This window comes from Streptomyces sp. V3I8 (genome assembly GCF_030817535.1).
Lineage (GTDB): Bacteria > Actinomycetota > Actinomycetes > Streptomycetales > Streptomycetaceae > Streptomyces.
The window spans coordinates 8,103,059-8,330,386 of record NZ_JAUSZL010000002.1 but is presented as its reverse complement, the minus strand read 5'-3'; the positions used below and the strand labels follow the sequence as shown (position 1 = coordinate 8,330,386).

At 71.9% G+C, this 227,328-nt stretch carries 190 protein-coding genes and 9 pseudogenes (2 of these 199 only partly in view); 97 read left to right on the top strand and 102 right to left on the bottom strand.

What is annotated here, in order from left to right; genetic code table 11:
- The 3 genes from QFZ75_RS36825 to QFZ75_RS36815 all read right to left on the bottom strand — a co-directional run.
- On the bottom strand, positions 1-218 hold the beginning of the coding sequence (locus QFZ75_RS36825; protein WP_307545047.1) for a DUF6629 family protein. The gene continues 427 nt to the left of window position 1, outside the view; the window shows 218 of its 645 coding nt (coding positions 1-218); the start codon lies at positions 216-218; its stop codon lies off the left edge, out of view.
- Between the two features lie 218 nt (positions 219-436).
- Positions 437-1,336, bottom strand: a complete 900-nt coding sequence (locus QFZ75_RS36820) for an endonuclease/exonuclease/phosphatase family protein (RefSeq protein WP_307543767.1) — start codon at positions 1,334-1,336, stop codon at positions 437-439.
- Between the two features lie 84 nt (positions 1,337-1,420).
- Positions 1,421-3,163: an ArnT family glycosyltransferase gene (locus QFZ75_RS36815; RefSeq protein WP_373465998.1), complete on the bottom strand. Its 1,743-nt coding sequence runs from the start codon at positions 3,161-3,163 to the stop codon at positions 1,421-1,423.
- A 172-nt stretch (positions 3,164-3,335) separates the two neighbouring features.
- Between QFZ75_RS36815 and QFZ75_RS36810 the strand changes: the two genes are divergently transcribed.
- Complete coding sequence (locus QFZ75_RS36810) at positions 3,336-4,145, top strand: NPP1 family protein (RefSeq protein ID WP_373465997.1); 810 nt, start codon at positions 3,336-3,338, stop codon at positions 4,143-4,145.
- A 32-nt stretch (positions 4,146-4,177) separates the two neighbouring features.
- On the opposite strand, the gene QFZ75_RS36805 is transcribed toward QFZ75_RS36810, so the two are convergent.
- Positions 4,178-5,035 carry an alpha/beta fold hydrolase gene (locus QFZ75_RS36805; RefSeq protein WP_307543766.1) on the bottom strand — a complete coding sequence of 286 codons (858 nt, stop codon included), beginning with the start codon at positions 5,033-5,035 and terminating at the stop codon, positions 4,178-4,180.
- A gap of 608 nt (positions 5,036-5,643) precedes the next feature.
- Between QFZ75_RS36805 and QFZ75_RS36800 the strand changes: the two genes are divergently transcribed.
- Entirely contained in the window at positions 5,644-7,548 is a 1,905-nt protein-coding gene (locus QFZ75_RS36800) for a long-chain fatty acid--CoA ligase (protein WP_307543765.1), read from the top strand.
- 180 nt (positions 7,549-7,728) lie between these two features.
- Here QFZ75_RS36800 and QFZ75_RS36795 read toward each other — a convergent pair whose 3' ends face one another.
- On the bottom strand, positions 7,729-8,595 hold the full coding sequence (locus QFZ75_RS36795; protein ID WP_307543764.1) for a LysR family transcriptional regulator: 867 nt from the start codon (positions 8,593-8,595) through the stop codon (positions 7,729-7,731).
- A 94-nt stretch (positions 8,596-8,689) separates the two neighbouring features.
- Between QFZ75_RS36795 and QFZ75_RS36790 the strand changes: the two genes are divergently transcribed.
- Both QFZ75_RS36790 and QFZ75_RS36785 read left to right on the top strand, forming a co-directional pair.
- A complete protein-coding gene (locus QFZ75_RS36790; RefSeq protein WP_307543763.1) occupies positions 8,690-9,007 on the top strand; it encodes a hypothetical protein in 318 nt (105 codons plus the stop codon).
- Positions 9,008-9,245: 238 nt separating this feature from the next.
- Positions 9,246-12,266 carry a glycosyl hydrolase gene (locus QFZ75_RS36785; RefSeq protein WP_307543762.1) on the top strand — a complete coding sequence of 1,007 codons (3,021 nt, stop codon included), beginning with the start codon at positions 9,246-9,248 and terminating at the stop codon, positions 12,264-12,266.
- Positions 12,267-12,378: 112 nt separating this feature from the next.
- Here the strand turns inward: QFZ75_RS36785 and QFZ75_RS36780 are convergent, their stop codons facing one another.
- Positions 12,379-12,891: a pep a2 gene (locus QFZ75_RS36780; protein WP_307543761.1), complete on the bottom strand. Its 513-nt coding sequence runs from the start codon at positions 12,889-12,891 to the stop codon at positions 12,379-12,381.
- A gap of 304 nt (positions 12,892-13,195) precedes the next feature.
- On the opposite strand from QFZ75_RS36780, the gene QFZ75_RS36775 reads away from it, so the two are divergent.
- From QFZ75_RS36775 to glgB, 5 genes and pseudogenes are all read left to right on the top strand, one after another.
- A complete protein-coding gene (locus tag QFZ75_RS36775; protein ID WP_307545041.1) occupies positions 13,196-13,513 on the top strand; it encodes a DUF5133 domain-containing protein in 318 nt (105 codons plus the stop codon).
- 135 nt (positions 13,514-13,648) lie between these two features.
- A pseudogene (locus QFZ75_RS36770) lies at positions 13,649-15,698 on the top strand (alpha-1,4-glucan--maltose-1-phosphate maltosyltransferase).
- On the top strand, positions 15,695-17,428 hold the full coding sequence (gene treS, locus QFZ75_RS36765; RefSeq protein ID WP_307543760.1) for a maltose alpha-D-glucosyltransferase: 1,734 nt from the start codon (positions 15,695-15,697) through the stop codon (positions 17,426-17,428). The pseudogene QFZ75_RS36770 and the gene treS overlap by 4 nt, the downstream one beginning before the upstream one ends.
- Positions 17,429-17,442: 14 nt before the next feature.
- Entirely contained in the window at positions 17,443-18,852 is a 1,410-nt protein-coding gene (locus QFZ75_RS36760; protein WP_307543759.1) for a phosphotransferase, read from the top strand.
- 19 nt (positions 18,853-18,871) lie between these two features.
- Positions 18,872-21,142, top strand: coding sequence for a 1,4-alpha-glucan branching enzyme (gene glgB, locus QFZ75_RS36755; protein ID WP_373466079.1), 2,271 nt, complete (start codon positions 18,872-18,874; stop codon positions 21,140-21,142).
- Positions 21,143-21,329: 187 nt separating this feature from the next.
- Here glgB and QFZ75_RS36750 read toward each other — a convergent pair whose 3' ends face one another.
- Together QFZ75_RS36750 and QFZ75_RS36745 are read right to left on the bottom strand one after the other, a co-directional pair.
- Positions 21,330-22,010 (bottom strand): response regulator transcription factor, encoded by a 681-nt coding sequence (locus tag QFZ75_RS36750; protein ID WP_307543758.1) that lies wholly within the window; start codon positions 22,008-22,010, stop codon positions 21,330-21,332.
- On the bottom strand, positions 22,007-23,272 hold the full coding sequence (locus QFZ75_RS36745) for a sensor histidine kinase (protein WP_307543757.1): 1,266 nt from the start codon (positions 23,270-23,272) through the stop codon (positions 22,007-22,009). Before QFZ75_RS36745 ends, QFZ75_RS36750 begins: the two co-directional genes overlap by 4 nt.
- 648 nt (positions 23,273-23,920) lie before the next feature.
- On the opposite strand from QFZ75_RS36745, the gene QFZ75_RS36740 reads away from it, so the two are divergent.
- Positions 23,921-24,826 carry a Gfo/Idh/MocA family protein gene (locus QFZ75_RS36740; protein ID WP_307543756.1) on the top strand — a complete coding sequence of 302 codons (906 nt, stop codon included), beginning with the start codon at positions 23,921-23,923 and terminating at the stop codon, positions 24,824-24,826.
- Between the two features lie 11 nt (positions 24,827-24,837).
- On the opposite strand, the gene QFZ75_RS36735 is transcribed toward QFZ75_RS36740, so the two are convergent.
- From QFZ75_RS36735 to QFZ75_RS36725, 3 genes are all read right to left on the bottom strand, one after another.
- Positions 24,838-25,200 (bottom strand): DUF4180 domain-containing protein, encoded by a 363-nt coding sequence (locus QFZ75_RS36735; RefSeq protein WP_307543755.1) that lies wholly within the window; start codon positions 25,198-25,200, stop codon positions 24,838-24,840.
- A gap of 153 nt (positions 25,201-25,353) precedes the next feature.
- On the bottom strand, positions 25,354-26,814 hold the full coding sequence (locus QFZ75_RS36730) for an MFS transporter (protein WP_307543754.1): 1,461 nt from the start codon (positions 26,812-26,814) through the stop codon (positions 25,354-25,356).
- Positions 26,815-26,899: 85 nt separating this feature from the next.
- Entirely contained in the window at positions 26,900-27,505 is a 606-nt protein-coding gene (locus QFZ75_RS36725; RefSeq protein WP_307543753.1) for a TetR/AcrR family transcriptional regulator, read from the bottom strand.
- 97 nt (positions 27,506-27,602) lie between these two features.
- On the opposite strand from QFZ75_RS36725, the gene QFZ75_RS36720 reads away from it, so the two are divergent.
- A complete protein-coding gene (locus QFZ75_RS36720; protein ID WP_307543752.1) occupies positions 27,603-28,622 on the top strand; it encodes a DMT family transporter in 1,020 nt (339 codons plus the stop codon).
- On the opposite strand, the gene QFZ75_RS36715 is transcribed toward QFZ75_RS36720, so the two are convergent.
- Positions 28,600-29,256, bottom strand: a complete 657-nt coding sequence (locus QFZ75_RS36715) for a LysE/ArgO family amino acid transporter (RefSeq protein ID WP_307543751.1) — start codon at positions 29,254-29,256, stop codon at positions 28,600-28,602. The genes QFZ75_RS36720 and QFZ75_RS36715 overlap by 23 nt on opposite strands.
- A 67-nt stretch (positions 29,257-29,323) precedes the next feature.
- Here QFZ75_RS36715 and QFZ75_RS36710 point away from each other — a divergent pair, with 67 nt between their 5' ends.
- Positions 29,324-30,280: a LysR family transcriptional regulator ArgP gene (locus QFZ75_RS36710; protein WP_307543750.1), complete on the top strand. Its 957-nt coding sequence runs from the start codon at positions 29,324-29,326 to the stop codon at positions 30,278-30,280.
- 66 nt (positions 30,281-30,346) lie between these two features.
- Here the strand turns inward: QFZ75_RS36710 and QFZ75_RS36705 are convergent, their stop codons facing one another.
- A complete protein-coding gene (locus QFZ75_RS36705; protein WP_307543749.1) occupies positions 30,347-30,880 on the bottom strand; it encodes a hypothetical protein in 534 nt (177 codons plus the stop codon).
- Between the two features lie 521 nt (positions 30,881-31,401).
- On the opposite strand from QFZ75_RS36705, the gene QFZ75_RS36700 reads away from it, so the two are divergent.
- Entirely contained in the window at positions 31,402-32,694 is a 1,293-nt protein-coding gene (locus QFZ75_RS36700) for a DUF4032 domain-containing protein (RefSeq protein WP_307543748.1), read from the top strand.
- Here the strand turns inward: QFZ75_RS36700 and QFZ75_RS36695 are convergent.
- From QFZ75_RS36695 to QFZ75_RS36660, 8 genes are all read right to left on the bottom strand, one after another.
- On the bottom strand, positions 32,655-33,503 hold the full coding sequence (locus QFZ75_RS36695; protein ID WP_307543747.1) for a universal stress protein: 849 nt from the start codon (positions 33,501-33,503) through the stop codon (positions 32,655-32,657). The two genes, QFZ75_RS36700 and QFZ75_RS36695, sit on opposite strands and share 40 nt — an antisense overlap.
- Positions 33,504-33,575: 72 nt before the next feature.
- Positions 33,576-34,793, bottom strand: a complete 1,218-nt coding sequence (locus QFZ75_RS36690; protein WP_307543746.1) for an SGNH/GDSL hydrolase family protein — start codon at positions 34,791-34,793, stop codon at positions 33,576-33,578.
- On the bottom strand, positions 34,790-37,225 hold the full coding sequence (locus QFZ75_RS36685) for a glycoside hydrolase N-terminal domain-containing protein (RefSeq protein ID WP_307543745.1): 2,436 nt from the start codon (positions 37,223-37,225) through the stop codon (positions 34,790-34,792). The genes QFZ75_RS36690 and QFZ75_RS36685 overlap by 4 nt, the downstream gene beginning before the upstream one ends.
- 28 nt (positions 37,226-37,253) lie before the next feature.
- A complete protein-coding gene (locus QFZ75_RS36680) occupies positions 37,254-39,077 on the bottom strand; it encodes a carbohydrate-binding protein (RefSeq protein ID WP_307543744.1) in 1,824 nt (607 codons plus the stop codon).
- Between the two features lie 166 nt (positions 39,078-39,243).
- Complete coding sequence (locus tag QFZ75_RS36675; RefSeq protein ID WP_307543743.1) at positions 39,244-40,428, bottom strand: ROK family transcriptional regulator; 1,185 nt, start codon at positions 40,426-40,428, stop codon at positions 39,244-39,246.
- A 174-nt stretch (positions 40,429-40,602) separates the two neighbouring features.
- On the bottom strand, positions 40,603-40,833 hold the full coding sequence (locus QFZ75_RS36670) for a hypothetical protein (protein ID WP_307543742.1): 231 nt from the start codon (positions 40,831-40,833) through the stop codon (positions 40,603-40,605).
- 33 nt (positions 40,834-40,866) lie between these two features.
- A complete protein-coding gene (locus QFZ75_RS36665; RefSeq protein WP_307543741.1) occupies positions 40,867-41,553 on the bottom strand; it encodes a HemK2/MTQ2 family protein methyltransferase in 687 nt (228 codons plus the stop codon).
- A gap of 253 nt (positions 41,554-41,806) precedes the next feature.
- Positions 41,807-41,980 carry a CsbD family protein gene (locus QFZ75_RS36660; RefSeq protein ID WP_307543740.1) on the bottom strand — a complete coding sequence of 58 codons (174 nt, stop codon included), beginning with the start codon at positions 41,978-41,980 and terminating at the stop codon, positions 41,807-41,809.
- Positions 41,981-42,202: 222 nt separating this feature from the next.
- Here QFZ75_RS36660 and QFZ75_RS36655 point away from each other — a divergent pair, with 222 nt between their 5' ends.
- Complete coding sequence (locus QFZ75_RS36655) at positions 42,203-42,580, top strand: ANTAR domain-containing protein (protein WP_307543739.1); 378 nt, start codon at positions 42,203-42,205, stop codon at positions 42,578-42,580.
- A 170-nt stretch (positions 42,581-42,750) separates the two neighbouring features.
- Here QFZ75_RS36655 and QFZ75_RS36650 read toward each other — a convergent pair whose 3' ends face one another.
- Positions 42,751-43,611 (bottom strand): RNA polymerase sigma factor SigF, encoded by an 861-nt coding sequence (locus QFZ75_RS36650; RefSeq protein WP_307543738.1) that lies wholly within the window; start codon positions 43,609-43,611, stop codon positions 42,751-42,753.
- Between the two features lie 314 nt (positions 43,612-43,925).
- Between QFZ75_RS36650 and QFZ75_RS36645 the strand changes: the two genes are divergently transcribed.
- From QFZ75_RS36645 to QFZ75_RS36630, 4 genes are all read left to right on the top strand, one after another.
- Entirely contained in the window at positions 43,926-44,276 is a 351-nt protein-coding gene (locus tag QFZ75_RS36645) for a DUF6479 family protein (RefSeq protein ID WP_307543737.1), read from the top strand.
- Positions 44,277-44,416: 140 nt separating this feature from the next.
- The gene (locus QFZ75_RS36640; RefSeq protein ID WP_307543736.1) at positions 44,417-45,418 is read left to right on the top strand and encodes an iron-containing redox enzyme family protein; all 1,002 of its coding nucleotides are present in this window, start codon (positions 44,417-44,419) and stop codon (positions 45,416-45,418) included.
- A gap of 50 nt (positions 45,419-45,468) precedes the next feature.
- Complete coding sequence (locus QFZ75_RS36635; RefSeq protein WP_307543735.1) at positions 45,469-45,693, top strand: CDGSH iron-sulfur domain-containing protein; 225 nt, start codon at positions 45,469-45,471, stop codon at positions 45,691-45,693.
- Between the two features lie 54 nt (positions 45,694-45,747).
- Positions 45,748-46,623, top strand: coding sequence for an EamA family transporter (locus tag QFZ75_RS36630; RefSeq protein WP_307543734.1), 876 nt, complete (start codon positions 45,748-45,750; stop codon positions 46,621-46,623).
- Positions 46,624-46,754: 131 nt separating this feature from the next.
- Here the strand turns inward: QFZ75_RS36630 and QFZ75_RS36625 are convergent, their stop codons facing one another.
- On the bottom strand, positions 46,755-47,162 hold the full coding sequence (locus QFZ75_RS36625) for a DUF6114 domain-containing protein (RefSeq protein WP_307543733.1): 408 nt from the start codon (positions 47,160-47,162) through the stop codon (positions 46,755-46,757).
- Entirely contained in the window at positions 47,162-47,854 is a 693-nt protein-coding gene (locus tag QFZ75_RS36620) for a DUF6230 family protein (RefSeq protein WP_307543732.1), read from the bottom strand. Before QFZ75_RS36620 ends, QFZ75_RS36625 begins: the two co-directional genes overlap by 1 nt.
- Positions 47,855-48,624: 770 nt before the next feature.
- On the opposite strand from QFZ75_RS36620, the gene QFZ75_RS36615 reads away from it, so the two are divergent.
- Entirely contained in the window at positions 48,625-49,290 is a 666-nt protein-coding gene (locus QFZ75_RS36615) for a Tat pathway signal sequence domain protein (RefSeq protein WP_307543731.1), read from the top strand.
- Positions 49,291-49,364: 74 nt separating this feature from the next.
- On the opposite strand, the gene chvE is transcribed toward QFZ75_RS36615, so the two are convergent.
- The 3 genes and pseudogenes from chvE to QFZ75_RS36600 form a co-directional block, all read right to left on the bottom strand.
- Positions 49,365-50,462: a multiple monosaccharide ABC transporter substrate-binding protein gene (gene chvE, locus QFZ75_RS36610; RefSeq protein WP_307543730.1), complete on the bottom strand. Its 1,098-nt coding sequence runs from the start codon at positions 50,460-50,462 to the stop codon at positions 49,365-49,367.
- Between the two features lie 607 nt (positions 50,463-51,069).
- Positions 51,070-54,274 (bottom strand): annotated as a pseudogene (locus QFZ75_RS36605) (amidohydrolase family protein).
- A gap of 79 nt (positions 54,275-54,353) precedes the next feature.
- Positions 54,354-55,571 (bottom strand): FAD-dependent monooxygenase, encoded by a 1,218-nt coding sequence (locus QFZ75_RS36600; protein ID WP_307543729.1) that lies wholly within the window; start codon positions 55,569-55,571, stop codon positions 54,354-54,356.
- A 206-nt stretch (positions 55,572-55,777) separates the two neighbouring features.
- On the opposite strand from QFZ75_RS36600, the gene QFZ75_RS36595 reads away from it, so the two are divergent.
- Both QFZ75_RS36595 and QFZ75_RS36590 read left to right on the top strand, forming a co-directional pair.
- Positions 55,778-56,101: a YkvA family protein gene (locus tag QFZ75_RS36595; RefSeq protein ID WP_307543728.1), complete on the top strand. Its 324-nt coding sequence runs from the start codon at positions 55,778-55,780 to the stop codon at positions 56,099-56,101.
- A 13-nt stretch (positions 56,102-56,114) separates the two neighbouring features.
- Entirely contained in the window at positions 56,115-56,861 is a 747-nt protein-coding gene (locus QFZ75_RS36590; RefSeq protein WP_307543727.1) for an MBL fold metallo-hydrolase, read from the top strand.
- 115 nt (positions 56,862-56,976) lie between these two features.
- Here the strand turns inward: QFZ75_RS36590 and QFZ75_RS36585 are convergent, their stop codons facing one another.
- The gene (locus QFZ75_RS36585) at positions 56,977-57,960 is read right to left on the bottom strand and encodes an aldo/keto reductase (protein WP_307543726.1); all 984 of its coding nucleotides are present in this window, start codon (positions 57,958-57,960) and stop codon (positions 56,977-56,979) included.
- A gap of 251 nt (positions 57,961-58,211) precedes the next feature.
- Between QFZ75_RS36585 and QFZ75_RS36580 the strand changes: the two genes are divergently transcribed.
- The 4 genes from QFZ75_RS36580 to QFZ75_RS36565 all read left to right on the top strand — a co-directional run bounded on the left by QFZ75_RS36580 (position 58,212) and on the right by QFZ75_RS36565 (position 62,536).
- Positions 58,212-59,483 carry a serine hydrolase domain-containing protein gene (locus tag QFZ75_RS36580; RefSeq protein WP_373465996.1) on the top strand — a complete coding sequence of 424 codons (1,272 nt, stop codon included), beginning with the start codon at positions 58,212-58,214 and terminating at the stop codon, positions 59,481-59,483.
- A gap of 100 nt (positions 59,484-59,583) precedes the next feature.
- Positions 59,584-60,882 carry a CAP domain-containing protein gene (locus QFZ75_RS36575; protein WP_307543724.1) on the top strand — a complete coding sequence of 433 codons (1,299 nt, stop codon included), beginning with the start codon at positions 59,584-59,586 and terminating at the stop codon, positions 60,880-60,882.
- A gap of 154 nt (positions 60,883-61,036) precedes the next feature.
- Positions 61,037-62,044, top strand: coding sequence for a cation diffusion facilitator family transporter (locus QFZ75_RS36570; protein WP_307543723.1), 1,008 nt, complete (start codon positions 61,037-61,039; stop codon positions 62,042-62,044).
- Positions 62,045-62,110: 66 nt separating this feature from the next.
- Complete coding sequence (locus QFZ75_RS36565) at positions 62,111-62,536, top strand: RodZ family helix-turn-helix domain-containing protein (protein ID WP_307543722.1); 426 nt, start codon at positions 62,111-62,113, stop codon at positions 62,534-62,536.
- A gap of 37 nt (positions 62,537-62,573) precedes the next feature.
- On the opposite strand, the gene QFZ75_RS36560 is transcribed toward QFZ75_RS36565, so the two are convergent.
- The 4 genes from QFZ75_RS36560 to QFZ75_RS36545 form a co-directional block, all read right to left on the bottom strand.
- A complete protein-coding gene (locus QFZ75_RS36560; protein WP_307543721.1) occupies positions 62,574-63,179 on the bottom strand; it encodes a ClpP family protease in 606 nt (201 codons plus the stop codon).
- A 1-nt stretch (position 63,180) separates the two neighbouring features.
- Positions 63,181-63,858, bottom strand: a complete 678-nt coding sequence (locus QFZ75_RS36555; protein ID WP_307543720.1) for an ATP-dependent Clp protease proteolytic subunit — start codon at positions 63,856-63,858, stop codon at positions 63,181-63,183.
- A 140-nt stretch (positions 63,859-63,998) separates the two neighbouring features.
- Positions 63,999-64,736 (bottom strand): GntR family transcriptional regulator, encoded by a 738-nt coding sequence (locus tag QFZ75_RS36550; protein ID WP_307543719.1) that lies wholly within the window; start codon positions 64,734-64,736, stop codon positions 63,999-64,001.
- Between the two features lie 27 nt (positions 64,737-64,763).
- Positions 64,764-66,971, bottom strand: coding sequence for an alpha-N-acetylglucosaminidase (locus tag QFZ75_RS36545; protein WP_307543718.1), 2,208 nt, complete (start codon positions 66,969-66,971; stop codon positions 64,764-64,766).
- 191 nt (positions 66,972-67,162) lie between these two features.
- Between QFZ75_RS36545 and QFZ75_RS36540 the strand changes: the two genes are divergently transcribed.
- Genes QFZ75_RS36540 through QFZ75_RS36525 form a run of 4 tightly spaced genes read left to right on the top strand, consistent with a single transcriptional unit; the run spans position 67,163 to position 71,016 of the window.
- The gene (locus tag QFZ75_RS36540; RefSeq protein ID WP_307543717.1) at positions 67,163-67,897 is read left to right on the top strand and encodes a sugar isomerase domain-containing protein; all 735 of its coding nucleotides are present in this window, start codon (positions 67,163-67,165) and stop codon (positions 67,895-67,897) included.
- 38 nt (positions 67,898-67,935) lie between these two features.
- Positions 67,936-69,282, top strand: a complete 1,347-nt coding sequence (locus tag QFZ75_RS36535; RefSeq protein WP_307543716.1) for an ABC transporter substrate-binding protein — start codon at positions 67,936-67,938, stop codon at positions 69,280-69,282.
- A gap of 10 nt (positions 69,283-69,292) precedes the next feature.
- The gene (locus QFZ75_RS36530; protein ID WP_307543715.1) at positions 69,293-70,192 is read left to right on the top strand and encodes a carbohydrate ABC transporter permease; all 900 of its coding nucleotides are present in this window, start codon (positions 69,293-69,295) and stop codon (positions 70,190-70,192) included.
- Positions 70,189-71,016, top strand: coding sequence for a carbohydrate ABC transporter permease (locus QFZ75_RS36525; protein ID WP_307543714.1), 828 nt, complete (start codon positions 70,189-70,191; stop codon positions 71,014-71,016). Before QFZ75_RS36530 ends, QFZ75_RS36525 begins: the two co-directional genes overlap by 4 nt.
- Before the next feature lie 67 nt (positions 71,017-71,083).
- Here the strand turns inward: QFZ75_RS36525 and QFZ75_RS36520 are convergent, their stop codons facing one another.
- On the bottom strand, positions 71,084-72,385 hold the full coding sequence (locus tag QFZ75_RS36520) for a PP2C family protein-serine/threonine phosphatase (RefSeq protein WP_373465995.1): 1,302 nt from the start codon (positions 72,383-72,385) through the stop codon (positions 71,084-71,086).
- 696 nt (positions 72,386-73,081) lie between these two features.
- On the opposite strand from QFZ75_RS36520, the gene QFZ75_RS36515 reads away from it, so the two are divergent.
- The 5 genes from QFZ75_RS36515 to QFZ75_RS36495 all read left to right on the top strand — a co-directional run bounded on the left by QFZ75_RS36515 (position 73,082) and on the right by QFZ75_RS36495 (position 77,292).
- Positions 73,082-73,999: an endo-beta-N-acetylglucosaminidase H gene (locus QFZ75_RS36515; protein WP_307543713.1), complete on the top strand. Its 918-nt coding sequence runs from the start codon at positions 73,082-73,084 to the stop codon at positions 73,997-73,999.
- A gap of 147 nt (positions 74,000-74,146) precedes the next feature.
- On the top strand, positions 74,147-74,434 hold the full coding sequence (locus tag QFZ75_RS36510) for a hypothetical protein (RefSeq protein ID WP_307543712.1): 288 nt from the start codon (positions 74,147-74,149) through the stop codon (positions 74,432-74,434).
- A 291-nt stretch (positions 74,435-74,725) separates the two neighbouring features.
- Positions 74,726-75,466, top strand: a complete 741-nt coding sequence (locus tag QFZ75_RS36505) for a VWA domain-containing protein (RefSeq protein ID WP_307543711.1) — start codon at positions 74,726-74,728, stop codon at positions 75,464-75,466.
- Between the two features lie 192 nt (positions 75,467-75,658).
- Positions 75,659-75,979 carry a hypothetical protein gene (locus QFZ75_RS36500; protein ID WP_307543710.1) on the top strand — a complete coding sequence of 107 codons (321 nt, stop codon included), beginning with the start codon at positions 75,659-75,661 and terminating at the stop codon, positions 75,977-75,979.
- Between the two features lie 668 nt (positions 75,980-76,647).
- The gene (locus QFZ75_RS36495) at positions 76,648-77,292 is read left to right on the top strand and encodes a lytic polysaccharide monooxygenase (protein WP_307543709.1); all 645 of its coding nucleotides are present in this window, start codon (positions 76,648-76,650) and stop codon (positions 77,290-77,292) included.
- Between the two features lie 362 nt (positions 77,293-77,654).
- Here QFZ75_RS36495 and QFZ75_RS36490 read toward each other — a convergent pair whose 3' ends face one another.
- Positions 77,655-78,281, bottom strand: coding sequence for a TetR/AcrR family transcriptional regulator (locus QFZ75_RS36490; RefSeq protein ID WP_307543708.1), 627 nt, complete (start codon positions 78,279-78,281; stop codon positions 77,655-77,657).
- Between the two features lie 99 nt (positions 78,282-78,380).
- On the opposite strand from QFZ75_RS36490, the gene QFZ75_RS36485 reads away from it, so the two are divergent.
- Together QFZ75_RS36485 and QFZ75_RS36475 are read left to right on the top strand one after the other, a co-directional pair.
- Complete coding sequence (locus QFZ75_RS36485) at positions 78,381-79,034, top strand: CatB-related O-acetyltransferase (protein WP_307543707.1); 654 nt, start codon at positions 78,381-78,383, stop codon at positions 79,032-79,034.
- Positions 79,035-79,394: 360 nt separating this feature from the next.
- A pseudogene (locus QFZ75_RS36475) lies at positions 79,395-79,526 on the top strand (IS701 family transposase); the annotation flags it as partial.
- Positions 79,527-79,585: 59 nt separating this feature from the next.
- Here the strand turns inward: QFZ75_RS36475 and QFZ75_RS36470 are convergent.
- From QFZ75_RS36470 to QFZ75_RS36455, 4 genes are all read right to left on the bottom strand, one after another.
- Positions 79,586-79,909 carry a transposase family protein gene (locus tag QFZ75_RS36470; protein WP_307545036.1) on the bottom strand — a complete coding sequence of 108 codons (324 nt, stop codon included), beginning with the start codon at positions 79,907-79,909 and terminating at the stop codon, positions 79,586-79,588.
- A 512-nt stretch (positions 79,910-80,421) separates the two neighbouring features.
- Positions 80,422-82,164 (bottom strand): beta-galactosidase family protein, encoded by a 1,743-nt coding sequence (locus QFZ75_RS36465; RefSeq protein ID WP_307543706.1) that lies wholly within the window; start codon positions 82,162-82,164, stop codon positions 80,422-80,424.
- A 38-nt stretch (positions 82,165-82,202) separates the two neighbouring features.
- On the bottom strand, positions 82,203-82,925 hold the full coding sequence (locus QFZ75_RS36460; RefSeq protein ID WP_307543705.1) for a heparin lyase I family protein: 723 nt from the start codon (positions 82,923-82,925) through the stop codon (positions 82,203-82,205).
- Positions 82,922-85,381, bottom strand: coding sequence for a polysaccharide lyase 8 family protein (locus QFZ75_RS36455; RefSeq protein WP_307543704.1), 2,460 nt, complete (start codon positions 85,379-85,381; stop codon positions 82,922-82,924). The genes QFZ75_RS36460 and QFZ75_RS36455 overlap by 4 nt, the downstream gene beginning before the upstream one ends.
- Before the next feature lie 185 nt (positions 85,382-85,566).
- On the opposite strand from QFZ75_RS36455, the gene QFZ75_RS36450 reads away from it, so the two are divergent.
- The 5 genes and pseudogenes from QFZ75_RS36450 (at position 85,567) to QFZ75_RS36430 (ending at position 91,361) form a co-directional block, all read left to right on the top strand.
- Positions 85,567-86,664: a substrate-binding domain-containing protein gene (locus QFZ75_RS36450; RefSeq protein ID WP_307543703.1), complete on the top strand. Its 1,098-nt coding sequence runs from the start codon at positions 85,567-85,569 to the stop codon at positions 86,662-86,664.
- Positions 86,665-86,797: 133 nt separating this feature from the next.
- Positions 86,798-88,111: a sugar ABC transporter substrate-binding protein gene (locus tag QFZ75_RS36445; protein ID WP_307543702.1), complete on the top strand. Its 1,314-nt coding sequence runs from the start codon at positions 86,798-86,800 to the stop codon at positions 88,109-88,111.
- Positions 88,112-88,410: 299 nt separating this feature from the next.
- Positions 88,411-89,331 carry a carbohydrate ABC transporter permease gene (locus tag QFZ75_RS36440; protein WP_307543701.1) on the top strand — a complete coding sequence of 307 codons (921 nt, stop codon included), beginning with the start codon at positions 88,411-88,413 and terminating at the stop codon, positions 89,329-89,331.
- Positions 89,328-90,285: pseudogene (locus tag QFZ75_RS36435) on the top strand (carbohydrate ABC transporter permease). Before QFZ75_RS36440 ends, QFZ75_RS36435 begins: the two are co-directional and overlap by 4 nt.
- Before the next feature lie 2 nt (positions 90,286-90,287).
- Positions 90,288-91,361, top strand: coding sequence for a hydroxyacid dehydrogenase (locus tag QFZ75_RS36430; RefSeq protein WP_307543700.1), 1,074 nt, complete (start codon positions 90,288-90,290; stop codon positions 91,359-91,361).
- Positions 91,362-91,612: 251 nt separating this feature from the next.
- On the opposite strand, the gene QFZ75_RS36425 is transcribed toward QFZ75_RS36430, so the two are convergent.
- Entirely contained in the window at positions 91,613-92,386 is a 774-nt protein-coding gene (locus QFZ75_RS36425; protein WP_307543699.1) for a maleylpyruvate isomerase family mycothiol-dependent enzyme, read from the bottom strand.
- A 370-nt stretch (positions 92,387-92,756) separates the two neighbouring features.
- Here QFZ75_RS36425 and QFZ75_RS36420 point away from each other — a divergent pair, with 370 nt between their 5' ends.
- Positions 92,757-93,077: an IS30 family transposase gene (locus QFZ75_RS36420; RefSeq protein WP_307545033.1), complete on the top strand. Its 321-nt coding sequence runs from the start codon at positions 92,757-92,759 to the stop codon at positions 93,075-93,077.
- A 142-nt stretch (positions 93,078-93,219) separates the two neighbouring features.
- Here QFZ75_RS36420 and QFZ75_RS36415 read toward each other — a convergent pair whose 3' ends face one another.
- On the bottom strand, positions 93,220-93,570 hold the full coding sequence (locus tag QFZ75_RS36415) for a putative quinol monooxygenase (RefSeq protein ID WP_055612311.1): 351 nt from the start codon (positions 93,568-93,570) through the stop codon (positions 93,220-93,222).
- A 159-nt stretch (positions 93,571-93,729) separates the two neighbouring features.
- Here QFZ75_RS36415 and QFZ75_RS36410 point away from each other — a divergent pair, with 159 nt between their 5' ends.
- The gene (locus QFZ75_RS36410) at positions 93,730-94,104 is read left to right on the top strand and encodes a MerR family transcriptional regulator (RefSeq protein ID WP_307543698.1); all 375 of its coding nucleotides are present in this window, start codon (positions 93,730-93,732) and stop codon (positions 94,102-94,104) included.
- Positions 94,105-94,855: 751 nt separating this feature from the next.
- Positions 94,856-95,127 (top strand): annotated as a pseudogene (locus QFZ75_RS36405) (hypothetical protein); the annotation flags it as partial.
- On the opposite strand, the gene QFZ75_RS36400 reads toward QFZ75_RS36405, so the two are convergent.
- Positions 95,102-96,046 carry an alpha/beta fold hydrolase gene (locus QFZ75_RS36400; protein ID WP_307543697.1) on the bottom strand — a complete coding sequence of 315 codons (945 nt, stop codon included), beginning with the start codon at positions 96,044-96,046 and terminating at the stop codon, positions 95,102-95,104. The pseudogene QFZ75_RS36405 and the gene QFZ75_RS36400 sit on opposite strands and share 26 nt — an antisense overlap.
- Before the next feature lie 96 nt (positions 96,047-96,142).
- Between QFZ75_RS36400 and QFZ75_RS36395 the strand changes: the two genes are divergently transcribed.
- A complete protein-coding gene (locus QFZ75_RS36395) occupies positions 96,143-96,736 on the top strand; it encodes a TetR/AcrR family transcriptional regulator (protein WP_307543696.1) in 594 nt (197 codons plus the stop codon).
- Between the two features lie 6 nt (positions 96,737-96,742).
- Here QFZ75_RS36395 and QFZ75_RS36390 read toward each other — a convergent pair.
- Positions 96,743-97,566 (bottom strand): annotated as a pseudogene (locus tag QFZ75_RS36390) (IS5 family transposase).
- A gap of 34 nt (positions 97,567-97,600) precedes the next feature.
- Between QFZ75_RS36390 and QFZ75_RS36385 the strand changes: the two are divergent.
- Entirely contained in the window at positions 97,601-98,416 is an 816-nt protein-coding gene (locus tag QFZ75_RS36385) for a cellulose binding domain-containing protein (RefSeq protein WP_307543695.1), read from the top strand.
- 61 nt (positions 98,417-98,477) lie between these two features.
- Here QFZ75_RS36385 and QFZ75_RS36380 read toward each other — a convergent pair whose 3' ends face one another.
- Together QFZ75_RS36380 and QFZ75_RS36375 are read right to left on the bottom strand one after the other, a co-directional pair.
- On the bottom strand, positions 98,478-98,690 hold the full coding sequence (locus tag QFZ75_RS36380; protein ID WP_307543694.1) for a hypothetical protein: 213 nt from the start codon (positions 98,688-98,690) through the stop codon (positions 98,478-98,480).
- A 184-nt stretch (positions 98,691-98,874) separates the two neighbouring features.
- Entirely contained in the window at positions 98,875-100,041 is a 1,167-nt protein-coding gene (locus tag QFZ75_RS36375) for an ROK family transcriptional regulator (RefSeq protein WP_307543693.1), read from the bottom strand.
- Positions 100,042-100,205: 164 nt separating this feature from the next.
- Here QFZ75_RS36375 and QFZ75_RS36370 point away from each other — a divergent pair, with 164 nt between their 5' ends.
- The 4 genes from QFZ75_RS36370 to QFZ75_RS36355 are packed head-to-tail and all read left to right on the top strand — an operon-like array spanning position 100,206 to position 104,725.
- Positions 100,206-101,177 (top strand): carbohydrate ABC transporter permease, encoded by a 972-nt coding sequence (locus QFZ75_RS36370; RefSeq protein WP_307543692.1) that lies wholly within the window; start codon positions 100,206-100,208, stop codon positions 101,175-101,177.
- Positions 101,178-101,194: 17 nt separating this feature from the next.
- Positions 101,195-102,118, top strand: a complete 924-nt coding sequence (locus QFZ75_RS36365) for a carbohydrate ABC transporter permease (protein WP_307543691.1) — start codon at positions 101,195-101,197, stop codon at positions 102,116-102,118.
- Positions 102,119-102,134: 16 nt separating this feature from the next.
- Positions 102,135-103,472: a sugar ABC transporter substrate-binding protein gene (locus tag QFZ75_RS36360; protein WP_307545031.1), complete on the top strand. Its 1,338-nt coding sequence runs from the start codon at positions 102,135-102,137 to the stop codon at positions 103,470-103,472.
- 50 nt (positions 103,473-103,522) lie between these two features.
- On the top strand, positions 103,523-104,725 hold the full coding sequence (locus tag QFZ75_RS36355; RefSeq protein ID WP_307543690.1) for a Gfo/Idh/MocA family protein: 1,203 nt from the start codon (positions 103,523-103,525) through the stop codon (positions 104,723-104,725).
- 53 nt (positions 104,726-104,778) lie between these two features.
- On the opposite strand, the gene QFZ75_RS36350 is transcribed toward QFZ75_RS36355, so the two are convergent.
- Positions 104,779-105,474, bottom strand: a complete 696-nt coding sequence (locus QFZ75_RS36350; RefSeq protein ID WP_307543689.1) for a L,D-transpeptidase — start codon at positions 105,472-105,474, stop codon at positions 104,779-104,781.
- A gap of 252 nt (positions 105,475-105,726) precedes the next feature.
- On the opposite strand from QFZ75_RS36350, the gene QFZ75_RS36345 reads away from it, so the two are divergent.
- Both QFZ75_RS36345 and QFZ75_RS36340 read left to right on the top strand, forming a co-directional pair.
- Positions 105,727-107,139, top strand: coding sequence for a pyridoxal-dependent decarboxylase (locus tag QFZ75_RS36345; protein ID WP_307543688.1), 1,413 nt, complete (start codon positions 105,727-105,729; stop codon positions 107,137-107,139).
- A 101-nt stretch (positions 107,140-107,240) separates the two neighbouring features.
- A complete protein-coding gene (locus tag QFZ75_RS36340) occupies positions 107,241-108,335 on the top strand; it encodes an SGNH/GDSL hydrolase family protein (RefSeq protein ID WP_307543687.1) in 1,095 nt (364 codons plus the stop codon).
- Here the strand turns inward: QFZ75_RS36340 and QFZ75_RS36335 are convergent.
- From QFZ75_RS36335 to QFZ75_RS36310, 6 genes and pseudogenes are all read right to left on the bottom strand, one after another.
- Positions 108,277-108,897: pseudogene (locus QFZ75_RS36335) on the bottom strand (TetR/AcrR family transcriptional regulator); the annotation flags it as partial. The gene QFZ75_RS36340 and the pseudogene QFZ75_RS36335 overlap by 59 nt on opposite strands.
- The gene (locus QFZ75_RS36330; protein WP_307543686.1) at positions 108,864-110,876 is read right to left on the bottom strand and encodes a CocE/NonD family hydrolase; all 2,013 of its coding nucleotides are present in this window, start codon (positions 110,874-110,876) and stop codon (positions 108,864-108,866) included. The gene QFZ75_RS36330 and the pseudogene QFZ75_RS36335, both read right to left, overlap by 34 nt.
- Positions 110,877-111,131: 255 nt before the next feature.
- Positions 111,132-112,916 (bottom strand): ABC transporter ATP-binding protein, encoded by a 1,785-nt coding sequence (locus QFZ75_RS36325; protein ID WP_307543685.1) that lies wholly within the window; start codon positions 112,914-112,916, stop codon positions 111,132-111,134.
- The gene (locus QFZ75_RS36320) at positions 112,916-113,815 is read right to left on the bottom strand and encodes an ABC transporter permease (protein ID WP_307543684.1); all 900 of its coding nucleotides are present in this window, start codon (positions 113,813-113,815) and stop codon (positions 112,916-112,918) included. Before QFZ75_RS36320 ends, QFZ75_RS36325 begins: the two co-directional genes overlap by 1 nt.
- A complete protein-coding gene (locus QFZ75_RS36315) occupies positions 113,812-114,768 on the bottom strand; it encodes an ABC transporter permease (RefSeq protein ID WP_307543683.1) in 957 nt (318 codons plus the stop codon). Before QFZ75_RS36315 ends, QFZ75_RS36320 begins: the two co-directional genes overlap by 4 nt.
- Before the next feature lie 2 nt (positions 114,769-114,770).
- Positions 114,771-116,354: an ABC transporter substrate-binding protein gene (locus tag QFZ75_RS36310; protein WP_307543682.1), complete on the bottom strand. Its 1,584-nt coding sequence runs from the start codon at positions 116,352-116,354 to the stop codon at positions 114,771-114,773.
- A gap of 158 nt (positions 116,355-116,512) precedes the next feature.
- Between QFZ75_RS36310 and QFZ75_RS36305 the strand changes: the two are divergent.
- Positions 116,513-117,456 (top strand): annotated as a pseudogene (locus QFZ75_RS36305) (ABC transporter transmembrane domain-containing protein); the annotation flags it as partial.
- 288 nt (positions 117,457-117,744) lie between these two features.
- Here QFZ75_RS36305 and QFZ75_RS36300 read toward each other — a convergent pair.
- Complete coding sequence (locus QFZ75_RS36300) at positions 117,745-118,227, bottom strand: VOC family protein (protein WP_307543681.1); 483 nt, start codon at positions 118,225-118,227, stop codon at positions 117,745-117,747.
- Between the two features lie 139 nt (positions 118,228-118,366).
- Between QFZ75_RS36300 and QFZ75_RS36295 the strand changes: the two genes are divergently transcribed.
- The gene (locus QFZ75_RS36295; protein ID WP_307543680.1) at positions 118,367-119,572 is read left to right on the top strand and encodes an epoxide hydrolase family protein; all 1,206 of its coding nucleotides are present in this window, start codon (positions 118,367-118,369) and stop codon (positions 119,570-119,572) included.
- 87 nt (positions 119,573-119,659) lie between these two features.
- Here QFZ75_RS36295 and QFZ75_RS36290 read toward each other — a convergent pair whose 3' ends face one another.
- Entirely contained in the window at positions 119,660-120,892 is a 1,233-nt protein-coding gene (locus tag QFZ75_RS36290; protein ID WP_307543679.1) for a DUF6777 domain-containing protein, read from the bottom strand.
- 163 nt (positions 120,893-121,055) lie between these two features.
- Here QFZ75_RS36290 and QFZ75_RS36285 point away from each other — a divergent pair, with 163 nt between their 5' ends.
- Positions 121,056-122,333, top strand: a complete 1,278-nt coding sequence (locus tag QFZ75_RS36285) for a streptophobe family protein (RefSeq protein ID WP_307543678.1) — start codon at positions 121,056-121,058, stop codon at positions 122,331-122,333.
- A 30-nt stretch (positions 122,334-122,363) separates the two neighbouring features.
- On the top strand, positions 122,364-123,017 hold the full coding sequence (locus tag QFZ75_RS36280) for a class I SAM-dependent methyltransferase (protein WP_307543677.1): 654 nt from the start codon (positions 122,364-122,366) through the stop codon (positions 123,015-123,017).
- 75 nt (positions 123,018-123,092) lie between these two features.
- Here QFZ75_RS36280 and QFZ75_RS36275 read toward each other — a convergent pair whose 3' ends face one another.
- The 4 genes from QFZ75_RS36275 to QFZ75_RS36260 form a co-directional block, all read right to left on the bottom strand.
- Positions 123,093-124,046 (bottom strand): serine/threonine-protein kinase, encoded by a 954-nt coding sequence (locus QFZ75_RS36275; RefSeq protein ID WP_307543676.1) that lies wholly within the window; start codon positions 124,044-124,046, stop codon positions 123,093-123,095.
- The gene (locus QFZ75_RS36270; protein WP_307543675.1) at positions 124,043-124,783 is read right to left on the bottom strand and encodes a hypothetical protein; all 741 of its coding nucleotides are present in this window, start codon (positions 124,781-124,783) and stop codon (positions 124,043-124,045) included. The genes QFZ75_RS36275 and QFZ75_RS36270 overlap by 4 nt, the downstream gene beginning before the upstream one ends.
- A 12-nt stretch (positions 124,784-124,795) precedes the next feature.
- Positions 124,796-127,138: an FHA domain-containing protein gene (locus QFZ75_RS36265; RefSeq protein WP_307543673.1), complete on the bottom strand. Its 2,343-nt coding sequence runs from the start codon at positions 127,136-127,138 to the stop codon at positions 124,796-124,798.
- A gap of 86 nt (positions 127,139-127,224) precedes the next feature.
- Positions 127,225-127,635 (bottom strand): hypothetical protein, encoded by a 411-nt coding sequence (locus tag QFZ75_RS36260; RefSeq protein ID WP_307543672.1) that lies wholly within the window; start codon positions 127,633-127,635, stop codon positions 127,225-127,227.
- Positions 127,636-127,981: 346 nt separating this feature from the next.
- On the opposite strand from QFZ75_RS36260, the gene QFZ75_RS36255 reads away from it, so the two are divergent.
- A complete protein-coding gene (locus QFZ75_RS36255; RefSeq protein ID WP_307543671.1) occupies positions 127,982-128,437 on the top strand; it encodes a hypothetical protein in 456 nt (151 codons plus the stop codon).
- 115 nt (positions 128,438-128,552) lie between these two features.
- Here QFZ75_RS36255 and mgrA read toward each other — a convergent pair whose 3' ends face one another.
- Complete coding sequence (gene mgrA, locus QFZ75_RS36250; protein WP_307543670.1) at positions 128,553-129,554, bottom strand: L-glyceraldehyde 3-phosphate reductase; 1,002 nt, start codon at positions 129,552-129,554, stop codon at positions 128,553-128,555.
- Between the two features lie 113 nt (positions 129,555-129,667).
- On the opposite strand from mgrA, the gene QFZ75_RS36245 reads away from it, so the two are divergent.
- The gene (locus QFZ75_RS36245; protein WP_307543669.1) at positions 129,668-130,594 is read left to right on the top strand and encodes a LysR family transcriptional regulator; all 927 of its coding nucleotides are present in this window, start codon (positions 129,668-129,670) and stop codon (positions 130,592-130,594) included.
- Here QFZ75_RS36245 and QFZ75_RS36240 read toward each other — a convergent pair.
- Positions 130,582-131,646 (bottom strand): adenosine deaminase, encoded by a 1,065-nt coding sequence (locus tag QFZ75_RS36240; protein ID WP_307543668.1) that lies wholly within the window; start codon positions 131,644-131,646, stop codon positions 130,582-130,584. The two genes, QFZ75_RS36245 and QFZ75_RS36240, sit on opposite strands and share 13 nt — an antisense overlap.
- 57 nt (positions 131,647-131,703) lie before the next feature.
- On the bottom strand, positions 131,704-132,120 hold the full coding sequence (locus tag QFZ75_RS36235) for a VOC family protein (RefSeq protein WP_307543667.1): 417 nt from the start codon (positions 132,118-132,120) through the stop codon (positions 131,704-131,706).
- 165 nt (positions 132,121-132,285) lie between these two features.
- Between QFZ75_RS36235 and QFZ75_RS36230 the strand changes: the two genes are divergently transcribed.
- Positions 132,286-132,996 carry a dienelactone hydrolase family protein gene (locus QFZ75_RS36230; protein ID WP_307543666.1) on the top strand — a complete coding sequence of 237 codons (711 nt, stop codon included), beginning with the start codon at positions 132,286-132,288 and terminating at the stop codon, positions 132,994-132,996.
- 64 nt (positions 132,997-133,060) lie between these two features.
- On the opposite strand, the gene QFZ75_RS36225 is transcribed toward QFZ75_RS36230, so the two are convergent.
- Positions 133,061-134,425, bottom strand: coding sequence for a PI-PLC domain-containing protein (locus QFZ75_RS36225; protein ID WP_307543665.1), 1,365 nt, complete (start codon positions 134,423-134,425; stop codon positions 133,061-133,063).
- A 282-nt stretch (positions 134,426-134,707) separates the two neighbouring features.
- Between QFZ75_RS36225 and QFZ75_RS36220 the strand changes: the two genes are divergently transcribed.
- Entirely contained in the window at positions 134,708-135,187 is a 480-nt protein-coding gene (locus QFZ75_RS36220) for a DUF5709 domain-containing protein (RefSeq protein ID WP_307543664.1), read from the top strand.
- 76 nt (positions 135,188-135,263) lie between these two features.
- On the opposite strand, the gene QFZ75_RS36215 is transcribed toward QFZ75_RS36220, so the two are convergent.
- The 3 genes from QFZ75_RS36215 to QFZ75_RS36205 form a co-directional block, all read right to left on the bottom strand.
- Positions 135,264-135,656: a DUF3662 domain-containing protein gene (locus QFZ75_RS36215; protein ID WP_307543663.1), complete on the bottom strand. Its 393-nt coding sequence runs from the start codon at positions 135,654-135,656 to the stop codon at positions 135,264-135,266.
- A gap of 219 nt (positions 135,657-135,875) precedes the next feature.
- A complete protein-coding gene (locus tag QFZ75_RS36210) occupies positions 135,876-137,939 on the bottom strand; it encodes a CocE/NonD family hydrolase (protein WP_307543662.1) in 2,064 nt (687 codons plus the stop codon).
- Positions 137,940-138,006: 67 nt separating this feature from the next.
- On the bottom strand, positions 138,007-139,308 hold the full coding sequence (locus tag QFZ75_RS36205; RefSeq protein ID WP_307543661.1) for an acetyl-CoA carboxylase biotin carboxylase subunit family protein: 1,302 nt from the start codon (positions 139,306-139,308) through the stop codon (positions 138,007-138,009).
- 247 nt (positions 139,309-139,555) lie between these two features.
- Here QFZ75_RS36205 and QFZ75_RS36200 point away from each other — a divergent pair, with 247 nt between their 5' ends.
- From QFZ75_RS36200 to QFZ75_RS36190, 3 genes are all read left to right on the top strand, one after another.
- Complete coding sequence (locus QFZ75_RS36200) at positions 139,556-139,720, top strand: hypothetical protein (protein ID WP_307543660.1); 165 nt, start codon at positions 139,556-139,558, stop codon at positions 139,718-139,720.
- A gap of 4 nt (positions 139,721-139,724) precedes the next feature.
- Complete coding sequence (locus QFZ75_RS36195; RefSeq protein ID WP_307543659.1) at positions 139,725-140,012, top strand: DUF4190 domain-containing protein; 288 nt, start codon at positions 139,725-139,727, stop codon at positions 140,010-140,012.
- Between the two features lie 96 nt (positions 140,013-140,108).
- Positions 140,109-141,767: a catalase gene (locus QFZ75_RS36190; protein ID WP_307543658.1), complete on the top strand. Its 1,659-nt coding sequence runs from the start codon at positions 140,109-140,111 to the stop codon at positions 141,765-141,767.
- 75 nt (positions 141,768-141,842) lie between these two features.
- Here the strand turns inward: QFZ75_RS36190 and QFZ75_RS36185 are convergent, their stop codons facing one another.
- From QFZ75_RS36185 to QFZ75_RS36160, 7 genes are all read right to left on the bottom strand, one after another.
- Positions 141,843-142,730 (bottom strand): glycoside hydrolase family 19 protein, encoded by an 888-nt coding sequence (locus QFZ75_RS36185; protein ID WP_307543657.1) that lies wholly within the window; start codon positions 142,728-142,730, stop codon positions 141,843-141,845.
- Positions 142,731-142,935: 205 nt separating this feature from the next.
- Positions 142,936-144,360, bottom strand: coding sequence for an aldehyde dehydrogenase family protein (locus QFZ75_RS36180; RefSeq protein ID WP_307543656.1), 1,425 nt, complete (start codon positions 144,358-144,360; stop codon positions 142,936-142,938).
- A gap of 43 nt (positions 144,361-144,403) precedes the next feature.
- A complete protein-coding gene (locus tag QFZ75_RS36175; protein ID WP_307543655.1) occupies positions 144,404-145,138 on the bottom strand; it encodes a DNA polymerase beta superfamily protein in 735 nt (244 codons plus the stop codon).
- A 162-nt stretch (positions 145,139-145,300) separates the two neighbouring features.
- A complete protein-coding gene (locus tag QFZ75_RS36170) occupies positions 145,301-146,446 on the bottom strand; it encodes an LLM class flavin-dependent oxidoreductase (RefSeq protein ID WP_307543654.1) in 1,146 nt (381 codons plus the stop codon).
- Between the two features lie 55 nt (positions 146,447-146,501).
- Entirely contained in the window at positions 146,502-147,056 is a 555-nt protein-coding gene (ssuE, locus tag QFZ75_RS36165) for an NADPH-dependent FMN reductase (RefSeq protein ID WP_307543653.1), read from the bottom strand.
- Positions 147,057-147,376: 320 nt separating this feature from the next.
- Complete coding sequence (locus tag QFZ75_RS41280) at positions 147,377-147,454, bottom strand: putative leader peptide (RefSeq protein WP_373466078.1); 78 nt, start codon at positions 147,452-147,454, stop codon at positions 147,377-147,379.
- A gap of 246 nt (positions 147,455-147,700) precedes the next feature.
- Positions 147,701-147,868 (bottom strand): hypothetical protein, encoded by a 168-nt coding sequence (locus QFZ75_RS36160; RefSeq protein WP_307543652.1) that lies wholly within the window; start codon positions 147,866-147,868, stop codon positions 147,701-147,703.
- A 210-nt stretch (positions 147,869-148,078) separates the two neighbouring features.
- Here QFZ75_RS36160 and QFZ75_RS36155 point away from each other — a divergent pair, with 210 nt between their 5' ends.
- On the top strand, positions 148,079-149,608 hold the full coding sequence (locus tag QFZ75_RS36155) for an SDR family oxidoreductase (RefSeq protein ID WP_307543651.1): 1,530 nt from the start codon (positions 148,079-148,081) through the stop codon (positions 149,606-149,608).
- 181 nt (positions 149,609-149,789) lie between these two features.
- Positions 149,790-151,163 carry a deoxyribodipyrimidine photo-lyase gene (locus QFZ75_RS36150; RefSeq protein ID WP_307543650.1) on the top strand — a complete coding sequence of 458 codons (1,374 nt, stop codon included), beginning with the start codon at positions 149,790-149,792 and terminating at the stop codon, positions 151,161-151,163.
- 49 nt (positions 151,164-151,212) lie between these two features.
- On the opposite strand, the gene QFZ75_RS36145 is transcribed toward QFZ75_RS36150, so the two are convergent.
- Positions 151,213-152,325 carry a MerR family transcriptional regulator gene (locus tag QFZ75_RS36145; protein WP_307545029.1) on the bottom strand — a complete coding sequence of 371 codons (1,113 nt, stop codon included), beginning with the start codon at positions 152,323-152,325 and terminating at the stop codon, positions 151,213-151,215.
- Positions 152,326-152,599: 274 nt separating this feature from the next.
- Here QFZ75_RS36145 and QFZ75_RS36140 point away from each other — a divergent pair, with 274 nt between their 5' ends.
- The 7 genes from QFZ75_RS36140 (at position 152,600) to QFZ75_RS36110 (ending at position 158,928) form a co-directional block, all read left to right on the top strand.
- On the top strand, positions 152,600-153,301 hold the full coding sequence (locus QFZ75_RS36140) for a sigma-70 family RNA polymerase sigma factor (RefSeq protein ID WP_307543649.1): 702 nt from the start codon (positions 152,600-152,602) through the stop codon (positions 153,299-153,301).
- A 485-nt stretch (positions 153,302-153,786) separates the two neighbouring features.
- On the top strand, positions 153,787-154,371 hold the full coding sequence (locus QFZ75_RS36135) for a sigma-70 family RNA polymerase sigma factor (protein WP_307543648.1): 585 nt from the start codon (positions 153,787-153,789) through the stop codon (positions 154,369-154,371).
- On the top strand, positions 154,368-155,132 hold the full coding sequence (locus QFZ75_RS36130) for an anti-sigma factor (protein WP_307543647.1): 765 nt from the start codon (positions 154,368-154,370) through the stop codon (positions 155,130-155,132). The genes QFZ75_RS36135 and QFZ75_RS36130 overlap by 4 nt, the downstream gene beginning before the upstream one ends.
- A 260-nt stretch (positions 155,133-155,392) precedes the next feature.
- On the top strand, positions 155,393-155,833 hold the full coding sequence (locus QFZ75_RS36125) for an SPW repeat protein (RefSeq protein ID WP_307543646.1): 441 nt from the start codon (positions 155,393-155,395) through the stop codon (positions 155,831-155,833).
- A 166-nt stretch (positions 155,834-155,999) separates the two neighbouring features.
- On the top strand, positions 156,000-157,235 hold the full coding sequence (locus tag QFZ75_RS36120; protein ID WP_307543645.1) for an aminoglycoside phosphotransferase family protein: 1,236 nt from the start codon (positions 156,000-156,002) through the stop codon (positions 157,233-157,235).
- 52 nt (positions 157,236-157,287) lie between these two features.
- On the top strand, positions 157,288-157,854 hold the full coding sequence (locus tag QFZ75_RS36115) for a GNAT family N-acetyltransferase (protein WP_307543644.1): 567 nt from the start codon (positions 157,288-157,290) through the stop codon (positions 157,852-157,854).
- A 192-nt stretch (positions 157,855-158,046) separates the two neighbouring features.
- A complete protein-coding gene (locus QFZ75_RS36110; RefSeq protein ID WP_307543643.1) occupies positions 158,047-158,928 on the top strand; it encodes a GNAT family N-acetyltransferase in 882 nt (293 codons plus the stop codon).
- A gap of 352 nt (positions 158,929-159,280) precedes the next feature.
- Here the strand turns inward: QFZ75_RS36110 and QFZ75_RS36105 are convergent, their stop codons facing one another.
- Positions 159,281-160,060: a GNAT family N-acetyltransferase gene (locus tag QFZ75_RS36105; protein ID WP_307543642.1), complete on the bottom strand. Its 780-nt coding sequence runs from the start codon at positions 160,058-160,060 to the stop codon at positions 159,281-159,283.
- A 217-nt stretch (positions 160,061-160,277) separates the two neighbouring features.
- On the opposite strand from QFZ75_RS36105, the gene QFZ75_RS36100 reads away from it, so the two are divergent.
- Complete coding sequence (locus QFZ75_RS36100; protein WP_307543641.1) at positions 160,278-161,459, top strand: acyltransferase family protein; 1,182 nt, start codon at positions 160,278-160,280, stop codon at positions 161,457-161,459.
- Between the two features lie 167 nt (positions 161,460-161,626).
- Here the strand turns inward: QFZ75_RS36100 and QFZ75_RS36095 are convergent, their stop codons facing one another.
- Positions 161,627-162,340 (bottom strand): chaplin, encoded by a 714-nt coding sequence (locus QFZ75_RS36095; protein WP_307543640.1) that lies wholly within the window; start codon positions 162,338-162,340, stop codon positions 161,627-161,629.
- 326 nt (positions 162,341-162,666) lie between these two features.
- Between QFZ75_RS36095 and QFZ75_RS36090 the strand changes: the two genes are divergently transcribed.
- Positions 162,667-164,313 carry an alpha/beta hydrolase gene (locus QFZ75_RS36090; protein WP_307543639.1) on the top strand — a complete coding sequence of 549 codons (1,647 nt, stop codon included), beginning with the start codon at positions 162,667-162,669 and terminating at the stop codon, positions 164,311-164,313.
- Positions 164,314-164,648: 335 nt separating this feature from the next.
- Positions 164,649-166,082: a PP2C family protein-serine/threonine phosphatase gene (locus tag QFZ75_RS36085; RefSeq protein ID WP_307543638.1), complete on the top strand. Its 1,434-nt coding sequence runs from the start codon at positions 164,649-164,651 to the stop codon at positions 166,080-166,082.
- Between the two features lie 74 nt (positions 166,083-166,156).
- Here QFZ75_RS36085 and QFZ75_RS36080 read toward each other — a convergent pair whose 3' ends face one another.
- Positions 166,157-167,656: a hypothetical protein gene (locus QFZ75_RS36080; protein ID WP_307543637.1), complete on the bottom strand. Its 1,500-nt coding sequence runs from the start codon at positions 167,654-167,656 to the stop codon at positions 166,157-166,159.
- A gap of 232 nt (positions 167,657-167,888) precedes the next feature.
- Here QFZ75_RS36080 and QFZ75_RS36075 point away from each other — a divergent pair, with 232 nt between their 5' ends.
- Both QFZ75_RS36075 and QFZ75_RS36070 read left to right on the top strand, forming a co-directional pair.
- Positions 167,889-169,031, top strand: coding sequence for an aminoglycoside phosphotransferase family protein (locus QFZ75_RS36075; protein WP_307543636.1), 1,143 nt, complete (start codon positions 167,889-167,891; stop codon positions 169,029-169,031).
- Between the two features lie 302 nt (positions 169,032-169,333).
- Positions 169,334-171,322 carry an N-acetylmuramoyl-L-alanine amidase gene (locus QFZ75_RS36070; RefSeq protein ID WP_307543635.1) on the top strand — a complete coding sequence of 663 codons (1,989 nt, stop codon included), beginning with the start codon at positions 169,334-169,336 and terminating at the stop codon, positions 171,320-171,322.
- Positions 171,323-171,375: 53 nt separating this feature from the next.
- Here the strand turns inward: QFZ75_RS36070 and QFZ75_RS36065 are convergent, their stop codons facing one another.
- Positions 171,376-172,230 carry a (2Fe-2S)-binding protein gene (locus QFZ75_RS36065; RefSeq protein ID WP_307543634.1) on the bottom strand — a complete coding sequence of 285 codons (855 nt, stop codon included), beginning with the start codon at positions 172,228-172,230 and terminating at the stop codon, positions 171,376-171,378.
- A 128-nt stretch (positions 172,231-172,358) separates the two neighbouring features.
- Here QFZ75_RS36065 and QFZ75_RS36060 point away from each other — a divergent pair, with 128 nt between their 5' ends.
- The 4 genes from QFZ75_RS36060 to QFZ75_RS36045 all read left to right on the top strand — a co-directional run bounded on the left by QFZ75_RS36060 (position 172,359) and on the right by QFZ75_RS36045 (position 178,499).
- The gene (locus QFZ75_RS36060; RefSeq protein ID WP_307543633.1) at positions 172,359-173,561 is read left to right on the top strand and encodes an acetyl-CoA carboxylase biotin carboxylase subunit family protein; all 1,203 of its coding nucleotides are present in this window, start codon (positions 172,359-172,361) and stop codon (positions 173,559-173,561) included.
- A complete protein-coding gene (locus tag QFZ75_RS36055; RefSeq protein ID WP_373465994.1) occupies positions 173,558-175,375 on the top strand; it encodes an IucA/IucC family protein in 1,818 nt (605 codons plus the stop codon). Before QFZ75_RS36060 ends, QFZ75_RS36055 begins: the two co-directional genes overlap by 4 nt.
- Positions 175,376-175,533: 158 nt before the next feature.
- Positions 175,534-177,297, top strand: coding sequence for an IucA/IucC family siderophore biosynthesis protein (locus QFZ75_RS36050; RefSeq protein WP_307545025.1), 1,764 nt, complete (start codon positions 175,534-175,536; stop codon positions 177,295-177,297).
- Entirely contained in the window at positions 177,294-178,499 is a 1,206-nt protein-coding gene (locus tag QFZ75_RS36045; RefSeq protein ID WP_307543632.1) for a type III PLP-dependent enzyme, read from the top strand. Before QFZ75_RS36050 ends, QFZ75_RS36045 begins: the two co-directional genes overlap by 4 nt.
- A gap of 12 nt (positions 178,500-178,511) precedes the next feature.
- Here QFZ75_RS36045 and QFZ75_RS36040 read toward each other — a convergent pair whose 3' ends face one another.
- The 7 genes from QFZ75_RS36040 to QFZ75_RS36010 form a co-directional block, all read right to left on the bottom strand.
- On the bottom strand, positions 178,512-179,009 hold the full coding sequence (locus QFZ75_RS36040; protein WP_307543631.1) for a hypothetical protein: 498 nt from the start codon (positions 179,007-179,009) through the stop codon (positions 178,512-178,514).
- Positions 179,010-179,104: 95 nt separating this feature from the next.
- Complete coding sequence (locus tag QFZ75_RS36035) at positions 179,105-179,473, bottom strand: hypothetical protein (RefSeq protein WP_307543630.1); 369 nt, start codon at positions 179,471-179,473, stop codon at positions 179,105-179,107.
- 413 nt (positions 179,474-179,886) lie between these two features.
- Positions 179,887-180,129 carry a DUF397 domain-containing protein gene (locus tag QFZ75_RS36030; protein WP_307543629.1) on the bottom strand — a complete coding sequence of 81 codons (243 nt, stop codon included), beginning with the start codon at positions 180,127-180,129 and terminating at the stop codon, positions 179,887-179,889.
- Between the two features lie 82 nt (positions 180,130-180,211).
- Positions 180,212-181,378: a thiolase domain-containing protein gene (locus QFZ75_RS36025; RefSeq protein ID WP_307543628.1), complete on the bottom strand. Its 1,167-nt coding sequence runs from the start codon at positions 181,376-181,378 to the stop codon at positions 180,212-180,214.
- On the bottom strand, positions 181,375-182,439 hold the full coding sequence (locus QFZ75_RS36020) for a thiolase domain-containing protein (RefSeq protein WP_307543627.1): 1,065 nt from the start codon (positions 182,437-182,439) through the stop codon (positions 181,375-181,377). Before QFZ75_RS36020 ends, QFZ75_RS36025 begins: the two co-directional genes overlap by 4 nt.
- The gene (locus QFZ75_RS36015) at positions 182,440-183,396 is read right to left on the bottom strand and encodes a Zn-ribbon domain-containing OB-fold protein (RefSeq protein ID WP_307543626.1); all 957 of its coding nucleotides are present in this window, start codon (positions 183,394-183,396) and stop codon (positions 182,440-182,442) included.
- Positions 183,397-183,546: 150 nt separating this feature from the next.
- Entirely contained in the window at positions 183,547-184,347 is an 801-nt protein-coding gene (locus tag QFZ75_RS36010; protein WP_307543625.1) for a crotonase/enoyl-CoA hydratase family protein, read from the bottom strand.
- 187 nt (positions 184,348-184,534) lie between these two features.
- On the opposite strand from QFZ75_RS36010, the gene QFZ75_RS36005 reads away from it, so the two are divergent.
- Positions 184,535-186,154 carry an acyl-CoA synthetase gene (locus tag QFZ75_RS36005; RefSeq protein WP_307543624.1) on the top strand — a complete coding sequence of 540 codons (1,620 nt, stop codon included), beginning with the start codon at positions 184,535-184,537 and terminating at the stop codon, positions 186,152-186,154.
- A gap of 9 nt (positions 186,155-186,163) precedes the next feature.
- Here the strand turns inward: QFZ75_RS36005 and QFZ75_RS36000 are convergent, their stop codons facing one another.
- Entirely contained in the window at positions 186,164-186,655 is a 492-nt protein-coding gene (locus tag QFZ75_RS36000) for a hypothetical protein (protein WP_307543623.1), read from the bottom strand.
- Between the two features lie 177 nt (positions 186,656-186,832).
- Here QFZ75_RS36000 and paaK point away from each other — a divergent pair, with 177 nt between their 5' ends.
- Positions 186,833-188,128 (top strand): phenylacetate--CoA ligase PaaK, encoded by a 1,296-nt coding sequence (paaK, locus tag QFZ75_RS35995; RefSeq protein ID WP_307543622.1) that lies wholly within the window; start codon positions 186,833-186,835, stop codon positions 188,126-188,128.
- Positions 188,129-188,152: 24 nt separating this feature from the next.
- Here paaK and QFZ75_RS35990 read toward each other — a convergent pair whose 3' ends face one another.
- The 4 genes from QFZ75_RS35990 to QFZ75_RS35975 all read right to left on the bottom strand — a co-directional run bounded on the left by QFZ75_RS35990 (position 188,153) and on the right by QFZ75_RS35975 (position 194,702).
- Entirely contained in the window at positions 188,153-190,087 is a 1,935-nt protein-coding gene (locus QFZ75_RS35990; protein WP_373466077.1) for a sulfatase, read from the bottom strand.
- 304 nt (positions 190,088-190,391) lie between these two features.
- Positions 190,392-191,924: an acyl-CoA synthetase gene (locus QFZ75_RS35985; protein ID WP_307543620.1), complete on the bottom strand. Its 1,533-nt coding sequence runs from the start codon at positions 191,922-191,924 to the stop codon at positions 190,392-190,394.
- A gap of 121 nt (positions 191,925-192,045) precedes the next feature.
- Positions 192,046-193,596 carry an acyl-CoA synthetase gene (locus QFZ75_RS35980; RefSeq protein WP_307543619.1) on the bottom strand — a complete coding sequence of 517 codons (1,551 nt, stop codon included), beginning with the start codon at positions 193,594-193,596 and terminating at the stop codon, positions 192,046-192,048.
- Positions 193,593-194,702 (bottom strand): nitronate monooxygenase family protein, encoded by a 1,110-nt coding sequence (locus tag QFZ75_RS35975; RefSeq protein WP_307543618.1) that lies wholly within the window; start codon positions 194,700-194,702, stop codon positions 193,593-193,595. Before QFZ75_RS35975 ends, QFZ75_RS35980 begins: the two co-directional genes overlap by 4 nt.
- 215 nt (positions 194,703-194,917) lie before the next feature.
- On the opposite strand from QFZ75_RS35975, the gene QFZ75_RS35970 reads away from it, so the two are divergent.
- The gene (locus tag QFZ75_RS35970; protein ID WP_307543617.1) at positions 194,918-196,714 is read left to right on the top strand and encodes a serine hydrolase; all 1,797 of its coding nucleotides are present in this window, start codon (positions 194,918-194,920) and stop codon (positions 196,712-196,714) included.
- Between the two features lie 112 nt (positions 196,715-196,826).
- On the opposite strand, the gene QFZ75_RS35965 is transcribed toward QFZ75_RS35970, so the two are convergent.
- Positions 196,827-198,389, bottom strand: coding sequence for an NAD(P)/FAD-dependent oxidoreductase (locus tag QFZ75_RS35965; protein ID WP_307543616.1), 1,563 nt, complete (start codon positions 198,387-198,389; stop codon positions 196,827-196,829).
- Between the two features lie 232 nt (positions 198,390-198,621).
- On the opposite strand from QFZ75_RS35965, the gene QFZ75_RS35960 reads away from it, so the two are divergent.
- The 3 genes from QFZ75_RS35960 to QFZ75_RS35950 all read left to right on the top strand — a co-directional run bounded on the left by QFZ75_RS35960 (position 198,622) and on the right by QFZ75_RS35950 (position 201,593).
- Positions 198,622-199,383 carry an isocitrate lyase/phosphoenolpyruvate mutase family protein gene (locus QFZ75_RS35960; RefSeq protein WP_307543615.1) on the top strand — a complete coding sequence of 254 codons (762 nt, stop codon included), beginning with the start codon at positions 198,622-198,624 and terminating at the stop codon, positions 199,381-199,383.
- Positions 199,384-199,636: 253 nt separating this feature from the next.
- Complete coding sequence (locus QFZ75_RS35955; RefSeq protein ID WP_307543614.1) at positions 199,637-200,248, top strand: hypothetical protein; 612 nt, start codon at positions 199,637-199,639, stop codon at positions 200,246-200,248.
- Positions 200,249-200,408: 160 nt separating this feature from the next.
- On the top strand, positions 200,409-201,593 hold the full coding sequence (locus tag QFZ75_RS35950; protein ID WP_307543613.1) for a PP2C family protein-serine/threonine phosphatase: 1,185 nt from the start codon (positions 200,409-200,411) through the stop codon (positions 201,591-201,593).
- 231 nt (positions 201,594-201,824) lie between these two features.
- On the opposite strand, the pseudogene QFZ75_RS35945 reads toward QFZ75_RS35950, so the two are convergent.
- The 3 genes and pseudogenes from QFZ75_RS35945 to QFZ75_RS35935 all read right to left on the bottom strand — a co-directional run.
- Positions 201,825-202,007, bottom strand: a pseudogene (locus QFZ75_RS35945) (dihydroxyacetone kinase); the annotation flags it as partial.
- A gap of 137 nt (positions 202,008-202,144) precedes the next feature.
- Positions 202,145-204,391, bottom strand: coding sequence for a serine/threonine-protein kinase (locus QFZ75_RS35940; protein ID WP_307543612.1), 2,247 nt, complete (start codon positions 204,389-204,391; stop codon positions 202,145-202,147).
- Between the two features lie 60 nt (positions 204,392-204,451).
- A complete protein-coding gene (locus tag QFZ75_RS35935) occupies positions 204,452-205,234 on the bottom strand; it encodes an oxygenase MpaB family protein (protein ID WP_307545024.1) in 783 nt (260 codons plus the stop codon).
- Between the two features lie 328 nt (positions 205,235-205,562).
- On the opposite strand from QFZ75_RS35935, the gene QFZ75_RS35930 reads away from it, so the two are divergent.
- Complete coding sequence (locus tag QFZ75_RS35930) at positions 205,563-206,129, top strand: hypothetical protein (RefSeq protein ID WP_307543611.1); 567 nt, start codon at positions 205,563-205,565, stop codon at positions 206,127-206,129.
- A 111-nt stretch (positions 206,130-206,240) separates the two neighbouring features.
- Here the strand turns inward: QFZ75_RS35930 and QFZ75_RS35925 are convergent, their stop codons facing one another.
- On the bottom strand, positions 206,241-207,431 hold the full coding sequence (locus QFZ75_RS35925) for an acyl-CoA dehydrogenase family protein (RefSeq protein ID WP_307543610.1): 1,191 nt from the start codon (positions 207,429-207,431) through the stop codon (positions 206,241-206,243).
- A 108-nt stretch (positions 207,432-207,539) separates the two neighbouring features.
- Positions 207,540-207,911, bottom strand: coding sequence for a four-helix bundle copper-binding protein (locus QFZ75_RS35920; protein WP_307543609.1), 372 nt, complete (start codon positions 207,909-207,911; stop codon positions 207,540-207,542).
- Between the two features lie 191 nt (positions 207,912-208,102).
- Here QFZ75_RS35920 and QFZ75_RS35915 point away from each other — a divergent pair, with 191 nt between their 5' ends.
- From QFZ75_RS35915 to QFZ75_RS35885, 7 genes are all read left to right on the top strand, one after another.
- Positions 208,103-209,491 carry an AbfB domain-containing protein gene (locus QFZ75_RS35915; protein ID WP_307543608.1) on the top strand — a complete coding sequence of 463 codons (1,389 nt, stop codon included), beginning with the start codon at positions 208,103-208,105 and terminating at the stop codon, positions 209,489-209,491.
- Between the two features lie 378 nt (positions 209,492-209,869).
- Positions 209,870-210,715, top strand: coding sequence for a hypothetical protein (locus QFZ75_RS35910; protein WP_307543607.1), 846 nt, complete (start codon positions 209,870-209,872; stop codon positions 210,713-210,715).
- A gap of 590 nt (positions 210,716-211,305) precedes the next feature.
- The gene (locus QFZ75_RS35905) at positions 211,306-212,640 is read left to right on the top strand and encodes an ABC transporter substrate-binding protein (RefSeq protein ID WP_307543606.1); all 1,335 of its coding nucleotides are present in this window, start codon (positions 211,306-211,308) and stop codon (positions 212,638-212,640) included.
- A gap of 11 nt (positions 212,641-212,651) precedes the next feature.
- On the top strand, positions 212,652-213,716 hold the full coding sequence (locus QFZ75_RS35900) for a carbohydrate ABC transporter permease (protein ID WP_307543605.1): 1,065 nt from the start codon (positions 212,652-212,654) through the stop codon (positions 213,714-213,716).
- Entirely contained in the window at positions 213,713-214,636 is a 924-nt protein-coding gene (locus QFZ75_RS35895; protein WP_307543604.1) for a carbohydrate ABC transporter permease, read from the top strand. Before QFZ75_RS35900 ends, QFZ75_RS35895 begins: the two co-directional genes overlap by 4 nt.
- Before the next feature lie 100 nt (positions 214,637-214,736).
- The gene (locus tag QFZ75_RS35890; protein WP_307543603.1) at positions 214,737-214,967 is read left to right on the top strand and encodes a hypothetical protein; all 231 of its coding nucleotides are present in this window, start codon (positions 214,737-214,739) and stop codon (positions 214,965-214,967) included.
- Positions 214,967-216,343: an alpha-glucosidase/alpha-galactosidase gene (locus tag QFZ75_RS35885; protein WP_307543602.1), complete on the top strand. Its 1,377-nt coding sequence runs from the start codon at positions 214,967-214,969 to the stop codon at positions 216,341-216,343. The genes QFZ75_RS35890 and QFZ75_RS35885 overlap by 1 nt, the downstream gene beginning before the upstream one ends.
- 94 nt (positions 216,344-216,437) lie before the next feature.
- Here QFZ75_RS35885 and QFZ75_RS35880 read toward each other — a convergent pair whose 3' ends face one another.
- The 8 genes from QFZ75_RS35880 to QFZ75_RS35845 form a co-directional block, all read right to left on the bottom strand.
- Positions 216,438-217,007 (bottom strand): hypothetical protein, encoded by a 570-nt coding sequence (locus QFZ75_RS35880; RefSeq protein WP_307543601.1) that lies wholly within the window; start codon positions 217,005-217,007, stop codon positions 216,438-216,440.
- A gap of 110 nt (positions 217,008-217,117) precedes the next feature.
- The gene (locus QFZ75_RS35875) at positions 217,118-217,993 is read right to left on the bottom strand and encodes a shikimate dehydrogenase (protein ID WP_307543600.1); all 876 of its coding nucleotides are present in this window, start codon (positions 217,991-217,993) and stop codon (positions 217,118-217,120) included.
- 179 nt (positions 217,994-218,172) lie between these two features.
- Positions 218,173-218,907 carry an ABC transporter ATP-binding protein gene (locus QFZ75_RS35870; protein WP_307543599.1) on the bottom strand — a complete coding sequence of 245 codons (735 nt, stop codon included), beginning with the start codon at positions 218,905-218,907 and terminating at the stop codon, positions 218,173-218,175.
- Positions 218,904-220,739, bottom strand: coding sequence for an ATP-binding cassette domain-containing protein (locus tag QFZ75_RS35865; protein WP_307543598.1), 1,836 nt, complete (start codon positions 220,737-220,739; stop codon positions 218,904-218,906). The genes QFZ75_RS35870 and QFZ75_RS35865 overlap by 4 nt, the downstream gene beginning before the upstream one ends.
- Positions 220,736-221,605 (bottom strand): branched-chain amino acid ABC transporter permease, encoded by an 870-nt coding sequence (locus tag QFZ75_RS35860; RefSeq protein WP_307543597.1) that lies wholly within the window; start codon positions 221,603-221,605, stop codon positions 220,736-220,738. The genes QFZ75_RS35865 and QFZ75_RS35860 overlap by 4 nt, the downstream gene beginning before the upstream one ends.
- 7 nt (positions 221,606-221,612) lie before the next feature.
- Positions 221,613-222,773 carry an ABC transporter substrate-binding protein gene (locus QFZ75_RS35855; RefSeq protein ID WP_307543596.1) on the bottom strand — a complete coding sequence of 387 codons (1,161 nt, stop codon included), beginning with the start codon at positions 222,771-222,773 and terminating at the stop codon, positions 221,613-221,615.
- 111 nt (positions 222,774-222,884) lie between these two features.
- Positions 222,885-224,636: a thiamine pyrophosphate-binding protein gene (locus tag QFZ75_RS35850; RefSeq protein ID WP_307543595.1), complete on the bottom strand. Its 1,752-nt coding sequence runs from the start codon at positions 224,634-224,636 to the stop codon at positions 222,885-222,887.
- Positions 224,633-226,135: an aldehyde dehydrogenase family protein gene (locus QFZ75_RS35845; protein ID WP_307543594.1), complete on the bottom strand. Its 1,503-nt coding sequence runs from the start codon at positions 226,133-226,135 to the stop codon at positions 224,633-224,635. The genes QFZ75_RS35850 and QFZ75_RS35845 overlap by 4 nt, the downstream gene beginning before the upstream one ends.
- 213 nt (positions 226,136-226,348) lie before the next feature.
- Here QFZ75_RS35845 and QFZ75_RS35840 point away from each other — a divergent pair, with 213 nt between their 5' ends.
- Positions 226,349-227,119 carry an IclR family transcriptional regulator gene (locus tag QFZ75_RS35840; RefSeq protein WP_307543593.1) on the top strand — a complete coding sequence of 257 codons (771 nt, stop codon included), beginning with the start codon at positions 226,349-226,351 and terminating at the stop codon, positions 227,117-227,119.
- Between the two features lie 53 nt (positions 227,120-227,172).
- Positions 227,173-227,328, top strand: the beginning of a protein-coding gene (locus QFZ75_RS35835; RefSeq protein WP_307543592.1) for a CaiB/BaiF CoA-transferase family protein. 1,062 nt of this gene lie beyond the right edge of the window; the window shows 156 of its 1,218 coding nt (coding positions 1-156); the start codon lies at positions 227,173-227,175; its stop codon lies off the right edge, out of view.

The following is a 227,328-nucleotide window of genomic DNA, read 5'->3' as shown; positions in this document are numbered from 1 at the left end:
AGCAGCGGCAGGGCGATCGCCGCCCAGGCCACGGTGGCGGGTCCGGTGCCGCCGCCGGAGCGCCAGACCGAGGACTCGACGATCTGGTGGGCGCCCAGGAGCACGGGCAGCGCGGCCAGCGGCAGATCGGCCGGCCGGCGCGTGCGTGCCACGCAGGCCACGCCGACGGCGGCGACACCGCAGCCCGCCACGAGGTCGGCCGTCGCACTCCAGCACATCGCGCCACCAGGGGTCGTCCGTGTCACGGGGTCCGTGCCTGCCGTGATCACGCTATGGGCCCCGCCCCCGGACACCGCGGTCGATACGGCCGTTCGGACCCCTGCGGCGTCACGAGGGGGGGAGGCCGCCGACGCCCGGGGTACCGCCCCCGCGGCGTCCACCGTCCCGAGGCAGTCCGCTCACCCGCGTCGGGACCTGCTGCTCGTCCGGCCGTCGCTCATCCGGCGCCGGTCGACAGCTCGGCGTAGTAGAAACTGTGGTCGGAGTGGACGGTCCGGCGCACACCGGCGCCGTGCCACAGCCAGGTGCCCCGCGCACCCCAGGTGAACAGGTAGTCGAGCTTGCGGCCGTCGTCGTAGGTGGGGCGGGTGTACGGCGGTCCGGTCTCACGCGGGCCGCCCGCCTCGCTGCCGTCGCCGTACAGCACGTCCAGTTCCGGCGCGTCGGGCGGTGCGTTCAGGTCGCCCGCCAGGACGACCGGGCCCTCGGCGCCGAGCAGGTGGACGCCGTCCGGCCGCCATCCGTCATGGATGAACCCGGTCTGCGCCCGCCGTTCCCCGCCCTTCGTACCGCCGGCGATCAGGTGTGTGCTGCACGCCGTGACGGGCGGGCCCGGCCGGTCCGGCTCGCCCGGAGCACGGACGACGGCACAGACGATGCCCCGCTCGCCGCCCCTGCCGTCCGGGTTGGGCAGCAGGGCCGGCGGCAGGATCTCGGCGGCCGGGTGGAACAGGACCGTGTTCCCGTACGGTTGGCCGTCGGCGCACTTCGTACCGGTGTCGACGAACGCGCTGCGCATGCCCAGCTCCCGCGCGAAACGCTCCCCCTGGGCCCTGCAGACCTCCTGGAGGCCGATGAACAGCCACCGGTCGAGGTCGCCCGCCGTGAGGTCCCCGATGGCGTCGGCCTCGTCCCTGATCCAGTCGCCGGCGTCGCCCCGGTGGCCGATGTTCCCGTAGATGTTGAACGTGCCGACGTAGTGGCTCCGGGACATGTCCGGTACGGCCGCCGCGCCGGGCGCGGCGCCGCTGCGCGCGGGGAGTGCCACCAGGAGGCACATGAGGACCGTCACGATCGTCCTGGCCGCACCGCGCCCCCTCGTCCGACGCGTCGTCATGACGGGACGGTACCCTCGCGACGGCCGAACCGGTCGGGCGCGAGCGCCGGTTGTGACGGAACCGGCCTCCGGTGGCGGTCCGCGTCAGCGGCGCCGGTAGACCGTGATCGAGTGGCCGACCTCGTCGACCGGTGTGCTGGTGGCGAGCAGCGCGGCCAGCCGTCCGTCCGCCTTCGCCGCCGCCGAGTCGGACACCACCAGCAGTCCGTGCACCTCGCCGAGCGGGGCCTTGAGCGGGTCGGACGCGTCGATGCCGTAGTAGGCGGGCACGCCCGCGCCCTTGTAGACGAGCCAGACCCGTTCGCCGGGGCGGTGCCGGTGGAGGTGGTCCGCGAGGCGGCCCAGGTCCTGGCCCCAGTCGACGTTCGAGTCGTGCAGCCGCAGATGGGTGCTGGACGGTCCGCCGAACGCCTCGTTGGAGTACGGCAGGTAGTACGGGTAGGTGCGCAGCGAACTGACCGCCACGAAGCAGACCAGCGCCACCGTCGCCCGGTGGACGGCACGGCGGCGCAGGAGTGTCACCCCGGCGGCGGCGACGGCCAGGAACATCGGCATGAACACCGCGTACCGCACCCCGAGGTCCCGGGCGCCGTTCATGGAGACGGCCAGCAGCACGGCCGGGGGGACGAGCACGTACGGGAGGGCGGGGCGCAGCCGGCGTACGGTCAGGACGGCGACGGCGCCCGCGCCCCACAGCGCGAGCGTGCCGAGCGGGGTCTTCACCAGGAGCGCGGCCGGCAGGTAGTACCAGAGCGAGCCCTCGTAGAGCCGCCCGAAGAGGAACCCCTGCCAGACGTCGTACTCGAAGCCGAACTGGATGCGCATGCCGTCCCGGTACGCCTCCGGGAACGGCAGCCACGCCGCCGCCCGGCCGCGCATCCCGCGGATGTCCGGCACGTTCTCCGCGCCCGCCCAGCGCAGCCGGGGGTCGACCACGAGATAGGCGGCCCACACGACGGCGACCGCGACCAGCGCCATGCCGAGGGCGGCGGCGGCCCCGTGCAGCAGGAGCCTCGTCCGGGCCCGGACGTCGAGGCCGGGGGTGCGGCGGGCCTGCCAGAGGGACAGGACGCCCAGCAGCATCAGTACCGGGACCAGCGGCAGCACGCTCATCTTCGTCGCCGCGGCCGCCCCCAACGCCACGCCCGCGAGGAGCAGATGCGGGTGCGGGCGCCGCCGGGCCCGCCACAGCAGCCATACGCAGGTGAGCAGGAACCCGGCCGCCGGTACGTCGAGCGTGGCCAGCGAGCCGTTCGCGACGACGTCCGGGGAGAACGCGTACAGGGCGAGTGCCACGAGTCCGCCGGCCGGGCCGGTCAGGTCGCGGGCGAACGCGAGGACGACGAGCCCGAACAGCAGCGTCAGGACGATCACGGGCAGGCGGGCCAGCAGCATCAGGCGGCCGGGGTCGTTGCCCGACTCGTACAGCACGTGCCGGCCCAGCGCCTGCTGGCTGCCGGTGAAACCGCGGTCGAGGTGCACGTCGGTGAAGACCAGGCCGGAGGCGATGACCAGCTTGCCCAGCGGCGGATGTTCGGGGTTGTGGCGGAAGCTGCGTTCCTTGAGGTACACCTCGGCCGTCGCCACGTACACGGGTTCGTCGATGGTGGGGGTCTGCTCGACGGCGGTGGTGACCATCGCGACCGTCATCCCGGCGAGGAGCGCGAGGACGGTCAGCGCGTAGAGCCACCGCCGGCGCCGCGCATGCCGGACATACCGCAGCAACCCGCCGTACCCACGCGGTCGTTCGGCCGTGGACGGTGGTTCGGCCGGGTGGGGTGCGGTGTGTCCGTCACCCTCGACCGGGGTGACCCGCGGCGCGCTCATGCGGCACACCTTTCCACCAACCCCCCACGTCTGTGACGTTCTTGGGTCGGACGAGCCACAAGTGTTGGGCACTCCGTAACCGTTGCGCCTCCTGCGGCCTCTTGGCACGCGAGTGAAAACCCGACACTCTGAACTGCACATGTCATACAGGGCGTTGGCCTGCACGGGGCCGATGAGGAGGACACTTGTGAACGGCAGACCGGCATCGAAGTTCTTCGGACCCCGGCGCTTGGGCCGGAAGTCGCTCGGCGTCCTGGCGGGCGCGGCGGCCCTGGTCCTCGTTTTCCCGGCCACCGCCCTGGCGGCGCCGCCCGCCGCACTGCCCGCCAACGCGGAGGCGCTGGACTCGACGTTTCAGCCCACGTACGACTACGACACGGACGGCTGCTACGCCACGTCGGCCATCGGCCCCGACGGGACCGTCAACGGCGGGCTCAACCCGAGCGGCGCCCTGAACGGCCAGTGCCGTGACGCGTCCGACCTGGACAGCGTCAACACCTACTCGCGCTCCAAGTGCAACAACGGCTGGTGCGCGATCGTCTACGGCTCGTACTTCGAGAAGGACCAGGCCGTGGCCGGCAGCGGGCTCGGCGGGCACCGGCATGACTGGGAGCACATCGTGGTCTGGGTGCAGAACAACGAGGCCCAGTACGTCTCGACGTCCAACCACGGCTCGTTCACGGTGCACAACCGCTCGGCGATCCGCTGGGACGGGACGCACGCCAAGGTCGTCTACCACAAGGACGGGATCAGCACGCACTGCTTCCGTGCCGCGACCGCGGGGGACGAGCCGCCGGAGAACCACAAGGGGACCTGGCAGCGCCCGCCGCTGGTCGGCTGGAACGGTTACCCCGGCAGCTTGCGTGACACATTGACCTCGTACAACTTCGGAAGTGCGACGCTCGGCATCAAGGACAGCACGTTCGCCTCGCACCTCGCGTCGGCCAAGCCGTCGGGGATCGCCTTCGACCCCAACGCCTGACCGCACGGCGCACCCGCGGACCGTCCGGACCGTCAGGGGGCGGCGTCCCGGCCCGCGCCGGGAGCGTCGCCGTCCTGCCGGACCGGCAGGACGGCCGCGGCGAAGGCGGCGACGTCCTGGACGAACCGTTCGGGTGCCTCCTGGTGCAGGACGTGACCGGCGCCCCCGTACACGAGGAGCCGCGCCCCGGGGACCGCGTCGAGGATCCGCTGCTGGTCGGCGCGCGGCAGGAGGGCGTCGGCGTCGCCCCACAGCACGAGCGTGGGCACGAGGATGCCCCGCAGCGTGGCCGCGAGGTCCGTCTCCAGCAGGCCGCGCACGGTCTCCCGCCACACCCGTGCGGGTACCTTCAGGTTCTCGTCGGCGAGTGTCGCGAGGAGTCCGCGCCCCAGCGGCCGGGCCGTGAGACCGCTCAGCAGTTCCTCGACGAAGGCACGCGGTACGGGGTCGCCGAGGCGCCGCACCCTCTTCGCCAGGGCCCTCGCACCGGGCTTGTCGGCGAGGGTGGCGGGGACGCCCGCCAGGACGAGGCCCGCCACCCGGTCGGGATGGCTGCCCGCGACCAGCCGTGCGGCCACACCGCCGCTGGACACGCCGGCCAGGACCGTCCGCCGGATGCCCGCGGCGTCGAGGAACTCCACGAGGTCGCCGGCGAAGTCCTCGGGACCGTAGCCGTGCGGGGGCCGTTCGGCGTCGCCGTGGCCCCGCTGGGTGGGGGCGTACCCGTGCAGCGCGGCCGGAAGGCGCCTGAGCAGCGGCTCGAACGTCCACCAGGAGTCCGCGAGGCCGTGCACGAACACGACGGGGACGCCCTGCGGGCCGCCCGCCTGGGCGTACGGGAGGACGAGTCCGCTCCGCAACCGGGCGGCCTTCACCGCGATCGTGCTCACGGCGGCCCTCCTGCCTCGGTCGGCCCCCTCGCACGCGGGCCGCTGGGCGGCCCGACGATCTCCTTCATCGTAATGACGTGCACGGGAGGCCGCCCGTCCGCACACCGCCACCGGCGTCGGCGCACTCTCCGCGACCGGGGCGCGGCGGTGGACCCGGACCACCGGCGGTTCCTCGGCAGCGGCGATTTCAAGTCGAACACCCGGGGTCCGACGACGGCCGCACCGCGGGTGGAGGACCGCACGCACGCCCGGGCCGGGGACCTGCCAGCCGCCCTCACGTCGCCGGTCGACGCGTCGTACAGCCGGTCGAACGACCAGCGGCGCAATCCGGACACCGAGGTCCTGGCTTCCCCGGATGCCCTGCGCACACCGGTCGCGGCGCGAGGCAGCACGCGGCCGGCACCCCGCCGCCGTCCCCGTCCGCCGGTGCCGCCGGAACCGTTTCCCGCTCGACGGACCGCAGTGGCCCGGTGGCACTCCGCAAGCGAATCAGGTCAGGCCGATGGGCCGTTCGTGACCCAACTCCCGCCGTCGTGGGCTAGATTTCGAACGCCCTCGATTCCGGACTGCATCGGAAGGGGCGCTCTGAGGAGAGTCTGGAGCGGCACATGCACCCCTTGGAAGTAGCCAGACAGGCTTCGCCCTCGATGCAGGGAGGGCTCGCCGACAGTCTCTTCGAGACAGCCGAACGCGACCCTCTGCTGCCGCAGTTGGCGCGCCGCTCCGACACCTCCCCCGCGGTCTGGTCGCAGGTGACCGCCGTCGAGCTGCGGGACGAGGTGCTGGACGTCGCCAAGGGGTTCATCGCGGCCGGGATCTTCCCGGGCCACCGCGTGGCCGTCATGGCGCACACCTGCTACGAGTGGACCGTGCTCAGCTACGCCCTGTGGACGGTGGGCGCCGAGATCGTGCCGGTCCACCCGACCTCCTCGCACGAACAGGTCGCGTGGATCCTCCAGGACGCGAGCTGCGTGGCCATGGTGGTGGAGGACGAGCAGGGCATCATGACGGTCGGCTCGGTGATCGCCTCGCTGCCGGCCCTGCGGCACGTCTGGCAGCTGGACTCCGGAGCCCTCGCGGACCTCACGGAGGCGGGCCGGGACGTCCCGGTCACCACCGTCGAGTCCATGCGCCGGATCGTGCTCCCCGACTCGACCGCCGTCATCGCCTACACCTCCGGCACGACGGGCGGACCCAAGGGCTGCGCGCTGAGCCACAACAGCCTGGCGAGCCCCTGCGACACCCTGCTGGCCGGATGGGGACACACCGCGGCGCCTGCCGGGCAGCAGCCCGCCGTCCTGGCCTTCCTGCCCTTCTCGCACGTGTACGGCCTCATGGTGCAGGGGCTGTGCATGCGCGGCGGATTCCTGATGGGCCACGAACCCGACCTGCGCGCGGAGAAGCTGGCCGACGCCCTGCTGTCGTTCCGGCCCACCTATCTCCACGCCGTCCCGCTCGTCTTCGAGAAGCTCTACAAGAACTTCCTGCGCGAGGCGGAGCAGTCCGGCCGCGGCGCCCTGTTCGAGCGCGCCGCCCGCACCGCGCAGGACTTCGCCGCCGCCACCGAGCGGCAGCGCCTGGGCACCGGCCCCAGCCCCGGCCTCGAGCTGCGGCTGCAGCACGCCGTCTACGACAAGACGGTGTACCGCAGGCTCCGCGCGGCCCTCGGCGGACGCGTGTGCGGCGCGGTGTCGGGCGGCTCCCCCCTCAACCGTGAACTGGCCCTGTTCTACGCGGGGATCGGGATCCCCCTCCACGACGGGTACGGACTCACCGAGACGAGCGGCGGCATCACGGCCCAGCCCGTCGGCCGGGAGAAGATCGGCACCGTGGGGCAGCCCCTGCCCGACACCGAGATCCAGGTGGCGGAGGACGGGGAGCTCCTCGTCCGGGGGCCCTCGGTCTTCCAGGGCTACGTCAACGACGAGGAGGGCGACCGGGCCGCGTTCCGCAACGGCTGGCTGGCCACTGGTGACCTCGGGCGGTTCGACGAGGAGGGCTATCTGAGCATCACCGGCCGCAAGGAGGACATCGTCGTCACGAGCGGCGGCAAGAGCGTCGCTCCGGCGGCCCTGGAGGAACGTCTGCGGGTCCATCCGCTCGTCCACCAGGCGGTCGTCGTCGGTGACGGCCGGCCCTGCGTGGGAGCCCTGATCACCCTCGACCCCGAGTATTTGGCGCACTGGCGCTCGCTGCACGCCACACCGGGCGACGCGCAGGACCGCCGGCTGCGCGAGGAGAACGCCCTGCGGGAGGAGATCAACCGCGCTGTCGGCGCGGTCAACTCCACCGTGTCGCGCTCGGAGTCGATCCGCGTGTACCGGGTGCTGCCCGAGGCGTTCGACCTGGCCAACGGGCTGCTCACCCCGTCGATGAAACTGCGCAGGGACGCCGTCGCGGACCGGTACGCCGCCGAGATCGAAGCCATGTACCAGTCCTCGTCGCGCGCGCTCCGCGGCCCCGCCCCCGTCGACCCCTACAGCTGGGACGACACGGACAGCGTCTTCGGCTGACCGGCCGGGCGCCCCCTCGGCCGGTCCGTGTCCGCCTGCCCGGACCACGCCCCGGCAGTGGGCTTCTTCCGGCCTCGGCCCGGGCGTGCGACACGAGGGCGGGAGCGAGAAGGGTCCACCGGACGGCCGGCGGCCTTCTGCCGGACCGGGAGGGGATGCCCCGGTGGCGGCGGTACGGGCTCAGCCCTGCACCGACTCCACCGCCGAGGCGACGAAGTCCGCGACCGGTCGCCGCCGGTCCTCCTGCCCCCAGGCCAGGACCAGCGCGCTGCGCGGCGCGTCGGCCACCGGAACATGGACGAGCTCCGGGTGCAACGGCCTGGCCAGCGAACACGGCAGGACCGCGATCGCCCGTCCCAGCAGGACCAGGTGCGTCAGCTCGGCACCGTCGGCGACCTCGGGGCCGGACCCGGCGGCAGGCCCGGCACCGGGCGCCCCCGAGCCACGGGCACCCTTCCAGCGCGGCAGCGTCTCGTGGGCCAGGTCGGCGAGGGTCACCTCGTCGCGGCCGGCGAGCCGGTGGTCCGGCGGCAGGACCGCCACCCGGCCCTCGACCATCAGGATCTCGTGGTCCAGGCCGGTCAGGTCGTCGAACGGCACGTACAGCAGAGCCACGTCCGCCCGGCCGTCGCGCACGTGATCGGCGCGGTCGGTGGGCCCGCCGAACAGGATGTCCACCTGGCGGGCGTCGGGCCGGCGGGAGTAGGCGGCCAGCATGCCGGACAACAGGCCCGCGTCCCCGCCGGGCTTGATCACCAGACGCAGCCGGGTCTCCCGCTCACCCGCCCGACGGGTCCTCTCGGCCGCCGCCCCGACGGCGAGCAGCGCGTACCGGCCGTGGTACCGCAGCACCTCCCCGGCAGAGGTGAGGGCGACGTGCCGGCTGGAGCGCTCCACCAGTGCCACCCCGAGCCGGTCCTCCAGCCGGCGCACCGCCTTGGACAAGGCGGGCTGCGCGATCCCCAGCCGCTGCGCCGCCCGCCCGAAGTGCAGTTCCTCGGCGAGCGCGGCGAAGTACTCCAGCTCGCGGGTCTCCAGCTCGGCCATGCCGCCAGAGTACCGACCCGTTCATTCCCGGAAGGAATGGATGCAGAACCCGTCGGCCTTGGACTTCACGAAGAACCGCCAGTTCAATCGGGTCATGATCCATCACACGATGATCGTCGCCTTCGACGAACCGATTCCCACCGACGAACTCGACACGTACCTGGAAGAGCTCGAAGAACTGACCATGGACACCGGCGCCTTCGAGTCCTTCGCGGCCCGCCACCACCTGCGCGTCCCCGGCGACGACCACGCCCCGGTGGCCGTCGCCTCCGCCGTCGTCCGGTTCGGTCTGACCGACCTCGGCGCCCTCGACAGCGCCTTCGCCCTCCCCGGTGTCGGCGAGTTCATCGGCCGCTGGCAGGCCCGCCGCCCGTACAAGGCGATCTGGGTCAACCACGAGCCCCTCGCCTGACCCGGCGCCCCCACGGGGGCACCCGCCCGGCGCCGTCGCAGCGGCGGCGCCGGGATCCAGCCCCAGCCCCAGCGGCCTGCCCCAGGGTCCTCCCAGGCACCGCAACCAGAAAATTGTGTCGTGCATGCTTCTTGACGCCTCTTGATGCGGCGACTTAGTTTCGCAGCGATTAAAACGATTCAACTCCCTGGGCCCCACAGGGGTCCTCTTTGTGCTGCCCCAAGAGCGGACTGGAACCATGAACGACCACACCGCAGTTCCGAGGACGGGCCTCCCGCGCCGCACCCTTCTCGCCGCGGCCGCCACCGCGACCGCCGCCGGCGCCGTCGACTGGGCGGCCGCGGGCCGCGCCTCGGCCGCCCCCGCCACCGCCGCCGCCTCGGGCGCCGCCGGTTCCTCCCTGCCGTTCGCCCGGCCGGACCGGGCGGTGCGGCCGAAGTTCCGCTGGTGGTGGCCGGACGGTCTCGTGCAGCCCGACGAGATCAGACGGGAGATCGACCAGATCGCCGACGCGGGCTTCGGCGGCGCCGAGATAGCCGCCGTCCACCACAGCGTCACCGACACCGCGCAGCTGGACACGGCCCGCCACGGCTGGGGAAGCGCCGCCTGGGTGGCGGGAGTCGAGGCCGCGCTGAGCCAGGCCGCGCGACGCGGGCTCACCATCGATCTCACCATCGGCCCCAGCTGGCCCGCCGCCGTCCCCGGGATCACCCCCGACAGCGACGCCGCCGTCAAGGAACTCGCGCACGGAGCGGTCACCGTGGCCCCCGGCGCCACCTACACCGGCCCGGTCCCGGAGCCCGTCCACCAGGCGGCCTCCGGCGTGACCGCGCGCAAGCTGCTCGTGGTGCAGGCGGCCAGGGTGAACACCGCGAACTCCACCCGCAAGGAGACCGGCCTCGACCTGGACTCGGTCCGCGACCTCACCTCCGGCGTCACCGACGGTGCCCTGAGCTGGACCGCGCCCGACGACGGCACCTGGGTCGTGATCGCGTACTGGGTGCGCGGTTCGGGCCAGACCCCGGAGGCCGGACCGCACACCGACCCGCCGGCCTACGTCGTCGACCACTTCAGCGCGGCCGGCACCCGCGCGGTGACGGACTTCTGGGAGAAGCACATCCTCACGAAGTCGGTCCGCCGGCTGCTGAAGGTGTCCGGCGGGGCCCTGTTCGAGGACTCCATCGAGCTGGAGACCGACGGACTGCAGTGGACGCCGGGCCTGCCCGACGCGTTCCGCGAGCACACCGGCCGCTCCCTGCTGCCGCTGCTGCCCGCCCTGGTCCTCGACAACAGCAACCAGGTCTACGCCTTCGAGGCGGCCGTCACCCGCCAGATCCGGCACGACTTCTGGGAGACGGTCTCCACCCTCGTCAACAAGCACCACTTCACGGCGCTGCGCACCTGGGCCCACTCACTGGGCCTGCAGCTGCGCTCCCAGCCCTACGGTCTGCAGACCGACGCCATCGCCACGGCCTCGATCCTCGACATCGCCGAGGGCGAGTCGCTCGGCTTCAAGAACCTCGACGACTACCGGTGCCTGGCCGGCGGCCGCGACATGGCCGGGAACACGGTGCTCTCGTGCGAGGCCGGCGCGTACACGGGCAGCGCGTACAGCACCACGTGGCAGCGGTTCCTGCGCACCATGGGCGGCGCCTACGCCGCCGGGGTCAACCAGACGGTCGTCCACGGCTTCTCCTACGCCGAGTTCCCGGGCGTCAACTGGCCCGGTTACGCGGCCTTCACCCCGTACAAGGGCGTGGCCGGCTACGGCGAGTCCTGGGGTCCCAGGCATCCCACCTGGAAGCACGTCCCGGACATCTCCGACTACCTCGGCCGGGTCCACCAGGTGCTGCAGACCGGCCGCGCCAAGGCCGACGTCGCGGTGTTCCGGCAGACCGGCTACACGGCCACCGGCATCGGCGCCTCCTGGTTCACCGCCACGGGCATCACGCTCGGCTGGACCCACCAGTTCCTCAGCGGACCCCTCCTCGACCTGCCCTCCGCCACCGTGCGCAAGGGCCGGCTCGCACCCGAAGGACCCGCCTACAAGGCCCTGTTCGTCGAGGGCGACTTCTTCTACGGCTCCACGGTGACCCTCGCGCTGAAGGACGCCCGCGCCCTGCTCCGGCTCACCCGCGCCGGACTGCCGATCGTCCTGCTCGGCGCCTGGGACACGGTGGTGCCGTCCGGGATCCCGGACACCGGCGAGGCTGCGCAGGTGCTGTCCGTGGTGAAGGAGCTGCTGGCCCAGCCGCTGGTCCGGCAGGTCACGGACAAGGCCGCGGTCGGCGACGCGCTCACCGCGCTCGGGGTGAAGCCCGACGTCGTGCACGCGAGCGCCTCGACCCTGCTCAACGCCCACCGGGTGGCCGACGGGGTCGACTACTACTACCTGGTCAACGGCAAGCACGCCGAGACCGTCAAGCCGCCGGTCGCCGCCGTCGACCACGAGGTCACCCTGCACCGCACCACGGCGAAGGGCGTGCCGTACCTGCTGGACCCGTGGACCGGGAAGGCCGAACGCCTCGCGCGCTACACCGAGGACGGCGACTCGGTGACCGTGCGGGTCACCCTGCAGCCCGCGGAGACCCTCGTCGTGGCGATCGGCCGGCCGGGCCTCTTCGGCGACCGCAACGGCGCCCGCCCGTACGCCACCGGCAGCGAGGCCGACGAGGTGCGGTTCACGGACGCCGGTCTCACCGTCCGCTCGGCGGCCGCGGGCACGTACCGGACCGTGCTCTCCAAGGGGCGTGCCGTGAGCACCTCGCTCAAGGACATCCCGGAGCCGACGGAGCTGACCTCCTGGAAGCTGCACGTCCAGGACTGGCGGCCCGGTGCCTCGGCGACCCGGACCACCGTCGTCGAGCACGACCTGACGCTCGACGCGCTGGTGCCCTGGTCGCAGATCCCCGAACTCGCCGACGTCTCGGGCATCGGCCGCTACCGCACGACGGTCACGCTCGAACGCGGCTGGAGCGGCGGGTACGGCGCGCGTCTGGAGCTGGGCGCGGTCACCGACACCTGCCGGGTGACGGTCAACGGCCACCGGCTCGACCCGGTCGACCAGATCCGTCCGGTGGTCGACCTGGGCGGCCTGCTCGGGCGCGGGGCGAACGTCATCGAGGTCGAGGTGGCCACCCCGCTCGCCAACCGCCTGCGCGTCAGCGACCCCGGCGTGTACGGCGGCGTGGCCCGGGCGGCGTACGGACTGCTGGGGCCCGTCCGGCTCGTCCCCTACGGGGAGGCGCGCATCGGCTGACCCCTTCCTCGCCCGGGCACGTACGGAAGGGCACGTACGCAGCCGGCCCGCGACCGCCGATGCGGTCGCGGGCCGGCTGCGTGCTGTCGTCCGACGGTTCGCACCGTCCGGGTCACCCGGCCGCCGTGTTGACGAGCGGGCCCTCGGGAACCGGACCCGCCAGGGCCGGTACGGGCAGCTCGCGGGGCATCCCCCGGGCCTCCCGCAGGCTGGGCGCGGGGACGGCCGGGACCAGCGGGGCGCGCTCCATGGCGCGGACCCGGCGGGAGAACCAGACGATCCGTCCGCCGCTGCCCGTGGTGCAGTACCCCCACCCGTCGCTCAGGGCCGCGATGTGGCTCAGGCAGTCCCACGTCGCCGATTCCGGGTGGGACTCCCCGTCGATGTCCGCGACGGCCGTGATGAGGTGCTGGCCGTTCCACCACATCTCGAGGGTGGTGTTCTTGTCCGCCGCGTGCGCCTCGATCGTGCGCAGCAGCCTCTCCGCGCAGCGGCAGACGGGCTCGACGAGGTTCTCCAGGTTCCAGTACCGGAGGTGGGCGGCCAGAATGCGCCTGACCTGGTCGACCCGCTCCGGACTGACCTCCACGTCGAGGTGGTAGTAGCAGGGCACTACGGTCTTCATCGTCGTTGGCTCCTCACCGGCGAAACTCCCGCGCTTCCTCGCCCCTGTGGGCCTTGCTCCGAACGCAGAGCGTGAACAGTCGTTGCGTCTGAGTAACTCTCAGAGTGGGAGCGGTACTCCATTCGTGCAACCCGAGAACCGACCCAATGTGGTTGAAATGACAACAGGACGACGCGTGGTGTCCCGTGCACCATGAGTGAAGGTGTCAGCCGTCGCAGTGGGCCGATGCCTCTTCGTGCACGGCCATCACGCACATCCGAAGGCGAACCGTGCGCATCCGAGGGAGTGGAAGGTGACCAGTGAGATGCTGCTGCCTGCCAAGGACGAAATCGCCAGGCACCTGGAGCTGTACCGGGCCTGGGAACGCATGATGCTCGCGGCTCCGTCCGACCGCGCCGCCCGGGGCAACTTCGAGGACACGGGCTACACGCTCTGCGTCCTGATGGGCAAGCGCTGTGCCAGGGAGGCCGTGTACGCCGCGGAGCGCTATCTGGCGGCCGGTTCGGCCGCCCTCCGCCACGAACGGGCCAACAGGGGCTCACCGATGGGCGGATTCCCGGAACACGCCGGAGGGCTCGCGGCGAACCCCGCGGGCCGAAGGCCTGCCGACATGACGGCATGACGGCATGACGGCATGACGGCATGACGGCATGACGGCATGACGGCATGACGGTGAACGACACAGCAGGACAGTGACGTACCGCGTCGACGACGCACCAGGACAGCCACAACGAGAACGAAGACGGAGGTGAATCCCATGACCGAGAACCTGGCCGACGGCCGCGTCCGCCCTGTCGGCCGCAAGCCCGTCGTTCCGACCGGCCGAGTCCCCGTCGTCGACGTCCGTCCGGCCGTCGAGCACGGAAACCGGCCGGCGAAGGCGGTTCCGGGCGAGACGTTCCAGGTCACCGCCACCCTCTTCGGAGAGGGTCACGACGCGGTCGCCGCGAACGTCGTCCTGTGCGACCCCGAGGGGCGTACCGGACCGTGGACCCCCATGCGGGAGCTCACCCCCGGCAGCGACCCGCTGGGGCGGCGACGTCACCCCGACGGCGGTGGGCGACTGGAGCTACTGGGTGGAGGCGTGGTCGGACCCCGTGTCCGCCTGGCGCCGGTCCGCGCGCATCAAGATCCCGGCCGGCATCGACGTGGGCCTGGTCCTGGAGGAGGGCGCCGACCTGTACGAGCGTGCTGCCGCCGCGGTGCCGCACGAGGCGGGCCGGGCGGCGGTGCTGACCGCCGCGGAGGCCCTGCGTGACGACACCCGTCCGCCGGCCTCCCGTCTCGCCGCGGCCCTCACGCCGGACGTGGACGCGGTGTTCGCCGAGCACCCCCTGCGGGAACGCCTCACCCGGTCCGAGCCGCTCCCCCTCCTCGTGGAGCGGGAGCGGGCGCTGTTCGGTTCCTGGTACGAGTTCTTCCCGCGCTCGGAGGGCGCGGTGGTGGAGCCCGGGAAGCCGCCGGTCAGCGGCACGTTCCGGACCGCGGCGGCACGGCTGCCCGCGATCGCCGCCATGGGCTTCGACGTGGTGTACCTGCCGCCGGTCCACCCCATCGGCACGACCTTCCGCAAGGGCCCCGACAACAACCTCTCGGCCGGTCGCGAGGACGTCGGGGTCCCGTGGGCGATCGGCTCACCGGAGGGCGGGCACGACACCGTCCATCCCGACCTCGGCACGATCGACGACTTCGACGCGTTCGTGGGCACCGCGGCCTCCCTGGGGCTCGAGGTGGCCCTGGACTTCGCGCTCCAGTGCTCGCCCGACCACCCGTGGGTGGAGAAGCACCCGGAGTGGTTCCAGCACCGGGCGGACGGCACGATCGCGTACGCGGAGAACCCGCCGAAGAAATACCAGGACATCTATCCGATCGCCTTCGACGCGGACATGCCCGGCCTGGTGCAGGAGACGCTCGGCATTCTCCGGTTCTGGATGGGGCACGGCGTACGCATCTTCCGCGTGGACAATCCGCACACGAAACCGGTCATGTTCTGGGAGCGGGTGATCGCGGACATCAACCGAACCGACCCGGACGTGATCTTCCTGGCGGAGGCGTTCACCCGTCCGGAGGTCATGCACGCCCTGGCACGCGTCGGATTCCAGCAGTCGTACACGTATTTCACCTGGCGCAACACCAAAGAGGAACTGACCGAGTACCTCACCGAGCTCTCAGGTGACGCGGCCGCCTACATGCGGCCCAATTTCTTCGTCAACACCCCGGACATCCTGCCCGGATTCCTCCAGCACGGCGGGCGGCCCGCTTTCGAACTGCGCGCGGTACTGGCGGCGACGCTCTCACCGTCCTGGGGAATGTACGCGGGATACGAACTGTGCGAGAACACCGCGGCCAGGGCAGGCACCGAGGACTACCTCGACTCGGAGAAGTACCAGTTGCGGCCGCGCGACTGGGAGGCCGCCGAGCGGGCGGGAACGTCCATCGCGCCGCTCATCGGTTCGCTCAACAGGATCCGCCGGGAACACGTGGCCTTCCGCCATCTGCGGAACGTCCATTTCCACGGGACCGACAACGACGCCGTCATCGCGTACAGCAAGCGGACCGGCTCCGACACGGTCGTGGTAGTCGTGAACCTCGACCCCCACCACACCCAGGAGGCCACGGTCTCGTTGGACATGCCACGACTCGGCCTGGACTGGCACGCGTCGGTGCCGGTGCGCGACGAGCTCTCCGGCGAGACATACCACTGGGGCAGGACCAACTACGTGCGCCTCACGCCGGGAGAGCGGCCCGCGCACGTCATGAGCGTCCTGCGACCGTCCTCACCGCCCACCGGAGGGTCACCCACATGATCGTCAACGAGCCCGTCGAAGACAAGTTCGAAGACACCCCCGCCAAGGACCGCGACCCCGAATGGTTCAAACGCGCCGTCTTCTACGAAGTCCTCGTACGCTCCTTCCAGGACAGCAACGGCGACGGCATCGGCGACCTCAAAGGCCTCACCGCCAAACTCGACTACCTGCAATGGCTGGGCGTCGACTGCCTGTGGCTGCCCCCCTTCTTCCAGTCGCCCCTGCGCGACGGCGGCTACGACGTCTCCGACTACACCGCCGTCCTGCCCGAATTCGGCGACCTCGCCGACTTCGTCGAATTCGTCGACGCCGCCCACCAGCGCGGCATGCGCGTCATCATCGACTTCGTCATGAACCACACCAGCGACCAGCACCCGTGGTTCCAGGCCTCCCGCAACGACCCCACCGGCCCCTACGGCGACTACTACATGTGGGCCGACGACGACCAACAGTACGCGGATGCCCGCATCATCTTCGTCGACACCGAAGTCTCCAACTGGACCTTCGACCCCATCCGCAAGCAGTACTACTTCCACCGCTTCTTCTCCCACCAGCCCGACCTCAACTTCGAAAACCCCGCCGTCGTCGAAGAAATCATCTCCGCCCTCAAATTCTGGCTCGACCTGGGCATCGACGGCTTCCGCCTGGACGCCGTGCCCTACCTCTTCGCCGAAGAGGGCACCGACTGCGAAAACCTCCCCGCCACCCACCACGTCCTCAAACGCGTCCGCGCCGAGATCGACGCCCACTACCCCGACACCGTCCTGCTCGCCGAAGCCAACCAATGGCCCGAAGACGTCGTCGACTACTTCGGCGACTACACCGCCGGCGGCGACGAATGCCACATGGCCTTCCACTTCCCCGTCATGCCCCGCATCTTCATGGCCGTACGCCGCGAATCGCGCTACCCCGTCTCCGAAATCCTCGCCAAGACCCCCGCCATCCCCTCCGGCTGCCAATGGGGCATCTTCCTGCGCAACCACGACGAACTCACCCTGGAGATGGTCACCGACGAAGAACGCGACTACATGTATGCGGAATACGCCAAGGACCCCCGCATGCGCGCCAACATCGGCATCCGCCGACGCCTGGCCACCCTCCTGGACAACGACCGCAACCAGATCGAACTGTTCACCGCACTCCTGCTGTCCCTGCCCGGCTCCCCGATCCTCTACTACGGCGACGAGATCGGCATGGGCGACAACATCTGGCTCGGCGACCGCGACGCGGTACGCACCCCCATGCAGTGGACCCCCGACCGCAACGCCGGATTCTCCTCCTGCGACCCCGGACGCCTCTTCCTGCCCACCATCATGGACCCCGTCCACGGCTACCAGGTCACCAACGTCGAAGCCTCCATGAGCAACCCCTCCAGCCTGCTCCACTGGACCCGACGCATGATCGAGATCCGCAAACAGAACCCCGCCTTCGGCCTCGGCTCCTACACCGAACTCCCCTCCTCCAACCCCGCCGTCATCGCCTTCCTGCGCGAGTACAAGGACGACCTCGTCCTGTGCGTCCACAACTTCTCCCGCTTCGCCCAGCCCACCGAACTCGACCTCCAGGCCTTCGCCGGACGCCACCCCGTCGAACTCATCGGCGGCGTCCGCTTCCCCGCCATCGGCGAGCTCCCCTACCTCCTCACCCTCGCCGGCCACGGCTTCTACTGGTTCCGGCTCCGCAAGGACACGGCACCGCTCACCAAACGCCGATTGACGGTGTGCTCCTGAAAGGAGGGGTCGTCATGCGCAAGGTCGTCTCACCCCGCCCCAGCGGCCACGCTCCGGCTCATCTGCTGACATCGCTCGCCGACATGCTCCGGGCGTGGCTGCCCGAACAGCGCTGGTTCGCGGGCAAGGGCCGCCGGGTCACGGAACTGACACTGCTTTCGGTGACAGAGCTGCACCCGGCGTGTCTGCACCTGCTGGTCTGCACCGGGCAGGGCTCCTCCCCGTCACGCCCCGGCGACTGCTACCAACTGCTCCTCGGCGTCGGGGACGTGCTGCCCCCTCGGCTGGCCCATGCCCGCATCGGACGGGCGAGCCGGGGGCCGCTGGCCGGCCTGACGGTGTACGACGCCCTCCAGGAACCGCGGTCGGCCGACCTGCTCCTGGAACGGCTGCGCACCGCGGGGACGGCGGGCCCCCTGCGGTTCGAGCGGGACCCGAAGGTGTCCGTCCCCACCGGTCTGGCACCGCGCCTCCTCGACGCCGAGCAGTCCAACTCCTCGCTGGTGTACGGCGACGCGTACATCCTCAAGGTCTTCCGGCGGGTCCAGCCCGGCATCAACCCGGACCTGGAGGTGCCCTGGGCCCTGGCCCGCCAGGGGTGCACCCGTGTCCCGGCCCCCGTGGCCTGGTTCCGGACCTCGGAGCCGCAGGCGGCGACGCTCGGTGTGCTCCAGCCGTTCCTGCCGGACGCCGTCGACGGGTGGACCCTGGCGCTCGAAGCGCTCACCGCGGGCCGGGACTTCACGGACGAGGCGTACGAGCTGGGGCGGGCGACCGCCGAGGTGCACGTCGCGCTGGCCGCGGCGTTCGCCCTCGGCGCGCCGGCCGGGCACGGGAGCAGGCGACTCGCGGCGGCGATGATCGAACGGCTGGACTCGACCGGTCGTGCGGTGCCGGAACTGCTCCCCTACGTCGAGGGGCTGCGGGGCGCCTTCGACGAGCTCGCCGCCCTCGACTCGGGCCGCCCGGTGCAGCGCATCCACGGCGACCTGCACCTCGGTCAGGTGCTGTGGGCCGGGGAGCGGTGGTCCGTCATCGACTTCGAGGGCGAGCCGGCGCGTCCCATCGCCGAACGCCGGCAGCCGCAGTCCCCCGTACGCGATGTCGCGGGGATGCTGCGCTCCTTCGACTACGCCGCCCGCAGCCGCCACCCGTGGCGCCCGGAGTGGGCGCGTCGCTGCCGGGACGCCTACTGCGCCGGGTACGCCGGCCAGGCGCGGTGGGATCCGCGCGCGCAGCCCGAGCTGCTGCGCGCGTACGAGACGGACCGGGCCGTGTACGAGGCCCTGTACGAGGCGCGGCACCGGCCCGACTGGCTGCCCGTGCCGATGGCGGCGATCGCCCGTCTGGCCCAGCAGCACCCTGCGTCATCCGGCGGTCCGCACACGCCGGTCCCTTCCTTCCACAGCGCTCAAGGAGGCTGAAAACGTGGCATCCCGGAATATCTCCGTACCCCTGACCCCGCCGCCGTCCAAGGACGTCGGACCTGCCGGGACGGGTCCGGTCGAGGCGGTGCCGGGCGGGCCCGGCGGGCACGAGCCGGTGTTCTCGCTGGAGGGGGCGGACCGGGAGCGGCTGCTGTCGGGGACCCATCACGACCCGCACGCGCTGCTGGGGGCGCATCCGGTGCCGGACGGCGTCGTCGTCCGTGCGCTGCGGCCGTTCGCCGAATCCGTGGCGGTGTCGCTGCCCGACGGGCTGCGGATGGTGCTGGACAGCGAGGGCGACGGCCTCTTCTCGGGGGTACTGCCCCTGGACTCCGTGCCCGAGTACACCCTGCTGGTCAGGTACGCGGGCGGTGTCGAGCTGGAGGTGGAGGACCCGTACCGCTTCCTGCCGGCGCTCGGCGAGCTCGATCTGCACCTGGTCCGGGAGGGCCGGCACGAGCAGCTGTGGCGGGCGCTCGGCGCCGAGCCGATGGAGCACCAGGGTGTGGCGGGCACCCGTTTCACGGTGTGGGCGCCGAACGCGCGGGGGGTGCGGGTCGCCGGGGACTTCACCTTCTGGGACGGCACGCAGTTCCCGATGCGCTCGCTGGGCGCGGCCGGGGTGTGGGAGCTGTTCCTGCCCGGTGTCGGCGAGGGCGCGCGGTACAAGTTCGAGATCACCTCCCGCCACGGGACCCGGTTCCTCAAGGCGGACCCGATGGCGCGCCGCACCGAGGTGCCGCCGGACACGGCGTCCGTCGTCACGGCCTCGCACTACGAGTGGAACGACGCGCACTGGCTGGCGCACCGTGGCGACCGGCCGGTGCACGAGGCGCCGTTCTCGGTCTACGAGGTGCATCTCGCTTCCTGGCGGCCGGGCCTGACCTACCGTCAGCTGGCGGAGGAGCTGCCCGCGTACGTCAGCGACCTCGGCTTCACGCACGTCGAGCTGATGCCGGTCGCCGAGCACCCCTTCGGCGGCTCCTGGGGCTACCAGGTCACCGGCTTCTACGCACCCACCTCACGCCTCGGCACCCCCGACGACTTCAAGTACCTCGTCGACGCCCTGCACCGGGCCGGCATCGGCGTGATCATGGACTGGGTGCCCGCGCACTTCCCCAAGGACGACTGGGCGCTGGCCCGCTTCGACGGGGAGCCGCTGTACGAGCCCGGGGACGACCGGCGTGCCGAGCATCCTGACTGGGGCACCTACGAGTTCGACTTCGACCGGGTGGAGGTGCGCAACTTCCTCGTCGCCAACGCCGTGTACTGGTGCGAGGAGTTCCACATCGACGGGCTGCGGGTCGACGCCGTCGCCTCCATGCTCTACCTCGACTACTCGCGCGAGGACGGGCAGTGGTCCCCCAACGCCTCCGGCGGCCGGGAGGACCTCGGCGCGATGGCGTTCCTGCAGGAGATGAACGCGACGCTGTACCGGCGGGTGCCGGGGATCGTGACCATCGCGGAGGAGTCGACCGCCTGGGAGGGGGTGACCCGCTCCACCGACTCCGGCGGTCTCGGCTTCGGGCTGAAGTGGAACATGGGCTGGATGCACGACTCGCTGGAGTACATCCGCCACGAGCCGGTGCACCGCAAGTACCACCACCACGAGATGACGTTCTCGATGGTGTACGCGTACAGCGAGAACTACGTGCTGCCCATCTCGCACGACGAGGTCGTGCACGGCAAGCAGGCGCTGGTGTCGAAGATGCCCGGCGACTGGTGGCAGCGGCGCGCCACCCACCGTGCCTACCTGGGCTTCATGTGGGCCCACCCCGGCAAGCAGCTCCTCTTCATGGGGCAGGAGTTCGCACAGGGCGCCGAGTGGTCGGAGGCGCACGGCCCCGACTGGGGACTGCTGGATCCGGCGTACGGGGCCGAGGCCGACCACCGGGGCGTCCGCAACCTCGTGCGCGAGCTCAACACGCAGTACCGGGCCACGCGCGCGCTCTGGGAGCGGGACACCTCTCCCGCCGGGTTCGCCTGGGTCGCCGGGGACGCGGCGGAGGACAACGTGTTCGCCTTCCTGCGGTACGCCGCCGACGGGTCGCCGCTGCTGGCCGTGTCCAACTTCTCGCCCGTGGTGCGGCACGACTACCGGCTGGGTGTTCCCGACCACGTGCCCGCCTGGCGGGAGGTCCTGAACACCGACGCGTCGTGCTTCGGCGGCAGCGGGGTCACCCGCACCGCGCCGGTCAAGGCGGACACGGAGGGGTGGCAGGGATGGGCGGCCTGCGTGCGGCTCACCCTGCCGCCGCTGGCGACGGTGTGGCTGCGGCCGGTCTAGGCCCTGCCGTCGCCCTCCCGCCCCCGGCCTCCGGCCCGCGGGACCCCCGAAGCACGCACCCCGCTCCGGGCTTCGCCCGGGCGGGGGTTCCACGGCGCCGCCCGGTCCGCACCGCCGGTACGGGACGGCATCGCACGGACGTCCGCCCCTCGTCGACGTCGTCCCGAGGCCGATTGCCGGTGCACGGTCAGGGCGTTGACCGAGTCACCTGCACCAGGCCGGTCCGGTAGGCGATGACGACCAGTTGAGCGCGGTCGCGGGCGCCCAGTTTCGCCATCGCGCGGTAGACGTGGGTGCGTACGGTCAGCGGGCTGATCGTGAGTGTCTCGGCGATCTCGGTGTTGGACTTCCCCTCGGCGGCCATGGCCATCGTCTCGCGTTCGCGGGCGGTGAGCCCCGACAGGTGCTGTGCTGATACGGGCAAAACCCCGGGGGCCGGTGTCATGAGGAAGTTGACGATCAGGGTACGGGTGGCGGTGGGGGACAGAAGGGCCTCGCCGGACGCCACCGTGCGCAGGCCGGCCAGCAGGGTGTCGGTGGTGACGTCCTTGCCCAGGAACCCGCTGGCACCGGCGTGCAGCGCCTGGGCGACGTACTCCTCGGTCTCGAACGTGGTCAGGATGAGGACGCGGGTCGCGGCCAGGTCCGGGTCCGCGCAGATGGCCGACGTGGCGGCCAGACCGTCCGTGCCCGGCATGCGGATGTCCATGAGGACGATGTCGGGGTGGTGGGCGCGGGCCAGGTCCACCGCCTCCGCGCCGTCGGAGGCTTCCCCGACCACGGTCATGTCCTCACAGGAGTCGATCAGCATCCGGAAGGTCGCCCGCAGCAAGGTCTGGTCGTCGGCGAGCAGCACCCTGATGGTCATGCCTGTTCTCCTGTTGGATCATCTGCGGCCTTCGGGGACGCTTCGGGTGCGGCGGACGGGAGCGGCAGGCCGGCCGCGACTTCGAAGCCGCCTCCCGGGCGGGGTCCCGCGCGGAATTCACCGCCGACGGTGTGGGCTCGTTCGCGCATGCCCATGATGCCGAAGCCCTGGCTCGGCTCGGCTGCGGCCGCATCGGGGGCGCCGTACGGTGCGTCGTTGGTGACCGTGATCAGCAAGCGGCGGTCCTTGTAGGCGAGATGTACGTGTGCCGAGTCCGCGGCGGCGTGCTTGGTGGCGTTGGTGAGCGCCTCCTGCACGATCCGGAACGCGGTCAGGTCCACCCCGGAGGTGAGCGGACGAGGCTCGCCCGTCGTGGTGACCGTGACGGTGAACCCCGCGGACGCACACGTCGACACCAGCTCGGGCAGGCGGGCGAGGCCAGGAGAGGGTTCCAGCGGTCCGGGGACCGGGGCGCCGTCGTGGCGCAGCAGTCCCAGCGTGGCCTTCAGTTCGCGCAGCGCGGAGGACGTGGTGCCGGTCAGGCCGGTGAGGATCTCCTTCGTCCGTTGCGGGTCGGTGAGCGCGAAGTGGGCGGCCGTGCCTGCCTGGGCGTTGGCGAGGGCCAGATGATGCGCCACGACGTCGTGCAGTTCGCGGGCGATGCGCATGCGTTCTTCGGTGGCACGCAGCCGTGCCTCCTCGTCCCGGGTCCGCTCGGCGTGTTCAGCGCGGGCCCGCATCGACGCCACGTAGGCGCGCCGCAGTCTCGTCATGCTGCCGGCGGCGAGCGGCAGCGACAGCCAGAAACAGTAGCCGATGGACCGTGGCACGGGGGAAGAGGCGTATGTCGGGTCGAAGACCGCTGACGTGGCCATCAGAGCCACTGCCGTGGTGACACCGTAAAAGCGTGCGGTCCTGAGCCCGGTGTGCGTGGTCAGCCAGTACAGCGCCCCCATGACGGGAGCCAGCAGCAGGGGGGTCAGCACGTACTCCAGCGCGGTGACGGCCACGATGCATACCGCGTTGACGACGGTGACGGTCCGCGGATGGCTCCGGTGTCTGAACAGAGCGAGACACGAGGCCCCCATCACGACCAGGACGGTGGTGTCACGCCGGGGCGGGGCGGCGCCGGGCCTGGTGAGACCACTGCCCACGACCGCGCAGGCCATCAGTACCAGGACCACGACCGCGTCGACGACACGAGGATGGCGGTCGGCGTACCGCTCGAAACGGTCGGTGTAACGCTCAGGACCGGTACTCATACCATTCTCCGGTCGGTGCTCCGGAACACGTCGCTGTCCCCGCGGACCGCTGCCGGGGCCGGTGTCAGGGCGATCGGTACGGCGGCGGTGACCGCGCCGGCTGCGGTGTTCGCAGGGGCGGTGATCCGCTCTCCGCTCGGCGCGACGAAAACGGTCCGGGCGGGCGCACCGTCGGCAGCGGTTGCGGGGAAACGTTGTGCCAGCAGGCCGAACGCCTTCCGGGACTCGATGCCCGGCGTGGCGAACCCCTTGCCGGACGCCTCCGGAGCCTTGAGAGCGCCGAGTCCGGTCAGGGCCAGGACCGCCGCCCGGATCGGAGCAACGTACCGACGTCGCCGAAAGGCCGGACGGCTTGCTCGGTGAAGAAATACGGCCACGGCAGGCGGTCTCCTCATGGAAGCTGGTCGGACCGCCCAGTTTCTCCGGATGCGGGCCTCCCTGTCGTCGTACGCCTGCTGGCAGTTACAGCTACTGAGAACGTAGTAGGGACCCGCCGTGCGCCGGTTCGGGATCCGGCCCCTGTGGGTACCCGCGAGGCCGGGCGCGCGCAGGGGCTGTTCCGTGTCACCACGGGCACGTCCGGTCGCGGTCGTTCGTTGCACGGTCGCCGCTCCCCGACCGTGATCCCGTAGCGCAGATTGGACTTCCGTGGCCGACATCATCCCTTCCTCCTGGCCCCACTCCCCCGTCAAGGTCGGCCTGGTCGGCGCCGGTCCCTGGGCGCGCGGGGTGCACGCGCCCGTGCTCGCCGCCGGGCCCGAGACCGAGCTGACGGCGGTGTGGGCACGGCGTCCGGAGGCGGCGCGGGAGACCGCCGAGCCGTACGGGGCGCTCGCCGTGGCGCGTTTCGAGGAGTTGCTCGACCGGTGCGAGGCGGTGGCCTTCGCGGTGCCGCCGGACGTCCAGGCGGACCTCGCGGGCCGCGCGGCGAAGGCCGGCAAGGCCCTGCTGCTGGAGAAGCCGATCGGGCTGGACGTGCCGTCCGCGCGACGGCTGGTCGACGCGATCGACGAGGCCGGGGTCGTCTCGCAGGTCGTCCTCACCAACCGGTACCACCCCGTGGCGCGGGAGTTCCTGCGGGCCGCGCGGGGCATCGAGGTGGCGGGCGCCCGGTCGGCCTGTCTGGGCGGGGCCTTCCTCGGCGGCGACTTCGCGACCCCCTGGCGCCTGGAGCACGGCGCGCTGCTGGATCTCGGACCCCACGTCCTGGACCTGCTGGACGCCGCCGTGGGGCCCGTCGTACGGGTCCGCGCCAGTGGCGACCCGCGCCGGTGGGTGGAGTTGATCTGCGAGCACGAGAGCGGTGCGGTCAGTCAGGCCTCGCTGTCCGGGTCGGTCGTCGTGGAGCCCGGGATCATGCGGATCGAGCTGTTCGGGCCGCGGTCCGGGCTCGTGTACGACGCCGCCGGCCTCGACCACGACGAGTGCTGGCCGGTGCTGCGCCGGGACTTCGCCACCGCCGTGCGGACGGGAGTCCCCGGCGAGCTGGACTCCCGGCGCGGCCTCTACCTGCAGGAGCTGATCGCGCGGGCCGCGGCGGACATCGACGGCTGAGCCCTTCGTCCTCAGCCGCCCAGCCGCCGCGCCAGCTCGTCGGTGTCGGCGACGAACCAGGTCTGCTGTCCGCGGTTGCACTCGCGGACGAAGTCGCGCAGCGCGGAACTGCCGGCCGTGTGGTGGGAGATGTCCCCGAGGACCACGAGCCCGAGGCGGTAGTTCGCGAACTTCTGGACGATGTCGCCGGCGACGCGCGTGCTCAGCCGGAAGAACGTCCCGTCCAGCCGCGCGGCGGGCACGACGGCCCACCGCGCGCCCTGGTAGGAGGCCTCGCCGATGACGTCCAGGGCGTCGCGTTCGCCGCCGATGGGCTCGCCCTCGGCGGCGCACAGGAAGACGGGCACGTCATGGATCGTCCGCAAGATGTTCATGAAGGACGAGGCTAGTTCCGTACGCGGCCGAGAGCGACGGGATTCCCGGGAGACGTGGGCTCTCCGGGCACTCCCGGCCGGTCGGAGTCTTCCGGTCGGCCGGACGCTTCCGACCGGCCGGACGCTTCCGACCGGTCAGGCGCTTCCCGTCGGTCAGGCGCTCGCGCCGTAGCGGCGCAGCGCCGGCATCGTCGCGGCCAGCACCAGCATGGACACGACGACGAGCAGACCGCCGCCCGCGACCGCCGTACGGGCGCCCAGTGCCGATCCGGCCGTGCCGTGCAGTACGTCGGCCAGCCGCGGACCGCCCGCCACGACGACCGTGAAGACGCCCTGCATGCGGCCCCGCAGCTCGTCGGTGACGGCGGAGAGGAGGATGGCTCCGCGGAAGACCATGGAGACCATGTCGGCGACTCCCGCGGCGGCGAGGAACGCCACGGCCACCCAGAGGTTGGCGCTCAGCCCGAACCCGGTGATGGCCACGCCCCAGGCGATCACGGCGACGATGACCATGAGGCCGTGCCGGCGGGCCCCGGAGAAGGTGCCCGACACCAGTCCGCCGAGCACCGCGCCGATGGGCACCGCCGCGAACAGCAGGCCGAGCGCCACGCCTTCGTCGTACGACGTGTACGTCTGCGCGGCGAGCTGGGGGAAGAGGGCGCGGGGCATGCCGAACACCATGGCGATGATGTCGGCGAGGAAGGACAGCAGCAGTACCTGGTTGAGCGAGATGTAGCGGAACCCCTCCGCGATCCCCCGCAGCCCGGCCCGGCCGGCCCGCGCCGCGGCGGTGGCCAGGGGCGGCAGCGCGGGCAGGCGGTAGACGGCCCACACGGTGACGCACAGGGCCACGGCGTCGATCAGATAGAGCTCGGCCAGGCCCACCACGGGGATGAGCGCTCCGGCGAGCAGCGGGCCGGCGACCAGGCCGGTCTGCATGACCGTCGAGCCGAGCGCGTTCGCCGCGGCCAGTTCCTCCTTGGGTACGAGCCGGGCGATGGAGGCCTGGCGGGCCGGGGAGTTGAGGCCGAAGAAGGCCTGCTGGAGGGCGAGCAGCAGCATCAGGACGGCGACCGAGGCGAGTCCGGTGACGGCCTGGACCCAGAAGAGCAGGGAGGTGACGGCGATACCGGTGTTGGTGACGAGGAGGAGCTTGCGCCGGTCCACGGTGTCCGCGATCGCACCGCCCCAGAGCGCGAAGACGACGAGGGGCAGCAGTCCCGCGAAGCTCGCGTAACCGACCCAGGCCGAGGACCCGGTGATGTCGTAGATCTGCTTCGGCACGGCGACGGCGGTGAGCTGGCTGCCCACGGCGGTCACGATGGTCGAGGACCAGAGGCGGCGGTACGCGGGCCTGCGCAGCGGCCGGGCGTCCATGGCCCAGCGGCGCCATCCGCTCCTCCCCCGGTCCGCCGGGACCCCGGGGTCCGCGGCTTCCCCGGGGTCCGCGGCTTCCCCGGGATCCGCGGCTTCCCGGGGATCCGCGGGGTCGGCCGTGGCCGCCGGCACCGGTCCCGCCGGTCCGGCGTCCTCGGTGTGCCGCTCCGCGATGTCGTCCGCACTGCCCTTGCTGGTGTCCACGCCCGTCCCGACCACTTTGATTGCTCGATACATCTTTCGATCAGGGGTTCACTATCGCCGATGCGGAGCGGTCTTCGTGCGGTGGGTCGGTACGTGGACCGGAGGGGCGCCCGGCCGGTCAGTTCGCGGGCGCCCGGCCGACGGCGCCGTCGAGCAGGACCGCCGCCTGCTCGCGGGCCTGCTCCAGCGCTCCGGGGAAGATGCGCAGGCCGAAGGCGACGAGCGCGCCCTCGTGGAGCAGCATCAGGGCGCGGCCCAGCGTGTCGGCCGAGGCGGGTGCGAGCGGGCGCACGAGGTCGGTGAACAGGGTGAGCATCCACCGCTTCTGGCCGGTGATGATCGCGTACGCCGGGTGGGAGGGATCGTCGATCTCCGCGTGGGCGTTGACCATGCCGCAGCCCCTGGGGCTGTTCTCGTCCATCCACTCGTGCGACACGTCGAAGACGGTCAGGACACGGCCGCGCGGCGACGGGCAGGCGTCGAGGCGTTCGGCGAGGCGGGCACGCCAGCGTTCGTCGCGGTCGGCGAGGTACTCGACGACGATCTGGTCCTTGGAGCCGAAGCGGTCGTAGAGCGTCTTCTTGGTGACGCCCGCCTCCGCCGCGATCAGATCGACGCCGACCGCGTGGATCCCGCGCTCGTAGAACAGCCGCCCCGCCGCGGCCAGGGCACGGCGTGCGGCAGGGGTCATCGGTACTCGGCGGGGTGCGTCCGTGGCGCTCATCCGCCCATTGTAGACCGATCTGTATACTCGGTTCCTATGGGTATACAGATCGGTATACTTCTGAGTCCGCCAGCCACCTCGGGAGGTGTGCGGAGCCGTGAACATTCTTCTGTCGGTCGCATTCGTGGGGGCCTGGAGCTCCGGTTTCATCGGAGCCAAACTCGGGTCGGGCAGTGCCTCGGCGGTCACGCTCCTCATGTGGCGCTTCCTCCCGCTGGCCCTCGCCCTCGGCGTCGTCGCCCTGACCGCCGCCCGTTCCTCCTGGCGCGGGCTCGGACCCCGTGAGCTGCTGCGGCAGGCCGTCGTCGGACTGCTGTCGCAGAGCGGCTACCTCCTGACCGTGTACTACGCGATCGAGCTGGGCGTCTCCAGCGGGACGACGGCCCTCATCGACGGCACGCAGCCGCTGGTGGCCGGCGCGCTGGCCGGGCCGCTGCTGGGTGTGGCGGTGTCGCGCACCCAGTGGCTCGGGCTGGGCCTGGGCGTGGCGGGGGTGGTCGTCGTCACCGCGGCCGACGCGGGTGCCGCGACGGGCGTCGCGTGGTGGGCGTACCTCGTACCGTTCCTCGGCATGCTGAGCCTGGTCGCGGCGACGTTCCTGGACCGCCGGTCCCGCACGGACGTCCGCCCGATGGTGTCGATGACGGTCCACGCCGTGACCAGCGCCGTCGTGTTCACCGTGCTGGCGGCCGTCACCGGAGGCCTGACGCCACCGGCGGACGGTTCCTTCTGGACCGCGGTGGTGTGGCTCGTGGTGCTTTCCACGTTCGGCGGGTACGGGCTGTACTGGCTGATCCTGCGGCGCTCCGGGGTGACCGAGGTCAACACGCTGATGTTCCTGATGGCCCCGGTCACGGCCGTGTGGGGCGCGCTGATGTTCGGCGAGCACTTCGGTACGCAGACAGTGGCGGGGCTCGCGCTCGGACTGCTGGCCGTCGCCGTCGTGCACCACGGGGGCCGCCGGGACCGGGACCAGGACCGGGATCCGGACAGGAATCAGGACCAGGACCAGGACCAGGATCGGGATCGGGATCGGGATCGGGATCGGGATCGGGGTGACGGTCGGCACCGGCACCCCGCGCCGGCGGAGGCGCTCACGCCCCGGCGATCAGCGTGACCCCGAGCACGATCATCGTCGCGGCGATCAGGGCGTCCAGCACCCGCCACGCCGACGGCCGGGCCAGCAGCGGGCCGAGCAGCCGGGCGCCGAAGCCGAGCGCGGCGAACCAGACCAGGCTGGCGGTCACCGCGCCGAGGCCGAAGGTCCAGCGCCAGGGCCCGCGGTCGGCGGCGATGGAGCCGAGCAGGAACACGGTGTCCAGATAGACGTGCGGGTTCAGCCAGGTCATCGCCAGGCAGGTGAGTACGGCCCGCCGCCGCGAGCCGGGCGCCCCGGCCGTCCCCGCCGGTCCGGCGGCCCCCGCGGCCCCGGCGCCTTCGGCCTCCATGCCCAGCTCCGCGGGCCGCAGGACCCGCCGCGCGGCGAGGCACCCGTACCCGATCAGGAAGACGCCGCCGATCAGCGCGACCGCGGTCAGCACCGACGGCCAGGCCACCACGACCGCGCCGACCCCGCCGACGCCCAGCGCGATGAGCACCGCGTCGGACAGGGCGCAGATGCCCACCACCGCGAGCACCGCGTCACGGCGGACGCCCTGGCGCAGGACGAAGGCGTTCTGGGCGCCGATGGCGACGATCAGGGAGAGGCCGGTGCCGAACCCGGCGGCCGTGGCGGTCAGAGCGCTGTTCACGGCGTCCACGTTAGGAAGCGGGCCAGGGAGAAGTACAGCTAAAGATTCTTACGTATCCTTAGCGTTCGTGATGACCGACCTGCCGCTCGACCAGGTGCGGACCCTGCTGGCCGTCGTGGACGAGGGCACCTTCGACGCCGCGGCCGCCGTGCTGCACGTGACGCCGTCCGCGGTGAGCCAGCGGGTCAAGGCCCTCGAACAGCGCACCGGGCGCGTGCTGTTGCTGCGTACGAAGCCGGTCCGGCCGACCGAGTCCGGTGAGGCGGTCGTGCGTTTCGCGCGCCGGCTCGCCGGTCTCGAGCGCGACACACGGGCCGAGCTGGGCATGTCCGGCGCCGGGGAACCGACCCGGCTGTCGATCGCGGTGAACGCCGACTCGCTGGCGACCTGGTTCCTGCCCGCGCTCACGCGCGTGCCCGGGGATCTGCCGCTCTGCTACGAGCTGCGCCGCGAGGACCAGGACCACACGGCCGCGCTGCTGCGGGAGGGGCTGGTGATGGCGGCCGTCACCTCGTCGCCGGAGGCGGTGGCGGGCTGCTCCGTCCACGGCCTCGGGCGCATGCGGTACGTGCCGGTGGCGAGCCCGTCCTTCGTGGGGCGGTGGCTCGGCGGACGGCCCGGCACACCGTTGCGGGAGGTCCTGGGCGACGTGCCGGTGGTCGCCTTCGACCGGCGGGACGATCTGCAGGACGCGTTCGTCCGCACGCTGCTCCACGGCGGCGAAGCGGCCCGGGGCACGCCGCACGGCCGTCGCGGCGCGAGTGCGGTGCGGCACCTGGTGCCGACGTCGGAGGGGTTCGTCGGGGCCGTCGCCGCCGGAATGGGCTGGGGCATGGTCCCCGAGGTGCAGGCGGACCCGCTGCTGCGGGCGGGACGGTTCGTGCGGCTCGCGCCGGACCGGCACATCGACGTTCCGCTGTTCTGGCAGCAGTGGAAGCTCGACTTCCCGGCCCTGGCGGCCGTCGCGCGGGCCGTGACGGCGGAAGCGGCGGAGGCACTGGACCACGACGCCCGGACCGGCTGAGCACGGGCCTCCCAGCGACCTCCCGGGGTCCCGGACGTCCCGGCAGGCCGGACCGCGTGGAGCGCGTCACGAGGCCGGGCCCGGCCCCGCCTCCCGCTCCAGGAAACTGATCACCTGGTCGGCGAGACTGTCCACGGCCGAGTCGGTACGGGCGCCGACGCCGACGGACGAGTCGTGCACACCGATGCCGCCCGACCAGAGGTAGCGCTCGGTCCACTCGTCGTCGACCTTCAACTGGACCTGGACGTCCACCAGGGAGAGGCAGCCCTCCGGCGCGGCGGCGTACAGGACGGAGGTGACCCGGCGCAGCGGGTAGACGTCGAAGCCCTCGATGAACTGGGAGTTGCGCCAGTCCAGGAAGGCGCTTTCGCCGTCGCTTCCGGTACGGATGTCGAGTTGGCCGTCTTCGAGGTGAATACCGAAGTGTTCCGTCGCACGGTTCTCGACGGTCACCCGGAACCGGAAGTAGACCAGCCCTTCGGCGGCGTCGTCCCGCCCGCGTGACGGCTCGGCCTTTTCCAGGCCGTGGACGCGGACGCGCAGGCCGGCATGCCCGTCGTCGTACTCCTGCCAGTCCCCGACCACATTCGGTTCGTACACGGTCCACCTCTCGACCTCAGAGGGCTGCTTCCTATCTCTGCGGGCGACGAGGTGTCAAATGCGCGGAATGGGCACTGGCCAGGGATTTCGCCCCAGTTGATCGACGATCAAGCCGTGCGCAGCCAGAACCTGCACCCCAGGCGCCACGGCCGCCGCCCCGGGGTGCTGCACATCACGTCCTACGACCGGCGCCGGCGAGGCCGTCCCGGGCGGTCCGGACGGCGCGCGCCGGGCGGTGTGTTCGAATCGGTACGCCAAGGTCGCGGGCCGGGAAACCCTCCCTCTTCCTCCCCCCTCCCGCCTTTTCCTCCCTCCCGCACTTCCGCTCCGAATTTCGGCGTCGACCAATTCGGAATCCTTTTTTCAGGTGTGCGAAGCCGATTCCGGATCTCCCGGCGCGACCGCCCTCCGCGGACAGGCCGGACCGTCGTGTTGACGAAAGGGCCGTCCAGGTGCGGAGATGCTCCTGCGAGACGCACGACGCGACATGACGGACGACCGTGAGGCAGGGCACGCGAGCGATGGCATTGCAGATCAGCGCCACCAACCCGGAGCACCCCGCGCTCCTGCTCGACCTGCCCTGGGACGTACCCCTGGAGGAGTGGCCCGAGCACCTTCTGGTCCCGCTGCCGCGGGGCATCTCACGGCACGTGGTGCGGTACGCGCGCGCCGGCGCGGAGGTCGTGGCGGTCAAGGAGCTCGCGGAGCGGCCCGCGCTGCGCGAGTACGAACTGCTGCGCGGTCTCGACCGGCTGAACATCCCGGCGGTCGACCCGCTCGCCGTGGTCACCGGCCGCACCGACGGGGCGGGCGAGCCGCTGGAGTCCGTCCTCATCACCCGGCACCTGGGCGGCTCGATGCCCTACCGGTCGATGTTCGAGACGACCATGCGGCCCGCCACCATGCACCGGCTCATGGACGCGCTGGCCGTGCTGCTGGTCCGGCTGCACCTGGCGGGGTTCGCCTGGGGCGACTGCTCGCTGTCGAACACGCTGTTCCGCCGGGACGCCGGGGCGTACGCCGCGTACCTCGTCGACGCCGAGACCGGCGAGGTGCACCCGCAACTGAGCCCCGGGCAGCGGGAGTACGACCTCGATCTGGCACGGGTCAACATCAGCGGGGAGCTGCTGGACCTGGAGGCCTCCGGCGCGCTGCACCCGTCGGTGGACCCGATCGAGTTCGGCAGGGAGATCTGCCGGCGCTACGAAGGGCTGTGGCAGGAGCTCACCCGGACGTCGGTGTACCCGGCGGGCAAGCACCACTACATCGACCGCCGGATCCGGCGCCTCAACGAGCTCGGCTTCGACGTCGCCGAGATGCAGATCGGGCACTCCCCGGACGGCGACACCGTCACGTTCGTGCCGAAGGTCGTCGACGCCGGGCACCACCAGCGTCAACTGCTGCGCCTGACGGGGCTCGACACCGAGGAGAACCAGGCGCGGCGCCTGCTGAACGACCTGGAGAGCTGGATGGCCACCCAGGACGACCACGCCCCGGGCGACCCCCTGGCCGCCCGGCCGGAGGTGCTGGCCCACCGGTGGGTCCGGGACGTCTTCCGGCCCACCGTGCGGGCGATACCCCCGGACCTGCGCGGGTCCATGGATCCGGCCGAGCTCTACCACGAACTCCTCGAACACCGCTGGTACCTGTCCGAGCGGTCGCAGCACGACCTCGACCTGGACGCCGTCGTCGAGGACTACGTCACCACCATCCTGCCGAAGGTGCGGGACACGCTGTCGCCCCCGGCGGACGCCGAGGAGGACGCGGGGACCGCTCAGGCCGGCGGGACGACCGCGACCGGGGAGGGCGCGTGATGGACGACCGCGTGGGCGACCGAGCCGATCCGTGAGCCCACGGCCGAGCGGTGCGCGCGCCGGCCGACCACCATCAGCTGGGCCCGCGCCGCCACCGACAGCAGCACCTCGCCCGCGCTGCCCATCTCGACGTGCTCCGTCACCTTGACCTCGGGGAACCGCTCCAGCCACGGCCGCAGCGCTTCGGCGAGCGCCTTCCTCTCGTACTGTTCCAGGCCACCGGCCTCGTCGGCGAGCGCCAGCGAGCCGGGGCTGTAGGTGAAGACGGTGGGCAGGGCCCAGGCCCGTACGACACGCAGGGCGGCGCCGCGTGCCAGCGCCGCCCCGAAGGCGAATTCCAGCGCGGCCGCGCTGTCGCCGGGGCCGCCCTGCTGTCCGACGACGATCTCGCGGCCCGCCGCCTCCGACTCGGCCCGGTCACCGGCGCGTACGAGCACGACGGGCCGCGTCGAGCCGGCGATGACCTGCTGGCCGACGGAGCCGAGCAGGAAGCCGACGATCGCGCCGTGGCCGCGCGAGCCGAGCACCAGCGTCCCGGCGTCCGCGGCGGCGGCGATCAGCGCCTCGACCGGGTCGCCGTCGAGGAGGTCGGTGGTCACCGTCAGGCCGCGATGGTGTCCGGCGACGTCGCCCGCGGTCCGCACCAGCGCCTCCCGGACGTCCGCCGTCCGGTCCTCGGCGTCGGACTTCTCCCGGGCGTGCACGATGCGCAGCGGGAGCGAGCGGCGTACCGCTTCCCTGGCCGCCCAGTGCACGGCGGCCAGGGATTCGGCGGAGCCGTCTGCTCCCACGGTGATCGGGCGGGTCATGTGGTGGCCTCCGTAGCGTGGTCGAGGTGCCCACGCTACCGAGCGGTCCCGCACGCACGCACGGCGGTGCCGTCAGCCGGCCGTGGCGCCGCGGTCGCAGCGCAGGCCGTCGAGGTCGACGGAGTCGGCCATCGCCTGCATTCCCTTGTCGTTGGGGTGCAGGTGGTCGCCCCCGTCGAAGACGGGGAGGATCCGTTCGTGGTCGTAGGGACTGCGCAGGACGCGGTCGAAGTCGGTGACGGCGTCGAACTCACCGCTGTCCCTGATGAACTCGTTGACCTCCTGTCGTACGGACTCGGCGGCGGTGTCCCATTCGGACCAGCCCTTGAAGGGTGCGACGGTGGCGCCGACGACGCACATGCCCGCCTCGTGCGCGCGGGCGACGACCTCGCGGTAGCCCGCGACCAGGTCCGCGGCCGTGACGCCCGTGTGCGCCTTGATGTCGTTGACGCCCTCGAAGAGGACGACCGTACGGACGCCCGGGTGGGACAGCACGTCACGGTCCAGCCGGTTGAGGGCGCTCTGCCCGGCGCCGTCCGCAAGGACCTTGTTCCCGGAGATCCCCTCGTTGGCGACTCCCGCGACCGGGCCGCCGGCCGCCCGGAGCCGGCGGGCGAGGTAGTCGGGCCAGCGGCGGTTCAGGTCGCCGGTGGACTGCCAGCCGTCGGTGACGGAGTCCCCGAGCGCGACGACCGCTCCGACGTCGGCCGGTGTCCGTACGGTGACCGCGTCGAGGTAGAACCAGGAGCCGGTGCGCTCGGTCCAGTTCGCCGCCCCCTCCTCCCCGGTGTGGTCGCCGGTGGCGGCGTACGACGTCTGCATGGCCATGCCGTGGCCGGTCGCCGGACCGCCCGCCGCCCGTGTGTGCACGCTGACGACCAGGTCGGCCGCGGCGGGCAGCCGACCCGGCAGCGGGTCGCTGTACGCGGTGGCGCCGGCCGGGACCGTGACGGACCGGGCACCGCCGAAGGTCAGCCGCCGGTTGCTTCCGGGGACCAGCTCCGCGCCCGACCGCCGCAGGCCCGCGTAGACGCTGTCGAAGGTCACCGGCCGGTCCCCGAAGGCGTTGGAGAGTCTGACGCGCAGGTCGTCCCCCGCCACGCTGGTGCGCACGACCAGTCGGTAGCTGCGGTCGGGCACGGCGTCCCCCGTCCGGTCCGCGCTCGCGCCCCAGGTGACCACGTCGTGGCGGGCGGCGGGCCCCTGGGCGGTCGCCGCGGGGGCCCGGACGGCGGCGGCGCACACCAGCAGCGTCACGAGAGCGCCCGCACGGGCGAGCCGGGCCGTCATCGGGCGAAGTCCCGCAGGGTGACGGACGCGCCGGGCTTCAGGGTCACCGTGCGGGAGGTGTCCCCGTACGTGACCGTGGTCGTCCGGCCGCCGACGCTGCGGATCCGTGCCTGTTCCGGTCTGCCGTCGCGCCAGCGCAGGTCGACGACGAAGCCTCCCCGGGCGCCGACCCCCGTGACGGACCCGGACGCGGCCCACGCCTCGGGCAGGGCGGGCAGCAGTTCGAGGTGGCCGGGGCGGGAGTACAGGAGCATCTCGATCATCGCCGCCGGGGTGCCGAAGTTGGCGTCGATCTGGAAGATGCCGCGGCCCTTCTCGACCTCGTAGATGTCGAAGAGGTTCGGCGCCGTGCCGTTGCCGCCGCCGGTCGAGGGGCGGAGGTTGTTGACGACCAGCTGATAGGCCTTCTCCGCGTTCTTGAGGCGGGCCCAGCACAGGCTGCGCCAGGCGTTCGCCCAGCCGAAGCTCTCCATGCCGCGTGCGGTGAGCAGGGCCGTCGCGCCCTCGACGATCTCGGGTGGGGTGGAGTCGTCAGGCCGGATGCGGTCACCGGGGAAGAGTCCGACGAGTGGGGACAGGTGCCGGTGGGTGGTCTCGCCGAGGTTGTCGGGCGACATCCACTCCTCCAGCCAGCCCGTCTTCGGGCTCACCCCGGGCAGGTACAGCCGCTCCTGGAGGCCGGCGACCGTCTTCGCGTAGGCGGTGTCCTTCTTCAGCTCGGCCGCGGCGGTGCGGTAGTTGGCGAACAGGGCCCACACCAGTTCCTGCGCGTAGGTGATGCCCTTGGCGTCGAGCGGGCCGTGCTCGGGCGACCAGTCGCTGTCGGCGACGAGCACCTCTTTCGAGGTGCCGGGGAGGGTCGTGGTGACGAGGCGTGCCTCCCAGAACTCGCAGGCGCCCTTCAGGAGCGGGTAGATCCTCGCCAGGTGCGCGCGCGAACCGGTGAACTCGTAGTGTTCCCACAGGGTGGTGCACAGCCAGGCGTTGCCCGCCGGGTGCCACCACCAGCCGTTGCCGCCGTGGATGTTGGTGGAGACGGCGACCGTCCAGCCGGCGGTCCTCCCGGTGGAGTTGCGGTAGCGGTTGCGCGGGTCGTCGAAGAGATCATGGGTGAGCTTCGTCCAGGACGGGAGCTGGGCGAGGCAGTAGTCGGTGAGCGCGTCGAAGCACGGGGACAGGCCCGCCCGGTCGGCCATCCAGTAGTTCATCTGGAGGTTGATGTCCGTGTGGTAGTCGCCCATCCAGTCCGGGTCGTTGCCGTCCAGCCACAGGCCCTGGAGGTTCAGCGGGAGACTGCCACGGGATCCGGAGATCATCAGGTAGCGGCCGAACTGCAGGTAGGCCGCCTCCAGTTCGGGATCGGGCACGTCGTCGCGGGCACGTGCCCGGATCCGCTCCCAGGTGTCCAGGGAGCGCTGTTCGTCGGACGACGTACCGAGGGATATCTCCAGCTGCTCGAACAGGGCCCGGTGGTCGGCGGCATGGGTGCGCAGGAGCGTGTCCGCCGAGTGGGCCGACGCGGCGGCGACCTTCGTACGGGCCAGCCGCTCGGGGTCGAGGGACGGGTCGCGGTAGTGGGCCGAGGCGTCGGGCGCGTAGTTCGTACCGCCGCTCACCACCACGGTGAGGTCCCGGCAGCCCGAGAAGTCGATCCGCGCACCGTTCACCCGGACGCTGCCGCCGCTGCCGTAGGCCTTCACGGCCGCCCCGTAGCGCAGGCCGTTCGGGAAGGCGGCGCCGAAGGACTGCGTGCCCTTCGTCGTCTCGCCGTGGGTGCCTTCGAGTGTGACGCTGCCGGTGTGGTGACCGCCGCCGCTCTGTGTGAAGTGCAGGACGACCGCGTCGTCGGGACGGCTCGCGAAGACCTGTCGCCCGTACGTGATCCCGGAGCGCACGTACGACGTGGTGACCACGCCCTGGGCGAGGTCCAGCGTGCGGCGGTAGCCGGAGACGGCCGACAGGTCGTGGTCCGGGAGGTCGACGGTGAGGCGGGCGAGCAGGGTGAACGAGCCGAACCGCTCACGGTCGTAGGGGAACTGGCCGTCGGCGTCGAGGGTGTCGTTGAGGCCGCCGGTCCACATCGTGGCGTCGGTGATCAGGAGGAGTTCGCGGCCGGGGTCGTTGCTCGCGAGGGCGCCGAGCCGGCCGTTGCCGACGGGCAGGCCCTGTTCGATCATCGAGTGCTCGTCGGCGGGCGCCCGCCACCACAGCCGGTCGCGCGAACTCCCCTTCAGGGGCGGCGTTCCGGTGGGCCGTCGTGGTGCCGCCGTCGCGGTGAAGGCGGGCAGGCCGCCGAGGGCCGTGGCGGCACCGGCCGCCGCGGCGAGGGAGAGGAGTCTTCGTCTGCTGGGTCCGGTCGTACCGGGTCCGGTCGTGTCAGGTCCGGTCGTGTCAGGTCCGGTCGCGCCGGGTCCGGTCGGGGTGCTGTCCATGGTGCGCTCCTGGGGAAGAGAACGGCGGTCAGGACGACTTGGGTACGTCGATGCGGTCGATGTCCGGGGCGTAGCCGGATCCGCTGTCGAAGGTGATCGTGTTGGCGCCGGCCCTGAGCGTCACGGGCACACTGACGGTCTCGGCGGTCCCCCAGTCCCCGGTGGAGGGGAACCTGTGACTCGTCGGGCCCTTTCCGTTCGCGGAGACCTCGACCGAGCGCGGGTCACCGCTGACGTAGGCGACCTTCACCTGGTAGGTGCCGGCCTTGTCGACGTGGACGTCGTCGAAGCGGAGCGAGCCGCCGGCGTAGAGGTTGCCGACCTTGTGGCCGCCCGAGCAGGCGGAGCAGTCGGCGACGGAGGCGTTGCCGCCGAGCGTGTTGCCGGCGGCCTCGGCCTCATGACCGGTGGTGGTGAGCGCGGCGCCGCGCGGGGTCACGGTGAAGAGCCGCGAGCCGTGGGCGGGCAGTGCCTGGGTGACCTTGTCCTTGTGGGCGCCGAGGTTCTCGCGGTTCCACAGGTCGCGTACGGCGGCCTTGCCGGTGAAGCCGAGGGCGGCCCAGTCGGCGGTGACGGCGGCGGGTGCGTCGGCGAGGTTGAACAGGGCGACGGTGTAGCTGCCGTCGGCGTTCTTCGCGGCCCACACCTGCTGGGGGTCGGAGGGGGTGACCGGGCGGGCCGGGGGTGTACTGCCCTGGTTGAGGGCGATGACCTCGCGGTTGGTCAGCAGCGACAGGCCGTAGGGGTCGAGCTTCGTCAGGTCGTCACCGGTGTAGAGCGGGGACTTGGCGATGGCCCAGAGGGTCGCGTAGCTCTGGCGTTCCGCCTTGGTGAGACCGTCCATGTCGCCGTTGCCGACGTCCAGGGAGTCCAGGTCGTTCCAGCCGCCGGGGCCCGCGTGACGGGTCCAGCCGGGGGCGTCGTCCCAGCGGTCGTCGACCGAGTTCTCCCAGCTGACGAGGGTGTTGCAGTAGCACTCGACGTCGGTGTCGATGCGCCAGCCGTGGGAGTACTTCTTCCAGTCGGCGGCCCGGCCGATGTCCAGCGACCAGGAGACCTCCAGGTGGATGGGCCGGCCGGTGGCGGCGATGGCCTTCTGCCAGGCGGCGACGTCGGCGACGTTGTCGTACTGGTCGCCGTTCTTGCCGGATCCCGGTCCGACGCCGTCGAGCTTGAGGAAGTCGTAGCCCCAGTCGGCGAAGAGCCGGGCCTGCGAGTCGACGTACTTCTGCGTGCAGGGGTCGGAGAAGTCGAGTTTGTAGGCGCTGTCCCAGCCGTTGGTGGTGCGCAGGTCGTCGTGGACGATGTCGGCGGTCGTGCAGTCGCCGGCGTTCCAGATCGGCACCCCGCCCTCACCGTACGCCTCCTTCTCCAGGCCGACGGGCAGGTAGATGCCCGCCTTGAGGCCCTTGCCGTGGACGTGGTCGGCGACGGCCTTCATACCGCGCGGGAACCGCTGCGGGTCGGCCTTCTGACGGGCGTACGCGTCGAAGCCCGGCTTCCAGTCCTGGTCGCGCCACCATCCGGCGTCGAGGTTGACGTACTCGTAGCCGAACGGCTTGAGCCTGGCCGCCAGCGCGTCCGCCTGCTTGAGGACGTTCTTCTCGGTGAGGTAGCTGTAGTCGCCGTCGGGGTTGAGCCCGGGGTACTTCGAGGACTGCATGCTCCAGCTCGACCAGCCCATGTACGGCTCGGCCGCGAGGGCCGACGTACGCGCGACCGGGGTGGGAGAGGGGGTGGCGGCCCGCGCGGACGGGAGCGCCGCGGCCGTCGCGGCGGTCAGCGCCAGGACGAGGACGGCTCTCAGGGAACGGCGTGCGGGGGACATGGACGCGTACGAGGATGACCGCATGGGTCGGACCTCCTGTGATGGGTTCGGCTGTGCGGGGGGGGTGCCGTGAGGGGGTGGGACGCCGTGCGGGGGCAGGGTGTGCGGGTGCCGAAACCAGCACCCGTTACGGTTCGTCGACTTCCTTATGCAACAGAGCAGTTGACGTACCGTCACAACTTCCTGCGGCTCATCCCGTGCCGCGTACCGGGCCGCCGATGAAGGACTGGATCGCGGTCGCCGCGGCGCCGCGGGCCCACTCGTCGAAGGGCAGCGGCCGCGTCAGCAGATCGCAGCGGGCGGCGGTGCCGAAGGCGGAGGCGGCGAAGGCGTCGCGGATCTGCTCGGCGAACAGGTCGTACGCCGCCAGACCCTCGCCGGAGATGATCACGCGTTCGGGGCCCATGAGGTTGGCCACGGTCGCGATGGCCCGGCCGATCGCGTCGCCGGCCCGCGCGTAGACCGCCCGCGCGCCGGGGTCGCCGTGGCGGGCCAGGTCCACGGCCTGTGCCGCGTCGGCCACCGGGAGGCCCGTCGCCTCACGCACGGCGGTGACGATCGCGGGGTCGGCGGCGATGGCCTCGGCGCAGCCGCGGTTCCCGCAGTGGCAGGGCGGGCCCGCGGGGTCGATGACCACGTGCCCGATCTCGCCGGCCACGCCGTGCGCTCCCGAGACGACCTTGCCGTGCACGACCAGGCCGCAGCCGATGCCCGCGCCGACCGTGACGACGGCGAAGTCGGAGAGGCCGACACCCGCGCCGAACCACTGCTCGGCGACGGTCAGGGCCCGGACGTCGTTGTCCACGGTGACCGGCAGCCCGGTCGTCATCCCCACGAGCTCCGCGAGAGGCAGGTCGCGCCACTCCAGGAAGGGCGAGAGGCGGACCTCCCCCGCCGCCCGGTCCACGTCACCGGAGACGGCGACGCCGATCCCCTGGACCTGGACACCGAACCCGTCGGCCTCCGCGAGCAGTTCCTGCACGAGGTCGGCCAGGGCGGTCAGCACGGGCTGCGGCGCTCGGGCCCGCAGGGGCACATGCCGGGCGACCCGGATCCGGCAGCACAGGTCCGTCAGCACGGCGATGATCTCGTCGCCGGTCACCTTGACGCCGATGAACAGGGCTCGTCCGCCGTCGACCCGCACCGGGTTGGCGGGCCGCCCCAGCGAGGGACGGGCCTCGTCCCCGGCCTCCTCCACCAGGTAGCCGGCCTCGATCAGCGGCCGGACCGCCTTGGTGACGGCGGCCGCCGACAGCCCGGCCCGGCCGGCCATGTCGGACCGGGTGAGCGGGCCGTGGGAGAGCACGGTCGTGAAGATCTGGGCAGCGGCCGGCGTGTGGGCCGGGAACGCCTCGGTGCGAGGAGTCGAGCGCATGTCCGGAACCTAGGGCGATTCTTTTCCGTCGTCAATGAAAGAAGCAAAGATCGTTCGAAGAGTGCCTGAGGGGCGCCTTCACCTTGCGATCATGCGCGTCGACGGCGTGGTCCCGGACCGAACGAAGGGAGCGTCGGCGGGCGCGTCGGGGCGGTGCCCGACGCGCCGAACGGTCTACCTCGAGCCGTCGCCCCGCACCGCGTCCTTGTTGGCGCCGGGGCTGGGGCTGATGGGGTCGCCCGAGCCCCCGCCCCGGCCCCGGCGGGTGCCCGAGTCCTCCTCGTGGCCCTGGTCCTCGATCTCCTTCAGGGCCTCTTCGGTGGCGGTCCGGGGGGCATTTTCGTGGTCGTGGTCGGTCTCGCGGTCGTCTGCGCGCCGCACGGTGCGTTCCGGTTCGTTTCCCATGCGCCCCCGAGTACCCGCCGCCCCGGGGTGCAGTCAGTCGCGCTGCGCCCGGACGATCACCAGTTCCTCGTTCTCCTCACGCGGCGCGATCCGGCCGGACTCCCTGAGCCACGGCAGCCGGGAGCGCAGTACGGGCCCGAACGGGATGTACGCCCGGTCGCTCACCGTGGCCCGCAGACCCGAGTCGGCCAGGCGCTCCAGCGTCTCCTCGGTGCCGCTGAGCCCCGACTGGGCGATGAGCAGGACGCCGCCGGGCCGCAGGACCTGCGGCGCCTCGGCGCAGATGCGGTCCAGGACCACGCGCCCGTCGTGCCCGGCGTTCCAGGCCCGCTCGCGGCCGCGGCCGGTCGCCGGCTCCGAGGGCGGTGTGGGCACGTACGGCGGATTGCTGATGACCAGGTCGAAGGAGCGCCCCCGGACCGGCTGGAGGAGGTCACCGCGGTGCACCGTGAGGCGCTGACGGGCCCGCAGGGCGTTCAGCCGGGCGGTGAGCACGGCCCGCCAGGCGATGTCGACCGCCGTGACGCGGGCACCCCTGCGGGCCGCGCAGATCGCCAGTGTCCCGGTGCCGGTGCCGAGGTCGAGGACGTCCGTGCCGGGGGCGGGTTCCTCACGGTGCAGGGCCCGCGCCAGAAGGTAGGTGTCGGCCTGCGGCGCGTAGACACCCGGCGGCGCCAGCACGGGTCCGGGCCGGCGTGTCGGGTCGACGAGAAAAGCCATGGAGGTAGTCCTCTGTCCGGGCGCCCTCAGGGGTACGGGAAGTCAAGCGACTCGGCCACGGAACGCCAGGTCGGGCGCGTTTTGACAGACATCGAGTGCCCCTCGATCACTGCTCCACACCTCATACGTCACGGCCGCCACGCCCCCTCCCGGACGCCGGGCACGGGAACGCCCCCGAACGGCCGTGGGAGGGGCCCGGTGACCGTTCGGGGGCGTCCGTGCGGGGGGCCGGAGTGCGCCGGACCCCGTCGGCCTAGCGGCCGGACTTCTTCATGTGCTGGGAGCCCTTGGCCGCGAGCTCCTCGGCCTTGCCCCTCATCTGCTCGCCACGGCCTTCGCCCGCCATGGACGTGTCGTCCGTGGCCCGGCCGACGCTCTCCTTCATCTTGCCCTTCATCTGCCGGGCCTTGCTCTTCGCCTTGCTCATGGTGTTCCGTTCTTCGAAGGGGGTTGGACTGCGTCTCCACCCTGCGCCCACCCCGGGCCGTTCGCAATCCGTAGCGGTTCGTCACCCCGGGTGACACACGTGCCCGGCGGGTCGTCCGCGCACTGGCACGCGCGCGCCGGAGTGGGGACGATGGACTGCGACCGTGGAGCCCGCCCGGGGGACGGCGCCACGAACCGTGTGCCGCGACCCCGGAGGGGACGAATGACGCCAGACGTGGGTTCGGGTACCGACGAGCCCGGCGGCGGCCCGCACGGCCGCACCTCCTCCGAGGAGGACGCGCCCCGGATCGTCGAGCTGCAGGAGGAGATCGGCCGGCTCAGGGAGGCCGTGACCTCCCACGCGGTCGTGGACCAGGCGATCGGCATGATGGTGGCCCTCGGCCGGGTGACACCGCGTCAGGGATGGTGCGTGCTGCGGGAGGTGTCCCAGCACACGAACATCAAACTGCGGAGCGTCGCGGAGCTGATCATCGCGTGGGGCCACGACGGCGATCTGCCGCCCGACGTCCGGGCCGCCCTGGAGGACGCGCTCGGCCGGTACGGGCCCACCTGCCGTCCGGAGCCCGGACCACCGCCGTGACGAGGACGTTCGGGTGTTTCACCCGGGCATCGCCGGATACCTCGGACAGTGGCAGGCCGCTGGCAAACCGCTCCCGGGAGGGTTCGGCAGTGAGCTCGCCGCGCAGCCGCCCGACCCGGGAACATCCGGGGCGGGCGGTTGGGTTCGTCCGGCGGGGCCCGAGGACCGGTTCAGCGGGAACCCGGAGCGGAACCGGGGCCGGGACCGGGGTCGGACTCGGGAGCCGCGCCGGACTCCGGCTCGAGGTCGGCGAGCGCCTCGTCGCGCACCTTGGCACAGCATCCGCTCAGCAGCCGTGAGACGTGCATCTGCGAGATCCCCAGGTGCTCGGCGATGCGCCCCTGCGTCATCCCCCTGAAGAAGCGCAGATAGAGGATGGTCCGCTCGCGCTCGGGCAGCGCGGCGATGCAGGGCTTCACGGCCTCGCGGTCGACGACCAGGTCGAAGCCGGTGTCGGACTCGCCGAGGGCGTCCCCGAGCGCGTAACCGTCGTCACTGCCGGGCAGTTCGGCGTCGAGGGAGAGGGCGGTGAAGCTGTCCAGGGCCTCGAAGCCGGCCCGGACGTCGTCCTCGGTCATCCCCGCGTGCGCGGCGATCTCGGCGACCGTGGGCCGGCGGCCGGGGATGGTCTGCGACAGTTCCTTCGCGGCGGCGCGGACCCGGTTGCGCAGGTCCTGGACGCGGCGTGGCACGTGGAGGACCCACATGTGGTCGCGGAAGTGACGCTTGATCTCGCCGGTGATGGTCGGGATCGCGTAGCTCTCGAAGGCGTTGCCCCGCTCGGGGTCGTAGCGGTCGACCGCTTTGACGAGGCCGAGGGCCGCCACCTGGGTGAGGTCCTCGACGGATTCCCCCCTGCCGCGGTACCGCAGGGCGATGCGGTTCGCCATGGGCAGCCAGTCCCGCACCAGTTCGTCGCGCAGAGCCTGCCGCTCGTCCCCGTCGGGCAGGGCGGCGAGCCGCTCGAAGGCCGCCGCCGTGTCGGGGGCGTCGTCATGGGGATGCTGCTTCGTCCTCACGGTGATTGGCATGGCGCGTCGCATCTCCCTCGGAGGGTGCTTCCGGAACAGTCACCGTGGGAGGGCGCGCGGACGGCCCGGCCGGAAGACGACCGGGGCGGGGCCGGTGAGCCAGCTCCCACGGACGTGCCTCCGGTCCGAAGCACTATGTGTAAATTCCCCCGAAGGGGAGATTGGTAATCCATTCACTTCATACCATGACATAACGGAACCGATTGGTCATGCGGGGTGACAGCTCCCCAGCCCGGTGGACCGCGCCGGCGCGCACCGCGAGGAAGGGCTCCGGCCAGTTTGTTTCGGCTGGTGGCGCGGGGTACCCGGAAGCAATGGACTACAACGCGACACCACTGGCTGCCTCGGGTTCCGCAGTGGGCGGAATCGTGCCGTTCCTCATCGGCGTCATCGTTGTCGGTGGCCTGATCTTCGCCGTCTACTGGGGACGTCGACAGCGCGCCCAGGAACCCGCGCCCCCGCGCCCCGAGGAGCAGCCGACCCTTCCGGAGTCGGGTCCCGTGCGTGAGGTGCGGGAGCGGCGGGAGCCCACCGAGGTGCCCGAGAACGACGGGCTCACGCCGCACGACCTGAGCGGCTCGTCACACCGCGCGGCCGACCAGGAACCCCAGACCTGGGACGACAACGGCAGCAGCTTCGGCAGCGGCGGTCCCGGCAGGACCTGACGCATGTCCGCCGCACCGGCGTCCCAGGCCGCCCTCGGCCTCCCCGGGACGCCGGTGCGAAGGCGTGCCCCGGTCCCTTCCCCGCCTCGGCGGCGCGGCAGCCCAGGTGAGGGGAGATCGATCACGGGTACTCGGTGCGCATGGAATCCGTAGCTACGCACCCGGTCCCGGAACCGGAGCTTCCGCCGAGTCGGGGAGAGATCTCCGCGGCGGTCATCGAGTATCTGCGCGGCGCAGGCCCCCTGCCCGACGACGCGGCCCTCGCCGGCGCCGAGCCGCTCGGCGACGACCTGCAGCTCGCGCTCTACCTCTGTTACGAGCTGCACTACCGGGGCTTCGCGGGTGTCGCCGACGCCCGTGAGTGGGACCCGGAACTGCTGCGGGTGCGCGCCGCGTTGGAGGAGCCGTTCCTGGCGGCCCTGCGCGCCGGGGCCACCCGGCACGAGCATGCCGACGACGCGCTGGACGAACTGCTCGTGGAACCCGTCGACGGCGAGGGCGTCTCCCATTTCCTGCGGGACAAGGGCGAGTTGTGGCAGCTGCGCGAGTACGCCGCGCAGCGCTCCGTCTACCACCTGAAGGAAGCCGACCCGCACGCCTGGGTCCTGCCGCGCCTGTGGGGACGCGCGAAGGCCGGCATGGCGGCGGTGGAGTTCGACGAATGGGGAGGAGGGCGTGCCGAGCGCGTGCACGCCCGGCTGTTCGCGGACCTCATGACCGACCTCGAACTGGATCCGACGTACGGGCGCTATCTCGACGCGAGCGGCGCCGAGGCCCTGGCCGTCGTCAACCTGATGTCCCTCTTCGGTCTGCACCGCGCGCTGCGCGGCGCCCTGGTGGGGCATTTCGCCGCGGTCGAGACCACCTCCTCCCCCGGTTCCAGGCGGCTCGCGAAGGCGATGCGGCGCGTCGGGGCGGGTCCGGCGGCCGAGCACTTCTACGCCGAGCACGTCGAGGCCGACGCGGTGCACGAGCAGGTGGTGCGCCGGGAGGTCGTCGCCGGCCTGCTGGAGGTGGAGCCCCACCTCGACGGTGACATCGCGTTCGGTGTCGATGCCACCGGCTGGCTCGAGGACCGGCTCGCGGACCGGTTGCTGGAGGCATGGCGATCGGGGCGCACATCGCTGCGCACCGCCGTATGACCCCGCCGGGCACCACCTTCCGCCAGTCGAGAGAAAGGCGGTGACCGGCCGTGCCGGACACCTCTGCCGAACGTCCGCGCCGGATCGTCGCCCGGCGTGAGGGGCCGATGCTCGTCGAGGGGCCGGTCGAGATCACGCTGGAGGACGGCACGACCGTGACCTCCGACCGTTTCTGCGTGGCCCTGTGCACGTGCAGGCGCAGCCGCATCTATCCCTGGTGCGACACCAGCCACCGCAAGCACACCCCCACCGCGCGCCCCGGTTCCGACCACTGACGCCCGGCCGCCCCAGGAGGCGTCGACGCGCCCTCGCGTGGGAACCCGGGCCGGATGGGCGCTCTCCTCGCACTGGCCTCGGCGGTCTGCTACGGCGTCGTCGACTTCGCCGGCGGACTGCTCTCCCGCCGGACGCACTACGCCGTCGTCTCCTTCCTGGGGCAGGTGGGCGGTCTGCTGCTGGCACTCGTCGTCGCGGCGGTGGTGCCCGCGGACGCGGTGCGGTCCGCCGATGTGCTGTGGGGCGCGCTGTCCGGAGTGGGCAGCGGTGCCGCCATGCTCTTCCTCAACCGGGGTCTGAGCCGCGGGGCCATGAGCGTGGTGGTCCCGGTGAGCGCCGTCACCGGGGTGGTCCTGTCCGTGCTGTGCGGCGTCTGGTTCCTGGGCGACCGGCCCAGCGTCCCGGCCTGGCTGGGCATCTGCGTCACCGTGCCCGCGCTGTGGTGCGTGTCCCGGGGCGGCGGGCGCGGGACGGACACGGGCCGGGCCGCCGCGGACGGGCTGCCGGCGAGTCTGGGCGTGGCCGTGCAGTACATCGGCCTGGCGCAGGCCGGCGCCGGGAGCGGGATGTGGCCCGTAGCCGCGGGACGGGTGGCCGCCGTCGTCCTGCTGCTGCCGAGCGCCTGGCGGTGGCTGTCCGGGGTCCGGCAGCCGGCGGGTCCGCTCGCTCGGCCGAGGGGCCTGTGCGTTCGGCCGAAGGGCCTGTGCGTTCGGGCGATGGCCGTCGGTGCGGGCGCCGCCCTCGCGCTCGCGCTCTACCTGGCGGCGGCCCACCGGCAGATGCTCGCCCTCGCCGTCGTCCTGGCCTCGCTGTACCCGGCGATCCCGACGGTGCTGGGACTCACCCTGCTGAACGAGAAGGTGAACCGGCGGCAGACGGCGGGACTGCTGGCCGCCGCGGGCGCGGTGGTCCTGCTGACACTCGGATGACCTGACGACCTGACGACCTGACGACCTGACGACCTGGCGACGTGACGACGTGACGACGTGGCGATCGGATCACCGGGCCGGGCCGCGTGCGGTGACCGCGGGGGCGCCACCTCGGTGACGCCCCCGGCGTGTCACGGTCGGGCCACCGGCTCCCGGTGCTCGCGCCGGCTGCGGCGGCGCCATGAACGGGCGGCCCGCGGCTCCTGGTCCGGCAGCCAGCCGAAGGTGAGGCAGCTGCCGACGACACCGAGGAGGAGACCGATGAGGAAACCGCCCAGGTTCGAGGTGAGCCAGGTGCCCAGGGAGACCAGGACCCCGAGGATCGAGTAGAAGAGGCGCTGTGCGGGGTTGAAGAGGACCAGCAGCCCGCAGATCACCATCATGAGCGGCAGGAGGTAGCCCGCCACGCCCTGCACGCCGATGTGCATGACGACCTTCAGCGACGCCTTCTCCGTCAGCAGGATCTCCGCCCCGCCCAGGGTGAGCAGCAGCCCGCCCCAGAACGGACGGGCCGCACGCCAGCGCCGGAAGGCGTCCATCAGCAGCCCTGGTCGCTGAAGCTCAGCTTCAGGCCGGGGAGCTTGAACACCGCCGCCGTGGTGGCGTAGTTGGTCTGCCGCAGGTTGCCGATGTGGACGGTGTCGGCCTGCTGACTGAAGACGCCCTTCGGGCCCCGCGCGTGGGACTTGTCGAGCGTGCTGGCGTCGTTGCCGATCTCGATGTTGTTGAAGGCCGCGTTGCCCGACAGTTCGGTGGAGTCGGTGGTGAGGTTGGTCGCGGAGACCTTCTCCTTCCCCTCCCCGGCCCTGATGAGCAGGTTCGTGCCACCGAGGTCGACACTCTGGCAGAGCTTCTCCAGGGTCGCCTTCTTGATCGCGGAGACCACCACCAGGACCTGCCCCCCGGTGTCGCCCTCGTTGGGGCTGCCCTCGGCCATCTGGTCGAGGCCGCCGAACTGCGCGAAGCCCTCACCGTCGAGGTTGGTCGCGGTGACCGTGAACGGCATACCGGATATCGCGAACTGCACACCCAGGGCCCCCTGGGCGGTGAGGATCATGAGGCCCGCGGCGATCACGGTGGCAGGAACCGCCATCACCGCGGCACGGCGCAGGCGGACCCGCCCCCGTCCTGCGGGGCTCGCGGAAGGCGCCGCGGCGGAACCGCTCTCCGGTACTCCGGAAGGCTCGGGGGTGGAGCCGGCGGACGGGCCGATTCCTGAGGAAGAGACCATTTTCTGCTCCCAAGGGCATGTCTACGCGAGGTGCGGCTTCAGGTGGCACGTTGTCCTGGCGCGGACAGCGAAAGCGGCGTACGCCTCCTCGCGTCTCCCGGCGGGCGCAAGGGCTTTCTCGTTACGCAGCAGTAACCGCGACGGAAGTTACCCGCGGTAAGGGGCGAGGGTCAAGCATCTTGTGCAAAAAGGGGGTCGGGGATGTGACGAAGACATGGAGGGCGCTCACGAGGGATGGGCGAAGCCTCGTGAGCGCAGTCCACGCAGTCCTCGGCGGGTGTGGCGGAAGACCGCCGGTCAATGGCCGAAAATTCTGATCGGGCGTCAACTTCCGCGCACGGTCTTGACGTTGAACAGTACGCAGGTCTACAACTCTCCCTGGCTACGCACGGATCCGTGGCGCCGGATCCCGCCGACGACGCACGTCGATTCCCGGGTTCCCTCCCGTCACACGGCCGGCCCGGCCCTCAACCGGCCGGCAGGCCGGTCACACGGTCGACAGGCCGGCACGCCGTCCGTCGACAGGCCGTCACTCGCAGACCGACCGCACGTGCGATCCGCAGTCGCCCCTCCACGGCACCGGCACGGTCGTTTCCCCCTCCCGGACCACGCCCGGTCGCCCGTCCACCGGTTCCGCGCCGGGGGCCGTCCTTCGACGCCCCCGGCCGGTCGTCCGGCAGTCACCGCCGGCCCGTCGCGCACGGAGAAGGCGCGCCGGGCCGGCGGTGGCCCACCTCACCCACCCTCACACCCGAAAATGAGGCACCCGCATGCGTACTCGGACTTCCCTCGCCCTGGCCGCGGCCGTCACGGCCCTCGCCCTCTCGGCGGCCGCCCCCGCCTCCGCGGCCGCCGGCACGGTCCTGACCACCGGCGGTGCCGGCGGAACGGCGGTCGCCGTCGGCGACGTCCTCAGCGCCTCCCTGGCCACCGGCACGAACGCCACGCTCTACTCCAGCGCCACCGGCACGAGCGGCGTCTCCTGCTCGGCCTCGGCCTTCGTCGCCCAGGTCGTCAACAACCCGGCCGCGCCCGGCACGGCCACCGAGTCGGTCACCGGCCACACCTTCAACGCCGCGAGCTGCACCAGCAATGTCACCGGCGTGCTGGGGGTCACCCGCATCACGGTCGACAACCTCCCCTACGCCACGGCCGTGACCTCCGGGGGCAGCCTCACCATCACCCCGGCCGCCGGATCGACCGTCCAGACGACCGTCGTCCTGCGGACGCTGCTCGGCAGCATCACCTGTGTCTACCGGGCACCCAGCCTGACCGGCACGGCGAACAACGCCGACAACAGCATCTCGTTCGCCAACCAGCATTTCACGAAGTTCTCCGGCTCGTCGCTGTGCTTCAACAACGGCTACTTCACCGCCAAGTACGCCCCGGTCACCGACACCACCCAGGCGGGCGGCCCGGCGGTCTTCGTCAACTGACACCGCCCGCGACCCCCGCATGAACGAGGGCGGGGCGGGGAGAGCGACCTCCCCGCCCCGCCCCTTCGCACGCCCTACTTCAGGTCGCTCTTCTTGATGTAGCCCGAATCGACCAGCACCTGCTCGTAGTTGGCCTTGTCGACGCTCACGGGCTCCAGGAGGTAGGCGGGAACGACCTTCTTCCCGTTGTTGTACGTCCTGAGGTCGTTCAGCGCCGGCTTCTTGCCGTGCACCACGGAGTTGACCATGTACGCGGTGACCAGGGCCAGTTCGCGGGTGTCCTTGTAGACGGTCTGCGACTGCTGGTTGTCCATGATCGACTTTACCGAGGGCACCTCGGCGTCCTGCCCGGTCACGATGGGCAGCGGCTTGCCCGCGGTGCCGTAGCCGTGCTCCTTCAACGCCTTGATGATGCTGATCGACATACCGTCGTACGGGGACAGGACCGCGTCGATGTCCTGGTCTGCGTACTCGGAGTCGAGCAGCTTGTTCATGCGCTTCTCCGCCGTGGGGCCGTCCCAGCGCGGGGTGGTGACCTCGTTCATCTCGGTCTCGCCGGATCTGACGATCAGGTCACCGCTCTGGATGTACGGCTCCAGGACCTCCATGGCGGCGTTGTAGAAGTAGCGCGTGTTGTTGTCGTCGGGGGAGCCCGCGAAGAGTTCGACGGTGAACGGGCCCTTCCCGCTGCCGTTGACGAGCCCGAGGCCCTCCGTGATGAAGTCGGCCTGCAGGGTGCCGACCTTCACGTTGTCGAAGCTCGCGTAGTAGGCGACGTTCGGGGTGCCGAGGATCAGCCGGTCGTAGGAGATCACCGGTATGTCGGCCGATTCCGCCTTCGCCAGGACGTCGGTGAACGCCTTGCCGTCCACCGAGGCGATCACCAGGGCGTCGACGCCACTGTCGATCATGGCTTCCACCTGTGCGACCTGGTTCTTCGGGTCGTTGTCGGCGTACTTGAGGGTGGTGGTGTAGCCGAACCCCTTGAGCTCGTCGACCATGTTCTGGCCGTCGTTGAGCCACCGCTGGGACGTTTTGGTGGGCATGGCGATACCCACGGACGCGGCCTTTCCGTCGCTGCCTGTGCCGGAGTCTCCACCGCACGCGGTGAGGGAGAGGGACAGGACCGTCGAAATGGCCGCAGCTACGGTGGTGCGGGCGCGCATGCTCATGGTTCCTCACTGGATGAAAGGCAGTTCGGTGGAACTCGGCGGCCGGGCGGGCACCCGCGGGACGTCCGGCCCCGGCCGGACCGGCGGGCCGGGATGGAGCCGTCCGCGGCGCACGGGTCCTGGCGGGGCCCGTGGTGCGTCGTGTTCGGTGCCGAGTTCGAGCCGAGGCTGCCCTGACGGGGGTTCGGGGCGACGCGTCCCGCAGACCGCACTGCGCGTACGGGCCGGAGGCGGACGCCTGGATTGATCGGTACCCGGTCGCGTGGAGCCTTCCGGGGATGGACTGGGGTTCACCGGGTCACGGCGAGGGGGTGGAGCGTCAGACCGGACGGTATGTCTCTCGCGTCGGGGCGTTGTCGGACCCGCACACGAGCAGGCCGGGATGACCGGCCCCCCACGTGCACGGACTCGAACGCGGGGTGCGCGGGGCAGCGTATCCCGGGGCGGTGCCCCTGTGGCCTTGTTTCGTCACATTAGTTGCGCCGGCGCACGATCGGTGTTGTCGAGCCGGGCGACGCTCCTGGCGTTTTGCGGACGATCCGGTTCCAACCCGCTTGCCTTACCGACCGGTTGGTCCGTCGAGCGGGCGCCCCGAGCGTACGGTGCCTCAGCCGTCCGCGTCCCAGGCGCCCGTGTCGCAGCACCCCTCCTGCCGCATCAGCCGTCCCACCGCGAGCCAGTCGCTCTCGTCCGCCGCCCGGCGCGTGCGGCCCGGGGACACGGGCTGGTACGCCGCCACGAGATCGTCGGTCGTGTACGGGACCCCGCCCCGCAGCACGGCGGCCGTACGCACGAGTGTGTCGAAGTCCGTGAAGGGGTCGCCGTCCACCACGGTCAGGTCGGCGAGCCTGCCCGGCCGGACCGTGCCCAGGTCGTCGTCCAGGTCGAAGAGCCGGGCCGGCAGCACGGTCACCGTACGCAGGGCCTCGGCCGGGGACAGCCCGCCCCGGTGCAGCGCGCGCAGACCGAGGTGCAGGGAGAGGCCGACGGGGACGAGCGGCTGGTCGGTACCGAGGGCGACACAGCCTCCTTCGGCCAGGATCCGCCGGTAGACACCGGTCTCCGTGTCCAGGGCCGCCAGTTGGGCCGGGCTCGGCGGCACGCCCGCCCCCTGGCGGACGAGGGCGGCGTCCCAGGGCGGCATCACGGTGGTCACCCGGGGATCGTCGGCGAGTGAGGGATCGGCGCCCAGGAGGGGCGCCGAGGTGAACGGGGTGGCGATGAGGCCGAAGCCGACGCCCCGCGCGGTGTAGATCTCCAGCACGTCCTGGTGGGCGCGCCCCGAAGCGGTGGTCGCGTGCCCGAACTCGCCCCGCTGGGTGGCCTGCAGATGGGTCGTCAGGTCCTGTCCCAGTTGTACGCCGGGGGACAGCAGGTGGCTGCCCGAGCGCACGCCGAGCCGCTCGTGCGCGAAGCGCGCGGCCTCCTCCATCACCCAGCCCGGCGCCCTCACATAGGTCTTCACGAAGTCCCAGTCCAGTGCGGCGCCCCGCTCCAGCGAACGCCGCAGCCCGGCCCTGGTCCGGTGGGCACGGCCCATGCTGTACGCGACCCGGGAGCCGTCGAGGAGTTCGCCGGTGGTCAGCAGCCGCGGTCCGGCGAGCCGCCCGGCGGCGACCGCCTCGCGGATACGGGCCTGTTCGTAGGCGAATCCCCCCAGGGACACGGCGGTCGTGATGCCGTAGGTGAGCTGGCCGACCGTCTGACGGCCGCCGTAGGTCACCTGCCACGGGTGGGTGTGGGCGTCCCACAGCCCGGGCACGACGGTCTGCCCGGAGGCGTCGATCCGGGTCAGTGCCGCGCGGCGCCGGTGCGGCTCGACGGCGGTCACCCGCCCCCCGCGCACGACGATGTCGACGTCGTCCCGCACGGACTCGCCGGTGCCGTCCCAGAGGCGGCCGGCGTGCACCACGGTGTCGGCGGGCACGGGACTGCGCCGGTCGAGCGGCACGCGCACGGTACGCGCCCTGCCGCCGTCCACGCCGATCAGCCGCAGGCAGGCTCCGGAGAGGTACAGCAGGGTCCGGGAGTCGCCGGACCAGGAGGGGTGGTCGGCCGGTTCGGTGGTGAGGGTGCGCAGGGCACCCCGCGGGGTGCCGTCGGGCGCGACGGGCAGCAGGCAGAGCGCGGACTCGACGATCACCGCCAGCCAGCGGCCGTCGGGCGACCAGACGGGTCCCGAGTCGTAGCGGTCGGCGATCGGGACGTGCGGCGCCACCGCGTGCAGCCGGTCCCGCCCGGTCGTGGTGTCGACGACCCGGACGAGGTTGTAGCCCTCCCGGAAGCGGAGGTTGAGCCGGTTGCGGTCGCACAGCGCGAGGTGGCGGCCGTCGGGCGACCAGCTGGGCCGCCCGGGCAGCCCGCCCCCGCCCATCGGGGTCGCGAGCACCTCCTCCGCGCCGCTCGCGAGGTCGCGGACGACGAGCCGCCCGGTCAGGTCCAGACAGGCGAGGCGCGGTCCCGTCGGGTGAGAGCGCGGGATGGACCCGTCCGCCGGTGGCGAGTGCGCTCTCCTCGCCGGTGACCGGATCCAGCCGGTACACCCCGAGCAGGCCGTCCCGGTCGTCCGCGTACAGCAGGGTGCGTCCGTCGCGCGACCACGACGGCCCCATGAGGTACTGCGTGGGCGCGGCCCGGCGCAGCGGCCGCGGTGCCGTGCCACCCGAAGTACCGGCCAGCCAGAGCGAGTTGAGGGCGGCGAAGGCGATGTGCCGGCCGTCGGGCGACAGCGCGGGCAGGTGGATGCCGCGGACCGGGCGGGCGCGCCCCTGACCCAGGTCGTACTCCTTGACCGTGTAGTGCGGCCGGTCCACGGGCAGCACGCCCTCGAAGGGGACGACCTCGCTCCGCGCCGGCTCCTGCGGCCGTACGAGGGTGAAGTGGCCGTCGACGGTCAGCAGGAGCTCCCCGGCCGCCGTCCAGCGGGGCGGCACCGGCGCGACGTCCCCGGCGACGGCGACGGGCTCACCGTCGACGACGAGCGTGCAGGTGCCGTGCGGCGGCGCGGTGGTCCGCAGATACGCCAGGCGGCCGTCCGGCGCGGGGGCGGGCGTCATGATCTGTGCGGACGTGGTGTCGGTGTGCTCCACGACGACGGGGCCGGTTCCCCCGGCGGGGACGGCGGCGACGGTACGGGCCTCGACACCGGTCCCGGTGGCGGTGGTGACGCCCTTCGCGCGTACGAAGAGGATCCGCTTCCCGTCGGGCGACCAGGCGGGGTCGAAGTCCTCCCAGGGACCGTCCTGCAGGGGGCCCGCCTGACCGGGCAGTCCGGTCAGCCGGGCGATGCCGCCGGTGCGCAGGTCCAGTACGTGGATGCGGTACGGGCTGCCGGCCACCGGGTCGCCGCCGCGCTCGGAGGCGAAGGCGATACGGGTGCCGTCGGGCGACCAGGCCGGGCCGCGGTCGTCGAAGGGCCCGTCGGTGCGCCGGCGTACGTCCGATCCGTCGGGCCGCGCCGTCCAGAGGTGGAAGCCGCCGCCCCGGTAGGCGCAGAAGGCGATGAGGCCGCCGTCCGGCGCGTACACCGGCCGGTTGGGTTCGAGACCGGCCGGGGTGAGGGGGACGGCCCGGCCCCCGGTGCGCGGGATCGACCACAGGACGTTCTGGATCTCGGCGACCAGCCGGTCCCCGCCCGGCGCGAGGGTCGCCGAACCGTTGGTGGCCGCGGTGAAGGACAGGGTGAGGCCGGCGGACGGCCGGGCGGACGCGGGTGCGACGCCGAGGGCGGTGACGGCGCCCGCGGCGCCCGCGGCCGCGAGGAGCCGGCGGCGGGAGGGGGAAGGGGCGGCGTCGCCCCGGTCTCGGTCCATGACGCAGCACGCTCGCGCATCTCCCGGCCCGTCGGCAACACCGCCTTTCCCGCCGTTCGCACCGTTTGTTGACGAATCATCAGTTCTTCGTTCCGTGCAGGGTCCGTGCCACCCTGGGGCCCAGCCAGCGCTTGAGCCTGCGCAGGGACTCGAGCCGTCCCGCCGCGCGGTCGATCCGGTAGTAGAGCTGCGGCGGCACATACGGCAGCAGCGGTGAGTGCCGCTGGCCCAGGAGCGCGAACATCTGCGCCGGGGGCAGGGTGATGTAGCGCGGCAGGTTCTCGTACCACTGGGCGCTGTGGCGGGCCGCGCTCTGCACGGACAGCAGCGCCGACCTGCGTTCGCTCTCGTACGCGGCGAGCGCCGGGGCGAGTCCGGCCGGCCCGTCCCCCGATCGCGTACGCAGGGCGCCGGCCAGGGCGATGGCGTCCTCCAGCGCGAGGGTGGTGCCCGCCCCGATGGAGTAGTGGGTGGTGTGGGCGGCGTCGCCGAGCAGGACGACGTTGCCGTGGGACCAGCTCCGGTTGGTCAGGGTGCGGAAGTGCAGCCACTGCGCGCTGCCGCCCGCGGTCGCCCGGCCGATCAGCCGGTGGCCATCCAGCAGCTTGACGAAGAGCTGTTCGAGGAGGACCAGTCCTTCGGCCTCGTCGGCCCGGTCGAGGCCGAGGCCCCTCCATGTCTCGGGCGAGCACTCGACGACGCAGGTGCTGCGGTCCTCGCTGAACCCGTAGGCGTAGCACCAGATCCAGCCGTGCGGTGTCTCCACGAAGGCGAAGGTGAAGGCGTCGAAGACCTTCGTGGTGCCCAGCCAGATGTAGGTGTTCCGGCCGAGTGCGACGTCGGTGCCGAAGTGCTCCGCGTAGCGTTCGCGGACCCCGCTGCGGACACCGTCGCAGGCGACGACGAGGTCGGCGTCGGGCAGTGCGGCCCCGGCGGCGATCTCGTCCTCGAACTCGACGCGCACGCCGAGGGAGCGGGCCCGGCCGGCGAGAATGTCCAGCAGCCGGCCGCGGCCGATGCCGAAGCCCTCGTCGCCGTGGTGCGTGGTCGTACGGTCGCCGACGTGCGCGACACCGTCGCTCCAGCGGACCGAGTTCTCCCGTACGGCACACGCCGACTCGGGATCCCCGGCCTCCAGTTCCTCCAGCAGGCTCCCCCAGTACGTCACCCCCCAGCCGTACGTCGAACCGGCCGGGTTGCGTTCGTGGACCGTGATCTCGTGGTCCGGGTCCTGACACTTCATCAGGATCGAGAGGTACAGGCCGGCGGGGCCGCCGCCGACACAGGCGATCTTCACGCGCACATCCCACGGTTCGCTCGGGCGCCCACCCGGTCGTTCACACCGGGTGGCCGGTCAGAAGCACAGGGTAAGGGGGCGGTGGACGGTGTTCCGGCGTACCGTGCCGCGTGTCGGGGCGGCCCGGCTGTGACGACGGGGCGAACCTGGGCATGCGTACAGGAGTACGTGAGTACGGAAGTACCGGTCGCGCCAGGGAAGGGCTCATGGACACCAACACGTGGATTGTGGTTCTCGTCGTCGCGGCGGTGCTGGCGGCGGCGCTCGCCACCGCGGTCGTCCTCACCGTCCGGCTGGTCCGCACCCGCAGGAACCTGCGCAGGGCCGGGTTGCCGACCGGCCCCAAGTGGGTCTTCTGGGGCGCGATCGCCTATGTCGTGCTGCCGACCGATCTGATGCCCGACCCGGCCTACTTCGACGACATCGCCGTGCTGCTCCTGGCGTTGCGGTCGATGCGGGCGTCGTCGGACCCCCTGCGCCGGGGCGGCCACGAGTCTGCTTGGCTGGACCGGTCGGACAAGGACCTCTAGGTTCGGAACACTCATGCAGACAGACATCCGTCGGGTCACCGACGGCATCCATCTCGTGCACGGCAGCAACACCAACTGGGTGATACTCACCGAGGGGGACGCCCTCACCCTCGTGGACACCGGCTACCCCGGCGACCGCGAGCAGGTCCTCGCGTCGCTCGCCGCCGTGGGCGGTTCACCCGAAGCGGTCACGGCCGTCCTGGTGACGCACGCCCACAACGACCATCTCGGATCGGCCGAGTACTTCAGCAGCACCTACGGCACGCCGGTCTACACGCACGAGGCCGAAGTCCCGCACGCGCGGAGGGACTTCCTCCACCAGGTGTCCGTGGGAACGGTCCTGAAGAACGCCTGGCGGCCCGGTGTGGTGCCGTGGTCCGTGCACGCGCTGCGGTCCGGCGGCACGGCCCACGTCCCGGTGTCCGGGCCGCGCGCGTTCCCCGGCGAGGGGCCGCTCGACCTGCCCGGCCGTCCCGTCCCCGTGCACACCCCCGGGCACACGGACGGACACTGCGCCTTCCACCTGCCCGAGGCGGGGGTGGTCATCTCGGGCGACGGGCTGGTCAGCGGGCACCCGACCTCGCGCGTGACGGGGCCGCAGCTGCTGCCCGGCATGTTCCACCGCGACCGGAGCCGGACACTGGCCTCGCTGGACGCGTTCGAGGCGCTGGCGGGCGACGTCCTGCTGCCCGGACACGGGCCCGTGCACCGGGGTTCGGTGCGGGAGGCCGCGCGGCGGGCGCGGGACCGGGCGGTCTGACCGGTCCCGGTCCCGGCTCCGGCCGTCGGCGCCGGGTGCCGGGGTCGGTTACCCGGCTGCGGTCCGCCCGGGGCCGGCCGCGCGGTTCCCCGCGCCCCTGCCGGGGCGGGGGCGGCTACCAGCGGGATTCGACCTGGGTCCTGATGCGGCGGTCGTACAGGTCCGTGATCGCCGCCAGGGTGTCCGGCGACAGGGGAGGGAGCTTGCCGGCCGCCGCGTTGGCGCGGGCCTGCTCCGGGGAGCGGGCGCCCGGGATGACCGTGGTCACGCCCGGCTGCTGGACGATCCACGCCAGCGCGAGCTGCGCCGGGCTCACCCCTTCCGGAGCGAGCGCGGAGAACTCGGCCGCCGCCTCCACCCCGGTGGCGTAGTCGACGCCGGAGAAGGTCTCCCCCTGGTCGAACGCCTCACCGTGCCGGTTGAACGTCCGGTGGTCGTTCTGCGCGAACACCGTGTCCTTCGTGTACTTGCCCGACAGCAGCCCGGAAGCCAGCGGAACGCGGGCGATGATGCCGACCCCGGCCTCCCGCGCCGCGGGCAGCACCCGCTGCAGCGGCTTCATCCGGAACGGGTTGAGGATGATCTGCACACTCGCCACCCCGGGCCGGGCGATCGCGGTCAGCGCCTCGTCGGCCGTCTCCACGCTCACCCCGTACGCGGCGATCCGCTCCTCCTCGACCAGCGTGTCGAGCGCGTCGAACACCTCGTCCGACGAGTACACCGGGGTCGGCGGGCAGTGCAGCTGCACCAGGTCGAGCCGGTCGACACCGAGGTTGCGGCGCGAACGGTCGTTCCAGGCACGGAAGTTGTCCAGGACGTAGTTCTCCGGGACCTGGTCCGCCCGGCGGCCCATCTTCGTCGCGACCAGCACGTGCAGGTCGGGCCGGCTGCGCAGGAACGTCGCGATGGTCTCCTCGCTGCGCCCGTCCCCGTACACGTCGGCGGTGTCGAAGAAGGTCACCCCCGACTCCGCGGCGGCCTCCAGGACCGCCAGGGCGTCCTTGTCGTCCACGTCGCCCCAGTCGGCACCCAGTTGCCAGGTGCCGAGTCCGACGACCGATGCGTGCTGTCCTGACCTGCTGAATTCTCGCTCGTCCATGGGGTCAGTCTGGCACCCGCCCGGGGCCGCGCGGGACGCCGCCCCCGGGCGAGTCGTCCGAGGTCCCGCCGTTCGGCCCGCCGGCACGGCCGTCACCACGACACCCGGGAATTCACCTCCGCCGATGCAACCGACAGGCGGATCGGACGCGTACAAGAGGGTGCCGACGTCGCGACCCGCGGCGCGGCACGCATCCGGATCCGCCCGGCGGACGACGATCCGACGGTTCGACGACTTGGAGAACGACACAGATGGTCTCAGGAATGACGGTCAGGGGTACGGCGGCACTGGGAGCGGTCCTGCTCTGCGTCCTGGCCGTTCCCGCCCAGGCGGCGACCGCGGCGCCGGCCGACGTGGACGGCCGGTCGGCACAGGGGAGTTCGGGACGGACGGCCGGGGAGCTCGCGGCGCCCGACATGGCGGGGCTGCGCGAGGTGCTGCGCACCGCGCTGACGCAGGGGGCGCCCGGCGCCATCGCGCGCGTCGACGACGACGGCACGGTCCGCGAGGTGGCCGAGGGGGTCGCGGACAGGGTCACCGGACGGGCCATCGCCAACGCCGACCGCTTCCGGGTCGGCAGTGTCACGAAGAGCTTCTCCGCGGTGGTCCTGCTGCAGCTGGTCGACGAGGGCGCGCTCGACCTGGACACCCCGGTCAACACGTACCTGCCGGGGCTGCTGCCCGACGACCGCATCACGGTGCGCCATGTGCTGAGCCACCGCAGCGGGCTGTACGACTACACCAACGACATGTTCGCCGACACGGTCCCGGGCTTCGAGGCCGTGCGCAACAAGGTGTTCAGCTACCAGGAACTGGTGGACCTGTCCCTGAAGCAGCCCCTCGGCAACGCGCCGGGCGCCGCCTACGCGTACTCCAACACCAACTTCGTCGTCGCGGGCATGCTCATCGAGAAGCTGACGGGCACGTCCGTGCAGTCCGCGTACAAGAGCCGCATCATCAAGCCGCTCGGCCTGCGCGACACCTCCTACGTGCACCCGAGGACGACGATCGCCGGGCGGCACGCCAACGGCTACCTCCCGCCCGACGTGGCCGACGGGACGCTCGTCGACTCGACCGAGCAGACCGTCTCGTGGGCGCAGAGCGCGGGCGCGGTCATCTCCAGCACCCGCGACCTGGACACCTTCTTCTCGGCCCTGCTGCGCGGGAAGCTGACGTCGGCCGCGCAGCTCGCGCAGATGCAGCAGTGGACACCCGTCAACAGCACGCAGGGGTACGGGCTCGGCCTGCGCCGGCGTGACCTGTCGTGCGGGGTGTCGGTGTACGGCCACACGGGCACCGTGCAGGGCTACTACACGTACGCGTTCACGTCGAAGGACGGCAGGCGCAGTGTCACGGCGCTCGCCAACACGTCGAACAACGGGACCGTGCTGAACACCATGGCCCGCACGCTGGAGTCGGCGTTCTGCGGCAAGCCGGCGACGGCCCCGGCGGCCGCCTCCGCCCGCGCCGGGGCACCCGTGGAGCGGTACGAGGACATCGCGCCCCAGGTCGCCCGCGACTGACCGGCGCCGGGCGCCCGGAACCCGCGCACACCCCTGGGGCGTTGTCCGGTCGGCATCCCCGGGGGGCGCAGGGTGATCCGGCACGGCGACGGGCGGCACGATGAGCGAGTTGGTTCCCGGTGGCAACCTGGCGCTGCCCGGTGGTGTCCTGACCCTCCGGGTGCCCGGCCCGTTCGACGTGTCGGCGCTCGTGACGGACGACGGCGGCCGGGTGCGCGACGACGGCGACTTCGTGTTCTACAACCAGCCGGCCGCGCCCGGTGCGCGCCTGGGCGGGGAGGCCCTCACGGTCGATCCGGCCGCGCTGCGGGCCGGGGCGAGCCGCGTCACCGTCGTCGTCAGCCCGGCCGAGCCCGGCATTCCGCTGGGCCGGCTCCCCGCGCCGGCCCTGCTGGTCACCGGCCCGGACGGCCGCCCCCTGGCCCGCTTCACGCCGCCGCGCCCGCAGCACGAGACCGTGCTGCTGCTCGCGGAGATCTACCGCCGCGGCCCCGTCTGGAAGCTGCGCGCGCTGGGCCAGGGCTACGCCGACGGGCTGGCGGGGATCGCCCGGGACTTCGGCGTCGAGGTGGCCGAGGACACCGCCGGTTCCGCAGCCGCGGGAGCGGACGGCGCCGATCCCGTCGCCGGCGGGTTTCTGCGGCTCGTGAACTCCGCCCGCGCCGGCGCCGGGTCCCCGCCCGTCGTCCTCGACGCGCGGCTGACCGCCGCCGCGCGGGCGCACTGCGGGGGGATGGCGGAGCGCGGACGCCTCGGCTCCGAAGGCGCGGACGGGATCTCCCTGTACCAGCGCGTCACCGCCGGGGGCTACGCCTATCTCCCGATCGGCGAGCACCTCGTCTCGGGGCCGCGCGACGCGGCGGAGTTCGTGGAGTACTGCCTCTCGGGCGACCGGTCCCGGCGTACGGTCCGGGACCCGGCGTTCACCGAGGCCGGTGTGGCGTGTGTGACCGACGGCCGGTCCGGGACGCCGTACTGGACGGCCGTGTGGGCCGGGCCCCTGACCCCCGCCGGGCTGGCGCGGACCGCCGCCGAGGTCCTCGCGCTCACCAACGCCGAGCGGGCCGCGGCCGGACTGCCGCCCCTGGCCGGCGACCCCCTGCTGGCCGGGGCGGCGCAGGCGCACAGCACGGACATGGTGGCCCGTGCCTTCTACTCCCACACCTCCCCCGACGGCAGCGAGCCCTGGCACCGGGCCGCCGCCGCGGGCAGCACCCGCCGCACCGTCGGCGAGAACATCGCCTGCGGCCAGCGCTCCCCCGCCGAGGTCGTGCGCGGCTGGATGGACAGCCCCGGCCACCGCGCCAACATCCTCAAACCCGCCTTCACCCACCTGGGCGTCGGCTTCGCGGGCGGCGGTTCGGCGGGCACGTACTGGACACAGCTCTTCGGAGCCTGACCCCGAACCTCTCCCCCGTCCGCCGTCGCCGCAGGTCAGGCGCGGATTAACGATGATGACAACGGTCACCGGTGCAGCCTTTGCCGATCTCCGCCAGGTGCGCTTCACTGCGGATGTCGGGCACCCGTCGGACACCGGAGCGAGGGGGACACTCATGACCAGCGCACACCACGGCCACGAGCACGGGGCGGGCGGGCACACGGGGCACTCGCACGGTGTCACCGCGGACGCGGACCGCCGCTGGCTCGCGATCGCGCTGACACTGATCGCCTCGTTCATGGCGGTCGAGGTCGTCATCGGCGTCGTCGCCCGGTCGCTCGCCCTGATCTCCGACGCCGCCCACATGCTCACCGACGCGGTGTCCATCGTGCTGGCGCTGATCGCGATGCGGCTGGCCGAGCGGCCGGCCCGCGGCGGTTTCACGTACGGCCTGAAGCGGGCCGAGATCCTCTCCGCCCAGGCGAACGGCCTGACCCTGCTGCTGCTCGGCGCCTGGCTGGCGTACGAGGCGGTGCGGCGGCTGTTCGAGCCGCCCGAGGTGGCGGGCGGGCTGATGTTCTGCACGGCCCTGGCGGGCATCGCGGTGAACGTGGCGGCGGCCTGGTGCATCTCGAAGGCCAACCGCACCTCCCTCAACGTCGAAGGGGCCTACCAGCACATCCTCAACGACCTGTTCGCGTTCGTGGGCACCGCGGTCGCGGGTCTCGTGGTGCTGCTGACCGGCTTCGCACGGGCCGACGCGATCGCCACGCTGGTCGTGGTGGCCCTCATGGTCAAGGCCGGCTACGGGCTCGTACGGGAGTCGGGGCGGATCTTCCTCGAGGCGGCGCCCGCGCATCTGGACCCGGACACGATCGGGGACCGGCTGGCCGCGCACACCTCCGTCTCCGAGGTGCACGACCTGCACGTGTGGACGATCACGTCGGGACAGCCCGCGCTGTCCGCGCACGTCCTGGTCGAGCCCGTGGCGGACTGCCACACGGTCCGCCGGGACCTGGAGAAGATCCTGCAGTGCGACTACGAGATCGGCCACACCACCCTCCAGGTCGACCACGCCCCGGCGGCCGTCCTGGAGGTCCGCACCGGCGCCGGCCGCGGCGACGACGCCCACTGCGAGGCGGCACACGGTCCGGTGCACCGGGACGAACCGCACCTGCACTAGGGGGATTCGCCGAGGGCTGAACGCGGTGGGCTCCCTGAAACCGGTCGCGCTTCCTAGGGTGGAGGGGTGAGCAGCCACGCGTCCGACCGAGCCCGCGTCATTCCCCTGCGACCCGTTCCGGCGCGACCGGCCGAGCCGCCGAAAGCGGTCGAGGAGCCGCCGGCGGCGCCTCGGGAACCGCTGTGGCGGGACGTCGTGGGGGACGTCCTGCGGCGTGAGCGGCTGGCTCAGGAACGGACGCTGAAGGACGTGGCCGACGCGGCGCGCATCTCGATGCCGTACCTTTCCGAGCTGGAGCGCGGCCGCAAGGAGGCCTCGTCCGAGGTCCTCGCGGCCGCCGCCCACGCGCTCGGTCTCGGCCTCGCCGACCTGCTGGCCCTGACGCACCGCCGCCTCGTGCGCCCGGCGCAGCCGCGCCCGCTGCGGTCCCGTACCGCGCCGCACCGCACGGAGGCGAGCCTCCGGTCGGGCTCCGTCCTGCTCGCCGCCTGACCCGCGCCGGCGACCGCGCCGCCTGAGAGAGATGCCCTCAGGCGGCGGCCGCCAGGCGCCGGCCCAGCACCTCGTCGGCGAGTCCGTACGCCACCGCCTCCTGTGCGGTGAAGACCTTGTCGCGGTCCATGTCGGCGCGCAGGGTCTCGACGGGGTGGTGGGTGTGCAGGGACAGCACCTCCTCGACCTGCGAGCGGATCCGCAGCATCTCCTTGGCCTGCAGGCTCAGGTCGGAGACGGTGCCCTGCGCCCCGCCGCTCGCGGGCTGGCCGAGCAGCACCCGCGCGTGTTCCAGGATGAAGCGCCGTCCCGGGTCTCCCCCCGCCAGGAGCACCGCCGCGGTGGAGGAGGCCTGTCCGACGCAGAACGTCGAGATGGGCGCGCCGACGTAGCTCATCGTGTCGTAGATCGCCATGAGCGAGGTGAACGAGCCGCCGGGCGAGTTGAGGTAGATCGCGATCTCCTGCTCGGGGGCCGCCGACTCGAGATGGAGCAGCTGGGCGATGACGACGTTGGCCACCCCGTCGTCGATCTCGGTGCCGAGAAAGATGATCCGCTCGGACAGCAGCCGGCTGTAGACGTCGTAGGTGCGCTCGCCCTGCGGGGTGCGCTCGACGACGTTCGGGATCGTGTACTGGCCCATGTCAGAGTCCCATCCGTCGCTTCGAGGCCGCCGGGCGTACGTCGTCGAGGGCTTCGACGACCCGGTCGACCATGCCGTACTCCCGTGCCTGTTCGGCCGTGAACCAGCGGTCGCGGTCGCCGTCGCGGGAGATCGTCTCCGCGCTCCGGCCGGTGTGCTCGGCGGTGATGCGCTCGATGGTCTCCTTGGTGAACTGCAGGTTCTCGGCCTGGATGGCGATGTCGGCGGTCGTCCCGCCGATGCCGGCCGACGGCTGGTGCATCATGATGCGCGCGTTCGGCAGCGAGTAACGCTTGCCCGGGGTGCCGACGGTGAGCAGGAACTGCCCCATGCTGGCGGCGAACCCCATGGCCAGGGTCGCCACGTCGTTGGGGATGAGCCGCATGGTGTCGTAGATGGCGAGGCCCGCGTGGACGGATCCGCCGGGGCTGTTGATGTAGAGGCCGATGTCGGTGCGCGGGTCCTCCGCCGAGAGCAGGAGCAGCTGCGCGCAGATCCGGTTCGCGGAGACCTCGTCGACCTGGGTGCCGAGGAAGACGATGCGCTGGTTGAGGAGCTGGGCGGCGAGGTGGTCGTCGAAGCGGGAGGGCGGGGTGTCCCCCTCCTCGGCCCGTGGCGCGTGGGCCGGGGCCCGGCCGGAGCCGGGTCCGGAGTCGAGCCGGGTGCTGATGAGTGCCATCGGTCCTCCTGGTGGTGACGCGGCCGGGTGCGCCGCGGTGTCCCCACCCTCGGCCCGCCGGCGGCGGCGCGGAAGGAATCTCGGCCCGCAGCAGATTCGCCGACAGCAGAGCGGGCCCGGGCTGATCCGGAAGAAACGCCCTAGACCGTCACCACCAGCGAGAACTCGTACAGGTCGCCCCGGCACAGCGACTCCCCGTACTCCACGACGTGGCCCGTCCCGTCGTACGCGGTGCGGCGGACCAGCAGGGCGGCGGAGCCCTCCTTGACGCCGAGCAGGTGCGCCTGGCGGCCGGTCACGTTCACCGCGCGGATCTGCTGGGTGGCGCGCACCACCCGGACGCCCTGGGTGAGCTGCAGGGCTTCGGAGAGCGAGCCCTTCAGGAGGGATTCGTCCAGGTCCGGGAACCGCTCGGCGGAGAGGTAGACCGTCTCGACGCAGATGGGGAAGCCGTCGCCGAGGCGCAGCCGTTCGATGCGGTGCAGGGTGGTGCCGGGGTCGACGCCCAGCGCCGTGGAGTGGTGCAGGTCCGCCTCGACGAGTTCCGTGGACAGGAGTTCGGCGCTGGGCCGGTAGCCGCGCGAGCGCAGGTCCTCGGAGAACGAGGTGAGGGTCGACGTCTTGGTGATCCTGGGGTGCGAGACGAACGTACCGACGCCCCGCACGCTGCGGACGAGACCGTCCTCGCGGAGCGCCTGGAGCGCGCGCCGGGCGGTCGCCCTGCTGACGTCGTACCGCTCGGCGAGCTGCCGCTCGGTGGGCAGCGCCTCGTCGGGGCGCATCCCGGCGATGTCGGCCTGGAGCCGTCGCCGCAGCGCCTCGTGCTTGTAGGAGTCCGTCGTCGGGCCGTCGTCCGAGCGCCTGTCCTCGACCGTCACATTCACTCCGCGGTTCGCGCCTGTCCGCTACCGCCGTAGAACGCGGTAGCGGGGCATCAGAGTACGCACCACGTCAAGGGTCGACGCGGCGGTGTCCGGTCCCGGTGCCGTCGTCGCGCTCCGGGCGGCGACCCACCGTTCCTCCTGGGCGAGCAGCGACGCCTCGAACTCCTCGGGCCGGTAAGGGGATCCGGTCTCCAGCGCCCGGGCGATGTGCTCGTACCAGCTCCGCCAGCGCGGCAGGTGGAACGTGCGGACCAGACCGGCCCAGTGGCGGCCGGAGTAGTCGTGCAGTCTGCCGCGGGTGTGGCCCCAGAGGGTGAGCAGGCGCCGTGCGTTGCCCTCGTACAGGTCGGCCTCGGCCTCGGTGGTGGCCCAGGCGCGGGCGTCGGCCAGCCAGGTGTCCAGCCGGTACTCGGGGCGGGTGGCGAGGAGGTCGTCCAGGTCAGCGACGGTGTCGAGCAGTTCGGCCGCGGCCCGGTGGAAGCGGCCGGCGTCCCGGGCCAGGGCCGCGTCCGCCGCCCGCCACTGCCGTGCGCACGCCGCGTGGGTGAGCACCTGGGCGGTGACGTCGCACAGGTCGCGGCCGAGCGGGCCGGCGCTGTCCTCCTTCGCCGCCTCGCCGGCGAGGAGCACCCACGCCTCGGCCAGACCGGGCGGCGGGTCGGGGGACGGCGGGTCGGCCAGGTGCACCGGCAGCTCGTGCCGCAGGTCGCCCTCCAGCGTGGGGCGGCCGATGACGACCGAGCCGGGCGGTCCGGGTCCGTCCGAGGCGTACACGCTGTCGTGCAGCAGTTCCCAGGCGCGCAGCAGCCCGGGGGTCGTACGGCCGTACCGGGCGCGGGTCCAGGTCTCCAGCCAGGCGTGCACGTCGTCGACGGCCCCCTGCCAGGCGACGTCCGCGAGCAGTTCGTACAGCACGGGGTCGCCGCCGAAGGCCTCCATGCCGGTGCCGGTCCCGGCCAGCGATCCGCCGTGTGCGTCGGCGCCCGCGCGGGCGGCGCCGGTCGCGATCTCGTCCAGTTTTCCGTAGAGACCGGGCCGTCCGCCGAGGCTGTGCAGCATGCACCACACCCAGGGCTTGCCCCGGTAGCCCTCGGTGCGCCGCCAGACCGGCCGGTGCTCGGCCCACAGGTCCAGGACCAGCATGCCGTCGTCCGGGACGGCGTCGAGGAAGGCTTGGGTGCGCGGCGGGGTCCAGTAGCGGGAGCGATAGGAGAAGGGCCAGGCCTGGAGCACCCAGGTGGCCCGGTCGTCCACCGCGGTCATGGTCCCGTGCACGGCCCGCGCGACCCGGGCGAGTTCGGCGGGGTCGGTCACCGGGGGCGTCGTCTCGATGAACGGGTCGGCGGCGTAGAGGTGGTCGGTGCCGAACAGCCGGGTCTGCTCGGTCAGCAGGATGGTGCCGAACTCCTCGAAGAGCGGGTCGCGCGGGTCCAGCATCCCGACCTCGAAGTCCCACCAGGGCAGGGTCGTCGACCGGGCGCCCCGGGCCTCGATCAGCTCGCGCGGCACGTGTCCGGAGAAGCCCTGGAGGACGGGTCGCATGCCCAGTTCCCGTTCCCGTTCCAGGATGCGGCGGCCGAGGCCGGTGTGCGCGTCGATCCAGCTCTGGGGCAGGGGGCCGGCCCAGCCGTCGAGCGAGGCGAGCCAGTTCCACGGCAGGTAGGCCGGCCCGCCGAGGAAGCGCCGGGCGGTCCCGTCGTCGAGGCCGACGGCCAGGAGGGCCCGTTGCCAGGCCGCCTCCAGACCGGTCATGGCCAGCGGTGTGGTCACCCCGTGCAGGGCCATCCAGTCGATGTGGCGCTGCCAGCGCGCCCAGTCCCAGAAGGCCGTGGTGTAGCCGAAGGTGCAGACGTTGAAGTGGTAGCGGTGCCGGTACGGGGAGGTCGTCCGGGCAGCCGTGCCGGTGCGCGGCAGCCGGTCCGGGAGCCGGGGGACGGGGGCGTCCCAGGTGATCTGCGTCCCGCAGGCGGTCCGCAGGTACCGGCGCAGCGCCGAGGCGACCGCGACACCGCTGGATCCGCGTAGGGTCACACCGCCCGGTCCGGCGTCGATCTCGTACCAGTCGGGCTCGTACCTGCCGGGCTCGTACCTGCCAGGCTCGTATCCGTCGGGTCCGCCGCCCGCGGGGACCACGTCGACGGTGAACTCCGCGGCCCGGTCCCCCAGGAGGCGCCCGAGCAGCTGCCGCGCGGCCACACCCTGCGCGTCCGGTTCCCCGAAAGGTGACATCGTCCGGACCACCCCTGTCGACTGTGGTACGTACCACGGGACCCAAGAAGCTAGACCCGCCACGCGGAGCGGTCAAGCAAGTCGACGGAACCAAGGCTTTGTTGTCCGCGGGGCTGGGCATCCCCGTACCCCACTGGTACGGTCCACAGCCATCCAGCGGCTCCGTTCGACACCCGGGTGGCCTCGACACGATGAACGCGGATCTCGCCTATTTCGCCGCACTCCAGGAGACCCTCACCACGCTGGCCGGCGCCGAGCGGCCCGCGATCGAGCGGGCCGCTCGGGCGGTCGCGGACAGTGTCACCGCCGGGGGCGTCGTCCACTACTTCGGCAGCGGCCACTCCCAGCTCGTCGCCGTCGAACCGCTGCAGCGCGCCGGAGGGCTCGCACCGGTGAACGTCATCGCCGACCCGGCGCTCTCCCCCGTCGCGCCGCGCCGCGCCGGCGCGGCCGAGCGCGTCAGCGGCTACGCCGCGGCGATCCTGCGCACGGCGGACATCAGGGCGGGTGAGGTGGTGGTGGTGATCTCCAACTCCGGGATCAACGCCGTACCCGTCGAATTCGCCCTGGGGGCACGGGAGTCGGGTGCGACCGTCGTCGCCGTCACCAGCCGGGCCCACTCGCTGGCCGCCGTGTCCCGGCACACCGGCGGGCAGCGCCTGCTCGACGTCGCCGACATCGTCATCGACACCCACGGCAGCCCCGGCGACACGGTGGTGCCGCTGGGCGGCCTGGCCGTCGGAGCCCTCTCCACGGTGCTGGGGGCGGCCCTGGTCAACGCGCTGACCTGCCGGGCGGCCCAGCTGCTGGCCGAGCACCACGGACAGGCGCCGCCGCTGATCGTCAGCCAGAACACCGACGCGGACGCCGAAGACCGCAACAGGACGTTGCTGGAACGGTTCCAGGATCGTTGTCCGAGGGGCTGACGCAGCGATCCGACCGACGAGACCACGCAAGGAGGCCGATGATGGACAGCACGTGCCGGGTACGCCGTCGCATCGCCGCGACGGTCTGCGCCGTCGCCCTCGTGCTCCCGCTCACCGCGTGCGAGGCGCTCACCCCGGGCAGCGCGACGGCGGTGCCGGGCCCCACCAGTGTGCCGTCCTCGACGGCCGTGCCGGACGGGGACGTGACCCTGCGGCTGCAGTTCGCGGACGCCCCCTTGATGGTCGACGCGCTGATCGCCGCGTTCGAGGAGGACCATCCCGACATCGCCGTCGAGCCGCAGTACAAGTCGTTCTCGGACTACGTCCAGAACCTCAGACTGACCATGACCTCCGACACCGCCCCCGACATCGCGCAGTACGCGGTCGGCATGACCGACCTCGCGGCGGACGGGCACATCCTCGACCTGGCGCCCTACCGGGAGGCGTACGGCTGGGACGAGGCCGTCCCCCCGGTCAGTCTCGACCAGCTCACCGCGGGCCGGACCAGCGAGGCCACCGGTGGACGGGCCCTGTTCGGGGTGCCGGCCGGTCTGTCGATGACGGGCCTCTACTACAACAAGGACCTCGCCCGGCGGGCCGGCATCGAGGCCCCGCCGAAGACGCTGGCGGAGTTCGAGGAGCAGCTGGCCGCGGCGAAGGACGCGGGGCTGACCCCGCTGGGCGTGGGCGCGCTCGACTCCGGCGGCCTGCACCTGTGGGCGGCCCTGCTCAACCAGCTGATGCCCACGGACGAGTACTGGGACTGGGTGAACGGCAGGAAGGGCGCCACGATGGAGAATCCGGCGGCGCTCAAGGCCAGTGAACTGATGATCGAGTGGGGCCGCAAGGGCTACTACGACGCGTCCGCGAACGGCACCGCGCAGGTCGACTCGACCGCCCGGTTCGCCAAGGGCGACAGTGTCTTCCTCGTCAACGGCAACTGGGCGGCCGGGCAGCTGGCCACCGTCATGGGGGACGACGTCGGCTTCTTCCCGATGCCCGGTGAGGAGGCGGGCTCCCCCACGGTCGCCTCGGGGTTCAGTGTCTCGTACGCCGTGTCCTCGCGGACCGAACACGCGGCGGCGGCAGGCGTGTTCCTCGATTTCCTGACCTCCCCCGAGGCGGGCCAGATCATCAGTGACAACGGTTTCCTGCCGCCCAATCCCGACGCCGTGAAGAAGCCGACGGGCGTGCTCGCGGACATCGCGGAGGGCCACCGGCGGGCCGTCGCCGACGACGGGATCACCACCTTCCCCGACTTCGCCGCGCCCGCGATGCTCGACCGGCTGCGCTCCGGCGTCCAGAAGCTCATCGCGGACCGTGTCACGCCCGCGGACTACCTCGACTCACTGCAGGACGAGTGGGAGGACCATCATGGCGAGTAGGCCGCCGGTCATGGGGAACAGGCCGCCGGTCCGGGACCGGCGGGTCCGCGGGCGCAGCCGGTGGCGCGGGTACGTGTACGTCCTGCCCGCCTTCGCCGTGTACCTCACGTTCGCGGTGCTGCCCGCCCTGCACACGGCGTACCTCTCGCTGTTCGAGTGGGACGGGGTCACGCTGGGCGACTGGGTGGGGCTCGGCAACTACGCGGAGATCTTCCAGGACCCGGTGCTGCGCCGCTCGGTGTTCAACGCCCTGGTACTGGTGGTGTTCTTCTCCTTCGTGCCGATCGTGCTGGGTCTGCTGTCGACCGGCCTGCTGGCCCGTTACCGGCGGCCCGGCATGGGCGCGTACCGCTTCCTGTTCATGCTGCCGCAGGTCGTGCCGCTCGTCGCGGTCGGTGTGACCTGGCGCTGGCTGTACGGGGACGACGGGGTGGTCAACCAGGCGCTGCGCCTGGTGGGGCTGGACGGTGCGACCCGTGCGTGGCTGGGCGACTTCGACGCCGCGCTGGTCGCCGTGGGGCTCGTCGGCACCTGGGTGCTGAGCGGCCTGTGCATGATGCTCTTCCTCAGCGGCGTGCAGAAGGTGGACCCGAGTCTGTACGAGGCGGCGCGGATCGACGGCGCGGGCCCCGTCCGGGAGTTCGTCGCGGTGACGCTGCCGCACCTGCGCGGGGAACTCGCCGTCGCCATGACCGTCACGACGGTCGCCGCGCTGGCCAGCTTCGACATCGTGTACGTGACGACGAACGGCGGCCCGGGCGAGCAGACGACGGTCCCCGGTCTGCTCGTGTACCGGCTCGCGTTCTCCGAGGGGAAGGTGGGGCTCGCCGCGGCCCTGGCCGTCGTCCTGGGCTGCCTGATACTCGCGATCGTGTATCTCATCAACCGTCTGTCGAGGTCGGAGTCATGAACACCGTCGCGCGCTCGGAACGCTGGTCCGGTTACGCACTGCTGACCGTCATGGCGATCGCCGTCGTCATCCCGTTCCTCAGTGTCTTCCTCGCCTCGCTCCAGCCGGCGGGCACCCCGGTGGTCGGGCTGACCTGGCCGGAGCGGTGGAGTTGGGACAACTACGAGACGGCGTGGTCGGTGGCGGGCTTCTCCGACCTGATCCGGCACAGCCTCGTCATCGCGGTGGGGGTGGTCCCCGCCTGTCTGGTCCTCGCCGCGCTCGCGGGGTACGCGCTGGGCACCATGAGGCTTCCCGGCGGCGGCGCGGTGGCGGCGTTCTTCGTCGCCGGCCTCACCATCCCGGTGGAGCTGATCGTGGTGCCCCTCTACTTCGACCTGCGCAACGTCGGTCTGACCAACTCGTACCTGGGCGTGATCCTGGTGGAGATCGCGCTGTTCATGCCGTTCAGCGTGTTCTGGATGCGTACGCATTTCCGGTCGACGCCCGCGTCACTGGTGGAGGCGGCCCGGATCGACGGGGCCTCGTCGGCCACGATCCTGGTGCGGATCCTGCTCCCGCTGGCGCGCCCGTCCCTGATGACGCTGGGCCTGCTCGTCTTCATGTGGTCGTGGAACCAGTTCCTGCTGGTGCTGGTCCTCATCCAGGACACCACCAAGCACACCGCGCCCGCGGGCCTCGGTTTCTTCGTGGGTCAGAACAGCACGGACATCCCGACGCTGGCGGCGGGGACGATCATCGTGATGCTGCCGATCCTGATCCTCTTCGTCGTCTTCCAGCGCAGCTTCCTGGCGGGGCTGCTGCAGGGCGCGATGAAGGGCTGAGAAGGGGCTGACGCGTAGGAGACCCCGACAGAAGTCGTCGGCAGGCCCGGTACGGGATCCGCGGCCGTCAGGGCGCCGGTGTCGGTGAGGGCGAGGCGTCGGTGAGGTCCGCCCCGGTGTCGGCATGCCGTCGGGAGGTCCTGACCCCGTGCCAGTCCAGGCACATGATGGTTGCGTCGTCCTGGAGGTGACCGTCGTGCGCGGCGACGACCTTCGCGATCACGGTGCGGGCGGCTTCACGCGGATGCAGGTTACCGGTGCGCATGATCAGGCCCTCCAGGTCCACGTCGCCGGCGCTGTGCTCAAGCATGCCGTCGGTGAACATGAACAACCGGTCACCGGCCCTCAGGTCCAGTTGCTGGACCCGGTAGGTGTGCGGGAAGCGGAAGCCGAACGGCATGTCGACCTTGATCCTGAGCTGCTGGACCTTCCCCTCGCGCAACCGCAGCGGCCAGGGGTGGCCCGCGTTGATGAACTCCGCACCACCGTCGAGCAGACTGATCCGCAGGAGCTGTCCGGTGACGTATCCCTGCCTGCCGTGATCGAGCATCGTCTGATGCGCCTGGCGGGCCTGTTCGGCCAGATCGGCGCCTGCTCGCCTGGCTCCGCGCAGCGCGCCCACGGCGAGGGTGGCCAGCAGCGCGGCGTCGACGTCGTGGCCCATCGCGTCGGTGACGGACAGTTGTACGGCGTCGCGGTCGATCACGTAGTCAAAGGTGTCGCCCCCGACATGGTCGGCGGGCTCCAGTGCTCCGGCGACCGTGAACTGTGCGGCTTCGCAGGCGAGGGACGCGGGCAGCAGCCGGTGCTGGATCTCCGCGGCCAGACTCAGCGGTCTGGTGCGCCGGCCCCACTGGTACACGTCGGTGTACGACCGGTTCGCGATGACGATGTAGGCCAGCGCATGCGCGGTCTCGCCGATCTCCCGCATCGCGCTCGCGTCGGGCACGGTGGACAGGAAGAGTTCCAGCAGACCGATCGCGTCTCCCCGGTTGGTGACCGGAGCGATGACCCGCACCGTCCTTGATCCGTCCGTGGTCTCCACGGCCGGCTGCTGGGTCCGGATCACCTCGTCGTACAAGGTGTCGGCCAGATGGATGCGCCGGGCCGGTTCGTCGGTCTCCACCTCCCCGGCGACGCCCAGCCGCACCACCGAGGTACCGGTGAAGTCCATGATGAGGAAGGACACCCCGCTCGCGTCGAGGCGCTGCCTGAGCATGTGGGCGACCACGTCGAGCGATTCCACCGGTGGCGCGGCCTCCGCCGCGGCCAGGGCCCCGGCCAGCCCCGGCGTCCGGAGCCGGTCGTCGTCGCTCGGGGAGGACCAGGAGCCGGTCACCCCGTCCGTGTCCGGTCGATGCGCGCCCATGATGCGTCCCCTGTCTGATCGCCCGCACTCATCCCACCGGACAGGACGAGATGCCGATGGGCCGACTGCGACGACGTAACCGGCCAGGCGCGTTCCGTGCACGTCTGCCCCGCTTTTCGGCCCGCACAGACCGTATCCCCTTGTCCGGCTCCTGCGGGACGAAAAGGAAGCCTTCGACGACGCGGGCACTCTCACGCCCCGGCAGCCCAGCCGGACGTTCGAAGTCGCCCCTGCGGCGGGGCAGGCGCCCGGACGCTGCGGCACCGCGGTCCGCAACCGGTCGTCCTGTACCGGATCGCCCACAACGCCTGCCGTGCCGGACCCGGACCCGGCGTGGGCCGGACCCGGGCCCGGCGTGGAGAGGGCCGGAGCCGAGCAGAGTTCGGTCCGCCGCTCAGCAGCCGGGCGGAATCCGGTCCTGCGGTCCGCCGGTCCCCCTTCGTCTCCGGTCCACGGCAGATGAACTCGGTCCTGCACACGTCGCTGCCGTGCGGACCCAGGGATTTCCCCACAGACACGCTCGAACAGGACGCGGATCACGACGTATCCGCCAACCGGCTTGCATAACAGGGGAGTTGCAGTGTGACGTGAGTGGAAGGCGGGAAGAAATGGCACACGGCTGTCGGGACTCGGAGAGCTTGCTCGACACGTTCGAACAAGTTGAGCGCCGACCATGCGACAGGAGACCGATCAACGATGCTCACGCTTGTACGGAGCAGGATGCAGGCGGCCGTGGTCGCCCTCTCGACCGTCGCGGCTCTCGCCCTCGGCGCGACCGTCACGACCCACGCCACGGCGGCCCCGGCGCTCGCGAAGGCGGGGCCGACCTCGGTGGCGTATGTCGAGGTCAACAACAACAGCATGCTGAACGTCGGCAAGTACACGCTCGCCAACAGCGGCGACCCCGTCTTCGACGTCGCCGTGATCTTCGCGGCCAACATCAACTACAACACGGGAACGAAGACGGCACAGCTGTATTTCAACGAGAACGTGCAGCGCGTCCTCGACAACGCCGCCACCCAGATACGGCCGTTGCAACAAAAGGGCATCAAGGTCGTCCTGTCGGTGCTGGGCAACCACCAGGGGGCGGGCTTCGCCAACTTCCCGTCTCAGCAAACAGCGTCAGCGTTCGCCAAGCAGTTGTCGGACGCGGTGACCCGATACGGCCTCGACGGCATCGACTTCGACGACGAATACGCCGAGTACGGCAACAACGGCACCGGACAGCCCAACGCCAGTTCGTTCGTCCAGCTGGTGACCGCGCTCCGCGCGAACATGCCGAACAAGATCATCAGCCTCTACAACATCGGACCGTCCGCGTCCCGTCTGTCCTACGGCGGTGTCAACATCTCGTCCAAGTTCGACTACGCCTGGAACCCGTACTACGGAAGCTGGCAGGTCCCCGGCATCGGGCTGCCCAAGGCGAAACTGTCGCCGACGGCCGTCGAGATCGGCAGGACATCGCAGAGCACGGTCACCACTCTCGCCCGCCGCACCGTGAGCGAGGGGTACGGAGTCTTCCTGACGTACAACCTCGACGGCGCCGACCGCAGCGCGGACATCTCCGCGTTCACCAGGGAGCTGTACGGCAGTGCCGCCGCCTACACGCCGTGAAGCGCCACGCGTCCAGACATGCGGCGTCGCCTTGAGGAGCGCGGCCTTGATCGCGGCGAGGAAGGCGGGAGGCCGGGACGGTTCCAGGGGGCGTATGAAGTCGATCCGGCCCACGGGCCGAGTCCCGTGTCGTGGAACACTCGGCGCGTGCCTTCCTGGACAACCTCGCGCCGCTCGGGCGCCACCGCCGCTCTGTATGCCGTATTCGTCGGCGGCTGGTACCTCGGTCAGCCCCTCCCCCTGGTGGGCTGCGGCGCCCCGGAACCGGTGACCGCGTCCGAGGACGCGAACAGCTTCGTGGAACCCGGCGACTTCTCCGACGACCTCACCCGGGCGGCGCGGAGCATCGGACAGATCACCACCTACGACATCGTCGCCACCGACGCGATCGCGCCGTGCGACGGGACGCCCGGCCCCCGCCTGGTGGCCTGGTGACCGGCGACCGGCGACCGGCGCTGAGGAACCGCTACTCCAAGATCACCCGGCAAAACCACGCGGCCCGGGCGACTTCCGGCGTACGGGCTGCTCGCCTGTCCCTTGATGATGGTGCGGGAAAGTCAGGACAGGACCGCACATGCAGGGCAGCGTGGGGCTATTCGCGGACAGCGGCCGTTCTGTAACGTGATTGTCCGGTTGTCACCGACCGTCCAGGAGGGGCAGCAGCGACCTCGCACCGCTACCGGGGCACCCGCTACGGCGACCGCACCCGCTACAGGAACGGCGACCATGACCGAAGTACGCGACGCCGCTCCGGCGATCAGCCTGAGCAAGGTGCAGGCCCAGGCCCCGGGCCTCGTCAGTCTCTACAAAACCGCCGGCGCCAGCCTGCGCACCCACGGCCTCGAGGGAGTGCGCGCCGCTGTGTACCTGGTCCTGGACCGGTCCGGCTCCATGCGGTCCTACTACAAGGACGGCACCATGCAGTACTTCGGCGAACAGGTCCTGTCCCTGTCCGCCCACCTCGACGACGACGGCACCGTACCCGTCGTGTTCTTCTCCACCGACATCGACGGATCCACCGACCTGCGCCTGGGCAACTACCCGGGCCGCATCGACAAACTGCACGAGAACCTCGGCCACATGGGGCGTACGAACTACCACTGGGCCATGGACGAGGTCATCGACCACTACCTCGAATCCGGCAGCACCGACCCCGCCCTGGTCATCTTCCAGACGGACGGCGGGCCCACCAGCAAGACCGCCGCCGAGCGCTACCTGTGCAAGGCCGCCCGTCTGCCCCTGTTCTGGCAGTTCGTCGGGTTCGGCGACCCCGACGACAACGAGTTCGCCTTCCTGCACCGACTCGACACCCTGGCCGTACCCTCCTGCCGCATCGTCGACAACGCAGGCTTCTTCCACGCCGGCCGCGATCCCCGCACGGTCGATGACGCACTGCTGTACGACCGGCTTCTGCAGGAATTCCCGCACTGGCTGACAGCCGCACGTACCAGCCAAGTCATCGTGTGAGCGGTGGAACCCACCGCTTCGGCAGTCTGCGCTACGGCGCCCAGGTCCGTCGCCGTGCGTTCTCCGCCATATCGTCCTACGAACCGGCCGCCAGTGATCTCACGCGCCCCACCCGTCACCCCTGAGCGCCCTCCCGCAGCCACGCCCCGCCGCATAGGTTCGCCCTCCGGTCCACAACCCGAGGAGAACACCATGATCCGTAGAGCCGCCGTCGCCGCGCTGGCCGGCACGGCACTGATGCTGCCCTTCGCCGGCACGTCATCCGCCGCCGCACAGGGCAAAGAACTCAACTGCCGCACCCAGGTCACGGACAACGGGCACTACGGCCGGGCGGACTGCAGGAACGACACGAGCCGGGCCATCGCCTTCCGCGCCATCGTGGTCTGCGGCCAGTCCTTCGACAACACCGGCGCATGGGTGACCTTGAACCCCGGCCAGAGCGGCTGGTCCGGAGCCCCGTGCAACGCCCCCGTAGGCACCGGAGTGGGCAGCGTCGACTGGGAAGAAGGCTGACCCCTCCCCGGCAGGCGGCAAAGGGCCACGCGGCGATGTCTGGCCCGCCTGGCTCCTGCTGCCTGCCGGGAGCGACCGCCCCGCGCCACCCGCCGCCCGGAGCCCGGCGGGCTCCGGGCGGACCGTGTGACGGTCCTGGATGACGGGTCCTTCGCGGTGCCAGGTCTGCCCGCCGACGCGTCGCGCCGGCCCGAGGCGATCACGCCGGACGAAGGCGAGGACGTGTACGCCTGCTCCTCGACGTCGAAGTCCGCACCGCAGAAGGACGCGACAGCGCCGTCCCACCGGTTCCTACGGCACTCGCCCCTGGCCGAGTACCGCTGTCGATCCGCTATCCGCTCCTGGCGGACCCACGAGCCCAGCGCCTGGGGCGAACCGATCCCCCGGTCCGCTCACGACCGCCTTCACCGAGGAACGTGCCATGGCCGTTCCCCTCCGGGAGTCGATCCTCCGTTCGCTCCGGGACGTCGCAGACAAGCCTCCCCGGAGCCTCACCATCGCGCCGCGTGGGCATCGAAGTGGCGCAAACAAACTTTGCCGTTCCGCATGAGGGCGCGCAGCCTGGAGGCGCGGGAGCGCTCCCACTTCCTTCGAGACCCGCACCAGGAAGCAAACATTCCCCCACCAAGGAGAAAAGACTCATGAATTGTCATGCGCATGTCCCACGCATGCGGAGCCGACTGACGCTCGTCCTGACCGCCTTCGTCGCCGCGCTGCTCGGTGTCATTCCCTGGAGCGGAACGGCTGTCGCCCACGGCTCGGTCATCGACCCGGCCTCCCGCAACTACGGCTGCTGGCTGCGCTGGGGCAGTGACTTCCAGAACCCGGCCATGGCCCAGCAGGACCCCATGTGCTGGCAGGCCTGGCAGGCCGACCCCAACGGCATGTGGAACTGGAACGGCCTGTACCGCAACGGCTCCGGCGGCAACTTCCAGGCCGTGGTCCCGAACGGTCAGCTGTGCAGCGGCGGCCGGACCGAGGGCGGCCGCTACAACGCGCTGGACGCCGTGGGCCCGTGGAAGACCACGGACATCGACGCCGACTTCACCGTCGACCTGTACGACCAGGCCAGCCATGGCGCCGACTACTTCCTGGTCTACGTCACCCGGCAGGGCCATGACCCCACCACCCAGCCCCTGACCTGGAACGACCTCCAGCTGGTGGCACGCACCGGCCGGTACGGACCCAGCCAGAACTACTCGATCCCCGTGAGCACGTCCGGCTACAGCGGCCGCCATGTCGTCTACACGATCTGGCAGGCGTCGCACATGGACCAGACCTACTTCCTGTGCAGTGACGTGAACTTCCGCTGACCCGGCAGGTCGGCGGGGTGTCCCGCCGGACACGGCACACCGTCCGGCGGGACGGCGCTCGCCCGGATCCACGGACCGGTCGCGCCGGCCGTGGCCCGGTCGCGCATCCGCCGCGCCGTACCGGCACCACCACAGCGCAAGCGGCCTCGTCCCTGGAGCCGACATGTCCCGACGCCGCTGGATCGGGCCAGTTCTGCCGGCCCTCCTGCTGACCGCCCCGACCGCTCTGCCCGCCACCGCGGTCCCCGGCCCCGCAGTGGATCCCGCCACCTCGACGCACACCGCCGCGCACCGCACGGGAGACCGTGATCCAGGTCTTGTCGCCCTCTTGATTGCGCTTGCGTTCGTTCCTGTCTCCTCGATCACACGCTCTCTTCCTGGCGGGCGGAGAAGGCGCCCGCGGCAGCAGCCAGGACTGCCGCCTCCGCGGCCCGTTCCGGGAGTTGCGGGTCGGGATCGGCGCGCAGGAGCACCAGTTGGTGGTAGAGCGGCGCCGTAGCAGCGATCAGCAGGCTCCGCGCATCCGTGTGCTGTGCGGGGAGTTCGCCGCGCTCGATGGCGCGCTCGACGAGGATCTCGCACTGGGCGTACCGGTCCGTCCACAGCTGCGTCTGGGCCCGCGCGGCCTGGTCGGAGTGGAACGAGGCGGCCATCAGGGCGATAGCGAACGACGGCTGTACGACCAGAGACTCCTGGATCTCCTGGTTGAGGGCTGCCAGATCGCCGTGCAGGGAGCCGGTGTTCGGCGGCTGCCAGTTGATCTCGCCGGCGGCGTCGATGACGTCGACGAGTAGGCCGCCGACATCGCGCCAACGCCGGTAGACCGTGGCGCGGTGCACCCCGGCCCGCGCCGCGACACCCTCCATCGTGAGTCCTTCATGACCGCCTTCAGCGAGTTCGGTGCGCACCGCATCGAGAACCTGGGCGCGGATCCGGGCGGTGCGACCGCCCGGACGGCGCTCCGACGTCGTGTCCAGTGAGTCTCTCATCGGCAATCAGTATCCGGTTGATCAAGGCGGCAGGGCTGTGCCAGCATCTTAACGCGACACTTGTCGCTCTAATTTCACTGGAGAGGAACCGTCTCCGCGATGCCGCCCGTTCCTGCTGACCCCACTGTGCTCCACCCGATGCCCGAGCACCCGCGCGTGGTTCTGCTCAAGCCGTTGGTGAAGTCGCCGCTGATCGAGATCGGTGACTTCACCTACTACGACGATCCTGACGATCCGACCGCGTTCGAGACGCGCAACGTCCTGTACCACTACGGTCCCGAGCGGCTTGTCATCGGCAAGTACTGCGCGCTGGCAACGGGCACCCGGTTCATCATGAACGGCGCCAACCACCGCATGGACGGTCCTTCCACCTTCCCGTTCCCCACCATGGGGGGTTCCTGGGCGGAGCACTTCGACCTGATCACCGACCTGCCCGGCCGGGGCGACACGGTCGTCGGCAACGATGTGTGGTTCGGCCACGGCACCACGGTCATGCCCGGTGTACGCATCGGCCACGGCGCGATCATCGCCGCCGGAGCCGTGGTCACCGGCGACGTCCCCGACTACGGCATCGTCGGCGGCAACCCGGCCCGGCTCATCCGCACCCGCTACGACGCCGCGGACATCGCCCGGCTCCTCGCCGTGGCGTGGTGGGACTGGCCCGTGCAGCACATCACCCGGCACGTACGGACGATCATGTCGGGGACCGTCGCCGACCTGGAGGGGGCCGCCGCGCAGATCGATCAGCCCTGACACCGCATCCTCGCTCCACCGCCCGCACCGTCCCGCGCCAGAAACGAGTGATCACCCATGCCCCGTCGCCGCGTCCATGTCGCGATGGTCGGCATCCCCATCGTCAGCCATGTCCTGCCCAGTCTCGCGCTCATCCGTGAGCTGGTGACCCACGGGCACCGGGTCACCTACGCCAACGACCCGTTCGTGGCTGACCAGATCGAGTCCGCCGGTGCGGAGCTGGTGCCCTGCACCTCCACGTTGCCCGTCGCGGACAACGACTGGCCTGCCGATCCCGTCGCCGCGGCGAGCCTCTTCCTGGACGACGCCGTCCAAGCGCTCCCCCAACTGCGAGCCGCCTACGACGACGATCCGGCCGACTGGCACCGCCACATGACCCTGGCCATGGCCGCCCACGCCTGCCTGACCGTCCTGAGAGCCCGACAGTTGGATGCGGACAAAGCAGAAACGGATCCTCCCCGCTCATCCACCTCAGCCTCGCCGAAACCCGACGCCCGATCACCCGCCTCACCGAGCGCCGGCCGGCACCGGTCGAGCACATCCTGCACTGGTCAACACGGCGCCGACGACGCCAGTATCAGGCCCGCCTGAGTCACTACAAACGACGCGGACACAGCCCCTGAAAACTGCCCAGCACTCAGAACAAGCACCGTTGCAGTATTAAGGCCCTCAACCTGCTCGACGAACGTCCGCCGTCCGCAGGACATGTCTTCGCATATGAAGCGCCGGATACGAAGCCGCAGCACCACCCGCCTTCCCGCCACGGGAAGGTCAGCGGGAAACCGCAGGTAAGTGCCGTGCACCCGCTCCGACCAGCTTCCGCAGCCTGGGCACCGAGTCCCGGCCCTACCACATCTGACACCGACTCGGATCACCTCGCCCTCATCCTCCACCGACTCCACCCTGACTCCCGGATCCGGCTGGAAGAGCAGCTCTTCCAGCCGGATCAGCACCTCGCGCACAGCTCAGAACCATCAGGCCGAACGCGGTTGGCGTCGGCAGCTTCCGGACGATCTCGTGAGACCCACTACCAAGGCCAACGGTCGCAAGGAGTAGTCGGACCACAGAAGTTGGACCAGAAGCCGTTCTCGCGGACAGAGCTACATCATGGGGATACCTCTCGCCGGGACGCAGAGGATTCGCAGGAACTCCACTCTCGTACGCCTAGGCCCCGGGGCGGTGCCATCCGCCAACCCGGGATGACGGCTGGTAGCTACCCGGCGCTCGCGATGGAAAACCGCCGCGGCCACCATGGGCTCTGCAGCGAGCTCGGCCAGGGCCGGATCGATGCCGCGTGGCTGGAGCAGGCTCTGGCCGCGGTGCGAATGCGGCGGGTAGCGATTGGATCCTGTCAGCTTCGTGGTGGCCGCCGAGGAAGGGAACGGGCTCATTCCAGCCGCACCCGGGTGCCACCGGTTCGCTCCGTCTCCAGCACCCACACCTCGTTATCCCCGGGACGCAGTACGGGGCCGGGAACGTACAGGGCAGACTGAGGGCCCGCAGACCAGTACCGCCCGAGGCAGAAGCCGTTGATCCAGACGAAGCCCCTCCCCCAGTCTGGGAGTTCCAGCATCGCGTCCCCGGGGCCCGATACGTCGACGCTGCCCCGGTAGAGGCCCGGCTCACCCCCCTCCGGCAGGCGGGACGGCAGCCCGGCGACCGCCTTCCCGTCGTCGAACGCGTCCAGCCGCAGGCCGCGTGCGCTCACACCGTGCGCGTACTGCCGCTCGTGCAGGATCCCGCCAGTCAGTCCCTTGGGCTCGCCCAGGCGGGGCCCGTAGTTGACGCGCCCCAGGGACTCCACCCATAGCTCCAACTCGGCAGGGCCGGCGACCGCCGTGCCGACCGGGGTGTCGACGCCGTCGACGGAGAGCCGGACCAGGTCCCGCACGCCGGGCAGGGACAGCGGCAGTGGCGGCCGCGGCCCGGGAACGCGGACCCGGTAGCGCACCAGGCCCCGGTCGACATCGAGCTCCTCGAAAGTCGGCGCCATGCCAAAGACACCCTCCGTTCCGCCGAGCGTGTCCATCACCTCGTCCAGCGGCGTCCACGCATCGAGCGCGGCTGTGGCCGGTGCCGTGAGGATCGGCCAGGCGGCCGGCACCGGAGGCAAAGGGGTGTCAGCGAAGTCGGCCAGCACCTCCCGGAAGCGCCGGAACAGCTCCGTGGGCCTGCCCCGTTCATCGACGGGGGCACCGTAGTCGTAGGAGGTCACCGTCGGCTGCAAGGCGCCGTCGTGCAGGTCGCCCGCGCGGTTGGCGCCCGCCCAGCCGCCGAAGCTCGTCCCGCCGTGTGCCATGTAGATGTTCACCGACGCCCCGCACTCCAGGATCTCGCGCAGTACCGCCGCCGCGTCCCGGGCTTCGCGCGGCTCGGGCTCACCGGCGCCCCAGTGGGCGAACCAGCCGCACCAGAACTCCATGCACATCAGCGGCCCGGTGGGCCGGTGCCGGCGCAGCGTGCGGAAAGCCCCGGCTGCGTCCGAGCCGAAGTTCACGGTGGCCAGGACACCGGGCAGCGAACCGCCGGTGAGCATGTGGTCCTCGGACCCGTCGGAGGTGAACAGTGGCACCGTCACCCCGCCGTCCCGCAGGACCGTGGCCAGCTCTCGCAGGTACTCCTGGTCGGAGCCGTAACTGCCGTACTCGTTCTCGACCTGCACCATGACCACCGGCCCGCCGTGGTGGACCTGGCGCTCCACGACCTGGGGCAGCAGGCGGCCGAACCAGCGGCGCACCGGCTCCATGTACGCCCGGTTCCTGGTGCGGACCTGCCCTGCCACGGTGCCGGTGAGCCACTGTGGCAGCCCGCCGTTCTCCCATTCGGCGCAGATGTAGGGACCGGGCCGGACGACGGCCCACAGGCCCGCCGCGTGTACTGCGTCCAGAAACCTGCCCAGCGCGTCCACGTCCCGGTACTGTCCGGGAAACGGCTCGTGCAGGTTCCACGGCACATACGTTTCGACGCAGTTGAGCCCCATCGCTCGCAACATTTCCAGCCGGTGCGCCCACTGGTCCTCGTGCACCCGGAAGTAGTGCAGGGCGCCCGACAACAGCCGTACCGGCCGACCGTCCAGGGAGAATCCGCTGTCGGTCACGGTGAAAACGCCGTCCGCCGGTCGTTCGGTCATCGACGGTCACCTCTGTCTCTCTCGTTGTGCACGGCAGGTCAGCCGACGTCCGCGTAGGTGGTGCCGACGCGCAGCCGGTCCAGTCGGTTCACGACGTCGCTCTGCGGGGTGTCCCGGTCGTAGACGCCCCACTTGGGTTCGTTGGCGCTGTCCCAGGTGCGTGCCGCGTAGCGGGAGCCTCCGCTGGTGAAGGTCTGCCGGGTCCCGTTGAAGGACAGCTCTACCCAGCCCGACTCGGCCGAGGCGGAGGTGTGGATACCGAGAGCGAACCGGTTCCATGCCCCGGCTGAGACGGGCGCCGACCAGATCAGGTGCCACGTGGCGTCCGTACTGACGTGGAAGAGGCGCACTGAACCGTCCTTGACGGTCATGATCAGGGGGTAGTTCTGTGCCGCGTTGGGATACGACTTCCACTGCCACACCACGAAGTCCCCGCTGACGGTGGACAGCTGGGACTCCCAGCCCAGCCAGTAGGTGGAGCCGAGCGCGAAGGCGTACCGGGCGCCGCCCACCGAGAGGCCCCGGGATTCGCAGCGGATGAGACCGCCGGGCTTGGTGAACCGGAAGATGGTCCCGTGACCGTCCTGGTTGGCGGCGGTGACCAGGCTGCCGGGCTCGGCGCACTCCACGCTGCCGAAAACGCCGGTGCCCCCTGCCGCGTCACCGTCCCAGACGGTTTCCGCGCGCGCCGAGGTGGCGGGGACCAAGAGGCAGGCCAGCGCCGCCGCCACGGCGGTGGAACGTCGTACCGTCGCCCTCATGCTGTCCTCACCGTGATCTTCTGGGTGGCGCCTGCCTCGGCGGTGAGATCTCCGAACGTGAGGGTCAGCTTCCGTCCAGGTTCGGCCTGTTCGACCGTGGCGGGATGGGAGACGACTGCGGTGATCCGGTGCCGCCACGTCAGGGTGAGCGTGGTGAGGGTGCGGGTCGGGTCGGAGACACAGACGACCGCGGTGCCGTCGTTCCGATGCCGGATCAGCACCGCGCAGGGGCCGCTCACGGTGAGATCGCCCACCGTCCCCGCCGCCCAGAAGTTGACAGCGGTGACGCCGAGGGAGGGGACGTGGACGCCCTGGGCCCGGGGTGTGTTGACGAGTGTTCTGAGCAGTCCTCGCGCGCCCGCGGCGTGGGCCGCGGTGCGGGCCGCACTGGCTCCGGGCAGCAGGACGTAGGCGTAGGCGCCGTCGACCGGGTCGATGCCGTGGTCGACATACAGGGTGAGGTAGCGGTCGGTGAGGGGGGCCGTGGACGAACCGGTCCTGATGTCGCTCCACCGGCCGGTACGCTCCTCCCGCAGCGCCGTGATGCGGCCGCCCGCTGGAAAGACGTAGCCTCCATGGCCGGTGATGTGCGCCCAGCCCGGGTCGCTCAGCGTCTCGGTCCAGCCCGGAGTGCCGGGCTTGAGATGGCGGTCCACGGTCAGGGCGTGGGTGCCGGTGGGGCCGAGGCGGCGGTTGTCGATGACGGTGTCGACCGCCTCGCCGTCCGTGGCGGTGACCCCCGCGCCCAGACAGACGATGCCCTCGTCCAGGAAGAACCAGGATTTGTGTGCCTCCAGCGTCGAGGCCAGCCCTTTGAGATGCTGGCCCACCGCGGCGTACGTGCCGTCGGTCGTGCCTCCGACCCATGCCACCGCCGGGCGTTCGGCGCCCCACTGGCCGCCCTGGCCGTCGGCGAGCTTCTTCCTGGAAGCGGTGATGCCGGGCAGTCGATTGGGGTCCACGGTGGCCCAGAAGGTCTGCGAGTACTGCTCGTTGGCGAAGTCGTCCCCCCACCAGGACAGCCAGCCGGCCCCGGTGTGGTAGCCGCGCAGGTTCTCCCCGTTGCCCCACTCGTAGTGCGCGATTCGGTCGGAGGCCATGGACAGGCAGGCGGCCCACCCCCGGCGGCGGTGTACCGCCCGGTCCTGGGCCGGGAAGAGCCGGTGTGCGACCGGCTCGGGCAAGGGCTTGACCGAGGTGTCGTCCACGACGCTCTGGAGCTGGGCGAGCTTGTAGATGCCGAGCATGGGGTTGGTGTGCGGAGGGCTGAAGTGCGCCCGCTGGATCCATCCCTTGGCCAGGGCGCGCCAGCGCGCGTTCTGCTCGGGGCTCGCGGCGCGTCCCAGGGCGACGATCGAGGCGATGATCGAGTGGCCGCGCAGATGGTCGTCGTTGGCGCCGCCAGGATCGCCGGGCGCCAGGCCCCGTGAGACAGCGCGTCCGGAGACGGCGTCCATGCACAGGCCGTTGTGGATGAAGGGGGCCCAGGCCCGTTCGACGGCGTCGAAGTAGTTCTCCCGGGCCGGATCGGTGATCTCCCACGGGGAGTCGGCGAGCAGCGCGCACAGCAGGCTGAGGCCGGTGAACAGATCCGCGCCGTACGACCCGGTGTAGGGCACCCACGTGTGCTGGACGAAGGAGCCATCACGGTAGAGGCCATCCCCGGACGTCACGTAGGGGAAGACCGGGGACAGCGCCCCGGACGCGAGGGCGAGCCGGTCCGCGTCCTCGCCGACCAGGCCGCTGAGCGCGATCGTCCGGCACAGGTCGACGCGGTTGGCGCCGGTGGAGGTGCCCGTGTACGAGGCCACCGCACTGTCGGGCACGAACGCGCGGACGGCTTCCGTGATCGTGGCGATCAGTTCGGCGTCCAGGTGGTCGTACAGGAGGGTCGCCGCGTCCAGCAGCGCGTGGGGCCCGCCGATCTGCCAGTTGTACCAGTTGCCATAGCGGGCCCGGCCCGCGTGGTAGACGTCGGTGACCACGTGCCGGATGCCGGTCACGACATCTCGAGCGAAGGCATCGTCTCCGGTCAGACCCGTGCCGGGCTGGGCATACGCCTCTGCCATGGAACGCAGCCGCTGGAAGGTGAGCTGGATCTGCGCGGAGTAGGTGTACGACGCGGTGTCCGTGTCGGGATCCGGGTCCAGCCACACCATGCCCGGCCACAGGGAGCCCGGCGCGGGCAGCATGGTGGTCCGCCAGGCGGCGGCGTCGGTGCCCAGCCGGGCGAGCTTGGAGGCGAACGGCTCCGCGGTCGGGCTGAAACCGGAGCCGAGTATCAGGCCGCGCCAGTTGGCTCTGAGCCTTTCGAACTCGGCGGACACGGCCGACGCGGCTTGGGCGGGCTCGGAGGTGGTCAGGACCGTCGCCGAGGCGGTTGCGGGGAGACCCAGTGCGGCGGCGGCACCTCCCGTCGCCTTGACGAATCCGCGGCGGGACCAAGGTGTGGGCATGGCGTCTCCTGGGACAGGACGGAGGGAGGAAGACGGAGGAGGAACGCGAGAAGGAGGAGGGCGAGTGCGGTGGTGGGTTTCTAGCACGGTACGCACAAGATGCTCAATACGTAAGACTCATAAGAATCGATCACTAGAGTACGGTGGAACGTGCACCAATCGGGGGATCATCAGGAGGACGACAGATGCGGTCGCATGTCAATCAGCGCCACGAACGGGTGCTGGAAATCGTGCGCAGGCGAGGCGAACTGCGGGTAACGGATCTGGCGGAGGAGCTGGGAGTCTCGGCCGTCACCGTGCGGCGCGATGTCGAGACGCTGGCCGAACAGGGGCGGCTGATGCGGCTGCACGGCTCGGTCACGTGCCCCGAGCCGCCCGGCTCCGGCCCGGCCGACGCCGACGTGGACGCCCCCGTGCGATCAGCGCCCACCGGAGTGGTCCTGGGCATGGTCGTGCCCAGCATGGAGCACTACTTCGCGGAGCTGGTCAAGGGCGCTCAGGACGCCGTCGCGGCGCGCGGCGGCCGGCTGGTGCTCGGCATTGCCCACTGGCGGTCCGAGGAGGACACCGCGCAGATCGGACGGATGCTCGACGGAGGCGTCGACGGCCTGTTGATCCAGCCCAGTTGGGAACGCGGGGTACCCAGCCTCGAGCAGGAGCAACAGTTGCTGGCGCTGCGAGTCCCGGCCGTTCTGGTGGACCGACGCGTCCCCCTCGGGGGCCGGCTGGCCGGACTGGACAGCGCACGCTCCGACCATGCACTCGGGGCCGCCGCCGCCGTCCACCACCTCGCCGGGCTGGGGCACGAGCGGATCTCCCTCCTCGCCCAGGACAACCCGACGTCACCGCAGGTCCGGGAGGGGTACGAGGCCGCCATGGCGGCGCGTGGACTTTCGGTGCCGCCGCTCGTGGACGTCGACCCGGAGGACCCGGCCGGCCTGGAGGCGGCGGCCCGGACGCTGTACCGGTCGGTGGCGGAGGGCGGGGTCACCGCCGCGATCGTCCACAACGATCAGACCGCGATCGGGGTGGTGCAACGGCTACACGAACGAGGCCTCTCCCTCCCTGGCGACGTGTCGCTGGTGGCGTACGAGGACGAAATGGCAGCGCTGGCCGATGTGCCGCTGACCGCCGTGGCTCCGCCGCGGCAGGCAGTGGGGGAGAGCGCCGTCGAGATGATGTTCGCCCGGCTCGAAGCAGGGCCCGGTGCGGCGGCGCCGAGTCGACACGTCTCTCTGGTACCCCGGCTCGTGGTGCGGGCGTCCTGCGCTCCACCCCGGTGATCTCGGATATCCAATAGTTGATTGTTTTGATCGAGTTGGTCATTTGCTCTTGACGGGCGATCGTTCTGCGCAAAAGATGAACGGAATCGCCTCCGGTCGCTGAGGCGCCTTGCTCATCGAGGAGCCAGTGCAGATGAAGCCCGTCCACCGCATGCCCCGCCTCGCTCTCACAGCCTCCCTGGGCTGTCTGGCCCTCCTCGCCACCGCCTGCGGCGGGGGCGGCGGTACGTCCGGGGCCACGGACGGCAAACCGGTCACCCTCACCATGTGGTCCTGGATGGTCGGCACCAAAGAGGTCGTCGAAGAGTTCAACGCCACCCACGAGGACATCAAGGTCGAGTACACCGAAATCACCGCCGGCGCCGACGGCTACTCCAAGATCGACAGTGCGATCAAGGGCGGCAACGCACCTGACGTCGTGGGCATGGAGTACGCGATGCTCCCTGAGTTCGCCAGCCAGGGGAATCTGGAGGACCTGACCGGACACTCCGGGAAACTGGTCAAGTCGTTCCCCGAGAGCCTCCAGTCGCTGGTCACCCCCGGCGGCCGTACGTGGGGCGTCCCCTTCGACGTCACCCCGCAACTCCTCTACTACCGCACCGACCTGTTCGAGAAGGCAGACGTCGAAGTACCGGCCACCTGGGCCGAGTTCGAGAAGGCGGCGAAGAAGATCAAGGCTGCCGACAAGGGGGTCCGCATCCTCAACATCCCCAAGGGCGGCGACATCCCATTCATCAACGGACTGGCCTGGCAGGCTGGTTCGCAGGGCTTCGGCGTCGAGGGCGACGCCTGGACGGTGCACATCGACGACGAGCCCGCCCTGAAGGTCGCCGGGTTCTGGGACGGCCTGGTGCGCGACGGCCTGGTGCTCAACCACCCCGCCTGGAGCGAGGAGGAGAGCACCGCCAAGAAGAAGAATCAAGTCGCCGCGTTCATCGGCGCCCCCTGGAGCGGAGCCGGCCTGATATCCCAGACACCGGAACAGAGGAAAAAGTGGGCCGTGGCTCCGCTGCCCACATGGGACGGCACACCGGCCACCGGAACCTGGGGCGGCACCTCCTTCGCCGTGCCCAAGGGCAGCGACCACATCGAGGGTGCGGCGGAGTTCATCGAGTGGCTCACCACCGATCCGGCCGCGATGAAGGCCCGGCTCGCGGACGCCGAGGCGCCAAGCAGCGTTCTGCCCGCCGACCCCGGCCTGCAGAAGGTCGCGGCAACGGAGTTCACCCGAGCCGCGGGCGGCTACTTCGTCAACGACCTTTACCAGGTCGCTGCCGACCAGGTGGACACCATCGGTGACGGCTGGAGCTGGGGCCCGGTGCAGGGTTCGGTGAACGAGGCGTTCGAGAGCACCGTGGCCAAGGGCGGCTGGGAGGCCGGGTTCGAGGCGGCCCAGCGGGCGGCGCTGAAGGCGCTCGACGACCGCGGACTGAAGACCGTCGGCTGACCCCGTGCCCGGCGGACCCGCGACATACCGGCCCGGCCCCGGCCCGACCTGGTGCGGCGGCCACTGGCCGCGGATGGGTGCCGCAGAAGTGCCTGACCTGGTGGCGGCCCGGGTGGCGCGAGCGCCGCGGAAGCCCCCCTCGCCGCACGTCGACACGCCCCGAAAGCCGCCACCCCCGCCATCTCAGGCACGTCGCCCCCGCGGCACACCACCTCGGCCTGCCCCATCCGGCCGTCTCGCCCCCTGATCCACCACTGTTCCGGCCCCGCTGCCCCGGGCGCCGAGGTCAGGAGAACTTCATGACAGTTCCGGCCCCAGCCCCTGTTCGCCCCTCGGCCGGACGCGCCCGACAGCGGGCCGCCGCGGCCTACCTCGTGCCTTTCTTCGTCCTCTTCACGCTCGTCATGGTCGCTCCCATCGGCTACGCGCTCTGGACCAGCCTGTTCAAGGAAGAGTCCTCCGGTCTCGGCTTCGGCGGCACCGAGAGCGTCTTCGTCGGCCTCGGCAACTACGCCGACGCACTCGGCGACACGGCCCTGCGCGCCTCGTTCCTGAACGTCGCCGCCTACGTGGCGATCTACATCCCGCTCATGACCTGCACGGCACTGTTGCTCGCCCTGCTGCTGGACTCGACCGTCGCACGGGCCAAGCGGCTGTTCCAGCTCGCCCTCTTCCTGCCCTACACGGTGCCTACCGTCATCGCGGCGATCATCTGGGTCTACCTGTACTCCCCCAGCCTCAGCCCGGTCATGGACTGGCTCGGCTCCGCAGGCGTCAGCGTGGACTTCTTCTCCGCGCCGCTGGCCGTCCCCTCGGTCGTCAACATCGTGACCTGGCATTATGTCGGATATAACATGGTGATCCTCTACGCGGCGCTCCAGGCGATCCCTCGGGAGACACTCGAAGCGGCCACGATGGACGGCGCCGGGGCGGTTCGTACCGCGCTACAGATCAAGGTTCCCCACATTCGTTCCGCCCTGGTCCTCAGCCTCCTGTTCACCTGCGTCGGCGCCATCCAGCTCTTCAACGAGCCCTACATGCTCACGACCCAGTCAGAGGCCATCAACCGCGACTGGTCACCCGTGATGTACGTGCACAAGACGGCGTTCGTCGATCACCAGCCCGGCCTCGCCTCCGCGGCGGCGGTCCTGATCGCTCTCCTGGCCGGCCTCCTGTCCTACGCAGTCACCAAGCTCGGCAACCGCTGGAAGGCAGCATGACCACGCACACCGTCACCGGGCAGCCCTCCCCCCGCACGGCCGGCGAGGGGAGCGGACCCAAGATACGAACCCGGCCGCCCGGCCCACGCCCAGGCGGCCGGGGCCACGCCCGCCCGAGCCGCTCGTGGACCGCCAAGGCCGTCGTCAACGGCCTCCTCGCCGTCTTCGCCTGTTACACCCTGGTGCCCCTGACCTGGCTGTTCGTCGCCAGCACGAAGGACCACGGTGATCTCGTCGGCACCGGCGGATTCACCTTCGCCGACTTCAATCTCTTCGCCAACCTCGGTGACCTGTTCACCTACGGCGACGGAATCTACGGGCGTTGGCTGCTCAACAGCATCCTGTACTTCGGCCTGGGCTGCCTGGCCTCCACCCTCGTCAGCACGGCCGTCGGCTACGCCTTCGACAAGTACGACTTCCCGCACAAGGAGAAGCTGTTCGGCATAGTGCTGCTAGGCGTCCTCGTGCCGAGTGCCGTCCTCGTGCTGCCCCAGTACCTGCTGGCCAGCAAGGCGGGCCTGGACAACACCTACTGGGCCGTCCTGGTCCCCCTGCTGGTCAACCCATTCGGCGTCTACCTCGCCCGGGGTCTTCTCCGAGGGGTACATCCCCGACGAGGTGATCGAGGCCGCCCGGATGGATGGCGCGGGAGAGTGGCGCGTCTTCCGCTCGGTCGGCCTGCCGATGATCGCGCCCGGCTTCGTCACCCTGTTCCTCTTCACCTTCACCTCGAGCTGGAACAACTTCGTCCTGCCGCTGTACATGCTGAGCAACGACAAGCTCTACCCCGTCACCCTCGGCCTGGCGATCTGGAGCAAGTCCTCCCAGCAGAACCCGGAGTTCTACATGCTGACGATCGTGGGGGCGCTGGTCTCGGTCCTTCCCCTGATCATCGCCTTCGTCTGTCTCCAGCGCTTCTGGCGCTCCGGGCTCACCGCGGGCGCGGTGAAGTGACGATGACCGCACGGCACACGACGGCGCCGGCCGCCAAGGTCCTTCCCCCGCTCGCGCCCAGCCCCCGTCCGCGGCGTCCCCGCACCGCCCTCGCGATGTCGCGGGAGACCCGCGACGCCCTGCGCGACGAGGGCGCCATCGACCTGCTTCGCGAGGTGGCCGACCTCGATCCGAACCTGCTGGTCACCAACTTCGCGGACCCCTCCGCCGCCACTACCCTCGGCCGGACAGAAGTGCTGCTCACCCACTGGGGATGTCCGCCGCTGACGGAGCAAGCGCTCGCGGCGATGCCCCGACTACGGGCCGTCGTCCACGCCGCAGGGTCCGTCAAGCACCATGTGACCGACGCCGTGTGGGAGCGCGGCATCACCGTGTCCAGTGCCGCATCGGCCAACGCGCTGCCGGTCGCCGAGTACACGTTGGCCGCGATCCTCCTCACCGGCAAACGGATCCTGGAGAGCGCGGGTGCCTACCGTGATCGGCGCGCCCCGTACCCGCTGCTGCCCTACTTCGCCGGTCACGGCAACTACCGGCGGGTCGTTGGCATCGTCGGCGCCTCGCGCACCGGCCGGCGCGTGATCGAACTGCTGCGGCCGTTCGATTTCACCGTCCTGGTCCACGACCCCTATCTGGACGACGCCGGTGCCGTCCGTCTCGGGGCGCGGCCCGTCGGCCTCGACGAACTGACCCGGCTCAGTCAGGTCATCTCCATCCACGCCCCCCAACTACCCGAAACACACCACATGTTCGACGCCAGGCGGCTGGCCCTGCTGTCCGACGGGGCCACACTGATCAACACCGCACGCGGCTCCCTGGTCGACACGGACGCGCTCCTCACCCACCTGACGTCCGGACGCATCCAGGCAGTCCTCGACGTCACCGACCCCGAGACACTGCCCGCCGAATCACCGCTGTTCCGGCTGCCGAACGTGCTCCTGACCCCGCACATCGCTGGCTCGCTGGGCAGCGAGCTGGGCCGCATGGCCGACTACGCATCCGCCGAGATCACCCGCTACGCCCGGGGCATGCCCTTCGCCCATGGTGTGGAGCCCCAGGACCTGGCCCGGACAGCGTGACGGTGGCGATCCGTGCAGAGCGTGGGCTGCGTCGGCCCGGACGGCTCGTTCACCCGCACCCAGGCCGAGGCCAAGGGCGCGCCGTGGCCGAGGCCGCGGGCTGCAAGGACGCCCGTACGGTCGACTCCTGCCTGCGGCGCACCTTTCGCCTTTGAACAGCCTGCCCGCAGCCGCGCGTTGTCCGCACCCCGGGCCCAGTGGCGCGCGCAGGAGCGCGCGCACCACCGACAGATGCGTCACAAGTGCGCTTTTTACGCGTTCGGGTCCCAGTCTGCGAGCTGCTCCATGGGCTCGGTGTTGCCCGTGGTCTCCAGGCCGTCGAGCGGGACGCGCTCGTAGAAGTAGAGGACCAGTTCGCTCGCTGCGCCTCGCATCGCCATGTCGCCCGGTTCCGCGTCGGCGGCGAGGTCGTCGCAGCGGACGCCGTCGGCGTTGAGGGTCAGGCGCCAGGAACGGCCCTCGGTCGTGTGCAGGTCGATGGTCGCCGGCGTGAACGGCCAGGGGACGGTCGTCGCCGCGACGGTCGTCAGGAACTCGTCGACGCCCTCGACCGCGACGTCCGTCGGCAGCGGCTGTGCGGCCCCCTGGGTGAGCTGGGCGTCGTAGGTGTGGACGGCGATCTCCTGGATCTGGTGCCGGGCCACGGCTCCGCTGGTCTCCGGGGCCTGCGAGCGGCCCCACCAGGTCCAGCAGCCGCGGTCCGGGTCGGCCCCGCGCATCGCGTCGAGCATGAGCTCGGTCGACTCGGCGAGCCAGGCGTCCAGGGCTTCGCGGTCGAGGGGCGCGGTCGGGGCGCCCTTCGGGTCCGTCTTCGCCGGGGGCTCAGCACCCGGGCCCGCCGCGACGATGGCGGCCTGGCGGCGGCGGCCGTCGCCGAGGTGCTGCGCCAGTTCGCGCAGCGTCCAGTCCGGGCAGGTCGGGACCTGAACGTCAAGGTCGGGGGCGGACGCTATCGCGGCGCGGAACGCGGCTGAGCGGTCTTCGATCAGCCGTAGAACCTCGGGGAACTCCAAGATGTTTTGCACGTCGGTTGTGTATCACGGCGCTCCGGCCGCCGGGTGGCGAATTTGTCGGACGAACGCGTCGACGGCCGGGCGGAGCGCCGGCGCCGAAGCCGTCCTGAAACTCCGCGCACTGCTCGCCGCCCGAAGATTGCCCGCCAGCCCACCGGGCGGGGCATCATCCGCGGCATGGTGTCCATCACCGCCCGCCCCGCCGGGGTCGAGGACCGCAAGGCCCCCGGCCATTGGGAGGGCGACCTCGTGATGGACGCCAGGCACTCGGCGGTCGCCACCCTCGTCGAGCGCACCAGCCGCTACACGACCATCGTCGCGCTGCCGGACGGCATCAAGGGCCCAGCAGGTCACCCCACACCTCACCAGGAGCCTCCTCGGCATCCCGCCCCACCTGCGGCGGACGCTCACCTGGGACCGCGGCCGGGGGATCTCCGAGCACCAGGCCATCACCACCGAGACCAGGATGCCGATCTACCTCTGCAAGCCGCGCAGCCCGTGGCAACGCGGCACCAACGAGAACACCAACCGGCTGCTTCGGCAGTACCTCCCCAAGGGCGCCGACCTCCGCACGTTCAGCCAGGCCGACCTGGACGCCATGGCTCACGAACTCAACCACCGCCCGCGCAAGACCCACGGATACCGCACCCCGGCAGAGGTCTACGCCGACCTCCTGAACAGCAGTGATGCGCTGACCGCTTGAGCTCGCCGTCCTTTGCCGACAGGCGGCCCGCAGCGTGGACCGGCCAGCAGCCATACACCTCTGCCCGCATGCCGCGCCGTCGCGGACGGCGATCCGGATGCGGCTGGCCCCGCGTGGCGCGGGGCCAGCCGTGTGCCGTGGGTCAGGAGAGGGGGTGCAGCCAGTGGGCCTCCAGTTCCCCCTCGACCAGGCCCGCGATGGCGGCGAAGTACGTCTGCATGAACGGCTGCGAAACGTGCGCCAGCAGGTGGGCGCCGGAGGACCAGCGCTCGTAGAAGGCGAAGGCGCCCGGCTGGTCCGGCGTGGTGTGCACCACGTACTGCTCGCATCCGTCCTCCTTGCGGGTGAGGCCGATAATCGCCTGGATCTCGCCCAGCATCCGGCCCTCCCCGCCCGCCTTGGCCCGGGCGTATCCATATACCGCGACTGGCGTGTCCGAGGCGAGGATGGCGGCGGGGATGAGGCCGTCGGGTGTCGTGTCGTCAGTGCTCATGAGGTCCTACTCCGTCATGGTCGGTTCCGCCGGTTCTGATGGCCGGCTACCGGAGTGTAAAAGTTGACGTTAACGTCAAAGGCAAGTCAGGTGACGAACCCCGGGACGGCCCGACAGCAACCGGGACCCAGCGACATGCGGAGCAGAGGGAGCGACGGGATGCGAATCGGCGAGGTGGCATCGGCCGCGGGAGTGAGCACGCGGGCGCTGCGCTACTACGAGCAGCAGCAGCTCATCGCGTCGAGCCGCAGCACAGGTGGGCAGCGCCTCTACACCCCGGACACGGTCGAGCGAGTGCGGTGGATCCAGCTCCTCTACGCTGCCGGGCTGAGCAGCCGGACGATCGTGGAGTTCCTGCCGTGCGTGCACACCGGTATCGCCGGCCCGGAGATGATCGCCCGGCTTCGCGCGGAGCGGGACCGCCTCGACGATCACATGCGGGATCTTGCCGCCACGCGAGCCCGACTGGACTCCGTCCTCTCCGCCGCCGAGTTCGGCGCGACACGGCCGGCCGGCGAGACCGCGGGGGTCTGAGGCTCGACCAGCACGCGCACGCCTTGGCCCGGTGCCCAGGCCGAGGACGCCGAGGAGTGGCTGTTCTCGGACTTCAGCTGGGCGGAGTTCGACACCGAGGTGCATTTGATGCGCACGCTGGGCCGGTTCGAGGGCGGCATTGACGCAGACCATCCCCGCGGCGCGTGAGCCTGCACGGCCTGCCCGAGCATCACCGGCGGCTGCTCGCCGACGCGCTCGCCGCCGGGCGCCCGTACGGGCTGGCGCTGATGGGCGGCTACGCCGTCCAATAAACCGCGTACGGCTTCTTGCGCGTCGTCCCCGGCCGACCTGGCGATTGGTCAGCCTGCCGCACAGCGGAACAACAGCGCCCGTAGAACGGCTCGCTCACATCTCTGACCAACGGGTGAGCCGACTGCCCCGTAGCACCTGACCACCAGCCACCACCCAGCACCCCGTGCCGGGTACCCGGACCCGGCCAGGACCCGCTCCCGTACGGCCAATCGCGGCCGGCAAGCCGTACTCACATGATCGCCGAGATCCTGCCTGCACTGCGTTTGCCCCTTGCCCGAACCGGGACGTCCGCTCCAAGGCCGGATCCGCACGACGTTCCGGACGGATCGCGACCATGCAACTGCCCCTGCCCGTGAGTCAGCGGCCATAATTTGCCAAAAATGGAATTTCCTGTCTCGATCTTATGCTGTCAACTCAGCCCGAAACAATAACAGTTGTATGCTGCACCAACCGAACTGGACCGAAAAGCACTCGACGCGCGGCGGCCGCCCAGGGCGCTTACGACCTGGACACCGTCGTCGCCGTGGGCGATCGCGACCGAGGAGTGGTTCCCCAAGCGGCCGGTGCCGCCGGATCCTTCTCGGCTGCTTCCCGGCCGTCAACGTCATCGTCGGCACAAGCGACCGCCTCCGAGCCGTCTCCATCGCCGACCTGCTTCCCGAAAGTTACGTCCGGGCCGACCACCAAATCGACACCGGGCAAGCTGCACCCCGTGAGCGCAGAACTACCCGACACGCTCGTGAGCGATGAACGCAGTCAACGCGTCCACCACTGCGGCGGGCTGCTCGTCAGGAATGAAGTGTCCGGAACGTGGGATGACTACACCGGTCACGTTGTCTGCCCAGGGGCTGATGGAAGCGGCCATGTCGGGGATCGAGCCGTGGGAGCCGGAGATTCCCAGGACCGGGACGGTCAAGTGCTGTCGATCCAGAGCGTCATGATTCCTGCGGGCTGATTCGGCGGCGTCGCGGTAGTAGGAGAGAGACGCCCGGAGACCGCCCTCCGCAGCGACAGCCGCGGCGTAATGGTCGATCTCAGCACTGTCGAACGTGCTCGGGACCAATGTCTTGACCCGCAAGAACCAGTCGACGTAGTCACGCTCGCGGCCGGCGAGCAGCGTCTCGGGAAGATCTGGCACCAGGTGGAACGCGAAGTGCCAGGTCTTCCAGGCCCGTTCGGGATCCGTTGGGATGGAGTCCGGGAGGCTGACGCCGGGAATGCCGGCGTCAAGCAGAGCGACACCGTGCAGGCGCTCTTCGTACTTCAGAGCCAGTGAGAAGGCGACCCAAGCCCCGATGTCGTGCGCGACGAGCCAGTACTTCGACACGTTGAGCGCGGTCACCGCAGCCTGGACACGCAAAGCGACGGTGTGCGTGTCGTAGCCGTCTCGAGGGCGGTCGGAGTGGCCCTGTCCCGGCAGGTCGATCGCGATCACGTGGAATCGCTCGGCAAGGACCGGCGCCACTTTGCGCCAAGCCCACCAGGTCTGCGGGAAGCCGGCAAGCAGGACGACGGTGGGTCGGCTCGGCCGACCGCCTTCCACGGCATGAAGTCGGATGCCTTCCGCGTCGACCCAGTGGTGAGCGAAGCCCGCGAGGTTGTACAGGGGCAGCTCAGAGATCGGGTTCTGTACCGAAGATCGATTCGCGGCGGTCGTAGCGTCAGTCATGCCGCAACCGTAACGCATCTTGAACTGGTTAGTTCAAGATATGATGAGCAGGGTCACGGCGGCTTGGCTCAAGCTCAAGAACGAGGTGCGTACGCGATGGCCGGGAAGAAGCAGTTCGATGTGGACATTGCGCTCGACGCGGCGATGGTCCAGTTCTGGCGAGCCGGATACGCCGACACATCTCTCGACGACCTCTCCAGGGCGACCGGACTGAACCGCAGTTCCATCTACTCCTCACTCGGCGACAAAGACTCGCTCTATTCGCGTTGCCTGGACCGCTACGCCACCCGGTACGGGGACAGGTACGACCAGGCCCTTTCAGGCGCGCCCGAAGAGCCGCTGCGGGCAGTAAGGGCGTTCTTCGAAGTCACACTGAAGCGCATCGCCGACCCCGACCTGCCGGACGGATGCCTGGTCGCCCAAACCGCGATGGCGATGCCGGTACTGAGCCCCACCATCGCCACGCGCGCGATCGAAGCTCTGGGCTTTCAGCGTGCGCGGCTGCGGACCGCCTTGATCGCCGCGAAGTTGCCTGACAGCGACGCCGACAACTTCGCCGTTCATATCGCGGCGGTCAATCAGTCACTGGCCGTGATGAGCAGGGCCGGCGCAAGCCGGAAAGAGCTCCACGCGATCATCGACATCACCATGAGCGCGCTCTCGCAGGCATTGCGCGCTCCCAGGGTCTAACTGCTGCTAACAGAGGCGTTGGACGTGGCGGTGGGTGATCAGGCAGACGGCGAGTCCGGGGAAGGCTTCGTGGATATCGTCGCGTCGTTCCCGGCGGATGCGCAGGCGGCGGAAGCCGTGGAGCCAGGCGATGGTGCGCTCGACGACGTAGCGGAAGATGCCCGGGCCGGTACCGCGGGGTTCGCCCCCCCCCGCTTGGCGATTACGGGTTGGATCCCGCGCTGCCAGAGCAGGCGACGGTACTTGGTCGTGGTCGTAGCCGCGGTCGGTCAGCAGGGTGTCCGGGCGCGGGCGCGGTCTGCCGATCCGGCCTGCGACCGCTGGGATCTTGTCGAGTAGCGGCAGCAGTTGCGTGACGTCGTTGCGGTTGCCGCCGGTCAGCGACACCGCGAGCGGGATGCCCTGCCCGTCGACGATGAGGTGGTGCTTGCTGCCCGGCCGTGCGCGGTCGACCGGGCTGGGCCCGCTTTTGGGCCCCTGCGGGCAGCCCGTACATGCGAGGAGTCGATCACCGCCCGCGACCAGTCCGGCTTGTCCTTCGAGCGCGGCCTCTCCGGCAGTACGACATGGAGTCGGCCCCAGACACCGGCCTCGTTCCAGGCAGCCGGCCGTCGCCAGCAGGTCATCCCCGAACCGAAGCCCGGTTCCTGAGGCAGGTACTCCCACTGGATACCGGTGTGCGGGACGAAGAGGATCCCGTACAGGGCCTGCCGGTCCGACACCCGAGGTCTGCCCTGGACCGGTTTCGGCGCCGGCACGGGCAGCAACGGCTCGATGAACGGCCACAGTTCATCCGACACGATCCACGGCCGCGACTCACGCTTCGCCATAAGCAGACCGACGAGCAGACAAGCCGACAGTCACATGATCAACAGCTTTTGTTGGAACCAGTTGGTGGACACCCCCGGCGCCCGTGCGGAGATCTGGCTGTACGGGCTGCGCAACCCGTGGCGGTTCTCCTTCGACAGCGCCGACGACTCGCTGTGGATCGGCGACGTCGGCCAGGGCCGGTGGGAGGAGGTCGACCACCTCGCACCCGGCCGTGGGGGCGCGAACCTCGGCTGGTCCTGTTACGAGGGACTGGAGAGGTTCACCGGCGGCGGCTGTTCGGTCATCGGCGGTCATGTCTACCGCGGCCGGCAATACGCCGACCTGGTGGGCGGTACGTACATCGCCACCGACTACTGCTCCTCCACCGTATGGGCGCTGCGCCCCGACGGCACGGGCGGCTACGAACAGGCAGAGATCGGTCAGATGCCCACCCAGGTGACGTCGATCGGAACATCGGCGGAGGGCGAGTTCTACGTGGTCAACGACCTGCCGGGCGGCCTGCACCGGGTGTCGTTCACGCACCGGGAGCCGACCTGCCGGGTGGAACGCACCGTACGCGCCTGGGGCACCGGCACGACGGTCGACCTCACCCTCACCAACACGGGCGACACCCCGGTGAACGGCTGGACACTCGAGTTCCCGCTGGCCCTCGGACAGACCGTCGTCTCCGACTGGAACACCGACCTGGTCCAGGGAAGCAACACGATCGCAGCGACCGACGCGGGGCACAACGCCACCATCGCCGCGGGCGCGAGCGTCACCCTCGGCTATCTCGCCGAGCACACCGGCGACTCCTCACCGCCGGCGCGCTTCACCCTCGACGGGGACGCCCGCGCCGTCGGGCGCTGAGCCGCCGTACAGGCCCGCGGCCGTTTCCCGGCCACGCCTCGTCGGACGCCCTCCGAGACGGTCAGGCGGCCTGTGAGGAATCCGCGTGCGACGGGGGGCGTGGCGCGGCCGACGCCCATTCCAGGACGAGGCGTTGGTACTCCCGCCGCTGTTCACCGCTCAGCGTTCCACCGGCCCGGAGCCACAGGGCCCGGATCTCGTCATTGACTTCGGCGGCTGATCGCTGCGTGGCTCCCGGCGCACGACGGTGAGTGGTGGACATACCGTGAATCATACGGGGCTCAGCGTGAAGACCATGTGAGTGGAGACTGTGACGCTCACCGCCTTCCGGCGCGGTCGGACAGCTCCCGCACCCGCCGCCGGCAGGCCTCCCGCACCGTGGCTGGTACGCCTCCCGCACGGTGTGCCGACGGCAGGGGCTCCCTCGGCGCCCGCCGCGGCGAGGGCCGCGGTATGGGCTACGAGCCCGCCTGGACCTGGCCCAGGACCAGCACCTGGATGGCCAGTACGGCGCCGCCTCGGGCCCAGTCGTGGAAGTCGGAGACCTTCGTCTCCAGGTTGACCGGGGCGGCCTGCGGATGGCGGTTGGCGAGGATCGCCTGCCGGACGGCCGGTCCGGCCACATCGACCAGGCCCACCCCCTCCCCGGCCAGGAGGATCTTCTCGGGCATGGCGAAGTTGGCGATCTGCGCGACGAGGGTGCCCAGGGCCCGGGCCGCCTCGTCGATGACTCGGGCGGCCATCGGTTCGCCCCGGGCGGCCATCGCGAGGACCTCGTCGTACGAGACATCCCGGCCGGTGGCCGCCCGGACCTGGTAGCGGATGTTGGGAATGGTCAGCAGGGAGATGGCGCTGCCGCGCTCGCCCTCGGGGGTGAGCGGGCCGTTCGGGTTCACCATCCAGAAACGGCCGACCCCTCGCCCGTCCTCCGGGGACACGATCCGTCTGCCGCCGCTGACCAGGCCGTAACCGAGGCCCGCGCCGATGGTGAGCACCGCGAACCGGTCGAGGCCGCGGCCCGCGCCGAACCAGCTCTCGGCCTCGACGAGCGCGTTCAGGTCGTTCTCCACGACGACGGGCAGCCCGGTGCGCTCCTCCAGGAGCCGCGCCAGGGGGACGTCGTGCCAGCCGAGGAAGGCCGACTCGTCGACGACGGAGCGGTCCGAGGCGCGACCGCCGAGCCCGATGCCGATTCCGGCGAGGCCCGGGAACCGCCGGGCGAACTCCGCCGTGACCGCCCGCAGCACGTCCACGACGTGCTGCGGGTCATGGCTGTCCAGGGGCAGGTCGTGGCGGGCGACGATGTCGCTCCTGAGTGTCGTGACGACGCCGTAGACCATGTCCTCGGTGATCTTGAAACCGACGAAGGTACGGGACTCGGCGACGATGTCGAGGGGCTGCGAGGGGCGGCCCTGACGCCCTTCGGGGAGTGCGCCGCCCTCGGCCACCTCGACCAGCAGACCCGACTCGATGAGCGGTTTGGTGAGCCGGGTCAGGCTGCCCGCCGACAGGTCGAGCCGACGGGCGATGTCGCTGCGCGAAAGAGGGCCGTGGGTGAGCACCTCGATCGCGACGGAGCGCTCACCGGGACTGAGCGGCAGCCAGCTGGCGGCGCGTGCGGTCATGCCGGGACCTCTCATGATTTCTTTCGGCACAGAACTAATGATGTCAGCCTAGGCCGTACAGGGCGCCGGGAAAAGATCTGCGCACACCTCTTGACGGCTGGATTCTTTCGGCCCAAAAGTAAGTGGGGCCCGAGGACGAGAGCCGCAGACGAGGGAGTCTCCCGATGACCGTCGCCTCCAGCAGCCCACCCTCGCGTCTGCCGCCGCGCGACGCCGGGGGGACAGCTCCGAAACCGAGGACCGGCAGGAAGCGAGAACGTACCGGTGGCGACCGCGGTGACGGGGCCCTCGCGGCGCTCTTCGTCGCGCCGGCCATGCTGGGCTTCCTGGTCTTCCTGCTGTGGCCGACGCTGCGCGGCATCTACCTGAGCTTCACCCGCTTCAACCTGCTGACCCCGGCGCGTTGGGTCGGCCTGGACAACTACCGGCGCATGATCGACGACCCCATCTTCTGGGACTCGATGAAGGTCACCGTCGAGTACGTGTTCATCAACATCGGGGTGCAGACGACCTCGGCGCTGGCCATCGCCGTGCTGCTGCAGCGGCTCACGCAGTCGGCGGTGCTGCGCGGCATCGTGCTGACGCCGTACCTGATGTCGAACGTCGTGGCGGGCATCGTCTGGCTGTGGATGCTCGACACCCAGCTCGGCATCGGCAACGAGATCGTCGCGGGCCTGGGCTTCGACCGCATCCCGTTCCTGGCGGACGAGACATGGGCGATCCCGACGATCGCGCTGATCAACGTGTGGCGGCACGTCGGCTACACCGCGCTGCTGCTCTTCGCCGGACTGCAGGCCATCCCCGGCGACCTGTACGAGGCCGCCAAGGTCGACGGCGCGAGCGAGTGGCGGATGTTCCGGCGCATCACCCTGCCGCTGCTGCGACCGGTGCTGGCCGTGGTGCTGATCATGACCGTGATCGGCTCGTTCCAGGTCTTCGACACCGTGGCGGTGACGACCAACGGCGGTCCCGCCAACGCCACCAACGTGCTGCAGTTCTACATCTACGGCTCGGCGTTCGGCCGCTTCCAGTTCGGCTACGCCTCGGCGATGTCCGTGGCGCTGCTGGTCGTCCTGAGCGCGATCACCGTCCTGCAGTACCGGCTCACCCGGGCCGGCCGGACCGACCTCGGCTGACGAAGGGAGTGACCGGCATGACTGCCGTGACGGCACCGACGACGAAGGTACGGCACACACCGCGCCCAGGGCTCTCCCCGGGGAGGATCGCGGCCTGGACGGTGACGGCCGCCATGGTGCTCATCACCCTGCTGCCGTTCTACTGGATCCTGCGCACCGCGCTGTCCTCGAACACGGCACTCGCGGCCCACCCCGGCGACGTCCTGCCCGTGGACCCGACGACCGGTGGTTTCGAGCGGGCCCTGGGCCTGCAGTCCACCGAGGAGGCGATCGCCCAGGGCGGTTCGGGCGGCGGGCTGAGGTTCTGGCGCTATCTGCTCAACTCGGTACTGGTGTCCACCCTGATCACCGTCTGCCAGATCCTCTTCTCCGCCATGGCCGCGTACGCCTTCGCCCGGCTGCGGTGGCGCGGCCGGGACAAGGTCTTCGGGCTGTTCCTCGCCGGGCTGATGGTGCCCACGATCTTCACCCTGCTGCCGAACTTCGTCCTCATCAAGCAACTAGGCCTGATCGACAGCCTGTTGGGCATCTCGCTGCCGACGATGTTCATGACCCCGTTCGCGGTGTTCTTCCTGCGCCAGTTCTTCATGAACGTGCCCCGCGAGGTCGAGGAGGCGGCGCTGCTCGACGGGGCCGGGAAGATCCGGATCTTCTACCGCGTCATGCTGCCGATGGCGTCCACCCCCGTCCTGACCCTGGGCGTGCTGACGTACATCACCTCCTGGAACGACTACTTCTGGCCGCTGATGGTGTCGTACAGCGACAGTTCGCGCGTGCTCACCGTGGCACTGGCCATCTTCCGGGCACAGACACCGCAGACCGGGTACGACTGGTCCGGCCTGATGGCGGCCACGCTCATCGCGGCGCTGCCGATGCTCGTGCTCTTCGGCGTCTTCGCGCGCCGCATCGTCAGCACCATCAGCTTCACCGGCATCAAGTAAGGGGACGGGCATGCGCATGCGTACGCGTACGGTCGTGGCACTGGCCGGGGCGCTGTCCCTGGCGACGGGCTGCGCGCAGGGCGGCACCGCCAGAGCGGGTGCGGACACGGTGACGTACTGGCTCTGGGACGCCAACCAAATGCCCGCCTACCAGACCTGCGCCAAGAACTTCGAGCGGCGAAACCCGGGGCTGCGGGTGAAGATCACGCAGATGGGCTGGGCCGACTACTGGACCAAGCTCACCGCGAGCTTCATCGCGGGCACCGAGCCCGACGTGTTCACCGACCACATCCAGAAGTTCGGGCAGTTCGCCGACCTGGACGTGCTGGAACCGCTGGACGACCTGGGCATCGACGACTCCGCCTACCAGCCGGGCCTGGCCGCCAACTGGACCGGCCGGGACGGTCACCGCTACGGCGCCCCGAAGGACTGGGACACCGTCGCCCTCTTCTACAACCGGAAGATGACCGAACGGGCCGGGCTGGCCGCGGAGGAGCTCAACGACCTCGCCTGGAACCCCGAGGACGGCGGCACCTTCGAGAAGGCCGTCGCGCACCTGACCGTCGACAGCAACGGCAGGCGCGGCGACGAGAAGGGCTTCGACAAGGACGACATCGAGGTGTACGGCCTCGCCACGGGCGGCGCCGGCGACAGCGACGGACAGACCACCTGGAGCCCCTTCGCCGCCTCGGCGGGCTGGCACTACACGGACAAGGCACGCTGGGGCACCGAGTACCGGTACGACAGCAGGACCTTCCAGTCGGTGGTCGACTGGTACTTCGGCCTCGCGGAGAAGGGCTACCTCGCGCCGTTCACCGACTACACCGACGGCGCCAACCCGGCCAACGCCCAGGTCGCCTCCGGCAGGGCGGCCACCGCCCTCGACGGCGCCTGGATGATCTCCACGTACTACGGCACCAAGGGCCTCGACGTCGGTACGGCCGTCACCCCGGCCGGGCCGACCGGCAAGCGGGCCACCATGATGAACGGCCTCGCCGACTCCGTCACCAAAGGCGCCCGCAACAAGGCGGGCGCGAAGAAATGGGTGCGGTACCTGGCCTCCGACGCGTGCCAGAAGACCGTCGGCGGATACGGCGTCGTCTTCCCGGCGACCCCGGAAGGCACCGAGGCGGCCGTGGCCGCGTACCGGAAGAAGGACATCGACGTGTCCGCCTTCACCGGGCCGGTCACGGACACGAAGGACTTCACCACGTTCTCCTTCCCGGTCACCGACTACGCGGCGGACGTGTACGCCCTGATGCGCCCCGCGATGCAGGACGTCTACGCCAACGGCGCCCCGGCCGGGAGCCTGACCCGGACCAACGACCAGATCAACCTCATCCTCGGCCAGTGACCCGGCCCATGCCCCGGCCCGTGACCCGGACAGTGAAAGGCACACACCCCATGACCTTCTCCCTCGGCATCGTCGGCGCCGGCCAGTTCTCCGGCCAGTTCGCCAAGCTTTTCCTCGCCCACCCCGGCGTCGGCGACGTCCACGTCACCGATCTGCTGCCGGAGCGGGCCGAGCACCTGGCGTCGGCCGAAGGGCTGTCGGGAACCTACCCCTCGTACCAGGCGATGCTGGAGTCGGAGGCGGTCGACGCCGTCGCGATCTTCACCCAGCGCTGGACCCACGGTCCCCTGGTGCTCCAGGGGCTGAACGCCGGCAAGCACGTCTACTCGGCGGTCCCGATGGCGATCACCCGCGACGAGATCGCCGCGATCATCGACACGGTACGGGCCACCGGGCTCACGTACATGATGGGTGAGACCAGCCAGTACAACCCGGCGACCGTCCATGCCCGCAACCAGATCGCCGACGGCGCCTTCGGCCGGCTCTTCTACGCCGAGGGCGACTACGTGCACGACATGGACCTCGGGTTCTACGAGGCCTACCGGTACAGCGGCGGTGAGAACTGGAAGGCGACCGCCAGCTATCCCCCGCTGCTGTACCCGACGCACTCGGTGGGCGGGGTCCTCGGGGCCTGGCGGACACATGCGGTGAGTGTGTCCGCGATCGGTGTCAGGGACGACCGCGGGGACGGGGTCTTCGACGAGAAGATCAGCCAGTTCGGCAACGACTTCTCCAACGCCACCGCGCTGTTCGAGGTCGCGGGCGGCGGCTCGTTCCGTACGAACGAGTTCCGGCGGGTGGGCTACCCCTCGCACATCCGGGAGTCGCGTTTCCGGTTCTTCGGGACCGACGCCAGCATGGAGCAGCTCGCCACGGTGGCCTTCTGGCAGGACAAGAAGGGGGTGAAGGACATCAGTGAGCTCCTGGAGCCCAGGCCCACCATGTCCCCCGACGACCCGTCCCTCCAGCACATCGCGCCGGAACTGCGGGCCGCCTTCACCTCCGGGTCGGCCCCGGTGCACGACCGGGCCCGCCTGCCCAGGGAGTTCGACCACCTGCACAACGGCCACGAGGGCAGCCACCACTTCCTGGTGGACGACTTCGTGACCGCGGTCAGCACCCGCACCCTGCCGTCGGTGAACGCCTGGGTCGCCGCCCGCTACACCCTGCCGGGCATCGTCGCGCACGAGTCGGCACGGCAGGGCGGGGCACGGCTGGAGATCCCGGACTTCGGGGACGCACCCGAGGCGTGACGTCCCCGTACGGTCCGGCCGTTCCCCGGAGCGGCCGGACCGGCCCGGCCCGGTCAGGTGCCGGGCTTGCGGCCGTACACGTACACGTCGTCGTTCTTCTTCAGGAGCGACCAGTACTTCTTGGCGTCCGTCTTCGTCATGTTGACGCAGCCGTGCGAGCCCGGCGGGTTCCACATGCTGACGCCCACCGAGTGGAAGGCCTGGCCGCCGTCGAAGAACTGGCTGTAGGGCATCGGCACGTCGTAGATGGTCGAGACGTGGTCGATGTTGCGCCAGTAGATCTTCTTCAGGCCGGTGCGGGTCTCGTAGCCGTTGCGGCCCGTACGCACCGGCACCGGCCCGTACACGAGGGTCCCGCCGTCCTGGATCCAGCTGATCTGCAGCGTCAGGTTCACGCAGGCTATGCGGCCCTTGTTGACCGGGCACCTGCCCGCCGCGTTGGGCTTCGTGCCGACGGCCTTCTGCTTGGTCATGAGGTCCATCACGCCCCAGGTGACGGAGCCCGCGTAACCGATGTTCGGGGTGATGCCGTGCTTGGTCTGGAAGTTCTTGATCGCCTTGCAGTCGGCGGTGGACTGCCTGCCGTCGACGGGCCGGCCGAGGAACTTCTCGACCTGCTTCTGGTACGGGCCGGTCGAGGTGGTGCAGCTCGCCGCCTGCGCCGGCGCCGCGCCCAGCGCCAGGGTCAGCGGCGCCACCAGCCCGGTGATCCCCAGTGCGACGACCGTCCGTCTGCGTATGTCCCCCATGGTCGGACCTTCCCTCTCCGGTTGCTCTTCGATTGCTCTGCGGTTGCTCCGCGGTTCCTCTTCGATCCGGTCCTACCGGTCGATCCGTGCCAGCTAGACCCGCGCCGAAGGGCATCGGTTGTGGAGCCCGGGTGGCTGAAACGAAACGGTGACATGATCTTGAATTCGCCCCCGCCGGCGGTTCGCACGGACAGCGCCGGTCCTCCGTGACCGGCCCCTGATTCTGCCCGACCGCCCCCTTACCCTGCCACCATGCATCCCGTGCTCGCCGACGACCTCTCCCGGCTTCCCGAACTCCTCCAGTCCGCCCGCGACTTCGCCGCGCGTGCGGTGTCGGGGCTCGACGCCCGGCCCGTCGTCCCGCCCGGCGGGGCCCCGGACGCGCAGCCGCTGCCGGCCCGGGGAGCCGGCGCCGAGGGTGCCCTCGCGCGCTTCGCCGAGCGGTGGGCGCCCGGCTTCTCCGCCTCCGCGGGCCCCCGCTACCTCGGCTTCGTGACCGGCGGCGCCACCCCGGCCGCGGTCACCGGGGACTGGCTGACCAGCGCCTACGACCAGAATGCCGCCGGCGGGGACGCCTCCTCGGCGGCCGCTCTGGAACGGGAGACGCTGGGCTGGCTGCGGGAACTCTTCGGACTGGGGGACGCGCACAGCGGTGCCTTCGTGACGGGTGCGACCGTATCCAACACCGTCGGGCTGGCCCTGGCGCGCGAATGGCTGGGCGAACGCCGGGGGATCCGCGTGTCCGAGGCGGGTGTCGCGGCGCTCGGCCCCGTCGAGGTGCTCTCCGGCAGCCCGCACTCCAGCATCCCGAAGGCGCTGTCCGTGCTCGGTGTCGGCCGCGACCGGCTGCGTACGGTGCCGGTGCTGCCCGGTGGCCGCGAGGCCGTCGACGTGGGGCGGCTGGCCGAGGCGCTCGAAGCGCTGGACGGGCGCCCGGCCGTCGTCGTGGCCAACGCGGGGACGGTGAACACGGTCGACTTCGACGACCTGCGGGCCATCGCGGACCTCAAGGAGCGCTACGGCTTCTGGCTGCACGTGGACGCCGCCTTCGGCGGTTTCGCCGCGCTGTCCCCCGAGCACGCGCACCTCACCGACGGCCTCGACGCCGCCGACTCGGTCTGCGTCGATCTGCACAAGTGGCTCAACGTCCCGTACGACGCGGCCGTGCAGTTCACCCGCCACCGGGATCTCCAGGTGCGGGTCTTCCACAACGCGTCGCCGTACCTCGGGCTGCCCACCGGCGACCCCGACTTCGTGCACCTCACGCCCGAGAACTCACGCCGGCTGCGGGCGCTGCCGGCCTGGTTCTCGCTCGCCGCGTACGGCCGCGAGGGGCACCGCGAGATCGTCGAGCGGAACGTGGCGCTGGCCCGGCGGCTCGGCGAGGGGATCGCGGGCCTGCCGGAACTGCGGCTGCTCGCGCCGGTCCGGCTGAACGTCGTCTGCTTCACGCTCGCCGGGTCACCGACCCGGGAACGGGTGCACGCGCTGGGCCGGGCGGTCGCGGACTCCGGCGAGGCGTTCCTGACGCCGACGTCCCACGAGGGGACGCACGCCCTGCGGGCCGCCTTCAGCAACTGGCGGACCTCCGAGGCGGACACGGACCGGGTGCTCGACGCGGTGGCGCGGGCGGCCGGGTCCCTGTTTCCGCCCGACGGTCCGTAGGAGCGCCGGCCGACGGCCCGCGGGCGCGCGGACTCTTCCCCCGTGCGGCCCCCTGTGCTTGTCTGGGGGCCGTTTTCGGTGGCCGAGGCGGGAGTTGCCGTATGAGCAAGCCGTGGATCGTCCGGGTACCGCAAGGCGTACTGGCAGGTGTACTGGCAGGACTGCTGCTGCTCACCGCGTGCGGGGATCCCTCGTCGGATCCCGGGCCCGTGTCCACGCCCTCGTCCCCCGCCACCGGGTCGACCACGCACCAGCGCCCGGCCGCCACCCCCGGAGAGGACACCGGAGCCGTCGAGGCCACTCGGCAACCGCCCCGCCCCACCGTCCTCTACCTCGGTGACTCCCTCGCCATGGAGAACCAGAAGGTCCTCGGCGGGCTCCTGCGGGACGGGACGGGAGCCCGCTACACCAGCGCCCCGTACTCCGGCACCACGCTGTGCGACTACCTGGAGGGCGGCGCCGAGGACTCCCTGGTCCCGCCGAAGGACAAGGCGGCCGCCCTGGTGCGCCGGCTGCGGCCGGACTACGTGGTGCTGCAGTTCTGGGGCAACGCATGGGGCTACACGCCCTGCATGGACGGCATCACGTACGACGAAGCGCGCGACAGGTACTTCGCGCGCTACACCGCCGACGCCGGGCGCCTGACCGACCAGATCGCGGGTGCCGCCGACGGGGTGAGGGTCGTCTGGGTCCTCCAGGGACCTGACCCGATCACCCCCGACCGGGTCAGGCGCGTCAACGCGGTCTACGAACGGCAGGCACGGGCCTCCGGCGATCTGCTCGCGGACGCCGGGAAGGCGGTCAGCCGGGCCGCCGACCGCTACACCTGGACGCAGTACCTGCCGTGCACCGCGTACGAACGCGGGCACGGACCGTACTGCACCCGACCGGGCAGTGACCGCACCGCCCTGCACCGCGACGACGATTACCTGCACTTCTGCCTGGCCCCGACCACGTCGACGCCCAGGCCCTGCCCGGTCCGCTCTCCCGGCATCCTGCGCATCGCCCGGGTGATCAGCCGGACCGTCGGCGAGGCAGTGGCCTCGGCGGCAGACCGACTCAGCGCCCGCCGGTCCCCAGCTCCGTCTCGACCAGCCGGTACATGTGCCGGCGCGCGTCCTGCGTGCTCAGCGGCGGCGCCTGGCGCAGCCGCTGCAGGGCCAGGCCGTCGGAGAGCGCGGCGAAGCGGACGGTGAACCCGGCCGGATCCGCGCACACGAACTCGCCCTCGGCCACGCCCCGTTCGACCAGGGAGCGGATCTGGCTGTGATAGTCCTCGTACCGTTTCGCCTGGCCGCCGGTGAAGGTCTGCTCGGGGTCCTGGTCGCGGTCTCCCGCGCTCCAGTAGTCGAACCACATCCGCCAGTGCCGGTCGGTGTCCTCGGTGAACAGGGCGTCGATCAGCAGCCGCAGCGCGTCGGCGCCGCCGGCCGCCTCCTGCGCGGCCTCGTCGAGTGCCGCGTAGTACCGCTCGATGTTCAGCACCATGGCCTCGGAGAGGATCTCCTGGACGCTGCCGAAGTGGTAGGTGACCGTGCCGACCGACACCCCTGCCGCGGCGGCGACGTCCCGTACGCCCACGGACGCGTAGCCGCGCTCGGCGATGAGCGGGACGGCCGCCTCCACGATGAGCCGGCGCCGGACCTCGGTGGGCTGGCGCGTGCGGTCGGCGGCGGCGACGGCACGACGGGTCGCCTTCACGGGCCGCACGGGCTCGGCGGGCTTCACCCGGACGTCCTCGGGGTGGTGCGGTGCCATGCGCGCTCGACCACTGTCTCTCCGTCCGCCCGTGCTTCCATCCGGCTGTCCATGATGAACTCCGCGGCCGTCGCCCGCAGTTCCGTACGCGTGATGATCTCAGCGTCCCAGTCGCCGCGCCGCAGCCGGATCGTCCACTCGGAGACCGCTTGCGCGGACAGCGGGTCGTCGGCGCGGATCCGGTACGTCTCGCGGGCGCTCTCCTCGTAGCGCAGCCCGTCCGGGTAGAGACGTGATCCGCCGTAGTTGGGGTCGACCTCCAGCGTCCACTCCCCCTTGGCGACGTCGTGCGTGACCAGGCGCTCAGGTGTCGGTTCGCCGGTCCGCCCGTACTCGACGGGCAGCGGCGGGGCCTGTTCGGGCTCCTCGAAGCGGATGGGCGCCCTGCCCTCGTCGGCCGCGGAATCCCGCACGGGCAGGAGCACGGCGCTCTCGGCGGGCAGCACGGTCAGCCCGCCGCGCTCGCCGTGCGGCCACACCCAGGGCCAGTACGTGTCGGAGAGGGCGACCCTGACGCGGTGTCCGGGCGGGAAGGCGTACCCGATGCCGTTGAGTTCGAACTCCACCGTCCCGTACGTGCCCGGGGTCCACTCCACCGCCCGGTCGCGCCCGTGCCGGCTGAGCAGGTTGAGGACACCGCGGGTCACGAGTGTGGACGAGCCGTCGGGGGCCACGTCGCAGATCCGGGCGATGACGTGGGCGCGGGGTGTCGCGCTGTCGAGGCGCAGCCGGACGCGCGGGCGGCCCAGGATCTCGACCCGCTCGTCCAGCGGCTGCGAGTCGAAGCAGACCGAGCGGCCGTCCTCCTCGCGCTGGTCGGGGGGCAGATCGCTCGCGTTGCCGAACGGGAAGAACCGGCCGGCGTCGAGGCCGGTGTGCTGCGGCGACCGTACGAGGACGGGCGCGGCGCCCCGCCCCAGCGGCCGCTCGTCCCAACTGACGTCGCCGGACGGCCAGTCCGGCTCACCCACCCAGCGGCCCGGCAGCACGTCGTGGGAAGTGGCGGGCGGCACCGGGTCGTTCAGCCACGCACGGAGCTTCGGCTCGCGCATGATGCCGGTGTCCTCGTCCTTCAGGTGCTGGTCCCACCAGCGCAGGGTCTCCTGGAGGAAGCCGATCGCCGGGCCGGGCGGCAGGCCCCGGTCCGGGTACTGGTGGGACCAGGGGCCGATGAGCCCCCGTACGCGGTCGCCTGGCAGGTGTTCCACGAGCCGCAGCACGGTGTCGCGGTAGGGGTCGTTCCAGCCGCCGACGGCGAGGACCGCCGCGTCGATGGCCGAGTAGTCCTCGCAGACGCTGCCGTGCCGCCAGTAGTCGTCGCGCTGCTGGTGCGCCAGCCAGGTGTGCAGGAACGGGTCGAGGGCTTCGAGGCGCTCGCGCCACATCGGCAGCCAACGGTCCTGGCCCACGCTCGTGGGGTCCGGCGGGCGGGAGGCGAACGCCAGCATCGTGCCGGCCCAGGCGAGCATGTCGACGCCGAGGACGGCTCCGCCCATGTAGTGCACGTCGTTGTCGTAGCGGTCGTCGGTCGAGCAGACGGTGACGATCGCCTTGAGCGGTTCGGGGGCGAGGGCGGCGATCTGGAGGGAGTTGAAGCCGCCCCAGGAGATGCCGAACATGCCGACCCGGCCGGTGCACCAGGGCTGTCGCGCAAGCCAGTTGACGACGTCCACGCCGTCCGCGAGTTCCTGGGCGTCGTACTCGTCGCCGGGGGTTCCCTCGCTGTCACCGTGGCCGCGGATGTCCACGCGGACGGAGGCGTAGCCGTGGCCGGCGTACCAGGGATGGCGCTGGGCGTCCCGGGGAGCCGTCCAGTCGGTCTTGCGGTAGGGGAGGTATTCGAGGAGGGCGGGCACGGGGGCCGTTCCGGCGTCCGCCGGGCGCCAGATGCGGGCGTGGAGGTGGGTGCGGCCGTCGCGGGTGGGGATCCAGACGTCCTCTCGTGCGACCTGCCGGTCGAAGTGCTCGCGGTATCTCAACTTCCTGGCTCCTTGTCGCTGGGGTGGGGGGTGTGGGTGCGGGACTTTTTCCCGCCCCCGCCGCCCCTTCCCGTCCCTGGGGGCTGCGCCCCCAGCCCCCCTGTCGCGCTCACGCGCTCGTCCTCAAACGCCGGACGGGCTGAAAGATCAAGCCAGGGCCGGCGAAACATCCAGCCCCTCCGGCGTTTGAGGAGCGGGGGTTCGGGGGCTGGCCCCCGGGACGGGAAGGGGCGGCGGGGCGAGAAGAGCCGCCAGTCACCCCGCCGCTCGCCACCGCCGCACGCGGTGCCCCCCGCCGGGGACACCCCCGTCAGAGGCGATCCACAGATCGCCCGCCTCCGCCGCGTCCACCCACTCCGGCACCGGCCCGACGACGAACCGCGCCTCGGGATCAGGATCGGGTTCGAGCACGGCAGCCATCAGCTGCCGCGTATAGGGGTGCCCCGGCGCCGAGAAGACCGCGTCCGTAGGCCCCTCCTCGACCACCACACCCCGCCACAGCACGACCACCCGGTCGGCGATCCCCCGCACCACGGCCAGGTCGTGGCTGATGAACAGACAGGCCAGCTCCCGCTCGCGCCGCAGGTCGTCGAGGAGGCGCAGGACGTCGGCCTGGACCGAGACGTCCAGCGCCGTGGTGATCTCGTCCGCGATCAGTACGTCCGGCTCACCGGCGAGGGCGCGCGCGATCCCGATCCGCTGCCGCTGCCCGCCGGAGAGCTGCGCGGGCAGCCGCTCGGCGAGGGCGGGGTCGAGGCGTACGTCGCAGATGAGCCGCCGGGCCCGTGCGGCGGTCTCGGCACGGGTGCCGGTCGTGCCGAAGAAGCGCAGCGGCCGCCGCACCGCGTCACCGACGGACCGGCGCGGGTTGAGGGAGGTGTCGGCGTTCTGGAAGACGAGCTGGACGCGGCGCCGCAGCGCCGACGGCCGCTTCCCGGCGGGTCGGGCGAGGTCGCCCGCCCCGGCATCCAGCTCCTGACCCGGCCCGTGCGTCATCGTGCCGCTGGACGGCGTGCGCAGTCCCGCCAGTGCCCAGGCGAGCGTCGACTTGCCGCTGCCCGACTCCCCGACGAGCGCGAGGACCTCGCCCCGCCGGACGTCGAAGGAGACGCCGTCCACCGCACGGCTGGTCCCGTAGTCGACGGTGACGTCCCGCGCGGCGACGGCGACCGGAGCCCCGTCGGGGATCACGGCCCGCGGCCGCACCTCCCGCTCCCCCGCCTCACCCACCCGCGCGAGCCCTTCGTCGTCGAGCCGCGGCACACTCGCCAGCAGGCGTCTGGTGTACGGATCTTGGGGCGCCGCGAAAAGCCTGCCGGTGGGCGCGGCCTCCACGACCCGCCCGGACCGCAGTACGGTCACCTCGTCGGCCATGTGCGCGACGACCCCGAGGTCGTGGCTCACCAGCACGGCGGACAGGCCGAGTTCGTCGCGCAGCGCGCCGATCAGGTCGAGGACTCCGCGCTGGGTGACGACGTCGAGCCCGGTCGTCGGCTCGTCGAGGACGAGGACCTTGGGACGGGCCGCGATGGCCATGGCGATGGCGACACGCTGCTGCTGGCCGCCGGAGAGCTCGTGCGGATAGCGGCGGGCGAGTTCGGCGGGCCGGGGCAGCCGGACCTGTTCGAGGAGGTCCACGACAGGTACGTCACCGCCTGCCTCCGCGACCTGGCGGCCAATGCGCATGGAGGGGGTCAGTGCCTGCCCGGCGTTCTGGGCGACCATGGCGACCGTGCCGCCGCGCAGCCGGCGCAGCTCCCGCGCGGACAGGGCGAACACGTCGGCCCCCGCGATTCGTACCGAGCCGCCCGTCACCCGCGACCCGTGCCGCAGGTGCCCCAGGAGCGTCGCGGCGACGGTCGACTTGCCGCTTCCCGACTCGCCGACCAGCGCCAGGGTCTGTCCCGGCAGCACCTCCAAGGACACCTCGCGCACCACGGGCACGTCGGCGCCGCCCGAACGGTAGGCCACGGACAGCGAGCGCACGGAAACGAGCGGTTCCGCTGACACGAGCGGGTTCACGGACACGTCGGCGGTCATCAGGACCCCTCCCTGATCCGGTCGACGCCCCATGCCTTGGACAGGCCGTCGGCCGCGAGGTTGAGCCCCACCACGAGTGTGGCCAGGGCGATGATCGGTGCGAGGCTCGCCATGGGTACGACGGTGATGGCGGTGCGGTTCTCCGCGACCATCAGGCCCCAGTCCGGTGTCGGCGGGTCGGCGCCGAAGCCGAGGAAGGACAGCGACGAGATCAGCAGGACGACCCACGAGGCCCGCATCGCGAACTCGACGCACACCACGTCGGTGATGTTCGGCAGGATCTCGCGCCGCAGGATCGCCCAGGTGCCCTCGCCCCGGGCCCGCGCCGCGGTCACGAAGTCGGCGGGCGCGACCGCCAGTGCGGCGCCGCGTACGACTCGTACGACCTGGGGCACATACACGACCGCGATCGCCAGGACGATGACCGACGGGCCCGTGCCCAGCGCCGTGACGACGACGAGCAGTGCGAGCACCGACGGGATGGAGAGCACCGCGTCGAGGACCCGTCCCAGCACGTCGTCGAACCAGCCGCCCCGCAGGGCGGCGGCGCACCCGACGACCGTGCCGATCAGCAGGGTCACCAGGGTCGCGGCGACGGAGACGCCGAGGGCGTACCGGCCGCCGTACAGGACGCGGGCCAGGACGTCGCGACCGTACTGGTCGGTGCCGGCCCAGTGCTGCGCGCTCGGGCCGAGGAGCGCCTGGCCGGCGTCGTTGGCGATCGGGTCGTACGAGGTGAGGACCGGGGCGAGCAGCGCGACGAGGACATGGACGGCGACGATCGCGAGGCCGATGCCGGCCGCCCGTGAGGAGCGCACGGTGCGCCAGGCGCGCGCCGCCGCCGACGGCGGGGCCGCGGGGGCCGCCGGCGCGGCCGGCGGGGTGTCGAGGGTGGTCATCGGGTCCTCCCACGCGTACGGAGCTTGGGGTTGAGGGCCATGGCGCCGAGGTCGGCGGCCAGGTTGCAGACGACGTACACGACCGCGCTGATCAGTGCGATGGCCTGGATGACGGGCAGGTCCCGGTTCTGGACGGAGGCGAGCATCAGCTTTCCGATGCCGGGGTAGTTGAAGACGTTCTCGACGACGGCGACCCCGCCCGCGAGCCAGGCGACGTTCAGGGCGATGACGTGCAGGGTCGGCAGCAGGGCACTCGGCAGGGCGTGCCGGGTGACGACCCGCCAGGTCGACAGACCCTTGAGGCGGGCGGTGGTGACGTACTCGCTCGCCATGACGTCGATGACGGACGTGCGGGCCATCCGGACGATGTACGCGGCCATCACGATCGCGAGTGCGAGGGCGGGCAGCCACACTGCGGGCATGAGCTGGCCGACGGTCGCCTCGGGGCCGTACAGGACGACCGCGGGGAACCAGGGCAGGGCCACCGAGAAGCAGAGCACAAGGACCGTGGCGACGACGAACTCGGGGACGCTCATGCCGACCAGGCTGACCGTGGAGATGAGGTGGTCGGGCCAGCGGTCGCGGTAGAGGCCGGCGAGGATGCCGAGGACGATCGAGCCGGTGACGGCGAACAGGACGGTCACCAGGGCGATGAGCGCGGAGTTGCCGAGGTACATGCCGACTTCGCCGCCGACCGCCTTGCCGGACACGAGGGAGGATCCGAAGTCGCCGTGCAGGGCGCCGCCGATCCAGTCGGCGTACCGCTCCCAGGCCGGCCGGCCGAGCCCCAGCTTCTCGCGGAGGGCGGCGACCGCGTCGGGGGTCGCGTCCTTGCCGAGGACCTGGGTGGCGACGTCGCCGGGCAGGGCCTGGACGGCGAGGAAGACCAGGACGGAGGAGAGGACGAGCGTGCCGGCGGCGGCGAGGACGCGGCGGGCGATGAACGAGAGCATGGTCAGGCTCCCTTAAGGCCGATGCCGAGGTAGTCGAACTCGAAGCCGTGCTCGGCGTATCCGCGTACCTTCCGCGAGATGCCGACGAGCCGGTCGGCGAACATCGGGGTCATCGCCCCGCCCTTCTCGACGACGAAGGTCTGCGCCTCGCCGTACAGTTCGCGCCGCCGTTCGTCGTCGGTCTCCTGCCTGGCCCGGTCGAGCAGCGCGTCGAACTCCTTGTCCGACCAGGCGGTCTCGTTGTAGGAGGAGCCGCTGCGGAAGACCTGCGTGAACAGCTGGTCGACGGGTCTGCCGGTGTACCAGTAGGTGGCCATGAGCGGCTTCTTCATCCAGATCTGCGTGTAGTACGAGTCCGCCGAGGCCGTCTTCACCCGGACGCGGATCCCGGCCCGCGCGGCCGAGTCCTGGTAGGCGAGGGCCATGGGCGTGAAGACCGGGTCGTACGAGGAGGTGTAGAGGTCGACCGTCAGACCCTCGTGGCCTGCCTTCTTCAGCAGGTGGCGGGCCTGGTCCGGGTCGTGCTCGGGGTGGGCGGCCAGGTGGGCCGGGTCGCTGGGCGGCACGGGGTTGTCCCAGCCGGCTGTGCCCGCGCCCTGCAGAGCGACCTTCACCACGTGCTCGGGGTCGTAGGCCAGTTTCATCGCCTGCCGCACGCGTACGTCGGTGAAGGGCTTCTCCGTGGTGAGCATCGGCAGGACGTACCACTGGGCGTTCTCGACGCGGGCGATCGTCGCGCGGTCGGAGGCGGCGACGACGCGGGCGGTCGCGAAGTCCAGGTTGGTCTGCGAGAGGAGGTCGACCTGCCCGGCGAGCAGGGCGTTGGAGCGGGCCGACATGTCGGCGACGGAGTAGAAGTCGATGGCGTCCAGGACCGGCCGGCCCGCCCAGTGGTCCTTGAACGCGGTGATCCGGCCGGGCCCGGCGGGCGCGAACGACTCCAGCTCGAACGGTCCGGTGCCGATGCCGGTACGGCCGATGCCGCGGGCGCTGCCGTCGGGGATGACATAGCAGTTGTAGTGCGTGAGGAGGCTCGGGAACTCCGCGTTGGGCGTTTTCAGCGGTACGACGAGGGTGTGCGCGTCGGGGGTCCGCAGCTTCGCCGGGTCGATGAGTGGGGCCAGGACGGCGGCCTGCGGGGACGCCGTCTTCTTGTCGAGGATGTGGCGCAGGGTGTACGCGGCGTCGGCGGAGGTGAGTTCGCGGCCGTCGTGGAAGGTCACGCCCTTGCGGATGCGGAAGGTCCAGGTGCGCGCCCTGGCGTCCGGTTCCCAGGACTCGGCGAGGTCGGGTGCGAGGTCGCCGTTCGCGCCGATGCGGACCAGCCGGTTGTAGAGGGCGCCGAGGTATTCGTACGCGGACAGGGAGCTCGCGGGGTCCAGGGTCTCGGCCTCGGAGGCGGGCGGCCGGGCGATGCGCAGGGTTCCGCCGCGGTCGGGCGTGCCCCCCTTGGCGCCCTTGGGCAGGGCGGGGGCGGCCGTGGCGCCCGTGCAGCCGGTGAGCAGCCAGGACGCACCGAGCGACGCGCCGCCCGCCGCTGCCGCGGCGAGGACGGAGCGCCGTCCCGGGTGATGGATGTCGGGCATGGGCCGACCGTCCCTCTCGCTATTCGTTCGCCATTCGTTCAGCGGAACGATTGAGTGAAGTGCGTGAACGATAACCAGCCGACGGTCCCTCGCCAACCCTCGGAGGGCGGGAATTTACGTCGGAAACCGAGCCGTTACGTGGCCGGAGGAGGGCCTGCATGACCTCGTGGGAGAAGCCGCTCGACCCCCGCTACCGCGGCGAGCACCCGGTCCGCACCCTCGTCTACCTGTTCCGCGCCGACCGGTGGCGGCTCGCCGCCGCCTTCCTCGTCAAGCACAGCCCGGTCTGGCGGTTGCCCCTGATCACCGCGACCATCATCGACACGGTCGTGCGGCACGGGCCGGTCGGTGACCTCTGGCTCAGTGCCGGGGTCGTCCTCGCCATCCTGGTGATCGACATGCCGCTGCACCTGCTGTACGTACGGCTGCTCCACGGCAGCGTGCGCCGCATGGGCACGGCCCTGCGGTCCGTGCTGTGCACACGCATGCAGCAGCTCTCCATCGGCTACCACTCGCGCGTCGGCGCGGGCGTCCTCCAAGTGAAGGTCGTCCGGGACGTGGAGACGGTCGAGCAGATGGTGCAGCAGACCGCCGAGACGGGGCTCGGCACGGTCACCGTCCTCACCGGCGGGCTCGTCATCATCGCCGTGCGCACGCCGGAGTTCGTCCCCGTCTTCCTGTGCGTGGTCCCGGTCGCCGCGCTGCTCGTGGCGCGGCTGCGGGGCCGACTGCGCGTCCACAACGAGGACTTCCGCCACGAGGTGGAGAACCTGTCCTCACGGGTGACGGAGATGACCCGGCTCATCCCCGTCACCCGGGCGCACGGTCTGGAGGGCAAGGCCCTGCGGCGCGAGGACGCCGATCGGCCCGCCGGCGGGACTTCAGTCTCGGCGTCACGCCGGGCGAGACGATCGCGCTCGTCGGCGCGTCGGGGGCCGGCAGGTCCACCGTGCTCGGTCTCGTCATCGGGTTCATCCGGCCGACGTCGGGCCGGCTGCTGCTCGACGGGGCCGACATGAGCACCCTGGACCTGCGGACCCACCGGCGGTTCGTGTCGGTCGTGCCGCAGGAGTCGATCCTGTTCGACGGCACCGTGCGGGAGATCGGGTCGCACGAGGAGCTGATGTCGAGGGCGGGGGCGTACACGGAACTGCACGGCGGACAGCTCGCCTGAGACACCGCCCCGGCCGCGTGCTGCCGCCGGGGCGGACCACCGGTGCGACGGGCCGGCAGCACGATGGACCGGCGGACGGGACTGCCGACGCCACCGACTGTCTGCGGGCCGGACTGCCGACGCGGCGGACCGTCTGCGCGGTGGGCTGTCGCCGGACCGGGTCGCTGCCAGGAGGGGCGAGTGGGGCGTGCCGGGGGGCGGGCGGGGGCGCTCGCCTCACTCCCCGGCGTAGGCCCTCTCCAGGGCCGCGATGTCGAGCTTGTGCATCGTCAGCATCGCGCCCATGGCGCGGCCCGCCCTCGCCCGGTCCGGATCGCTGATCATCTCGGTCAGCCTGGCCGGCACGACCTGCCAGGAGACGCCGAACCTGTCCTTCACCCAGCCGCAGGGGCCCTGCTCGCCGCCGCCCTCGACGAGCGCGCGCGAGTAGAAGTCCACCTCGGTCTGGTCCGCGCAGTCGATCTGGAAGGAGACGGCCTCGGTGAACGTGAACTCCGGTCCGCCGTTCAGTCCGACGAACTTCTGGCCGTTGGCCACGAAGTCGACGGTGACCACGGAACCGGCGGGCCCGGGCCCGGCCTCCGTGGCACGGACGGTCCTTCCCCGCTCGGAGTTCTCGAAGAGCGAGACGTAGAAGTCCGCGGCCTCCTCGGCCTGCCCGTCGAACCAGAGACACGTGGTGAATCCGTCGGTGCTCATGACTACCTCCTGGTGCGGGAACGCTGTCTCCCCTGTCGACCGGTCCGCGACCGGAAACTCATCGGTCGGGCGAGCACCTGGGGGCGCAAGCTCTGTGAGCACATGCCCGGCCTCCGCGGCAGAACTAGCATGACCTGCCATGACCTCCCCGTACGACGACCGTGTCCGGCCCTTCCGTATCGACGTCCCGCAGGCCGAGCTCGACGACCTGCACGCGCGCCTGGACCGCACGCGGTGGCCGGACAAACTGCCGGGCGTGGGCTGGGCCTACGGAATTCCACTCGCCTACCTGCGGGAGCTCGTGGAGTACTGGCGGCACTCCTACGACTGGCGCGCGGCGGAGGCCCGGCTCAACGCGTGGCCGCAGTTCACCACGGTGATCGACGGGGCGACCCTCCACTTCGCGCACATCCGCTCGCCGGAGCCCGACGCCACCCCGCTGGTCGTCACGCACGGCTGGCCCGGCTCGATCGCCGAGTTCCTGGAGGTGGCGGGCCCTCTGACCGATCCGCGCGCCCACGGCGGTGATCCCGCCGACGCCTTCCACCTGGTGCTGCCGAGCATTCCCGGGTTCGGCCTGTCGGGGCCCACCCGGGACACCGGCTGGGAGTTCCGCCGCGTGGCCGCCGCGTTCGCCGTGCTCATGGACCGGCTCGGCTACCGGCGGTTCGGGGCGCAGGGCGGCGACTGGGGCGCGGCGATCTCGCGCGAGCTGGGCCGTACCCACCCCGGCCGGGTGATCGGCGTGCATCTGAACCTCCTGCCGGGCGCCCACGCCACCACCGAGCCGACCCCCGGGGAACTGGCGCCGCTCAGCCGCCGGGAACGCGAGCGGACCCTCGCCTCGTTCCACCGCCACCAGGAGTGGACCCGCGAACGACAGGGATACGCGGATCTGCAGTCGACGCGGCCGCAGACCCTCGCGTACGGACTCACGGACTCACCCGTCGGGCAGCTGGCGTGGATCGCGGAGAAGTTCAAGGAGTGGACGGACTCGGACGAGCGCCCCGAGGACGCGGTCGACCGGGACCAGTTGCTGACCAATGTGATGCTGTACTGGCTCACCGGCACGGCCGGTTCGTCCGCGCGGATCTACTACGAGCGTGCGCACGCCGACGGCGGGGGCGCGCCGGCGCAGCCGTCGACGGCACCGACCGCGCTCGCCGTCTTCCCCCACGACAACTTCATCCCGCTGCGGCACCACGCGGACCGCACGGACACCATCGTGCGCTGGACGGAGTTCGACCGCGGCGGCCACTTCGCGGCCATGGAGGAACCGGACCTGCTCGTCGGGGACGTACGGGCGTTCTTCGCCCAGCTGCGGCAGGACGGCGGCGCCCCCTGACCGGCGCGGCAGCCCGAACGGCGAGAGGCCCGAGGGCCGTACAGCTGTACAGCCGTACAGGGGATCCGTCACCGGTTTTCCGGTGGGTCACCCGGCCGGCTCCGTCGTCGTGCCGGACCCGTCGTCGGGCGCAGGCGCGGAGGAGTTCTCCGACGGCTGTCCGGACGAGGGCGACCCGGTCTCCGCGGACGGCGACGAAGGCGACGCGGGGGTGTCCGACGAGGAGGCCGGAGGGCACGGGCCCGCCGAGCCGTCCGGTGCGGACGCGCAGGCGGACGGTGAGTCCGACGACGGCGCCGGACTCACCGACGGGGACGGCCGGCCGGCCGGAGGGTCGGTCCTGCGGTCCTCGTCCCCGGTGTCGCCCTTGTGCCGGGTGAACCAGTCGCCGCTGTCCGGATCGAAGATCACGAAGACGTCGACGACCTGGGCCGCGGGCGAGACGACCACGACGTCCGAAGGCCGGTAGGAGGGCCAGGAGTCACCGGTCGTCCTCGGCGTGGTCTTCAGGGCGACCGGCGGCAGCAGCGGATTGCCGCAGGCGCACCGCACCCTGGGCACACCGCGGTCGTCGACGAGGACCGCGGTACCGGCCTGCAGGACCGCCTGGTATCCGGCCGGCCTCCCGTCGCGGTAGCCGTGGTTGGTGACGCGGGTGTCCATCCGCAGCTGTACGGGGGTGAGCGCGCGCAGGTACGCGGGCACCGAGGAGGGCCCGAGGTCCAGCGCCGAGGCGAACGCCCGGTTCTTGTCCGGAGCCCGCCGCAGTGCCGCGATCTGCTTCTCGACGTCGCAGGCGGCCACCTTCCGTGTCCCGCCGTAGAGGCCGGGTGCCGAACCGTCCACGCCCCGCGTCACCTGACCCGATCCGGAGGTGTCCGCGGGCGAGGGCGTCACGGGCGCCGCGGAGCCGTCCCGCGCCGTCGACCCGGTGAACGGGTCGGGGCCCGCCTCGCCCGCCGGCTGCAGGAAGACCTCACCGTCCGAGGTGGTGGCGGAGGAGGAGTCGTCGGAGGAGCGGTCGGGACGGGTGAGGACGACCGCCAGGACCACGGCGACGACGACCGCGGCGGCGATGACGGCGACGCGCGGCGCCGACCTCCACCAGGGCCGGCCCGGACCCCTGCCGCCACCGCCCGCACCACCCTGGCTGGACCCACCGGGTCCACCGGGCTCGCCGGGTCCGCCCGCACCCCCGGCTCCCGGTCCGCCGGAGTCTGCAGGGGCGGAACTCGACGGGCCCGGGGAACCGGCCGGTCCCGACAAGGGGCCGGAAGGCGGTCCTGTGGGGCGGCCGGACGACGGCGGTTCGACGCTCACGTGGTTCTCTTCCCGGCGCAGGGGCACCGCGGCACTTCACATACTTCATACCGCTTCGATGCGTGATGAGCCCATTGTGTGCTCCGGTCCGGTGCCGTCCGCAAGCGGACGCGGTCGGCCCTCCCGGCGGGCGCGCTGCCGACGCTCTGCCTAGCGTGGCAGCGTGAACCTCCGGACAGCGTCTGACCAGGCAGTCGCCCGCCACGGCTGGGCCCGGGCCCTGGCGACGGTCCTCGCCGGGGTGATCGCCATGTGCGCGGTCGCCGCGCTCGGGCTGTGGGCGGCCGGGGCCACCGACCTGCCCGGCGGGGCGTTCCCCCGGGTCGTCGTCGCGACGCTGGTGGTGGCGGTCGGCGGCTCCGTGCGGTTCACGGGGGACGCCGGGGCGATCGCCGAGACCCGGGCGGCCCTCACCGTCGTCCCCCTTTCGGTGACGCTGACCGGAGCCCTGGTCGTCGCCGCCGGCTTCCTGCGGCCCCTGCGCCGCCGGGCCGTCGCCGGTGCGCCCGAACTGGCGGGCTGGGCCGGCCGGATCGCCGTCCTGTGGCTGCTCGCCCTGACGGCCCTCGCGTCGGCGGCCCGCCGGACCTTCGCGGTCCCGCTGGGCGAAGGCACGCTCGCCGACCTCGGTGACCTGTTCGGTGCCTCGGCGCCGCGGGTCGGCTTCGAGGCCGACATGCCGGTGACACTGGGCTTCGGTCTGCTGTGGCTGCTCGGAGTGTTCGTCCTCGCGCTGCTCGTCCCGCCCGGGGCGCCGCTCCCGCCCCGCCTCCTGCGGTTCCAGGAATCGGTGCGGCCGGCCGCGTACGCCATGGCCGTGCTGCTGCTCGCGTACGTCGTCCTGGGTGTGGTGATCGCCCTGGTGGTGGCCGTCACCCGGGGTCATGCCGCGCAGACGCTCGCCGTCGTCCTCCTCGGACTGCCGAACCTCGTCTGGCCCGTCTTCACGATCGGTCTGGGCGCGACCTGGGAAGGCCGTGTCGAGGGGCCCTTCGGGCTGCCGATGCCGCAGGTGCTGGACCGTGTGCTGCGTACGCCCGACCTCTCGGCCCTGAACCTGCGCACGCTCGCCGAGCAGGACGGGAGGGTGTGGTGGCTGGTGGTCGTGAACGCGGTCCTGCTGCTCGCCGTCGCGTTCCTGATGGCGTCCCGCTCACCGGCCCGGACGCGGGCCCGGCAGCACGCCCTGCACATGGCGGTCGCGCTCGCGCTCACCGTGCTCGCCGTCTGTCTCCTCGGCCGGATCGACGCGCACTACGGTCTGTCGCTGTTCGGCATCGGGGACGCCGGCGGGGGTCTGTCCGGCGACCTCTTCCTGCGCCCGCGGCTGTGGGGCGCCCTCGGCCTCGCCCTGCTCTGGGGCCTGGTCGCCGGCTTCCTGGGCGCGCTCCTGGCCGCCCGGACGCGTCATCACGGCGAGTCGGGGAAACCCGGGGCCTGAGGCCCGGGACCCGTACTACGGTACGCACCCATGATCGAACCGGACTTCCTGCGCATCACCCGAACGGCCTACGACTCCCTGGCCGCCCGCTACGCCGAGCTCTTCGCGAACGGGCTGACGGACTTCCCCCTGGACCGGGCGATGCTCGGTGCGTTCGCCGACTTCGTACGGGCGGACGGCGGCGGTCCGGTCGCCGACCTGGGCTGCGGTCCGGGCCATGTGACCTCGTTGCTGCACTCACTGGGCCTGGACGCGTCCGGCGTGGACCTGTCGGAGGAGATGATCGCGATCGCCCGCGCGGCACGTCCCGACCTGCGGTTCAAGGTGGGCTCGATGACCGCGCTGGACATCGGGGACGGCAGTCTCGGCGGGGTGCTGGCCCGCTACTCGATCATCCACACTCCCCCGGAGCGGCTGCCGGAGGTGTTCGCGGAGTTCCACCGTGTACTGGCGCCCGGCGGTCATCTGCTGCTCGCGTTCCAGGCCCACGACGACCCCGCGGAGCCGGCCGAGTCCTTCGACCACAAGGTGGCCCTGGCCTACCGCTGGAACACCGACCATGTGGCCACGCTGCTGACCGGCCTGGGCTTCGCCGAGAAGGCCCGCCTGGTGCGGGCCCCGCTGGAGTCCGAACGCCCCTTCCCGCACGCCCATGTGCTCCTGGCCAAGGCGCCGCCCGCGTAGGCGCCCGGCGGGGCGCGGAGAACCGCGCGCCCGGCCACGACGAACCGGCACTCGGCAGCCGGCCCGTACGGCTCCTCATCCCACCGCTCCGGGAAACACGGGCCGAGCCCATCCCGGCGGTCCGGGCGGGGGCGCCGGCGGCCCGGACCCACCCGTCACAGCCGCCCGCAGGGCACCCACGAACGCGAGACAGGACCCGTAGCGGTCGTCAGGACGCTTGGCGAGGGCCTTCGCCAGGACGGCATCGACGGCGCCGCCGGGACCGCCCCGCTCCCCGCCGATCGCCGGCGGCACGTCGTACTGGTGCGCCCACAGCAACGCCATGTCGTCGTCCCGTAGGAACGGCGGCCGGCCGGTCAGGGTCTCGTACACGACGCAGGCGAGGCTGTAGACGTCGCAGCGGCCGTCCACCGGACGCCCGGAGATCTGCTCGGGCGCCACGTAGTCGAGCGTGCCGACGAACTGGCCGACGGTCGTGAACCCGGTCAGGGACAGCGACTTCTTGGTCAGCCCGAAGTCGGTGAGGTAGACGTGCTCGGGGTGGTCGCTGTCGGTGCCCGCCGCGACCAGGATGTTGCCGGGTTTGACGTCCCGGTGGACCAGCCCGTGGTCATGGGCGGCGTCCAGCGCGGAGGCCACCTGGACGGCGATGCGGACGGCCGCCGTGACGGTCGGTGGCCCCTCCCGGTCCAGCAGGTGGCGCAGGTCGCGCCCGGCGACGTACCGCATGGCGATGTAGAGCACACCGTCCGCCTCGCCCGCCTCGAAGACCGGCACGATGTGCGGGTGGTCGATCGCGGCGGCCACCCGTGACTCGTAGGTGAACCGTCTGCGGAACGTGTCGTTGCGGGCGAGTTCCGGGGCGAGCAGTTTCAGGGCGACGGTGCGGTCGAGGCGCAGGTCCTTGGCCCGGTAGACGACGGCCATGCCCCCGCGGCCCACCTCGGCCTCGATCCGGTAGCCGGCGACCTGGCCGCCGACGAGATCGGAGGGCCGCCCCGGGTGCGGGCCCGCGTCGCCCGCCGTCACCCGTCACCGCCGACGATCCGGGTGGGTGCGTGCCCGGTCTCCTCCCCGGCCCGGGGTGTCTTCGCCGCCGGGGCGGGGACGGCCTCGGTGAACCCGGGCCCCGCGGCCGGCACGGTCCTCGTCGGTTCCGGCGCCGCGCCCGGCACGACCCGCGTGGGCGCGTGCCCCGCCGTGCCGGGCGGTTCGAAGCCAGAGGTGCTGGGGGTGCTGGGGGCGTCGGAGGTGCTGGGGATGCTGGGGGCGCTGGGGGCGTCGGACGGTTCCGGTGCCGCGTATGTGCACAGACGTGTCCCGTCGCAGTACACCCACCGCTCGTGCTCGGCCTCGTAGAGCCACATGGCCTCCCCCTCGACGACGATCCCGGCCCGCAGGTCCCGCGTCCGGGCGTGGAACTGCGCGCCGTCGAGGTGTCCGGCCGCGAGGTCCTCCACGGCCCGCCGGTAGCGGCCCAGCGCCTCCTCGGCCCGGGCGAGCAGCGGACGCGGGTCGGCGGTACGGGCGAGCGGCTGCCCGGCGGCGGGCGGTTCCCGCGGTACGGCCACCAGCAGCCGGCCGTCGACCCACGCGGACCAGCCGTTGGCGCACAGGACGTGCCCCCAGTCGCCGTGCCGCTCGACGAGCCGGACCGGCAGGAACGGATCGAGCGGCGTGACGGGCCGGACCGGGTCGGGGGCGTCGCGGGCGGGCATGCCGTCCGGCGGGACCACATGGGTGGGGCGGAAGCCGGGAGTCGTCATCGCGCCGGTCCCCTACTTCCGCATGACGTCGGGTTCGTGCCGTCTGAGCAGCCGGGCCACCGCCCAGCCGAAGACGGCCGAGAGGACGACGAGCATGCCCATGTTGAGCAGCCACACACCGGGCGAGTGCCGGAACAGCGGGTCCGCCGTCAGGTCGCCCGGCACGAGCCGGGCCAGCCCGACCGTGCCGGCCATCGCGCCGAGCGCCCACCGCGACGGCACCAGCCAGGACAGCTGCCCGACGCCGGGAACGCCGTCAAGTTTCAGCAGCGCGCCGCAGAACACCACCTGGACGATGGCGAGGAGGACGAGCAGCGGCATCGTGACCTCCTCCTTGCGTACCAGCGCGGAGACGAGCAGCCCCAGCATCATCGCGGTGAAGGCGAGCAGCGCGACGGCCGCCGTGATCTCGGCGAGTGGCGGCATGACGGCTCCCTCCCCGCCGGGCGCGTTCAGGTCGACGCCGAGCAGCGCCACGAGGGTCAGCACGACGGCCTGGAGCACGGTGACCGTACCGAGGACGACGACCTTGGACATCAGGTACGCCGATCCGGACAGGCCGACGGCCCGCTCGCGCCGGTAGATCACGCGTTCCTTGACGAGTTCGCGCACGGCGTTGGCCGCGCCGGTCAGGACCGCGCCGACGCAGAGGATGAGCAGCGCGTTCATCGCCGTCTCCCGCGTGAGTGCGCCGCCCGCCAGCGCGCGGGCCATCGCGCCCATCACGAAGGGCAGGGCGACCATGATGGCGAGGAACGTCCGGTCGGCGCCGAGCACGGCCGCGTACCGGCGCACGAGTGTGCCGAGCTGCGAGCTGCGGCTCTGCGGCTCGGGAGGCCGCGCCACCGCGCCGGGACCGGGGTCGCCCCCGGCCCGGGGCAGGCGCGGCTGGGCGGAGGAGTCGACGATGTACCGCCGGTGCTGGGGCGAGGCGCGGTAGTCGCCGGCCCAGTCCCGGTCGCGGTCCCGTTCGAACGCCTCGAACGCCTCCGGCCACTCCTCGTGGCCGAAGAAGGCGAGCGCCTCCCCGGGCGGCCCGTAGTAGGCGACCCTGCCGCCGGCCGCGAGCACCAGCAGCCGGTCGCAGACATCGAGGCTGAGCACGCTGTGCGTGACCACGACGACGGTCCGCCCGTCGTCGGCCAGGTCGCGCAGCATGTGCATCACGGACCGGTCCATGCCGGGGTCGAGTCCGGAGGTCGGCTCGTCGAGGAAGAGCAGCGAGGGCTTGGTGAGCAGTTCGAGGGCCACGCTGACGCGTTTACGCTGGCCGCCGGAGAGGCTGTGGATGGACTGGTTGGCGCGCTGTTCGAGGCCCAGCTCGCGGATGACCTCGTCGACGCGGGCCGTGCGCTCGGCCTTCGCGGTGTCCTGCGGGAAGCGCAGCTCGGCGGCGTAGGCGAGGGCGCGCCGCACGGTGAGCTGGGCGTGCAGGATGTCGTCCTGCGGTACGAGGCCGATGCGGTGCCGCAGTTCGGCGTAGTCGCGGTACAGGTCGCGGCCGTCGTAGAGGACCGTGCCGTGATCGGCGGGGCGCTGCCCGGTGAGGGCGTTGAGCAGGGTGGACTTCCCGGCGCCGCTGGGTCCGACGACGGCCAGCAGGCACTTCTCGCCGACCGGAAAGGAGACGCGGTCGAGGAGTGTCCTGCGGCCCTTGTCGACGGTGACGACGAGGTCCTGCACGTCGAGGGAGACCTCGCCGGTGTCGACGTACTCCTGGAGCTGGTCGCCCACCAGGCAGAACGCCGAGTGGCCGATGCCGACGATGTCGCCGCCGTCGATGCGCGCGCGGGTGACGGGCCGGCCGTTGAGATAGGTGCCGTTGTGGCTGCCGAGGTCGGCGATCTCGTACGTCCCGTCCGGCAGCGCGCGCAGCTCCGCGTGGAGCCGGGAGACGCTCAGGTCGTCGACGACGAGGTCGTTGTCGTCGCCGCGGCCGATGCGCACGGTGCGGCCGGGCAGCGGGCGCACGCTGGTGGGCTGCCGGAAGGTGCCGGTCGCAGCCGGTACGGAAACCGCCGAGGGCCGCTCGGGAGCGGGCGGGGGCCGGTCGGCGAGAACGGCGTACGGGCCGTCGGCGGGGGCGCCGAAGCGGATGACGCTGCCGGGTCCGACGTCCCACGCGTGGACGCGGCGGCCGTCGGCGTACGTGCCGTTCGTGCTGCTGTCGTCCTCCAGCGTCCAGTGGTCGGGACCCGGCCGCAGGACCGCGTGGTGCCAGGAGACCCGGGCGTCCTCGATGACGATGTCGCAGAGCGGGTCCCGGCCGACGAGATAGGTGTGGTCGGGGGTCATCAGCGTGCTGCCCGTCCCCGTGTCGAGGACGAGTTCGGGCGCCGCGGACCGCTCTCCCATGCCTGAATTCTAGCGATTCGTCCACATGTGCGCCTGTCGCGCGTACGGGCCGGCGGCGGCACCCGTACCGACCGGGATCCGGGGGGTCAGGCGGCCGGGACGGACCGGAGGGGCAGGGTCCGCTGCATCCGCAGGGCGTCGACCGACTCCGCAAGCAGTTCGTACTCGGTGGTCTCGTCTCCGGTGACCAGGCGCAGCAGGTGCCCGGCGGCCAGCTCCTCGGCGGCCGACTCCTGTTGCGCGAGGTCGCCGCACCAGGTGCGCAGCACGACGGGCACGTCGGGGGAGGTGCCGGCGACGGGGGCCATCGAGTTCGGCGGGAAGTACGGGGCGCCGGGGTCCGGATCCAGGCGTTCGGCGATCCAGGACGCCCGGTCGCGCAGCCACCACATGGCCAGGGCCAGCGTGGGCGCCCGATAGGTGCCGAGCGGTACACCGACCCACATTCCGCCGCAGACTCCGTACGCGGTGACGTGGCACAGGAATTCGTCGTGCACGATCGCTCCCCCTCGCATGTGCTGTCCGCCTGTCGGCCTCTCTCTCCCGCGGCTCGTTCTGCCGTGCGTGTGGCGCTGTTCCGCTGTCCCTCTGCGATGGGTCCTGACCTTCGAGTATCACCACTCCTGACACAGTGTCACCATGTGTTTCCGGCCAGTCTCTTGGCATATGCGCAGCCCCTTGCCGCTGGGTGATCGACGGCCCCGGCGGCGCGCGGCAGGGGTGCGGTACCGGATCGGCGAGAGGTTCCGATCCGGCCCCCGACCCGTACGTACGACCTCGACGGAGGCTGATCTCCCCTGTCCGCGGGCACGAGGCGATCGCGGCCGTGATCACCGCGGCCCGATGGCCACCCGGGCCGGGGCGCCGGCCGGGCCCACCGCCCTGGCCGCCGCGGTCGCCACCGAGCTGCTGTCCCTGCCCGGACCGCTGCGCCGCTTCCTGCTGCGGCACCTGCTCGAACGGCTCATCCCGGACGCCAACCGCTATTTCTTCACCGGAGCGAAGGAGGCGATCCGGGAGCGGTTGCGCACCGCGCTCGACTCCGTCGGCGGGCCCGTGGTGGTGATCGGCCACAGCCTCGGCACGGTGGTCGCGTACGACGTGCTGAGCGAGCCGCGTTTCACGGGGAGGCCGGTCCCGCTGTTCGTCACGCTGGACACCACGCTCGCCGATGACTTCCGGGCGCCGACCAGGGTGATCGCCGGCGTCCCGGTCGGCAACCGCTCACCGAACAACCACGCGTCCTACGGATATCTGCGCGCCGGCCGGGTGCGCAGCGCGGTGAGGGCGGCGGGCTGAGGGCGGCGGGGTGAGACCGGTCCGTCCGCACCGGACACGCGCGCAGGCCTCGCCCGGTGTCACACCGGGCGGGGCCTGCGCCGAGCTCGTACGGGCCTCGCCGGGCCGGAGCGCCCTAGGCGGCCGAGCCCTTCACGATCTCGTCGATCCGGGTCAGCTCGTCCTGGGAGAACTCCAGGTTGTCCTTGGCCGCCACGCTGTCCTCCAGCTGCTGCGGGCTGCTCGCGCCGATCAGCGCGGAGGTGACCCGGCCGCCGCGCAGCACCCAGGCCAGGGCCATCTGGGCCAGCGACTGGCCGCGGGAGCCCGCGAGGTCGTTCAGGGCGCGCAGGTCGGCGACGAGTTCCTCGGTCACCTTGTCCCTGCTGAGGAAGGGGCTGTCGCTCGCGGCCCGCGAACCCTCCGGGATCCCGTCCAGGTAGCGGCCCGTGAGCAGGCCCTGCTCCAGCGGCGAGTAGGCGATGGACCCGATCTTCAGCTCGTCGAGCGCGTCCAGGAGCCCCTCCTCCTCGGGGCGCCGGTCGAGCATCGAGTAGCGCGGCTGGTGGATGAGGAGCGGGGTGCCCAGCTCGCCCAGGATCCGGGCGGCCTCACGGGTCTGCTCGGGCGAGTAGTTGGAGACACCGACGTACAGCGCCTTGCCCTGCTGGACAGCCGAGTGCAGGGCGCCCATCGTCTCCTCCAGGGGAGTCTCCGGGTCGGGGCGGTGCGAGTAGAAGATGTCGACGTAGTCGAGGCCCATACGGTTCAGGCTCTGGTCGAGCGACGACAGCACGTACTTGCGGGAGCCCCATTCCCCGTACGGGCCCGGCCACATCAGGTAACCCGCCTTGGTGGAGATCACCAGCTCGTCGCGGTACGGGGCGAAGTCCGCCTTCAGCGCCTCACCGAGGGCCGACTCGGCGGCGCCGGGCGGGGGCCCGTAGTTGTTGGCCAGGTCGAAGTGGGTGACGCCCAGGTCGAACGCGCGCCGCAGGATCGCCCGCTGGGTGTCCACCGGCCGGTCGGGGCCGAAGTTGTGCCACAGGCCCAGGGAGAAGGCGGGCAGCTTCAGACCGCTGCGTCCGGTGCGCCGGTAGGGCATGTCCGCGTAACGGTCGGTGTGTGCGGTGTACAACGCGTTCTCCAGAGGGGTCGGTACGGAGTGAACCGGTGTCCACTCTCGCCTGCCCGGTGGACAGCGGTCCAACAGGAGAATCGGATGGGATTCAGCGGATACGCTTCTCAATCATGGAATTGCGCCACCTCCAGCACTTCGTCGCGGTCGCCGAGGACCAGCACTTCACCCGGGCGGCGGAACGCCTGATGGTGTCGCAGTCCGGTCTGTCGGCCTCCATCCGGGCGCTGGAGCGCGAACTGCGCGCCCCGCTCTTCGTCCGCACCACCCGCCGGGTCACGCTCACCGAGGCGGGGCGGGCCCTGCTGACCGAGGCGGAGCGGATCCTGGCGCAGGTCCGGGCGGCCCACGACGCGGTGGCCGCCGTGCAGGGCGTGCTGCGCGGCACGCTCTCGCTGGGCACCGAACAGTGCATCGCCGGCGTGCACGTGGCCCCGCTGCTCGCCGGATTCCGCCGGCAGCACCCGGACGTGGAGATCCGGCTGCGGCAGGCCGGTTCGGGCGCACTCGCCGAGGACGTCGCCGCGGGCCGCCTGGACCTGGCGTTCGCGGTGACGACCCGCGCCGACACGGAGCAGCTGCGCTGCCTGCCCCTGACCCGCGAGCCGATGACCGTCCTGTGCCATCCCTCGCACCGGCTGGCGGGCGGCGGCCCCGTCACGCCGTACGAGCTGGGCGGCGAGGCCTTCGTCGACTTCCACCCCGACTGGGGACCGCGCCGCACCACCGACGCGGCCTTCGCGGCGGCGGGGGTGCACCGCACGGTCGCGCTGGAGGTGAACGACGTGCACAGCCTCCTCGACCTCGTCGAGGAAGGCCTCGGCATCGCCGTCGTACCGCGCCACTTCGCCCGGAAACGGCCGGCCCTGCCCGCCTTCCCGCTCAAGGCCGACACCGAGACGCCGTACGAGACCGTCGCGATGCTCCCGGCCCCGGAGGCGACGAGTCCGGCGGCGCGGGCCTTCATGTCCCTGCTCGAGACGCAGGAGCTGGACGGCGGCGCGCGTCCGGATCCGAGCGCGTCCGCTCAGGACGCGTAACCCGGCAGGACCACGTCCCTGATCAGGGCGTTGCGCTCGTCGAAGGGGAGGAACGCGCTCTTCAGCGCGTTGACCGTGACCGTGCGCAGGTCGTCGAGGGTCCAGCCCGCCTCGTCGACCAGCAGGGACATCTCGCGGGTCATCGTCGTGCCGGAGACGAGGCGGTTGTCGGTGTTGAGGGTGACGCGGAAGCCCAGCTCGCGCAGGCGGGTGATGGGGTGTTCGGCGATCGACGTGGCCGCGCCCGTCTGGAGGTTGGAGGTGGGACACATCTCCAGCGCGATCCGCCGGTCGCGTACCCACTCGGCGAGGCGGCCGAGCTTGCCGTCCACGATGTCGTCGGTGATCCGGACGCCGTGGCCGATGCGCTGGGCGCCGCAGACCTGGAGGGCCTGGTGGATGCTGGGCAGGCCGTGGGCCTCGCCAGCGTGGATGGTGAACGGGACGTTCTCCACGCGCAGGTGCTCGAAGGCGGCGAGGTGGTCGGCGGGCGGGAAGCCGTCCTCGGCGCCGGCTATGTCGAAGCCGACGACACCCGCGTCCCGGAACGCCACGACCAGGTCGGCGATCTCACGGCCGCGGTCGAACATCCGCATCCCGCACAGCAGCGTGCCGACCCGGACGGGCGTGCCGGCCGCGGCGGCCTTCGCCATGCCGGCGGCCAGGCCCTCCTGCACGGTCTCGACGACCTCGGGCAGGGTGAGCCCGCCGTTCAGCATCAGCTCGGGGGCGTAGCGGACCTCGCCGTAGACGACGCCGTCCGCGGCGAGGTCGAGGACGTACTCCTCGGCGGTCCGCAGCAGGCCCTCGCGGGTCTGCATGACGGCGAGGGTGTGCTCGAAGGTGGCGATGTAGCGGACCAGGTCGCCGGAGTTGGCCGCCTCGTAGTACCAGGCGGCGAGCGCGTCCGGGTCGGTGGCGGGGAGGGTGTGGCCGATCCCGCCGGCGAGCTCGACGAGCGTGGCGGGACGCAGACCGCCGTCGAGGTGGTCGTGCAGGACGGCCTTGGGGAGCCGGCGGATGGTGTCGGTGTCGATACGGGACGCGGTCATGCGGTGTTCCTCGGCAGATCGGCTGGGCTGTGGATCGGGCGGGTGGGGAGCGGTGGGCTACCGGGGCCTGTCGGCGGCGGGGTCGACGGCGGGCTGCAGCAGGTCCCATCTGTTCCCGTACAGGTCCTGGAAGACGGCGACCGAGCCGTACGTCTCGTGCCGCGGCTCCTCCAGGAAGGTCACGCCCGCCGCGCTCATCCGGGCGTGGTCGCGGGCGAAGTCGTCGGTGTGCAGGAAGAAGCCGACCCGGCCGCCCGTCTGGTCGCCGACCCGGCCGCGCTGCGCCTCGTCCTTGGCACGGGCCAGCAGGAGCCCGGTGCCGTGTCCACCGGCGTCCGGCTCCACGACGACCCAGCGGGAGCCGTCGGGGCGCGGGGTGTCCTCGACGAGCCGGAATCCGAGTGCCCCGGTGTAGAAGCGGACGGCGTCGTCGTAGTCGTCGACGACGAGGGTGACCAGGGCTACGCGTCGCATCGGGGCCTCTCCCAGCGTTCGTGGTGCGCGGCGGTACGGGTTATACGTAACACGCGAGGATACGGCATCCCTGCGCGGGAATCGGCCGGAACCGGGGCCGCCCGCCCCCGCCGCGTCCGGTTCCGGCATGCTGGAGGCAAGATCGAGCGACAGGAGAGACCCACCATGTCCGAGACGCCCAGGTCGACCGGGGCACCCGCCCACCAGAACGTCACCTTCCCGAGCGGCGGCACCACCGCGCACGGTTACCTGGCCCTGCCACCGGCCGGGCGAGGGCCCGGCGTCATCGTGATCCAGGAGTGGTGGGGGCTGACCGACCACATCGCGGACGTCACCGAGCGCCTGGCGAAGGAGGGCTTCGTCGCGCTGGCCCCGGACCTCTACGGCGGCAACGTCGCCCACGAGAGCTCCGAGGCGCTGCGGATGATGCAGGAGCTGCCCGTGGCCCGCGGGGTGGAGCTGCTGTCCGGCGCCGTCGACCACCTGCTGGCGATGCCCGAGGTCACGTCCGGGTCCGTCGGCTCGGTCGGCTTCTGCATGGGCGGCGGCTTCGTCCTCCACCAGGCGGCCACCGACCCGCGCGTGCGCGCCGCCGTCCCGTTCTACGGGGTCATCCAGGGCGAGGCCCCCGACTTCACCGGCCTGAAGGCCCAGATCCTCGGCCACTACGGCGAGCGGGACGAGTCCATCCCCGTCGACTCCCTCGCCCCGCTCGGCGAGACCATCCGCGAGCAGTCCGGCATCACCCCGGACTTCCGTGTCTACCCGGCCGACCACGCCTTCTTCAACGACGGCCGTCCGGAGGTCCACGACCCCGAGTCGTCGGCCCGGGCCTGGCAGAGCACGGTCGCATTCCTGCACGCGCAGCTGGGCTGAGCGCACCCCCCTCGCACAGTCCGTGTGCGGCTGCCCCCGGCCGCGCCGGGGGCAGCCGCACGCTTCAGTACGTGTACGTGTTGAGCGTCGCCACCGCCGAGGCCGGGTTCCCCAGGTCGTAGTGGTCCACCGCGAGGAAGTTGGGCTTCTTGCGGGCCGCGGGCTGGCAGAACCGCTGGGCCCGGTCGGCGAGTTTGGTGTTGTCGGTGCCGGCGGTCGAGGTGATCGCCGCGTCACGGAAGTGGTTCATCACGAAGAGCGGGCGCAACGGCGGCGCCGTCGTGGTGAGGGGGACGTTGGTGCCGGCGTCGTACCAGCGGCTGTAGCAGGACCAGTCGGAGCCGCCGACGCCCGAGCCCATGGACCAGTAGTTCTCCACGGTCCACTCGCGCTGGTACATGACGCCGAAGCTGTCCCGCGTGAGCCCGGCGGACTGGTCGGCGGAGCGGCTGTGGTCGCTGAAGAGGAGCAGGCGGTCGTCGGCCGCGATCAGGTCCGCCATCCTCGGCCAGCCGTTGGTGCGCACACCGGCCTGGTCGGGGCGGTAGAGGACGTCGGACAGGCCGTTCACCCGGGCCAGTTCAGCGCGCAGGACAGCCGGATCGACGTAGTCCTCCAGGAACACGGTGACGAACTCGTCCGGGTTCCGCCGCAGGAAGTCGACCATGCGCCGGAGGTCCACGTTCAGGGCCACCGGTCTGCTGACGAGGGTGCAGCTGTTGTGGCAGAGGATCGCGCCGTCCGAGGTCTGGTGGATGTCCAGCATGAAGCCGCGTACGCCGTCGGCGAGCTGCTGGTCGATGCCGCGGCTCTGGTTCGGGACGAGGTTCACGAAGGGCGGTGCGAAACCGCCGTCGACACCGTTCGCGTAGGCGTTGTGCGAGGTGAGGAACGTGACCTGGTCCAGCGTGCGCCGGTCTGCGGACGGCATCGGGGAGGTCGGGGAGGCCACCGGGGTCAGGTACCAGGCCGCGGCGTCGCCCGCCGCGCCCACGGCCAGCTGCGCGGGGTAGTTGGCGCCGGACGCCTTCGCGCCGAGGGTCAGGTACTGCTCGGCGCCGGGCGCCTTGAGCCGGTAGCGGTCGGTGCCCGTCGGCGTGATCTCCCAGGCGGCGTCGGCGGCCGTACAGGCCGCGGTCCTCGCCTGGGCGCCCGACCGGCCCAGGCAGCTGCCCGCCGTGTCGGTGCTCTCCAGGACGTACGACGTGCCGGTGGCCCGGAGCCTCCACTGCTGGCGGTCCTCGTTGCCCCTGGGGTTGCGCTGCAGGACCGCTCCCCCGCTGTCGGCGGCGTTCAGACCGGTGACGGCGCTCTGTACGTAGAAGACTCCCTCGGCCGGCACCCCGGCGGCACGGGCGGGAGCGGCCAGGGCGGTGGTCAGTGCCGCTCCGGCGGCGGTGAGGGCGAGTAGGGAGCGGTGTCCTCGCATGGGTCGGGGTCCCTTCGGCAGCGCGGCGGCGCCGTACTCGGCGCCGTGGAAGTGGGGGGTCTGCGCGGGACACTCAATCGGGTTGGTATGTACCGGTCAATAGCGCGAGCCGACCGGTGGCCGTCGCGGGGGTTGCACCTGGTGGGCGGCGGCCGGTTTTCCGGCCGTCCCGGTGGCCCGTGGCCCGGGTCACCGGCCGCTCCGGTGTTTCACGGGCCGGATGCCGGGCACCGCGGTACTTCTACGGGGCGCACGAGAACGATCACCGCCAGGAGGCTGAACATGACCGACGAGAGCAGCATGGCGGACGACGCCTACCAGCCCACCGGGACCAACGAGGAGCAGGAGGACGCCTCCCCGCTGGATCTCCAGGACGCGGTGGACGAACGGACGTACGACGACATGCTCGACGAGGGCTACTCGCCGCCCGAGAAGCCGCTCGGCGTCGACAAGACCGGTGTCACGGCGGCCGAGCAGCACGAGGGCGAGAGCCTCGACGAACGGCTGGGCCAGGAGGTCCCCGACGTGGAGGTGCCCGCCGGCGACGGCATCGGCGACCTGCCCGGCGGCGAGGGCGAACCGCTCGACCCCGAGGCCGGTGACGAGCGCGCGGGCCGCCTGGTGGCGCCGGACGAGGGCGCGCACGCGGACACGACGAAGGAGGCCGTCGCGTCGGACATCGGCATCGACGGCGGAGCGGCGGGCGCGGAAGAGGCCGCGATCCATGTCGTACCCGAGGAGGAGCTGCCCCCGCGGCCGTAGCACGGGAACTCATGGAGATCGCCGCAGGCCGTCCTCGTACCTCGGAGGACGGCCTGCGGGTGCCGAAAGGCGGCGGTCAGTGCTGGAACGCGGCGGCCCGCACGTTCTTCATGACGTGGCTCGACACCCGGTAACGGCCGTTGGGGACCTCACGGGACTTGGTGACGTGCACCGCGAGCGGGCCGGCCCAGGCGTAGCCCATGTTCTCGCCGTGGCGCAGGAGCCGGTCGGTGAGGATCTGGTCGATCCGCTGGCCGTTGCGCTCGAGTTCCTCGTGGGCGAACTCGGCCAGTTCGACGTCGTACGCGTTGGGGACGACCGTCAGGTTCTCGCTGCACACCACGATGTTGTCGTCGCACTCCTTGCGCAGGGCCTCGACCAGTTCGACCGGTTCCTTGCGGCGGACGTGCGCGAGCAGTGACGCTCCGAACCGCTCCATCGCCCGTTCCAAACCGGTGAGCGCGCTCACGACAGCACCTCCGCCCGCTCCTGCCGCCGCCGCGGCATCCGGTCGGTGGTCCCGGCCCTGTGATGGTGTTCGGAAACGGTCATGACGGGCAGCTCCTCGCTCGCGCGTTCCTGTCGTGGTGTTCCGCTCTTCACAGCGTGTTCCCGGGAGTCTCGGATCGACGCGTCCCGGGCGGCCCCGGGCCCTGCCGTCCCCTTCCGCGGCAGGGCCCGGGACGGCCTACAGAAGGTCCCGCGGCACCTTCTCGTTCCAGGTGCGGGAGAAGACCCGGCGCCCGCCCTCGTAACCGTCCAGGGTGGCGTCGACGCGGAAGTCCCGCTCGTCGCAGCTCAGCCGGGTGCTCGTCTCCACGCGGACGTCCCAGTCGTCGCGCCGGAAGCGCATGGTCCAGGCCGACTCGCCGGTGACCGAGGTGAAGTCGTCGGCGACGGCGGTGTAGCGCTCGTAGGCGCGGCGCCCGACGTCGAGGCCGATCTCGTCGAAGCGGACGAGCCCTTGGTCCTTCACGATCTCCAGCTGGGCGCGGTAGTCGACCATGTCGCGCTTCACCTCCCAGCGCTGCTCGGGAGCGGTGAGCCGGGTGGTGCCCACCGGGGGCGTGCCCTCGGGCTCCTCGAACGGGTCCGCCGCGATCTCGTCCGGCGCGTCCGTCGGGCGGACGGGGAGCGTGAGGGTGCTGGTGCCCTCGTACACGCTCAGCAGGGCCGGTTCCGGGGGCGGCCAGGCGAGCGGCCAGTACGACGTGGACAGGGAGAGGCGGACCCGGTGCCCGGGCGGGAACGCCTGGGCCACGCCGTTGAGCCGGACGGTCGCGCGGTAGCGCGTGCCCGGCTCCAGCGGCTCGGGGTCCTCGGTGCTCTCCCGCCGGGTGAGGTTGAGCAGGCCGTAGGTGACGCGGGTGGCCGCGCCGTCCGGGCTCACGTCGGACAGGCGCGCGGCCACCATGGCGACCGGCCGGTCGGCCGAGAGGTCGAGCTCCACGGTCGGCGAGCCGAGGATCTCCAGGCGCTCGGTCAGCGGCCCGGTCTCGAAGACGAGGGAGCCGCCGTCCTCCTCGCGCTGGTCGTACGGCAGGTCCGGGGGCGCGTTGTAGGAGGCCCACTTGCCGGCGAACTGGCCGACGGACAGGGGTGAACGGACCGTCATGGCGGCGCCCGGGCCGGCCGCCCCGGCTTCGGCGCCCTGCGTTCCGGCACCGGTCCGCTCGACCGGGGCGCCGATGCGGTGCCGGGTCAGCGGGTGGGTGACGGGACGGATGTGCGGGGACGGCCAGGTGGGTTCCGCGACCCAGCGGCCGGGGCGTTCCTCGTACGAGGTGGAGGGGGGCACGCTGTCCTGCATCCAGGTACGCAGCATGGGGCCGTCCATGACGCCGTTGTCGACGCCCTTGAGCCAGTGGTCCCACCACCGCACCACTTCCTGGAGGTAGCCGATGGCGGGGCCGGGCTCCCCCAGGTGGGGGAACTTGTGCGACCAGGGCCCGATCAGTCCCTTGCGGGGCACGTCCAGGTGGCCGAGCAGCCGGGTCACGGCGTTGGAGTAGCCGTCCGCCCAGCCGCTGGAGGCGAGGACGGGGCACTTCACGGCCGTGTAGTCCTCGGAGACGGAGGCGTGCCGCCAGTAGTCGTCGCGACGCTGGTGGCGCAGCCAGGGAAGGACCCAGGGCCCGGTGTTCTCCAGGCGTTCGTGCCACATCTCGCGCCAGCGGTCGCCGACCACGGCCGGGTCGGGCGGGCAGGTGGCGTAGGCGAACATGGTGCCCGCCTCGGCGAGGTTGTCGGACAGCATGGCGCCGCCCATGTAGTGCATGTCGTCGGCGTGCCGGTCGTCGGTGAAGGAGGCGATGACGACGGCGCGCAGGCTCGGCGGCTGCCGCGCGGCCACCTGGAGGGCGGCGAAGGCCCCCCAGGACAGGCCCATCATCCCGGTGTTGCCGTCGCACCAGGGCTGGTCGGCCAGCCAGGCGAGGACCGCTTCCGCGTCGGCCTGTTCCTGTTCCAGGTACTCGTCCCGCAGCACGCCCTCCGAGTCGCCGGTGCCGCGCAGGTCGACGCGCACGCAGGCGTAGCCGTGGCCGGCGATGTAGGGGTGGTGCACGGAGTCGCGCACCGAGGTGAGGTCGCGTTTGCGGTAGGGGATGTACTCCAGCACCGCGGGCACGGGTTCGTTCTCCGAGGAGGTGGGGCGCCACACGCGGGCCGACAGCTGGATGCCGTCGGGCATCGGGACACGGACGTCCTCCTCCTCCCTGGTCGCGTACGGCAGGTTGCTCACGTGACGCATGGGCGGACTTGCTCCTTGGTCGTACGGTCTCGGATCGTACGGTCGCGTTACCGGTCGTACGGTCGCGTCACCGGGGGCTGTCGTCGAAGGCGAGGCCCAGTGCGGCCACGCAGCGGTCGTACTTCGCGCGCAGCTCGTCCTCGCTGTTCCCGCCGGTGAAGATGTGCGCCAGCTCGTAGCTGTAGCTGTCCTGCTGGGACAGGTCGGAGAGGACCTGCCCCTCCTCGGTGGTGACGTCCACCCGCACGCCGTCGGTCTCCCGTTCGATGCGGGCGAGGTCGTCGGGCGAGGGCACGTCGCGCACCACCCCGTCGGTGAACCAGCGGTAGTACCACTTCGCGGCCAGCGCGTACGGGCCCTTGCGCCGCGGCATGGCCGGATCGTCACCGAGGGCGAGGCCGAGCATGGCGTGGTGGTTGGGCACGCCGTCGACGTACTCGAAGAGTTCGGCGTGGGACTGGGAGTGCCGGGGGTTGATCTCCAGCAGGCTGATCTCCTGGGTCTTCGGGTCGTAGAAGTACTCCACGCTGAAGGTGGCGGAGTCGAAGCCGATCCGCCGCATGACGCGCCCGGTGACGTCGTGCAGCTGGGCGATCACCTGCGGCGGCAGCGTCGAGGGGTACTGGTGGCGCTGGAAGCTGGCGGTGCCGGGGTAGTTGATGGAGTCCAGGACGCCGTAGACGGTCACCTCGCCCTGCTGGACGTATCCCTCCACGGCGACCTGCAGGCCCGTCATGGCCTCTTCGGCGAGGCAGACCTGGGCGCCGACCCCGTCCATCTCGGGCGGCAGTTCGAGCTGGTCGAGGATGTACTCGAAGGGCCGGCCGACCCGGGAGAGCCCGGCGCGTATCTGCCGGACGGCGTCACGGAACTCGTCCATGTCCTTGACCCCGAAGGCGAGTTCGGAGGAGTACGAGAGGGCCGGCTTGAGCCACATCGGGAACGACACGTCCTCGGGCGGCTGCGGATCGTCGGCGTCCAGGTCGACCCGGCCGAACCGCGGATGCCGGTCGGTGACCTTCTGCTGCTCCAGCCGGCTCCAGTACTTGTGCTCGCACTTGACCACCGACTCCAGGCTGGTGCTCCGGGTCCCGTAGCGCTCGGCGAGGATCGGCACGAGCGTGCTCACGGGGAAGTCCCAGTAGCCGACGATCGCGTCGATGCTTCCGTCGAAGGCGTCCAGCACGCCTCGCGCCCTGTCGACGAGGTCCGGGACGGACACCTCTCCGCTCTGCAGTTCCCCGATGGTCAACAAGCGGTGGTACTTCAGCGACCTGGCCTGCGCCGCCGCGTCCAGCGTCGGCAGGTTGGCGTCGTCGAGTCCCAGCACGAAGACGTTCCGCACTTCCGTCGTGTTCTCCTGCGGCACCGGTCACCTTCCCGTTCGTTCGGACGACCGCTCGTTCCGGTCGTCGTGGATCACCTTGTCGCGGATCACCGCGCAAGCTCGTGGGGGTACCCCTGAGCTGCGGCGCCAATCTCCTGCCGGCGATCCGGGTGTTCGCAGGTGTGATCCCGGTCCTGGGGGACACCCGTGTGCGCATGTTCTTGCAACGGTGTTCGAACGCGTTGCCCAGGACCCCTTTGCCCATGTCTTCGCGCGAACGGGAGCGGACGTGCTCATCCTCGTCGTGGCCTTCCTCCTGCTGGCCGTCCTCATCGGATCGGCCGCCTATCTCCCCTGGCCCGTGGTTCTCGTGGCCGGCGCGGCCATCGCCGCGTGGCTGACCGTGTTCGCCGTCCGCGAGCGCCGCAGGCACGGCCGACCCCGAAAGGCGTGACGTGATGCGACTGACAGAGTCCTCCTCGCGAGAGACCGGCAGGCGGCAGACCGGCCGGCGGGACACCGAGGGGATGGCGGTCGCCTCCTTCGTCCTCGGCCTCGTCGGACTCCTCGTCCTCAACTTCGTCCTCGGCCCCGTCGCCATCGTCCTGGCCACCATGGCCCTGCGCCGGAACACGCCCCGCCGCTTCAGGGCGCTGCTCGGGCTGTGGCTCGGCATCGCGGACATCGTGCTGCTGGTGGTCCTCATGGCGGTGAACGGCACCACCTCGTGGAGCATCCTCGGCTGAACCACGGCCGCCATTCCGCGATCAATGGGCATATGCGGTCACACAGGGGCATACCTTGCTAGAAATTCTCGTACGACACCAAGGGAGTGGAGAACCGTGACGGACGTGTCGAGCATGGGCCCCGAACCGGGCGACGACCGGGAAGTACTCACCAACCGGCAGGGCCATCCGGTCTACGACAACCAGAACCAGCGCACCGTGGGGGCCCGGGGCCCCGCCACGCTGGAGAACTACCAGTTCCTCGAGAAGATCAGCCATTTCGACCGCGAGCGCATCCCGGAGCGCGTCGTGCACGCCCGCGGGGTGACCGCGTACGGCTATTTCGAGGCGTACGGGGCCTGGGGCGACGAGCCGATCGCCCGCTACACCCGGGCCAAGCTGTTCGCCGAGCGCGGCAAGCGCACCGACCTCGCCGTCCGCTTCTCCACGGTGATCGGCGGCCGGGACTCCTCCGAGGCGGCGCGCGACCCGCGCGGCTTCGCGGTGAAGTTCTACACCGAGAACGGCAACTGGGACATGGTCGGCAACAACCTGGGTGTGTTCTTCATCCGGGACGCGATCAAGTTCCCGGACGTGATCCACGCGCTGAAGCCCGACCCGGTCACCTTCGAGCAGCAGCCGCGCCGCATCTTCGACTTCATGTCGCAGACGCCGGAGTCCATGCACATGCTGGTGAACCTCTTCAGCCCGCGCGGGATCCCGGCCGACTACCGCCACATGCAGGGCTTCGGCGTCAACACGTACAAGTGGGTCAACCAGGAGGGCGTGACGCACCTGGTCAAGTTCCACTGGATGCCCAAGCAGGGCGTGCGCAGCATGACCGAGGAGGACGCGGCGAACGTCCAGGCCCAGGGGCTGGGCCACGCCACCAAGGACCTCTACGAGGCGGTGGAGCGCGGCGAGTACCCGGAGTGGGAACTGCTGGTCCAGGTGATGGACGACCACGACCACCCCGAGCTGGACTTCGACCCGCTGGACGACACGAAGACCTGGCCCGAGCAGGACTTCCCGCCGAAGCCGGTCGGCAGGATGGTGCTGAACCGGATGCCGGAGAACTACTTCGCGGAGAACGAGCAGATCTCGTTCGGCACCGGTGTGCTGGTCGACGGCCTGGACTTCTCCGACGACAAGATGCTGGTCGGCCGGACCTTCTCCTACAGCGACACACAGCGCTACCGGGTCGGCCCGAACTACCTCCAGCTCCCGGTGAACCAGGCCAAGAACGCGAACGTCCGTACGAACCAGCGTGACGGCCAGATGGCCTACCACCAGGACGGCGGCGGCGAGAACCCGATCGTCAACTACGAGCCGTCGATCACCGGCGGCCTGCGGGAGGCCGAGTACCCCACGCACGACGAGCAGGGCCCGGAGATCCACGGCCGGCTCACCCGCAAGCGCATCCCCCGCACCAACGACTACATGCAGGCGGGCCAGCGCTATCTGCTGATGGAGGAGTGGGAGCAGGAGGACCTGGTGAAGAACTTCACCGACCTGCTGTCCCAGTGCGACCGGCCGGTGCAGGAGCGGATGGTCTGGCACTTCCTGCTGGTCGAGAACGAGCTCGGCCTGAAGGTCGGCGAGGGGCTCGGCATCACGCCCGAGGACGTCGCCGGTCTGAAGCCGCTGGCCAGTCAGGACCTGACCGAGGAGGACCGCGAGCGGCTCGCGAACCTGGGGAAGAACCCGCCCCGGGACGTCGCCGGGCTGACCATGACCCACTGTGTGCCCGACACCCGGCACACGGTCACGCGCTGAGCGTCCGGGGACGAGCGGTGCCGCGGCTCCGCGGCCGGCACGCGTGCCGGCCGCGGAGCCGTGTCCGGGAGGACGTCAGCAGTAGAGGTTGTTGCCGGCCGTCGTGCCGAGGATCTGCACGAACCGCTGGTAGCTGTCCACGCGGCTCTGCACCTGGGCCGGGTTCTTGCCGTCGCACTCCAGCGAACCGTTGATGGAGCGGATCGTCTGGCCGAAGCCCGCGCCGTTGACCATCGCGTTGTGGCCGGTCATGGAACCGGGGCCGGACTGCGTGTTCCAGTACCAAAGACCCGTCTTCCAGGCCACGGCGGAGTCGTTCTGCACGAGCCAGGGGTTGTTCAGGAGGTCGATGCCGAGCGCGTCGCCGGCCGCCTTGTAGTTGAAGTTCCAGCTGAGCTGGATCGGCCCGCGGCCGTAGTACGCGGACTGGCCGGCCGGGCAGCCGTAGGGCTGGCCCCAGTCGCAGTAGTGCGGGTAGTTCGCGGTGTTCTGCTCGACGATGTGGACCAGGCCGCCGGTCTCGTGGTTGACGTTGGCGAGGAAGGCCGCCGCCTCCTGCTTCTTCACCGTGTCGCTGCCGGTGTTCGCGAAGGCCGGGTAGGCACTCATCGCGGCCTTGAGGCCGCTGTAGCTGTAGAACGAGTTCCGGCCCGGGAACATCTGGTTGAACTGCGCCTCGCTGACGACGAACCCGGAGGGGTTGGCCGGCCCGTTGTCACAGGCGTACGGCTCCCAGAACCAGGTGCTGATGGTGGGGTCGTAGCCCGGGTTGTCGTGCTCGGCGATGTAGGCCTTGCCATCGGTGTACCGGACGATGTTCCCGGTCACGTAGGACTTGCCGGCCACCCAGCTCGGGTAGCTCGAACAGGTCGCGGCGGACGCGCCCGAGGCCGGCAGGAGCACCGGCGCGGCGGTTCCGAGGACGATCGCGGCGACGAACGCGGAGAGACGGCGTCTCGACACGGGACCAACTCCTTCACGGAGCACGGCCGCGCCCGTACTCGGGCAGCGCTGAGCCGGCCTTGTACGCACGTGCCGGTGGCACCGGCCGCGGCGTACGGGGCGGCCGTGGTGGGGGGTGTGGAGCCACACTCCACCACCTTGGTCTGGACCAGTCAAGGGTGTAGACCAGTCAACCCGCCCCGCGGCCGCGCCACTTCGGCCGGTCTCAGCCCAGCGGCTTCTCCAGCACCGCCTTGCGGTGGCTGAACGTCTCGATCGAGTAGCGGCCGTGGTAGCTGCCCATGCCGCTCTCCCCCACCCCGCCGAAGGGCAGGTCGGAGACGGTGAGGTGGGCGAGCGGCAGGCCGAGGCCCAGGCCGCCGGACGAGGTCTCGGCGGCGAGCCTCTCCCGGGTGGTGTCCGACCCGGTGAACGCGTAGAGGGCGAGGGGCTTGTCGCGGTCGTTGATGAACTCGATGGCCTCGTCGAGACCGGGGACGGTCACGATCGGCAGGACCGGGCCGAAGATCTCCTCGCGCATGACGGGCGCGTCCGGGTCGACGTCGGCCAGGACGGTGGGCGCGATGTACTTCGTGGCGCGGTCGGTGGCGCCGCCGACGACGACACGGCCGGAGCCGAGCAGGCCGCTGAGCCGGTCGAAGTGCCGCTCGTTGACGATCCGGCCGTACTCGCCGGAGGTCGACGCGTCGGCCCCGTACAGGGTCTCGACGGCCTCGGCCAGCGCGGGCTCCAGGGCGCGGGCGGTCTGCGGGTCGGTCAGGACGTAGTCGGGCGCGACACAGGTCTGCCCGGCGTTGAGGAACTTGCCGCGCGCCAGCCGGCCGGCGACGACGGACAGGTCGGCGCCCCGGTCGACGAAGGCCGGGGACTTGCCGCCGAGCTCCAGGGTGACCGGGGTGAGGTGCTTCGCCGCGGCGGTCATCACGATGCGCCCGACCGTCCCGTTGCCGGTGTAGAAGATGTGGTCGAAACGCTCGGCGAGCAGGGCCGTGGTCTCGGGGACACCGCCCTCGACGACGGCGACGGCCCCGGTGTCGAGGTACCGGGGCAGCAGGGCGGCCAGCGCCGCGGAAGTGGCCGGGGCCAGCTCGCTGGGCTTGACGACCACCGCGTTGCCCGCGGCGAGCGCGCCGAGCATCGGGGCCAGCAGGAGCTGCGCCGGATAGTTCCAGGGGGCGATGACCAGGACGACACCGAGGGGGTCGTACCGCGTCCACCCGGTCGCGTCGGCGCCGAGGTGCGCAGGGACGGGGGCGGGCTCGGGGCGCAGCCACTCGTCGAGGTGTTCGAGGGTGTGGTCGATCTCCCGGACGACGAAGTCGATCTCCGTGCGGTAGGCCTCCGTGGAGCTCTTGCCCAGGTCGGCGTGGAGGGCCGCGGCGAGTTCCGCGCCGTCGGTGGTGAGCATCTCGCGCAGGCGGCCCAGCTGGCCGGTGCGCCACTCGACGGGCCTGGTACGGCCGGAACGGAAGGCGGCACGCAGGCGGGCCACGGTGTCGGCGGGCTGCTCGGGGGTGGGCTGGTTCACGGTGCCTCGCTGGTCGGGGCGGGCCGGGGCCCGCGCTCGGTGGGTCGAGCGACTGGCTCGATGTATATACCAACCATATGTACGGCACGCCGCATTCCGCACGGGCCGGAGCCACCGTCCGTGAGCACCGGATCACACGGAGGGCTCAGCCGGAGGAGACGGCGGGAGAAGCGGTAAGGGGCGTGCAGTGGTGGGCGCGGACCCGGCGCAGCCATGCTTCGACGGGAGCCTCGTCGGGGTGTTCCGGCAGGGCGCTGCGGGTCTCGTCGAAGGCCGTCTCGTAGTGCTTGAGCAGGGGCAGCGCGGCCATGGCGTCGGCCGCCACCCGTTCGCCGAAGCGGTGGTACTCGTCCGGGTCCTCGACGCGGATGTTCAGCCGGCCGGTGGCGTACAGCTCGAAGCCCTGGTGGCACAGGCGCCGCAGGTGCCGGGCGTGCTTCGCGGTCCGCCGGCGGGTGTCCGCGGAGTCCGCCGCGTCCGCGGACGAAGGGCCGGCCACGCGGTCGTGGAGGCGCTTGAACTGCTGGGAGGCATAGCCGAGGTAGGCGTCGCGGACCCGTCTCGCGCAGAGCAGGGTCGTGCGGATGCCGATCAGCTCGTCGCCGAGCGGGGTGCGGACCTCGTACAACTCGTCGGGCAGCCAGACCAGTTCGACCACGGTCGGATTGCCGCGCAGGGCGAGCCTGCACCACTTGGCCGCCTCGTGGAGCGTGCTGTCGGGCTTGGTCGTGACGTACGACTCCTTCGGGCCGTGCAGACCGTGGAAGTCCTCGGTGGGCGCGGCGAACATGCCGAGCCGGTCCACGTCCGAACCCGCGCGGGCCAGGCCGTACGCGGTCGACCCGACGATGCCGGACAGCAGGATGTTCTCGGTGGTCACGGCGGTCCCCTCCCCCGCCGCCCCGCTGCCCCGTGCGAGCCGGGCGGCCCGCACAAGGTCATCATCCGGGGGACGGCCGCGTACAGCGGTTTTCCGCAGGCACGGGACATCGGGTACGCGGAGAGGGGTCCGGGACACGGGAGTACGGGCGGCTCCTGCGGGTCAGCTCGCGAACGGGACCTGCGCCGCGGCGGCGGGCCGGGCGGCGAACGGGTGCCGCCACAGGCCCTGCGCGGCGAGCCGGGGCAGGACGCCCTCGCCGAACCAGTACGCCTCCTCCAGGTGCGGGTAGCCGGAGAGCACGAACTCGTCGATGCCGAGGCGGTGGTACTCGGCGACGCGCTCGGCGACCTCGTCGTGGCTGCCGACCAGAGCGGTGCCCGCGCCACCGCGCACCAGGCCGATGCCGGCCCAGAGGTTCGGGTGGATCTCCAGTCCGTCGCTGTTGCCGCCGCCGTGCAGGGCGAGCATGCGCCGCTGGCCCTCGGACTCGCTGCGGGCGAGCCCGGCCTGGACGGACCTGACGGTCTGCGGGTCGAAGCCGGCCAGCAGCCGCCGTGCCTCCGTCCAGGCCTGCTCGGAGGTGTCGCGGGTGATGACGTGCAGCCGGATGCCGAACCGGACGGTGCGGCCCTCCTTCTCCGCGAGCCCACGCACCCACGCGATCTTCTCGGCCACCTGCGCGGGTGGCTCGCCCCAGGTGAGGTAGGCGTCCACGTGCTTCGCGGCGATCTCCCCGGCGATGGGCGAGGACCCGCCGAAGTACACCTCGGGAACCGGATCGGGCACCCGGGCCAGCCTGGCGTCCTCGACCTTGAGGAACTCGCCGTCCAGGTCGACGGTTCCGCCCTGCCACAGGCCCCGGACGATCTCCAGGAACTCGCCGGTACGGCGGTAGCGGGCGTCCTTGTCGAGGAAGTCGCCGTACGCGCGCTGCTCGTGGCTCTCGCCGCCGGTGACGACGTTGAGGAGGAGCCGGCCGCCGGACTGGCGCTGGAAGGTGGACGCCATCTGCGCGGCGAGCGTCGGTGAGACGAACCCGGGCCGGAAGGCGACCAGGAACTTCAGCCGCTCGGTGTTCTGGCTGATCATCGCGGTGGTCAGCCAGGCGTCCTCGCACCAGGCGCCGGTGGGCGTCAGCGCGCCGACGAAGCCGAGGTCCTCGGCCGCGCGGGCGATCTGGCTCAGGTAGGCGACCGTCGGCGGCCGGTCCCGGCCGGACACCGTGACCGCGGTGCCGTGGCCTCCCCCGACGACGTCACGGCTGTCACCGTTGGTGGGCAGGAACCAGTGGAAGGTCAGGGACACGGTTGTGTTCTCCGATCGGGGCGCGGGGGCGTACGGGGTGGTTCCGGGGGTGCGGTCAGCCCGCCGCGGCGAGGATCGGCCGGCGGCCCAGCGCCTCGGAGAACTGGTCGAGCACCTGGGCCAGCGCCTCGCCGGCCGCGGGGGCCACGGTGAGGCGGCCGTCCTCGCCGACCGTGAGGTCCTGGTCGAGGGTGAACCAGCCCTGGACGATGTGCCGGGCGCCCATGGAGCTGAGGACCGGGCGCAGCGCGTAGTCGATGGCCAGCACGTGGGCCGTGCTCCCGCCGGTGGCCAGGGGCAGCACGGTCTTGCCGGTGAGGGCGTACTGCGGGAGCAGGTCGAGCAGCGCCTTGAGGACACCGGAGTACGCCGCCTTGTAGACGGGTGTGCCGACGACGACACCGTCGGCCCGTGCGAAGAGGTCGGTGGCCTCGACGATCGCGGGGTGCCGGAAGTCGGCGCCGAGCAGGGCCTCGGCGGGGATCGTGCGGACGTCGAGCGGGACCACCTCGTGGCCCTGTGCGGTGAGCCGCTTGTCGAGGTGGCGCAGCAGGCGGTTGGTACGGGAGGAGGCGGAGGGGCTGCCGGAGACGGACAGGACGGTGGCCATGGGACCTCTTTCGGGACGGGGGCGCCTCCTCGCGGACGGCGTGCCGGGGTGTGCGGCGGGGCGTGGACCGTCATGGGTCCGGCTGCGCTGTCCGGGAGATCTGCTTCCGGTTCACGTGCGAGGGGCGGCACGCGGCGGCCGAAGTGATCGGCCCCGGGGTGGTGCGGGAAGCCGGGCGGATGCGGGCGCTCGTGCGTGTGTGGTCGGGTGGTCCGCATGCGCGAGGGGCGATGAATCGCCGAATTCAGGGCAGCGGAACGCTTCTCACAGCGGCCTCGATCGCACGGGGAGGGCGGTGGGACGCCGGCGGATCCGGAGGATCAGGCCGTGGGGCGACAGACGGCACTGGAGACGCGCGCGAGGTCGACATGGCGTCGCCGCGTGAGGTCCAGTCGCATCATCATGTTCCCGATCGTGACAGTCGCCGGTCGGGACCGTCAAGGAGAACCCGACCGGTCTCGTATCCCGGACCGGCGGATCCTGCGAAGGTGCGGCAGGGCAGCCCTTGAACAGGCCGGCGCCGGCCGGGCGTTGCGAGGGGCCGGGCGCGACGGTGGTGCCCGCAGGACGGACCCGGTGCCGCGGGCCGCGCACGGCCTGCCCGAGGCCTTCGTGCGCCGGGCCGCGGCACCGGGGAGGGGCGGTCAGTCGTCGTCGCGCCCCGGAACCACCACGAGGAAGGCGTCCGACTCCAGATCCATCACGACCGCCGCCGGTTCGCCCTCGGCACGACGACGCGCCGCGTACTCCTCCGCGGGCCACGACCCACGCGGAGCTCCCGCGGGAAACTGCTCCAGTACCTTCGCACCCATGACGGTGACCTCCCGTTCCGACCGGTGACTCTCCAGAGGTCCGTCTGCCCCCGATCGGCAGGCGCATGTACGGGTGTCCCGTCTCTCCGTCGCCTCGGTCCGGTCCCGGTTGACCCATGTGGCCCATACGCCGCATCCGTCCCGCTCCCCCGCGGGGAAGGGACCACACGCAGGACGCCGAACGGGACCGAACAGGAGGGCCGGGACATCATGAGCGGTGACGACGCCGGAGCCGGGCTGCGCTGCCTGGTGACGGGTGCGACGGGGTACATCGGAGGCCGTCTGGTCCCGGAACTCCTCGCCGGGGGACACCGCGTGCGCTGCCTGGCGCGCTCCCCGGGCGCACTCCGGGACCATCCGTGGGCGGGCGACGCCGAGGTGGTGCGCGGTGACGTGACGGACGCCGGGTCGGTCGCCCCGGCGATGCGGGACATCGACGTCGCGTACTACCTGGTGCACGCGCTCGGCACGGGCAAGGGCTTCGAGGAGACCGACCGCAGGGCGGCGCGGATCTTCGGGGAGCAGGCCCGCGCGGCGGGCGTACGCCGGATCGTCTACCTGGGCGGGCTCACACCCGCCGGAGTACCCGACAGGGAACTCTCCCCGCACCTGCGGTCGCGGGCCGAGGTGGGCCGCATCCTGCTGGACTCCGGTGTCCCGACGACCGTGCTGCGGGCGGCCGTCATCATCGGTTCGGGTTCGGCCTCCTTCGAGATGCTGCGCTACCTCACCGAGCGGCTGCCCGTGATGGTCACCCCCAACTGGGTGAACACGCGCGTCCAGCCGATCGCGGTGCGGGACGTCCTGCGCACCCTCGTGTGCAGCGCGCGGATGCCGGACGACGTCAACAGGACCTTCGACATCGGCGGTCCCGACATCCTGACGTACCGGCAGATGATGATGCGGTACGCGGCCGTGGCCGGGCTGCCCCGGCGGCTCATCGTGCCCGTGCCCGTCCTGACGCCGACGCTCTCCAGCCACTGGGTCGGCCTGATCACGCCCGTACCGCAGTCCATCGCCCGCCCGCTGACCGAGTCGCTGCGCCACGAGGTCGTCTGCCACGAGCACGACATCGTCCGGTACGTGCCCGACCGGCAGGGCAGGCCGATCGCCTTCGACGAGTCGGTACGCCTCGCCCTGCAACGCGTCCGGGAGGCCCAGGTCACCACCCGGTGGTCGTCCGCCTCGCTGCCGGGCGCCCCCAGCGACCCGCTGCCCACGGACCCCGACTGGGCCGGCGGCAGTCTCTACACGGACCGGCGCGAACGTACGGTCGACGCCTCGCCCGAGGCACTGTGGCGGGTGATCGAGGGGATCGGCGGCGAGAACGGCTGGTACTCCTTCCCCCTCGCCTGGGCCGCGCGCGGCGTCCTGGACCGGCTGATGGGCGGCGTGGGCCTGCGCCGGGGGCGCCGGGACGCCGCGCGGCTGAGGGTCGGCGACTCGCTCGACTTCTGGCGCGTCGAGGAGATCGAGCCGGGCCGGCTGCTGCGGCTGCGGGCCGAGATGCGGGTGCCGGGCCTCGCGTGGCTGGAGATGTGCGTCGACACCGGTGACGACGGCAGTGTCCGCTACCGGCAGCGGGCCCTCTTCCACCCGCACGGTCTGCTCGGCCACGCCTACTGGTGGAGCGTGTCGCCGTTCCACGCCGTCGTCTTCGGCGGCATGGCCCGTAACATCGCGCTCACCGCCGCCAGGACCGGTCCCCCCGCGGTACCGCGGGGCACACCGGCCGGCTGACGTCCCGTCACCGCCCCGCGGGCGGCGGGGAACGCCTCCGGGCGCATCCACCGGGCGGCGCCGCGCGGAAGTACCGCATGACCGGCGGCACCGCGGAGCCCTTCCCGCGTGCCTTCGTCCGTCGCCTCCGCCGCTCGCGTCCGTTCCGCCGTTGCCCTCCCCGGAGTTCCGGAGTCCCGCCATGAACGTCTCGGTCGTCCTGTTCACGTCCGATCTGCGCCTGCACGACCATCCGCCGCTGTGTGCCGCGCTCGACGGCTCCCGCACGGTGGTCCCCCTCTTCGTGCGCGACCGCGCCGTCGACCGGGCCGGCTTCGCCGCTCCGAACCGGCTGGCGTTCCTCGCCGACTGCCTGCGGGACCTGGACACGGGTCTGCGTGAGCGCGGCGGACGGCTCGTGTACCGCGCGGGTGACCTCGTCGACGAGGTGTGCGGGGTGGTCACCGAGACGGACGCCGACGAGGTGCACATGGCCGCCGGGGTCAGCGCGTACGCCCACCGCCGCGAGGAACGGCTGCGGGCCGCGCTGGAGGCCGACGGACGCCGGCTGCACGTCCACGACGAGGTCGTCACCGTGCTGGCGCCTGGCGCGGTCGCACCGGCCGCGTCGGACCACTTCTCCGTCTTCACGCCGTACTTCCGGCACTGGGAGCGCCACCGCCCGCGTCCCGTGCTGGGCGCGCCCCGGACCGTACGCGTGCCCGAGGGCGTCGGTTCGCAGCGGCTGCCCCAACGCGCGGAACTGTCCGGCCTGTCCGAAGGGCTCGCCACGGGCGGTGAGCGGGAGGGCAGGAAGCGGCTCGCGGCCTGGCTCCGGAGCGGCATCGGCGCGTACGAGGAGCGCCACGACGATCTGGCCGGGGACGCCACCTCGCGGTTCTCCCCGTACATCCACTTCGGCGCGCTGTCCGTCGTCGAGCTCGTCCACCGGGCGCGCAGGGCGGGCGGTCCCGGCGGCGAGGCCTTCGTACGGCAGCTGGCGTGGCGGGACTTCCACCACCAGGTGCTGGCGGCGCGGCCCGCCTCCTCGGCACGGGACTACCGCACCCGCAACGACCTGTGGCGCTCGGAGGATTCGGCGGCGCGGGAGATCGAGGCGTGGAAGGCGGGGCTGACCGGTTATCCCCTCGTCGACGCGGCCATGCGGCAGTTGCGGCACGAGGGGTGGATGCACAACCGGGGCCGCCTGCTGACCGCGAGCTTCCTCACGAAGACGCTGTACGTCGACTGGCGCGTGGGTGCCCGTCACTTCCTGGACCTGCTGGTCGACGGCGACATCGCCAACAACCAGCTCAACTGGCAGTGGGCGGCGGGAACGGGCACCGACACCCGGCCCAACCGGGTCCTCAACCCGGTCGCGCAGGGCAAGCGGTTCGACGCCGACGGCGCGTACGTACGGCGCTGGGTGCCCGAGCTCGCGGGCCTCGCCCGTGCTCACGTGCACGAGCCGTGGAGACTGCGGGGAGCCGAGCGCGCCGCCTACGACTATCCCGGTCCCGTCGTCGAACTCGCCGACCGGCTGGAGCGGTTCAAGCACGCGCGCAGCCTCGGCTGAGGTGTGCGTCGGGCCGGCCCGGGGGCCTGACCGCCACCGACCCGGTCCGCTACCGGCCCGGCACGGCCTGCTCGTAGTGGGCGGTGAGGACGGACAGCGCCTCGTCGAGACTCGGGGGCCGCAGCATGCCCTGGGCCGAACGGCCCGTCCAGCCGGGGCCGCCGAGCACCACCGCCGGCTGTCTGCGGGCGCCCCGCACCCCCCACCGGGTGGCGGCGACGTGCCGGGCCAGCGGGAGGCTCGCCGTGGACCGGGCCTGTGCCCACAGCACGACGGCCACGGGTCCCAGGCGGCGCACCGCCGCGGTGAGCGCCTCCGCCGGGACCGCCGCGCCCAGCATCCTGGCGGGCAGGGAGCGTTCCGCGAGTCCGGCGTTGAGCGCCTCCAGGGGCAGGGTGTGCTGCTCGCCCGGGACGCAGGCCAGGACCACGGGTCCCTGCGCGGTGTCCGGCGGGCCGGCGGGGGACATCGGCGTGACCCGGCGCAGCGCGGTGGATATGTGCCAGGACAACAGGTGTTCGACCTCGACGTAACGGTCGCCGGACGAGGCCCACTTGCGCCCGACGGCGTGCAGGGTCGGCATCATCACCTCCTGCCAGGCGACGGTGAGGCCGTACCGCTCGACGGCGGCGGCCAGCTGGCCGTCCAGGGCCGGGGCGTCGAGCCGGACGGCCGCCCTGGCCAGTCCGCGGCACTCCTGACGCACGTCGCCCAGCGGCAGGGTGCCCGCCGCCCGCGAGCGCCCGCCGCTGCCGGGCGGCCCCTCGTCCGCGGTGGGCCCGGTGCCGGACGGCCGGTCCGGCACTCCGGGCGCGCGGTGTCCGGTCGCGGGTCCTCCCTGGCCCGGGACAGGCTTTTCATGGTCCCCCGCGGGCGGTCCGTGGCCTGCCGGCCGTCCCGGGGCGGCCCGGAGGGACCCGCCGGAGGCGGACCGCTCCCGCGTGCCCGCGTCACCGGCCTTGGCGGCGCGGGCCGCCTCGCCGGGAGGGATCCCGGCCGAGGTGAGCCGGCACATCGCCTCCAGCACCGCCACGTCCTGGGGCGTCCAGCGCCGGTGCCGTCCGTCGGCGCGGACCGCGGGGCCCAGTCCGTACCGGCGGTCCCACGAGCGCAGTGTGGTCGGCGACACCCCCAGCCGCCGGGCCAGGCCCCCGGTGGTCATCCCCGTACCGACCGCCGCGGCCTCGTTCGTGTCGGGCTCCGGGTGACCACCCGGCTCGCCCGTCGGCTCGTCCATGAGCCGACTATACGACGCAGAATCGACGCGGTTTGATGCCTCGGCCTTTCCGCTCCCACGATGGCGTCACCCGGGCGCTGTACGGGAGTTGCCCCGGGCCGGCGTCCCCGGACCGCACCGCCGTGGTCCGACGGGTGCCGCACCCGGCCGTCCCCCGCGCGGCCGGGACGCAGCCGTGCGAGGCGAGGAGCCGTGAGCCATGACCCGACGACCGATGGCCGGGCACCCGCCCGCGCCGGGGTCCGCACAGATGTCCGTACACCCGCCCGTACGGCCGCTCGTACGGCGGCCCGTGGAGCGGTCCGTGGAGCGCGGGACGGCGCCGGCCGCGTCCGCGCGGGCCAGGCCGGAGGATGCGCTCAGCGACGAGGAGCTGGCCCGTGGCCTCGTCGGCGGGGACGAGGCCTGTCTGGCCGCCGCCCACACGAGGTGGTCGCCGCTGGTGTACACGCTCGCCCGGCGCGCGCTGGGCGACGAACGGGAGGCCGAGGACGTCACCCAGCTGGTGTTCCTCGGCATGTGGCGCGGCCGTCACGGCTACCGGCCCGAGCGCGGCGCGATCGCCGGATGGATCATCGGCATCGCCAAACGCAAGATCGCCGACGCCCTGGCGGCCCGGACCCGGCGTGCCGAGCTGGTCGCCTCGGCCGGGGCCGTCCTGCTGCTCGCCGATCCCGCGAGCGGGCGGCCCGAGGCCGCCCTCGACCGGGTGCTCGTGGGACACGAGATGTCCAAGCTGCCCGCCGGCCAGCAGCAGGTCCTGCGGCTCACCTTCTACGAGGACCTCACCCAGACCCAGATCGCCCGGCGCACCGGCCTGCCGCTGGGGACGGTCAAGAGTCACGCCCGTCGCGGACTGCACCAGCTGCGGCACGGCCTGCGCCACGCGGTGAACGGCTGAAGCGGGCGGCCCGGGCGAACGGACACACCGGGCTCGCGCGTCAGTTCGATGCGGAAGCGATGCGCCGCCGTCTCCCCTCCAACCGCCGACGCCGGTGGCGGTGGCGGTGGCGGTGGCGGTGACACGGACGGGACCGGCGGCGCTCCGGTGCATCCGGGCGGCGCGTCCTGCCGGAAGTACGGAGGAGAAAGGGCTCAGGGGCCCGGAATTCCGGACCGCGGACCCGCAGAGCCGTGCGGGCACCTTTCGAACCCCCCTCCCGGGGCAGTCGGCTGTTTCGGGAGGGGCGCCGGTCCGGCGTTCGGCCCCCCGGACCGGCAGGGCGGTCCGGGGCCCCGTCCTGGACCACCGACGGCGCCCCGGACTCGCCCTCCGCGCGGTGCCTTCGCGCGCGAAGGCGCAGGAGAGATCCGCCCGTGACCAATCCGCCTGCCTCCCGGCAACGGATTCCAGCCGTACGAAGCCCGCCCCCGGAGGACCCCCTCGTGAAAGAAGCCGTGCACATCGGCAGGAACCCCTCGGCCGAACCGGACCTGCAGGACCTGATGGGCGGTGTCGCCCTCGGGGACCAGCAGGCCTTCGCCCGGCTGTACGACGCCGTGGTGGGTCCCGTCCTGGGTGTCGTGCGCAGCGTGCTGCGCGACCGGGCCCAGTCGGAGGAGGTGACCCAGGAAGTACTGGTCGAGGTGTGGCGGTCCGCCGCCCGCTACCGGAACGACCGCGGCTCGGTGATCAACTGGGTGCTCACCCTCGCCCACCAGCGCGCCGTCGACCGGGTCCGCTCGGTCGAGGCCTCGGCCGCACGTGAGCACAGGGCGGCGCTGCTCGACCACGCCCCCGAGTACGACGAGGTGACGGAACAGGTGGAAGCCCGGTTGGAACGCGAACAAGTCCGACGCTGTCTGCGCACGCTCACCGAGCTGCAGCGCCAGTCCGTCACGCTGGCGTACTACCGCGGTCTGACCTACCGGGAGGTGGCCGAGTCGCTGGCCCTGCCGCTCGGCACGGTCAAGACGCGGCTGCGCGACGGTCTCATCCGCCTGCGTGACTGCCTGGGGGCCGCCGTATGAGCACCGTCGACCTGCACACCCTGACGGGCGCGTACGCACTGCACGCACTCTCCGAGGACGAACGGGTCGAGTTCGAACGCCATGCGGCCGACTGCGAGGCCTGCGCCCAGGAGGCCCTCGAGCTGAGCGAGACCGCGGCCCGGCTCGGGCTCGCGGTGTCCGCGACCCCGTCCGCCGCGCTCAAGGACCAGGTCATGCAGCGGATCGCGACGGTCCGCCAGGAGAGCCCGCGCGGCACGTCCCCGGTGCGGTCCCCGCTGCGGTCCCCGGGCCGCGGCAGCCGCGCGCGCCGGCTGTCGCGGTGGGCGCTCGCCGCCTGCCTGGCCGGGGTGGCCGCGTTCGGCGGCACGGCGGTGTGGCAGTACGACCGGGCCGAGGACGCCCAGGAGCAGGCGCGGCAGTCCGAGCGGCGCACGGACGCGATCGCGGCGGTGCTGGCCGCCCCGGACGCCAGGACCCGCACCGCCGGACTGGCGGACGGGGCCCGCGGCACGGTCGTCGTCTCGAAGAGCCGCGACAGGGCGGTCTTCATCGCCTCCGGCATGGCGAGCCCGCCGAACGGCAAGGTCTACCAGCTGTGGTTCGACGACGGGGGCACCATGCGGTCCGCCGGGCTGATGGATCCCGGCCGGACGACCGGGCCCGTCCTCCTGGAGGGGACGGTGGACAAGGCGTCCGGTATGGGCATCACCGTCGAGCCGGCGGGCGGTTCCGCGCGGCCGACCTCGTCGCCGCTGGCCCTGATGACGTTCCCGGCCTGACCGTGCCGCCCCCCGCGGACAGCTGCTTCCGTCCCCGGCCGCCGTCACACCCGAAGGACAACCGTCCTGGTCGACGCGGCCCTTCCGGTGCCCGTCCGTTTCCGTCCGTTGCCGCTCCCTGAAACTCCCACGCCCCACGAGTGCACATAAAGGGAAAATAAGCGCAGAATGGACACAGGTATCGGACGCCGTACACCGCACCGTCACGGTCGGGTCTGCGGAGACAGCGGAGACAGCGGAGACAAAAAAGGAGTCACATCATGGCCAACGTCTCGAACACCAGAGGGGACATCGCCACCCACCCCGATGTACCGGAGATGCGGGACCGCTACGCCCGCATGCTCGGGGGTCGCGATGTGGCGCTCGTGGACGGACCGGTGTTCCTGCTCGGTCTGTACTGCGCCGCCTCCCCATGGATCCTGCACTACACGTCGAGCCAGTCGGCCCTCATGACGCACAACCTCATCGTGGGCATCGCGATCTGCGTGCTGGCTCTCGGCTTCACCACCAACCCGGCGCGGATGTACGGCCTGAGCGGCGCCATGTGCGCGATGGGCGTCTGGATGATCATCGCGCCGTGGATCGTGGGCAGCAGCCCCGACACGGGCGTCGTGATCAACAACATCATCATCGGCGCCCTGACCCTGATGCTCGGGTTCGTGTGTCTGACCGCCTCGGCGAAGAACACGTCGAAGAGGTAGCGCGGCACCCGCACGGATGAGCCGCGGGCCGGCCCGTAGCGCCACGGGCCGGCTCGCACACGCGTCGGTGAGGGCGTCCCGGACCTTCTTCCGTCCCGGCGTCCGGGGCTCGGGTCCCGGCGATATCCACTGGCCGTACGCCGTCCGCCGCGCCCACACTGTCGCGGTGAGCCGTACTTTCAGCGCGTGGGTGACATCGGGCGAGGACCTCCTCGGCGTCGCCGGCCCCTTCCCCGTCGACGTACCGCGGTGGGCCGAGGTCGAGCCGGTCGTCCTGCGGCTGCGGAAGGTCCTGGGCGTGGAGGTGCTGGTGCTGCGCCTGCTGTCCGTGGAGGGCGGCGGGGACGGACGCGACGGTCATGTGACCTACCACGTCCAGGCGTTGGAGCGTCCGCGCGTACCGCTCCGGCTTCCGGCGGATCCGGGGGCGTTGAGCGGGGACGAGCCGCTGCGGGCACGGTGGGCGGACGCCGACGGCCTGCACGGGCTGCTCGACGGGGCGACGCGCACCCTGGCCGCGGCGGGGCGGCCGGTGACCGGACCGGTGGAGCAGCGCCGTACCTGGAACCTGGCCGGGCTCTTCCGGCTGCCCACCGGCCGGGGACCGGTCTGGCTCAAGGCCACCCCGCACTTCGCCGCCGACGAGGCGGAGGTCATCGCCGCGTTCGCCCGGATCGACCCGGGTCTGGTGCCCACCGTCCTCGGTTCCGCCGACGGGTACGTCCTGATGGAGCACGTTCCGGGCGAGGACTGCTGGCGCGCGTCGGCCCGGACCGCCGCCTCGGGTGCCCGGCGGTTCGCCGCCGCGCAGGCGGCCCTCGCCGAGCGGCCGGGCGAACGGCCCGCCTCCGTGCCGGACCGCCGGACGGCCGTCCTCGCCGAACGCGTGGCGGAACTCCTCGACGGTCCCGTCCGCGCCGAACTCACCGCCCGGGAACTGGACCTCGCACGGGCGCTGGCCGACCGCTGGCGGTCGCTCGAGGAGTGCGGACTGCCGGACACGGTCGTGCACGGCGACTTCCACCCGGGCAACTGGCGTGCCGACGGCGGCCCGCCGGTGGTCGTCGACTTCGCCGACGCACACTGGGGCAACCCGGTCCTCGACGGTCTGCGCCTCGGCTCCTTCCTCCCTGCGGCGGTGCGCGCGAGCACCGCCCGCGCCTGGGCCGACGCGTGGCGGGCACGGGTCCCGGGCAGCGATCCCGCCCGCGCCCTGGTCGTCGCCGAACCGCTCGCGCCCCTCGCGTCCGCGGTGCGTTACCAGGAGTTCCTGGACGGCATCGAACCGTCCGAACGGGTCTATCACCAGGGTGATCCCGCGTCGGCGGTCCGCGAGGCGGTGCGCCGCGCGGCCGCTCCCGACCCGTGCCTGGCCGTCCCGGGGCGCGCCCCGGCGCGGTGAGCGGGACCACGCGCCCTTGGCCGCACGTCCGCGCGCGGTGCAGGATCACCCCATGGACAGTCCGCCGACGCTCATCCCGCCCACGCACCTGCGCCTCGAAGGAGAGGGAGTTCACCTGCGCGAATGGTCCGAGGGCGACCTGGACTCGCTGATCGCCCTGTACGAGGACCCCGAGATGGCCCGCTGGACCCCGGTGGCCTCGCCGTTCGACAGGCCGGCGGCCCTCGCCTACCTCGCCGACGCCCGGGAGGCGCGGGCCCAGGGGCGCAGGGCTCAGTTCGCGATCACCACGGACGCGGTGCTGCCCCGGGGCGAGGTGCTGCTGTTCCGCAGCGGGACCGACGAGCGAGACGTCGAGATCGCGTACGGCGTCGGCGCCGCCCACCGCGGCCGGGGTCTCGCCTCCCGTGCGGTCCGGCTGCTCGCCGCCTACGCCGTGCGTCACGCGGACGCCCGGCGGGTGGTGCTGCGCATCGAGGAGGCCAATACGGCCAGTGCCGGCGTCGCCCGGGCCGCCGGCTTCGCCCTCACCGACGACGAGCCCGTGCACCGGACGTCACGGAACCGGGAGGCCACGTTACGGACCTGGAGCCTCAGCGGCACCCCGCACACGCCCTGATCCGCCGGCGCCCCGCGTGTACCGCCGGCCCCGGTCCCGTCCGGCCCGGCCGGCAACCGGTCGGTGTACTGCCGTAGTTGCCCGGCGCCGGGTCCTGATCATCAGCGTACGTAATGGTGTTGCGGGGTGTTCTCCGGCGCGGCTAGCGTCTGCGGCTTCCCCGAAGTCCACACCGACCGTGACGGAGACCTCTTGCCCCACCGCATCACCGCGCTCACCGATCCCGCACCCACCGCCTCGGGCACCCGGTCGGCCTGGCTCGCGTCCGACGACGAGGGGATACCGGCGGGATCCGCCTTCCTGCGGCTGTTCACCGGCCGGGGGCAGAGGCATCTCGCCGAACTCGAGCTCGGCGTGCACCGTTGTGAACGACGGCAGGGCGTCGGCAGCCGGCTGCTGGCGGCGGCGGTCTCGGCGGCGCGTGACGACGGCCGCCGCTCGCTCCTGGCGCAGGCCGAGGACGGCTCGTCCGGCGACCGTTTCCTGGCGGCCCGCGGTTTCCGCCGGGTCCTCGCGCTGACCTACGCCAGGCTGCCGCTGGCCGACGCCGACCTGCGACGGATGGACGACATCGTCCGGCAGCCGCACGAGGGATACCGGTTGGTCCGGTGGGAGGGCACGGTGCCGCCCGAACTGGCCCTGTCCTTCGCCGCGTCGCGGCGGGCCATGGACGACATGCCGATGGAGGGGACCGACTACGGCACGGTCGTCTGGGACGTGGACCGGGTGCGCGCCGCCGCCGACGCCGTCGCCGCGCGCGGTGAACTGCTGCACACCGTCGCCGTGGTGCGCACGGCGGACGAGTCGGTCGTCGGTTTCTCCGAACTGGTCGTACCGGGCGACGGCCGGGGCGACGGCCGGCACTACGGGACCGGCGTGCTGCCCGAGCACCGGGGGCACGGGCTGGGTCTGTGGATGAAGGCGGAGTCCGTGCGCCGGGCCCGCGAGCGCCACCCGGAGCTCGGGGGCCTGCTCACCGACACGGCCGACAGCAACACCCGCATGCGCGGCATCAACGACGCGCTCGGCTACCTGCCCACGCACCAGGCGGTGGAGTACCAGCTCGACCTGTGAGGCCGCGTCCGTACCGCGGTGCGGAGCACGGGGGTGGGACGCGGGGGCGGGAAGTACGTTTTCGGGCCCGCCGACACGTCTCCCCCCGGGGCGTCGGCGGGCCCGCGGCCTCGACCGTGCCCACGGCGCGGGAGAGACGTGGCGTCACGGGAGGCCGATCCCGGGACGACGTGACCCAACACCTGGAGCATGCCACGGACGCGTTGCCGCTACGCGGGGCCAACCGGCCCTCGGCGGCGGCCCGTTCGGCCCGCATTCGGCCCGTGTTCACCGGAGGACCGACCGTGCGGCCGGGACGGGCCGGCCTCCGAGTTCCCGCCACCGGGCCCCGGCGCCCGGCCCCGGCGTCCGGCTACGGTGCCGGGCGGACGTACGGCGTCGTCGTGGTGAGCGGTGCGAAACCGAGCCGCTGGAGGATGGGCCGGCTCTGGTCGGAGGCGTCCACCTGGAGGTAGCGGTAGCCGCGCTCGGCGGCGACACGGGCGCGGTGGGCGACCAGGGCGCGGTAGATGCCGCGGCCGCGCCAGGCCTCGACGGTGCCGCCGCCCCACAGGCCGGCGAACCGGGTGCCGGGGACGAGCTCCATCCGGGCAGAGCTGACCGGGGCACCGTCGGCGAGGGCCACGACCACGACCACGGTGTCCGGGTGCTCGTCCAGTTGGGCGAGCAGTTGGCTGCGCAGCCGGGTGCCGGACGTGCCGAAGGCCTGTTCGTGCACGTCGACCACGAGGTCGACGCCCGCCGCGTCGGTGACGGACCGCAGCCCGACGCCCCGCGGAGGCTCCGCGTCCAGGCTCAGCGCGCCGGTCTCGGCGATCATCAGGGTCTCCGTCGGCCCGGGTGCGAACCCGGCGGCCCGCAGCCGCTCTCCGAGGTCGGCCGGCCGGTCGTGCCCGTACAGCTTCCACTCGAACTCGTGGCCCGACCGGGCGAAGTGGCGCGCCTGTTCGGCGATGACCTCGTCCGCGTCGGACTCCGTCAGGTCCGACCACAGGACGCCGTTCCAGCCGTGCTCGGGTCCGACGTGCCGGACCACCCCGCCGACCCGCTCCACGACGGAATCGGGACCGTAGGGCTGCGCGCCCTCACGCATCTCCCGGTCGAACAGGGCCAGCACCGCTTCGTGATCCATGGGGTCACTCCAGCATCCGCGGGCCGCCCCGGCAACGGAGTTTCGGATCACCCCGGGACCGGCACCCCGGAGCCGTCGCCCCGGGGCCGTCGCCTGGGTTCGCAGGAGGACCGGCCGCGGGGAACCGCCGGCGGCGGCGAACGCGGGGCACGACTGAGCCGTACAGGACGGGGCAGGCGGAGGGGATCACCCACCGCCGCCGAGGCCAGGAGATGTGGTGTCGCACGATCTGTCAGCCCCCGCGCATCCGCCGCCCCCGGCGCCCCGGGAACGCCCGGCGGTCCCGGCGCTCCCGGCGGTCCCGGTACCGCGGGGCGGCAGCCCGTCGGCCGGCGGACGGGACCCGTACTTCGACAACGCGAAATACCTCACCATCGTGCTGGTGGCCTGTGGTCACGCCTGGGAACCGCTGACCCAAGGGAGCCGGTTCGCCACCGCCGCGTACCTGACCGTGTACGCCTTCCACATGCCCGCGTTCGCCCTCGTCTCCGGCTACTTCTCGCGGAGCTTCGACATGGCGCCGGGCCGGGTGCGGCGGCTCCTGACGAGCGTCGTCGTGCCGTACCTGGTCTTCGAGACCGCGTACACGCTGTTCTACCGGTGGGCGCGGGACGATCCCGGCTACCCGCTGAGCCTGCTGGATCCCTGGTACGTGATGTGGTTCCTGGTCGCCCTCTTCATCTGGCGGCTGACCACACCGATCTGGCTGACGCTGCGCCACCCGGTGCCGGTCGCCATGGGGTTCGCGGTGCTGGCCGCCGTCTCTCCGGATCTGGGCGGGGACATCTCGATCCAGCGGGTCCTGGGCTTCCTGCCGTTCTTCGTGCTCGGACTGACGCTGCGCGCCGAGCACTTCGAACGGCTGCGGACCTGGCGCGTACGGCTGCTCGCGCTGCCGGTGGCCGCGGCGGCCCTGGTCACGGCGTACGCGGTGGCGCCCTGGTTCGGCGCCGGCTGGCTCTACCACCGGGGCAGCGTCACGGGCCAGGGTGCACCGGCCTGGGCGGGGCTGTTCACCACCCCGGCGCTGTTCTGCCTCGCGCTGGTCCTGACGGCCTGCTTCCTGTCCTGGGTGCCCGGACGGCACCTGTGGTGCACGACGCTGGGTACGGGGACGATGTACGGCTATCTGCTGCACGGCTTCGTGATCAAGTCGTCCCGTTTCTGGAACTGGTACGACCATCCCTGGCTGCACACCGCGTTCGGGCTGTTCGTCGTCACCGTGGCCGCCGTGGGGCTCGTCACCGTGCTGTGTTCCGGCCCGGTCCGCTCGGTGTTCCGGTTCGTCGTAGAGCCGCGCATGGAGTGGATGTTCGTCCGTCCCGAGGCTCCCGCGCAGGCCGGCGGCGGGCCGGAGGGGGAAGGTGCTCGTGCACGGAGGCCCCACCGGTCGTCGTGACCGGTGGGGCCTTCCGTCCTCGGAGGTGTCGCTCGGCTGGGAACCGATGCGGCGCTCACACGTCGCGCCGGTTCAGCGCACCACGGAGGACGACGGTCCGCACACCGCCCGTTGCCACGGTCCGCGCAGGACCACGGCCCGGTCCGGTGCGCGTCCGCGGATCCGGGTCAGTGTCCGTCCCGGCGGACGGACCCCTGTACGGCGGCGGGCCGGAAGCGGCGGTACAGCGCGACTCCGCCCAGCATCAGCGCGGCACTCGCGGCGGCCGCCGGGGCCATCAGGTCCGTACCGGTCCGGGCGAGGGCGGCCTTGGGGACGCCCTGGGGCACGATCCGCGATCCCTCGGCCTCCACCGGGTCGGCGGGCTCGGCCCGGTCGGCGGGCCGCTGCGACGGCTGGGCCGGCTTCGGGCCGGACGGCGTGTCCGGGAGCCGCGGCCCGTCCGCCGAGGTGTTCGTGGACTCGTTGCCGACCGAGGGGTTGCCGATGCCGACGACACTCACCGAGTTGCCGGTGACGTTCACCGGCAGCTGTACCGGCAGGTGCACACCGTTGCCGGAGACCAGGCCCGGTGACTCCTTCTCGACACCGTCGGCGACCGCGCCCGCGGAGCCGTGGTGGCCGCCTGCTCCGCCGTCGCCGCCCTCGTCGGCGCAGCCGTTGCCCGCGGCGGGGTTGAGGAGCCCGACCACGTTCACGGTGTTCCCGCACGCGTTGACCGGAACGTGCACCGGGAGCTGAATGGTGTTGCCGGAGATCACCCCGGGCGACCTGGCCGTGACACCGTCGGCCGCGGAGTCCGCGTGCGCCGGCATCGTCACGCCCACGGCGCCGGAGGCGGCGGCCGCGATGATCAAACCACTTCGGGCAACCCGTTTCATGGGTCCCTGCCTTCCAGACGGTGTCACGGGCAGGCGCCCGCACCGTTTAAACGCGGCCGCACCAGGCAGGTTATGGCCCGCCCGCCATTCCCCCCCTTCGGGGGGACGCGGGCCTGGGTGCCGAACGGGTGGCCGGGTGGGCCGCCCGAGGGCTGCCCGAGGGCCGGGCGTACCGGACGGGCGTACGGACAGGCGCACGGACGGGCCGCGCAGGATAAGGCCCGCGCCGCCGTTCCGCCCGCCGGGAGGCGTGGGCGGAAAGCCCCGCTTATCGTGATCGAGGGGGAATCCCCGGCCGCGGGCCGGGGCGTCCCGGGAGGCCTGTGATGCTGTCGACGCACCAACGCCGCGCCCTCATCTGCGCCGTGACGCTGGCCCTGCTCGGTGCGGGGCTGCCGTCGGTGGCCGCGGCCGCCGACGAAGGACCCGACCTGTCCCGCTTCCACGACCAGCGGATCAGGTGGACGGCCTGTCCGGGCGACGACCTGCCCGAGGGCCTGCAGTGCGGGAAGGTGACCGTCCCCCTCGACTACGCGCGCCCCGCCGACGGCACGCTCGAACTGGCCATGGCGAGGTTCACGGCGACGGGCAGGTCGAGAGGTTCGGTGCTGCTGAACTTCGGCGGCCCCGGCGGCCCGGGAGTCAGCGAGCTCGCGGGCGGCGGAGCCGACTTCATGGGGCTCACGAACGGCTACGACGTGGTCGCCTTCGACCCGCGCGGCGTCGGCCGCAGTTCCCCGGTCAGCTGCGGCGACGGCATGGACTCCACGGCCCCCGACGCCGACCCGGACTCCGACGCGGACCCGGGCACGGGCGCGGACGGCGGGACGGAGGCGGAGGCGGCGCCGGAGGAGAGCGAGGATCCGCGGGCCGCTCTGGACGTGCTGCGGAAGGTCGCCGCGGAGTGCGCCGAGCACTCCGGGCCGGTGATGGAGCACATCGGCACGGTCGACGCCGCGCGCGACCTCGACGTGATGCGCGCGGCCCTCGGCGACAGGAAGCTCAACTACCTGGGCTTCTCCTACGGGACACGGCTGGGCGCGGTGTACGCGGCCCAGTTCCCCGGGAGGACGGGGCGTATGGTCCTCGACGGCGTGGACACCCTCACCGAACCGCTCGCCGAGCAGGGCGTCACCGGCGCGCAGGGCCAGCAGACCGCCCTGGAGGACTTCCTCGACTGGTGCACGCAGGACATCAACTGCGCGTTCGGCCAGGACCCGCGCTCGGCCCGCGAGGAGGTGCTCCGGCTGATCGGCTCGCTGGACGCGGACCCGGTGCCGGCGGACTTCGGCATACCGTTCTCGGGCCAGGACCTGGTCGGCGCCATAGGGCAGGCCCTCTACAGCAAGGAGCTGTGGCCCGCCCTCTCGCAGGCGCTCACCTCGCTCGTCCAGGACGGGGACACCCGCGGCATCATGCGCTTCTTCGTCGGCGGCGGCACGTTCCCCGGTGGCGGCGCCGCCACCGGGAACGGCGACGGCGACGGACACGGGAACGGGAACGGAACCCTCGTCGACGAGGGCGAGATCCCCTTCGACAACCTCCCCGCCGCGCTGATGGCCATCAACTGCGCCGACGACCCCGACCGGCCCAGCGCCGACCGGATCGTCCAGGACCTCGGCAGGCTGCGTGCCGCGTACGAGCGGGCGTCACCGGTCTTCGGCCGGTACCGGCTCGCCCAGGCGCTGATGTGTTACGGCCGCCCCAGGGGCACCTCGTACATCCGTGAGGAGGTACGGGACGTCGGCACACCGAAGATGCTGCTCGTCGGCACCCGCGGCGACCCGGCGACCCCGTACCGCTGGACCACGGAGACCGCGGACCGGCTCGGTTCGTCGGCCGTCGTCCTCGACAACAAGGGCGAGGGCCACACCGGCTACTCCTCCTCGAAGTGCGTGCACCGGAAGATCGACGACTTCCTGCTGTACGGGCGGCTGCCGGCGGACGGCAGTTCGTGCGGCGCGGAGGAGTGAGCCGCGCACGATCGGGCACGTCATGCGGTGCCCGCCACGGGCGGGGCCGATACGCGTACGAGACGCTCGTACACACACACGCACGAACGTATGCGTGAGCGGTTCCTCCAAAGTGGTCGGCGCGTCGGCAACTCGCCTGGGAGCGTTACGATTTGAAGGCGGGGCCGGGTGCCGGTCCCGTCCCGGCGGAGGCGGGCCCGAGGACTGCGGCACATGCCAGGGGCACCGCTCCGTCGTGTGTTGCCAAAGCCCTTACAGGTCCTCGCGGGCTGTGCGACAGTCGTAACGGTCCCTCCCGTTGTCCTGGCCGTAGCGTGCCTGTATCGGAGTACGTCATGCCGTCCCATCTCTCGGCGGACCACCCTGCCGCCCAGCCGCCCCCGCGCGGCTCGGTCGACGCGCTCATCTCGCAGGCGCGACAGTTGCGGGGCGACATGGACGCCGTACGGCGGGACGCTCCGGTGGACGGCACGGACCCGGAGGGACGCTGGCAGCGCGCGCTGTGCGACCTCGCGATGCACCAGCTCAACGACCTCGACGCGCACCTGGCCCAGTTACGGGACGGTCCGCCGCCCGCGCCCGCCGAGTGCATGGCCGCACCCCCCGCCGCGACCGCCACGACCGGTTCGCTGCTCAGCCGGGTCGGCAGCGCCGAATGGAACCTGCTGACGGACGAGGCGAGCTGGTCCGGTGAGCTCTACCGGATCCTCGGCCGGGACCCCGCCGCTCCCCCGCTCACCCTCGACGAGCTGCCCTCCGTCGTCCTCGACGAGGACCGTCCGAAGCTGACCTCGATGGTCACGGACTGTCTCATCGACGCCAAGCCGATCGACGGGGAGTTCCGGGTGCTGCGGCCCGACGGCGGCGTACGGACCGTGCACGTCATGGGCGAGCCCGTGCTCGGCGCGGACGGCAGCACCGCCTCGATGTGGGCCGTCCTGCGCGATGTCAGCGAACTGCGGCGCAGCCAGCGGGCCGTCGGCGAGACCCGTGACTCCCTGCAGCGCCGACGGCACGCCGCACAGACCGAGCACCGCCTGGCGGTCGAACTGCAGGAGGCTGTCCTGCCTCCTTGGCGCGGACCCCTGCTGCTCCCGGAACGGGGTCCGGGAACGCTGGAGCTGGCCGCCCGCCACCTCCCCTCCGCGACCGGCGCGCTCATCGGCGGCGACTGGTACGACGCACTGGAACTGCCCGACGGCGACACGCTGTTGAGCGTGGGCGACCTCACCGGACACGGGGTCGCCGTCACCTCGGGCATGGCGATGCTGCTCGGCGCGCTGCGCGGCATGGCGATGGCGGGCACCGAGCCCGGCCGGCTCATGGCGTGGCTCAACCAGCTGCTCGACGCCTCGGTCCAGCCGGCCCTGGGCAGCGCGGTGTGCTGCCGCTACCGCCCCGGGAGCCGGACCCTCGCCTGGGCGCAGGCGGACCATCCCGCCCCCCTGCTGTTCCGCAACGGGACGGGACGCATGCTGACCCCGCCGGCCGGCGTCCTGCTCGGCGCCACCCCGGGTGCCGTCTACGGGCAGGCCGAGGAGCCGCTCGAACCGGGCGACCTGCTGCTCCTGCACACCGACGGACTGGTCCCCGCGCGGCCGGCCGGGCACGGCGCGGGCACCGCGGACGTGAGCCGTCTCCTCGACCTGGCCCCGCGTCTGCGCGGAGCCCGTACCGCACAGGACTGCGTACGGACGGTGGTGGAGGAGTTCGGCGGGACGGAGCGCGAGGACGACGCCTGCGTGCTCGTCGCCCGGGTCGCCGTCTGAGACACCCGGGTCACGTCCGCATGGCGTCACGTCCGCATGCCGTCATGCGCGGATGCCGTCATGCGCGGATGCCGTCATGCGCGGGCGCTGTTGTCGCCCTTGGGCTTCAACGAGCCCTTCGGCAGCGACAGCTTGATCTCCTCCCGCAGATCGTGGATCTTCGGATAGCTGGAGTACTGCCCCGTCAGCCGGTACATCTCACGGAGCCGGTCCCAGGTGCGGTGGGACGAGTTCGTCCCCATCGACGTCAGGGCCAGCCGTGCGTACCGGTCGGCCTGCTCGGGGTCGTCGGCGATGAAGCACGCCGAGGCGAGCGAGAGGTGGTCGAAGATCTTCGACCGGTCCCGGCCCTTCTCCCGCAGCGCCAGCGCCTCCTTGGCATGGCGCTGCGCGACGGCGGCCGCGGACGGGTCGTGCTCCGCGAGCGTCCGGTAGGCCAGCGCCTGCATCCCGTGCATGTCCGCCTCGTCGAACAGCTGCATCCAGCTCGGCGGCGGCACGTCGCCCTTGTCCGAGGCGAAGAGGTCCTCCGCCTCGCCCAGCGTGCGCCGCATGGCCTGGGCCTTGCCCATCGACGCCTGCGCCCAGGCCTCGATGGTGCAGAGCATGGCCCTCGTCCGGGGCAGGACCTCGTCGCCGGAACCCGACTTGGCGAGCTTCATGAGGTCGAGCGCGTCGTCGGGCCGGCCCAGGTGCACCATCTGACGGGCCGCCCGGGAGAGCGCCTCGCCGGCACGGGGCCGGTCGCCGCCCTCCCTGGCCGCGTGCGTGGCGATGACGAAGTACTTCTGCGCCGTGGGCTCCAGGCCGACGTCGTGCGACATCCAGCCCGCGAGGACGGCGAGGTTGGCGGCGACGCCCCACAGGCGCCGCTGCAGATGGTCGGGGTGGCGGTAGGAGAGCATGCCCCCCACCTCGTTGAGCTGTCCCACGACAGCCTTGCGTTGCAGACCGCCACCGCGGGCCGCGTCCCAGGCCCGGAACACCTCGACCGAACGCTCCAGTTCCTCGATCTCCTGCGACCCGATGGGGGCGGCCTCGTAGCGGTCGAACCCAGCGGGGTCGGCGTGCAGGGGATGGTCGGTTCCGGGGGCGTCCGCCGCGAGGGCCGGATCGGTGTGCAGCCACTCGTGCATGGAACTGCTGAGTGTGGATCCTGCGGCGAGCGCGGCGCCCGCGCCCACCAAGCCGCGTCGGTTGAGCATGAGGTCCATTCCCGTGAATTCGGTGAGGACCGCAGCCGTCCGCTCGGGCGCCCACGGCAGACCGTCGGGGTGTTGCACACTCCCGCCGCCCTGCCGTTTCCCCGTGCGCCCGTGCCGGACCAGACCGAGGTCCTCGATGGTCACGACACGGCCGAGACGCTCGGTGAACAGTGCTGCCAGCACCCGCGGCACCGGATCGCGTGGGACCTCTCCCATGTCGATCCACCGCCGTACCCGTGAGGTGTCGGTCGCCAGCTGGGGGTGGCCCATGGCCGCCGCCTGCCGGTTGACCATTCTCGCGAGTTCGCCCTTGGACCAGCCGGCCAGGCCGAACAGGTCCGACAGTCGGGTGTTGGGTTGTCCGCTCACGTCAAGCCCCCAGGTTCTCGGCTGAGTTGACAGTAACCGCCTGTCAGTTGCTGGGCGACTATTCGCCAGGGTTCGCCAGGGCACGCCAGATGGTGTGCCACTGGGCCAAAGGTGTCAGGTAGGAACGCGCCACCCCGACCCGGTCGCCGAGGGACATTCCCCAGGATGTAACAGGGCGACCGGGGCGGGTGGCGCCGTAATTCGCCGGCACACGAAGGGATCTGTTCTTCCCATGTACACAGCATCGTCCTCCGTGTCCGTCCCACCCCGGTCGTCGCACACCCGCCCGGTCGGCGGCGGCCCCTATCTCGACCCGGCCCGCCCGACGGCGGCTCCCGTGCTCGGTGCCGGCCGGTCACGGCGTATGCCGGGGCTCGGTACGCAACCGCTCAGCGGGAGACTCGACTTGTCCGGCCCCCAGGGCGCCCAGCTGCGTACGGCGATCGCGTCGGTGCACCGGATCTGTCCGGAGTTCGCTCCGGTCCAGGTGCTGCGCCGCAGCGGACGCTCCGTGCTCCTCGTCGGCACGACGGGACGCAGCACCGCCGTAGCCAAGTGTTTACTGGACCACTCCCCCGTGTGGGCCGAGCGGATCCGGCACGAGATAGCGGCATACCGCTCCTTCGTGCGGCACCGGCCGCCGGTGCGGGTGCCCCGGCTGATCGCGGCGGACCCGGACAACTGCACGCTGGTGATCGAGCGGATGCCGGGACGGGTGGCGGCACTGCACCGGCATCCCGCCGAGGCCCCGCCGCGCGCGGACATCAGGGCGGCACTCGGCGCGGTCTGCCGGCTCAACGCGTGGCGGCCGCCGGCGGGCACGTTCGACGCACCGCTGGACTACGCGGCGCGGATCTCCCGGTTCCACGAGCTGGGACTGCTCACCGACCGGGACATGGGAGACCTGCAGAAGCTCGTGCACGGCATCGCGCACTCGGCCGGCCGCCAGGGCATGGGCCAGTTCTGCCACGGCGACGCCCTGCTGTCCAACATGCTCCTCTCACCGGCCGGTCCGGTGCTGGTGGACTGGGAGCACGCGGGCTGGTACCTGCCGGGGTACGACCTGGCGACGCTGTGGGCGGTCCTCGGGGACGCGCCCGCCGCCCGCCGCCAGATCAGCCAGCTCGCCCAGTCGGCGGGACCGGCGGCCCGTGACGCGTTCCTGGTGAACCTGATGCTCGTCCTCACCAGGGAGATCCGTACGTACGAGACGGCCGTGCAGCGTTCGATGCACGAGACGACCCCGGCGGCACCGGGAACGGCCCACCCGGGCGCCGCGCCGTCCGGCGAGGAACAGCGGCTGCTGCTGAGGCGGCTGCACGACGACTGCCAGATGGCCCGCAAGGCCGTGCGCGCGGCGGTCGGTACTCGCTGACGGGGACGAAGGTCCGCGGTGCGCCAGGGACAGCGCGCACCGCGGGCCTTCGTCGTGTCCGGGGCCCGCTGCTCACCTGCGCCCCCGCCGGCGGGCACCGTTCACCCGGACGGGCCAGAGGTCTACTCCACTGACGCCCCGCAGGCCGGATCACCACCGCGCCGCAACCGGTGAACCCCCGCCGCTGACGTGGGCAATCGCAGGTTTCTGGGAATGATTGACGGATCGTCGGAGAGTCGGTACCACTGACCCACACCCGCCCCCGTACGCCCTGTCACGCCCGTTCGTCCCAGGAGGCAGCCTTGCCAGCATCCCGCACCGACCCCAGCCCCTCCGCCCGGCGCAGACGTGCCCGCCGGACCGCGGGCGCCGTCGCCTCGGCCGCGCTCCTGCTGCCCCTGCTCGGCGCCGCCCCGTACGACGACGGCGGACGGGCGACCGCTCCCTCCGCACAGCTGCAGAAAGCTTTCACTGACGCGGCGGCCGAGTACCACGTGCCGCAGAGCGTGCTCCTCGCCGTCTCCTACCTGCAGTCCCGCTGGGACGCGCACGGCGGGGCGCCCAGTGTCACGGGCGGCTACGGCCCGATGCACCTGACCGACGCCCGCACGGCGATCGCCCGCTCCGCGGTGCCGCACCACAGCGACGGCACGGAGGACGCGCGCGGCGACGACTCACGCGGCGCGCTCCCGGCCGGGGCGAAGGTCCCGGAGAACACCCGGCTGCCGGCCCGCTTCAAGACCCTGACGAAGGCCGCCGAGCTCAGCGGCATCCCCGCCGAGCGACTGCGCACGGACACGGCGGCGAACGTGGCGGGCGGTGCCGCGCTGCTGGCCGCCGCCCAGAAGCAGCTCGGCGAACCGCTCGGCGGCGACGCGGCCGACTGGTACGGGGCGGTGGCCCGTTACTCGGGCGCCGACGACACGGCGACGGCGGCCGCCTACGCCGACGACGTCTTCGACGTGATCCGGCGGGGCGAGAAGCGCACGACGGACGCGGGGCAGCAGGTCGCGCTCGCCGCGCAGCCGCGGCTGCGCCCGGTGACGGCACAGGTGAGGAGTGCGGGGCTGCGGGCTCCCGCCGCCGGTGCCACCGAGTGCCCGGCGACCGTGTCCTGCGAGTGGATCCCGGCCCCGTACGAGGAGTTCGGGGACGGCGACTACGGCAACCACGACCTGGGCGACCGGCCGAAGTCACAGAGCATCAAGTACATCGTCGTCCACGACACCGAGGGCACCTGGGAAGGTGTCCTCAACATGGTGCAGGACCCGACCTACGTGTCGTGGCAGTACACCCTGCGCTCCACCGACGGGCACATCGCCCAGCACGTGAAGGCCAAGGACGTGGCCTGGCACGCGGGGAACTGGTACATCAACGCCACGTCGATCGGCCTGGAGCACGAGGGCTTCCTCACCGCGCCCGACACCTGGTACACCGAGGCGATGTACCGGTCGTCGGCACGCCTGGTGAAGTACCTGTCCAAGAAGTACGGCATTCCGCTGGACCGGCAGCACATCCTCGGCCACGACACCGTGCCCGGCACCACGACGGCGACCATTCCGGGGATGCACACGGACCCGGGCCCCTACTGGGACTGGCAGCACTACTTCGCACTGCTGGGCAGGCCGCTGCACGCCACGGCCGGGCCGAAGGGCGGCCTGGTGACCGTGGCGCCGCGGTTCGCCACCAACAAGCCGCTGTTCACCGGCTGCGTCACGGCCGGTGAACCCTGCGAGACGCACGGGTCCAGCGCCGTACGCCTGTACACGGAACCCGATGAGAACGCGCCGCTCGTCAAGGACATCGGCCTGCGGCCCTCGGGCGCGGACTCCACGACCGGCGTGAACGACCTCGGTTCGCGCGTCTCCACCGGCCAGCAGTACGCGGTCGCCGGACGCGACGGCGACTGGACCGCGATCTGGTACCTCGGCCAGAAGGCCTGGTTCAGGAACCCGAAGAAGCAGCCGACGGCGGTGAACGCGTCCGGTGCCGTCGTCACCCCGAAGGACGGACTGGCCGAGATCCCCGTGTACGGGCGCGCGTACCCGGAGAAGGAGGCCTACCCGGCGGGTGTGCCCGTCCAGGCGGTGTCGCCGCTGCCGTACAAGCTCCTCGCGGGGCAGGAGTACGTGGTCGGTGACAAGGTGCCGGGCGAGTACTTCTACGCGCCGACCTTCGACACGACGCCCCACCGGGTGGTGCGGGGTGCGGACCTGTACTACGAGATCCAGTTCGGGCACCGGGTGGCGTTCGTACGGGCCGCGGACGTGCGGGTGACGCCGTCCGCGTAGACGGCCGGTGACGGAGGCGGCCGGCGGCCCGGGTGGCCCGCCGGCCGCCTCCGTCAGGATTCGAGGCGGCGCAGCCGTTCGGTGTCGCAGGTGCGCGGGCAGGTGGCGCACGCCTCGGCGGGGCGGATCGTGTAGTAGAGGCAGCAGCCCATGCGGGTGCGGGTGGGGTGCTGCCGGCCGTCGGCGCCGGTGAGGTGGCGGAAGTCCGCGCCGCCGGGGAAGGGCGCGACGGCGGAGGGCAGCAGCGCGGAGGCGGCCCGTACGGCGTCGTCCTCCCGGCCGAGCATGCGGCCGAGGTACCAGATCCCGGAGACCAGGTCGTCGGTGACCAGGCCCCACAGCGCGCGCGGACCGCGCCGGACGTGCGGGCCGATCGCGGTGAGCAGCGGTTCCATGTGGTCGGCGACGGCGACCCGCAGCTCCGCGCGCAGCGCCTCCTCGTGGGGCACGGTCAGCACCCCGGGGAGCGCGGCGGCCGGGTCCCCCGGGAGACAGGCGAGGCCGGACCCCGGGCTGATCGCGAACTCCCCGGACGCCAGGTCGAGTCGTACGTCCTCGGGGCGGATCCGCGGCACCCGGCCCGTGAGGTACCAGACGCCGCTCGTCAGCAGGCCGACCGACCACGCGTAGTCGTGCAAGGCGCGGGAGGCGGCGACGTCGCGGCGCGGGACGTGGTCGTGACGTGACCGGATACGGGAGTCCTCGGCGACGAGGAAGGCCTCCATCGCCTGCTGGTCCTTCGTCAGCTCCGCGCCGGACACGCCCTTTCGGGTGAACCGCGGCGCCGGTCCCTCCACGCGGACCGTCAACGCCTCGCAGATGTCCGCCAGTTGCCGATACGTGTCACGCAGCAGGCCGGACACGGTCGGGGCCGCACGGGTCCACGGAGTCTCCACGGCCACGGTCATCGGTACTCCTGCACAGGGGGCAACACCAGGTAAGGCTTACCTTAGTATAGAGATCACCAACGGCAGCGCGTGACCGCACCCGGCGTCCGCCGCAACCGCCCGCACCCGAGCAGAAGTTGTCCCGTCGCATGCGTATGTACGTGCTCGCCCTCAACCCGACCGACTCCGTCACGGAAGGGTTCCTGCCGGCCGCGGCACGGCTCGGCCTCCGGGTGACGGTTCTCACGGATCAGCCGGACGCACACCGGCGCGCGTATCGGAGCGGGCACCCGGGGACCGACGGGTTCGAGGTCCTGGAGTGCGACGTCCGCGACTTCCGTTCCGTGGTCACCCGGATCTCGACGCTGGGCCGTCCCGACGCGGTCTTCACCAACAGCGACCACCTGCAGACCCAGGCCGCCCTGGCCGCCTCCTACTTCGGCCTGCCGGGCAAGGACTGGCGGGTCGCCCTGCGCACCAAGGACAAGGCGGAAATGCGGCGCCGGCTCGCCGCCGCCGGCGCCGACACGGTGTGGTCGGCCGAGGTCACCGACCGGACGGACGTGGCCGCCCTCGACCCGCCGTTCCCGTGTGTCCTCAAGCCGCGCGAGGGCGTGGCCAGCGAGGACGTCGTGCTCGTCGAGGGCCCCGAGGACCTGGTGGCACGCTGCGCCGAGATCCGCGGCCGCCGCCCCGGGGCCGCGCTGGTCGTGGAGGAGTACCTGCCCGGGGAGCTCTGCACGCTGGAGACGCTCGGCGACGGGCAGGTGCGTCACGTCCTGGGCGGCTTCCGCACCGTGGTGTCCCCGCCGCCGTACTTCATCGAGGAACGGCTCACCTTCGTCGCGGCCCATCCCGAACCGGTCGTCGCCCAGGTGCTGGCCCAGCTCGACGCGCTCGGGGTCGGATTCGGCGTCTGCCACACCGAGTTCGTGGTGCACGAGGGCAGGGCGCGGATCATCGAGGTCAACTACCGCGCCATAGGCGACCAGTGCGATCTGCTGCTGGCGCGACTGCTGGACGTTCCGCTCTTCGAGCACATCCTCCGTACGCACCTGGGCGAACCCCTGCCCGCGGACCTGGGAGCACGGCGGGACGGGGCGGCACGCCTGGACTATCCGTGCGCCGAGCGTCCGGGGACGCTGACCGCCGCTCCCCCGGCCACCGAACTGACCTCGGACGGGGTGCGGTTGACCTATCGGCCGCTACGGGAAATCGGTGAGCGGCACGAGGTGTACGGCACCAATCGCGACTTCCTCGGTGTGGTGCGGGCCACCGGGACCGATCAGGAGGCCGTGGACAGGGCGGTGACCGACTTCCTGGCCGGGCAGCGCTGGGAGATCCGGCCGTGACGGCGCGGCCGGTGACGGCCGGCACCTCCTGCGGCAGCGCGTCCGGCAGCGCGCCCGTGGAGACCGACGCGGTCCAGCGCGAGCTGGTGGTGCGGGTGCTCGGCGCGCTGTTGCGTGAGGACGTGGTCGGTCTGCGGTCGGCCGGCCGGCTCGTGCACCGGGCGGACGGCGCCTGGTGGCAACGGCCCTGCGGCGACACGGCGTCCCTGCTGCTGCCCGTCGCCGAGGACGGGTTCCAGTGCGAGTACGCGGCCCGGCTGCCCCTGCTCGTGCGGGAGTCCGACGGGTTCGCGCCCGTCCGTCACGAGACGTGCGACGCGATCCTCGCCACCCTGCGGGAGCTCGCCGACCCCCGCGACCGGAAAGGCTTCGACGCCTTCGCCGAGGAGTGCCGGCAGACACTGGCCACCGTGCGGCTGCACACGGCGGTCCGTGACGAGGTGCTCCAGCGGCTGACGGACCGTCACGGGCGTTCTCCGGACGCCTGGTCGGGGCTGACGGGCGGGCTGGCGTACGACACCCTCGCCGCCCATCTCGACCATCCCGTCTACCCGACCGCGCGCGGACGCGCCGGACTGGACGAGGCACACCTGCGCGCGTACGCGCCGGAGGTGCATCCGCGCTTCGCGCTGCGCTGGCTCGCCCTGCCGCGGGACGCGGTGACCGGGGCGTTCCCGGACGGCTGGCCCACGCCCGCGGTGCTCGGGCTCCCGGGACTCGACCGTACGCATGTGGCGCTGCCGGTGCACCCGCTGGTCGTCGGCGCCCCGCTGGAGGACGCCCTGCGTGCCACCGGTCTGGCCGACCGGGCGGTGCTCGCCGGCCGCTCCCGCCTCGAAGTCGTACCCACCCTCTCCATGCGTACCGTGGCTCTGTCCGAGGATCCGTCGCTGCACGTCAAACTCCCCCTGAACACCGCCTCGCTGGGGCTGCGCAACCGGCGCACCGTCAAACCCGGCACCCTGGTCGACGGGGCCGCCGGGCAGCGTCTGATCGAGCGGGTCATCGCCCGCGAACCGCGCTTCGGGAGCACGATCCTGCACGCCGACGAGAGCCTGTACGCGCATGCCGGGCACGAACTGCTCGCCGCGCTGTTCCGGCGTCTGCCCGACGGCCTCGAGGACTGCGTCGTCGTGCCCATGGCCGCGCTGCTGGCCGAGGCACCCGGCGGACGGCTGGTCGTCGAGGACCTGGCCGACCGCTTTCACGGGGGTGACCTGCTCGCCCTGCTGGACGCCCTCCTGACCCTGCTCTTCGACTGGCAGACCACGCTCTTCGGGTACGGGATCGCGCTGGAGTCGCACCAGCAGAACATCTCGCTGGTCCTCGACCGGAGGGACGACGGCCGTACGCGGCTGCGGCTGCTGTTGAAGGACAACGACGGGCCGCGCATCAACCGCGTGCGGCTGGGCGAACGGCTGGGGGACGAGGCGCCGGGCCCCGCGGACTTCGACGACGCCCGCACCTTCGTCGCGGACGACCGGCCGGTCGCCGACCTGTTCACCACCATCACGGTCCACCTGTGCGCGGGCGCCTACGCCTTCGGGCTGGCCCGGCACGGCCGTGCGCCGCTGCCGGTGCTGCTGGAGCTCGTGCGCGACCGGCTCAGCGAGGCGGTCGAGCGGCTCGGCACGGCGGCCGGCGAGCCCGGCGCCGTGCTGCGGGCCCGGGTGCTGGAGGCACCGCGGCTGCCGGTCAAGGCGATGGTCACGGCGGGGACGCTGCTCAGCAAGGAGCGCTCCGGCGCGGCGGACATCAACAAGCACTACATCACCGGCCCCAACTACCTCCTGCGTACGGGAACTCCCGCGTGAGGGTCGAGGCCCGGCAGCGCGGCCGGCCCCCTCCCCGGTCCTGATCCGCACGGCGGCCGCCCTGCCCGCCGCCGTGCGGATCCCGCCCGCCCGCCGCCGCGCGGACCGCCGTGAGCGCGACCGTCCTTCGCTTCTTCCCGCACCTGCCGGAGCCGCACATGCCCCCGCTGACCGAGTCGCCCGGTAGCACCCCCCTCTCATCGGCGGACACCGAACTCCCCTCCCCGGACCTCGCCGTGGCGCACACGCTCCTCAACTGCCTGCTGCGCGAGGTGTCGGCGCCCGAGCACCAGACCGCCCTCACCGGCCGCCACCTGCTGCTGCGGCTGCCCCGGCGCGGTGTGCTGCTCCGGGTCGCGCTGCGTCGTACGTCGATGCTCGGCGCCCACCGCTTCACCGGCCCGGTGAGTGAGCGGACGGCGGACGGTGACTGGTGCGAGATCGGCTGGCGGCGGTTGGCCCGGTACACGCAGGACGAGCTGTTCCTGCGGACCGGTGTGCGCAACGAGGAGTTCCTGGAGCAGATCGGCTCCAGCCACCGCGCGATCGCCTCGTCCCTCGCCGTACGGACGGCGGACCGGACCGTGCCGGCGGACACACCCGTCGCCGCCTACCTCGCCTCCGAGCGGTCGCTGCTCTTCGGGCACCGTTTCCACCCGACGCCCAAGGCGCGCACCGGGGACGCGGGCGCCTGGCCGGCCTACGCGCCGGAGACGGCCGCGGTCTTCCCCCTGCGGCACCTCGCCGTACGCGAGCACCTGATCGCGCAGGAGTCCGCGGAGCCCGGTGCCACGGACGCGCTCGACCGGCTGGGCCGGCGGGGCGTTGCGAGCGTCCCCGAGGGCTACCGGCTGCTGCCCGCGCACCCCTGGCAGTACGCGATGCTGCGCGAGCACCCGGTGCTGCGCGCGGCCCTCGGACGCGGGGACGTCCTCGACCTGGGCCCCGGCGGCACGCCCTTCGCGGCCACCGCGTCCGTGCGGACCCTGTACGACGGCGAGTCGTTCCTGAAGTTCAGCCTGAACATCCGCATCACCAACTGCTGGCGCAAGAACGCGTGGTACGAGCTGTCCGGCGCCGTGGCCCTCACCCGTGTGCTCGGTCCGGTGCTCGCCGGCCTGTCCGACCGGTTCCCCGGCAGCGCGGTGCTGCGCGAGCCCGCGTACCGCAGTCTCGCGCTGCCCGGCCCCGACGGGGCACCCGACCGCGAGATGCTCGAAGGGTTCGGGGTCATCGTCCGCGAGGGTTTGGGCCGGCGTCTCCTGCCGGGCACCACCCCGCTGCTCGCGGCGGCCGTGGCGGACGAGTACCCCACCGGTCCCGCGCACGTCTCCCGCCTCCTCGACGGGGCCGGCCCGCGGGCCGCGCTCGACTGGTGGGCGGCCTACCTCAGGCTGCTGGTGCCGCCGGTGCTCGCCGCCTACTTCGACCACGGGCTGGTGCTCGAACCCCATCTGCAGAACGTGCTGATCTGCGTCGACGGCGACGGCATGCCCGCCCAGGTCCTCTTCCGGGACCTGGAGGGCACCAAGCTCGTGCCCGAGCACCACGCCGACACCCTCGCCTCGCTGCCGCCCGAGGTCGCGGGCCCGCTCACCTACGACGCGCAGCGCGGCTGGGACCGGGTCGTCTACTGCCTGCTCGTGAACCACGTCGCCGAGCTGCTCGCCGCACTCGCGGATCTGCATCCGCACACCGAGGCCGCCTTGTGGGCGGAGGTCCGCGCCGCCCTGCGCGCGTACGCCGACCGGTACGGCTGCCCGCCGCCGCTGGCCGCGCTGCTGGCGGGAGTGCCGCTGCCCGCGAAGGCGAACCTCCTCACCCGCTGGGCGCGCAAGGCCGACCGTGAGGCCGGTTACGTCCGTCTGCCCTCGCCTCTCGGCGAGGGCGTCCCGCACCGTCCGACCGGGAGCACCCGATGACCGTACCCACCGACGCCGTACGAGACCTCACCCTCTCGCTGCCCCGCGCCGAACTGCCCGCCTACGTGTACGACCTGGCGGCGCTGCGGGCCCATGCGGCGGCCGTGCGGGCCGCACTGCCCGGGCGCGTCGAGCTCCACTACGCGGCGAAGGCCAATCCGGAGCCGGGGATCCTGGACGCGCTCGGCCCGTACGTGGACGGCTACGAGGTCGCCTCGGGCGGCGAACTCGACCACGTGGCCAAGGCGGTGCCGGGCCGCCCGCTGGCCTTCGGCGGCCCCGGGAAGACCCCTGCCGAGATCGTGGCCGCGCTGGAGCTGGGCGTGGCGCGCTTCCACGTGGAGAGCGAGCACGAGCTGCACATGCTGGCCGAGCTGGCCCGGCAGGTGGTGCCGGACGCCCGGGTGGCGGTCCTGCCGCGTTTCAACCTGCCGGTGGCGGCGGGCTCGCTGGCGGACAGCTCTCTCGCGATGGGCGGGCGCCCCACGCCCTTCGGCCTCGACCCGTCCCGGGCGGACACGGTGGTGCGGCTGCTCACCGACGGCACCTACCCGCACCTCGAACTGCGCGGCGTGCACGCCCACCTGGCGAGCGGGCTCCGCGCGCCGCAGCAGCTCGCGGTGGCCGGTTCCGTCGTGGACTGGGCCGTCCGGCTGGCCGGGCGGCACGGGGTGCGGCTCGCCGAGGTGAACGTCGGCGGGGGCATGGGCGTCGACTACACGGCGCCCGGGGACCGGTTCGACTGGGCCGCGTACGGGGCGGGGCTCGCCCGGCTCGGCGACCGGTACCCGGAGCTGCTCCTGCGGATCGAACCCGGGCGCGCGCTGACGGCGTACTGCGGCTGGTACGTGACCGAGGTGCTGGACGTGAAGCACAGCCACGGGGAGGAGTTCGCCGTGGTGCGCGGCGGTACGCACCACCTGCGCACCCCGGCGACCAAGGGGCACGACCAGCCCTGCACCCTGTTCGCGGTGGAGGAGTGGCCGCATCCGTGGCCCCGGCCGGCGGCGCACGGCGAACTCGTCACGCTGACGGGCCAGTTGTGCACACCGAAGGACGTCCTGGCGCGACGCGTGCCGGCGCCGGGGCTGCGGGCGGGCGACCGGGTGGCGTTCGGGCTCGCGGGTGCCTACGCGTGGAACATCTCGCACCACGACTTCCTCATGCACCCGCGGCCCGGTTTCCACTTCCTGGGGTCATGACGAGGACATGGCTCAGCCCTGCTGGAACAGCTCCGCGGGCAGGGGCTTGAGCAGCGCGTACAGGTCGTCGGTGATGGGGCGGTCCCAGGCGGCGATCGTCACCAGGACCTTGTCGCTGCGGTCGAACTGCACACAGGAGATGCGCGTCTCGGAGAGCTTGAGGCGGCGCACGATGAGCAGGTTGTCGCCCTGCATCACCGGCATGTCCTCGGCGCCGGTGACGGTCACCTCTTCGTCGTTCTCCAGCGCCAGCAGCAGCTGGGCCACCTCGAACGGGACCTCTCCCTCGGCTACCTCGCGGGCCGGGGAGCCCTCGGGCAGGTTCCCGATGATCATCGCGGGGCCGCGGCCGCCGAAGAGGTCGTAGCGCAGGAACACACCCTGGCAGCTGCCGTCGGGTGCGGGCAGCAGGCCGGCGCCGAGATTGCCCGGCCAGTCGCCCGGGTCCATGGCCAGCACGTCGAAGTCTGGTCCGGCGGGGGTGGCGCTGCGGCGGCGGAGGAAGGACATGCCGCAATGGTACGTGCACCGGGGGGTCGCCCGCCCTGGGGGCGACCGGCGCCGGGCCCCGCCCCGTGCCCGCCCCGCCTCCGGTGTGCCGGTGGTCAGCCGCCGGGCCCCGGGCCGTCGCCGCGCGCCGTCCGCAGCGCCGTCCCCGGCCCCGTCAGGTCCGATCCCGCCTTGCGGCACACCGCCGACAGCAGTCGCACCACCGTCGTCTCCCGTGTGTGGAGCTCCTGCGCGATCGCCGTCGTCGTGAGTCCTCGTACGGCCGGCTCGGCGGCCGCGCGCTCGTACGCGGTGAGTGCGTCCGTCTCGGTGCCGTGGAGGGGGCGGGACCGCGACCCGATCGCCGCCAGTTCGGCGCGGGCGGTCCCGGCCAGGCCGGAAGTCCTCCGTCTCGGCGAGCCGGCCGCGCCGGTGGCGGACGTACGCGAGGAGGGTGCAGCCGAAGGCAGCTCGCCGCCGCCCACCGGTGATCCGTACCGCCCCGCAGCGGCCCGGCGTCCTGCGGGCGAAGGCCCGTGGGACCGGCAGGGGGCCCGTCTGCGGCCGCGCCCGGTCCGAAGATGCCCGTACCGCGCCCGGACGGGCTCGCGCGCAGTCCGGTCACATCGGCCAACGCCTCGTCCACGGCGGCGAGTTCCATCTCGCGTTCGAAGAGCGTCCTGCCGTACCGCCCCATGACGGACCCCCTGCCGCGGTGGTACGGCCGACATGGGGGGACGGTGCGCACCGTGGCCTGCAGGCACCTCGGCGTACGCCGCCGGGTGCGAGCGTCGCGGGCCCGTCCGCCGTCACCGCGGCGGGCGTCGGTCGCGGTCCCTCGCGGTTCCCACCGGGCCGGACCCCGCACCCGGTGCGCACCGGGTCTCCCCGAGTCTCCTCAGGTGAGGTCGAACTCCCCTTCCCGCGCCCCCGACACGAACGCGCCCCACTCCGCCGGTGTGAAGATCAGGGAGGGGCTTTCCGGGCGGCCGCTGTTGCGCATCGCGATGAACCCCTCGACAAAGGCGATCTGTACATCCCCCCGCCCACGGCTGCTCGAATGCCAGTCGGCGCTGCTGAGGTCAAGCTCCGGCTTGTCCCAGCCCGCGAACGGATGCTGCTGGATGGTGCTCTCGGCCACGTCCGTGCTCCTCCCGGTTCGTCGTCCGCGGCCAGCCTAGCTTTCGGTCACTGCCACGCACAGGCCACGCGAGGGGGACAGTTCAGGAGGCCGGCGGCTCGGCTCCGACCAGCCACATCGAGAAGAACTGGGAGCCGCCGCCGTAGGCGTGCCCCAGGACCCGGCGGGCACCGTCGACCTGGTGCTCCCCGGCCTGTCCGCGCACCTGCAGCGCGGCTTCGGCGAAGCGGATCATCCCGGACGCCCCGATGGGGTTGGTGGACAGCACTCCGCCCGACATGTTCACCGGAAGGTCCCCGTCCAGTTCCGTGACCCCGGACTCGGTGAGTTTCCAGCCCTCGCCCTCGGCGGCGAAGCCCAGGTTCTCCAGCCACATGGGCTCGTACCAGGAGAACGGAACGTACATCTCGACGGCGTCGATGTCGCGGCGGGGGTCCGCGACGCCCGCCTGCCGGTAGACGTCGGCGGCGCAGTCCTTGCCCGCCTGCGGGGAGACGAAGTCCTTGCCCGCGAAGAGGGTCGGTTCGCTGCGCATCGCGCCGCCGTGCATCCAGGCGGCCGGCCGGGGCGAACGGGCCGCCCCCGCACGGTCGGTGAGGACCATCGCGCAGGCGCCGTCGGAGGACGGGCAGGTCTCCGAGTAGCGGATCGGGTCCCAGAGCATGGGCGAGGCCTGGACCTTCTCCAGCGTGATGTCGTGCTCGTGCAGGTGGGCGTACGGGTTCTTGAGCGCGTTGCGGCGGTCCTTGTACGCGACGAGGGAACCGACGCCGTCGGGGGCGCCGCTGCGCCGCATGTAGGCCCGTACGTGCGGGGCGAAGAAGCCGCCCGCGCCGGCGAGCAGGGGCTGCTGGAAGGGGATCGGCAGGGACAGGCCCCACATGGCGTTCGACTCGGACTGCTTCTCGTAGGCGAGGGTCAGTACGGTGCCGTGGACGCGGCCCGCGACCAGGTTCGCGGCGACCAGCGCGGTGGAGCCGCCGACGGAGCCCGCGGTGTGCACGCGCAGCATCGGTTTGCCGACCGCGCCGAGGGCGTCGGCGAGGTACAGCTCGGGCATCATGACGCCCTCGAAGAAGTCGGGGGCCTTGCCGATGACGACGGCGTCGATGTCCGCCCAGCTCAGCTCGGCGTCGTCGAGGGCGCGCCGGGCGGCCTCCCTGACCAGTCCCGCGATCGACACGTCCCGCCGGGCCGCGACGTGCTTGGTCTGGCCGATCCCGACGACGGCCACGGGCTCCTTGCTCATCGCGGGTCTCCTTCCAGTACGGCGACCAGGTTCTGCTGCAGGCAGGGGCCCGAGGTGGCGTGTGCCAGCGCCCGGTCCGATTCCCCGCGGCGGATCCGGTCGGCCGCCTCGCCGATGCGGACGAGACCGGCGGCCATGACGGGGTTGGCGGCCAGCGCTCCCCCGGACGGGTTGACGGTGACGCCGTCGTCCAGCCGCAGGGCTTTGCGCAGCACCACCTCCTGGGAGCTGAAGGGGGCGTGCAGTTCGGCGGTGTCCACCGGCCGTTCGAAGACCCCGGCCCGCTCCGCCGCCAGCCGCGTGGACGGCGAGTCGGTGAGGTCCCGTACACCCAGGCCGTGCGCCTCGATGCGGTGGTCGATGCCCCGTATCCAGGCGGGCCGCTCGCACAGTTCCCGGGCCCGCTCCCCCGCGGCGAGGATCACGGCGGCGGCTCCGTCCCCGACGGGCGGGCAGTCGCCGGTGCGCAGGGGGCGTACGGCGTAGCCGCCCCGCGGCACCGGACCGCGCAGCTGGGCATGGGGGTTGCCGGCGGCCGAGGCGCGGCTGCGGGACGCGACGGCGGCCAGCGCCGGCTCGTCCGTGTGCCCCGCGTCGATGAGCGCCTGCGCCTGGAGGGCGGCCAGGGCCACGGAGTCGGGCCACAGGGGCGCGAGGTAGTACGGGTCGAGCTGCCGGGTCAGCACGTCGCGCACGGAGCCGGGGGACGACTTGCCGTACGCGTACACGAGCGCGGTGTCCGCGTCGCCGGTGAGGAGCTTCGTCCAGGCCTCGTACAGCGCCCACGCGCCGTCCATCTCCACGTGCGACTCGGAGATCGGCGGCCAGGCCCCCACCCCGTCGAGCGCCATCGTGAAGGAGAACGCCCGGCCCGCGAGGTAGTCCGTGGAACCGGAGCAGGTGAAGCCGACCTCGCCGGTTTTCAGTCCGGTCTGCGCCAGGACCTCGTGGAGGACCGGCATGAGCATCTCCACCTCGGAGAGCTCGTCGCTGGTACGCCGGTGGTCGGTCTGCGCGAACGCGACGACGGCGATGTCCCTGAGCGGCCTCGGTGCGGGCATCTACAACAGCTCCTTGTACGTCTCGTAGTCCGCGTCGGGTTCGCCGGTGGGCCGGTAGTGGTCGGGGTGGCCGCCTCCGTCCGGCCACACCGGCTCGACCCGCAGGCCCATGCGGACCCTGTCGTACGGGATGCCGCCGATCCGGCCGTGCAGGGCGAGGTCGGCGCCGTCGAGGGCGATGTGCGCGTAGACGTAGGGCACCTCGATGTCGAGGTTCTTCGCTTTGATGTTGACGATGCAGTAGGTCGTGACGGTCCCGCGCGGCCCCACGTCGACCCGTTCCGAGGTGGCCACGCCGCAGGTGGGGCAGGCCCCTCTCGGCGGGACGTACACCTTGCGGCACGACGGGCAGCGCTCCCCGACGACCCGCCGTTCGGTGAGTGCGTGGAGGTAGGCGGACTGGGCCCGACCGGGTGAGTAGGTGTAGTCGAGCCGGGCGGGCGCGACGATGCCGGTCACGGGGTTCTCGAACCGCCCGTCGTGGGCGGCCGGTTCGTCCGCCCCACCGGGTTCGTGCGCTTCGTGCGGTTCGAAGCAGGCGATGTCCGTGATGGCGCCGGAGCGCTCCCGGGCCCAGCGGACGCGCACCCGCATACCGGTGCGCACGGAGTCGGGCCCGCCCGGCGCGTCGAGGGCGTGCAGCAGTGCGGTGTCCGCCCCGTCCAGCCGCACCAGCACCCAGGCGAACGCCCGGTCGAGCGGCTGCCCCCGCCGGGGTTCATGGTTCCAGGCCCAGGTGGTGACGGTCCCGGTGGCCGCGACCTCGACGAGTTCGCCCACCTCCTCGGAGGTGACGGGGTCGTACTCGACGGGCGGGACGAGGATCCGGCCGTCCCCGGTCCGCACCCCCAGCACGACCCGCTCCCGCAGCCCGGTGAGAAACGCGCTCTGCACAGGCCCGAGGGACCGGGTGAAGGGGAATTCGACGACGAGGGGCGCCTTGAGGACTTCGGGCACGGGGATCTCCTCACACACAGTGGGCCTGAAGCCCCGGTCAGGGACGGCGCCCCGGCAGGGGCGCGGGGAACTGCGCGGCCGGCCACGACGGACCCGCGGCAGCGAACGATCCGGTCGCGGAGCGAGACGTCACCCCGGCGGCGCCGGACGTCACTCCCGCCGGAACACGGCCGGGCGTCGCTCGGCGAAAGCCCGGGCCCCTTCCTCCGCGTCGGCCGTGTCGAAGATCGGCCACCCCCGCTTCAGCTCGGCGGCGAGAGCGTCCGGCTCGCTCATCCCGGCGGTCTCGTACACGGAGGCCTTGACCGCCTCGACGGCGAGCGGCCCGCAGCCGTTGACCTGCTCGGCGATGGCCAGGGCCTTCTCCAGAGCGGTCCCGTCGGGCACGACATGCCCGATCAGCCCGATACCGGCGGCCTCCCGCGCCGAGTAGGGCCGCCCGGTGAGCAGCATCTCCAGCGCGTGCGTGCGCGCGATCTGCCGCGGGAGCCGCACCGTCGAGCCCCCGATCGGGAACAGTCCGCGCCGCACCTCGAAGAGTCCGAAGGTGGCGGACTCCCCCGCGACCCGGATGTCGGTCCCCTGCAGGATCTCGGTGCCGCCGGCCACACAGTGGCCTTCCACCGCGGCGATCACGGGTTTGCGCGGCCGGTGGTGGCGGAGCATCGCCTTCCAGTGCAGATCGGGGTCGGCCTCGAGGCGGTCCCGGTGCCGCTGTCCTTCCATCTTCCCGCCCGCGAGGGCCTTGAGGTCCATGCCGGCGCAGAACGCGCCACCCGCGCCGGTCAGTACGACGGAGCGGACGGCGTCGTCCTCGTCGGCCTCGATCCAGCCGTCGTAGAGGCCGACCAGCATCGGCAGCGAGAGCGCGTTCTTGGCCTCGGGCCTGTTGAGCGTGAGCACCAGTGTGGCGCCTTCGCGCCGCACGGTGAGGTGTTCCGTCCCACCCATTGCCGTCCTCCCGTCTCAGGAACGAGAACAGGTTGCAGGAGGCGGGTAACCAGTACAAGGGTTTTCTGACAGTCAGTCAGATTTTATCCGCGCGGACTCTTCACAGTTGTGGCGGCCTTTGCTCTGATGACCGGCGAAGCGGTGACGCACGTGCACTCGCCGAGGGTCGCCGGGGTCAGGAGGAGCGGTGGAGTACAACCTTGCCGACCTGTTCGAGTCGGTCGTCGACGTGGTCCCGGACCGCGAGGCGCTCGTCCACATCGACCACCCCGGTTCGGGGGCCGAGCGCCGTCTGACGTACGCGGAGCTGGACGCGGCGGCCAACCGGGTCGCCCATCACCTGACCGACAGCGGCGTCCGTCCCGGCGAGCACCTCGGACTGCACCTCTACAACGGCATCGAGTACCTGCAGACGGTCCTCGGGTGCCTGAAGGCGCGGATCGTGCCGGTCAACGTCAACTACCGCTACGTCGAGGAGGAGTTGGTCTACCTCTACCGGGACGCGGACCTGGTGGCGCTGGTCTTCGACGCGGAGTTCACCGAGCGGGTCGCGGCGGCCCTGCCACGGGTCCCGGCGCTGCGGCACCTCGTACGGGTGGGTGTCCCCGCACCGGACGCGCCCTCCCTGCCGGTGACCGCCTTCACGGACGCCGAGGCCGCCGGCTCCCCGGAGCGCGGTTTCCCCGCGCGTTCGGCCGACGACCAGTTCATCATCTACACCGGCGGCACGACCGGGATGCCGAAGGGGGTGATGTGGCGGCACGAGGACCTCTTCTTCGCGGGGCTGGGCGGCGGCGCCCCGACCGGTGAGCCGGTGAGGACGCCGCAGGAGCTGGCCGAGCGGGTCGCGGCCGGCGGCGACGGGATCACCTTCTTCCCCACACCCCCGCTCATGCACGGCACCTCCACCCTCACCGCCTTCATCGGCTTCCACTTCGGGCAACGCGTCGTCGTCCACAGCAAGTTCGTGCCGGAGGAAGTGCTGCGGACCATCGAGAAGGAGAGCGTCACCAGTGTGTCGCTGGTCGGCGACGCGATGCTGCGGCCGCTGATCGACGCCCTGAACGGGCCGCTGAAGGACACCGACTGCTCCTCCCTGTTCAGCGTCTCCTCGTCCGGCGCGATCATGTCGGAGACGGTACGCGCGCAGTTCCAGGCCCTCGTGCCGAACGTGCTGCTGCTCAACAACTTCGGCTCCTCCGAGTCCGGCTTCAACGGCACGGCGACCGCCGACTCGGGCCCCGGACGCGGCTTCCGCATCCAGGTCAACTCCCGGACCCGGGTGGTCGATCCGGCGACCTGCGAGCCGGTCGCCGTGGGCGAGCCCGGCCGGATCGCCCAGTGCGGACACGTGCCGCTCGGCTACTACAACGACCCGGCGAAGACCGCCGAGACCTTCTTCGAGAAGGACGGCGAGCGGTGGGTGCTGCTCGGTGACATGGCGACCGTCGACGAGGAGGGCGTCGTCACCGTCCTGGGCCGCGGCTCGCAGTGCATCAACACCGGCGGGGAGAAGGTGTACCCGGAGGAGGTCGAGCAGGCGCTCAAGTCGCACCCGGACGTGTACGACGCCCTGGTGGCCGGAGTGCCCGACGAGACGTGGGGCAACCAGGTGGCGGCCGTGGTGCAGCTGCGCGAAGGCGGGGGCCTGCTCTCGCTGGACGAGATCCGGGCCCACTGCCGTCCGCGGCTGGCGGGCTACAAGATCCCCCGCCGGCTGGTGGTCACCGAGTCGATCCAGCGGTCCCCGAGCGGCAAGGCGGACTACCGGTGGGCGCGGTCGGTGGCGGCGGAGGCGGCCCGCTGAGAGGTCCGCTCAGGTGTCGAAGGGCCGGTAGTGCACGAGGGCGCGGCCGTCGCCCTCGTCCCGCACCGTCAGCTCCACCGCCACGGCGCCCCCTTCGGCGTACGGGTCCAGGGTCAGGACTCCGCAGCGGTCGGCGCCCTCCTGTGCGCAGTCCGTACCCAGCTCCAGGTCGGGGTGGGTGTCGGCCAGCCAGGTGTCGAAGCCGGTCCCGCCGATCCGGAACCGGACGTCGTACAGCGTGTCGATGCCGTGCCGCACCACGCAGACGGCGTCCTCGGCCCCGGCGGGCAGCCGTTCCTGGTCCGCGAACCGCAGCGCCTCGCGGCACGGCACCTCCTCCGCCGCGGTCCGCGTGCCCCCTCTTCCCGCGCGCTCGGCGCCCTCGGGCCCGGCGGGCGCCGTCGCCCCCACCCCGCAGCCGAGACAGGCCAGTGCCAGTGCCAGTGCCAGTACGGCGACCAGTCCGCCCGCCCGGGCCGCTCCTGCGGCGGTACATGACATCCGTGCCCTCCGTCTCCGGGACGCCGGGCGTCCCGTCGGCAGGGAAGAGGGCCGGCGGGAGGAACCGGTTCCCGCCGCACTCCTTGACGGCCGCCCGTACGGCTGGATTACTTGATCCCCGACGGCACGACCGAATGATCGGTCGTCCGGAATGCCCATGCGTGAGGGGAAGGGCCTGTGGCGGACTCGACGGACCTGCTGGACGCAGGTGAGCGGCTCGACCCGGAGGCTCTGCGCGCGCTCCAGCTGGAGCGGCTGAAGGCCACCCTGCGGCACGCCTACGAGAACGTGCCGTTCTACCGCGACGCCTTCGACAAGGCCGGGCTCCGGCCGCAGGACTGCGGCTCGCTCGCCGATCTGGCGCGCTTCCCCTTCACCACCAAGGCCGACCTGCGCGAGAACTACCCGTACGGGATGTTCGCCGTGCCCCGGGAGCGTATCCGCCGCATCCACGCCTCCAGCGGCACCACGGGACGCCCCACCGTCGTCGGCTACACGGAGAACGACCTCTCCATGTGGTCCGACATGGTGGCCCGCTCGATCCGCGCGGCGGGCGGCCGGCCCGGCGACATCGCCCACGTGGCCTACGGCTACGGCCTCTTCACCGGCGGGCTCGGCGCGCACTACGGCGCCGAACGGCTGGGCTGCACGGTCGTTCCGGCGTCGGGCGGCATGACGGCCCGGCAGGTCCAGCTCATCCAGGACCTGCGGCCCGGGATCATCATGGTGACGCCCTCGTACATGCTGACGATCCTCGACGAGTTCGAGCGGCAGGGCGTCGACCCGCGTGCGACCTCGCTGCGCGTCGGCGTCTTCGGCGCCGAGCCCTGGACCGAGGAGATGCGCCGGGAGATCGAGGAGCGGTTCGCCATCGACGCCGTCGACATATACGGGCTGTCGGAGGTGATCGGCCCCGGGGTGGCCCAGGAGTGCGTGGAGACGAAGGACGGACTGCACATCTGGGAGGACCACTTCTACCCGGAGGTCGTCGACCCGCTCACCGGCGAGGTGCTGCCGGACGGCGTGGAGGGCGAGCTGGTGTTCACCTCGCTCACCAAGGAGGCCATGCCCGTCGTCCGCTACCGGACCCGGGACCTGACGACGCTGCTGCCCGGCACGGCCCGCGTCTTCCGGCGGATGCGGAAGATCACCGGCCGCAGCGACGACCTGGTCATCGTGCGCGGCGTCAACCTCTTCCCGACCCAGGTCGAGGAGATCGTCCTGCGCACCCCGGGCGTCGCTCCGCACTTCCAGCTCCGGCTGACCCGTGAGGGCCGCCTCGACGCGCTCACGGTACGGGCCGAGGCGCGCGCCGGGGCCACGCCGGAGACCCGCGACGCGGCCGCGCGCGCCATCGCGGCGGCCGTGAAGGACGGCATCGGCGTCTCGGCGCGGGTCGAGATCGTCGAACCGGAGTCGCTGGAGCGGTCGGTCGGCAAGATCAGGCGCATCGTGGACCTGCGCCCGCGGTAGCGCTCCCCGTCCCCCTCCTCTCCCCTACGGGTGGGGCGTGGAGCCGTACGCGGTCAGGAAGCGGTCGCGGAAGGAGTCCATGCGCCAGACCGGGGCGGTGTCGTCGGGCTTGAGGCCGTCGGTCCAGCCCCAGTCGTCGATCTTGTCGAGTACGGACTTGTCGTGGGCGACGATGGAGATCGGCACGTCCCGGCTGGCGTGGTCGCCGCTGACCCTGGCGAGGGGCTGGTGGTCGCCGAGGAAGACCAGCACGGTGTTCTTGCCGCCGTACTTCACCACGTAGTCGATGAGGCTGCTCACCGAGTACTGGACGGACTTCCCGTACTCCTCCTTGACCTTGGTGGAGTCGTAGAAGACGTCCGAGGCCTTCTTGCCCTCCTTCTGGATGTCCTCGTAGACCGAGCCGTCGCCGACCTCGTCCCACGGGATCGTCTTCGGGATCGGCGCCCAGGGCTGGTGGCTGGAGGTCAGGATGATCTCCGACATCAGCGGCTTGGCGCGCTTCTTGCCGTGCTCCAGGCGCTGGTAGGCGCTCAGGGCGTACTGGTCGGGCATCGTCGACCAGCTGAACTTCGGTCCCTTGTAGCCCAGTTCGCGGGAGTCGTAGACGTTGTCGAGGCCGTAGAACGAGCTCTCGGGCCAGTTCTTCTGGACGCCCGGCATGATGCCGACGGTTCGCCACGCGCCGGTGCGCCGGAAGGCACCGGTGAGCGTGAGGTGCTCGCCCGCGGTGACAGTGCGGTAGCGGGCCTGGTTGCTGATCCACAGCCCCGAGAGGAAGGTGGAGTGGCCCAGCCAGCTGCTGCCGCCGTACGTCGCCGAGGTGAGCCAGCCACTCCTGGCCGCGTATCCGGCCTCGGTGAGCGCCTCGGTCTTGGCGTCCAGCATGGCGTCGACGCCGGGTGCCATGATCGGGTCCTCGATGGCGCTGCGGCCGTAGCTCTCGATGAAGCCGATGATGACGTCCTTGCCGCGCAGGTCGGTGAGGAGCTGATCGCCGGGCGTGTTGGCGAAGGTGTCCTTCTTGGCGATCTTGGCGAACTCCGCCTCGTCCTTGAGGGTCGCCTGGACGCGGTCCACCCGGTTCTGGACGGCGCCGGCGGTGCTGCGGGCCGCGAACTGCACGCCGGCGAACTGCACACCGAGCGCCGAGCAGGCGACCCAGACGGTGCCGGCGACCAGGGTGGCGCGGGTCGCGCGGCCGCTGTGCCGGGCCAGCAGGCCGGCGAGCCGGACGACGGACAGGACCATCAGCGCGAACACGGCGATCACGAGCGCGACGACCGCGATCACGACGCCGACCGTGCCGGCCTTGCCCATGGAGTCCTCGAGGTACGACCGGGCGTCGTCGAACAGGACCCAGTCGAGTACGACGTTGAAGCCGCGGCCGAGGAATTCGTTGAAGCCGAGGTCGAGGAGGTTCAGGACGGTCAGCGCGCCGAGCGCCAGACCGGCGAGCACGGCCGTCACCACCCTCAGCGTCTTCGGCAGCACGATGAGGACGGCGGCTCCGAAGATCGCCTCCACCGGCAGGCGGGTGAGCACGGCGGGCCGGAACCGGTCGGGTTCGTTGGGCATGAGGAGGGCGAAGAGCACGAGGACGGCGGCGAGGACGGTGACGGTGTACCGCACGTTGCGCGCCGCGACCGGGTGCTTGGCACGCCAGCCGCGGGGGGCGGGGGGCTCCGGCTCCGCGGTACCGGAGCCCTCGCCCTCGCCGTCTCCGTCTCCGTCGCCCTCGCCGTCTCCGTCTCCGTCAACGGCACCGGCACCGGCACCGGCACCGGCACCGGACGGGACTTGACCCGCCGGCTCTTCGTCCGCGGGTCCTTCGCCGGACGGCGTCTGTGCGTCGGCACGTGGCCCGGTGCCGGCGGGGGCGCCGGCGGACGCGGTCGGCGCGGCGCCGTCGGCGGCCGGCGACTCCGCGCCGCCCGGCGCGTCCTCGGCCGCGGGCATGCCCTCGTCACCGGGGGCGCCCGTCGCCCCGGCGGACGACTCGGCGGCCGGCTCCTCAGGCGTGCCGGTCGCCGGCGGCTCGGTGTCCGGTCGCTCGGTGTCCGGCGTCTCGGGTTGCTCCGGGATCGCCTGGTCCGTGTCCGGCAGCTTGTGGGAATGCGTGGTGCGAGACAACCCGAAGGTCCTTCCGTGCGGAAACCCGGTGGTGACGGGGCGGACCGGGCTCAGGTGGTCGGGCCGCCGGTACTGGTACGGCCGGCCGGCGGCTCCAGTTCAACGCACAAGGGAGACGACCAGCAAAGACTCAGCCAAATGGTCCGCCCGGGGCACCGGCGGGAGCATCCTCGCCGAACCGGTCCCGCAGTTCCCGCTTCAGGATCTTCCCGCTCGCGTTGCGCGGCAGTTCCGTCACGAACAGCACCCGCTTCGGGGCCTTGAAGTGGGCGAGGTTCTCCCGTGCGTGCGCGAGCAGTTCGTCCTCCGTGACCCGCCCGCGCGGGACGACCACCGCGGTGACCGCCTCGATCCACCGCTCGTGCGGCAGGCCGATCACCGCGACCTCCGCCACCTCGGGATGGGTGTAGAGCGCGTCCTCCACCTGCCGTGAGGCGACCAGGACACCACCGGAGTTGATGACGTCCTTCACCCGGTCGACGACGGTGAAGTACCCGTGGGCGTCCCGCACCACGAGGTCGCCCGAGCGGAACCAGCCGTCCCGGAACGCCTCGGCACTCTCCTGCGGCTTGTCCCAGTAGCCCTCGCACAGCTGCGGCGACCGGTAGACGACCTCGCCGGAGGTGCCGTCCGGCACGTCCTTGCCGTTCTCGTCGACCACCCGCGCGTCCACGAAGAGCACCGGCCGCCCGCAGGAGTCCAGCCGTCCCTTGTGCTCGTGCGGCCCGAGGACCATGGACAGCGGGCCGATCTCGCTCTGCCCGAAGCAGTTGTAGAAGGCCAGCTTCGGCAGCCGCGCCCGCAGCCGTTCCAGTACGGGCACCGGCATGATCGACGCCCCGTAGTACGCCTTGCGCAGCCCGCTCAGGTCACGCGTCGCGAAGTCGGGGCGGTTCGACAGACCGATCCACACGGTGGGCGGCGCGAAGAGGCTGTCCGCGCGGCCGGCCTCGACGAGGTCGAACAGCTGGTCCCCGTCGGGTGCGTCGAGGATGGTGTTCGTGGCGCCGACCGCGAGGTAGGGCAGCAGGAACACGTGCATCTGCGCCGAGTGGTAGAGCGGCAGCGAGTGCACGGGCAGGTCGCCGGCGCTCAGGTCGAGGGCGGTGATCGCGCTGAGGTACTCGTGCACCAGCGCGCGGTGGGTCAGCATCGCCCCCTTGGGCAGCGCCGTCGTGCCCGAGGTGTAGAGCAGTTGCACCAGGTCCTCGGTGCGCGGCTCGGGACCGTCGTACGGCGGCGTCGACTCCAGCCGGGCGAGCAGCGAGTCCTCCGCGTCGCGCAACGGCAGTACGCGTACGCCGTCGGGGAGCCGGTCCACGAGGTCCGGGTCGGCCAGCACCAGCGTGCTGCCCGACTGCCCGACGATGTACGCGAGGTCGTCACCGGTCAGGTTCTGGTTGACCGGCACGTGGACGAGCCCGGCGCGGGCGCAGGCCAGGAAGCCGATGAGGTACGCGTCCGAGTTGTGCCCGTAGGAGCCGACGCGGTCGCCCGGGGCGAGCCCCGAGGAGCGCAGCACCCCGGCGGCGCGGGAGACGGCGTCGTCGAGTCCGGCGTACGTCCAGGTGCGCTCGCGGTGGATGACCGCGATGCGGTCCGGGGTGCGCCGGGCGCTGCGCCGCAGCACCCCGTCGACCGTGCTGCCGTGTCCAGGCGTCATGACAGATGATCCTGGGTCCGTCCACGCGGCAGGTCAAGCCGGACGGCACGGGGCCCGGAACGGCGACCGGTCCCGTCCGGCACCGGACGGGACCGGACCCGGACCACAGGGGCCCGAGCCCTCACACCGGACGCGTACGGCCCTCCCAGTACGGCTCCCGGAGCCGCCGCTTGTACAGCTTCCCGTTGGGATCGCGCGGCATCGTCCCGATGAAGTCGACGCTCCCGGGCCGTTTGTACCCGGCGAGCCGCCGTGCGCAGTGGGCGAGGATGTCGGCGGCCAGCGCCTCGCCGGGTACGGAGCCGGGAGCGGGTTCGACGACCGCCTTCACCGCCTCGCCCCAGTCGTCGTGCGGTATCCCGAAGGCGGCCGCGTCGGCGACGGCGGGGTGGGCGAGCAGCGCGGCCTCGATCTCGGCGGGGTAGATGTTGACCCCGCCCGAGATGATCATGTCGATCTTGCGGTCGCGGAGGAAGAGGTAGCCGTCCTCGTCGAGGTGTCCCAGGTCGCCGACGGTGAAGAAGTCCCCGATGCGGTTCTTGCGCGTCTTGGTCTCGTCCTTGTGGTACGAGAAGCCGCCGGTGCTCATCTTCATGTAGACGGTGCCCAGTTCACCGGGCGGGACCGCGTTCCCGTCGTCGTCGAAGACGGCGAGTTCGCTGATGGGCCAGGCCCTGCCGACCGTGCCGGGCTTCTTCAGCCAGTCCTCGGCGGTGGCGAAGGCGCCCCCGCCCTCGCTGGCCGCGTAGTACTCCTCGACGCTGTGGCCCCACCACTCGATCATGGCCCGTTTCACATGGTCGGGGCACGGGGCGGCGCCGTGGATGGCGTGCCGCATGGGCGACACGTCGTACGCGGCCCGCGTCCGCTCGGGCAGCGCGAGCAGGCGGTGGAACTGGGTGGGGACCATGTGGGTGTGGGTGCACCGGTGGGTGTCGATGAGCCGGAGCATCTCCTCGGGCGTCCACTTGTCCATCAGGACCAGCCGGTGCCCGATGTGCAGGGACGCGCCCGCGAACTGGAGCACCGCCGTGTGGTAGAGCGGCGAACACACCAGATGCACGTTGTCGTCGAACGGCTTGATGCCGAAGATGCCGAGGAAGCCGCCGAGGTACGTCTCCTCGGGGAGCTTGCCCGGCAGCGGGCGGCGGATGCCGCGCGGGCGCCCCGTGGTGCCGGAGGTGTAGTTCATGACCCAGCCGAGCGTCCGGTCCCCGGGCGCGGAGCCGGGCTGCCCGTCGAGGAGGTCGGCGTACGGCCGGAAGCCCGCGGCCCCGCCCACCGCGTACCGCTGCTCGGCGGGCAGCCCCGCCTCGTCGGCCGCGTGGCGGGCGGCGTCGCCGAACCGCTCGTGCGCGATGAGCACCTTGGCCCCGGAGTCGGCGACGATCCAGGCGATCTCGGGGCCCACGAGGTGGTGGTTGACGGGCACGAGGTAGAAGCCGGCCTGCGAGGCGGCGAGGTACGCGGTGAGGAACTCGACGCCGTTGGGCAGCACGACGGCGAAGGAGTCCCCGCGGGCGAGCCCGGCGGCCCGCAGTCCGTGCACCAGCCGGTTGGCCTCGGCGTGCAGCCGTCCGGCGGTCCATCGCGCGCCGTCGGCCGCGATGAGCACGGTGCGTTCGGGGTCGGCGGTGGCCTGGGCCCAGAACCCGCCCGGTGGCTGACTCACTCGTGGCTCCTTCCGGCGATGCGGTCGAGCCGGTCCACGGCCCGTTCGAACCCGCGCGTGAGGCCGTCGACGACCTCCTGGACGCTGCGTTCGCTGTTCATCCGCCCGACGATCTGCCCCACCGGCGTCCCGAGCAGGGGCTCCACCTCGTGCTTCTGGATGCGGGAGACCGCCTCGGCGACCAGCAGTCCCTGCAGGGGCATGGGAAGTGTGCCGGGGCCGTCGGGGTCGTCCCAGGCGTCGGTCCATTCGGTACGCAGTTGCCGTGCGGGTTTGCCGGTCAGCGCGCGTGAGCGGACGGTGTCGCCGGACCCGGCGGCGAGGAGTTTGCGGGTCAGGGCCCGTGAGTGCATGTCGGCCTCCGTGGTGGTCAACCAGAGGGAGCCGAGCCACACGCCCTGGGCGCCGAGGGCGAGCGCGGCGGCCATCTGCTGTCCGCTGCCGATGCCGCCCGCCGCGAGCACGGGCAGCGGGGCGACGGCCTCGACGACCTCGGGGGTGAGCACCATGGAGGCGATCTCCCCGGTGTGACCGCCCGCCTCGTAGCCCTGGGCGACGACGATGTCGATGCCCGCCTCGGCGTGCTTGCGCGCGTGACGGGCGCTGCCCGCGAGCGCGGCGACGAGCACGCCCTTCTCATGGGCGCGCTCGACGACGTCGGCGGGCGGTGAGCCGAGCGCGTTGGCCAGCAGCTTGATCGGATAGTCGAAGGCGACGTCCAGCTGGGTGCGCGCGACCTGTTCCATCCAGCCGGTGATACGCCAGCCGACGGCCTCGCCCTCGTCGAGTCCGGGCACCCCGTACTTGGCGAGGGTGTCCTCGACGTACCGGCGGTGTCCGGCGGGGATCATGGCCTCGACGTCGGCCTCGGTGACGCCCTCGACCTTCTTGGCGGGCATGACGACGTCCAGCCCGTACGGCCTTCCGTCGACGTGTGCCTCGAGCCAGTCGAGGTCGCGCTTGAGCTCGTCGGGGTCGGTGTAGCGGACCGCGCCGAGCACGCCGAGCCCGCCCGCCCGGCTGATGGCAGCGGCGACCGCGGGGAACGGTGTGAAGCCGAAGAGGGCGCGCTCGACTCCCAGTCTGTTGCTCAGCTCCGTCTGCATGGGCGCAGGATGCCGCAGTCCTCCGGACGAGGGAAGACTTTTCTGATGCTCCGTCAGTTTTTGGTCCGGGAACGAGCCGTGGCGGGCCGGGCCGGACGGGCCGGACGGGCCTGACGGGCCGGCACCGTTGACATCGGCCACCTCTGACACAAAAGTTTCACCGGGCACAGCGAACCCGGAAAGATACTTTCAGGCGGCGTGACGGGAGGCTTTCGATGGCATCGACGGCGGACAGAGCGGGCGGCGGACCGACCCGCCGCCAACTGGGCCGGGGCCTCACGGCGTTGGGCGGCGCACTGGTCCTCGCGCCCCTGCCGGCGGCGTCCGCCGCACCGGGCACGGCGGACCGGGACGGACCGGGCGACGGCCGCCCGACCCTGCGTCACGGCTCCGCCGAACGCGCCGGGCTGCTCCCCGACCACCTGCGCCGGCTCGTCACCGACGCCGAGTCGTTCCTCGGCCCCTCTCCCACGCACCCCTGGTACGCGGGCGCGGTGCTGCTCGCGGGCCGCGGGGGCACGGTCGCCCTGCACCGGCCGATCGGCAAGGCGGTGCGCTACTCGGCGTACGACGAGAAGACCGACACCGGGGTGGAGTTCCCCGCCGAACGGCAGATCCCGATGGCCGAGGACACCGTCTTCGACCTGGCCTCGGTGTCGAAGCTGTTCACGTCGGTCCTCGCCGTGCAGCAGATCGAGCGCGGCACGCTGGAACTGGAGGGCAGGGTCGCCGCGTACCTCCCGGACTTCGGCGGCGCGGGCAAACAGGACATCACCGTTCGCCAACTCCTCACCCACACCTCCGGTTTCCGCTCCTGGATCCCGCTCTACGGCGCGCCGACGTACGAGGAGAAGCTCCGGCTCATCTGGAAGGAGGCGCCGCTCAACCCGCCCGGTACCGAGTACCTCTACTCGGACCTCAACCTGATCTCGCTCCAGCTGGTCCTGGAGAGGATCACCGGGCACCCGCTGGACGTCCTGCTCCGCACCGGGATCACCGCTCCGCTCGGTATGCACCGCACCCGCTACAACCCGCCGCCCTCCTGGAAACCGCGGATCGCCGCCACCGAGGACGCCCGCAAGCCGTGGTCCGGGCTCGACCGCGGCCTCGTGTGGGGCGAGGTGCACGACGAGAACGCGTACGCCCTGGGCGGAGTGGCCGGGCACGCCGGCGTCTTCTCCACCGCGTGGGATCTCGCGGTCCTCGGCCGTACGCTGCTCAACGGCGGCGTGTACGGCAGGGCCCGCATCCTGGAGCCCGAGTCGGTGGAGCTGATGTTCACCGACTTCAACACGGCGTTCCCCGGCGACGAGCACGGGCTCGGTTTCGAGCTCTACCAGCACTGGTACATGGGCGCGATGGCCACTCCGCGCACAGCGGGCCACACGGGCTTCACCGGCACCTCGCTCGTCCTCGACCCGACGACCGACTCCTTCCTCGTCCTGCTCGGCAACTCCGTGCACCCGGTGCGCGGTTGGCGGTCCGGTTCCGCTCCCCGTGTGGCCGCCGCCGACCACCTGGCGCGCGCGGTGCCGGTGCGGCCCGCGCGGGGGCGTACGGCCTGGTTCTCCGGGACGGCGGCCGCGGCCTCCGCGACGCTGACGCTGCCCGCGGTGGACATCGGCGGCGGTGGCCGTCTGCGGTGCGCCCTGTGGTGGGACACCGAGCCGGGGGCGGACGCCCTGTTCCTGGAGTCCTCGGCGGACGGCGGGGCGACGTGGCAGCCGGTGCCGTTCACGACCGTCCGCGACGGGGAGGCACCGCGGACGCATCCCGGCGGGTCGGTCACGGGCTGGTCCGGCCGCGTCTGGCACCGGCTCGGCGCGGACCTTCCCGCAGCCGGGCGGTCCGCCCTGCGCTGGCGGTGCACGACGGACCGGCTCTATCAGGGGCGGGGTGTGTACGTGGACGCGCTACGGGTCCTCGACGGCGACCGGGTCGTCTTCGACGGGGCCCGGCCGGCGGATGCGGCACGGGTGGAAGCCGTGGGGTGGGTGACGTCGTCGGACTGACGTCCGTGCGGCGTCGGTCCGTCGCGGTCCCGGGTTCGTCCGCGGATCGTGGGGGCTGCTCGCGCAGTTCCCCGCGCCCCTTGCGGGGCCACCCCCTTACGGGGCCACCCCCTTACGGGGCTTCCAGGAGGGCCATCGCCGCGTTGTGGCCGGGGACCCCGCTCACGCCTCCCCCTCTGACCGCGCCCGCGCCGCAGAGCAGGATGTTGGCATGGGCGGTCTCGACGCCCCAGCGGCCGGTGCCCTCCTGGGTGTGGGGGAAGGCGAGGTCGCGGTGGAAGATGTTGCCGCCGGGGAGCCGGAGGTCGCGTTCCAGGTCGAGAGGGGTCTTCGCCTCGATGCAGAGGCGGCCGTCGGCGTCGGTCGCCAGGCAGTCGACGATCGGTTCGACGAGGTGGGCGTCCAGCTGCGCGAGGGTCGACCCGAGCAGTTCCCGGCGGGCGCCGTCGTTGTCGTGGGCGAAGAGCCGGGCCGGTGTGTGGAGCCCGAAGAGCGTGAGCGTGTGGTAGCCCTGCCGGACCAGGTCGGGGCCCAGGATCGTGGGATCGGTCAGCGAGTGGCAGTAGATCTCGGAGGGCGGCGCCCCGGGCAGCACACCGGACGCGGCCTGTGCGTGCGCGGTCGCCAGCTGCTCGTACCCCTCGGCGATGTGGAAGGTCCCGGAGAAGGCCTCGCGCGGGTCGACGGAGGTGTCGCGCAGCCGGGGCAGCCGCTTCAGCAGCATGTTGACCTTGAGCTGGGCGCCCTCGGCGGGGGCGGGCGGCTCGTCACCGGTCAGCCGCGCGAGCTCCTGCGGGGAGGCGTTGACGAGCACGTGCCGGGCGGCGACGGTTCCCTCACCGTCCGCGGTCCGGTAGGTGACCTCGGCGGCACGTCCGTCGGTCTCGATGCGGACCGCCTCGTGGCCGGTCGCGAGGACCGCGCCGGCGCCGCGCGCGGCGCGGGCCAGGGCGTCGGTGAGCGCGCCCATGCCGCCGACCGGCACGTCCCAGGCCCCGGTGCCGCCGCCGATCACGTGGTAGAGGAAGCAGCGGTTCTGCAGGAGGGACGGATCGTGGGCGTCGGCGAAGGTGCCGATGAGCGCGTCGGTGAGGACGATCCCGCGGACCAGGTCGTCGGCGAAGGTGTCCTCGACGGCGACCCCGAGCGGCTCCTCGAAGATGACGCGCCAGGCTTCCTCGTCGTCGACGCGCCGACGCAGTTCGTCGCGGGTGGGGAGGGGTTCGACCAGGGTGGGGAAGACCTGCTTGGCGACGCGGCCGGTCATGCCGTAGAAGCGCCGCCAGGCCTGGTACTCGCTGCCCGATCCGGTGAGCTTGGCGAAGGCCTCCCGGGTACGCCGTTCACCGCCCCCGACGAGCAGTCCGGCCGGTTTCCCGTCGCGCTCGGTGGGGGTGTACGAGGACACGGTGCGGCCGCGGACCCGGAAGTCCAGGCCCAGGTCCCGGACGATCTTCCGGGGCAGCAGGCTGACCAGGTAGGAGTACCGCGACAGCCGGGCGTCGAGCCCGGCGAAGGGCCGCGTCGAGACGGCCGCGCCCCCGGTGTTCCCCAGCCGCTCCAGCACAAGAACGGACTTTCCGGCGCGGGCCAGGTAGGCGGCGGCGACCAGCCCGTTGTGGCCCCCGCCGACCATGACGACGTCGTGTTCCCGATGTCCCTCGTGAGCACCCATCCCCCCAGGTAACACGCAAAGATCCACCCGGACCAGCCCTGCACGCACCTGGCGGACCCCCACGAGGGGCCCCGCAGGGGGCGCCCGGCCGGAGGCGGCGGCCGCTCGGACCGTGTCTCGTGCACGGCCGGTTCGAGGAGCCGTTCACAGCGGCGGAGGGCGCGGCGGCCCCACCGGTCACGCACGCCCCGCCGGTACGTCGCCCGCGGCGGTGCGGGGTAGCGTCCTCGGCATGGACTTTCACACCACCGTCGAGCGCGCTCAGCGCCTGAAGCAACTGCACGCCGAGTACAAGCCGCTCGTGCTGCCGACCGTCTGGGACGTCTGGTCGGCGCGGACAGCGGTTGACGCCGGGTTCCTGGCACTGACGATCGGCAGTCATCCGCTCGCCGACTCCCGGGGGGCCGAGGACCACGAGGGACAGACCTTCGAGGAGGTGCTCGCCGCCGTCAGGCCGATCATCGCGGCGGTCGACGTCCCCGTGTCCGTGGACCTGGAGGCCGGGTACGGGCAGAAGCCCGCGGATCTCATCGCCGGACTCACCGAGGTGGGCGGCGTCGGTCTCAACGTCGAGGACACCGTCCATTCGGACGGCGGACGCGTGCGCGGCACGCAGGAGCACGCGAGCTACATCGCCGGCCTGCGCGCGGCGGCCGACGACGCGGGCATCCCGGTCTGGGTCAACGGACGCACCGACCTCTTCCTGCACGCGAAGGACGCCTCCGGCGTCCTGGACGACGCGATCGAGCGACTGCGGGCCCTGGAGCAGGCCGGCGCCGACAGCGTCTACCCGGTGGGTATCCAGGACAACGACGATCTGCTCACGGCGGTGACCGGCGCCGTCGCCGTCCCCGTCAACTCCACGGCCCACCCCGTCAAGCACGACCTTGAGCGCTTCCGCCGCCTCGGCGTCGGCCGGATCACTTACGGCCCGCTGCTGCAGTTCGCGATGGCGGACGCCATGAAGGACTCGCTCGGGCCGTGGGCTCCCTGACAGGACGTGCCGGCGGTCACGCTTCCCGAGCGTGTGCCGCCGTGCTGCTGCGCCGTACGGAGGTACGGGCGTCGTAGGCCGGACAGCGCGGAGCGACCCGTTGCCGAGGGGCGGCCGGGACCGGCGTCCGTGACGCCTTCGTCGTCGCGGACGCCACCGGCCGAAGCCCGTGGTGCGCACGTGCGTGCCGTGGTGCGCGCATGCGTGCATCCGCGGCTGGACAGCCGCCGGACGGCTCTGTGATGCTCGTACGATGTTTCCCCTGCGGTTGCTGGTCGCCTTGTGCGCGGCGCCGCTGGTCGCGGCCGCGTTCACGGGTGTCGCCCACCTGGCTCTACGCGGCCACCCGCTGTACCTGCTGCTCGGCCTGCCCTGTGTCGCACTGGCACTGGTGACCGGTTGGGACATCCACCACCACTTCGAGGACAGAGGTCTCGGCACCCTCGTGTTCGCCGCCGGCATCGTGCTGGCCGCCACGCTCCTCGCCGCGTACGTGGCGGTGCTCGGCCTGGTCGCTCCACGGCACCTGTGCACCGTGGTCGAGGCACACACCTGGCACCGGCTCAGCCCCGGCGGGGAGGAAACCTACACCTACCGCCGGCTGGCCTGCGACGACGGCCGCACCGACGGGTTGGGGAACGAGATGGCGGTCCGGAACGGGGAGGACACCACCGACCGGTACAGGGGAACCCGGCTGCTGGTGGCCTACGACCCGAACGGACGGCTGCCCTCCATGACCGTCGGCGACCGTGCCCAGGTCCTGTGGACGGCCGGAGCCGGCATCGGGACGGCAGCCGTGACGACGCTGCACATCGGGGTCGTCGGCGCCGATCGGCGCCGACGGCTGCGACGTCCGCTTGCGTGACACCCGCGGTAGCCGCACCCCACCCGATGCCGTCGTCCGCATCGTGCGCGGGCAACAGCTTGGCCGTCGGCCTCGTGTGTCCTGCCGGCAAACGGTCGAACCAGCTGAAAAGGTGCAGGCAGTGTTGTCGTATCTGCCGACGGGTTCGCACAGAGGTGAGATGAAAGAGCCGAGATCACCGGACAGTCTGCTGGGGGAGTTCCTCGCCGACCCGGCCCATCTCCCGCTGGACCTGGCGACGTCGGTGACCTGCTGCGCCCAGGCACTGGGGCTGGGCACCACCGTCGTCTACCTGGTCGACCTGCAGCAACGCCAGCTGTCGGCGCTCAATGCCGCCGCCCCGCAGCGGCCGGTGGACGGGTCCGTCGCCGGTGACAGCTACCGGACGCAGACCGTTCGGCTCGACGAGGGACCGTACGGGGTGACGCTGTGGCTCCCGTTGATCGACGGGGCGGAGCGCCTCGGCGTGATGTCCGTCCACGTGCCGGCGGCGGATCCGCTCACGGAACGCCGCGCCCGGACCCTGGCCTCGGTGTGCGCCATGATGATCACGTCCAAGCGCGCCTACAAGGACACGTTCGTGCGCCGCTCGCGCACGGAGTCCATGGAACTGCCCGCCGAGATGATGCGCGCGTACCTGCCGCCCCGCACGATCGGCACCCGCTCCGTGGTCTCCACCGCCGTCCTCGAGCCCGCCTACGAGATCGGCGGCGACGCCTTCGACCACGCCCTGTCGGAGAACACGCTGCACGCCGCCGTCCTGGACGCCACCGGGCACAATCTCGCCTCCGGTCTGACGACCGTCGTCGCACTGGCCGCGTGCCGCAACGCCCGGCGCACCGGTGCCGGTCTCCTCGACCTCGCGGAAGCCGTCGACTCGGCCCTGACGACATGGCTGCCCGACCTGTTCTGCACGGCCGTCCTGTGCCGTCTCGACCTCACCACCGGGGTGCTGTGCTGGGTCAACTGCGGCCATCCGCCACCCCTGTTGATCCGCGGCGGTCGCGTGCTCGACGGGGCCCTGGAACGCCGGGCCAACCTCCCCATGGGCTTCCCCGCCCAGCTGGCCTCCGGACAGCGACGCGCCTACGAGACGACGCTGGAGCCCGGGGACAGGGTGCTGCTGTACACCGACGGGATCATCGAGGCGCGCACTCCCCAGGGCCAGGAACTGGGCGTCGAGCGGTTCGCCGACTACGTCATCGGCGCCGGCGCCACCGGGGAACTCGCCCCCGAGACCCTGCGCCGTCTCATCCACTCCTTCCTCGACGCCAACGACTACCGGCTCGGCGACGACGCCACGATCCTCCTGTTCGAGTGGAGTCCTCCGGCCCCCGGCACGTGACGTGCGCAGCCTGCGCGACGGGCCGCCGGACAGGTCTTCCGCGATCGGGGCCCGCCTTGCACCCACCGCCCGACGCGCCGTGGAGGTCGGCGGCACGGGCGGTGCCGGCGGATCCCCGGCCCGCGGCCAGGGCGTCGCGGGCAGGGGCGAGCGCGTCGGCCATGGTGCGGTCCCCGGCTCCGCCTCGCCCACGGGCTGGATCGCGGCCAGCCCTTCGGCGACACCGGTCCGCCAGTCCTGGCGGGCGTCCTCGGAGGCGGCCGGGCCCCGGGCGATCTCCTGGAGGAGCAGACCGACGAGCGGGCCGCCGGTGCCGCCGACCTCATCGAGGAAGACGGGGGCGGCGACGGCGAAGGCGTCGTCGCCGGGGCGTTCGCCGAGCGCCTCCTCGACCCGGTCGAGGCCCTCGCGCAGGTTGTCGCCGAAGTCGCCGTCCCCGGAGAGCCGGTCGAGTGCGGTCAGCTTCTGGTGCGCGGCGCCGGCGCCGGTCCCCTCGAAACGGCGCCGGACGAACGGCTCCCCGGCCGTTCACCCAAGGGCGGCCCGCGACGTCACCACGCCCCGGAGACCGGGCGCTGCCGCAGTTCGGCCACCCGCCGGTACAACTCCGCCGCCTCGGTCCCCCGCCCCAACTGCTCCAGACAGTGCGCCTCGTCATTGCGGCTGGCCAGCGCGTCGGGATGACCGGCGCCGAGCACCCGCTCCCGTGCCCCCGCCACCACCCGGTACTCCGCGAGAGCGTCGCCCCACCGCCCGAGCCATCCGAGCCCGACGGCCACCTCCCGGCGGCTCACCAGGGTGTCGGGGTGGTCGGGTCCGAGCACCCGCTCCCGGACGGCGCACACGTCGCGGGACTCGGCGAGCGCCTCCTCCCACCGGCCGAGCCGCCCCAGGTTCACCCCGAGGCCGTGCCGGGCACGCAGCGTCTCGGGATGGGCGGGGCCGTGGACGCGGATCCGGTCGTCGATCAGGCCCCGGTACAGCTCCAGTGCCTGCACGCTGCGTCCGAGCCTGCCGAGGCTGATGCCGACCTCGTAGCGGGCGGCGAGCGTGTCGGGATGGTCGGGCCCGAGCGCCTGCGCCCGGGCCCCGGCGACCTCCCGATAGGTGTCGAGCGCCTCCGGCCACTTCCCCAACTGGCCGAGTGCGTAAGCGACTTCGTACCGCGTGACGAGCGTGTCGGGATGGTTGGCGCCGAGCACCCGCGCGCGGGCCGCGGCGACGTCGCTCGCCATCCGGTACGAGTCCTCGAGCCGCCCGAGCCTGCTGAGGTTGAAGGCGAGGTTGTGGCGGCAGCGCAGGGTGTCCGGGTGGTCGGGCCCCATGGCGCGCTCCCGGGTGGCGAGTACGGTCGCGTACACCTGGTGCGCCTCGAAGTGACGCCCCAGCCGGCCCAGTACGTACGCCGTCTCCTGCCGGGTGGCCAGCGTGTCCGGGTGGTCGGGGCCGAGCACCGCCTCCCTGATCCGGGCCACGTGGGTGTACTCGCGCAGCGCGTCGGCGGGGCGGCCCGTGCGGCTGAGGGTGAAGCCGACCTCGTAGCGGCTGGCCAGGGTGTCGGGGTGGTCGGGCCCCAGGGCGTGCTCGCGTTCCGCGGCGACGGCCCGGTGCACCTCGCCGGCCTCCTCCCAGCGGCCCAGCCGTCCCAGGCTCAGCCCCGCGTTGTGGCGGCCGGTGAGCGCGGCCAGCGCCTCCGGTGCCGGGGTGGGCCGCCCGGCGGGCACCGGCTCCCGGGCCCCGCGGGTGTCGGTGCGGGCGATCCAGTCGCCGGTGAGGCCCGCGGCGGCGTCCGGCGGTGTGGCGCGCGGCCCGGCCCAGGTCCCGGTCGCCTTGTGGCCGGTGGTCATCCCCCGGGTCCAGGACGGCAGTCGCGCCTCACGGGAGACGGGCCGCTGCGTCGCACGATCCCGCAGGGGAGCCGGCACCACGGTCGGCACGTACTCGGGCGTGCCGCGGCCGGCGCCGATCCGCCGCCCCAACTCACGGGCGTCGTAAGGACGTTGTCCGGGCTCCTTGGCCAGCAGGTCGAGGATGATCCGGTCCATGTACTCGGGCAGTTCGGCCCGGTGGACGCGCGGCGGCTCGGGCGGTGTGTCCCGGTGCCCGACGAGGACCGCCCACGCGTCGTCGAGGTCGAACGGCGGGGCCCCGGTGGCGATCTCGTACAGCACGCAGCCGAAGGAGTAGAGGTCGCTGCGCCGGTCGACCTCGGAGCCGCCGATCTGTTCGGGCGACATGTAGTGCGGGGTGCCCATGGCGATGCCGGTGCCGGTGAGGCGGGAGGTGAAGCCGATGTCGTGGCCGAGGCGGGCGATGCCGAAGTCGCAGATCTTCACCGTGCCGTCGTCGAGCCGCATGATGTTGGCGGGCTTCAGGTCCCGGTGCACGATGCCCTGCCGATGGGTGTAGGCGAGGGCGGCGGAGACCTGCTCGGCGACTTCCACGATGTCGGCGACGGGCAGCGGATGCTGCTTGTTGTCCTCCAGGAGCTGGCTCAGGTTGCGTCCGTCGAGCAGCTCCATCACCAGGTACAGGAGGCCGTCGGACTCGCCGAAGTCGTGGACGACGGTCACCCCGCGGTGCTGGAGCCCCGCGACCACCCGGGCCTCGCGGCGGAACCGCTCCCGCAGCACACCGGTGAACGAGTGGTCGTGGCCCTGGCCCAGCGGTTTGAGGCACTTGACGGCGACCTGTCTGCCCAGCGACTCGTCCCGGGCGCGCCACACCTCGCCCATGCCGCCTCGACCGATCAGGTCGAGCAGTCGGTACCGGCCCTGGATGAGTCTGGTGTCCCCCATCTGCCGCGATCGCCCCCGTCGTCCGGACCCGCCCTCCCCTGGCCCGTCCAGTATGACGAGCTATGGTCCGACTTTGTACGGTGCGGGGCGCGAGCCGGGGCCGAGCCGTGACATGGCGCGGATAATGTGTTTGGGCGGCAGTTGCCAGCGCAGACGTGCGGGAACGCAGCGCAGTACGGTGCCCGTGAGACGCAGCCGCCGGGTCACGGCCCGGGGTGACCGTACGGATCTTCCGTACAACTCATGGGCGTACGGCGGCAGTGAGGCGTACGCGGACTGCGCCACCCAGCGCCACAGCAGTGCGCGGGCCGGGACCAGCAGGGGGTGGACGGGCGGCTCGCGCAGGAAGGCGTCGACGTCCCGCGCCTCCGGTCCGGCGGCCAGTTCCGGCCGCACCCTTTCGAAGTACGCGGCCAGTTCCGCCTGGTCGGACGGTACGTCGGCGGGGTCGAGGCCGACCAGGCGTGCGCTGACGCGGTGTTCGCCGACGTACCGGTCGGCCTGCGCGTCCGTGAGCGGAAGGCCGGATCGGCGCAGGACGTGCAGATAGGAGTCGATCTCGGCGCAGTGCACCCACAGCAGCAGCCCGGGTTCGTCGATGCGGTAGCGCTCCCCGGTGCCGGGGTCGGTCGCCGTGAGCAGTGCGTGGATCCTCCGCACCCCGGCGCCGGCCTTCTCTGCGGCCTCGGCCGTCCCGTACGTCGTGGTGCCGACGAAGTGGGCCGTGCGCCTCAGGCGGCCCCAGGCGTCCTTGCGGAAGTCGCTGTTCTGCATGACGCCGCGCACCGCGCGCGGGTGCAGTGCCTGGAGGTAGAGCGCGCGGACCCCGGCGACCCACATCATGGGGTCGCTGTGCAGCTGCCAGGTCACGGAGCCGGGGCCGAACAGGCCCGGGTCCCCCGGCCGCCCGCCCGCCGCGTCCCCGGCATCGGTGCGCTCCACGTCCACACCACCAGTGTGACCAGGATTCCCGGCCGGTACCAGCGGGCTCACCCCCACACCTTCACCTTACAAGGGAAAACTTATACGCGTTCATCTTGCACACGGTCACTTAATCTCTATAGCCTTACGGTTGTAAGTCAAGTGGGCGGTGCGGTCCGGTGAACGAACCGGACGGTCGAACCCGGTCGATCCCAGGGGCGCACAGTCCCTCCCCGGAAGGAACACCCCCATGAACGCGCAGCTCACGTCAGAGCCGCAGACGGTGGGCGAGGCCGCTCCCGGGCCGTTCGCCTCCTTCGTCCGGTTCGTGGTCTGCGGCGGTGGTGTCGGGGTTCTGGCCGGCGGCGCGGTGGCGGCGCTGGCCGGGGTGATGCCCTGGGTCCTGGCGAACGCGGTGATCACCCTCGTGTCGACGGTCCTCTGCACGGAGTTGCACGCACGCTTCACCTTCGGGACCGGGAAGCGGGCCGGATGGCGCCGCCACCGGCAGTCCGCCGGGTCGGCCACGGCCGCCTACGCGGTGACCTCCGCGGCGGTGCTCGTCCTGCACCTGGTGCAGTCGGCGCCCGGCGCACCGACCGAGCAGCTCGTCTACCTCGGCGCGTCCGGGCTCGCGGGGGTCGGACGTTTCCTGGTGCTGAGGCTGTTCGTCTTCGCGGCCGGCCCCGGGCAGACGACGCGCGACAAGGCCGCCTGCGGGCCGCTCGCCGTCCGGGCCGTGACCCCGGTGACCGTCGCCCCGGTGTCGCTCGCGCGCACGCCTCGTTCGCCGCTGGTGCTCGCGGCCGGGGCGTGAGCGGCCGGGGCCGGCGGTCGTGTCGGAGCCGGCGGCTTCGTCACGTCCGGAACGCCGTGGGCGCCGTTGCCACGGTGGTCGGTCCCCTCGGCCGGCGCGCCAACGCACTCGTCAACGCCGCACCCGTGGCATCCCCAGGCCGATCCACGCGATGATCTCGCGCTGGATCTCGTTGTTGCCGCCGCCGAAGGTGAAGATGACGGCCGAGCGGTAGCCGCGTTCCAGTTCGCCGTGCAGCACCGCGCCCGCCGAGCCGTCCTTGAGGACTCCCGCGACGGCGACGACCTCCATGAGCCAGGCGTAGGCGTCCCGGCGGGCCTCGGAGCCGTACACCTTGACCGCGGAGGCGTCCTGCGGGGTGAGGGTGCCCTCCTGGACGGCGTTGACCATCTGCCAGTTGAGGAGTTTCATCGCGTCGAGCTTCGTGTGGGTGCGGGCCAGGGTCCGGCGCACCCACGGCAGGTCGACGACCCGGCGGCCGTCGGCGAGCTTGGTCTCCATGGCCCAGCGCTGCACGTCGTGCAGGGCGCGCACGGCCATGGTGCCGTGGGCGGCGAGGGTGACGCGCTCGTGGTTGAGCTGGTTGGTGATCAGCCGCCACCCCTTGTTCTCCTCGCCGACACGGCGGGAGGCGGGGACGCGGATGTTCTCGTAGTAGCTGGCGGTGGTGTCGTGCGAGGCGAGGGTGTTGATGAGCGTGCAGGAGTAGCCGGGGTCGGAGGTCGGCACGAGGAGCATGGTGATGCCCTTGTGCGGCGGGGCGTCGGGGTCGGTGCGGACAGCGAGCCAGACCCAGTCGGCGGTGTCGCCGTTCGTGGTCCAGATCTTCTGCCCGTCGACCGTGTAGTGGCCGGTCTCCGTGTCGCCCTCCCTGACCGCCCTCGTCCTGAGGGCGGCCAGGTCGGTGCCCGCGTCGGGTTCGCTGTAGCCGATCGCGAAGTCGATCTCGCCGGAGAGGATCCTCGGCAGGAAGTACGCCTTCTGCTCGTCCGTGCCGAACCGCATGATCGTGGGCCCCACGGTGTTGAGCGCCATCAGCGGCAGCGGTACGCCGGCCTGGGCGGCCTCGTCGAAGAAGACGAACTGCTCCATCGGCGTCAGGCCGCGTCCGCCGTACTCCTTCGGCCAGCCCACACCGAGCCATCCGTCGGCGCCGAGCCGGCGGACGGTGTCGCGGTAGAAGCGTTTCTGTGCGGCCGGCCCGTCGTACCGGGAGTGCACGTCGTCCGGGACGAGTCCGGCGAAGTAGGCGCGCAGTTCGGTGCGCAACCGCCCCTGCTCCGGGGTGTATTCGAGGTGCACGGCGCCTCCCTGGCTCTCCTGGCCACGGCCCGGGCGACCCGGACCCGACGGCGCACACCGTAGAACGTGTTCCAGAAATTGGGAATGCCGGTGACGTGCCCGAGCGGGTCAGCGCAGCAGGGAGAGGAATTCCGAGCAGGCGTCGGCGCAGTCGCGGCAGGCCTGCCCGCCCTCCTCGCAACCGGGGCTCCGGTCGAAGACCTGGGCGGTCTCCAGGCATATGGTGCGGCACCACTCGACCTGGACGCGCATCACGTCCTCGGACTGCGTGGCCTGTTCGGCGAGGAGACGGCACGTGGTGTCGCAGACCTCCGCGCAGAGGATGCCCTTGCGCCGGATCAGCCGCTGCTCCTCGGGTCCGTCGAGGTCGGCGAGGCTCGCCCGCAGGGCGCAGGCGCGTGCGCACTCGGTGCAGGCCTGCGCGCAGGCGAACCGGTCCTCGAGGAATCGGACGAGTTCCCGCAACTCCGTTACTGACACAGCGGTCGGGTAGCCGGAGACCGCCGCACCAAACCCGCGGGGCACGCAGGCGGGTCCGCAGTGGCCGGGTATGTCGAAGTTATTGACGCGGCCATGCTCACGCTCTACGTTCTGACCGGCCCATCGAACCTCGTTCGAAATACCGCTCACCCCATGGGACCGCAGGAACGCGTCATCTAGGAGAGCCGCACATGATCACGCCAGACGGACCCACCTCACGCCGGAGCCTGTTGCGGGCGATGGCCGCCCTGCCCGCCTCCGCCCTTGCCGCGGGCGCGCTGCCGGGCCTGCTCGGCTCGGCCTCGGCGGCGGCGCCGCCCGGCGGTTCCGCCACCCGCTACACCATCGTGCCGTTCCTCAACAGCAACGACGGCACCGTGAACGTCTACCAGTCGGACGACGCGACCGACTTCCGGCTCCTCAAGGCGTCCGCGTACACCCCGCCCACGGGCCGCATCCGCGACGCCAGCATCTTCAAGCACACCGACGGCTACTACTACATCACCTACACCACCCACACCTGGCAGGACACCAGCACCACCATCGGTTTCGCCCGCAGCGCGGACCGGTCCAACTGGACGTTCCTGTACGACCACACCGTCCCCCTCGCCGGCCTGTCGCGCGCCTGGGCGCCGGAGTGGTTCGTCGACAGCGACGGCAGCGTGAACATCCTGGTGTCCTGCTCGACCGCCGCCGACGAGTGGACCTTCACCCCGTACCGTCTGCGGGCCACCAACTCGGCCCTGACGAGCTGGAGTCCACCCGTCGCACTGTCCGGCATCGGCGCCAACCACATCGACACGTTCGTGGTGAGGGCCGGCTCGACCTACCACGCCTTCACCAAGAACGAGACGACGAAGTACATCGAGTACGCGACGGCCGGCGCACTCTCCGGGCCGTACACCATCAGCCGGACCGGGAACTGGGCGGGCTGGGGCGGTACACGGGAGGGCGCCGCGCTGATCCAGCTCGACAACGGCGCCTGGCGGATCTTCTTCGACGGGTACGGCGACGGCACCTACTACTACAGCGACAGCTACGACACCTTCGCCACCTGGAGCGCGCCCCGGGCCCTGCCCGCGGTCTCCGGTACCGCGCGCCACTTCACGGTGGTCAAGGAGACGGTCCCCGGCGGGGTGAGCCTGCCGACGGGGGTCACACGTTCGCTGCGGTCGGGCAACTTCACCACCCGCTACTGGCAGGACCAGTCCGCCCTGCTGAACCTGCCCGTGGTGACCGCGGCCGGCACGGCCGCGGAGAAGCAGGCGTCCACGTTCACCGTCGTGGCCGGTCTCGCCGACGGGAACGGCCGCTCCTTCCGCAACGCGGCCGGGAACTACCTGCGGCACTGGGACTTCCGGGCCCGCTTCGACGCGAACGACGGCTCGTCCACGTTCGCCAGGGACGCCACCTTCGTCGCCCGGACCGGCAGCGCCGGTGGCTCCGTACGCCTGGAGTCGTACAACTATCCCGGGTACTACCTGCGCCACTACAACTACCAGCTCCGTGTGGACCCGTCGGACGGCACCGACATCTTCCGGCAGGACAGTTCGTTCGTGGCGGTGACCGCCTGGGCCTGACCGGGGCGTGTCCGGCGGCCGGGCGAACCTCCATGGGGGAAAAGAGGTCCGTCCGGCCGCCGGGGGTCGGCGCGCCCATGGGCGGGGTCCGGGCCGGCGGCGCCGGGTGGGGCCGGAGCCGTCAGCCGGGGTCGGGACTTCCTGACGCCCCGTGCGTTCGAGCTGCCGGACATGGGTCACGCTGATGAACCGGAACGTATGCGGAAAGCGCTTTCCAGTCAACGCTTCCCGTAGCGCGCATCCGGCCAACTCCGCCCGGCGCGGGGTCAGGCACTCCGGCGGTACGGCGGCGCCCGTCCGCATCCCGGCCCGGCCGTCCGGTGAACGGAACCGGCCGTGTGTAATGGGAGGTCAGACACCGATCCACCAGGAGGATCCATGGCGGACGACCGACCCAGACTGCTGTTCGTGACCGACCTGGCGTACCAGGCCAAGGGGCGGCGGTACTGCGACGAGGACATCTTCCTCACCTCCCGGCTCCGCGCGGACTTCGACCTCGCGCTGTGCCATCCGCTCGACGCCGCCGCGCTGATGGACCGCGCCGGCTTCGACGCGGTCGTGGTCCGCAACAGCGGGCCCGTCCTGCACCACCAGGCCGCGTACGACGACTTCCGCGCGCGGGCCCTCGCACGCGGGGTCCCGGTCTGTACGCAGCTGACGGGCAAGGGGGACCAGGTCGGGAAGCAGTACCTCGTCGACCTCACCGCCCAGGGCTTCCCCGTGATCCCGACCGTCGACCGTTCCCAGGACCTCGGGCTGCTCCCCGAGGTGGCCGAGTACGTGGTGAAACCGAAGCTCGGCGCGGACTCGGCGGGCCTGGAGTTCGTCCCCCGGGAGCGGCTGCGGACCCTCGTCCTCGACGAGGGCCCCGGTGTGCTCGTCCAGCCGCGGGTCGACTTCCGGTACGAGGTGTCGTTCTACTACGTCGACCACACCTTCCAGTACGCCCTGTACGCGCCCCGGCCCGACCGCCGCTGGCAGCTCGAACGGTACGGACCGACCGCCGCCGACCTGGAGTTCGCCGACCGGTTCATCGCCTGGAACGACATCGACCACGGCATCCAGCGCGTCGACGCCTGCCGTGCCCCGGACGGCGGGCTGCTGCTGGTCGAACTGGAGGACCTGAACCCGTACCTGTCCCTGGACCTCCTCGACGACGCGACCCGTGACTCCTTCGTGGCGAGTCTGAAGGCATCGCTCCACCGCCTGCTCGACCGGGCCTGACGGCCGCCGTACGCGTACGGGTACGAGGGCGCGAGAGGGCCGACCAGGCATGCCACGGACAACGGACGTCCGCGGGACCGCTCTTGACACGTCCGGACCGGATCGCTTTACTCCATCCAACGCCAGCCGAGCACCTGGCGCGAGAGGGACGCCCAGCCGGTAGACGGTCCACGCACCGAGAGCCCGGACAAAGTCGCCAGGACGGCCGCACAGCGGCGGAATCCGAGGCGGGGACGTACCCCCCGGTCCCTGGAGCTCACCATGTTCCTCCCCCGCCCCGCCACCTCGTCCGGTGACCGCGTGAGCGTGTCCGGCCTCCAGGAGCCGACCCCTTCGCACGCGCGGCGCCGCACCCGCTGACCGCCCCGGCGCCGTGCCGCGCGCCGGGGGCCTCCCGCAGCGCCGGTGGAGCCGGTGAGCCGGTGGCGGCGCGCGTCACTCCACCGCACCTCGCCTCTTCTCATCGAACCGCGCCTCACCGCACCTCACCGTCGGTCGTGCGGTGGCGCGGCGCCTCGGACGACGTCCCGTATACCGCACGTACCGCAGCACGCACGTATCGCATCACGCACGTATCCCTGGGGGCTCAGATGGCCGCAGCACATCGTCCGAGCGGCACTTCCGCACGACCGACGCGCCGCACCGTGCTGCGCCGGGGTGCGGCGGTGGCGGGAGGAGCCGCGGCGGCCGCCGTGTCGGCGTGTGCGGGACCGGGGGACGGTGTCGACGCCGACGGCCGGGTCAGGATCGAGGTGTGGCACGGGCAGACCGACACCGGACGTGCGGCGATGGAGGACCTGACGGCGGTCTTCAACCGGACGCATCCGCGCATCCGGGTCGACCTCGGCGGCGGGGTCCTGGCGGACGCGATGCTGCAGAAGATCACCGCCGCCCTCGCCTCCGGTTCGTTCCCCGACATCGCCTACGTCTTCGGTTCCGACCTGGCGAGCGTCGCGCGCAGCCCCTCCGTGGTCGACCTGACCAGCACGTTCCACTCCGGTCCCGTGCCCTGGAAGGACTTCTGGGCGCCGGCCCGTGACGCGGTCACCCTCAACGGCCGGGTGCGGGCGGCCCCCGCGCTCATCGACTCGCTGGCCGTCGTGTGCAACAAGAAGCTCTTCCGGGACGCCGGCCTGCCGCTGCCCCGCCCCGGCTGGAGCTGGGACGACTTCACCCGGACGGCGGCCGCGCTGACCGACCGGCGGCACGGGGTCTTCGGCACCGGCTGGCCCGGCGTGGGCGACGAGGACACCGTGTGGCGGCTGTGGCCGATGATCTGGGACCTCGGGGGCGACGTCGTCACCCCGGACGGCCGGCGCGTCGGTTTCGAGGACACCGGTCTCAGGGCCCTGCGGACGGTGGAGGCCCTCGTGCGGACGCGGAGCGTCTACGTCGACGCCAAGACCGGCAGCGAGCAGATGTACCGGCTCTTCCTCTCGGGCCGTATGGGCATGGCCGTCACCGGCCCGTGGCAGCTCCCCGACATCCGGCAGGCCAAGGTCGATTACCACGTCGTACCGCTGCCGAGCTACAGCGGCCGGCCCATCACCATCTCCGGGCCCGACACCTGGACCGTCTTCGACAACGGCGCCGCCCGTGTCGAAGCGGCCCGCACCTTCGTGACCTGGCTGTCGCGGCCCGCCCAGGACGTGCGGTGGGACATCCAGGCGGGCAGTCTGCCCATGAGCCGCAGCACACAGGCCCTGCCGCGGTGGCAGGAGCAGGAGGACAGCGTCCCGGGCCTGCACGTGTTCACCAAGACCCTGGAATCGGCGCGGGTGCGCCCGGTGCATCCGGCGTACCCGCAGATCTCGCAGTCCCTCGGCCAGGCGATCACCGCCGTGCTCCTCGGCCGCAGCTCCCCCGCCGAGGCCCTGCGCGACTGCGTGGAAGAGGCCGGCGCCGCCCTGCTCATCCCGCGTTGAGAGGATCCGCCATGCCCCGCCTGCCCACTCCCCCGACGCTCCCGGACCGGGGCGGCAAGCGCAGTCCCCGCACCCGGCCGCGGCCCCTGCTCGGCAAGGGCGGCGCGGCCCCCGGCAGCCCGCCCGGCCGTCGTACCCCACGGGGACGGATGCGGCGCGAGACGGCGACCGCCTGGGCGTTCGTCGCGCCCTCCGTCCTCGTCATCCTCGGACTGAGCGTGGTCCCCGTGCTCTGGTCACTGCTCCTGTCCTTCCAGGCCGACGACCTCGTGACCCCGAGCCGGTGGGTCGGTCTGGACAACTACCGTGCTCTGGCGCAGGACCCCCACTTCGACCAGGCGGTGCGCAACACGATCGTGTACACGGCGCTCTACGTGCCGCTGAGCATCGGCGCCGGGCTGTTCCTCGCCCTCGCCCTGAACCGGCGCATCCGGCTGGTCGGGCTCTACCGGACGATCGTCTTCGTGCCGTTCGTCATCTCGGCCGCGGCCCAGGGGGTGCTGTTCTCCTTCATCCTCGACCCGGAGTTCGGGGCGGCCAACGCCGTGCTGGACGCGTTCGGCATCTCCCCCCAGGGCTTCTTCAACGATCCGGGCCAGGCGCTGTTCGCCCTGCTGGCGATCTCCCTGTGGAGCGGCACCGGCTTCTGCGTGGTGGTCCTGCTGGCGGCCCTGCAGGACGTCCCGCCCTCCCTCGTCGAGGCGGCCCGGCTCGACGGGGCAGGGCGCCTGCAGCTGCTGCGCCATGTCGTCCTGCCCTCGCTCACCCCCGTCATGGTCTTCCTCCTGCTGTGGCAGGCCATCACCTCCCTGCAGGTCTTCGACCTCGTCTACGTCACGACGAAGGGCGGTCCGCTGGGTTCCACCACGGTGATCGTCTACTTCATCTGGGAGCAGGCGTTCAAGAACTTCACGGCCGGTTACGGCGCCGCGGCGGCGTACACCCTGGCCCTCGCGCTGCTGATGCTCGCCGTGGTCCCCCGGCTGGCGCGGGCCCTGCGTGGGCGGACCCGCCCGGACCGGGCCCCCACGGACCGGACCCGCTCGGACCGGCGCCTCGAAGGAGCCGCACGATGACGACCGCATCCTCCACGCCCACCGTGTACGCCGACTCCGCGGCCCGCCCGCCCGCCGGGCCCGCCGGATCTGCCGGGCCCGCCGCGGGAGCGGACCGGCGTCGCGGCCGGCTGCCGTTCAGCCCCTGGCACCTGCTGCTCGCCCCGCTCTGTCTGGTCTTCGCGGTCCCGCTGGTCTGGCTGCTGCTCAGTTCCGTCATGAGCGACGCCGAGATCAACCGGTTCCCGCCCGCGCTGTGGCCGTCGGGGATCGACCTGGACGGCTACCGGTACGTGATCGGCAACGCGATGTTCCCCCGGTGGTTCGCCAACTCGCTGATCGTGTCGCTCACCGCGGTGGCGTCCAACCTGCTGCTCGGCTCCCTGGGCGGGTACGCCTTCGCCCGTATGCGGTTCGCCGGCTCCCGGGTGCTGCTCACGCTCATGCTCGCGACGATGGCCGTACCGTTCCAGCTGACGATGATCCCGACGTTCCTGGTCATGAAGCGGCTGGGACTCATCGACACGCTGGGCGCGCTGATCGTCCCCTCGCTGGTCACGCCGTTCGCGGTGTTCCTGCTGCGCCAGTTCTTCCTGTCGCTGCCCAGGGAGCTGGAGGAGGCGGCCTGGCTCGACGGCTGCTCACGGCTGGGCGTGCTCTTCCGGATCGTGCTGCCCCTGTCCCGGCCCGCGCTCAGCACCGTGGCCGTGCTGACGTTCCTCACCACGTGGAACGACCTGACCTGGCCGCTGATCGCCATCAACCACGACACCCAGTACACCCTGCAGCTGGGCCTCACGACGTTCCAGGGACAGCACCACACCAGGTGGTCCGCGGTCATGGCGGGCAACATGATCACCGTGCTGCCCGTGCTGCTGGCGTTCCTGTTCGCGCAGAAGACGTTCATCCAGTCGATCACGTCGAGCGGCCTCAAGGGATAGCCCGTACCCGGCCACTGCCCGCCGGAGCCGCCGTCCGGTGGCCGACGGCGGCCCTGCCGTCCACACCCGCGCACCCGCCACCCCCCTCCCAGGAAGATGTATGCCGCACACCTTCGGCCTGCCGGCCGTCGGGGACGCCGACCCCGATGTCGTTCCCGGCCCGCTCGGCGCACCGCTCGCCCTCGGGCAGCACCGGCGACTCGCCGACGCCGGATTCGTCGCCGCGCACCTGCGCGGTCCGTCCACCGCCCGTGCCCACGGCGGCCCTCCCTCCCGGCCCACCCGGAACGAAGCCGTGGCCGCCCCCGCAGACAACGGAAAGAACCTCTGATGACCCTCGGCACGACTCCCGGCACGGCCTCCGCCGCGGCCCCTGGCACACCCCCCGCCGCTCCGAAGATCGCGTTCATCGGCGCGGGCAGCGTCGTGTTCACCCAGGGCCTGCTGGCCGACCTGCTGGCCTTCCCCGAACTGCGGGGCGCCCACATCGCGCTGCACGACATCGACACCGACCGCCTCGCCACCGCCGAGGGAGCGGCCCGGCAGATCGCGGACCGGATCACCCCGGCCGGCACCTCCCGCCCCCGGGTGACCGCGCACCTGGAGCGGCGCGCGGCTCTCGAGGACGCCGACTTCGTCATCAACATCGTGCAGGTCGGCATGGGGGACGCCACCCGGACCGACTTCGACGTCCCCCAGCGCTACGGACTGCGGCAGACCATCGGCGACACGCTGGGGATCGGCGGCATCTTCCGCGCGCTGCGGACCTTCCCCGTGCTCAGGTCGCTCGGTCAGGACATCGCCGAGGTCTGCCCGGACGCCTGGCTGCTGAACTACACCAACCCCATGGCGATGAACGTCCAGTACCTGACCCGGGCCACCGGGCTGACCCGCGTCGTGGGACTGTGCCACTCGGTGTACTGGACCATCCACGACCTGGGCGAACTGCTCGGCGTCCCGCACGAGGAGATCACCTACCGTGCCGCGGGCGTCAACCACCAGGCATGGGTGCTGCGCCTGGAGCACCGGGGCACCGACCTCTACCCGCTCCTCGACAAGCTGATCGCGCAGGACCCGCAGCTGCGGCGCCGGGTCCGCGTCGACATGTACCGGCGCCTCGGTTTCTACCCGACCGAGACGAGCGAGCACTCCTCCGAGTACGTGCCCTGGTACCTGCACCACGACAGCGAGGTCGAACGGCTCCGGCTGCCGATCGGCGCCTACCTCGGCATCGTCGACGAGAACGTCGCGGCCTACGAGCACACCCGCCAGGCGCTCGCCACGGGGACGCCCCTCGCGGTCGAGGGCACCATGGAGTACGCCCCGCAGATCATCCACAGCATCGTGACGGGCACACCGCGCACCGTGTACGGCAACGTCCCCAACCACGGTCTGATCGACAACCTCCCGGCCACCGGCACCGTGGAGGTGCCCTGCCTGGTGGACGGTTCGGGGGTCCAGCCGACCAGGATCGGACCGCTGCCCGCGCAGCTGGCCGCCCTCAACCGCGCCTACCTCGGCATGAACGAGCTCGTGGTCCGCGCCGCCCTGGAGGACGACCCCCGGTCCGTCCGCCAGGCGGCCATGGCCGATCCCGCCACCGCCGCCGCCCTGCCGGTCGAACGCATCTGGGACCTGTGCGACGACATGGTGCGGGCCCACGCGGACCTCCTCCAGCCCGGTCTGCGCGCCACCCTCGGTCACTGACCCGCGCACTGCCGCGGACCGGACGTGCGATCCGGTCCGCGGCTTGCCGTCCGGGTGTCGTCACTGGTTGAGCGTCGTTACTGCGTGGACGTCGTCACTGGTTGAGCGTCATCATGGAACCGGCCCGGCGCAGCATGCCCTGCAGCTGGTCGACGGGACGCTCCTGCTCGCCGTGCAGGGCGTTGAGGACGACCAGGCACCCGGTCAGCGCCGGCACGACGAACTGCGCGCAGGCGAGCTGGCGCTGGGCCCTGTCGAGGTCGATGGGATGCTGTGCGGCCTTCTGCGCGTCCTGCGGATCGGAGGAGGAGGCCAGTTCGACCTTCTTGCCCAGGACGCGGGTGTAGGCGGTGGCTGCGAGGGCCGCGCCCGTCAGGAGGGTCTTGGCCGTCGTGGAGGCGGCCACGCCCTTCTGGCCGACCACCCGGTGGGCGTTCACCATGAGGAGCCCGCCGCTGCCGAACAGGTGCACGCCGATGGCGGCGGCGTTGACCGGCGTCCACTTCGCCCAGCCGGACGAGGAGATACGCGCCCGGTCCATGCCCGTCCCGCCCTCGCTGCGCGCCGCGCCGTTGAGACCGACCGCGCCCATCAGGGTGCCGCCGAACCAGGCGGCCAGCCCCACGTCGTGCAGGCTGCGGATCACGGTGTGACGTCCGGACATGACGATGCTCCTGGGTGCTGGGAGGGACCGAGCCGGTGCGCCGGTCGGACTCCATCCACCCTCACCCGGCTCCCCTGCCGCCGCCATCGCAACTGGGCCGGACGGTACGGCTACGTGTGCGCCCGCGGCTCAGCCCTCAGGTCGGCGAGGTCGCCGAACATGTGGGACGTATGGGGGGTGAGTCCGGTGACGAGCCGGAACGCCGCGGCCGCTTCGTTCACCAGGACGCCGCCGGCATCGAGGACCCGGCAGCCGAGCGCATCGCCCGCGCGCAGAAGCGGGGAGTGGACCGGATCACCGTGCGCGTCGAATATCCACAGGTCCTTGTGCAGGGCTTCGTACAGCGACGCGCCCTGACCTCCCGTACCGCTGGACGGCAGTGTGTTGACGAGGCCGTCGGCCCCCCGCAGCCGCGCGGCGAGTTCTTCGGCGGGGAAGGCCTCGGCCCAGTGGTGTCCGGTGCTCCGGTTGAGCTGCTCGGCCAGAGCGCGGGCGCGGTCGGGAACAGGGTCCGTGACACAGAGGTGTGCTGCCTTCTGCTCGCGCAGAGCATGCGCGACGGCGATTCCGGCAGCGCCTGTTCCGATCTGCACCACCCGGGTGAGGGGGACCCCGGGCAGGCCCCGGGCCATGGCCGCGGCATGGCCGGCGACGTCGGTGTTGTGTCCGACCGTCCGGCCGTCCCGGGTGAACACGATGACGTCGACGGCCTGCAACCGGGCCGCCGACCCGGACAGTTCGTCGAGATGGGGTGCCACGGTGTGGCGGTAGGGGGCGGCGACACCCAGACCGGCGAAGCCGAAGGTGCGGCAGGTCCGCAGGAGTCCTGGCATGCCCTTGCCGCGGAAGACCTGTCCGTCGGCGTCCACACGGCGGCAGAGGTAGCGCAGGTGGTGGCGGCGCGCCTCCCGCTCATGCAGATCGACGGCCAGTGATCGCCCGGTGTCCGATCCTATGAGCCCGACGAGGTAGGAACTCTGGGCCATGACGGCTCCATCTGGATTATGTACGAACTGGTTCGTTATGAATACCAGCAGAGGGTCGCCACGGGAAGGGCGTGGAGCGGGCCGGCTCGGTCACGGGCCTTCGAGGGTCGTACCACCTCGCGCGCGGGCGCTTCGGGACGCCGGTGGCGGTGCGCCGCCGTATGCCGCGCCGCCCCTGGTCACAGCCCCAGGTACACCTCCCTGACCCGGGGGTCGTGGCTGAGTTCCGCGGAGGTGCCGTTCATGGCGGCCGCTCCGTTCTCCATGACGATGCAGTGGCTGGTCACACCGAAGGTGAGTTTGGCGTTCTGCTCCACCAGCAGCAGGCTCAGACCTTCCTCCCGGAGTTTCAGCAGGACGTCCAGGATGCTGCCGACGAGCTTGGGGGACAGCCCCATGGAGGGTTCGTCCAGGACGAGCAGCCGCGGCCGGGTCATCAGGGCCCTGCCGATCGCGAGCATCTGCTGCTGCCCGCCGGACAGCGCGCCGGCGAGCCGCTCGCGCATCTCCTCCAGCACGGGGAACAGGGCGTAGACCTCGTCGAGCTGACGGTGGGTGTCCTTGTCCCAGGCGCGTGAGTACGCGCCGAGGAGCAGGTTCTTCTCCACGGTCAGGCCGGGGAAGACATGCCGCCCCTCCGGGACGTAGCCGATGCCGTGGCGCACCATGTCGCGGGCCTTGACGCGGGTCAGGTCGTGGTCGCCCAGGCGGATGCGGCCGCTGCTGCGGGGGACGAGTCCCATGAGTGCCTTGAGTGTGGAGGTCTTGCCCGCCCCGTTGGCGCCGATGATCCCGACGGACTGGCCCGGCTCGACGGTGAAGCCGATGGAGGTGACGGCGCGGACGCCGCCGTAGTGCACGCTCAGGTCCTCCACCGTCAGGCGCTGGACGGTGTCGGCTCCGCTGATCTTCATGGGGTGGCCTCCTTCGCACGGTCCGGCCGCGCGGCGGGCGGGGGTGTGCCGAGGTCGAGTTCGGCCAGGTCGGAGTCGCCGAGGTAGGCCTCGACGACCTCCGGTGCGGACACGACCTCCCGGGGGGTGCCCTCCGCGATGACCCTGCCGCCGGACAGGACGGTGACCTTCTCGCACAAGGACATGACCAGGCCCATGTTGTGTTCGATGAGGATCACGGTGGTTCCGCTGTCGCGGATGGAGCGGACGATGCGGATGAGCTGCTGCACCTCGCCGCCGTTGAGGCCGGCCGCCGGTTCGTCGAGCAGGAGCAGCCGCGGACGGGCCGCCATGGCGCGGGCGATCTCGATACGGCGCTGGATGCCGTAGGGCAGCGAGGAGGGGTCGGCTTCCGCGAAGTCGGCGAGTCCGTAGCGTCGGAGGATCTCGTCGGCCCGGGCGCGCAGCCGGCGTTCGCGTGCGAGGACGCCGGGCTGCCAGAGGGCGTACTGCCAGACGGTGTACGTGCGGGTGCGGTCGAGGGCGACGAGGATGTTCTCCCGGACGGTGAGCTGTCCGAACAGGCGCAGGTTCTGGAAGGTGCGGGCCAGGCCCGCCAGGGACAGCGTGTAGGGGCGGGCGGTGGTGGTGTCGGAGCCCGCGAAGCTCACGGTTCCGGCCGTCGCGCGGTAGAAGCCGCTGATGACGTTGAACAGGGTGGTCTTGCCGGAGCCGTTGGGGCCCACCACTCCGCGGATCTCGTCCTGCCGCACGGTGAGTGTCACCTCGTCCAGCGCCCGCAGCCCGCGGAACTGCTTGGTGACGCCCTGCACGGAGAGGAGCACGCCGTCCTGTGCGGGCCGGTCCTCGACGGCGTACGGGGTGAAGGGGCGCAGTTCCGCGCGCGGGGACTGCCGGGCGCGGCGGCGTTCGTACAGGGTGCGCAGCCGTGCGGGTACGCCGGCCAGGCCGGTGGGTGCGAAGACGACCATCAGGACGACGACCACGCCGTAGCCGAGCTGGGCGTAGGTGGAGAAGTCCGACAGCCACTCCCGGACCATCGTCAGGCCGATGGCGCCCACGACGCAGCCCACCAGGGAGCGGCGGCCGCCGATGACCACCATGGCCAGCAGGATGAACATGTTGGCGATGGAGAAGGTCTCGGGTGCCACGTAGCGGATGAGGCCGGCGTAGAGGACGCCGGCCAGACCGCCGTAGAGGCTGGCGAGCAGGAAGGCGGTCATGCGCAGGAACGGGATCTCGGCGCCCATGGCTCCCGCCGCCAGCGCGTCGTCGCGCATGGCGCGCAGGCGGCGGCCGAGCGAGGTGTGGACCACGAAGAGGCCGAAGAGGAGGGCCACGCCGAAGACGACGGCTTCCAGGTAGTAGTAGAGGTACTCGCTGGAGAGGTCCACGCCGGGCAGGGTGGGGACCGGGATGCCCGAGATGCCGTCGGCACCGCCGGTGATACCGGCGTTGGTGATCCAGTTGATGAAGCCCAGGGCGAGGCCGAGGGTGACGATGCCCAGGTAGTGGGACTGCATGCGCAGGGCGGGGACGCCGACGAAGAGGCCGACGACGACGGTGGCCAGGACGGCGAGCAGGGCCGAGAGCCAGAAGCCGTGGCCGTAGTGGGTGGTGAGGATGGCCACGGCGTAGGCGCCCACACCGAAGAAGGCGACCTGGGCGAGGTTGATCTGGCCGGACACCCCCATGGCCAGGCCCATGCCGATGGCGAGCAGGGCGTAGATCAGGGCGATGTTGACGACGTGGATGGTGTAGCCGCCCAGGCCGTAGGGGAGCGCCCAGGCGGCGAGGACGAGGACGCCGGTGGCGGCGAGACGGGACTTCATGCGCGACTGACCGTCCTTTCACCGAAGATGCCCATGGGCCGGATCATGATCGCGATGGTGAAGACCAGGAAGGTGACCAGGACCGAATAGCCCTGGAAGTGGCCGGCGGCGTAGGAGTCGAGGACACCGATGGCGACGCCGCCGACCACCGCGCCGTGGATGGAGCCGAAGCCGCCGAGCATCGCCGCGGCGAAACCCTTGATGCCGAGCGCGCCGCCGAGTGAGGCGTCGACGTAGAGCATGGGGCCGACCAGCCCGCCGGCGAGGGCGGCCAGGCCCGCGCCGATGGCGAAGGCGAGCGCGTTGCTGCGGCCGACGTCGATGCCGACGGCGGTGGCCGCCTCGTGGTCCATGGCGACGGCCTGCATGGCCGCGCCGCGCTTGGTGCGGGACAGGAAGAAGGCGAGAGCGACGACGGCGAGTGCGGCGACGGCCATGACCAGGAGGTCGTAGGTGCGGATCCGGATCCCGAGGACGTCCAGGGGTGCGGACTCCAGGGGTGAGGGAACGGCGCGGCCGGTGGTGCCCCAGATGATGATGGCGAGGGCCTGCAGGACGATGCCGAAGCCGATCGTGCCGATCAGCATCAGGTCGAAGTCCTTGTTCTCCAGGGGGCGCAGGACGCGTTCGATGACCAGGCCGATGGCGCCGGTGATGACGATGGCCAGCACCATGGCGACGACGAACGGGAGTCGGGAGGTGAGGTAGAAGGTGGAGGCGGCGTAGGCGCCGATCATGGCGATGTCGGCGTGGGCGAAGTTGACCAGGCCCATGGTGCGGTAGACCAGGGAGAAGCCCATGGCGACCAGGGCGTAGACGGCGCCGAGGCTCAGGCCGCCGACGAGGGTCTGAAGGGTGTCCTGCACGTCGTTCTCACTTCTGCTCGACGAGCTTGCCGTCCTGGATGACACCGATGGTCGTCGCGGTGATGCCGACGCCGTCGGCGCCGAACTCGAACGTTCCGAGCAGTCCGTCGTACGTGGTGGCGCGGATGGCGTCGGCGAGCTTCTTGCCGGTGGCGACATCGCTGTTCTCGAGGGCGGTGAGGAGGATGTTCGTGCCGTCGTACGCCTTGGCGCCGTGCAGTTCGGCCTCCTCGCCGTAGGCCGCCTTGTACGCGGCGGCGAACTTCCGGGCCGCGGGGCTGATGTCGTTGCCCAGATAGGGGGAGCTGACGATGGTGCCCTCGGCGGCCTTCTTGCCCGCGGTGTCGATGAACACCGGCGTGCCCTGGGGGGCGGCGCCGGCGAACGGAACGGTGATGCCGAGGTCGCGGGCCTGCTTGACGATGAGGCCGGCCTCCACCTCCTCGGAGCCGATGAAGACGACGTCGGGCTTCTTGGAGCGGATCTTGGTGAGCGCGGCGCTGAACTCCTTCTGGTCGGTGGTGACGACCTGGTCGGTGACGGGAGTGACACCGAGATCCTTGGCCGCCTCGGCGAAGGCGTCGTGCTCGCCCTTGCCGAAGGAGCCGTTGTTGGTGATCATCGCGATCTTCTTGTGGCCCTTGTCCTGGACGAGGTGCTTGGCCAGGGTGCTGTCGTAGGTGGTGCTGGTGGGTCCGTTCAGGAAGAGGAACGGGCTCTTCTGGTCCACGAGGGCGTCGGCCTGGCCGGAGGTGATGTTCGGTATGCCGGCCTGCTTGAGCACGGGTGCCATGGCGATGGTGACCGCGCTCTCCGCGGTACCGATCATCGCGATGTAGTTCCCGCTGTCGATCTTGCGAGCCAGGTTGGTGCCGGTGGTCGGGTCGCCCTGGTCGTCGAACGACTTCATCTCGATCCTGCGCCCGTCGATGCCGCCCTTCTTGTTCCACTCGTCGATGGCGAGCTTGGCGCCCTTGTGCTCCCAGTCGCCCAGCGAGGAGAGCTGCCCGCTGCGGGCGTTGACGACGGCGATCTTGACGGGGCCCGAGTCGGACCGGGTGTCGTCGTCGGACTCGCCCGGGGCGCTGCAGGCCGTCAGGGCGGTGGCCAGGGCGACCGCCGCGACGAGTGCGGTGCCGGGGACGCGGGGACGGGGTGTACGGCTCATGCGGGTCACCTCGTGGGAGACGTGGGTGGGCGGTGACGGCGTGGGGGAGGCGACGCGTTCTCGCCGGCCCGGCCGTTGTGCGGTCGGCGGGGTCGGTGCGGTGGTGCCGGGTCAGACGGTGTCGGCCGGGAAGTGTCCGGCGTAGATGTCCTTGATGTTCCAGTGCCCGGGGGTGGGGACCGGTTCGTTGACCATGGGCACGTCCAGCACCGCGGGGCGGCGGCGGGCGACGGCGTCCTCCAGGGCCTTGCGCAGTTCCGAGGGGGTGGTGACGGTGTAGCCGTCGGCGCCGCAGGACTCGCCGTACCGGGCGAAGTCGGGGCTGTAGGGCCGGCCTTCGGCGTCGGTGAACTCGCAGCCGTAGGAGCGCCCGAAGGACGAGGTCTGCAGGTCTGCGATGGTGCCGTGCGCCCGGTTGTTCATGACCACGAAGATGACGGGCGCGCCCTGTTCTACGGCCATCGGCACGGCCGGCAGCTGGGCGCTCATGCCGCCGTCCCCGATGAGGGCGACCACGACGCGGTCGGGCCGGGCGATCTGCACCCCCACCGCGGCGGCAGGACCGAAGCCCATGGTGGAGGCGCCTCCCGGGGTGATGAAGCCTCCCTGGTCGGGCAGTTCGTAGCACTGGGCGACGCCGTTCTTGTTCCAGCCGACGTCGGTGACGAGGACGGCGTCGTCGGGAAGGGCGTCGCGCAGGTCCGCCAGGATGCGCTGCGGGCGCAACGGGAAGTCGTCGCTGCGTCCGGCCTCCCGTGCCGCGTCGAAGACGGCTCTGCGGGCGGCGGCGACGGTCTCCCGCAGACCGGGGCGGGTGACGGCGGTGGTCTGCCGGGTCCGGACCGCCGTGCCGATCTTCTGCAGTGCGAGCTGCACGTCGGCGACGGCGCCGATGTGCACCGGGTAGTTGCGGCCGATCTCGGCGGGGTCGATGTCGATCTGGATGAGCCGGCTCGGCGGGAAGTTCCAGGTGTGGGTGGCGTCCCAGGAACTGGCGTCCGTCTCGGCGAAGCGGGTGGCCAGGGCGAGCACGACGTCGGCGCCCTTGGTGTGTTCGTGGGTGGTCTCCAGCCCCCAGAAGCCGGGCATGCCCAGGAGCAGGGGATGCCGGTCGGAGACGGCGCCCTTGCCCATGAGGGAGTGGGCGAGGGGGATGTCGAGATGCTCGGCCAGGCGGAGCAGTTCGCCCCGGGCGCCGGGGCCGCGCAGACCGCCGCCGAAGTAGATCAGCGGGCGCTCCGCTTCGAGCAGTGCTTCGGCGATCCGGTCGGCGGTGGCCTCGTCGAGTCCGGGCCGGCCGAGGTGGCCGGGCAGCGGATGGTCACCGGCGTAGGGCGTGACCTGCCGGTTGAAGAGGTCCATGGGGATGTTGACCAGTACGGTGCCCGGGCGTCCGCCGGTGGCGGTGAAGAAGGCCCGTTCGGTGACGCGCGGCAGGTCCTGTACGCGCTGCACCGCCCAGGTCCGCTTGCAGAAGGGCCGGTAGATGGCCGTCTGGTCGGCGTCGGCGTGGAGGTTGACCTCCTGGTGCGGGTGGCGGCCGTGGTAGTAGGAGGGGATGTCGCCGGTGATGACGACGAGCGGTACGGAGTCCAGGGCGGCGGTGGCGACGCCGGTGACGGCGTTCATCATGCCGGGCCCGACATGGGTGAGCAGGACGCCGGGGCGGCCGGTGGCACGGGCGTAGCCGTCGGCGGCGTGGGCGGCGGTCTGTTCGTGGCGGGCGATGACGAACTCGATCGAGCTCGGGCCGAGTGCGTCGAGGAGGGCGATGTTGGTGTGTCCACAGGTGCCGAAGACGTATTCGACGCCGTAGGACTCGAGCTGGGCGACGAGGGCCTCGGCGGCGTTCACGGTGGTCACGGGTTCTCCTTGGGCAGCTCGAGGCTGTCGCCCCAGACGGACAGGCCGCGCAGCATGAGGGTCTTGACGACGGTGTAGTCGTCGATGAGCCAGCGGGGGGCTTCACGGCCGAAGCCGGAGTCCTTCACCCCGCCGAAGGGCACATGGTCGAGGCGGAAGTTGGAGGAGCCGTTGACGACGAGGGCACCGACCTCCAGCCGCCGCCAGGCGGTCAGGACACGGGTGAGGTCGTGGGTGAACAGGCCGGCCTGCAGTCCGTACCGGCTGGTGTTGCACTGCTCGACGACGGCGTCGAAGTCGTCGTAGGGCATGACCGCCACCAGGGCGCCGAACACCTCCCGCACGACCACCGAGGCGTGCGGGGGCGGGCCGGCGACGATCGTGGGCGCGGCCGTGGCGCCGTCGCGGGTGCCGCCCCGGATCACGCTCGCGCCCAGGTGCTGCGCTTCCCGCGACCACGCCACCACACGCTCGGCCGCGTCCTCGTCGACCATGGAGCCGATGTCGGTGGTTTCCGCCAGAGGATCGCCCACGACCAGGTCGTCGACCGCTGCCGTGAAGGCGTCGAGGAACACGTCGTAGCGGCTGCGGTGGACGTAGACCCGCTGGACGGAGATACAGCTCTGGCCGGAGTTGCTGTAGCCGGTGCGTGCGCAGGCCTTGGCCGCCGCGGCGGCGTCGGCGTCCTGACAGACGATCGTGGCGGCGTTTCCGCCCAGTTCCAGGGCGAGTCGCTTGGCGCCGGCCGCGCGGGCCACCGCCGCTCCGGTCTCGGCGCTGCCGGTGAAGCTGATGACGCTCACCGCCTCGGCCCCGCACAGGGCGGCGCCCACCTCTCCCCCGCCGTGCAGCAGTTGGACCGCCTGGTGGGGCATGCCGCTGTCCAGGAGCAGCGCCACGACGGCGGCCGAGGTGGCCGGGGCCTGGGGCGGCGCCTTGACCAGGGTGGTGTTGCCCGCGGCGAAAGAGGCACCGAGCTTGTGCGCGAGCAGGTTGGCGGGTGCGTTGAACGGGGTGATGGCCACGGCCACGCCGGCCGGCGCCCGGTAGGTGAGGGCGGTGTTTCCGATGCCGGTGTCCCAGCCGGCCACCGGCAGGTTCTCGCCGTCGACGCGGCGGGCCTCGGCCGCGCACACGGCGAAGGTGGCGGCCACCCGGTCGATCTCGGCGCGGCTGTCCTTCAGCGGTTTGCCCAGTTCCAGGGCGAGGAGGCGGGCGAGCCGGTCACGGTGGGCGGTGGCGTTGCGCGCGGCGGCTTCGAGGATGCCGGCCCGGGCGGCGGGTGCGAGGTCGGCCATCTGCCGGGCGTAGCGGGCGGCCCGGGCGACGGCGGTGCCGATCTCGCCCGTCGTCGCGGTGGGCGCGCGGCTGACGGTACGCCGCAGGTAGGGACCGGTGCGTTCCAGCGGCGGGCCCTCGCCACCCCATGAGCCGGACAGATAGGGAAGAGCCTCGACCACGTCGTTCTCGTCGGCGGCTTTGAGGAGGTCTTGCAGCATCACATCTCCAGAAAAAACCATCTGATGGTTTCCATGGACTGCTCTGTGGACTGGCGTGTAACGTACGGGCGCCGAGAAGCCGTGGCAATAGGTCGGCGCCGGGAAGTTGAAATCAGCGATTTTCCAACACGGCGCCGCTGGTGAAAGCTGTCGCTCCAGGTGCCGCGCCCACTCACCGGGCCGCGGCGGTTGCCCACTCACGAAGGAGAGAACGTGGACACGGAGCAAGGACCGGGCGGGGGTGTACGCAGTGTGCGCCGCGCTCTGGACATCCTGTCGCTGCTGACCGAGGATCAGCCCACCGTCCCCCTGAAGGACATGGTCGACGCCACCGGACTGCCCAAGACCACGGTGGTGCGCCTGGTGCAGACCCTGGAGCAGTACGGGCTGCTGTGGGCGACACCGGGCGGCTACACGGCGGGCCCCGGTCTGTGGCGATGGGCCCACCTGGCACACGCCAGTTGGGAACTGCCGCCCGACACACAGAAGTTGCTGCGCGAGCTGGTCGACCGGCGGGGCGAGACGGCGAATCTCATGATCCGCCGCGACGTCCACCGCGTCTGCGTCGCCCAGCAGGAGAGCCCCCAGCCGCTGCGGCACGTGGTGCGGGTGGGCGACGAGCTGCCCCTGTGGGCCGGCGCCTCCTCCAAGGTGCTGCTCATCGGCGCCGTCGACGGTCTGCTGCAGAGGGTCGCCACCGGCTCGCCGCACGGAGTGGCCCACGTCGAGCAGCTGCGCCTGTGGGCAGAGGAGGCCGCCACCCGCGGGTACGCGGTCAGCCGCGGTGAACGCGATGTCGGCCTCACGGCCATCGCCGTACCGATCCGCACCCAGTCGGGAGTGGTGGTCGCCTCGCTCTCCCTGAGCGGTCCGAGCGCGCGCATCCCGGAAAGGGTCACCGAGCAGTTCGCGGGCGATCTGCTGGAGACGGCCGGGCGCATCGCGGACCAGGGCTTCCAGCACCCCTTGGGGCCGCGCACCTAAACCAGTACGCCGACAGCGGCGCCGCACCCGGCGCCGCTGGAAGGAGACGCCCCATGCACGTTCGCCCACTCGACGGAATACGCGTTCTGGACCTCACGAACGTGCTCGCCGGGCCCTACTGCAGCTATCAGCTGATGCTCATGGGCGCCGAGGTGGTCAAGATCGAACGCCCCGGGCAGGGAGACCTCGCCCGCAGTCTCGGCCCCGAC

Excerpts from the sequence above, each read along its gene's own strand:
- QFZ75_RS36245 (WP_307543669.1), top strand. The coding sequence starts at position 129,668 with ATGGAATTGCGCCACCTCCAGCACTTCGTCGCGGTCGCCGAGGACCAG.
- QFZ75_RS36795 (WP_307543764.1), bottom strand. The coding sequence starts at position 8,595 with ATGGCCGAGCTGGAGACCCGCGAGCTGGAGTACTTCGCCGCGCTCGCC.
- QFZ75_RS36750 (WP_307543758.1), bottom strand. The coding sequence starts at position 22,010 with ATGACCATCAGGGTGCTGCTCGCCGACGACCAGACCTTGCTGCGGGCG.
- QFZ75_RS36085 (WP_307543638.1), top strand. The coding sequence starts at position 164,649 with ATGCCGTCCCATCTCTCGGCGGACCACCCTGCCGCCCAGCCGCCCCCG.
- QFZ75_RS35985 (WP_307543620.1), bottom strand. The coding sequence starts at position 191,924 with ATGACGCCTGGACACGGCAGCACGGTCGACGGGGTGCTGCGGCGCAGC.
- QFZ75_RS36270 (WP_307543675.1), bottom strand. The coding sequence starts at position 124,783 with ATGACGACTCCCGGCTTCCGCCCCACCCATGTGGTCCCGCCGGACGGC.
- QFZ75_RS36375 (WP_307543693.1), bottom strand. The coding sequence starts at position 100,041 with ATGACCGCACGCGCCGCCAGCTGGCTGCCGCTCAGTCCCGGTGAGCGC.
- QFZ75_RS36490 (WP_307543708.1), bottom strand. The coding sequence starts at position 78,281 with ATGAGAGACTCACTGGACACGACGTCGGAGCGCCGTCCGGGCGGTCGC.
- QFZ75_RS36650 (WP_307543738.1), bottom strand. The coding sequence starts at position 43,611 with ATGCCAATCACCGTGAGGACGAAGCAGCATCCCCATGACGACGCCCCC.
- QFZ75_RS35900 (WP_307543605.1), top strand. The coding sequence starts at position 212,652 with ATGCCCCGCCTGCCCACTCCCCCGACGCTCCCGGACCGGGGCGGCAAG.
- QFZ75_RS36760 (WP_307543759.1), top strand. The coding sequence starts at position 17,443 with ATGCGCAAGGTCGTCTCACCCCGCCCCAGCGGCCACGCTCCGGCTCAT.
- QFZ75_RS36315 (WP_307543683.1), bottom strand. The coding sequence starts at position 114,768 with ATGCTCTCGTTCATCGCCCGCCGCGTCCTCGCCGCCGCCGGCACGCTC.
- QFZ75_RS36365 (WP_307543691.1), top strand. The coding sequence starts at position 101,195 with ATGACTGCCGTGACGGCACCGACGACGAAGGTACGGCACACACCGCGC.
- QFZ75_RS36255 (WP_307543671.1), top strand. The coding sequence starts at position 127,982 with ATGGCCACCCGGGCCGGGGCGCCGGCCGGGCCCACCGCCCTGGCCGCC.
- QFZ75_RS36115 (WP_307543644.1), top strand. The coding sequence starts at position 157,288 with ATGGACAGTCCGCCGACGCTCATCCCGCCCACGCACCTGCGCCTCGAA.
- QFZ75_RS36560 (WP_307543721.1), bottom strand. The coding sequence starts at position 63,179 with ATGGGCCAGTACACGATCCCGAACGTCGTCGAGCGCACCCCGCAGGGC.
- QFZ75_RS36195 (WP_307543659.1), top strand. The coding sequence starts at position 139,725 with ATGCGACTGACAGAGTCCTCCTCGCGAGAGACCGGCAGGCGGCAGACC.
- QFZ75_RS36675 (WP_307543743.1), bottom strand. The coding sequence starts at position 40,428 with ATGCGCTCGACTCCTCGCACCGAGGCGTTCCCGGCCCACACGCCGGCC.
- QFZ75_RS36545 (WP_307543718.1), bottom strand. The coding sequence starts at position 66,971 with ATGTCACCTTTCGGGGAACCGGACGCGCAGGGTGTGGCCGCGCGGCAG.
- QFZ75_RS35875 (WP_307543600.1), bottom strand. The coding sequence starts at position 217,993 with ATGGCCCAGAGTTCCTACCTCGTCGGGCTCATAGGATCGGACACCGGG.
- QFZ75_RS36230 (WP_307543666.1), top strand. The coding sequence starts at position 132,286 with ATGTCCGAGACGCCCAGGTCGACCGGGGCACCCGCCCACCAGAACGTC.
- QFZ75_RS36410 (WP_307543698.1), top strand. The coding sequence starts at position 93,730 with ATGCGAATCGGCGAGGTGGCATCGGCCGCGGGAGTGAGCACGCGGGCG.
- QFZ75_RS36725 (WP_307543753.1), bottom strand. The coding sequence starts at position 27,505 with ATGAGCGCCACGGACGCACCCCGCCGAGTACCGATGACCCCTGCCGCA.
- QFZ75_RS36730 (WP_307543754.1), bottom strand. The coding sequence starts at position 26,814 with ATGTATCGAGCAATCAAAGTGGTCGGGACGGGCGTGGACACCAGCAAG.
- QFZ75_RS36785 (WP_307543762.1), top strand. The coding sequence starts at position 9,246 with ATGAACGACCACACCGCAGTTCCGAGGACGGGCCTCCCGCGCCGCACC.
- QFZ75_RS36815 (WP_373465998.1), bottom strand. The coding sequence starts at position 3,163 with ATGAGCGCGCCGCGGGTCACCCCGGTCGAGGGTGACGGACACACCGCA.
- QFZ75_RS36140 (WP_307543649.1), top strand. The coding sequence starts at position 152,600 with ATGACCCGACGACCGATGGCCGGGCACCCGCCCGCGCCGGGGTCCGCA.
- treS (WP_307543760.1), top strand. The coding sequence starts at position 15,695 with ATGATCGTCAACGAGCCCGTCGAAGACAAGTTCGAAGACACCCCCGCC.
- QFZ75_RS35955 (WP_307543614.1), top strand. The coding sequence starts at position 199,637 with ATGTTTCCCCTGCGGTTGCTGGTCGCCTTGTGCGCGGCGCCGCTGGTC.
- QFZ75_RS36380 (WP_307543694.1), bottom strand. The coding sequence starts at position 98,690 with ATGATTCACGGTATGTCCACCACTCACCGTCGTGCGCCGGGAGCCACG.
- QFZ75_RS36385 (WP_307543695.1), top strand. The coding sequence starts at position 97,601 with ATGATCAACAGCTTTTGTTGGAACCAGTTGGTGGACACCCCCGGCGCC.
- QFZ75_RS41280 (WP_373466078.1), bottom strand. The coding sequence starts at position 147,454 with ATGCGACTGGACCTCACGCGGCGACGCCATGTCGACCTCGCGCGCGTC.
- QFZ75_RS36155 (WP_307543651.1), top strand. The coding sequence starts at position 148,079 with ATGAGCGGTGACGACGCCGGAGCCGGGCTGCGCTGCCTGGTGACGGGT.
- QFZ75_RS36465 (WP_307543706.1), bottom strand. The coding sequence starts at position 82,164 with ATGACCGAACGACCGGCGGACGGCGTTTTCACCGTGACCGACAGCGGA.
- QFZ75_RS36810 (WP_373465997.1), top strand. The coding sequence starts at position 3,336 with ATGAGGAGGACACTTGTGAACGGCAGACCGGCATCGAAGTTCTTCGGA.
- QFZ75_RS36445 (WP_307543702.1), top strand. The coding sequence starts at position 86,798 with ATGAAGCCCGTCCACCGCATGCCCCGCCTCGCTCTCACAGCCTCCCTG.
- QFZ75_RS36585 (WP_307543726.1), bottom strand. The coding sequence starts at position 57,960 with ATGGACGAGCGAGAATTCAGCAGGTCAGGACAGCACGCATCGGTCGTC.
- QFZ75_RS36310 (WP_307543682.1), bottom strand. The coding sequence starts at position 116,354 with ATGCCCGACATCCATCACCCGGGACGGCGCTCCGTCCTCGCCGCGGCA.
- QFZ75_RS36690 (WP_307543746.1), bottom strand. The coding sequence starts at position 34,793 with ATGACGGCCCGGCTCGCCCGTGCGGGCGCTCTCGTGACGCTGCTGGTG.
- QFZ75_RS36225 (WP_307543665.1), bottom strand. The coding sequence starts at position 134,425 with ATGCGAGGACACCGCTCCCTACTCGCCCTCACCGCCGCCGGAGCGGCA.
- QFZ75_RS36555 (WP_307543720.1), bottom strand. The coding sequence starts at position 63,858 with ATGGCACTCATCAGCACCCGGCTCGACTCCGGACCCGGCTCCGGCCGG.
- QFZ75_RS36645 (WP_307543737.1), top strand. The coding sequence starts at position 43,926 with ATGGACTACAACGCGACACCACTGGCTGCCTCGGGTTCCGCAGTGGGC.
- QFZ75_RS36520 (WP_373465995.1), bottom strand. The coding sequence starts at position 72,385 with ATGGGCGCGCATCGACCGGACACGGACGGGGTGACCGGCTCCTGGTCC.
- QFZ75_RS36640 (WP_307543736.1), top strand. The coding sequence starts at position 44,417 with ATGGAATCCGTAGCTACGCACCCGGTCCCGGAACCGGAGCTTCCGCCG.
- QFZ75_RS36700 (WP_307543748.1), top strand. The coding sequence starts at position 31,402 with ATGGCATTGCAGATCAGCGCCACCAACCCGGAGCACCCCGCGCTCCTG.
- QFZ75_RS36060 (WP_307543633.1), top strand. The coding sequence starts at position 172,359 with ATGCGTATGTACGTGCTCGCCCTCAACCCGACCGACTCCGTCACGGAA.
- QFZ75_RS36235 (WP_307543667.1), bottom strand. The coding sequence starts at position 132,120 with ATGCGACGCGTAGCCCTGGTCACCCTCGTCGTCGACGACTACGACGAC.
- QFZ75_RS36025 (WP_307543628.1), bottom strand. The coding sequence starts at position 181,378 with ATGAGCAAGGAGCCCGTGGCCGTCGTCGGGATCGGCCAGACCAAGCAC.
- QFZ75_RS36240 (WP_307543668.1), bottom strand. The coding sequence starts at position 131,646 with ATGACCGCGTCCCGTATCGACACCGACACCATCCGCCGGCTCCCCAAG.
- QFZ75_RS36665 (WP_307543741.1), bottom strand. The coding sequence starts at position 41,553 with ATGGCTTTTCTCGTCGACCCGACACGCCGGCCCGGACCCGTGCTGGCG.
- QFZ75_RS36350 (WP_307543689.1), bottom strand. The coding sequence starts at position 105,474 with ATGGGGGACATACGCAGACGGACGGTCGTCGCACTGGGGATCACCGGG.
- QFZ75_RS35950 (WP_307543613.1), top strand. The coding sequence starts at position 200,409 with ATGAAAGAGCCGAGATCACCGGACAGTCTGCTGGGGGAGTTCCTCGCC.
- QFZ75_RS35930 (WP_307543611.1), top strand. The coding sequence starts at position 205,563 with ATGAACGCGCAGCTCACGTCAGAGCCGCAGACGGTGGGCGAGGCCGCT.
- QFZ75_RS36460 (WP_307543705.1), bottom strand. The coding sequence starts at position 82,925 with ATGAGGGCGACGGTACGACGTTCCACCGCCGTGGCGGCGGCGCTGGCC.
- QFZ75_RS36620 (WP_307543732.1), bottom strand. The coding sequence starts at position 47,854 with ATGGTCTCTTCCTCAGGAATCGGCCCGTCCGCCGGCTCCACCCCCGAG.
- QFZ75_RS36505 (WP_307543711.1), top strand. The coding sequence starts at position 74,726 with ATGACCGAAGTACGCGACGCCGCTCCGGCGATCAGCCTGAGCAAGGTG.
- QFZ75_RS36790 (WP_307543763.1), top strand. The coding sequence starts at position 8,690 with ATGATCCATCACACGATGATCGTCGCCTTCGACGAACCGATTCCCACC.
- QFZ75_RS36395 (WP_307543696.1), top strand. The coding sequence starts at position 96,143 with ATGGCCGGGAAGAAGCAGTTCGATGTGGACATTGCGCTCGACGCGGCG.
- QFZ75_RS36360 (WP_307545031.1), top strand. The coding sequence starts at position 102,135 with ATGCGTACGCGTACGGTCGTGGCACTGGCCGGGGCGCTGTCCCTGGCG.
- QFZ75_RS36495 (WP_307543709.1), top strand. The coding sequence starts at position 76,648 with ATGCGGAGCCGACTGACGCTCGTCCTGACCGCCTTCGTCGCCGCGCTG.
- QFZ75_RS36680 (WP_307543744.1), bottom strand. The coding sequence starts at position 39,077 with ATGCGGTCATCCTCGTACGCGTCCATGTCCCCCGCACGCCGTTCCCTG.
- QFZ75_RS36455 (WP_307543704.1), bottom strand. The coding sequence starts at position 85,381 with ATGCCCACACCTTGGTCCCGCCGCGGATTCGTCAAGGCGACGGGAGGT.
- QFZ75_RS36045 (WP_307543632.1), top strand. The coding sequence starts at position 177,294 with ATGACCGTACCCACCGACGCCGTACGAGACCTCACCCTCTCGCTGCCC.
- QFZ75_RS36515 (WP_307543713.1), top strand. The coding sequence starts at position 73,082 with ATGCTCACGCTTGTACGGAGCAGGATGCAGGCGGCCGTGGTCGCCCTC.
- QFZ75_RS36130 (WP_307543647.1), top strand. The coding sequence starts at position 154,368 with ATGAGCACCGTCGACCTGCACACCCTGACGGGCGCGTACGCACTGCAC.
- QFZ75_RS36010 (WP_307543625.1), bottom strand. The coding sequence starts at position 184,347 with ATGGGTGGGACGGAACACCTCACCGTGCGGCGCGAAGGCGCCACACTG.
- QFZ75_RS35870 (WP_307543599.1), bottom strand. The coding sequence starts at position 218,907 with ATGAAGATCAGCGGAGCCGACACCGTCCAGCGCCTGACGGTGGAGGAC.
- QFZ75_RS35905 (WP_307543606.1), top strand. The coding sequence starts at position 211,306 with ATGGCCGCAGCACATCGTCCGAGCGGCACTTCCGCACGACCGACGCGC.
- QFZ75_RS35915 (WP_307543608.1), top strand. The coding sequence starts at position 208,103 with ATGATCACGCCAGACGGACCCACCTCACGCCGGAGCCTGTTGCGGGCG.
- QFZ75_RS36125 (WP_307543646.1), top strand. The coding sequence starts at position 155,393 with ATGGCCAACGTCTCGAACACCAGAGGGGACATCGCCACCCACCCCGAT.
- QFZ75_RS36670 (WP_307543742.1), bottom strand. The coding sequence starts at position 40,833 with ATGGGAAACGAACCGGAACGCACCGTGCGGCGCGCAGACGACCGCGAG.
- QFZ75_RS36075 (WP_307543636.1), top strand. The coding sequence starts at position 167,889 with ATGTACACAGCATCGTCCTCCGTGTCCGTCCCACCCCGGTCGTCGCAC.
- QFZ75_RS36345 (WP_307543688.1), top strand. The coding sequence starts at position 105,727 with ATGCATCCCGTGCTCGCCGACGACCTCTCCCGGCTTCCCGAACTCCTC.
- QFZ75_RS36160 (WP_307543652.1), bottom strand. The coding sequence starts at position 147,868 with ATGGGTGCGAAGGTACTGGAGCAGTTTCCCGCGGGAGCTCCGCGTGGG.
- QFZ75_RS35935 (WP_307545024.1), bottom strand. The coding sequence starts at position 205,234 with ATGATGTGGGTCGCCGGGGTCCGCGCGCTCTACCTCCAGGCACTGCAC.
- QFZ75_RS36780 (WP_307543761.1), bottom strand. The coding sequence starts at position 12,891 with ATGAAGACCGTAGTGCCCTGCTACTACCACCTCGACGTGGAGGTCAGT.
- QFZ75_RS35895 (WP_307543604.1), top strand. The coding sequence starts at position 213,713 with ATGACGACCGCATCCTCCACGCCCACCGTGTACGCCGACTCCGCGGCC.
- QFZ75_RS35880 (WP_307543601.1), bottom strand. The coding sequence starts at position 217,007 with ATGTCCGGACGTCACACCGTGATCCGCAGCCTGCACGACGTGGGGCTG.
- QFZ75_RS36695 (WP_307543747.1), bottom strand. The coding sequence starts at position 33,503 with ATGACCCGCCCGATCACCGTGGGAGCAGACGGCTCCGCCGAATCCCTG.
- QFZ75_RS36065 (WP_307543634.1), bottom strand. The coding sequence starts at position 172,230 with ATGACCGTGGCCGTGGAGACTCCGTGGACCCGTGCGGCCCCGACCGTG.
- QFZ75_RS35865 (WP_307543598.1), bottom strand. The coding sequence starts at position 220,739 with ATGAAGTCCCGTCTCGCCGCCACCGGCGTCCTCGTCCTCGCCGCCTGG.
- QFZ75_RS36325 (WP_307543685.1), bottom strand. The coding sequence starts at position 112,916 with ATGACCGCCGACGTGTCCGTGAACCCGCTCGTGTCAGCGGAACCGCTC.
- QFZ75_RS36220 (WP_307543664.1), top strand. The coding sequence starts at position 134,708 with ATGACCGACGAGAGCAGCATGGCGGACGACGCCTACCAGCCCACCGGG.
- QFZ75_RS36685 (WP_307543745.1), bottom strand. The coding sequence starts at position 37,225 with ATGGACAGCACCCCGACCGGACCCGGCGCGACCGGACCTGACACGACC.
- QFZ75_RS36440 (WP_307543701.1), top strand. The coding sequence starts at position 88,411 with ATGACAGTTCCGGCCCCAGCCCCTGTTCGCCCCTCGGCCGGACGCGCC.
- QFZ75_RS36340 (WP_307543687.1), top strand. The coding sequence starts at position 107,241 with ATGAGCAAGCCGTGGATCGTCCGGGTACCGCAAGGCGTACTGGCAGGT.
- QFZ75_RS36105 (WP_307543642.1), bottom strand. The coding sequence starts at position 160,060 with ATGGATCACGAAGCGGTGCTGGCCCTGTTCGACCGGGAGATGCGTGAG.
- QFZ75_RS36745 (WP_307543757.1), bottom strand. The coding sequence starts at position 23,272 with ATGAGTACCGGTCCTGAGCGTTACACCGACCGTTTCGAGCGGTACGCC.
- QFZ75_RS36090 (WP_307543639.1), top strand. The coding sequence starts at position 162,667 with ATGCTGTCGACGCACCAACGCCGCGCCCTCATCTGCGCCGTGACGCTG.
- QFZ75_RS36540 (WP_307543717.1), top strand. The coding sequence starts at position 67,163 with ATGAACGCGGATCTCGCCTATTTCGCCGCACTCCAGGAGACCCTCACC.
- QFZ75_RS36400 (WP_307543697.1), bottom strand. The coding sequence starts at position 96,046 with ATGACTGACGCTACGACCGCCGCGAATCGATCTTCGGTACAGAACCCG.
- QFZ75_RS36355 (WP_307543690.1), top strand. The coding sequence starts at position 103,523 with ATGACCTTCTCCCTCGGCATCGTCGGCGCCGGCCAGTTCTCCGGCCAG.
- QFZ75_RS36300 (WP_307543681.1), bottom strand. The coding sequence starts at position 118,227 with ATGAGCACCGACGGATTCACCACGTGTCTCTGGTTCGACGGGCAGGCC.
- QFZ75_RS35970 (WP_307543617.1), top strand. The coding sequence starts at position 194,918 with ATGGCATCGACGGCGGACAGAGCGGGCGGCGGACCGACCCGCCGCCAA.
- QFZ75_RS36095 (WP_307543640.1), bottom strand. The coding sequence starts at position 162,340 with ATGAAACGGGTTGCCCGAAGTGGTTTGATCATCGCGGCCGCCGCCTCC.
- QFZ75_RS36575 (WP_307543724.1), top strand. The coding sequence starts at position 59,584 with ATGAGCGAGTTGGTTCCCGGTGGCAACCTGGCGCTGCCCGGTGGTGTC.
- QFZ75_RS35910 (WP_307543607.1), top strand. The coding sequence starts at position 209,870 with ATGGCGGACGACCGACCCAGACTGCTGTTCGTGACCGACCTGGCGTAC.
- QFZ75_RS36530 (WP_307543715.1), top strand. The coding sequence starts at position 69,293 with ATGGGGAACAGGCCGCCGGTCCGGGACCGGCGGGTCCGCGGGCGCAGC.
- QFZ75_RS36050 (WP_307545025.1), top strand. The coding sequence starts at position 175,534 with ATGCCCCCGCTGACCGAGTCGCCCGGTAGCACCCCCCTCTCATCGGCG.
- QFZ75_RS35990 (WP_373466077.1), bottom strand. The coding sequence starts at position 190,087 with ATGCCCGCGGCCGAGGACGCGCCGGGCGGCGCGGAGTCGCCGGCCGCC.
- QFZ75_RS36320 (WP_307543684.1), bottom strand. The coding sequence starts at position 113,815 with ATGACCACCCTCGACACCCCGCCGGCCGCGCCGGCGGCCCCCGCGGCC.
- QFZ75_RS36735 (WP_307543755.1), bottom strand. The coding sequence starts at position 25,200 with ATGAACATCTTGCGGACGATCCATGACGTGCCCGTCTTCCTGTGCGCC.
- QFZ75_RS36145 (WP_307545029.1), bottom strand. The coding sequence starts at position 152,325 with ATGACCACCGGGGGCCTGGCCCGGCGGCTGGGGGTGTCGCCGACCACA.
- QFZ75_RS35845 (WP_307543594.1), bottom strand. The coding sequence starts at position 226,135 with ATGCTGCAAGACCTCCTCAAAGCCGCCGACGAGAACGACGTGGTCGAG.
- QFZ75_RS36775 (WP_307545041.1), top strand. The coding sequence starts at position 13,196 with ATGCTGCTGCCTGCCAAGGACGAAATCGCCAGGCACCTGGAGCTGTAC.
- QFZ75_RS35965 (WP_307543616.1), bottom strand. The coding sequence starts at position 198,389 with ATGGGTGCTCACGAGGGACATCGGGAACACGACGTCGTCATGGTCGGC.
- QFZ75_RS36265 (WP_307543673.1), bottom strand. The coding sequence starts at position 127,138 with ATGGGAGAGCGGTCCGCGGCGCCCGAACTCGTCCTCGACACGGGGACG.
- QFZ75_RS36590 (WP_307543727.1), top strand. The coding sequence starts at position 56,115 with ATGCAGACAGACATCCGTCGGGTCACCGACGGCATCCATCTCGTGCAC.
- QFZ75_RS35940 (WP_307543612.1), bottom strand. The coding sequence starts at position 204,391 with ATGGGGGACACCAGACTCATCCAGGGCCGGTACCGACTGCTCGACCTG.
- ssuE (WP_307543653.1), bottom strand. The coding sequence starts at position 147,056 with ATGGCCACCGTCCTGTCCGTCTCCGGCAGCCCCTCCGCCTCCTCCCGT.
- QFZ75_RS35960 (WP_307543615.1), top strand. The coding sequence starts at position 198,622 with ATGGACTTTCACACCACCGTCGAGCGCGCTCAGCGCCTGAAGCAACTG.
- QFZ75_RS36150 (WP_307543650.1), top strand. The coding sequence starts at position 149,790 with ATGAACGTCTCGGTCGTCCTGTTCACGTCCGATCTGCGCCTGCACGAC.
- QFZ75_RS36570 (WP_307543723.1), top strand. The coding sequence starts at position 61,037 with ATGACCAGCGCACACCACGGCCACGAGCACGGGGCGGGCGGGCACACG.
- QFZ75_RS35855 (WP_307543596.1), bottom strand. The coding sequence starts at position 222,773 with ATGAGCCGTACACCCCGTCCCCGCGTCCCCGGCACCGCACTCGTCGCG.
- QFZ75_RS36280 (WP_307543677.1), top strand. The coding sequence starts at position 122,364 with ATGATCGAACCGGACTTCCTGCGCATCACCCGAACGGCCTACGACTCC.
- QFZ75_RS36630 (WP_307543734.1), top strand. The coding sequence starts at position 45,748 with ATGGGCGCTCTCCTCGCACTGGCCTCGGCGGTCTGCTACGGCGTCGTC.
- QFZ75_RS36430 (WP_307543700.1), top strand. The coding sequence starts at position 90,288 with ATGACCGCACGGCACACGACGGCGCCGGCCGCCAAGGTCCTTCCCCCG.
- QFZ75_RS36595 (WP_307543728.1), top strand. The coding sequence starts at position 55,778 with ATGGACACCAACACGTGGATTGTGGTTCTCGTCGTCGCGGCGGTGCTG.
- QFZ75_RS36615 (WP_307543731.1), top strand. The coding sequence starts at position 48,625 with ATGCGTACTCGGACTTCCCTCGCCCTGGCCGCGGCCGTCACGGCCCTC.
- chvE (WP_307543730.1), bottom strand. The coding sequence starts at position 50,462 with ATGAGCATGCGCGCCCGCACCACCGTAGCTGCGGCCATTTCGACGGTC.
- QFZ75_RS35890 (WP_307543603.1), top strand. The coding sequence starts at position 214,737 with ATGCCGCACACCTTCGGCCTGCCGGCCGTCGGGGACGCCGACCCCGAT.
- QFZ75_RS36625 (WP_307543733.1), bottom strand. The coding sequence starts at position 47,162 with ATGGACGCCTTCCGGCGCTGGCGTGCGGCCCGTCCGTTCTGGGGCGGG.
- QFZ75_RS36820 (WP_307543767.1), bottom strand. The coding sequence starts at position 1,336 with ATGACGACGCGTCGGACGAGGGGGCGCGGTGCGGCCAGGACGATCGTG.
- QFZ75_RS36450 (WP_307543703.1), top strand. The coding sequence starts at position 85,567 with ATGCGGTCGCATGTCAATCAGCGCCACGAACGGGTGCTGGAAATCGTG.
- QFZ75_RS36210 (WP_307543662.1), bottom strand. The coding sequence starts at position 137,939 with ATGCGTCACGTGAGCAACCTGCCGTACGCGACCAGGGAGGAGGAGGAC.
- QFZ75_RS36370 (WP_307543692.1), top strand. The coding sequence starts at position 100,206 with ATGACCGTCGCCTCCAGCAGCCCACCCTCGCGTCTGCCGCCGCGCGAC.
- QFZ75_RS36580 (WP_373465996.1), top strand. The coding sequence starts at position 58,212 with ATGGTCTCAGGAATGACGGTCAGGGGTACGGCGGCACTGGGAGCGGTC.
- QFZ75_RS36040 (WP_307543631.1), bottom strand. The coding sequence starts at position 179,009 with ATGTCCTTCCTCCGCCGCCGCAGCGCCACCCCCGCCGGACCAGACTTC.
- QFZ75_RS36000 (WP_307543623.1), bottom strand. The coding sequence starts at position 186,655 with ATGTCATGTACCGCCGCAGGAGCGGCCCGGGCGGGCGGACTGGTCGCC.
- QFZ75_RS35975 (WP_307543618.1), bottom strand. The coding sequence starts at position 194,702 with ATGCAGACGGAGCTGAGCAACAGACTGGGAGTCGAGCGCGCCCTCTTC.
- QFZ75_RS36415 (WP_055612311.1), bottom strand. The coding sequence starts at position 93,570 with ATGAGCACTGACGACACGACACCCGACGGCCTCATCCCCGCCGCCATC.
- QFZ75_RS36485 (WP_307543707.1), top strand. The coding sequence starts at position 78,381 with ATGCCGCCCGTTCCTGCTGACCCCACTGTGCTCCACCCGATGCCCGAG.
- QFZ75_RS36020 (WP_307543627.1), bottom strand. The coding sequence starts at position 182,439 with ATGCCCGCACCGAGGCCGCTCAGGGACATCGCCGTCGTCGCGTTCGCG.
- QFZ75_RS36660 (WP_307543740.1), bottom strand. The coding sequence starts at position 41,980 with ATGAGCAAGGCGAAGAGCAAGGCCCGGCAGATGAAGGGCAAGATGAAG.
- QFZ75_RS36500 (WP_307543710.1), top strand. The coding sequence starts at position 75,659 with ATGATCCGTAGAGCCGCCGTCGCCGCGCTGGCCGGCACGGCACTGATG.
- QFZ75_RS36295 (WP_307543680.1), top strand. The coding sequence starts at position 118,367 with ATGACCTCCCCGTACGACGACCGTGTCCGGCCCTTCCGTATCGACGTC.
- QFZ75_RS36800 (WP_307543765.1), top strand. The coding sequence starts at position 5,644 with ATGCACCCCTTGGAAGTAGCCAGACAGGCTTCGCCCTCGATGCAGGGA.
- QFZ75_RS36525 (WP_307543714.1), top strand. The coding sequence starts at position 70,189 with ATGAACACCGTCGCGCGCTCGGAACGCTGGTCCGGTTACGCACTGCTG.
- QFZ75_RS35885 (WP_307543602.1), top strand. The coding sequence starts at position 214,967 with ATGACCCTCGGCACGACTCCCGGCACGGCCTCCGCCGCGGCCCCTGGC.
- QFZ75_RS36655 (WP_307543739.1), top strand. The coding sequence starts at position 42,203 with ATGACGCCAGACGTGGGTTCGGGTACCGACGAGCCCGGCGGCGGCCCG.
- QFZ75_RS36535 (WP_307543716.1), top strand. The coding sequence starts at position 67,936 with ATGATGGACAGCACGTGCCGGGTACGCCGTCGCATCGCCGCGACGGTC.